At 72.5% G+C, this 228,136-nt stretch carries 195 protein-coding genes, 1 tRNA gene and 6 pseudogenes (1 of these 202 running past the window's edge); 102 read left to right on the forward strand and 100 right to left on the reverse strand.

Annotated elements, in window-relative coordinates; all coding sequences use genetic code 11:
- A protein-coding gene (locus AC3IX6_RS00465; RefSeq protein ID WP_489368155.1) for an amidase crosses the window boundary here: on the forward strand, positions 1–780 show its 3' portion. Its footprint begins 654 nt before the window's first position; the window shows 780 of its 1,434 coding nt (coding positions 655–1,434); its start codon lies off the left edge, out of view; it ends in the stop codon at positions 778–780.
- Between the two features lie 74 nt (positions 781–854).
- On the opposite strand, the gene AC3IX6_RS00470 is transcribed toward AC3IX6_RS00465, so the two are convergent.
- The 3 genes from AC3IX6_RS00470 to AC3IX6_RS00480 form a co-directional block, all read right to left on the reverse strand.
- Positions 855–2,801, reverse strand: a complete 1,947-nt coding sequence (locus AC3IX6_RS00470; RefSeq protein WP_489368156.1) for a DUF2264 domain-containing protein — start codon at positions 2,799–2,801, stop codon at positions 855–857.
- A gap of 123 nt (positions 2,802–2,924) precedes the next feature.
- Entirely contained in the window at positions 2,925–3,656 is a 732-nt protein-coding gene (locus AC3IX6_RS00475; RefSeq protein WP_489368157.1) for a hypothetical protein, read from the reverse strand.
- Between the two features lie 262 nt (positions 3,657–3,918).
- Entirely contained in the window at positions 3,919–4,587 is a 669-nt protein-coding gene (locus AC3IX6_RS00480) for a TetR/AcrR family transcriptional regulator (RefSeq protein ID WP_489368158.1), read from the reverse strand.
- Between the two features lie 106 nt (positions 4,588–4,693).
- On the opposite strand from AC3IX6_RS00480, the gene AC3IX6_RS00485 reads away from it, so the two are divergent.
- Entirely contained in the window at positions 4,694–5,728 is a 1,035-nt protein-coding gene (locus AC3IX6_RS00485; protein ID WP_489368159.1) for an aldo/keto reductase, read from the forward strand.
- Between the two features lie 22 nt (positions 5,729–5,750).
- Here AC3IX6_RS00485 and AC3IX6_RS00490 read toward each other — a convergent pair whose 3' ends face one another.
- The 5 genes from AC3IX6_RS00490 to AC3IX6_RS00510 all read right to left on the reverse strand — a co-directional run bounded on the left by AC3IX6_RS00490 (position 5,751) and on the right by AC3IX6_RS00510 (position 8,829).
- On the reverse strand, positions 5,751–6,011 hold the full coding sequence (locus AC3IX6_RS00490) for a hypothetical protein (RefSeq protein WP_489368160.1): 261 nt from the start codon (positions 6,009–6,011) through the stop codon (positions 5,751–5,753).
- On the reverse strand, positions 6,008–6,313 hold the full coding sequence (locus AC3IX6_RS00495; RefSeq protein WP_489371699.1) for a DUF6247 family protein: 306 nt from the start codon (positions 6,311–6,313) through the stop codon (positions 6,008–6,010). Before AC3IX6_RS00495 ends, AC3IX6_RS00490 begins: the two co-directional genes overlap by 4 nt.
- 116 nt (positions 6,314–6,429) lie before the next feature.
- Positions 6,430–7,068, reverse strand: coding sequence for a hypothetical protein (locus AC3IX6_RS00500; RefSeq protein ID WP_489368161.1), 639 nt, complete (start codon positions 7,066–7,068; stop codon positions 6,430–6,432).
- Between the two features lie 91 nt (positions 7,069–7,159).
- Entirely contained in the window at positions 7,160–7,780 is a 621-nt protein-coding gene (locus AC3IX6_RS00505; protein WP_489368162.1) for a TetR/AcrR family transcriptional regulator, read from the reverse strand.
- Entirely contained in the window at positions 7,777–8,829 is a 1,053-nt protein-coding gene (locus AC3IX6_RS00510; RefSeq protein ID WP_489368163.1) for a redoxin domain-containing protein, read from the reverse strand. The genes AC3IX6_RS00505 and AC3IX6_RS00510 overlap by 4 nt, the downstream gene beginning before the upstream one ends.
- Positions 8,830–9,038: 209 nt before the next feature.
- On the opposite strand from AC3IX6_RS00510, the gene AC3IX6_RS00515 reads away from it, so the two are divergent.
- Positions 9,039–9,923 carry an NAD-dependent protein deacetylase gene (locus AC3IX6_RS00515; protein ID WP_489368164.1) on the forward strand — a complete coding sequence of 295 codons (885 nt, stop codon included), beginning with the start codon at positions 9,039–9,041 and terminating at the stop codon, positions 9,921–9,923.
- A 130-nt stretch (positions 9,924–10,053) separates the two neighbouring features.
- The gene (locus tag AC3IX6_RS00520) at positions 10,054–10,593 is read left to right on the forward strand and encodes an EF-hand domain-containing protein (RefSeq protein ID WP_489368165.1); all 540 of its coding nucleotides are present in this window, start codon (positions 10,054–10,056) and stop codon (positions 10,591–10,593) included.
- Between the two features lie 24 nt (positions 10,594–10,617).
- On the opposite strand, the gene AC3IX6_RS00525 is transcribed toward AC3IX6_RS00520, so the two are convergent.
- Positions 10,618–11,679: an oxygenase MpaB family protein gene (locus tag AC3IX6_RS00525; RefSeq protein WP_489368166.1), complete on the reverse strand. Its 1,062-nt coding sequence runs from the start codon at positions 11,677–11,679 to the stop codon at positions 10,618–10,620.
- A 98-nt stretch (positions 11,680–11,777) separates the two neighbouring features.
- Here AC3IX6_RS00525 and AC3IX6_RS00530 point away from each other — a divergent pair, with 98 nt between their 5' ends.
- The 3 genes from AC3IX6_RS00530 (at position 11,778) to AC3IX6_RS00540 (ending at position 14,886) form a co-directional block, all read left to right on the forward strand.
- A complete protein-coding gene (locus AC3IX6_RS00530) occupies positions 11,778–12,416 on the forward strand; it encodes a TetR/AcrR family transcriptional regulator (RefSeq protein ID WP_489368167.1) in 639 nt (212 codons plus the stop codon).
- A 28-nt stretch (positions 12,417–12,444) separates the two neighbouring features.
- Complete coding sequence (locus tag AC3IX6_RS00535; RefSeq protein ID WP_489368168.1) at positions 12,445–13,062, forward strand: hypothetical protein; 618 nt, start codon at positions 12,445–12,447, stop codon at positions 13,060–13,062.
- 441 nt (positions 13,063–13,503) lie between these two features.
- A complete protein-coding gene (locus tag AC3IX6_RS00540) occupies positions 13,504–14,886 on the forward strand; it encodes an MFS transporter (protein ID WP_489368169.1) in 1,383 nt (460 codons plus the stop codon).
- Between the two features lie 29 nt (positions 14,887–14,915).
- Here the strand turns inward: AC3IX6_RS00540 and AC3IX6_RS00545 are convergent, their stop codons facing one another.
- The gene (locus AC3IX6_RS00545) at positions 14,916–16,565 is read right to left on the reverse strand and encodes a glycoside hydrolase family 13 protein (RefSeq protein ID WP_489368170.1); all 1,650 of its coding nucleotides are present in this window, start codon (positions 16,563–16,565) and stop codon (positions 14,916–14,918) included.
- Positions 16,566–16,647: 82 nt separating this feature from the next.
- Positions 16,648–17,610, reverse strand: a complete 963-nt coding sequence (locus tag AC3IX6_RS00550; protein WP_489368171.1) for a helix-turn-helix domain-containing protein — start codon at positions 17,608–17,610, stop codon at positions 16,648–16,650.
- 143 nt (positions 17,611–17,753) lie between these two features.
- Between AC3IX6_RS00550 and AC3IX6_RS00555 the strand changes: the two genes are divergently transcribed.
- Both AC3IX6_RS00555 and AC3IX6_RS00560 read left to right on the forward strand, forming a co-directional pair.
- Complete coding sequence (locus AC3IX6_RS00555; protein WP_489368172.1) at positions 17,754–18,782, forward strand: saccharopine dehydrogenase family protein; 1,029 nt, start codon at positions 17,754–17,756, stop codon at positions 18,780–18,782.
- A gap of 129 nt (positions 18,783–18,911) precedes the next feature.
- The gene (locus AC3IX6_RS00560; protein ID WP_489368173.1) at positions 18,912–19,523 is read left to right on the forward strand and encodes a GOLPH3/VPS74 family protein; all 612 of its coding nucleotides are present in this window, start codon (positions 18,912–18,914) and stop codon (positions 19,521–19,523) included.
- Positions 19,524–19,604: 81 nt separating this feature from the next.
- Here the strand turns inward: AC3IX6_RS00560 and AC3IX6_RS00565 are convergent, their stop codons facing one another.
- Positions 19,605–20,732 carry a terpene synthase family protein gene (locus AC3IX6_RS00565; protein WP_489368174.1) on the reverse strand — a complete coding sequence of 376 codons (1,128 nt, stop codon included), beginning with the start codon at positions 20,730–20,732 and terminating at the stop codon, positions 19,605–19,607.
- Between the two features lie 299 nt (positions 20,733–21,031).
- On the opposite strand from AC3IX6_RS00565, the gene AC3IX6_RS00570 reads away from it, so the two are divergent.
- Both AC3IX6_RS00570 and AC3IX6_RS00575 read left to right on the forward strand, forming a co-directional pair.
- Positions 21,032–21,973 carry a hypothetical protein gene (locus tag AC3IX6_RS00570; RefSeq protein ID WP_489368175.1) on the forward strand — a complete coding sequence of 314 codons (942 nt, stop codon included), beginning with the start codon at positions 21,032–21,034 and terminating at the stop codon, positions 21,971–21,973.
- A 40-nt stretch (positions 21,974–22,013) separates the two neighbouring features.
- Positions 22,014–23,396, forward strand: coding sequence for an MFS transporter (locus tag AC3IX6_RS00575; RefSeq protein WP_489368176.1), 1,383 nt, complete (start codon positions 22,014–22,016; stop codon positions 23,394–23,396).
- 95 nt (positions 23,397–23,491) lie between these two features.
- On the opposite strand, the pseudogene AC3IX6_RS00580 reads toward AC3IX6_RS00575, so the two are convergent.
- Both AC3IX6_RS00580 and AC3IX6_RS00585 read right to left on the reverse strand, forming a co-directional pair.
- Positions 23,492–24,495: pseudogene (locus AC3IX6_RS00580) on the reverse strand (IS5 family transposase).
- A 73-nt stretch (positions 24,496–24,568) separates the two neighbouring features.
- Positions 24,569–24,814: a hypothetical protein gene (locus tag AC3IX6_RS00585; RefSeq protein WP_489368177.1), complete on the reverse strand. Its 246-nt coding sequence runs from the start codon at positions 24,812–24,814 to the stop codon at positions 24,569–24,571.
- A 259-nt stretch (positions 24,815–25,073) separates the two neighbouring features.
- Here AC3IX6_RS00585 and AC3IX6_RS00590 point away from each other — a divergent pair, with 259 nt between their 5' ends.
- The gene (locus tag AC3IX6_RS00590) at positions 25,074–26,114 is read left to right on the forward strand and encodes a vWA domain-containing protein (protein ID WP_489368178.1); all 1,041 of its coding nucleotides are present in this window, start codon (positions 25,074–25,076) and stop codon (positions 26,112–26,114) included.
- Positions 26,115–26,253: 139 nt separating this feature from the next.
- On the opposite strand, the gene AC3IX6_RS00595 is transcribed toward AC3IX6_RS00590, so the two are convergent.
- On the reverse strand, positions 26,254–26,646 hold the full coding sequence (locus AC3IX6_RS00595) for a YciI family protein (RefSeq protein ID WP_489368179.1): 393 nt from the start codon (positions 26,644–26,646) through the stop codon (positions 26,254–26,256).
- Positions 26,647–26,801: 155 nt separating this feature from the next.
- Positions 26,802–27,338 (reverse strand): hypothetical protein, encoded by a 537-nt coding sequence (locus tag AC3IX6_RS00600; protein WP_489368180.1) that lies wholly within the window; start codon positions 27,336–27,338, stop codon positions 26,802–26,804.
- 155 nt (positions 27,339–27,493) lie between these two features.
- On the opposite strand from AC3IX6_RS00600, the gene AC3IX6_RS00605 reads away from it, so the two are divergent.
- Positions 27,494–27,895: a hypothetical protein gene (locus tag AC3IX6_RS00605; protein ID WP_489368181.1), complete on the forward strand. Its 402-nt coding sequence runs from the start codon at positions 27,494–27,496 to the stop codon at positions 27,893–27,895.
- Between the two features lie 48 nt (positions 27,896–27,943).
- Here the strand turns inward: AC3IX6_RS00605 and AC3IX6_RS00610 are convergent, their stop codons facing one another.
- Positions 27,944–28,339, reverse strand: coding sequence for a PPOX class F420-dependent oxidoreductase (locus AC3IX6_RS00610; protein WP_489368182.1), 396 nt, complete (start codon positions 28,337–28,339; stop codon positions 27,944–27,946).
- A 172-nt stretch (positions 28,340–28,511) separates the two neighbouring features.
- Here AC3IX6_RS00610 and AC3IX6_RS00615 point away from each other — a divergent pair.
- A protein-coding gene (locus AC3IX6_RS00615; protein WP_374323784.1) for an IS5 family transposase occupies positions 28,512–29,434 on the forward strand; the annotation gives its coding sequence in 2 pieces (ribosomal slippage) (positions 28,512–28,860 and positions 28,860–29,434; 924 coding nt in all).
- Here AC3IX6_RS00615 and AC3IX6_RS00620 read toward each other — a convergent pair.
- From AC3IX6_RS00620 to AC3IX6_RS00635, 4 genes are all read right to left on the reverse strand, one after another.
- On the reverse strand, positions 29,431–30,993 hold the full coding sequence (locus AC3IX6_RS00620; RefSeq protein ID WP_489368183.1) for a multicopper oxidase family protein: 1,563 nt from the start codon (positions 30,991–30,993) through the stop codon (positions 29,431–29,433). The genes AC3IX6_RS00615 and AC3IX6_RS00620 overlap by 4 nt on opposite strands.
- Positions 30,994–31,112: 119 nt before the next feature.
- Positions 31,113–31,652, reverse strand: a complete 540-nt coding sequence (locus tag AC3IX6_RS00625; protein ID WP_489368184.1) for a 2'-5' RNA ligase family protein — start codon at positions 31,650–31,652, stop codon at positions 31,113–31,115.
- A 59-nt stretch (positions 31,653–31,711) separates the two neighbouring features.
- Positions 31,712–33,103, reverse strand: a complete 1,392-nt coding sequence (locus AC3IX6_RS00630) for a M1 family metallopeptidase (RefSeq protein WP_489368185.1) — start codon at positions 33,101–33,103, stop codon at positions 31,712–31,714.
- 115 nt (positions 33,104–33,218) lie between these two features.
- On the reverse strand, positions 33,219–34,118 hold the full coding sequence (locus AC3IX6_RS00635) for a LysR family transcriptional regulator (RefSeq protein WP_489368186.1): 900 nt from the start codon (positions 34,116–34,118) through the stop codon (positions 33,219–33,221).
- A 58-nt stretch (positions 34,119–34,176) separates the two neighbouring features.
- Between AC3IX6_RS00635 and AC3IX6_RS00640 the strand changes: the two genes are divergently transcribed.
- The gene (locus AC3IX6_RS00640) at positions 34,177–35,004 is read left to right on the forward strand and encodes an NAD(P)-dependent oxidoreductase (RefSeq protein WP_489368187.1); all 828 of its coding nucleotides are present in this window, start codon (positions 34,177–34,179) and stop codon (positions 35,002–35,004) included.
- A gap of 31 nt (positions 35,005–35,035) precedes the next feature.
- Here AC3IX6_RS00640 and AC3IX6_RS00645 read toward each other — a convergent pair whose 3' ends face one another.
- Positions 35,036–35,710 (reverse strand): lysophospholipid acyltransferase family protein, encoded by a 675-nt coding sequence (locus AC3IX6_RS00645; protein WP_489368188.1) that lies wholly within the window; start codon positions 35,708–35,710, stop codon positions 35,036–35,038.
- 187 nt (positions 35,711–35,897) lie between these two features.
- On the opposite strand from AC3IX6_RS00645, the gene AC3IX6_RS00650 reads away from it, so the two are divergent.
- Complete coding sequence (locus AC3IX6_RS00650; protein ID WP_489368189.1) at positions 35,898–36,341, forward strand: ribosomal maturation YjgA family protein; 444 nt, start codon at positions 35,898–35,900, stop codon at positions 36,339–36,341.
- On the opposite strand, the gene AC3IX6_RS00655 is transcribed toward AC3IX6_RS00650, so the two are convergent.
- Positions 36,338–37,879: a serine/threonine-protein kinase gene (locus tag AC3IX6_RS00655; protein ID WP_489368190.1), complete on the reverse strand. Its 1,542-nt coding sequence runs from the start codon at positions 37,877–37,879 to the stop codon at positions 36,338–36,340. The genes AC3IX6_RS00650 and AC3IX6_RS00655 overlap by 4 nt on opposite strands.
- A 96-nt stretch (positions 37,880–37,975) precedes the next feature.
- Complete coding sequence (locus AC3IX6_RS00660; RefSeq protein WP_489368191.1) at positions 37,976–38,701, reverse strand: DUF4232 domain-containing protein; 726 nt, start codon at positions 38,699–38,701, stop codon at positions 37,976–37,978.
- Positions 38,702–39,035: 334 nt separating this feature from the next.
- Between AC3IX6_RS00660 and AC3IX6_RS00665 the strand changes: the two genes are divergently transcribed.
- The 6 genes from AC3IX6_RS00665 to AC3IX6_RS00690 all read left to right on the forward strand — a co-directional run bounded on the left by AC3IX6_RS00665 (position 39,036) and on the right by AC3IX6_RS00690 (position 45,513).
- Positions 39,036–39,467, forward strand: coding sequence for a hypothetical protein (locus tag AC3IX6_RS00665; RefSeq protein WP_489368192.1), 432 nt, complete (start codon positions 39,036–39,038; stop codon positions 39,465–39,467).
- Between the two features lie 30 nt (positions 39,468–39,497).
- Positions 39,498–40,841, forward strand: a complete 1,344-nt coding sequence (locus tag AC3IX6_RS00670) for a hypothetical protein (RefSeq protein ID WP_489368193.1) — start codon at positions 39,498–39,500, stop codon at positions 40,839–40,841.
- Between the two features lie 38 nt (positions 40,842–40,879).
- Positions 40,880–41,377: a hypothetical protein gene (locus tag AC3IX6_RS00675; RefSeq protein ID WP_489368194.1), complete on the forward strand. Its 498-nt coding sequence runs from the start codon at positions 40,880–40,882 to the stop codon at positions 41,375–41,377.
- A gap of 128 nt (positions 41,378–41,505) precedes the next feature.
- Positions 41,506–42,018 carry a hypothetical protein gene (locus AC3IX6_RS00680; RefSeq protein WP_489368195.1) on the forward strand — a complete coding sequence of 171 codons (513 nt, stop codon included), beginning with the start codon at positions 41,506–41,508 and terminating at the stop codon, positions 42,016–42,018.
- 122 nt (positions 42,019–42,140) lie between these two features.
- Positions 42,141–43,940 carry a peptide-N4-asparagine amidase gene (locus tag AC3IX6_RS00685; RefSeq protein ID WP_489368196.1) on the forward strand — a complete coding sequence of 600 codons (1,800 nt, stop codon included), beginning with the start codon at positions 42,141–42,143 and terminating at the stop codon, positions 43,938–43,940.
- Positions 43,941–44,457: 517 nt separating this feature from the next.
- Positions 44,458–45,513 (forward strand): helix-turn-helix transcriptional regulator, encoded by a 1,056-nt coding sequence (locus AC3IX6_RS00690; protein ID WP_489368197.1) that lies wholly within the window; start codon positions 44,458–44,460, stop codon positions 45,511–45,513.
- Here the strand turns inward: AC3IX6_RS00690 and cynR are convergent.
- Positions 45,498–46,403 (reverse strand): transcriptional regulator CynR, encoded by a 906-nt coding sequence (gene cynR, locus AC3IX6_RS00695; RefSeq protein ID WP_489368198.1) that lies wholly within the window; start codon positions 46,401–46,403, stop codon positions 45,498–45,500. The genes AC3IX6_RS00690 and cynR overlap by 16 nt on opposite strands.
- 123 nt (positions 46,404–46,526) lie before the next feature.
- Between cynR and AC3IX6_RS00700 the strand changes: the two genes are divergently transcribed.
- Positions 46,527–47,126: a carbonic anhydrase gene (locus AC3IX6_RS00700; RefSeq protein ID WP_489368199.1), complete on the forward strand. Its 600-nt coding sequence runs from the start codon at positions 46,527–46,529 to the stop codon at positions 47,124–47,126.
- Positions 47,127–47,236: 110 nt separating this feature from the next.
- Positions 47,237–47,707, forward strand: a complete 471-nt coding sequence (gene cynS, locus AC3IX6_RS00705; RefSeq protein ID WP_489368200.1) for a cyanase — start codon at positions 47,237–47,239, stop codon at positions 47,705–47,707.
- Positions 47,708–47,797: 90 nt separating this feature from the next.
- Here cynS and AC3IX6_RS00710 read toward each other — a convergent pair whose 3' ends face one another.
- The 3 genes from AC3IX6_RS00710 to AC3IX6_RS00720 are packed head-to-tail and all read right to left on the reverse strand — an operon-like array spanning position 47,798 to position 51,332.
- Positions 47,798–48,151 carry a UBP-type zinc finger domain-containing protein gene (locus AC3IX6_RS00710; protein ID WP_489368201.1) on the reverse strand — a complete coding sequence of 118 codons (354 nt, stop codon included), beginning with the start codon at positions 48,149–48,151 and terminating at the stop codon, positions 47,798–47,800.
- Entirely contained in the window at positions 48,148–49,644 is a 1,497-nt protein-coding gene (locus AC3IX6_RS00715; RefSeq protein ID WP_489371700.1) for an ATP-binding protein, read from the reverse strand. Before AC3IX6_RS00715 ends, AC3IX6_RS00710 begins: the two co-directional genes overlap by 4 nt.
- An 11-nt stretch (positions 49,645–49,655) precedes the next feature.
- The gene (locus AC3IX6_RS00720; protein WP_489368202.1) at positions 49,656–51,332 is read right to left on the reverse strand and encodes an NAD(P)/FAD-dependent oxidoreductase; all 1,677 of its coding nucleotides are present in this window, start codon (positions 51,330–51,332) and stop codon (positions 49,656–49,658) included.
- A gap of 210 nt (positions 51,333–51,542) precedes the next feature.
- On the opposite strand from AC3IX6_RS00720, the gene AC3IX6_RS00725 reads away from it, so the two are divergent.
- Positions 51,543–52,196 (forward strand): TOPRIM nucleotidyl transferase/hydrolase domain-containing protein, encoded by a 654-nt coding sequence (locus AC3IX6_RS00725; protein ID WP_489368203.1) that lies wholly within the window; start codon positions 51,543–51,545, stop codon positions 52,194–52,196.
- Positions 52,197–52,224: 28 nt separating this feature from the next.
- Here AC3IX6_RS00725 and AC3IX6_RS00730 read toward each other — a convergent pair whose 3' ends face one another.
- Both AC3IX6_RS00730 and AC3IX6_RS00735 read right to left on the reverse strand, forming a co-directional pair.
- Positions 52,225–53,094: an alpha/beta hydrolase family protein gene (locus AC3IX6_RS00730; RefSeq protein ID WP_489368204.1), complete on the reverse strand. Its 870-nt coding sequence runs from the start codon at positions 53,092–53,094 to the stop codon at positions 52,225–52,227.
- 51 nt (positions 53,095–53,145) lie between these two features.
- Positions 53,146–54,357: a serine hydrolase domain-containing protein gene (locus tag AC3IX6_RS00735; RefSeq protein WP_489368205.1), complete on the reverse strand. Its 1,212-nt coding sequence runs from the start codon at positions 54,355–54,357 to the stop codon at positions 53,146–53,148.
- Positions 54,358–54,647: 290 nt separating this feature from the next.
- On the opposite strand from AC3IX6_RS00735, the gene AC3IX6_RS00740 reads away from it, so the two are divergent.
- Complete coding sequence (locus AC3IX6_RS00740) at positions 54,648–57,557, forward strand: collagenase (RefSeq protein WP_489368206.1); 2,910 nt, start codon at positions 54,648–54,650, stop codon at positions 57,555–57,557.
- 72 nt (positions 57,558–57,629) lie between these two features.
- Here AC3IX6_RS00740 and AC3IX6_RS00745 read toward each other — a convergent pair whose 3' ends face one another.
- Both AC3IX6_RS00745 and AC3IX6_RS00750 read right to left on the reverse strand, forming a co-directional pair.
- On the reverse strand, positions 57,630–58,328 hold the full coding sequence (locus tag AC3IX6_RS00745) for a hypothetical protein (RefSeq protein WP_489368207.1): 699 nt from the start codon (positions 58,326–58,328) through the stop codon (positions 57,630–57,632).
- 33 nt (positions 58,329–58,361) lie between these two features.
- Positions 58,362–58,523 (reverse strand): annotated as a pseudogene (locus tag AC3IX6_RS00750) (glycoside hydrolase family 101 beta sandwich domain-containing protein); the annotation flags it as partial.
- A 164-nt stretch (positions 58,524–58,687) separates the two neighbouring features.
- Here AC3IX6_RS00750 and AC3IX6_RS00755 point away from each other — a divergent pair.
- The gene (locus AC3IX6_RS00755) at positions 58,688–58,900 is read left to right on the forward strand and encodes a hypothetical protein (protein WP_489371731.1); all 213 of its coding nucleotides are present in this window, start codon (positions 58,688–58,690) and stop codon (positions 58,898–58,900) included.
- Here AC3IX6_RS00755 and AC3IX6_RS00760 read toward each other — a convergent pair.
- The 3 genes and pseudogenes from AC3IX6_RS00760 to AC3IX6_RS00770 form a co-directional block, all read right to left on the reverse strand.
- Positions 58,834–59,583, reverse strand: a pseudogene (locus AC3IX6_RS00760) (endo-alpha-N-acetylgalactosaminidase family protein); the annotation flags it as partial. The gene AC3IX6_RS00755 and the pseudogene AC3IX6_RS00760 sit on opposite strands and share 67 nt — an antisense overlap.
- A 67-nt stretch (positions 59,584–59,650) precedes the next feature.
- A complete protein-coding gene (locus AC3IX6_RS00765; RefSeq protein ID WP_489368208.1) occupies positions 59,651–60,424 on the reverse strand; it encodes a hypothetical protein in 774 nt (257 codons plus the stop codon).
- A gap of 59 nt (positions 60,425–60,483) precedes the next feature.
- Complete coding sequence (locus tag AC3IX6_RS00770; RefSeq protein ID WP_489368209.1) at positions 60,484–61,218, reverse strand: hypothetical protein; 735 nt, start codon at positions 61,216–61,218, stop codon at positions 60,484–60,486.
- A gap of 580 nt (positions 61,219–61,798) precedes the next feature.
- Between AC3IX6_RS00770 and AC3IX6_RS00775 the strand changes: the two genes are divergently transcribed.
- On the forward strand, positions 61,799–63,115 hold the full coding sequence (locus AC3IX6_RS00775) for an ROK family protein (protein ID WP_489368210.1): 1,317 nt from the start codon (positions 61,799–61,801) through the stop codon (positions 63,113–63,115).
- Positions 63,116–63,208: 93 nt separating this feature from the next.
- Here the strand turns inward: AC3IX6_RS00775 and AC3IX6_RS00780 are convergent, their stop codons facing one another.
- On the reverse strand, positions 63,209–63,778 hold the full coding sequence (locus AC3IX6_RS00780) for a hypothetical protein (protein ID WP_489368211.1): 570 nt from the start codon (positions 63,776–63,778) through the stop codon (positions 63,209–63,211).
- Between the two features lie 352 nt (positions 63,779–64,130).
- On the opposite strand from AC3IX6_RS00780, the gene AC3IX6_RS00785 reads away from it, so the two are divergent.
- Both AC3IX6_RS00785 and AC3IX6_RS00790 read left to right on the forward strand, forming a co-directional pair.
- Positions 64,131–65,873 carry a glycosyltransferase family 2 protein gene (locus AC3IX6_RS00785; RefSeq protein ID WP_489368212.1) on the forward strand — a complete coding sequence of 581 codons (1,743 nt, stop codon included), beginning with the start codon at positions 64,131–64,133 and terminating at the stop codon, positions 65,871–65,873.
- The gene (locus AC3IX6_RS00790) at positions 65,870–68,968 is read left to right on the forward strand and encodes an acyltransferase family protein (protein WP_489368213.1); all 3,099 of its coding nucleotides are present in this window, start codon (positions 65,870–65,872) and stop codon (positions 68,966–68,968) included. Before AC3IX6_RS00785 ends, AC3IX6_RS00790 begins: the two co-directional genes overlap by 4 nt.
- A gap of 25 nt (positions 68,969–68,993) precedes the next feature.
- Here the strand turns inward: AC3IX6_RS00790 and AC3IX6_RS00795 are convergent.
- Positions 68,994–69,164: pseudogene (locus AC3IX6_RS00795) on the reverse strand (hypothetical protein); the annotation flags it as partial.
- Here AC3IX6_RS00795 and AC3IX6_RS00800 point away from each other — a divergent pair.
- Positions 69,163–69,891, forward strand: a complete 729-nt coding sequence (locus AC3IX6_RS00800) for an SOS response-associated peptidase (RefSeq protein ID WP_489368214.1) — start codon at positions 69,163–69,165, stop codon at positions 69,889–69,891. The pseudogene AC3IX6_RS00795 and the gene AC3IX6_RS00800 sit on opposite strands and share 2 nt — an antisense overlap.
- A gap of 337 nt (positions 69,892–70,228) precedes the next feature.
- Positions 70,229–72,043 carry an IPT/TIG domain-containing protein gene (locus tag AC3IX6_RS00805; RefSeq protein ID WP_489368215.1) on the forward strand — a complete coding sequence of 605 codons (1,815 nt, stop codon included), beginning with the start codon at positions 70,229–70,231 and terminating at the stop codon, positions 72,041–72,043.
- Between the two features lie 120 nt (positions 72,044–72,163).
- Here AC3IX6_RS00805 and AC3IX6_RS00810 read toward each other — a convergent pair whose 3' ends face one another.
- The gene (locus tag AC3IX6_RS00810; RefSeq protein WP_489368216.1) at positions 72,164–72,862 is read right to left on the reverse strand and encodes a TetR/AcrR family transcriptional regulator; all 699 of its coding nucleotides are present in this window, start codon (positions 72,860–72,862) and stop codon (positions 72,164–72,166) included.
- Positions 72,863–73,014: 152 nt separating this feature from the next.
- On the opposite strand from AC3IX6_RS00810, the gene AC3IX6_RS00815 reads away from it, so the two are divergent.
- Both AC3IX6_RS00815 and AC3IX6_RS00820 read left to right on the forward strand, forming a co-directional pair.
- Positions 73,015–74,517, forward strand: a complete 1,503-nt coding sequence (locus AC3IX6_RS00815; protein ID WP_489368217.1) for an APC family permease — start codon at positions 73,015–73,017, stop codon at positions 74,515–74,517.
- Positions 74,518–74,525: 8 nt separating this feature from the next.
- Positions 74,526–75,425, forward strand: coding sequence for a carbon-nitrogen hydrolase family protein (locus tag AC3IX6_RS00820; RefSeq protein WP_489368218.1), 900 nt, complete (start codon positions 74,526–74,528; stop codon positions 75,423–75,425).
- A 20-nt stretch (positions 75,426–75,445) separates the two neighbouring features.
- Here the strand turns inward: AC3IX6_RS00820 and AC3IX6_RS00825 are convergent, their stop codons facing one another.
- Genes AC3IX6_RS00825 through AC3IX6_RS00835 form a run of 3 tightly spaced genes read right to left on the reverse strand, consistent with a single transcriptional unit; the run spans position 75,446 to position 78,437 of the window.
- Positions 75,446–76,198 (reverse strand): amino acid ABC transporter ATP-binding protein, encoded by a 753-nt coding sequence (locus AC3IX6_RS00825; protein ID WP_489371701.1) that lies wholly within the window; start codon positions 76,196–76,198, stop codon positions 75,446–75,448.
- 41 nt (positions 76,199–76,239) lie between these two features.
- Positions 76,240–77,217 (reverse strand): ABC transporter substrate-binding protein, encoded by a 978-nt coding sequence (locus AC3IX6_RS00830; RefSeq protein ID WP_489368219.1) that lies wholly within the window; start codon positions 77,215–77,217, stop codon positions 76,240–76,242.
- Entirely contained in the window at positions 77,214–78,437 is a 1,224-nt protein-coding gene (locus AC3IX6_RS00835; RefSeq protein ID WP_489368220.1) for an LLM class flavin-dependent oxidoreductase, read from the reverse strand. The genes AC3IX6_RS00830 and AC3IX6_RS00835 overlap by 4 nt, the downstream gene beginning before the upstream one ends.
- A gap of 747 nt (positions 78,438–79,184) precedes the next feature.
- Between AC3IX6_RS00835 and AC3IX6_RS00840 the strand changes: the two genes are divergently transcribed.
- The 10 genes from AC3IX6_RS00840 to AC3IX6_RS00885 all read left to right on the forward strand — a co-directional run bounded on the left by AC3IX6_RS00840 (position 79,185) and on the right by AC3IX6_RS00885 (position 91,088).
- Positions 79,185–80,171, forward strand: coding sequence for an amino acid ABC transporter permease (locus AC3IX6_RS00840; protein ID WP_489368221.1), 987 nt, complete (start codon positions 79,185–79,187; stop codon positions 80,169–80,171).
- A 180-nt stretch (positions 80,172–80,351) separates the two neighbouring features.
- Positions 80,352–81,335, forward strand: a complete 984-nt coding sequence (locus AC3IX6_RS00845; RefSeq protein WP_489368222.1) for an amino acid ABC transporter permease — start codon at positions 80,352–80,354, stop codon at positions 81,333–81,335.
- A complete protein-coding gene (locus AC3IX6_RS00850; RefSeq protein ID WP_489368223.1) occupies positions 81,332–82,162 on the forward strand; it encodes an amino acid ABC transporter ATP-binding protein in 831 nt (276 codons plus the stop codon). The genes AC3IX6_RS00845 and AC3IX6_RS00850 overlap by 4 nt, the downstream gene beginning before the upstream one ends.
- A 109-nt stretch (positions 82,163–82,271) precedes the next feature.
- Positions 82,272–83,294, forward strand: a complete 1,023-nt coding sequence (locus AC3IX6_RS00855; RefSeq protein WP_489368224.1) for a transporter substrate-binding domain-containing protein — start codon at positions 82,272–82,274, stop codon at positions 83,292–83,294.
- Between the two features lie 52 nt (positions 83,295–83,346).
- Positions 83,347–84,138, forward strand: a complete 792-nt coding sequence (locus tag AC3IX6_RS00860; protein ID WP_489368225.1) for a GNAT family N-acetyltransferase — start codon at positions 83,347–83,349, stop codon at positions 84,136–84,138.
- Between the two features lie 77 nt (positions 84,139–84,215).
- Positions 84,216–85,256: an LLM class flavin-dependent oxidoreductase gene (locus AC3IX6_RS00865; protein ID WP_489368226.1), complete on the forward strand. Its 1,041-nt coding sequence runs from the start codon at positions 84,216–84,218 to the stop codon at positions 85,254–85,256.
- A gap of 77 nt (positions 85,257–85,333) precedes the next feature.
- Positions 85,334–85,723, forward strand: a complete 390-nt coding sequence (locus AC3IX6_RS00870) for a GntR family transcriptional regulator (RefSeq protein WP_489368227.1) — start codon at positions 85,334–85,336, stop codon at positions 85,721–85,723.
- Complete coding sequence (locus tag AC3IX6_RS00875) at positions 85,720–86,598, forward strand: ABC transporter ATP-binding protein (RefSeq protein ID WP_489368228.1); 879 nt, start codon at positions 85,720–85,722, stop codon at positions 86,596–86,598. The genes AC3IX6_RS00870 and AC3IX6_RS00875 overlap by 4 nt, the downstream gene beginning before the upstream one ends.
- On the forward strand, positions 86,595–87,527 hold the full coding sequence (locus AC3IX6_RS00880) for an ABC transporter permease (RefSeq protein WP_489368229.1): 933 nt from the start codon (positions 86,595–86,597) through the stop codon (positions 87,525–87,527). Before AC3IX6_RS00875 ends, AC3IX6_RS00880 begins: the two co-directional genes overlap by 4 nt.
- Before the next feature lie 153 nt (positions 87,528–87,680).
- Complete coding sequence (locus tag AC3IX6_RS00885) at positions 87,681–91,088, forward strand: molybdopterin-dependent oxidoreductase (RefSeq protein ID WP_489368230.1); 3,408 nt, start codon at positions 87,681–87,683, stop codon at positions 91,086–91,088.
- 10 nt (positions 91,089–91,098) lie between these two features.
- Here the strand turns inward: AC3IX6_RS00885 and AC3IX6_RS00890 are convergent, their stop codons facing one another.
- Together AC3IX6_RS00890 and AC3IX6_RS00895 are read right to left on the reverse strand one after the other, a co-directional pair.
- Positions 91,099–92,442, reverse strand: coding sequence for a radical SAM protein (locus tag AC3IX6_RS00890; RefSeq protein WP_489368231.1), 1,344 nt, complete (start codon positions 92,440–92,442; stop codon positions 91,099–91,101).
- An 81-nt stretch (positions 92,443–92,523) separates the two neighbouring features.
- A complete protein-coding gene (locus AC3IX6_RS00895) occupies positions 92,524–94,107 on the reverse strand; it encodes an aldehyde dehydrogenase family protein (protein ID WP_489368232.1) in 1,584 nt (527 codons plus the stop codon).
- Positions 94,108–94,486: 379 nt separating this feature from the next.
- Between AC3IX6_RS00895 and AC3IX6_RS00900 the strand changes: the two genes are divergently transcribed.
- A complete protein-coding gene (locus tag AC3IX6_RS00900) occupies positions 94,487–95,743 on the forward strand; it encodes a hypothetical protein (protein WP_489368233.1) in 1,257 nt (418 codons plus the stop codon).
- Here the strand turns inward: AC3IX6_RS00900 and AC3IX6_RS00905 are convergent.
- From AC3IX6_RS00905 to AC3IX6_RS00920, 4 genes are all read right to left on the reverse strand, one after another.
- Positions 95,701–96,201 (reverse strand): hypothetical protein, encoded by a 501-nt coding sequence (locus tag AC3IX6_RS00905; protein WP_489368234.1) that lies wholly within the window; start codon positions 96,199–96,201, stop codon positions 95,701–95,703. The two genes, AC3IX6_RS00900 and AC3IX6_RS00905, sit on opposite strands and share 43 nt — an antisense overlap.
- Before the next feature lie 6 nt (positions 96,202–96,207).
- Positions 96,208–97,269 carry an SCO0930 family lipoprotein gene (locus tag AC3IX6_RS00910; RefSeq protein WP_489368235.1) on the reverse strand — a complete coding sequence of 354 codons (1,062 nt, stop codon included), beginning with the start codon at positions 97,267–97,269 and terminating at the stop codon, positions 96,208–96,210.
- Between the two features lie 114 nt (positions 97,270–97,383).
- The gene (locus AC3IX6_RS00915) at positions 97,384–98,835 is read right to left on the reverse strand and encodes an NADH-ubiquinone oxidoreductase-F iron-sulfur binding region domain-containing protein (RefSeq protein WP_489368236.1); all 1,452 of its coding nucleotides are present in this window, start codon (positions 98,833–98,835) and stop codon (positions 97,384–97,386) included.
- Positions 98,832–99,893, reverse strand: a complete 1,062-nt coding sequence (locus AC3IX6_RS00920; RefSeq protein ID WP_489368237.1) for a hypothetical protein — start codon at positions 99,891–99,893, stop codon at positions 98,832–98,834. The genes AC3IX6_RS00915 and AC3IX6_RS00920 overlap by 4 nt, the downstream gene beginning before the upstream one ends.
- A gap of 488 nt (positions 99,894–100,381) precedes the next feature.
- Between AC3IX6_RS00920 and AC3IX6_RS00925 the strand changes: the two genes are divergently transcribed.
- The gene (locus AC3IX6_RS00925; RefSeq protein ID WP_489368238.1) at positions 100,382–101,650 is read left to right on the forward strand and encodes a PucR family transcriptional regulator; all 1,269 of its coding nucleotides are present in this window, start codon (positions 100,382–100,384) and stop codon (positions 101,648–101,650) included.
- Between the two features lie 66 nt (positions 101,651–101,716).
- Here the strand turns inward: AC3IX6_RS00925 and AC3IX6_RS00930 are convergent, their stop codons facing one another.
- Together AC3IX6_RS00930 and AC3IX6_RS00935 are read right to left on the reverse strand one after the other, a co-directional pair.
- A complete protein-coding gene (locus AC3IX6_RS00930; protein WP_489368239.1) occupies positions 101,717–103,111 on the reverse strand; it encodes a DUF1996 domain-containing protein in 1,395 nt (464 codons plus the stop codon).
- A gap of 9 nt (positions 103,112–103,120) precedes the next feature.
- Entirely contained in the window at positions 103,121–103,858 is a 738-nt protein-coding gene (locus tag AC3IX6_RS00935; RefSeq protein WP_489368240.1) for a DUF4142 domain-containing protein, read from the reverse strand.
- A 406-nt stretch (positions 103,859–104,264) separates the two neighbouring features.
- Here AC3IX6_RS00935 and AC3IX6_RS00940 point away from each other — a divergent pair, with 406 nt between their 5' ends.
- Positions 104,265–105,899, forward strand: coding sequence for an alpha/beta hydrolase (locus tag AC3IX6_RS00940; RefSeq protein WP_489368241.1), 1,635 nt, complete (start codon positions 104,265–104,267; stop codon positions 105,897–105,899).
- A gap of 85 nt (positions 105,900–105,984) precedes the next feature.
- Here the strand turns inward: AC3IX6_RS00940 and AC3IX6_RS00945 are convergent, their stop codons facing one another.
- Both AC3IX6_RS00945 and AC3IX6_RS00950 read right to left on the reverse strand, forming a co-directional pair.
- Entirely contained in the window at positions 105,985–106,440 is a 456-nt protein-coding gene (locus AC3IX6_RS00945) for an SRPBCC family protein (protein WP_489368242.1), read from the reverse strand.
- A gap of 91 nt (positions 106,441–106,531) precedes the next feature.
- Complete coding sequence (locus AC3IX6_RS00950; RefSeq protein WP_489368243.1) at positions 106,532–108,706, reverse strand: FUSC family protein; 2,175 nt, start codon at positions 108,704–108,706, stop codon at positions 106,532–106,534.
- 181 nt (positions 108,707–108,887) lie between these two features.
- Between AC3IX6_RS00950 and AC3IX6_RS00955 the strand changes: the two genes are divergently transcribed.
- From AC3IX6_RS00955 to AC3IX6_RS00965, 3 genes are all read left to right on the forward strand, one after another.
- Positions 108,888–109,550, forward strand: coding sequence for a TetR/AcrR family transcriptional regulator (locus AC3IX6_RS00955; RefSeq protein WP_489368244.1), 663 nt, complete (start codon positions 108,888–108,890; stop codon positions 109,548–109,550).
- A 50-nt stretch (positions 109,551–109,600) separates the two neighbouring features.
- Positions 109,601–110,818 carry a cytochrome P450 gene (locus AC3IX6_RS00960; RefSeq protein WP_489368245.1) on the forward strand — a complete coding sequence of 406 codons (1,218 nt, stop codon included), beginning with the start codon at positions 109,601–109,603 and terminating at the stop codon, positions 110,816–110,818.
- A gap of 315 nt (positions 110,819–111,133) precedes the next feature.
- The gene (locus AC3IX6_RS00965; RefSeq protein ID WP_489368246.1) at positions 111,134–111,718 is read left to right on the forward strand and encodes a TMEM165/GDT1 family protein; all 585 of its coding nucleotides are present in this window, start codon (positions 111,134–111,136) and stop codon (positions 111,716–111,718) included.
- A gap of 63 nt (positions 111,719–111,781) precedes the next feature.
- Here the strand turns inward: AC3IX6_RS00965 and AC3IX6_RS00970 are convergent, their stop codons facing one another.
- From AC3IX6_RS00970 to AC3IX6_RS00985, 4 genes are all read right to left on the reverse strand, one after another.
- Positions 111,782–112,561: a VOC family protein gene (locus AC3IX6_RS00970; protein ID WP_489368247.1), complete on the reverse strand. Its 780-nt coding sequence runs from the start codon at positions 112,559–112,561 to the stop codon at positions 111,782–111,784.
- A 138-nt stretch (positions 112,562–112,699) separates the two neighbouring features.
- Positions 112,700–113,374 (reverse strand): hypothetical protein, encoded by a 675-nt coding sequence (locus AC3IX6_RS00975; protein ID WP_489368248.1) that lies wholly within the window; start codon positions 113,372–113,374, stop codon positions 112,700–112,702.
- A 50-nt stretch (positions 113,375–113,424) separates the two neighbouring features.
- On the reverse strand, positions 113,425–114,330 hold the full coding sequence (locus AC3IX6_RS00980; protein WP_489371702.1) for an RNA polymerase sigma-70 factor: 906 nt from the start codon (positions 114,328–114,330) through the stop codon (positions 113,425–113,427).
- Positions 114,331–114,597: 267 nt separating this feature from the next.
- The gene (locus AC3IX6_RS00985) at positions 114,598–114,963 is read right to left on the reverse strand and encodes an iron chaperone (protein ID WP_489368249.1); all 366 of its coding nucleotides are present in this window, start codon (positions 114,961–114,963) and stop codon (positions 114,598–114,600) included.
- Between the two features lie 126 nt (positions 114,964–115,089).
- On the opposite strand from AC3IX6_RS00985, the gene AC3IX6_RS00990 reads away from it, so the two are divergent.
- Genes AC3IX6_RS00990 through AC3IX6_RS01000 form a run of 3 tightly spaced genes read left to right on the forward strand, consistent with a single transcriptional unit; the run spans position 115,090 to position 116,746 of the window.
- Positions 115,090–115,536, forward strand: coding sequence for an SRPBCC domain-containing protein (locus AC3IX6_RS00990; protein WP_489368250.1), 447 nt, complete (start codon positions 115,090–115,092; stop codon positions 115,534–115,536).
- On the forward strand, positions 115,533–115,904 hold the full coding sequence (locus AC3IX6_RS00995) for an ArsR/SmtB family transcription factor (RefSeq protein ID WP_489368251.1): 372 nt from the start codon (positions 115,533–115,535) through the stop codon (positions 115,902–115,904). The genes AC3IX6_RS00990 and AC3IX6_RS00995 overlap by 4 nt, the downstream gene beginning before the upstream one ends.
- 8 nt (positions 115,905–115,912) lie before the next feature.
- Complete coding sequence (locus AC3IX6_RS01000; protein WP_489368252.1) at positions 115,913–116,746, forward strand: class I SAM-dependent methyltransferase; 834 nt, start codon at positions 115,913–115,915, stop codon at positions 116,744–116,746.
- 20 nt (positions 116,747–116,766) lie between these two features.
- On the opposite strand, the gene AC3IX6_RS01005 is transcribed toward AC3IX6_RS01000, so the two are convergent.
- From AC3IX6_RS01005 to AC3IX6_RS01015, 3 genes are all read right to left on the reverse strand, one after another.
- The gene (locus AC3IX6_RS01005) at positions 116,767–117,915 is read right to left on the reverse strand and encodes an endonuclease/exonuclease/phosphatase family protein (RefSeq protein ID WP_489368253.1); all 1,149 of its coding nucleotides are present in this window, start codon (positions 117,913–117,915) and stop codon (positions 116,767–116,769) included.
- Between the two features lie 172 nt (positions 117,916–118,087).
- The gene (locus tag AC3IX6_RS01010; protein ID WP_489368254.1) at positions 118,088–118,600 is read right to left on the reverse strand and encodes a rhodanese-like domain-containing protein; all 513 of its coding nucleotides are present in this window, start codon (positions 118,598–118,600) and stop codon (positions 118,088–118,090) included.
- A gap of 122 nt (positions 118,601–118,722) precedes the next feature.
- On the reverse strand, positions 118,723–119,754 hold the full coding sequence (locus AC3IX6_RS01015; RefSeq protein WP_489368255.1) for a helix-turn-helix domain-containing protein: 1,032 nt from the start codon (positions 119,752–119,754) through the stop codon (positions 118,723–118,725).
- Between the two features lie 220 nt (positions 119,755–119,974).
- Here AC3IX6_RS01015 and helR point away from each other — a divergent pair, with 220 nt between their 5' ends.
- Together helR and AC3IX6_RS01025 are read left to right on the forward strand one after the other, a co-directional pair.
- Entirely contained in the window at positions 119,975–122,179 is a 2,205-nt protein-coding gene (gene helR, locus AC3IX6_RS01020; RefSeq protein ID WP_489368256.1) for an RNA polymerase recycling motor ATPase HelR, read from the forward strand.
- A gap of 93 nt (positions 122,180–122,272) precedes the next feature.
- A complete protein-coding gene (locus AC3IX6_RS01025; RefSeq protein WP_489368257.1) occupies positions 122,273–124,384 on the forward strand; it encodes a protein kinase domain-containing protein in 2,112 nt (703 codons plus the stop codon).
- Here the strand turns inward: AC3IX6_RS01025 and AC3IX6_RS01030 are convergent.
- On the reverse strand, positions 124,381–125,895 hold the full coding sequence (locus AC3IX6_RS01030; RefSeq protein ID WP_489368258.1) for a cellulose binding domain-containing protein: 1,515 nt from the start codon (positions 125,893–125,895) through the stop codon (positions 124,381–124,383). The genes AC3IX6_RS01025 and AC3IX6_RS01030 overlap by 4 nt on opposite strands.
- Positions 125,896–126,241: 346 nt before the next feature.
- Here AC3IX6_RS01030 and AC3IX6_RS01035 point away from each other — a divergent pair, with 346 nt between their 5' ends.
- The 9 genes from AC3IX6_RS01035 to AC3IX6_RS01075 all read left to right on the forward strand — a co-directional run bounded on the left by AC3IX6_RS01035 (position 126,242) and on the right by AC3IX6_RS01075 (position 136,002).
- Positions 126,242–126,841, forward strand: a complete 600-nt coding sequence (locus AC3IX6_RS01035; RefSeq protein WP_489368259.1) for an acyltransferase — start codon at positions 126,242–126,244, stop codon at positions 126,839–126,841.
- A 434-nt stretch (positions 126,842–127,275) separates the two neighbouring features.
- On the forward strand, positions 127,276–128,445 hold the full coding sequence (locus AC3IX6_RS01040) for a hypothetical protein (protein ID WP_489368260.1): 1,170 nt from the start codon (positions 127,276–127,278) through the stop codon (positions 128,443–128,445).
- Positions 128,442–129,221 (forward strand): WecB/TagA/CpsF family glycosyltransferase, encoded by a 780-nt coding sequence (locus AC3IX6_RS01045; RefSeq protein WP_489368261.1) that lies wholly within the window; start codon positions 128,442–128,444, stop codon positions 129,219–129,221. Before AC3IX6_RS01040 ends, AC3IX6_RS01045 begins: the two co-directional genes overlap by 4 nt.
- Positions 129,221–130,477, forward strand: coding sequence for a nucleotide sugar dehydrogenase (locus AC3IX6_RS01050; RefSeq protein WP_489368262.1), 1,257 nt, complete (start codon positions 129,221–129,223; stop codon positions 130,475–130,477). Before AC3IX6_RS01045 ends, AC3IX6_RS01050 begins: the two co-directional genes overlap by 1 nt.
- 4 nt (positions 130,478–130,481) lie before the next feature.
- Complete coding sequence (gene wecB, locus AC3IX6_RS01055) at positions 130,482–131,609, forward strand: non-hydrolyzing UDP-N-acetylglucosamine 2-epimerase (RefSeq protein ID WP_489368263.1); 1,128 nt, start codon at positions 130,482–130,484, stop codon at positions 131,607–131,609.
- A gap of 93 nt (positions 131,610–131,702) precedes the next feature.
- Positions 131,703–132,497 (forward strand): YveK family protein, encoded by a 795-nt coding sequence (locus tag AC3IX6_RS01060; protein ID WP_489368264.1) that lies wholly within the window; start codon positions 131,703–131,705, stop codon positions 132,495–132,497.
- Positions 132,494–134,026 carry an oligosaccharide flippase family protein gene (locus tag AC3IX6_RS01065; RefSeq protein ID WP_489368265.1) on the forward strand — a complete coding sequence of 511 codons (1,533 nt, stop codon included), beginning with the start codon at positions 132,494–132,496 and terminating at the stop codon, positions 134,024–134,026. The genes AC3IX6_RS01060 and AC3IX6_RS01065 overlap by 4 nt, the downstream gene beginning before the upstream one ends.
- A 5-nt stretch (positions 134,027–134,031) precedes the next feature.
- Entirely contained in the window at positions 134,032–135,162 is a 1,131-nt protein-coding gene (locus AC3IX6_RS01070; RefSeq protein WP_489368266.1) for a hypothetical protein, read from the forward strand.
- Positions 135,163–135,180: 18 nt separating this feature from the next.
- A complete protein-coding gene (locus AC3IX6_RS01075; protein WP_489368267.1) occupies positions 135,181–136,002 on the forward strand; it encodes a glycosyltransferase family 2 protein in 822 nt (273 codons plus the stop codon).
- A gap of 6 nt (positions 136,003–136,008) precedes the next feature.
- Here AC3IX6_RS01075 and AC3IX6_RS01080 read toward each other — a convergent pair whose 3' ends face one another.
- The gene (locus AC3IX6_RS01080) at positions 136,009–136,977 is read right to left on the reverse strand and encodes a glycosyltransferase (RefSeq protein ID WP_489368268.1); all 969 of its coding nucleotides are present in this window, start codon (positions 136,975–136,977) and stop codon (positions 136,009–136,011) included.
- The gene (locus AC3IX6_RS01085; protein ID WP_489368269.1) at positions 136,941–138,947 is read right to left on the reverse strand and encodes an O-antigen ligase family protein; all 2,007 of its coding nucleotides are present in this window, start codon (positions 138,945–138,947) and stop codon (positions 136,941–136,943) included. The genes AC3IX6_RS01080 and AC3IX6_RS01085 overlap by 37 nt, the downstream gene beginning before the upstream one ends.
- An 82-nt stretch (positions 138,948–139,029) precedes the next feature.
- Between AC3IX6_RS01085 and AC3IX6_RS01090 the strand changes: the two genes are divergently transcribed.
- Positions 139,030–139,725 (forward strand): hypothetical protein, encoded by a 696-nt coding sequence (locus AC3IX6_RS01090; RefSeq protein WP_489368270.1) that lies wholly within the window; start codon positions 139,030–139,032, stop codon positions 139,723–139,725.
- Positions 139,726–139,781: 56 nt separating this feature from the next.
- Here AC3IX6_RS01090 and AC3IX6_RS01095 read toward each other — a convergent pair whose 3' ends face one another.
- From AC3IX6_RS01095 to AC3IX6_RS01125, 7 genes are all read right to left on the reverse strand, one after another.
- Positions 139,782–140,828, reverse strand: a complete 1,047-nt coding sequence (locus tag AC3IX6_RS01095) for a glycosyltransferase family 2 protein (RefSeq protein WP_489368271.1) — start codon at positions 140,826–140,828, stop codon at positions 139,782–139,784.
- Entirely contained in the window at positions 140,825–144,124 is a 3,300-nt protein-coding gene (locus tag AC3IX6_RS01100) for a DUF4082 domain-containing protein (protein WP_489368272.1), read from the reverse strand. Before AC3IX6_RS01100 ends, AC3IX6_RS01095 begins: the two co-directional genes overlap by 4 nt.
- Before the next feature lie 44 nt (positions 144,125–144,168).
- Positions 144,169–145,284, reverse strand: a complete 1,116-nt coding sequence (locus AC3IX6_RS01105) for a DegT/DnrJ/EryC1/StrS family aminotransferase (protein WP_489368273.1) — start codon at positions 145,282–145,284, stop codon at positions 144,169–144,171.
- Entirely contained in the window at positions 145,281–146,087 is an 807-nt protein-coding gene (locus AC3IX6_RS01110; RefSeq protein WP_489368274.1) for a NeuD/PglB/VioB family sugar acetyltransferase, read from the reverse strand. Before AC3IX6_RS01110 ends, AC3IX6_RS01105 begins: the two co-directional genes overlap by 4 nt.
- Positions 146,084–147,259 carry a DegT/DnrJ/EryC1/StrS family aminotransferase gene (locus AC3IX6_RS01115; protein WP_489368275.1) on the reverse strand — a complete coding sequence of 392 codons (1,176 nt, stop codon included), beginning with the start codon at positions 147,257–147,259 and terminating at the stop codon, positions 146,084–146,086. Before AC3IX6_RS01115 ends, AC3IX6_RS01110 begins: the two co-directional genes overlap by 4 nt.
- On the reverse strand, positions 147,256–148,278 hold the full coding sequence (locus AC3IX6_RS01120) for an NAD-dependent epimerase/dehydratase family protein (RefSeq protein WP_489368276.1): 1,023 nt from the start codon (positions 148,276–148,278) through the stop codon (positions 147,256–147,258). Before AC3IX6_RS01120 ends, AC3IX6_RS01115 begins: the two co-directional genes overlap by 4 nt.
- Before the next feature lie 88 nt (positions 148,279–148,366).
- Positions 148,367–149,473: a Gfo/Idh/MocA family protein gene (locus tag AC3IX6_RS01125; protein ID WP_489368277.1), complete on the reverse strand. Its 1,107-nt coding sequence runs from the start codon at positions 149,471–149,473 to the stop codon at positions 148,367–148,369.
- Positions 149,474–149,891: 418 nt separating this feature from the next.
- On the opposite strand from AC3IX6_RS01125, the gene AC3IX6_RS01130 reads away from it, so the two are divergent.
- The 4 genes from AC3IX6_RS01130 to AC3IX6_RS01145 all read left to right on the forward strand — a co-directional run bounded on the left by AC3IX6_RS01130 (position 149,892) and on the right by AC3IX6_RS01145 (position 153,710).
- Positions 149,892–150,758: a glycosyltransferase gene (locus tag AC3IX6_RS01130; RefSeq protein WP_489368278.1), complete on the forward strand. Its 867-nt coding sequence runs from the start codon at positions 149,892–149,894 to the stop codon at positions 150,756–150,758.
- Positions 150,759–150,903: 145 nt separating this feature from the next.
- Positions 150,904–152,268 carry an MFS transporter gene (locus AC3IX6_RS01135; protein WP_489368279.1) on the forward strand — a complete coding sequence of 455 codons (1,365 nt, stop codon included), beginning with the start codon at positions 150,904–150,906 and terminating at the stop codon, positions 152,266–152,268.
- Complete coding sequence (locus AC3IX6_RS01140; RefSeq protein WP_489368280.1) at positions 152,265–153,278, forward strand: TolB family protein; 1,014 nt, start codon at positions 152,265–152,267, stop codon at positions 153,276–153,278. Before AC3IX6_RS01135 ends, AC3IX6_RS01140 begins: the two co-directional genes overlap by 4 nt.
- A gap of 105 nt (positions 153,279–153,383) precedes the next feature.
- Entirely contained in the window at positions 153,384–153,710 is a 327-nt protein-coding gene (locus AC3IX6_RS01145; RefSeq protein ID WP_489368281.1) for a hypothetical protein, read from the forward strand.
- A gap of 115 nt (positions 153,711–153,825) precedes the next feature.
- On the opposite strand, the gene AC3IX6_RS01150 is transcribed toward AC3IX6_RS01145, so the two are convergent.
- The 3 genes from AC3IX6_RS01150 to AC3IX6_RS01160 all read right to left on the reverse strand — a co-directional run bounded on the left by AC3IX6_RS01150 (position 153,826) and on the right by AC3IX6_RS01160 (position 156,352).
- The gene (locus AC3IX6_RS01150) at positions 153,826–154,137 is read right to left on the reverse strand and encodes an SCO5918 family protein (protein WP_489368282.1); all 312 of its coding nucleotides are present in this window, start codon (positions 154,135–154,137) and stop codon (positions 153,826–153,828) included.
- Between the two features lie 62 nt (positions 154,138–154,199).
- Positions 154,200–155,795 carry a DEAD/DEAH box helicase gene (locus AC3IX6_RS01155; RefSeq protein ID WP_489368283.1) on the reverse strand — a complete coding sequence of 532 codons (1,596 nt, stop codon included), beginning with the start codon at positions 155,793–155,795 and terminating at the stop codon, positions 154,200–154,202.
- A gap of 353 nt (positions 155,796–156,148) precedes the next feature.
- Positions 156,149–156,352 carry a cold-shock protein gene (locus AC3IX6_RS01160; RefSeq protein WP_053678014.1) on the reverse strand — a complete coding sequence of 68 codons (204 nt, stop codon included), beginning with the start codon at positions 156,350–156,352 and terminating at the stop codon, positions 156,149–156,151.
- 336 nt (positions 156,353–156,688) lie between these two features.
- Between AC3IX6_RS01160 and AC3IX6_RS01165 the strand changes: the two genes are divergently transcribed.
- Positions 156,689–156,762: transfer RNA gene (locus AC3IX6_RS01165), tRNA-Met, on the forward strand.
- Between the two features lie 58 nt (positions 156,763–156,820).
- On the opposite strand, the gene AC3IX6_RS01170 is transcribed toward AC3IX6_RS01165, so the two are convergent.
- The 5 genes and pseudogenes from AC3IX6_RS01170 to AC3IX6_RS01190 form a co-directional block, all read right to left on the reverse strand.
- Positions 156,821–157,585, reverse strand: a complete 765-nt coding sequence (locus AC3IX6_RS01170) for an SDR family NAD(P)-dependent oxidoreductase (protein ID WP_489368284.1) — start codon at positions 157,583–157,585, stop codon at positions 156,821–156,823.
- A 32-nt stretch (positions 157,586–157,617) separates the two neighbouring features.
- On the reverse strand, positions 157,618–158,976 hold the full coding sequence (locus tag AC3IX6_RS01175) for an MFS transporter (protein ID WP_489371703.1): 1,359 nt from the start codon (positions 158,974–158,976) through the stop codon (positions 157,618–157,620).
- A gap of 157 nt (positions 158,977–159,133) precedes the next feature.
- The gene (locus AC3IX6_RS01180; RefSeq protein WP_489368285.1) at positions 159,134–159,718 is read right to left on the reverse strand and encodes a TetR/AcrR family transcriptional regulator; all 585 of its coding nucleotides are present in this window, start codon (positions 159,716–159,718) and stop codon (positions 159,134–159,136) included.
- A gap of 55 nt (positions 159,719–159,773) precedes the next feature.
- Entirely contained in the window at positions 159,774–160,073 is a 300-nt protein-coding gene (locus tag AC3IX6_RS01185) for a hypothetical protein (RefSeq protein ID WP_489368286.1), read from the reverse strand.
- 245 nt (positions 160,074–160,318) lie between these two features.
- A pseudogene (locus AC3IX6_RS01190) lies at positions 160,319–160,786 on the reverse strand (alpha-amylase family glycosyl hydrolase); the annotation flags it as partial.
- A 135-nt stretch (positions 160,787–160,921) separates the two neighbouring features.
- Here AC3IX6_RS01190 and AC3IX6_RS01195 point away from each other — a divergent pair.
- Together AC3IX6_RS01195 and AC3IX6_RS01200 are read left to right on the forward strand one after the other, a co-directional pair.
- Complete coding sequence (locus AC3IX6_RS01195) at positions 160,922–162,487, forward strand: oleate hydratase (protein ID WP_489368287.1); 1,566 nt, start codon at positions 160,922–160,924, stop codon at positions 162,485–162,487.
- A gap of 110 nt (positions 162,488–162,597) precedes the next feature.
- Complete coding sequence (locus AC3IX6_RS01200; protein WP_489368288.1) at positions 162,598–163,083, forward strand: peroxiredoxin; 486 nt, start codon at positions 162,598–162,600, stop codon at positions 163,081–163,083.
- A 229-nt stretch (positions 163,084–163,312) separates the two neighbouring features.
- Here AC3IX6_RS01200 and AC3IX6_RS01205 read toward each other — a convergent pair whose 3' ends face one another.
- From AC3IX6_RS01205 to AC3IX6_RS01215, 3 genes are all read right to left on the reverse strand, one after another.
- The gene (locus tag AC3IX6_RS01205) at positions 163,313–163,693 is read right to left on the reverse strand and encodes a hypothetical protein (RefSeq protein ID WP_489368289.1); all 381 of its coding nucleotides are present in this window, start codon (positions 163,691–163,693) and stop codon (positions 163,313–163,315) included.
- A 357-nt stretch (positions 163,694–164,050) separates the two neighbouring features.
- A complete protein-coding gene (locus AC3IX6_RS01210; RefSeq protein ID WP_489368290.1) occupies positions 164,051–164,968 on the reverse strand; it encodes a MurR/RpiR family transcriptional regulator in 918 nt (305 codons plus the stop codon).
- A gap of 143 nt (positions 164,969–165,111) precedes the next feature.
- Positions 165,112–166,425 carry a M14 family zinc carboxypeptidase gene (locus AC3IX6_RS01215; RefSeq protein ID WP_489371704.1) on the reverse strand — a complete coding sequence of 438 codons (1,314 nt, stop codon included), beginning with the start codon at positions 166,423–166,425 and terminating at the stop codon, positions 165,112–165,114.
- Positions 166,426–166,764: 339 nt separating this feature from the next.
- Here AC3IX6_RS01215 and AC3IX6_RS01220 point away from each other — a divergent pair, with 339 nt between their 5' ends.
- Positions 166,765–167,580, forward strand: a complete 816-nt coding sequence (locus AC3IX6_RS01220) for a bestrophin-like domain (protein ID WP_489368291.1) — start codon at positions 166,765–166,767, stop codon at positions 167,578–167,580.
- A 16-nt stretch (positions 167,581–167,596) separates the two neighbouring features.
- On the opposite strand, the gene AC3IX6_RS01225 is transcribed toward AC3IX6_RS01220, so the two are convergent.
- From AC3IX6_RS01225 to AC3IX6_RS01240, 4 genes are all read right to left on the reverse strand, one after another.
- Positions 167,597–169,873, reverse strand: coding sequence for a HelD family protein (locus tag AC3IX6_RS01225; RefSeq protein ID WP_489368292.1), 2,277 nt, complete (start codon positions 169,871–169,873; stop codon positions 167,597–167,599).
- A gap of 171 nt (positions 169,874–170,044) precedes the next feature.
- Positions 170,045–170,800 carry a carbonic anhydrase gene (locus AC3IX6_RS01230; protein WP_489368293.1) on the reverse strand — a complete coding sequence of 252 codons (756 nt, stop codon included), beginning with the start codon at positions 170,798–170,800 and terminating at the stop codon, positions 170,045–170,047.
- A gap of 206 nt (positions 170,801–171,006) precedes the next feature.
- On the reverse strand, positions 171,007–172,065 hold the full coding sequence (locus AC3IX6_RS01235; RefSeq protein ID WP_489368294.1) for a DNA polymerase Y family protein: 1,059 nt from the start codon (positions 172,063–172,065) through the stop codon (positions 171,007–171,009).
- A complete protein-coding gene (locus AC3IX6_RS01240) occupies positions 172,062–175,730 on the reverse strand; it encodes a DNA polymerase III subunit alpha (protein WP_489368295.1) in 3,669 nt (1,222 codons plus the stop codon). Before AC3IX6_RS01240 ends, AC3IX6_RS01235 begins: the two co-directional genes overlap by 4 nt.
- 851 nt (positions 175,731–176,581) lie before the next feature.
- On the opposite strand from AC3IX6_RS01240, the gene AC3IX6_RS01245 reads away from it, so the two are divergent.
- The 5 genes from AC3IX6_RS01245 (at position 176,582) to AC3IX6_RS01265 (ending at position 181,849) form a co-directional block, all read left to right on the forward strand.
- Complete coding sequence (locus AC3IX6_RS01245) at positions 176,582–176,926, forward strand: hypothetical protein (RefSeq protein WP_489368296.1); 345 nt, start codon at positions 176,582–176,584, stop codon at positions 176,924–176,926.
- Positions 176,927–177,055: 129 nt separating this feature from the next.
- Positions 177,056–177,736 (forward strand): ABC transporter ATP-binding protein, encoded by a 681-nt coding sequence (locus tag AC3IX6_RS01250; protein WP_489368297.1) that lies wholly within the window; start codon positions 177,056–177,058, stop codon positions 177,734–177,736.
- Positions 177,733–179,937, forward strand: a complete 2,205-nt coding sequence (locus tag AC3IX6_RS01255) for an ABC transporter permease (RefSeq protein ID WP_489368298.1) — start codon at positions 177,733–177,735, stop codon at positions 179,935–179,937. The genes AC3IX6_RS01250 and AC3IX6_RS01255 overlap by 4 nt, the downstream gene beginning before the upstream one ends.
- 200 nt (positions 179,938–180,137) lie before the next feature.
- Complete coding sequence (locus AC3IX6_RS01260; protein WP_489368299.1) at positions 180,138–180,932, forward strand: hypothetical protein; 795 nt, start codon at positions 180,138–180,140, stop codon at positions 180,930–180,932.
- A gap of 284 nt (positions 180,933–181,216) precedes the next feature.
- Positions 181,217–181,849 carry a YwqG family protein gene (locus AC3IX6_RS01265; protein WP_489368300.1) on the forward strand — a complete coding sequence of 211 codons (633 nt, stop codon included), beginning with the start codon at positions 181,217–181,219 and terminating at the stop codon, positions 181,847–181,849.
- Between the two features lie 480 nt (positions 181,850–182,329).
- Here AC3IX6_RS01265 and AC3IX6_RS01270 read toward each other — a convergent pair whose 3' ends face one another.
- Both AC3IX6_RS01270 and AC3IX6_RS01275 read right to left on the reverse strand, forming a co-directional pair.
- Positions 182,330–183,229, reverse strand: coding sequence for a hypothetical protein (locus AC3IX6_RS01270; protein WP_489368301.1), 900 nt, complete (start codon positions 183,227–183,229; stop codon positions 182,330–182,332).
- Positions 183,226–184,239 carry an SPFH domain-containing protein gene (locus tag AC3IX6_RS01275; RefSeq protein ID WP_489368302.1) on the reverse strand — a complete coding sequence of 338 codons (1,014 nt, stop codon included), beginning with the start codon at positions 184,237–184,239 and terminating at the stop codon, positions 183,226–183,228. Before AC3IX6_RS01275 ends, AC3IX6_RS01270 begins: the two co-directional genes overlap by 4 nt.
- Before the next feature lie 145 nt (positions 184,240–184,384).
- Between AC3IX6_RS01275 and AC3IX6_RS01280 the strand changes: the two genes are divergently transcribed.
- Together AC3IX6_RS01280 and AC3IX6_RS01285 are read left to right on the forward strand one after the other, a co-directional pair.
- Complete coding sequence (locus AC3IX6_RS01280) at positions 184,385–184,618, forward strand: hypothetical protein (RefSeq protein ID WP_489368303.1); 234 nt, start codon at positions 184,385–184,387, stop codon at positions 184,616–184,618.
- A 107-nt stretch (positions 184,619–184,725) separates the two neighbouring features.
- Positions 184,726–185,217, forward strand: coding sequence for a DUF4279 domain-containing protein (locus tag AC3IX6_RS01285; protein WP_489368304.1), 492 nt, complete (start codon positions 184,726–184,728; stop codon positions 185,215–185,217).
- Between the two features lie 9 nt (positions 185,218–185,226).
- Here AC3IX6_RS01285 and AC3IX6_RS01290 read toward each other — a convergent pair.
- Positions 185,227–185,513 (reverse strand): annotated as a pseudogene (locus tag AC3IX6_RS01290) (IS110 family transposase); the annotation flags it as partial.
- 207 nt (positions 185,514–185,720) lie between these two features.
- Between AC3IX6_RS01290 and AC3IX6_RS01295 the strand changes: the two are divergent.
- The 3 genes from AC3IX6_RS01295 (at position 185,721) to AC3IX6_RS01305 (ending at position 187,770) form a co-directional block, all read left to right on the forward strand.
- Positions 185,721–186,437 (forward strand): helix-turn-helix transcriptional regulator, encoded by a 717-nt coding sequence (locus AC3IX6_RS01295; RefSeq protein ID WP_489368305.1) that lies wholly within the window; start codon positions 185,721–185,723, stop codon positions 186,435–186,437.
- 32 nt (positions 186,438–186,469) lie between these two features.
- Positions 186,470–187,027 carry a DUF3291 domain-containing protein gene (locus tag AC3IX6_RS01300; protein ID WP_489368306.1) on the forward strand — a complete coding sequence of 186 codons (558 nt, stop codon included), beginning with the start codon at positions 186,470–186,472 and terminating at the stop codon, positions 187,025–187,027.
- A gap of 176 nt (positions 187,028–187,203) precedes the next feature.
- On the forward strand, positions 187,204–187,770 hold the full coding sequence (locus AC3IX6_RS01305; RefSeq protein ID WP_489368307.1) for an SMI1/KNR4 family protein: 567 nt from the start codon (positions 187,204–187,206) through the stop codon (positions 187,768–187,770).
- 220 nt (positions 187,771–187,990) lie between these two features.
- On the opposite strand, the gene AC3IX6_RS01310 is transcribed toward AC3IX6_RS01305, so the two are convergent.
- The gene (locus AC3IX6_RS01310; protein ID WP_489368308.1) at positions 187,991–189,061 is read right to left on the reverse strand and encodes a hypothetical protein; all 1,071 of its coding nucleotides are present in this window, start codon (positions 189,059–189,061) and stop codon (positions 187,991–187,993) included.
- 110 nt (positions 189,062–189,171) lie between these two features.
- Here AC3IX6_RS01310 and AC3IX6_RS01315 point away from each other — a divergent pair, with 110 nt between their 5' ends.
- Positions 189,172–190,572, forward strand: a complete 1,401-nt coding sequence (locus AC3IX6_RS01315; protein WP_489368309.1) for an SMI1/KNR4 family protein — start codon at positions 189,172–189,174, stop codon at positions 190,570–190,572.
- Positions 190,573–190,620: 48 nt separating this feature from the next.
- Here the strand turns inward: AC3IX6_RS01315 and rox are convergent, their stop codons facing one another.
- Positions 190,621–192,045, reverse strand: coding sequence for a rifampin monooxygenase (gene rox / locus AC3IX6_RS01320; protein WP_489371705.1), 1,425 nt, complete (start codon positions 192,043–192,045; stop codon positions 190,621–190,623).
- Between the two features lie 275 nt (positions 192,046–192,320).
- Here rox and AC3IX6_RS01325 point away from each other — a divergent pair, with 275 nt between their 5' ends.
- The 7 genes from AC3IX6_RS01325 to AC3IX6_RS01355 all read left to right on the forward strand — a co-directional run bounded on the left by AC3IX6_RS01325 (position 192,321) and on the right by AC3IX6_RS01355 (position 200,569).
- Positions 192,321–192,890, forward strand: coding sequence for a DinB family protein (locus AC3IX6_RS01325; RefSeq protein ID WP_489368310.1), 570 nt, complete (start codon positions 192,321–192,323; stop codon positions 192,888–192,890).
- Positions 192,891–192,945: 55 nt separating this feature from the next.
- A complete protein-coding gene (locus tag AC3IX6_RS01330) occupies positions 192,946–193,254 on the forward strand; it encodes a hypothetical protein (RefSeq protein WP_489368311.1) in 309 nt (102 codons plus the stop codon).
- A 110-nt stretch (positions 193,255–193,364) separates the two neighbouring features.
- Positions 193,365–194,093 carry a hypothetical protein gene (locus AC3IX6_RS01335; RefSeq protein ID WP_489368312.1) on the forward strand — a complete coding sequence of 243 codons (729 nt, stop codon included), beginning with the start codon at positions 193,365–193,367 and terminating at the stop codon, positions 194,091–194,093.
- A gap of 249 nt (positions 194,094–194,342) precedes the next feature.
- A complete protein-coding gene (locus AC3IX6_RS01340) occupies positions 194,343–195,692 on the forward strand; it encodes a discoidin domain-containing protein (protein ID WP_489368313.1) in 1,350 nt (449 codons plus the stop codon).
- Entirely contained in the window at positions 195,692–197,041 is a 1,350-nt protein-coding gene (locus AC3IX6_RS01345; protein ID WP_489368314.1) for an MFS transporter, read from the forward strand. Before AC3IX6_RS01340 ends, AC3IX6_RS01345 begins: the two co-directional genes overlap by 1 nt.
- Positions 197,038–198,090, forward strand: coding sequence for a TolB family protein (locus AC3IX6_RS01350; RefSeq protein WP_489368315.1), 1,053 nt, complete (start codon positions 197,038–197,040; stop codon positions 198,088–198,090). The genes AC3IX6_RS01345 and AC3IX6_RS01350 overlap by 4 nt, the downstream gene beginning before the upstream one ends.
- Before the next feature lie 136 nt (positions 198,091–198,226).
- Complete coding sequence (locus AC3IX6_RS01355; protein WP_489368316.1) at positions 198,227–200,569, forward strand: family 20 glycosylhydrolase; 2,343 nt, start codon at positions 198,227–198,229, stop codon at positions 200,567–200,569.
- Here AC3IX6_RS01355 and AC3IX6_RS01360 read toward each other — a convergent pair.
- The 8 genes from AC3IX6_RS01360 to AC3IX6_RS01395 form a co-directional block, all read right to left on the reverse strand.
- Positions 200,562–201,806, reverse strand: coding sequence for an alpha-L-fucosidase (locus AC3IX6_RS01360; RefSeq protein ID WP_489368317.1), 1,245 nt, complete (start codon positions 201,804–201,806; stop codon positions 200,562–200,564). The genes AC3IX6_RS01355 and AC3IX6_RS01360 overlap by 8 nt on opposite strands.
- An 87-nt stretch (positions 201,807–201,893) precedes the next feature.
- The gene (locus tag AC3IX6_RS01365) at positions 201,894–202,871 is read right to left on the reverse strand and encodes a hydroxyacid dehydrogenase (RefSeq protein WP_489371706.1); all 978 of its coding nucleotides are present in this window, start codon (positions 202,869–202,871) and stop codon (positions 201,894–201,896) included.
- Positions 202,872–202,960: 89 nt separating this feature from the next.
- Entirely contained in the window at positions 202,961–203,920 is a 960-nt protein-coding gene (locus tag AC3IX6_RS01370) for a carbohydrate ABC transporter permease (protein ID WP_489368318.1), read from the reverse strand.
- Positions 203,917–204,846: a carbohydrate ABC transporter permease gene (locus tag AC3IX6_RS01375; protein WP_489368319.1), complete on the reverse strand. Its 930-nt coding sequence runs from the start codon at positions 204,844–204,846 to the stop codon at positions 203,917–203,919. Before AC3IX6_RS01375 ends, AC3IX6_RS01370 begins: the two co-directional genes overlap by 4 nt.
- Before the next feature lie 141 nt (positions 204,847–204,987).
- Positions 204,988–206,295, reverse strand: a complete 1,308-nt coding sequence (locus tag AC3IX6_RS01380) for an ABC transporter substrate-binding protein (protein WP_489368320.1) — start codon at positions 206,293–206,295, stop codon at positions 204,988–204,990.
- Between the two features lie 115 nt (positions 206,296–206,410).
- The gene (locus tag AC3IX6_RS01385) at positions 206,411–207,538 is read right to left on the reverse strand and encodes a substrate-binding domain-containing protein (RefSeq protein WP_489368321.1); all 1,128 of its coding nucleotides are present in this window, start codon (positions 207,536–207,538) and stop codon (positions 206,411–206,413) included.
- 132 nt (positions 207,539–207,670) lie between these two features.
- Complete coding sequence (locus tag AC3IX6_RS01390) at positions 207,671–208,411, reverse strand: ribonuclease H family protein (protein ID WP_489368322.1); 741 nt, start codon at positions 208,409–208,411, stop codon at positions 207,671–207,673.
- Between the two features lie 7 nt (positions 208,412–208,418).
- Positions 208,419–210,734 carry an MMPL family transporter gene (locus AC3IX6_RS01395; protein ID WP_489368323.1) on the reverse strand — a complete coding sequence of 772 codons (2,316 nt, stop codon included), beginning with the start codon at positions 210,732–210,734 and terminating at the stop codon, positions 208,419–208,421.
- A gap of 114 nt (positions 210,735–210,848) precedes the next feature.
- On the opposite strand from AC3IX6_RS01395, the gene AC3IX6_RS01400 reads away from it, so the two are divergent.
- The 9 genes from AC3IX6_RS01400 to AC3IX6_RS01440 all read left to right on the forward strand — a co-directional run bounded on the left by AC3IX6_RS01400 (position 210,849) and on the right by AC3IX6_RS01440 (position 217,691).
- A complete protein-coding gene (locus AC3IX6_RS01400) occupies positions 210,849–211,631 on the forward strand; it encodes a TetR/AcrR family transcriptional regulator (protein WP_489368324.1) in 783 nt (260 codons plus the stop codon).
- Positions 211,628–212,368 (forward strand): LmeA family phospholipid-binding protein, encoded by a 741-nt coding sequence (locus AC3IX6_RS01405; RefSeq protein WP_489368325.1) that lies wholly within the window; start codon positions 211,628–211,630, stop codon positions 212,366–212,368. The genes AC3IX6_RS01400 and AC3IX6_RS01405 overlap by 4 nt, the downstream gene beginning before the upstream one ends.
- A 122-nt stretch (positions 212,369–212,490) precedes the next feature.
- The gene (locus AC3IX6_RS01410; RefSeq protein WP_489368326.1) at positions 212,491–212,910 is read left to right on the forward strand and encodes a hypothetical protein; all 420 of its coding nucleotides are present in this window, start codon (positions 212,491–212,493) and stop codon (positions 212,908–212,910) included.
- A gap of 67 nt (positions 212,911–212,977) precedes the next feature.
- Entirely contained in the window at positions 212,978–213,397 is a 420-nt protein-coding gene (locus AC3IX6_RS01415; protein WP_489368327.1) for an SgcJ/EcaC family oxidoreductase, read from the forward strand.
- A gap of 78 nt (positions 213,398–213,475) precedes the next feature.
- Positions 213,476–214,174 carry an ADP-ribosylglycohydrolase family protein gene (locus AC3IX6_RS01420; protein ID WP_489368328.1) on the forward strand — a complete coding sequence of 233 codons (699 nt, stop codon included), beginning with the start codon at positions 213,476–213,478 and terminating at the stop codon, positions 214,172–214,174.
- A gap of 40 nt (positions 214,175–214,214) precedes the next feature.
- Positions 214,215–214,958, forward strand: coding sequence for a class I SAM-dependent methyltransferase (locus AC3IX6_RS01425; RefSeq protein WP_489368329.1), 744 nt, complete (start codon positions 214,215–214,217; stop codon positions 214,956–214,958).
- Positions 214,959–215,044: 86 nt separating this feature from the next.
- The gene (locus AC3IX6_RS01430) at positions 215,045–215,749 is read left to right on the forward strand and encodes a VanZ family protein (RefSeq protein WP_489368330.1); all 705 of its coding nucleotides are present in this window, start codon (positions 215,045–215,047) and stop codon (positions 215,747–215,749) included.
- A gap of 63 nt (positions 215,750–215,812) precedes the next feature.
- On the forward strand, positions 215,813–216,568 hold the full coding sequence (locus AC3IX6_RS01435; protein ID WP_489368331.1) for a response regulator transcription factor: 756 nt from the start codon (positions 215,813–215,815) through the stop codon (positions 216,566–216,568).
- Positions 216,561–217,691, forward strand: a complete 1,131-nt coding sequence (locus AC3IX6_RS01440; RefSeq protein WP_489368332.1) for a sensor histidine kinase — start codon at positions 216,561–216,563, stop codon at positions 217,689–217,691. Before AC3IX6_RS01435 ends, AC3IX6_RS01440 begins: the two co-directional genes overlap by 8 nt.
- Positions 217,692–217,708: 17 nt before the next feature.
- On the opposite strand, the gene AC3IX6_RS01445 is transcribed toward AC3IX6_RS01440, so the two are convergent.
- Positions 217,709–219,580, reverse strand: coding sequence for a D-alanyl-D-alanine carboxypeptidase family protein (locus tag AC3IX6_RS01445; protein WP_489368333.1), 1,872 nt, complete (start codon positions 219,578–219,580; stop codon positions 217,709–217,711).
- Between the two features lie 565 nt (positions 219,581–220,145).
- Between AC3IX6_RS01445 and AC3IX6_RS01450 the strand changes: the two genes are divergently transcribed.
- Positions 220,146–220,844 carry an N-acetylmuramoyl-L-alanine amidase gene (locus AC3IX6_RS01450; RefSeq protein ID WP_489368334.1) on the forward strand — a complete coding sequence of 233 codons (699 nt, stop codon included), beginning with the start codon at positions 220,146–220,148 and terminating at the stop codon, positions 220,842–220,844.
- Positions 220,845–220,872: 28 nt separating this feature from the next.
- On the opposite strand, the gene AC3IX6_RS01455 is transcribed toward AC3IX6_RS01450, so the two are convergent.
- Positions 220,873–222,609, reverse strand: a complete 1,737-nt coding sequence (locus tag AC3IX6_RS01455) for a chloride channel protein (protein WP_489368335.1) — start codon at positions 222,607–222,609, stop codon at positions 220,873–220,875.
- Positions 222,610–222,915: 306 nt separating this feature from the next.
- On the opposite strand from AC3IX6_RS01455, the gene AC3IX6_RS01460 reads away from it, so the two are divergent.
- Positions 222,916–224,271: a cytochrome P450 gene (locus AC3IX6_RS01460; protein WP_489368336.1), complete on the forward strand. Its 1,356-nt coding sequence runs from the start codon at positions 222,916–222,918 to the stop codon at positions 224,269–224,271.
- On the opposite strand, the gene AC3IX6_RS01465 is transcribed toward AC3IX6_RS01460, so the two are convergent.
- The gene (locus AC3IX6_RS01465) at positions 224,243–224,992 is read right to left on the reverse strand and encodes a ZIP family metal transporter (protein WP_489368337.1); all 750 of its coding nucleotides are present in this window, start codon (positions 224,990–224,992) and stop codon (positions 224,243–224,245) included. The genes AC3IX6_RS01460 and AC3IX6_RS01465 overlap by 29 nt on opposite strands.
- 288 nt (positions 224,993–225,280) lie before the next feature.
- Complete coding sequence (locus tag AC3IX6_RS01470) at positions 225,281–227,749, reverse strand: YfhO family protein (protein ID WP_489368338.1); 2,469 nt, start codon at positions 227,747–227,749, stop codon at positions 225,281–225,283.
- Between the last annotated feature and the right edge of the window lie 387 nt (positions 227,750–228,136).

Raw genomic sequence — 228,136 nt, forward strand, 5'->3', positions numbered from 1 at the left:
CTCGACATCATCTCCGACGGAGTCGTGAGCCGCTCCGTGCGGGACGCCGCCGCGTTCCTCGCCGCCGCGGAAACCTACCGGCGCAGCCCCGAACTGCCGCCCGTGGGTCTGGTCGAGGGACCTTCGGCGCGACGGTTGCGCATCGGGTTCGTCCTGGACTCGCCGAACGGTGTGCACTCCGACGCCTCCACCCGGGCGGCGGTCACGGAAACCGTGACGACGCTCGAACGGCTCGGACACACCGTCGAGCCGGTGGAACTGGGTATGGATCCGAACTTCACCGACGACTTCCTCACCTACTGGGGGATGATGTCCTTCCTCCTCGGCGTCACGGGCCGGACCCTCGGCGCCGACTTCGACCGCCGCCGCATGGACGGCCTCAGCCAGGGCTTGCGCGAGGAGTACCTGCGGAACTGGCGGCGGACTCCCGGCGTACTGCGACGGCTGAAGCGCACGAAGGAGGCCTACGCCGCGTCCTTCCGCGGGCTGGACCTCGTGATGTCGCCGGTACTCGCCCACACCACGCCGCCGATCGGCCACCTCAGCCCGACCGTTCCCTACGCGAAGCTGATCGAGCGGATCCTCGCCTACGTGGCGTTCACGCCGGTCGACAACGTCGTCGGCACTCCGTCGATCTCGGTGCCCTCCTCGAGCGCGACCCCGGACGGCCTGCCCGTCGGCGTCATGTTCGCCGCGCGGCCCGGCGGCGAGCGGAAGCTGCTGGAGATCGCGTTCGAGCTGGAGGCGGACCGGCCCTTCCGGCGCATCCAGGACCAGTGACGTCGGCGCGGCGTCGGCACGAGGCGAGGGGCGGGGGCGGGGGCGGGGGCGGGGGGCGGGGCCTGCCGCCGCCGCTATCCGGCGGCGGGCGGCAGGTGCTCCACGCGGAGCGGCTCGAAGGCAATGCGGGTCAGTGACCCGTCCTGCGCCCATCGCACCTCGATGGAACCCCGGTCCGCCGTCACCCCGGTGACCACCCCGGCCATCGGCGCCGGCTCGGTTTCGCCGGTGAGCGCGGCCAGCGCCGCGTAGAGGCGCGTCCCTCCGCCCTCGGCCGTCAGGCGGGGCACGCCCGCCCACCGGGTGAAGGCGGTCCCGGCCGGCGCCCTCGCCTCGTCCCGGGCCTCCCAGCCGTGCACGGGGTGGAGCTCGGAGCGCAGCGGTTCCTCGGGCCCCGTGGCCCAGCCCGTCTGTTCCACGCGGGCTCCGTACGGGGCTCCGTACACCCGGTGCACGCGCAGTTCGTGCCGGCCGCGGACGAAGGTGACGCTCTCCACGCGCAGGCCGGGGACGGTGGGCGGGCCGCCCGGGAAGACCGGCCGGTGCCAGGAGGCGGCCCAGCCCCAGCCGTTGCCCTGACCCGTACCCAGGGGGTGGATGCGCCGCCGGACACTGCGGGTGCCCGCCACGACCACGGCGAGGTGGTTGTCCGGGGTGTTGGTGCTCGCGGTGGGGCCGCTGCGGGTGGAGTAGGCCTGCCGGGAGTAGAGCGGGTCCTCGTCGCGGGCCGCTTCCGGCTGGTCCGGCCCGACGTGGTCGCTCCCGTGGTTGTGCAGTCGTACGATCCCGTCGGCGCGGGTGCTCTGGACGAGCAACCCGGGCGCGGACAGGGCGAGCACCCGGTCGGGACCCTCGCTGGGTGCGGCTTCCTCCGTGGCCGTCCACAGGGGATGCGTCGCCGGGGCCAGCAGGCAGACGAAGGCCTTGGAGGCCCAGTACGGCGAGGCCGGACCCGAATAGCGTTGCAGGGTCGCCCCGTGCGGGCCGTGCCAGCCGAGGCTCAGCAGGCCGTCGGCGCCGACGCCGCCCCGGTCCAGGAAGTAGCGCAGCGATCCGCTGATCAGGCGCCGCGAGGTGCCGGGGGTGAGCGGGGTGTGGCCGGTGACCGCGCCGAGGCCGACGGCGGAGGCGGCGGCGAAGCGGTAGGTGAGGGAGCGCCCGAAGTGGATCGGCGCCCCGTCCGCCCCGAAGAGGAGGGAGAAGCCGTCCAGGTGGGCCCGCAGCCGGTCGCCGTGCGGGGCCGGCCGGTGCGGCACGGCGGGGGCGGGGGCGGGGGCGGGGGCGTCGAGTTGGCTGCCGGGCTCGGCGGCGAGGTGGGCGTCCAGCACCGGATACAGGTGCAGCGCCCAGCCGTTGTAGTGGTCGAAGGCGCGGCCGTCGCCGTCGGCGTACCAGCCCTGGCCCGCGTACCAGCCCTCCAGGAGGTCGAGGGCCCGGCTGCGGGCCCTGGCCGTCTCGGCGTCGCCGCGGCCCACGGATTCCAGGAACCCGGCCACGGTGTACGGGAAGAGGTACCAGTTGTTGGGGCTGGGCACATGGCGCAGGGCTCCGCGCAGCCACTCCTCGGTGCGGTCCTGCACCGCGCCGTCGAGACGGTCCCACAGCCACGGCCGGGTCAGCCGGAGCCCGAGGGCCACCGACGCCGACTCGACCATCGGCTGGCCGCCCGCGTGGACGTCGCGGATGACGGGCCAGGACTCCGCATCGTCGCGGCCCGGCGTCCGGGTTCCCGCCGCCAGCCCGTCCGCGTACCGCTCCAGCCAGCCGTACGGGTCCGCTCCCCCGGCCCCGGACACCCGGAACGCCGCCGCGAGGAAGGTGCGTGCGTAGCCTTCGAGCCCGTCGGAGCGCACGCCGGAGACCGACGGCCGTCCCGGCAGGTCGAGCAGGGCCCCGCGCGGCGTGGCCCACCGCCGGGCCGCGCGCAGCAGCCCGTCGGCCACCGCCTCCCAGTGGGCGCGGGTGTAGCCGGTGTACGGGCTCGACTCGCGGTCTTCGCGGGGCAGTCCGGGAAGGGTCATGCGGGGATCTTGATCGACCGGCCACAGCGGGTCAAGAGAACGGATCAAGGCCGGTCGACACGATGGACGGGGTCAGGCCGCGGCCACCCGAACGGGGGTCGGGCCACGGCGACCCGACGGGGTTCAGGCGGCGGCATCCCAGGCCGTCGTCAGCCCGTCCAGCCACGCGGGCGGCAGCTCCGCCGCGTCCCACTCCTCCCGCAGCACCTGCGGTTCGGCGGCGAGCCGCTCGAGTACGGCGATGCTCGTGGCGGAGTGGACCAGCGAGAAGCGGCCGTGCACCGTGATGGCGCTGCCCGCTCCGAACGTCGCGAACAGCCGCCCCAGGCGGGCCCGGTGCTCCTGGGTGAACTCCGTCAGCCGCCCGGCGTACCGGGCCCGCTGACGCGGGCTCATCGTGGCGAGGACGGCGGTGAGCACCTCCTCGGTCGCCTCCGGGTCCAGTTCGGAGACCTCGGTGAACGACAGGTACAGGGGCGTGAGCGCCACCTGCGTCCGCTCCACCTCCATGCGCCTGGCCCGCGGGCGCTGTCCGGCCGTGTCCTCGTCCCCCTCCGGGCTGACCACCCGGAGCAGGGTCCGCTCGGTGACGGCGCCCAGCTCCGCCAGAAGGTCCCCGCCGCCGTCGAGCCAGCCCGACTCGTACGGTTCGCCCTTGTCCCCCGGCGCGCTCCGGTCCCGGCCGCTCAGTTCCTCGTACGCGAGCGCCAGCGCGCCCGCCTCCAGCAGACCGATCAGTTCGCGCGCGTCATCGGAGGGGACCCCTGCTCGCGCGAGGAGTTGCAGGAGCGTCGTCCTCGCGTTGTCGACGCTGATCTCGTCCGGCCACTGCCGTCCCTCGTCGGCCCCGCTCATCAGATCCACTCCGTTCTCGGCCACCGCACCGCCCAGCACTTCATTGTGACCGAGCGCCGTCGAGGAGGCCGGACCCGGCGTTCCCCGGTTCGTCCCCGCCGCTTGTGTGAACCGGCTTCCTGAGCTGGGACTCTATGCGGCGGCGCGCCGTTGTCGAGCACTTTCCCCTCAAGCGGCAATCTACCCATAACCTGCGGCCGGGCCGTGGCCCGCCCGCACCCGGGCCGGGCGCCCGTCTTCGCGCGCGCCCCCGCAGGGACCGCTACCCCTCCCGTACGTACACCCCGGCGCGCGCGGCCGCCGCCGCCGCGGCCGCGGAACGGTCGGCCTCGGCGTCGTCGAGCGGGAGGGCCGTGGTCAGGAGGCGGTAGTAGAGCGGGGCGGACACCGCGCGGATCACCTCGTGCGGGTCGGTACCCGCGGGCACCTCGCCGCGGGCCACGGCTTCCCGGACGCACTGCGCCCACTCCTCGACGCGCACGGCGTAGAAGCCGTGCAGGGATTCGGCCGCCTTCGGGTCGCAGGTGGCGGCCGCGATCACCGCCTTGAACAGGGCCCCTTGCCGCGGGTCGCCCAGGGTGCGGCACACCAGCCGGGCGTTGGCCGTCAGGTCCCCGAGGAGCGAGCCCGTCCGCGCCCGCGGAACGGACTGGTGCGCCATGTCCAGCAGCACGTCGGCCACGAGGCCGGCGACGGTGCCCCAGCGGCGGTAGACGGTCGTCTTCCCGACGTCCGCGCGCCGCGCGATGTCGGCGAGGTCCAGGTGCGCGAAACCCCGTTCGGCCAGGACGTCCTCGGCGGCCCGGAGCACCGCTTCCCGCACCCGCGCCGTCCGCCCGCCGGGCCGCGCGCTCCCCGGTCCGGCGCCTGGTTCGGCCCCCGGTTCGGCCGGTCCGGTCGCTCGGTCCGGCCCTGCTGCGGCGAACTCCATAACGGGACTCCAGTTCCATTAAGCGTGGGGACTTGGTACGCTCGGGCCATCTTAACGGAACCGCAGCCCCATTAGGCGGGGGTCGTGGGTGATGAGGGGATGCGTCATGGAGTACAGGCGGCTGGGCACGTCCGGACTTCTGGTGCCGGAACTGAGCTTCGGAGCGGGCACCTTCGGCGGGCAGGGGCCCCTCTTCGGCGCCTGGGGCGACACCGGCGTGCAGCAGGCGCGCCGCCTCGTGGACATCTGCGTCGATGCCGGGGTCACGATGTTCGACACCGCCGACGTCTACTCCGCCGGCGCCTCCGAGGAGGTCCTGGGAGCCGCGCTCAAGGGGCGCCGGGACCAGGTGCTCATCTCCACGAAGGCCGGTCTGCCCATGGGCGACGGCCCGGGCGGGGCGGGGACCTCCCGGTCCCGTCTGATCACCGCCGTCGACGACGCGCTGCGCCGCCTGGACACCGACCACATCGACCTCTTCCAGCTGCACGCCTTCGACGCGGGCACTCCCGTCGAGGAGGTGCTGTCCGCCCTGGACGACCTGGTCCGGGCCGGAAAGATCCGCTACACCGGCATCTCCAACTTCTCCGGATGGCAGGCGATGAAGTCCCTCGCCGCGGCCGACCGGCACGGCCGTTCGCGCTACGTCGCCCACCAGGTCCACTACTCCCTCGTCGGCCGCGACTACGAATGGGAGCTCATGCCCCTCGGACTCGACCAGGGGCTGGGCGCGATCGTCTGGAGTCCGCTCGGCTGGGGCCGGCTCACGGGCAGGATCCGCCGCGGGCAGCCGCTGCCGGCCGGGAGCAGGCTGCACGACACCGCCGACTACGGCCCGCCGGTCGAGGAGGAGTACCTCTACCGCGTGGTCGACGCCCTGGACGAGGTCGCCGGGGAGACGGGCAGGGCCGTCCCCCAGATCGCCCTGCGGTGGCTGCTCCAGCGGCCGACCGTGTCCTCCGTCATCATCGGCGCCCGCAACGAGGAGCAGCTGCGCCAGAACCTCGGCGCCGTGGACTGGACGCTCACCCCGGAGCAGATGGCGAAGCTCGACGCGGCGAGCAGCCGGACGGCCCCCTACCCCTACTTCCCGTACCACCGGCAGGAGGGCTTCGCCCGTCTCAACCCTCCGGCGGTCTGAAGCGTGCCCCGTGCGCGGGGCTTCAGCCGAGCCACAGGACGTTCAGGACGGACAGGCGGTGAAGGGGCCGGTTGATCCAGTAGGTGAGGGACAGCCGGCCGACGGAGGCCAGTCGTACGTCCTGCCCCTCGGGGTCGTCGGGGTTCCACTGGCGGAATCCCCAGGGGTCGGCCGCGGCGGCGTCCAGGATGTCCCAGGCCGTGTTCTCCGCGTCCTCGGGCAGGCTGTCCAGGACCTTTGCGGCCGGTCCGGAGAAACGGATCGCGTACGGCTGTCCGGTCACCGGCGCCTGCTCCGCGGCTCGGCCGTCTCCACGAAGGCGCTGTCGTCGTAGCCGGAGGCGACGAACGCGTCGACCGCCGGGGCGGAGGCGAGGCGGGCCTGCCAGACCTGGAGGGTCTCGTACAGCGCGGCGAGGGAGAAGGTGCCGCGGGACTCCTCCAGCGCGGCGGCCCACTCCCGCTCGAAGGCCGGCACCCACTGCGGGGCCCGGCGGTCGGCACGGAGCCGGCCGAGGAGTTCGGCCGGGGCTCCCGGAGCGGGGGCGTACGGCGTGACCGTGGCGTGGTCGGGCTGCGCGCTCATCGGCTGTTCCTCCCTGCGGGTCGTACCGCCACGGTACGCGTACGAGGAGGCCCGGGATGCGGGCACGGCCGGATCCCCCGGCGGACGGGCCCTCGACGCTCGCCCCTGACGCCCGGTCATGGCGAGCCGTTCGTCAGCAGCAGGTGGAACGTGTGCTCCCGGTGGACGAACGTGGCGGTGTCGGAGCCCCCGCCGTCGAAGTACACCGGCCACAGCGGCTCCTCGTCCGTGTAATAGCCGGTGGAGCGCAGGAAGTCGGGGCTGACGTCGGCGCAGGACCACGGCGGGCCGTCGTCGCCGCCGAGGAGTTCCCGGGTGAAGCCGCGCACCAGTCTTTCGGTGTCCGCCTCCGGCTGGTGGAGGCCGTGGGGGCTGAACGCCTCGCGGAGCATCCAGCGCAGCCGCGCCGGGAAGTCCGTTGGTTCGAGCGGCGTGAGCGTGGCGCGGAAGCCGGCGCGCAGCAGCGGACGGCCGAAGGGCTCACCGGCGGAGGGCTCGCCGTCGTACGCGTCGCTCAGGATGTACCAGCTGCGGCGCGCGTCGGCGGCGCGCACCAGCCGCTCGAACAGGGGGCTGCGCAGGAAGGCGTGCAGGACGTCCTGGCGGTTTCCGGCCGTGACGGGCACGTCGCATTCGGCGGTGAGCAGCAGGGTGTTGCTGTTCATGGCGCGGTCCACGGCGCAGAGGAAGGCCTCGACGGCGGGAGCTTCGGGATCGGGCGGCCGCGGCGGCTCGGTGAACTTCGGGGAACGCATGGCGGCAGCCTCGCTGATGGCCGGGATCGGCCTCAACGGCTTTTGCGGCCGGCTCGCGGGGCCGCCGGGGCAGGCAGGCGGGCCGGGCGCGTCACGGCCCGGGCACCTGCAGGAACGCGGCCGCCGCGGCCCGGGTGAGGGTCTGGTAGCGGTGCTCCGCCGTCCGGGCCGTGAAGTGGCCGGCTAGTTCCAGGGTGATCGAGCCGTGGGCGGCCGCCCAGATGACGTCCGTGACCTCGTCGACGTCCACGGCCGGGCGGAAGACGCCGGTCGCCACGCAGGTCCGTACGGCTTCGCGCAGGACCTCCAGGCTGGCGGCGGCGATCGCGCGGGCCTCGGGGGTGGGGGTGAAACCGGGGATGAGGCCGGCGAACATGACCTGGTAGAGGTTGCGTTCGGTCAGGGCGTTCTCGCGGTAGGCGCGGCCCAGGTCGGCCAGGTGGGTGGACGGGTCGGCGGACGGGGGGACGGCCTCCAGACTGCGGCGCAGGCGGGCGAAGCCCTCCTGGTACAGGGCCTCGGCGATGCCGTCCTTCGCGCCGAAGTGGCGGTAGAGGACGGTGGTCGAACAGCCGGCCGCCGTGGCGATGCGGCGCATGGTCAGGGCGGTCGCGCCCTCCGCGGCGAGGAGCTGGGCGGCCAGGTCGAGGAGGGCGGCGCGCAGTGCTTCCTGGCCCTGGGCCTGGGTGCGGGCGTAGAGGTCACCGCTCATGCCTGCTGCCAGTCGCCGAGGGGGCGGTAGATCGGGATGCCCGCTTCGGTGAGCTCGGTGCGCTTGGCGAAGTACTCGTCGCCCATCGGGTCCAGGCCGCGCAGGGGCATGGTTCCGCGCCAGATCGTCAGGTCCTCCGGGGCGAGCTGCTCGGCTCGTGCGAAGTGCTCTTCGGCCTCTGCCGTGCGGCCGCCGCGGTGGAGCCACAGGGCCAGGGCCGCCTCGGTACGGGCCGACTGCTGGGTGGCCGTGGCGCGGCGGGTGTGCCGGGTGACGTCCTCGTCGGACAGCCCGCTGTCGCCGGTGAGGACCCAGCGGTCGAGTGCGGCCAGCGCCGCGCCGGAGTCCAGGCCGGACAGTTCGCGGAACAGGTCGGTCGCGAACTGGGTGTCGTTGGGGCGGGCGACCTTCCCGTCTTCGTCGATCCACAGGACGGTCGGGACGTTGAGAACGTCGTAGAGGTCGGCGACGACGCCGTCGGTGTCGATCAGTGCGGGGTGGGTCACCGCGGCCTCGGCGATCCACGGCGCGGCGTCGGCGGCGCGGCGGTCCACGGCGACGCTGAGGACGCTGAAGCCGTGCTCGGCCGGTGCGGTGTGGCGGCGCTCCCATGCGGGGAGGTCGTAGCGGCAGCCGCACCACGAGCCCCAGAAGACCAGGGCGACCTTGCGGCCCCGAAGCTCGCTCAGCGAGTGCGGCACGCCGTCGGCGTCGGAGAGGGTGAAATCGGGGGCGGTGGCGCCGGCGAGGGCCTGTGCGCGTTCCTGCGCGGAGACTCCGAGGGCGATCACCCCGCTGTCGGTCGCCACCGGGCGGTCGAGGATCTCGGCGAACGCCACCGGGTCGAGCAGACCGTCGTGCTCGGCGCGGGCGGCGGCCGACACGGGCACGCACAGGTCGCCGCGGCACCATCCGTGCGGCTTGCGGACCCACCCGAGGGCCTCTTCGACCGCCTCGGGAGCCAGGAGGACTCGGCCCGCCGGGCCGGCCTGCGCGGCTACGACGGTTTCCCTGCCGTCGTCCAGGATCGTGACGTGCGTGCTGTCCATGACAACCTCCGCTGCACTTGCGAGAAAACCTCGTAATGAGAAAGTAACAGCGTTATCGACGAGGCAGCAAGGTCACGCGGTGGGCGGGTTGGAGTCAAGGAGTCGACAAGCGAAGGGAGCTCGAGGCGCGAGCGGCTCAGGCGTGGCCCCCTCCGGCGCTGCCGGGACGCACCGGTGCCGATGTCCGGGGGCTTCCGTACGCTGGCGGCATGCGTACGCGTCCCACTTTGAGCTGGACCCCGACCGAGGACCTGCCGCCCGGCACCACCGACCCGGGGCCGGTCGCCGACGCGCTGCGGGCCGGCGGGGTGCTGGTGCTCAGCGGGGCAGGGATGTCCACGGAGTCGGGCATCCCCGACTACCGGGGTGAGCGCGGCAGCCTGCGCAGGCACACGCCCATGACCTACCAGGAGTTCACCGCGAGCGCTCGGGCCCGGCGCCGGTACTGGGCCCGCGGCCACCTCGGCTGGCGCACCTTCGGGCGCGCCGCGCCCAACGCCGGACACCGGGCCGTCGCGGCCTTCGGGCGGGCCGGGATGCTCGCGGGGGTGATCACCCAGAACGTCGACGGACTGCACCAGGCCGCCGGCAGCGAGGGCGTGGTGGAACTCCACGGAAGCCTGAACCGGGTCGTCTGCCTCTCCTGCGGCGCCCTCAGCCCCCGCCGGGACCTCGCCCTGCGGCTGGAGGAGGCCAACGCGGGCTTCGAGCCGACGCCCGCCGCCCTGAATCCGGACGGTGACGCCGACCTCACCGACGACCAGGTCCGCGACTTCCGCCCGGTGCCCTGCGCGGTGTGCGGCGGCATCCTCAAACCGGACGTGGTGTTCTTCGGCGAGAGCGTGCCACCGGAGCGCGTCGGACACTGCCGCGAACTGGTCGACGCGGCGACCTCACTGCTGGTCCTGGGCTCCTCGCTGACGGTGATGTCCGGGCTCCGGTTCGTCCGTCAGGCGGCACAGGCCGGGAAACCCGTACTGATCGTCAACCGGGACCCGACCCGCGGCGACCGCCACGCCGCCACCCGGGTCGCCCTCCCCCTGGGAACGACCCTCACCACCCTGGCCGACGGGCTGGGCGTCCGCCTCGAGTAGGGGATCATTCGCCCACATGTGCCCGTAGAGGCGGGTGCGCGCCTCGACCTATGGTTACGCGCTGTCCGCTACGGGTCGGGCACGTCGGCGGGCGGTGGGTGGTTCGGTTCCGCTACGAAGGAGGCCGGTCATGGCCAGCGCGTTTCAGGAGCGAAAGCTCCGGGGGATGTTCGCCGCGTTCGACGCGGACGGTGACGGCTACCTGCGCGAGGAGGACTTCACGGCCCTCGTCGACCGCTGGAGCCGGCTCCCGGGCGTGGGTCCCGGTACGGAGCTGCGCGTACGCGTCGAAGCGCTGCTGATGGGCTGGTGGGCGGCGCTGCTCGAAGCGGGGGACGCGAACGGGGACGGTGCGGTCGACATGGGTGAGCTGCTCTCCCTCGTCGACAGGCTGCCCGCGATGGTCGCGGAGGTCACCGCGACCGCCGACACGGTGTTCGCGGCCGTGGACTCCAACGGCGACGGCCGGATCTCGCCGGAGGAGCACCACCGGCTCGTCGAGACCTGGAACGGGCAGCCCGTGGACATGACGGGCATCTTCGAACTGCTCGACCTGAACGGCGACGGGCACCTCAGCCGCGAGGAATTCGCCCTGCTGTGGCGGCAGTTCTGGATGAGCGACGACCCGGCGGAACCGGGCAACTGGCTCTGCGGCCGGTTCCCCCACTAGGCCGTCCCTGTCGGATCCCACCGGTCAGGCCAGCGGGCCGAGCACCTCCTGGGATTCGATGAGCCCCTGGTCACTCGGGGGCTTCCCGTCGCCGAAGACGCGTACCGCCTGGCGCGCCCTGAACTCGGCGTGCGCCTCGGCGGGCTTGACGTAGCCGTACCGGGTACGGGCCTGTTCGGGGGTGAGCACCTCCTTGGTACGGGGAGGGACGCCGAGCTTGACGGGCGCGACCACCGTGACCGTGGAGGGGGAGAGCATCCCCAGCAGGAACAGTTCGACCCGGGGGCTGAGGTGGGCGAGCGCGAAGGACGTCCGCATGACCGGGACGACGAGGACGTCCAGGAGGCGTGACTGCCGGATCTGCGCCATCTCCCGCATCCAGCGCGGCATCGTGGCGATGGTGGCGATCCGGTGCGTCCTCGCGACGACCATCCGGGCGGGCCTCATCCACCACGGGGTCGGCGGGAGGACGAGGTCGGTGTTGAGGAGGTGGTTCATGGCCTGCCGCGCGATCGGGCTGGCCTCCAGCTGCGGGCGCATCCGCGCGAAGTACGCCCGGATGCCCTCGCGGTCGCGCGGGACGTCGTCGGGCGAGCAGGTCTGGAGCTCCGCGGCGAGGGCGCAGGACTCCCAGTACTCCTTCTCCTCCTCGGCGGTGAGCTTGCCGGGCCCGTACTTCTCGTAGGCGTAGAGGATCGAGTGCCAGCCGGTGAGCTGGATCCACAGCTGCGAGGCGGGGTCGTTGGCGTCGTAGGTGCCTTCGCCGTAGGGCAGTTGGCCGATGGCCTTCGAGTGGACCTTGACCAGGACGTCCGCCGCCTTGCACACCTGGTCCGAGCCGGCGAAGGCCACCATGGCGAAGTAGCGCAGCGTGCGGTCGTAGCGGGTGCGGGTGCGCTCGTAGATGCCCTGGGTGCCGTGCACCGCGGCCACCAGCGGTGGGTCGAGCTCCTCCACGACCACGGAGCGCTGGAAGCCCACGGTGGGCGCCGTCGGGTAGCTCCACACCTTCCAGACCACCGATCCGGGACCGAAGAACCCGTAGTCCGTGTGCGGTTCGACCTCTTTGCCGTGCAGTCGGGCCATCAGGACGCTCCCTCGTGTTCCTGGCAGCGGGTGCGTACCGCTCCCCCAATAAGACAGGACTGTCTTAAATTAAGACACGACTGTCGTAAGATGCCAAGGTGTCGACACCGACGTCTCCCACCGACAGGCCGCGCAGGCGGCGCCCCTACGCTCCGCGCGTCCCGATCGCCGAGCGCCGTGAGCAACTGCTCGACGCCGCCCTCGCCGTGATCGTGAGCGACGGCTACGGCAGGGTGTCGATCGACGCGATCGCCAAGCGGGCGCAGGTCGCCCGCTCCGTGGTCTACGGGGCCTTCGACGACCTCGACGACCTGCTGCTCACCCTCCTCGACCGGCAGCAGGAGCGCGCCTTCACCCGACTGCTCGCGAGCGTTGCCGACGGCCTGCGCACCCGCGACCCGGTCGACTTCGCCTGCGAGGCGGTGCACCGGATGGCGGCCATGCTGCGGGAGGACCCGGACACCTGGCGGCTGATCCTGCTGACTCCGGCGACCACTCCCCCGGCCGTCCACGCGCGCATCGAAGCCGACCGCGAGCGGTTCCGGCGCAGGGTCGCCGCATGGATCGAGTCCGCGCCCGCCACGGCGGGGCCCGCACCGGACCCCGAGATCCTCGCCCACGCACTGGTCGCCTCCGCGGAACACTTCGCACGCCTCGCCCTGACCTCCGCCGACCCGATCGACGCCACCCGCCTCGCCGGCCAGCTACGCCTCCTGCTCGGCGGCATCTGGCCCTAGCCTCTGCCCCGCCTCCCCCTTAGGCTGCGTGATCCACATCGTTCGGGGGATCATGAACTTCACTCGATACCGCAAACCGTCGGCCTTCCTGCTGCTGGCAGTGGCAGTCCTCTTCGGTGTCGCGGCCGTAGTCGGATTCGAGGCGGGAGGTGAGGGCGAGCTGATCCTGCTGCTCCGCCTCCGTGCATACGTCCTGCTGCTGGGATTGCTCGCCCTGGCCGCGCTCATCGGGGCGGTCCTCCTGGGACTGACCGAGTCTTCGCTGCGCATGCCCCTGGTCATCGCGCTGCTCGTCATCGGCGTCCCCATGCTGCTCGTCGGGGGCTTTGTCTCGACGGTGTCCGGCGGGGCGGACGAGGCCTTGAAGACTGAATCGGCCCCCGGCCGTGCCGACCGCCAACTGGTCGTGGTGTCACGAAGCGGCTCCCTTGACCCGGTTTGGTGCGTCTACGTCCACCAGGGGCAGCCACCATGGGAACGCCGGTGGATCGTCGGCTGCTTCAACGGCGACTCCGAAGACAACGAACTCAGCGAGACAGCGTGGACGGCTCCCGACCGGATTCGCATGACCACCGAGGGAGGTGCGGTCCACGAAGTGACCATCGCCCCACGCGGTCAGCCCGATCAGGTTGTTTCCGTCGGCTAGTGACCTGAGTCGGAATGTCCTGCACCTCGATCGATCGGTGGTTGGATCCGCTCCTGAGCGGAGTGCGGCCCGTCTCGCCACCGCTGACCGCAGCACCAGAAGGCCGGACGAGTTGCCAAGGAATTTCCGACCTCGGTCACCAGAGCACTTCCGATACACGCCCAGGGGGGTGTCGTCGGGCTCCCGTCCGGTGCGCCACGCCCGGTGTCCCGGTCCGTGCCGGATCGGTCGTAGCCGCCCATACTGGGCGGGCGCGGGAACCTGGCCGTGCGCTTCGCCCAGCCGCGCCCGGGACCAGGCCCGCAGCCAGCTCCACCCCGTGTGCCGGGGTGCTCGACCCGTCGGGAGCACGAGTCGACTCCGCAACCGCTGCCTCTGCCTGAAGGCCCGCCTCCGCCCCGCGGGCGCTACGTCGTCGCGGCCGTGGGGTGCGCCGCGGGGATGGTCAGTCTGGATCAGACCGTCGTCGCGGTCGCCCTCGATCCGATGGCGCGTGGCCTCGGGCTCACCACCTTCGTGATGCACGGCGTGGTGCTCGTCTACGTCCTCGCACTGGCCGCGTTCGTACCGGTCGGAGGCATGCTGGCCCGCAGGATCGGCCGGTTGACCACCTTCCGGATCGGCACCGCGCTCTTCGCCGTCGCGTCGGGGCTCTGCGCGCTCGCCCCGTCGGGCGACGGCGCCGAGCCGTACCTCGTCACGGTGAGGGCCGTACAGGGCATCGGCGGCGCGCTGATGATGCCGGTGGCCACGTCCGTGATCACGGACGTGTACGAGGAACGGACCCGGGGCAGGGCCCTGGCCGTCTACGCCGGTCTGGCCCAGCTCTTCCTCGTCCTCGGGCCGATCGTGGGCGCGGTCCTCACCCAGCTCTTCGGCTGGCGCTCCGTCTTCCTCGTCAACCTGCCCGTCGGCGCCGCGTGCCTGTGGATGATCGCCCGGGCGCGGATCGGCAACCGGGCGGGGGGCGGCTCGCTGTCCGTGGTCCAGCCCCTCGTGGTGATCTTCTCCCTGGTGGTGCTCATCCTCGGGCTCTACCAGTGCGGTGTCTGGGGCTTCACCGACGTCAGGACGCTGACCGCGCTCGCGATCGGCGCCGGGGCGATGCTCGTGGCCGTGCGGCTCATCCTGAGGTCCCGCCGGCCCCTCCTCGATCTGCGGCTGCTGGGCATCCGCCCGTACGCGGTGGCCGTGGCGCTGACCTTCCTGGTACAGGGACCCCAGCTGATCGTGCTGGTGCACGGCACGGTGTACCTGCGCCAGACCATGGGGCTCTCGCTCCTCGCCACCGGGACCTCCCTGCTCCCCCTGGTCGCGGCCTCCGCGGCGGGCACCTTCCTCTCCGGGTACCTGCTGGACCGCTGCCGCTCGGTCCGGGTGCCCGTCCTGATCGGCCTGACGGCGGCCACCGTCGGCGCGGTGGCCTGGACGGCCGTCCTGCCGTCGCGGGAGTTCGCGTGGCAGGTCCCCGCGATGCTCCTCGCGGGATTCGGGATGGGCCTGCCGGTCCCCGCCCTGAGCGCCGAACTCATGCGCGCGGTTCCCTCGGACAAGAGGGCGGACGCCTCCGTCCTGCGCCAGTGCGTCCGGCAGCTGGGCGGAGCGGTCGGGCTCGCGGCGGCGGGGGCCGTCGCGCTCGCGGCGAACGAGAACGCCGCCGACGAGGCGGGCGTCGTCACCGTCGCCGGGACCTCGGCGGCCTTCATGGTCGCGAGCTGCGTCCTGGCCGTCACCCTGCCGCTGGCCGCCGTCACCCTGCCGCGCGGGGCCCGTGGGGGCGGGCACCGGAGCGCGGGCGGGCGGCCCGGCCCGCCGTCCCCGTAACGGCGCGGCCGGCCGGCCCGGCGGCTCCTTCAGCGCAGCCAGACCGCGGTGTCCCGGGGCAGGGCGCCGTCCTCCACGAGGCCGCTCGCGATCAGGAGTTCGGTGTGCTCCGGCAGCGGAACCGGGCCGTCCGAGAGGTTCACCAGGCAGCGGACGGAGGACCCGGCCGCGGTACGGGCGAAGGCGAGTACCCCCGGCGGGCCCGGCAGCCAGCCGAATCCCCCGTCGAGCAGGGCGGGTTGGGCGGAGCGGAGCGCCAGTGCCCGGCGGTAGAAGCCGAGCATCGAATCCGGGTCCGCGCTCTGCTCGCGCACGCTCCGGGCGGCCCACTCGGCCGGCCGGGGCAGCCAGGACCTCGCGTCCGGCGCCTCGTCTCCCCACGGGAGGGGGACCCGGCAGCCGTCCCGGCCGAGGTCCTCACCTCCGGTCTGGAAGAAGGCCGGGTCCTGGCGGAGCGCCGCCGGGATGTCCTCGATCTCCTCGAGGCCCAGCTCGTCGCCCTGGTAGACGTAGACGCAGCCGGGCAGGGCCATCGTCAGCAGGGCCGCGGCCCGGGCCCGGCACCGGCCGAGGCCGAGGTCGGCGGGGACGCCGTGTACGCGGCGGCCGTCGAGGGCGTACGAGGTGTCCGGGCGCCCGTAGCGGGTGACGTGGCGGGTGGTGTCGTGGTTCGAGAGGACCCAGGTGGCGGCGGCGCCGACCGGGGCGTGCTCGGCGAGCGTGGAGTCGATGACCGTGCGCAGCGCCTCCGCGTCCCAGGGGCTCTGGAGGAAGGGGAAGTTGAACGCCGTGTGCAGTTCGTCGGGGCGCAGGTAGCGGGCGAAGCGCTCCGGCTCGGAGGTCCACACCTCGCCCACGAAGACCGGGTCGTGGTCGTAGGCGTCGAGGACCTTGTGCCAGGCGCGGTAGATGTCGTGGACGCCGTCCTGGTCGGCCCAGGGGCTGGGTCCGTCCTCGTGGTCGGGCAGCTCCGGGTCCTTGACCAGGTTGTCGGCGACGTCGATCCGGAAGCCGTCCACGCCCCGGTCGAGCCAGAACCGCAGGATGGACTCGAACTCCGCGCGGACCTCGGGGTTTTCCCAGTTGAAGTCGGGCTGTTCGGGAGCGAACCGGTGCAGGTACCACTCGCCGGGCGTGCCGTCGGCCTCGGTCACCTGCCGCCAGCCGGGGCCGCCGAAGGCGGACTGCCAGTTGTTGGGCGGCAGTTCGCCGTGCTCGCCGCGGCCGGGGCGGAACCAGAAGCGCGCGCGTTCGGGCGAGCCGGGGCCGGCCTCGACGGCCGCGCGGAACCAGGGGTGCCGGTCCGAGCAGTGGTTGGGCACGATGTCGACGATGACCCGGATGCCCGCATCGTGCGCCTCGGACAGCAGGGCCTCGGCCTCGGCCAGGGTGCCGAACACCGGGTCGATGCCCCGGTAGTCGGCGATGTCGTACCCGCCGTCGGCCATCGGGGACGGGTACCAGGGGCTGATCCACACCGCGTCCACGCCGAGCCGCCGCAGGTACGGAAGCCGCGCGCGGATCCCGGCCAGGTCACCGATCCCGTCGCCGTTGCCGTCCGCGAAACTGCGCGGATAGATCTGGTAGATCGCGGCACTGCGCCACCAGGCGGAGGGTGCTGGAGAACGGGGTTCGGTAGCCGCGGGGAAGGCCCCGGTACGGGCCTCGGGGGTCTGCATGCGGCGAATCTAGAGAGCGCTTTCTACGACGTCAACGGGTAGGCCGGAAACTCATGATCGCAATCGGGACCCAGGCCCGGGCTCACGCCGTCGCCGGGGCCGGGGCGGTCCGGGAGCGGAAGGTGCGGCGGTAGGCGTCCGGCGGGACGCCCACCGTGCGGGCGAAGTGGCGGCGCAGGGTGGTGGCGGTGCCCATGCCGGTGGCCGTCGCGATGCTGTCGACGGTGTCGTCGGTGGTCTCCAGCAGTTCCTGGGCGTGCCGGATGCGCTGGGTGAGCAGCCACTGCAACGGGGTGGTGCCGGTCACCGACTTGAAGTGGCGGCCCAGGTGGCGCGAGCTCATCCGGGCCCGGCGGGCCAGGTCTTCCACGGTGAGCGGCTCGTCGAGGCGTTGCAGCGCCCAGGGGAAGAGGTCGGCGAGCGGGTGGTTGCCGGGGGCGGGCACGGGGGTGGTGACGAACTGGGACTGACCGCCGTCCCGGTGCGGTGGTACGACCAGGCGGCGGGCGATCTTGTTCGCGACCGCGGAGCCGTGGTCGAGGCGCACCAGGTGCAGGCACAGGTCCATGGCGGCGGCCTTGCCCGCCGAGGTCAGCACGCTGCCGTTGTCCACGTAGAGGACATCGGGGTCCACCGTGACGAGGGGGTGGCGCCTGGCCAGTTCCTCGGTGTGCGCCCAGTGCGTGGTCGCGCGTTTGCCGTCCAGGAGGCCGGCGGCGGCCAGGACGAAGGCGCCCGTGCACAGGGAGGCCACGCGCGCGCCGGCCTCGTGCGCCGCGCGCACCGCGTCGACCAGCTCGGCCGGCGGGTCCCGGTCTACGTCGGCCCAGCCGGGGACGATCACGGTGTCCGCTCGCGCGAGGTGATCGAGTCCGTGGTCGGGTTCCAGGCGGAAGCGGTCGATCCGTACGGCGCCCGGTCCGCAGAGCGAGAACCCGTACCAGGGGTCCACGAGGTGGGTCAGGTCGGAGCCGAAGACCTCGCAGGCCAGGGAGAGCTCGAAGTGGAGCATGCCGTCGGTGACGGCCAGCGCGACGGTGGTCATGTCCGGAAGTGTACGGGTCATGTCGTTCCGGACAGTGGTGTGCGGACGGTGTTGCGCGACAGGATGTTCACGACGGAGCGCGGCGGGCCTCCAAGGCCAGCGGCGGCTCATCCGGGTACGGGCGAGGGACGGGGAGCGGGACCATGGGATCAGGCCAGATGGTGACGGTGTTCGGGGCGTACGGGCACACCGGGCGGTTCGTGGTGGCGGAGCTGGTGGAGCGCGGTTTCGTGCCGGTGCTCTCGGGCCGCGACGGCGGGAAGCTGAAGGAGCTGGCGTACGCGACCGGCCTGGAGGCCCGGCCCGCGACGGTGGGCGACCCCGACGCGCTGGACCGTGCGCTGGCCGGCACCGCTGCCGTGATCAACGCCGCGGGACCCTTCGCCTCGACGACCGGCCCGGTGATCGAGGCGGCCCTGCGGGCCGGGATCCCGTACCTGGACGTGGCCGCAGAGCTCGAGGCCAACATCGACACCTTCGCGCACTTCGCCGACCGCGCACGGGAGGCCGGGGCGGTGATCGTCCCGGCGATGGCCTTCTTCGGCGGTCTGGGCGACCTGCTGGCCACCGCGGCGATGGGCGACTGGACCGAGGCCGAGGAGGCGCACATCGCGTACGCCCTGAGCAGCTGGCACCCCACCGCCGGGACCCGGCTCTCGGGCGCGGTCTCGCGGGAGCGGCGCGGTGAGCGGCGCATGCGCTACGCGGGCGGGCAGTGGGAGTACCGCACCGACGCCGCGCCGACCCTCGACTGGCGGTTCCCCGAGCCGATGGGTCCGCGGCAGGTGATCGGGGAGTTCACGATGGCCGATGTGGTGACCGTGCCCAGCCACCTGTCGATCCCGGACGTGACCACCTACATGACGGTCGAGGCGGTCCGCGACATCGCGGCCCCCGGCACGCCCGCGCCGGCCGCGACGGATGACAGCGGACGGTCCGACCAGACCTTCCTCGTCGACGTGGTCGTACGCTCGGGCGGCGCCGAACGCCGCGCCGTGGCCCGCGGGCAGGACATCTACGCCGTCACGGCCCCCCTCGTCGTGGAGGCCCTGGACCGGGTCCTGACCGGCCGCACCCGTGTCGTCGGCGTCGCCTCCGCGGGCGAGATGTTCGACGCGCCCGACTTCCTGCGCGCACTGTCCCCGCACATCACCCTGGAGCTGCTCCCGTAGGGAAGGATCGCCAGGGGCAGGGCGCGAATGTGACGTCTTGCGAACGGCCGGGGTCCGGGCCGTCCCCGGGTGGCCGAGCTGATCGATAATGGGTCGGCGCCCTGCCTGCACGGACGAGAGGAGCCCTTGATGACCACACCGCGGGACTTGTTGATCATTGCCATGGACGCGGAGTCCGGTCGGTCCGCCGAACAGGGTGACCTGTCGCTCGCGCTCGCGGGGGCCGAGGCGGTCGACCTCCTCGCCGCCCGGGCCATCGGGCTGGACGGCGATCACATCGTGCCCGGCGAGCAGGCGGCGCTGGGTGATCCCCTGCTGGACGCGGCAGCGGCGTCGCTCGTCCGGGAGGAGCCCTACGAGTCCGTCACCGACTGGCTGTGGCGCCGGGGTCTCGGCCTGTCCGCGAGCTATCAGGCCGTCCTCGAGGAGGAGGGGCAGCTCGTACGGCAACGCCGCCGCGGGTTCTCCCTCCGGGCCGGTGAGCTGGTGCCCGCCGACTCGTCCGCCCGCCGGCAGGCCGAGGAGCGGTGGCGGTCGAAGGAACCCGTGCTCGTGCTCCTGGCGGAGGCGCTCGAAGGCGGCGGCGACGGGGGCTCGGACGCTCCGGACGTGGCGGACGACGCCGTCGCAACGGTCCTGGCCGCCGTCAACGACGCCTTGGTGGAGCTGGCGGGCGTACGGCAGCGCCGGGCCATCGAGAATGCGGCCTTCGACAACATCTGGCGCGGCAGCGGCGGTTGAGGAGGGAGCTCCGCCCCCACACCGGGGCGGAGCGCGGCGGGTGCGCGGTTCGCCGCGGGCCGGGGCCCGACGCGGCCCGGCTCAGGGAGATGCCGGCGGGGCGCCGTCGACGGCCCACCACCATGCGATCGAAGCGATCGGCGGGGGTGTGAGCGGGGTGTCGTCCGGTGGGCCGTACGCGGCTTCGGCTGCCCGGGGCTCGTGGTGGCCGTCGTCCGGTTGCCCGGGGTGGTAACGGGAGGTCGCCTCGCACCAGTCCCGTGCGCCGTGGATGTACTGGGCGAGCGCGTCCAGATACCGCTGGATCCGCGGGTCGGCCGGAGCCTTCGCGGTCTGCTCCCCCAGGTGCAGGAATCGGCGCATGATCGAGTCCCGGAGCGCGGAGGCGGCTCGCAGCCCCTGCCCGGGTCCGGGGCGAGGTCCGGGTCTGTGCGGGCCTTCCAGGAGGGCGATCAAGTTGCCGCTGCGGCTGCCGCGTCGGCTCTCCTTCGCGAAGGAGTGGATGTCGCTGTCGACCACGACGATGCCCGCCGCCATTTCGGTCAGCGCACGGATCCGCGGATCCTCCCAGAGCGGTGCGGGCAGTGCGGCACCGACCGCGTCCAGCAGTACGGGTACGGCCAGGGCGGCTCCGGAGTGCAGGCGGGTGAGCAGGTAGTCGCTCACGTCCTCGGGACTTCCCGGCGCCGTCGGGGCAGCGCCGGTGCCGGCCTCGGCGAGGAAGTAGCCGCGCATCGCCTCGACCCATCTCCTGGCCTGTACCGGGGTGGCGACCGCATCCACGCGGAGCCGGATGTCGCGCAGGGCCAGGCCGAAGGGGTCTTCGCCGAGGGGAACCCCGGGGGCCTCGATCGTCCGCTGGAGCCGGGCGACCATCGTGAGCATCTCCGCCGGGGTGAGGCTCGGAAGGTCCTCGTCGCAGAGGTCGTCGAAGGCGAACACCCAGACGGCGAGGTCGCTGAGCAACTGGGCCGCGAACGGGTCGGCGTACGGTGCGATCCTCACCGCGATCCGGTTCAGCCCCGCGGTCATCCGCGCGCTGCGCTCCGGCCCCCCGCCCAGACCGAACCGGCTCATGAACTCCGCCGAGCGTGCGTCGAAATCGGCTCCGCCCGGGCAACGGGCCGCGGGGACGGTCGGGCGTTCCGGCGGGGCGTTTCCGCCCAGGCCGTCGGTGTGGTCGGCTTCCTGCATCCGCGGTCCTGGCATGCGTCGCGCTCCTGGGTGGCGGTATCTCGCGGAACGGGCGCTCGGTCGCGGCCCATCTCATTGAACGCAGAACGTTTTCCGGGCCACAACGGGCAACCGGGAGCACGCGTGGGGCGCCAGGAGCGCGGCACGCGCCGCCCGGGCCCCGTCTGCCGCCCCGGCCCCGCCGGAAGCACCGCACGCGGGGGTCCCCCGGGCCGCAGAGCACCGGGGCCGGAACGTGCCTACGCTGGAAGGGATCACTGAGAGGTGAGGCCATGGCGACGAAGCACGGAGCCACACTCCGCTCAAGGCGTCGGATGCCCGCCATCGCCGCCGTCGCCTCCGCCCTCGCCACCACGTGTCTGGTCGCCGCCGGTCCGCAGGACGGTTCCTGCCGGACCGCTCTGCCGGACAGTTTCTGGCACGCCCCCGTGGACGCACTGCCCGTACACCCGGACTCGGCCCGGTACGTCGCCTCGATCGGCGCCGCGGAGCCCCTGCACCCGGACTTCGGGGCGGGGCTCGTCGACGGTGAGCCCTTCGGCATTCCCCTCACCGTCTCGGACACGACGGTGCCGGAAGCGAAGGTCACGCTGGACATCGCCGAGGAGAGCGACGCGTCCGGGTACCGGATCCCGCAGGACGCCGCGATCGAGAACGGTCCGGCGAGCACCGGGGACCGTCACGTCGTCGTCTGGGACCGCGCCCTGTGCAAGTCCTACGAGCTCTGGAACGCGAGCGCGCGGGGCGGCAACGCCTGGCACGCCGGCTCGGGCGCGGTCTTCGACCTGCGGAGCAACGAGCTGCGGCCCGCCGACTGGACCTCGGCCGACGCCGCCGGCCTCGCCATCCTGCCCGGGCTGGTCCGCTACGACGAGGCCGCGGGCGGGCTGGTCGACCACGCGATCCGGATGACCGTTCCCCGCACGGACCAGAGCTACGTCTGGCCGGCCCGGCACCAGGCGGGTGCCGCCGCGGACGATTCGCTGCCGCCCATGGGACTGCGGCTGCGGCTCAAGAGCTCGGTGGACACCTCGGCCCTGGGCCCTCAGGCCCTGGCCGTCGCCGAGGCGCTCAAGAAGTACGGGGCCATCGTCGCCGACAACGGGTCGGCCTGGTACCTGACCGGCGAGGAGAACCCCGGCTGGGACAACGACCAGCTCAACGCGCTCAAGGGCTTCAAGGGTTCGGACTTCGAGGCGGTCGACGCGTCAGGACTCCAGCAGTCCCCGGACTCCGGAGCCGTGGCACCCCGCTGACCGCTGACCGCAGGCCAGACCGCAGAGAGGAACGCTCCTCATGCGTGCAGAAGGGTCCACCACGGCGGCGCGGAAGGGGGCCTTCATCGCGGTCGCCGTGGCCCTGTTCTGCATCCAGCTCGACTTCTTCGCGCTCAACCTCGCCATCCCCGGCATCGCGGCGGAGCTCGGCGTCACCGTGTCGGCGGCGCAGTGGACCTTGTCCGCGTACATGCTCGCCATCGGCTGCTTCTTCATCATCGGCGGCCGGGTGGGCGACGTCTTCGGTCGGCGGGGGACCCTGCTGGCCGGAACCGCCCTGTTCACCGCGGGAACCGTGGGCTGCGCGCTGGCTCCCGGCCTCGGTGCGCTGGTCGTGGCCCGGATCGCCCAGGGGGTGGGCGCGGCGTTCGTGTTCCCGGTGGCCGTGTCGGTGATCACCAACACCTTCCCCGAGGAGTCCCGCGCCAGGGCTTTGGGCGGCGTCTTCGGCGTCGCCAACATCGGGACCGCGATCGGGCCCTTCGTGGGCGGCGGGTTCACCGAGGGGCCCGGCTGGCGCTGGATCTTCTGGCTGATGGCGCCGCTGAGCCTGGTCTCGCTGCTCACCGCTCTCGCGTACGTCCCGGACTCGCGCGATACGGCGGCGCCGCGCGAGCTCGATGTGCTCGGCTGCGCCCTGATCGTCGGTGCGCTGGCCGCCCTCACCCTGACCGTGGAGCGCGGGGACGCCTGGGGGTGGAGCAGTGCCCGCGTCTTCCTCGGCTTCGCGGTGGCGGTGGTGGGCGGCGGGCTGTTCCTGGTACGTGAGCGGCTGGCCCGGCACCCGCTGATCGATCTGGGGCTGTTCCGCGACATCCCGTACGTCCTGGTCACCGGGATGGGCACGCTCACGAACATGGGCTACGGAGTCACCGTCTTCCTCGCCACCCTCTACCTCCAGGGCGTACGGGGGCTCTCGCCGCTGCTGGCCGGCACGGTATTCCTCGCCCCGGCCTTGCTCGTGGCGCTCAGCGGGCCGCTCGGGGCGCTGCTGGGCCGGCACATGCGGCCGACCACGGTGATGGCACTGGCCGGGATCGGCGCGGGCACGGGCATGTACGCGCTGACCCAGGTCACCGCCTGGTGGCTGTACGTACCGGTCTTCGCCTGGTGCGGCCTGGGCCTCGGGCTGGGCTGGACCTACGCCAGCGTGGCGACTCAGCAGCTCGTTCCTCCGGCCAGGGCCGGGGAGGCATCGGGGGTGCTGCTGACGTTCCTGGTCACCGGAGGTGCGATCGCGCTGGCCGGGACGGCCGCGGGCATTTCGGCGATGACACCGCAGCGCTCGCCCGAGGAGGCCTACGACGCCATCCTGCGGCTGGGCGGGGTCGCCGTACTCGCCACGGCGGTGCTCGTCCTGGCCGTACGCCACGGGCTCGCGGCGCGGGGCCGGACCCGCTGACCGTACAGACACCGCGGGGGCGGTGGACGTCGCCGTCCGACCGCCCCGCGCGCCGGCCGGGGCCGGACGGTCCTAGGGCGCGTATTCGGTCGTGATCAAGGGCCGGTCCGGGTGAGGTCCTTGATCCAGATCATTGAGGCGCGCAGGTGGAGGCCGGCGAGGTAGCTCTCGGGTGTTTTGTCGTATCGAGTGGCGATGCCTCGCCAGGCCTTCAGCTTGTTGATCAGGCGCTCGACGGTGTTCCGCTCCTTGTAAAGCTCGGCGTCGTGGGTGAGTGGCCGGCCGCCCCTGCGGCCTTTGTTCTTCCGGTTGGCGGCCTGGTCCTTCTTCTCCGGTACGACTGCCTTGATGCGGCGTTTGCGCAGGTAGGCGCGGTTGCCGCAGGACGAGTAGGCCTTATCTGCGGCGACTGCGCCGGGCCGGGTGCGGGGACGACCAACGGGCCCGCGGACCCGCACTTTGTTGAGCACGGGGATGAACTGCGGGCTGTCCGCGGCCTGCCCTGCGGTCAGGATCAGGGCCAGGGGCCGGCACCTGCGGTCGGCAGTCAGGTGAATCTTGCTGGTCTGTCCGCCTCGTGAGCGCCCGAGCAAAGCAGCTTTCAAGCGGAGCTTGCGCCGTCGCCGGACGCGCCGCCGTTCGGGCCGGCCGGGATCAGCGACGTCGCCGTGTCCGTCTTGTTCCGTCGCGCCGCCCCCTTTTGCCGGGCCGCCTCCGCCTCGAAGGCGGCCTTTTCCAGAGCGTCCAGAACGTCCTCCTCCAGACGCATTCCGGCCGCGTCGTGATGGGCACGGACCGTCGTGGAGTCAACGCTGACCAGCGACATATCCACCCTGCTCCGCCCGGCCGCCTCGGCGATCAGCCCCTCCAGCAGCGCCTCGAAAACTCCGGCGTCCCGCCACTGCCTGAACCTGTTGTGCACGGTAGACCAGGCGCCGAATCGGCCCGGCATCTCCCGCCACTGCGCTCCCGAGCGGAACTTCCAGATCACGCCCTCGAACTGTTGCCGCAGCCGCTCTGGATACGGGCCGTACTCACCGACCGGCAGATACGGCTCGACGAACCCCCACTCGTCGTCCGTCAGTTGATCACGTGTCATGTGTACCGGACTACCGGATCCGCCCTCACAGCGAAGGCGGATCCGACAAACCGATCACGACTCAATACAGGCCCTAGTTGGCGCCGAGGTGGCCGCCCTTGAGCCACTCCGCCTCGCCGTCCTTCGCGCAGGAGGAGGTGTAGGCGGGGCCGAACGGCGCCGGGACGGCGGCCGCGGTGGAGCAGTTGGACGAGAAGGCCTTGTGGCCGCCCGAGAAGTAGTCGATGTCGACACCGTCGTTGGCCAGGGCCGCGCCGGCGCCGCCCAGCAGGATACCGGCGGCGAGGACGGAGGCGGTGACGGCGGAGCGAATACGCATTGGTTCCCCTAAGGACTCAAGGATCTGGCGACGCTCCCCTGTGCGGATGCGTCAGCGGATTCAACGCCCGGCGGAGCCGACAGGAACGACCGTTCACTCGAACGCCACTGCCGTAACGTTTCGACACGTCACATGACCTGTCGCGCGGCCCCGTTCGGGCCCGGGCGGGGACCCCTGCGTCCGGGCTCGGAGCCATGATCGATTGTCAGTGGTGGATGAGACGGTAGGAGCATCCAGTCGGAAACGAGGGGGAGCTTCCATGTCCGGAAACCAGAACTACATCAACCACGTTGCTCTTGTTTTGGACGCCAGTTCGTCCATGTCCCACCTGAGTGCCAAGGTCGTCGAGGTCGCCGACCAGCAGATCGCGTACCTGGCCCGCCGGTCGGGCGAACTGGACCAGGAGACCCGCGTCACGGTGTACGTCTTCGCGGACAAGGTCGAGTGCGTCGTCTACGACAAGGACGTGCTCCGGATGCCTTCGCTGAAGCAGCTGTACCGCACCGGTGGCATGACGGCGCTGCTGGCGGCCTCGCTGAAGTCGCAGCGCGAGCTGGCGCAGACGGCTCAGCTGTACGGCGACCACAGCTTCCTGACGTTCGTGCTGACCGACGGGCAGGAGAACGCCAGCCACCGCTGCCCGGACGCCCCGGCCCGCAATCAGCGTGAACTGGTGAAGGCCGTGGCCGAGATGATCGAGACGCAGGAGGACAACTGGACGCTGGCCGTCCTCGTGCCGGACCAGATGGGCAAGCGCGAGGCCATGCAGTGCGGGTTCCCCAAGGAGAACATCGCCATCTGGGACGCCACGAGCACGCAGGGTCTCGAGGAGGCCGGGCAGGTCATCAAGGACGCCACCGAGAAGTTCATGGTGGGCCGGGCGAAGGGCATCCGGGGGTCGCGGGCCGTGTTCTCCACGGGCGCGGAGGCGGTCAACAAGGAGACCATCAAGGCGGCCGGTCTCACGCCGGCGGATCCCTCCGCGTACCAGCTGATCCCGGTGGACCGCGACGCGGCGATCCGGGAATGGGTCGTCGAATCCGGGCACACCTACCGCACGGGCGGGGCGTTCTACCAGCTGAGCAAGCCGGAGAAGATCCAGGCGAAGAAGCAGATCGCGGTGCTGGAGAAGAAGACGGACCGGGTGTACACGGGGCCGGAGGCCCGGGCCCTGCTCGGTCTGCCGGCCGTGGAGGCGCGGGTCAAGCCGGACCACAACGACGAGTTCACGATCTTCGTCCAGAGCACCAGCGTCAACCGGAAGCTCGTATCGAACACCCGGCTGCTGCTGATGGTCTGACCCCTCCGCCACGCCCGGGTCGTCGCCCCGGTGTCCGGCCCGGAAGCCGGGCGCCGGGGCCCGGATGGCGGGGTGCGGGGGGCGCGGGAGGCTTGGGGTATGCGACGGCGTGTGCCAGGCGCAGCCGGGGCCGCTCGGCTCAGGCCTGGGTCGGGTCTCCGGGGATCGGGTGTACTTCGACGGGGTCGTTACCCGGCTTCCCTCCCGGGCCGGGGCAGGCCGACGCCCGTGCGGCGATCTCCAGGGCGCGGTCCTCACTCTTGACGTCGACCAGCCAGTATCCGGCCAGGACGGTTCCCTCGTAGGCCGGCCCGTCGGTCACCTGCGGCTTCCCGTCGCTTCCGGCCCGTACGGTCTTGGCCAGCGAGGGGCCTCCGAGACCCTGTCCGTCCACCCATTCCCCGGCGGCGGTGATGTCCTCGTTGAGGGCCCCCATGTGGGCGAACATGGCCTTCATGTCGTCTTCGGAGTACGACGACATGATGGCGTCCCACTCGGCGGCAGGCACGTTCATCTGGATCATGTACTTCATGTTCCTCACCCTTTCCGGGGCGGCTGCTGGGGTTTCCGTCTTCCACAGGGGTAGACAGCCGGTCGCGGCAAAACTCATCGGCGCTCCCAGCACCACATCACGGAAACCCGATGATCGCCCCCAGAGCGGCTCGCGCGGGGAATGGGTGACGCACGTCAGGCCCCTTCCGCGTCGGCCAGGGCCTTGGTGATCAGACGGGTCGCGAAGTCGGGGTCGCCGGTCATGCGGTTGATGTACTCCGCGAGCAGGAAGGCGGTGGCTTCGAGCGGATTCATCTCCGCCTCGGTCCAGTCTCCGTACTGCTTGCGCCACAGGTTGGGGCTCAGGCCGGTGCCCGCAGCGATGACGAGTCCGGCCATGGTGGGGATGGCCTCGGGGCGCACGCTCCTGGGCATCATGCGCATCGTGGCGACGATGTTCGGCACGACGTACTCGATGACGTCCTTGCCGTGCTCCTCGTGGGCCTTGCGCAGCCACATCATGAACATGTAGATGAGCGTGCACGCCCCGTCCAGCAGGTCGTCGGCCTCCCTGGGGCCGAGCGACGAGGCGTACTGGTCGATCAGCGCCTGCTGCTCGGGGTCCCTCCCGGTCTTGCCGTCGTGAATGCCCTTGAGCCGGGAATCGATCATCAACAGCGCTGCGCCCACATCACCCGCGGGAGCGTGCTCGGGGTCGTACTGCGATGCCACAGGATTCCTCCTCAGGTCGCCACGATGGGCGGCTCGGCCGTGGTCCGCACAGTAGACGGCCTGCAGGACGGCAGGAGCCCGCTTGGCCTTCCGTCACACCCAGGTGCGATGCTCGGGCCAATAGGGGTTCCATGGTCGGCGAGTTGAGGAGCAGCATGCGGATACGGACGCGGATACGAACGGTCTCCCTGATCGGCGGTTGCGCGCTGCTCCTGACGGCCTGTACGGAGCGGGAAGGTGCCGTCCCGACGGCCGGGCCGACGGTGACGACCACCGCCGCGCCGTCGGCCGCACGGGAACTCGCCGAGCGGTACCAGCGAGCGGGCGGGGACGAGACCGTGTACGCCATCCAGCAGGAAGAGGGCCCCGAGGGGGCTCCGCTCCTGATCCTCCGGACCACCCACACCGATTCGGGGAACGCGCTCTTCGAGAAGCAGCGGGATTCCGTCCTCTCGTACCTCACGCGCTTCGAACAGCTCTCCACGACCCAGGGCTACCTGATGGACGTGTTCGGCCGGGACGGATCCCTGCTCCACCGCTGGGATGCCCGCCCTTAGGCCGGCGATCAGGAGCTCCTCGACAGGCGCCGAGTGCGGCCGAGCGCCTCAGACGGAGAAGCCCGTGACCTTCCGCGGGGTCACCCGGACGATCAGCCGGACCACCTCCTCCGGCTCGGCCGGCGGGTCCTCGCCCAGGTACTTCTGCGAGAGCGTGCGCGGCAACGACTTCTCCGGGTCGTCGATCAGTTCCGCAGTGCCGCGGATGTCCACGGACCGGTACGGGTTCTCGGTGTCGAAGACCGTGAGGCTGATCCGTGGATCCCGTTCGAGATTCCGCGCCTTCTGCCGACCGGCCGTGGTGGAGAAGAGCGCCGTATCCCCCTCCCTGAGGATCCAGACCACGGATGTCTGAGGTCCGCCGTCGCGGTTCAGGGTCGCGACGGTGGCGAAGTTCCTCCCGTCAAGCAGCTTGCGCGTCTCCTCGGTGAACAGCTCTGACACAGGCTCGCCCCTCTGCTCGGCACTTGCTCGGATCACTACTAGTGCCGAACAGCTCCGAAGGCCGGATCCTTCCCGCTGCCGGGCAGCCTTCGAGGGCGGCACGGGCCTAGGCAGTGTCTGATGGCTCTTGCTCGGATGGTGGATCTCCGGCTGGTCCGGGCAAGAGTCGGTCATGGTGCGTCGGCATGAACTGACGAATGCTCAATGGGATCGGATAGCCCCGCTGCTGCCGGAAACCGGTATCCCAGGCGGTCGATGGGCCGACCATCGCACCGTCGTTAACGGTGTGCTCTACCGGACGCGGACCGGGATTCCCTGGCGTGACCTGCCCGAACGCTACGGATCCTGGCAGACCGTCTACGAACGCCACCGCCGCTGGTCAGCGGACGGCACCTGGTCGAATATCCTGCGTGCCTTGCAAGCCGGAGCCGATGCGACCGCCCAGGACTCGGATGGTTCGTGGGCGGTCAACGTCGACTCCACGTCCTGCCGGGCCCACCAGCACGCGGCCGGGGCTCGGCACGCGGCCCCGGCCGACCACCCCGAAAAAGGGGCGGCACGCGTGTGGATCCAGAGGGCCGCGAGGCCCTGGGACGCTCCCGGGGTGGACTGACCAGCAAGGTCCACCTCCTGGCGGACGACCGCTGCCGCCCCCTGATCTGGCTGACCTCGCCGGGCCAGCGCGGGGACAGCCCGATGTTCATCCCACTCATGGAAGCCCTGAACCTGGCCCGCCGCGGGCCCGGGCGACCCCGAACCCGGCCGGACCGAGCCCGCGGCGACAAGGCCTACTCGAGCCGTGCCAACCGTTCCTACCTGCGCAAACGCGGGATAAAAGCAACGATTGCGCAGCCGGACGACCAACGCTCGAAGCGCCGCAGGCGCGGCCGGGCCGGCGGCCGACCGCCAGCCTTCGACCGCGACCAGTACCGCCAGCGCAACACCGTCGAGCGTTGCATCGGGAAGCTGAAACAGCACCGGGCCGTCGCGACTCGATACGACAAACGCGACTACATCTTCAACGGCACCCTGGCCACAGCAGCCATCGTGATCTGGCTCCGCGACCTCATCAAAGAGCCATCAGACACTGCCTAGTGCTGGTGGGTGCCCGGGGTGGGCGGGAGCTTGGGGGGGTGTGTCGGCCGGCCCGGTTCCACCACCGTGAACTGGCCCATCATGCCCTCGTCCTCGTGGTAGAGGAGGTGGCAGTGGTACATGTACGGGGTGTCCGGGTCTGCGGGACCCTCGAAGCGCAGGGCTATGCGGACCGTCGCACCGGACGGGATGAAGACGGTGTCCTTCGGTCCGCGCAACGGCGGTGGCGGGGCTGCACCGTTGATGTCGAGTATGCGGAACTGCACGTCGTGGACGTGGAAGTTGTGCGGCATCCCGTCGTTGTTGCGCAGGGTCCAGGTCTCGGCCGTGCCGCGGGTGACCGTCTCGTCCACGCGGGACATGTCCATCTTCCGGCCGTTGATGCCGGAGATCTTGAGCTCGAAGAAGCGGCCGCGTACCGAGTCCTCGCCCGTCGGGAGCTCCGAGGGCGCCAGCGCCTCCGGCAGCTCGGCCGACGGCCGAAGGGTGGGGGCCCCGCGCAGCTGCATCACGTCGAAGGAGTCGTCGCCGCCCCCGAAGCGCTGGTTCCAGAAGTCCAGGCCGGCGTCCAGGGGGTGGGAGCGCAGCACCGTCCGCTCGCCCGGCCGTATGCGTACGACGACCTCGGCGCGCTCCCCCGGCGACAGGCGCAGCCGGTCGGTCGTGTGCGGGGCTTCGAGGAGGCCGCCGTCCGAGGCGATCTGCCGGAACTCCCGGCCGTCGTCGAAGCCGAAGGTGTAGACGCGGGCGGTGGAAGCGTTCAGCAGGCGCAGCCGGACCAGTTCGTCCTGCACGGTGACGTACGGGTCCAGGGTGCCGTTGACCATCGTCCGGTCGCCGAGGAAGCCGACGTTGCGCATGAGCTTGTGGCCGTGGTCGAACTTCGCGCCGTCGAAGGACACGTCCTGGACGATGACCGGTATGTCGTCGACCCCGTAGGTCCTGGGCAGGGGCAGCGCCGCCGACCGGGCGTCGTCCAGGAGGAACAGGCCCGCGAGACCGCGCTGGACGTGCGACTCGGTCGCGCCGTGCGGGTGCGGGTGGTACCAGAGCGTCGAGGCCGGCTGCTCGACCGTCCATTCCGGGGCCCAGCTGCCGCCCGCCGGCACCATCTGGTGCGGGCCGCCGTCCATCGCGGCGGGCAGGTGCATCCCGTGCCAGTGGACGGACGAGGCCTCCGGCAGGGCGTTGGCCACCTTCACCCGGACCTTCTCCCCCTTCGCCGCGCGGAGGGTGGGGCCGAGGTGGCTCCCGTTGAACCCCCAGGTGGGGGTCTTGGTCCCGGCGGTGAATTCGGTTTCCCCGGTCCGCATCCGCAGGTCGAAGACGCGCGTTCCGTCGGCTTCCACGGTGGACGCCGCGAGGGGCGGGACGGCGAGGGGGGTGTGGAAGTCCACCGCGCCGACGGTGGACACCTTGGCTCCGGTGTAGAGCCACGTGAAGAGCACACCGAGGACCAAGGCGAGGGTCGCGACCAGCGAGCCGAGGATCAGCAGCGCCCGCTTCCAGGGCGCCATCCGGCGCTTGCCGCCGGTTCCGTTCTTCCCGTTTCTCCACATGGCAACGACGCTACGGACGGCGCTCGCGCCGGGCATCGGGGACCGACCCGGGGCCGCCCCCGACTCCGCCCCCGAGGGGTTTCGGGGGCGGAGTCAGGGGCGGTCGGGGTCGGTCGGGGTCAGTCTCCGAGTGCGAACGACGCCCGCGCCTGCCAGCCGGTGCCGTCGTGAACCATGAGCTCGACCGACGTGACGCGGGAGGTGAACGGGAGCCGGCCGCCGAGGTCGGCCTCGATCTCCTCCAGGACCGCCTCGTCCTGGCCCTGAGCGATGGTCAGGTGCGGCACGATCTCGGCGAACCGGCCGCCGTACGGCGGAGCCTCGGGCCATCGGCCGGCGATCGCCTCCGTGAGGCGGATCAGTGGCGCGGCGGGTTCCGGGACGAGGTACAGGACCTCCGGCAGCCGCCCGCACCTCTCGAACCGCAGGTCGAACGCCCCGTGGCCGCGCAGCACGTCCTCGAGGGCAGCGTGGACGAGCGGATCGATCCTGCTCTCCTCGAGGAACGGGAAGAGCACGGTGACGTGCGCGGGAACCCCGGCCCGGGCCGCAGGATCGAGCCGCTCGCGCCACCTGCGGACGGCCGGCTCCGCCTCCGGGATCCTGACGACGAGGCCGGTCTGGCCCGCCTGGAACGTGCTGGTGCTGTCATCTGCCATGACAGGACAGGGTGCCACGGGAGGATCCGCCGGCGCCCGCGGAATCGTGCCGGACGTGGTCAGTGGATCCTGTGTTCCGTCCAGAACGGGGTGAGGTCCTGGGACGTCGCCGCCTGGGCCGCGCGCTTGAAGTCCGTGGTCGTGGACACGCCCTGCCAGTGGTCGCGGACGTAGTCGCGCAGCATGGCCGTCATCGCCGGGGCGCCCAGGGTGCGTTCCAGGTCGCTCAGGGCGCAGGAGCCGCGGTGGTAGACGACCCGGACGAACTCCGAGCGGTGGCCGTTCGCGTAGTAGGCCATGGAGTTGGTGAGGGCGACCGTGTCACTGGGCCAGGCACCCTGGTCCTCCCAGCACGTGGTGGTGTCGTCACCGTAGTAGGTCCGGTTCGCGTACTGGGCGAAGGATTCGTCCAGCCAGGGTGAGGTGAACTGGTCGTTGCCGACGATGCCGTAGAACCACTGGTGGGCGATCTCGTGGACGACGGCCGACCCTTCCGGTTCGGTCCAGAGCAGCACGAGGCCCGGGAACTCCATGCTGCCGAAATCGTCGAGGTTGTCGCTCATGACGAGGTCGAGCTCACCGTACGGGTAGTGCCCGAAGCGCTTCCCGAACGCGTCGACCGAGCCCACGGCGTCCTTCAGGTCGACGGCCACGCCCTCGGGGGAGGTGGCGGCGGTCCAGTAGGCGTTCAGCCGGACTCCGCCCGGGGTGGTCACCGTTTTCGACAGGAAGGGGCCCGCGGCCCACGCGAAGTCCCGTACCCCGTGCGCGACGCTGGTGGTGATCGTGCGGCCGGGCGCGCCCGCGCGGCGCGTGGTGGTGCCCGTCGCGGGGACGACGAGCGCGCCCGGGTGGTCCAGGACGACGCGGAAGTCGCCGGTCAGGGTGTAGAAGCTCTCGCCGAAGCCGACGTCGGGGTCGAGGTGGCGGCCCTGGGCGTCGCGTACGGACAGCAGGGGCAGTGCGTTGCCGAGGTAGCGGTGCGCGCCGTCCTTGCCGAAGCGGTGGACGCGGTCCGGGACGGTGATCTCCACGTCGAAGGAGATGCGGGCCCGTGCCCCGTACGGGAGCGGCGCGGGCAGGTCGATCTGCAGGGCGGTGCAGCCGGTGGTGAGCGGTCGCGGGGTGCCTCCGGCGACCTTGCCCACCCGGACCGGGGACGGCGCCCCGGGAGTTCCGCAGCCGTCGGTGCCGTTGCCCCACAGCCGGACGTCGATCGAACGCAGGGGAGTACGGGCGGAGTTGCGGAAGGAGACCGTCTGGCGGCCGGTCCAGTGGGAGCCGTCGGCGTCGCTGCGCAGCGACACCTCGTAGGAGGGGCGGTCGGGCGTCGCCGCCCGCGTGGGAGCCGCGGGGTCCGGAGGGGTCTGGGCCGCGGCAGCCTGGGGGGCGCAGAGCAGGACGGAGGCGAGGGCGAGCAGCAGGGCCCGCCGAATCCTGAGCGAGATCATGGCAGGCACGGTAGAACGTCCGTACGCCCGGAGGGGCGAGTTCCAGAGCACCTTCCACATCAACACAGCTGTGGAGTAAGGGTGTTGACGCCTCAGGCTTGGTGACTTCCGCGGGCTAGGCCGTCAACTCGGCTGCCACGGAGCGCAGGAGGGCCAGGAAGGCGGTCGTCGCGGGTGAGGGGGCCGAGCCGCGCGGGGTCGCCGCGTACACCGCGCGGCGCGGGGAGTCCTCCGCCCGCAGCGGGACCAGGGTGATGTCCGCGCGGGCCGAGGAGGCCGCCAGTTCGGGCACGAGGGTCACTCCCAGGCCTGCCGCCACGAAGCCCTGTTTCGCGATCCAGTCGGCGGCCAGGAAGCCCATCCGGGGCTGGAAGCCGCGCGCCGGGGCGCCTGCCATGAGGGTCTCCTCGGGGCGGCTGCTCGCCGCGATCCATTCCTCCCCGGCGAACTCGGCCAGCCGCGCCGAGCGCCGTCCGGCCAGAGCGTGGCCGCGGGGCACCGCCACGTACATCCGCTCGTCGAGCAGATGGTGCAGTTCGCACCCCTCCAGCGGCTGTCCGCAGGCCGTCCCGACCACTCCGAGATCCAGCTCCCCCGCGGCCAGCAGGGCCAGCTGCCGGGCGGATCCGCCCTCGGTACGGGTCACGCGCACGGCGGGGTGCCGGGCCCGGAACGCCGCCAGGGTGCGGGGCAGCAGGGCGGCGTCGGCCGTGGAGAACGCGCCGATCCGCAGGCGGCCCCCGTCCAGGGCGCGCAGCGCGTCCAGTTCGGCACGGGCGGTGCGCTGCCGCTCGCCGATCACCTCGGCGTGCGGCAGCAGGGCGCGGCCGGCCTCGGTGAGCCGCACCCCGCGCGGCAGCCGGTCGAACAGCGGGGTGCCCCACTCCTCTTCCAGGGTCTGCACCTGACGGGACACCGCGGACTGGGTGTAACCCAGGACGTGGGCGGCGGCGGTGAAGGAGCCGTGGCGCGCCACGCTGCGGAACACCTCGTAGAGATCATGCGGGATCGGCATGGGAGCCATGCTATTCATTCGTTTGTCGCATGGGTGGGCCGGACCTAGCGTCGAGTCCATGAACTCCACAGCGGACGACGCGCCGCACATCGCCTTCCTCGGCCTGGGCAGCATGGGCGCCCCGATGGCCCGCCGGCTGCTCGCCGCCGGACACCCGCTGACCGTCTGGAACCGCACCCCCGGCAAGACCCGGGCGCTCGCCGAGGCCGGCGCGGTCCCGGCCGCGACCCCCGCCGAGGCCGTCCGCGGGGCGGACCTCGTGATCACCATGCTGTCCGATCCGACGGCCCTGCACGCCGTCGCGGAGGAGCTGCTGCCCGCCCTGCGCCCCGGTACCCACTGGATCGACACCTCGACGGTGGGCCCGCAGGCGGTGCGGGACGTGGCGGGGCGGCTGCCTTCCGGGGTGGTGCTGACCGACGCCCCGGTCATGGGCAGCGTGGACCGGGCCGCCTCCGGCGAGCTGTGGGTGCTGGCCGGCGGCCCGCTGTCCGGCCCGGTACGCCGGGTCCTGGACACGCTCGGCGAGGTGACCGAGTGCGGTCCGGCGGGCTCCGGTGCCGCGCTCAAGCTGGTCCTGATCAACGCGGTCATCGGCGGGGTCGCGCTGGTCACCGAAGCCCTGGTGCTCGGGTCCGCGCTGGGCCTTCCGGAGGAGCTGCTGCGCTCGGAGCTGGCGCGCGGGCCGCTGGCCGGTGCGGTGGCCCGGGCCTACGCCGAAGGCTCCCACTTCCCCGTGGCGCTGGCGGCCAAGGACGTGGCCCTGGCCCGCGGTCACGCCGAACTTCCGGTCCTGGACGCGGTGCACACCGCTCTGACCGCCCGTCCCGAACTCGCCGCCCGCGACCTGGCGGCCCTGCGCCCGGTCCTGCATCCGGTCCGCTGACCGGCCAGTCGGAGCCGATGCTCCGCGCGGCCTACAGCGTACCGACGCCGACGCCTACGCCGACGCCGGCGAGGCCGGACAGCGCGGTGTGCCAGGCCGAGGTGACCGCCCCGTGGGCAGCGGCCGTCGCCTCGGGAAGCCCGTCCGGCAGGAACAGGGGCGCGCCGACGTGCACATGGACCCGCGGTCGGCGGACCGGGGCCGTGAGGACTCCGGCGAGCTGTTTGGCCGTCGTCCCGGAGCTGACCCGGCGGGCGCCCGCCTGGCCTACGGGGCGGACGGGTGCTCCCGTGGCCAGGGCGAGGCGGGCCAGGCCGCTGCGGAAGGGCAGGGGCGCGGCTTCCCCGGAGTCGCGGCGGGCGGGGATCCCGCCTTCCCCGTACATCAGCACGCACCGCCCCGCCGCCAGGGCCCGGGCGGCGTCGGAGAGCGAACTCGCCGCGCGGGCCGTTCCCCGGTGGACCGGGATGTGCCCTTCGCGGGCGAGCGCCCCGCCGAGCACCGGGACCCGCCACAGCCCGGCGGTGGCCATGATCACCGGGTCGACGCCGAGCCGGCGCAGGGCGGCGACCACGACGACGGGGTCGGCCAGGCTGGTGTGGTTGGCGGCCAGGATGGTCCCGCCGACGACGGGGTGCGGCGTGTCCGCGGAGACGGTCAACCGCCCGAACACCGGGGCCAGGGCGGCGGCGACGTGGCTGATCATGGAATCGAACCTCCGGGACGGGGTGTGCGGTCTTCGTGCCTCCAGCCTGTCGGCCGCCGCCCGGTCCGGCATGAGTCGCCCTACTCAACCCGCCTGGGTACCTGGCCCACGCACCCCTCCGCTCCGCGACGGAGGCGGGCGCGGGACCCGCGGCCGTCGGCCGTCGGCCGTCTGGCAGGGTTGTCCCATGATCACCTACGTGCCTGCGAGGCGTGCCCGTCCCGGAACGGACCCGGCCCGGACCCGTTTCGCGGCGGCCGCAGCGGTGGTCGTGACCGTCGGCACGGGGCTGGGGCTACGGGCCGTGGCGACGGGGAGCCTGGCCAAGTGCGGCGGAGACGCGCTGTACACCGTACTGATCCACGCCCTCATCGTGCTGGCCCTGCCGCGGGTGACGGCCCTGCGGGCCGCCGCCGGCGCTCTCGCGGCGAGTTGGGCGGTGGAGTTCCTCCAGCTCACCGGGGTACCGGCGGAACTCTCCCGGCACAGTGGGCTCGCCCGCCTCGTCCTCGGGTCCACCTTCAACCCGCCCGACCTGTTCTGGTACGCGGTCGGCGCGACAGGCTGCCGGCTCGGCCACGCCGCGTGGGGGCGCCTGTCGGCCCGCCGCGGTCCGGGGGACACGCTCTAGCGGCTGCGGGACAGCGTGCCGGGGGCGCCGGCCGACTGGGCCCCTTCGGCCTCCAGGGTCAGCTTGTCGGGCTCCGCGAGGGTCAGCACGTAGAGGTTGCCCTTGGGGCAGTCGAAGGTGGCCGCGGTGTCGGTCGGACGGGTGGTCACCGCCGCGAAGACCGCCCGGTCCCCGCTCGTCTGCCGTAGTTCCAGGGCCTCCGTGCACCCCAGATTCCGCCCGGTGGCGGCCTCCTTCACCTCGCTGACCTGGCGGCCCACGAGGTCTCCGACGGAGCCCGCGTTCAGCGTCACCGTGACGGAGAACTCGCCCGTCCTGGCCCGTGAGACTCCGTCCGCGTCGGGCGTTCCGGGTCCGGTGCCGGTCCACGTACCGACCCACGAGGGCGGTAGTGCCGACGCCGATGCGGACGGGGTCGACGATCCGCGCCCGCCCCCGTTCCCGTCCCTGTCCGCGTCCACGCCCCAGGGCATCTTGATCACGAGCGTGGCCGCGAGGACGAGGGCGGCGGCGACGGCCGCCCCCGCCGCCCAGGGCACCCGTCGGGTTCCTGCCGGAAGGGGAGGGTGCGGCGGCGTCGCCGGAAACGTGGAGGGCGGCGCCGACGGCATGGGAACGGGCCCGGGGAGCGGCCGGGATGCGGACAGGAAGCCGTGCAGTTCGGTCTCCCGGCGGGCTGCGTCGGCGGCCAGCGAAGGCGGTACCGCTCCGCCCCACTCCTCCCCCGCCGCGCCGATCCGGGCCAGCACCTCGTCGGCGGTCGGGCGCTCCTGCGGATCCTTGGCCAGGCATGCGCCGAGCAGCGGGCGGAGCCCCTCCGGAACACCGTCGAAGGCGGGCTCGTCGTGCACGATCCGGTAGAGGAGACCGGGGAGTTCGAGCTGCTCGCCGTCGGCCAGGAAGGGGCTGCGCCCGGTGGCCGCGTAGACGAGTACCGCGGCGAGTGAGAACACGTCCGCCGGGGCCCCGGCCACGGCTCCGGTCGCCTGCTCCGGCGCGAGGAACCCGGGCGTGCCGATGAGCGCTCCGGTGCGGGTGTGGCGCGGGTCGTGCACGGCACGCGCGATGCCGAAGTCGATGAGGAAGGGCCGCTCGCGGCCGAGCAGCACGTTCCCCGGCTTGATGTCGCGGTGCACGACGCCCGCCGCCCGTACGGCCACGAGCGCGGCCGACAGTTCCCGGGCCAGGCTCCACAGGGCGGGCCCGGTCAGCGGTCCGTGCCGGTGCACCCATTCGCCCAGGGAGGGCGCGGGGACGTACTCCGTGGCGAGCCACTGCGGGGACGACCCCGGAGCGCTGAAATCCACCACCGAGACCGTCCACACGGAACGCACGCGGTCGTTGGCGCGTATCTCCCGGGTGAACCGGTCGGCGAAGTCGGGATCCCGGCTCAGTTCCCGGTGGACGGTCTTGAGGGCCAGCGGCCGGCCGGACGCCGTCCGGGCCAGGAACACCTCGCCCATGCCGCCCTCGCCGAGCCGCGCCAGCAGGCGGTACCCGCCGATCTCCGGCGGGTCGCCGGGCCGCAGTGACTCCACCGACTCCCCCTGTCCACCAGGCCGTTGTCCGCGCGCGCAAAGCGCACGGACCGGCCGGTGGAGTCACCTTAGAGGACGGCCCGGAGGGGCGGATCGTCAGGACGACATGATGAAGCGCAGGGCCAGGCCCGAGGCGGTCATCCAGTGGGTGACCTTGGCGTAGTCGTTGTAGTAGACCGTGTCGACGCCGGGGAAGGCGACCTTGATCGGCTCGCCCTTCTTGCTCCCGGCCTTGGTGTCCTGGAGCTGGACGGTCATGGTCTTCGCCGGGGCCTCGTCCATGGGACCGCTCAGGAGCAGTGCGGCGTGCGTCTGCTTGCCCGGGGCGATGGTCTCGTACGGCGTCCCGGGCGTCGGGGCGCTCTCCTTGATCTCGGGGACCAGCCGGCGGGCGTCGCCGAGCTGGATGAGGGGGTAGTGGTAGACCTTGCAGGCCTTCTTGCTGGTGTTGGTGAGGGTGAGCAGGATGTGCCGGACTGCCTGGCCCTTCTCGTCCTCGGTGCTGGAAGTGATCGAGACGTCGCCGGGGGCGCAGACGGCGACGGCCCCCTCGCCGCTGCCGCCACTGCCGCTCGCTCCCGGGGTCGGCTTCGCCGAGGGCGTGTCGCCGGGCTTCGGTGTGCTCGGGGAGCCGGTGTCGCCCGGGGTGCTCGACGGGCCCGTCGCGCTCGGGTTGCTCGGCCGGGCCGTGGGCTTGCCGTCGCCCGGCCCGTCGCCCCCGCTCGGCGAGCACGCCGCGGACGCGAGCAGTGCGGTGGCCGTCGCGGCCCCGAGGACGTAGGACTTCCAGCCTCTGCGACTCGTACGGGCAGCAGTGTTCATGGTGTTCCCCCGTTGTCGGCCCTGGTCGGCCGCTGTCGACTCCCAATGGTGAACGCAGACCGCGATGGCTCCGGCCCGCAGCAGGGAATTTCCCACATCACCGGGGTCCCAGACGCCTGTTACAAAGCAGGGACGAGACCGGCACGCTTCGGTCGGACGACCGGCCGACCAGGGCGTCCGTGCCGGGGCCCGCGTCCCCCGTACGCCGGAGCCGCGGTGCCGGTACGCCCGAGCCACGGACCCGGTACGAGGCTCTGCCGCCCCTGCGCACGGGGTGGTTGACCTCCGCTCGATTGGCATGTATATGATCTTGCCCTTCGGACGGGGGAGCATCATGTCAGGGGATTTCGCGCAGGAGTGGGAGCGTGAACGCGCGGGCGTCACGGACCACGACGTGGCCGTGCGGTTGAACGGCGCGCCCACGGGGCCGTTCGCTCCGGGCGGGTCCGGTGACTTCGCCTCGACGCCGGCCGAGAAGCAGGCGGCGGCGAACACCATCGAGACCGAGCTGGAGCCGAACACCAAGAAGGCCTCCGAGCACGCGGACGACGCCACCAGCGCGGCCGGGAAGGGCTTCGACGGCTGGGACACGGCGAGCGGCCTGAAGAAGGTGTCGGACACCTGGGACCAGCAAGTGCGCACCCTGATGGGCCGGCTGTCCTCGGAGAAGGGGGCCCTGCGCGGGGCCTCGGGGCTCTTCGTGCGCAACGACACCGGACTGGGCAACCAGTTCCTGGTGTCCGGCTCGAAGCTGAACGGTCTGTAGGGGGCTGTGGTGCTGACGTATCACGAGGTCATGACCACGGACCTGGGCCTGCTGACGGCCGCGGCGGCCAAGTGGGAGTCCATGGCGGGCGAGTTGAAGAAGGTCGAGGCCCGCTACGGCGAAAGCGTGCAGAAGATCACGCTGGGCCAGACCTGGTCCGGTGTCAGCGCGGGCGCCGCGCATTCGGGTTTCGAGGCGACCCGTTACGAATACGCCGCGGCGCAGACCCAGGCCAAGGCCATCGCGAGCCTGCTGCTGGACGCCCACGCCGTGTTCACCGATCTCAAGTCGAAGCTGCAGAGCGCGCGGGACGACGCGGTCGCCGCCGGGATGACCGTATCGGAGCAGGGCCGCGTCGCCTTCGACTACGCGAAGCTGACCCCCGCCGAGCGCAGCGCCTACCACCACGACCCCGACGGCGAAGCCTCCATCCGCACGGCCGTCACCTCGTGGCAGCAGTACCTCGACGACCGCGTGAAGGCCGCCTCCGAAGCCGATCAGCACGTGAAGGCCGCCCTGGAGGCCGCTGTCGTCGACGGCAACCGGGACGCCTTCGGCAAGGGCGCCGACCAGACCATCGGCGGGTTCAACGCCCACCCCGAAGGGGACCTGGCCAAGGTGCCGCTCCCCCGGTCCAAGGACGCCGAGGTGGGCACGAAGACCGACGGCTGGCAGGCCGAGGGTTCCGCGTCGGCGACCGGGCCCGACGCGGGCGCCAAGGCCTCCGGGCCCAAGTACGGCAAGGAGGGCTCGGCTCAGGCGTACGCCGAGCTCGGTCACGCGACGGCACAGGGATCCCTCACCAACGGGTCGATGCGGCTCTCCGGCATCGCCGACGCCTACGCGGGGGCCCGGGCCAGCGCCAACGTCGGCATCACGGACAAGGGCCTCACGGGCAAGGCCGAGGTGTCCGCGGGCGGCCGGGGCCTGGCCGAGGGGCGCGTGGGGTACGGGTACGTCGAGGGGTACGGTCGGGCCGAGGGGTTCGCCGGAGCCGAGGCGCAGGCCAGTGCCGGCGTCGGCCTGGAGGGCCTGAACGCCGGTGCGAAGGCCTTCGCCGGGGCGAAGGGCAGCGTCGCCGGAGGCGCCGAGGTCGCCGGGATCGGGGCCGGTGCCACGGCCGAGGGATGGGCCGGAGCGGGCGCCGAGGCGAAGGTGACCTTCGGCAAGGGCGACGACGGCAAGTTCCACGTCGGCGGCAAGGTGGGCGTCGCCCTCGGCCTCGGCGGTTCCGTCGGGGCCGAGTTCACGATCGACCCGGCGAAGATCAGCGACGCCGCCGGCGACGCTGCCGACGCGGTGGGGGACGCCGCCCATGCGGTCGGCGATGCGGCGGGCTCGGTCAAGGACACTGTCAGCAGCTGGTTCGACTGACCCACGTTCCCGTGGGAGGAAAGTAAGGAAAGCGCGAGATGGCCACGACACTTCCGGTACCGATCGAGTTCCGACTGCCGGAAGGCTGGCAGCCGGCCCCTCCGGACGAGGTCGGCGCTCCGGGCGTGGCCTTCGTCGCGCTGCATCCGCATCCGGATTCCGGTTTCACGGCCAACATCACCATCGACGGCGAGTTCCGGCCGGACGAGGCGACGCTGGACGAGCTCGCCGACGCGTCGGTGGAGCGCCTGCGCGAGGCGGCCGAGTCCGTGGTCGTGGCCGCCCGCCGGGAGATCGGCTCCGAGGGCGCGCCAGGCCTGACCCAGCGGTTGACCTTCTCGGCGGTCGCGGGCGGGGTGCGCCGCGAGCTCGTCCAGTCGCAGGTCTACCTGTCCATGCTGGACGTCTCCGATCCGCGCAAGCGTGCGGTGATCCGGATGGTGCTGACCGCCACCGCGGAGCAGCACGACGACGTCCTGGGCGACTTCCAGGAGTTCCTGCGCACGGTGGGCCCGGACATGGCGGCGGGATCGTAGGAGCCGGGTCGCAGGAGCCCGGCCTCAGGCACTGGGCCGCAGCAGCCGGGTCGCAGGCACCGGGCCGGCCACAGGAGGCCGACCGGACGATCTTGTCTCGAGCGGCCGGGTGTCCCTAGGGTGGTGCGATGGGTCTCTTCGACAAACTCACCGGCACCAAGCACCCCGACAGCGGCGTCGCGCCCCGCTCCGCCGAGGAGGTACGGGCCGCACTGCTCGGGCTCTTCGCGGCGGACGCGCCGTACGTCGTGCGCGGGGGCACCCCCGAGGGCGTCGACCTGGTGGCGGAGTGGCGTATCCGGGAACCCGCGTGGCACACCTTCTTCGCCCGGACCCAGGTGAGCCGCTTGCTCCAGATCCAGCTGCGCCTGGACCCGGCGGCCCGCGAGGTCCGCAGCATCGACCGGCAGTTCGAGGTCACCTGGCTGGGAGGCACGCCCCAGCTCGCCCTGTCGGCCGAGGCCACGCGCGGGCAGGTGAACACGGTGTCCTGGCGCCGCAAGGTCGAGCGGGGGGCCGACGGCGGCATCGAGGCCAACGAAGTGTTCCGTTTCGACAGCTCGGAGCTGAAGGACCCGCTGCGCGAAGCGGTGCTCGCCGCCGGGTGGACCTGGCGCGGGGTCGTCTTCGGCAAGCTCTGACGCGGACGGCCGCGGTGGCATCCGGGACGGCCTGAGCCCACCACCGCTCGGCGGCCGGATCCGGCCAGGGCCGGGCCACGGCTCTGGCGCGCCCGCGCCGGGCCGGGTTTCACTGCGGGCCCATGAGACGACACAGGTTCACGGGCGCGCTCGGCGCGCTCGCCCTCACGGCCGCCACCCTCACGGCCGCGGTCCCGGCAGCGGCGGCCGGACCCGGCGGCACGCCCGCTCCGGCGACGGCCTTCGCTCCGGCCGCATCCTTCACGTCGGCCGCGGACCTCGCGCGGACAGCGGGCCTCGTGCCAACAGCGGGCCTGGTGCCGGCATCGGGCCTCGTGCCGGCCGCGGCCCTCGCGTCGGCGGGGACCGGCACGCAGCCGCCACCGCCCGCCGAGTTCGGAACGGACTGGCACGATCCGCTCACCGCCGCCCCACCCGTGGCCCGGCCCTCGACCCGCTCCTGTGAGGTGGCCCTCGCCGAGGCGCAGTTCCGTGACTTCACCCCGTACCGGGGCAGTTACCTCCCTCCCACGGCCTGCGGCCCCGCCGACTGGGAGAAGGTGGTGCTCCGGCTGGACGGCAAGGTCAAGGGGCGCCAGTTCGACCGTCTCGGCAACCTCTCCCTCGGCGGCGTGGAGATCTTCCGCACCTCCACCCCCCAGCCCTCGCCGGACGGCATCGCCTGGTCCGTGGAGAAGGACGTCACGCAGTACCGCGACACCCTGAGCCGCCCGCAACCCGTCGAGATGCTCATCGGTAACGTCGTCAACGACACGTACACCGGCATCATCGACGTCAAGGTCACCCTGACGTTCTACGCGGCCGAGGGTGCCACCGGAACCGGCCGCACGCCGGAACGGGCCGTCCCGCCGGACCGGATCCTCCCGCTCACCACCCCGTCCGTCACCCTCCCGCGCAATACGGAGCGCCTCCTCGCCGAGGTCTACGCCACGGGCTCCGGCGGCGGCTGCGAGGAGTACTGGTACCTGGCCGCCCCGGACCCGGCCCCGTACTCCTGCAAGACGGCCGACGGCCCCTACCGCGAGGTCCGGATCACCGTCGACGGCAGGCTCGCCGGCATCGCGGCGCCGTTCCCCACCGTCTGGACCGGAGGCTGGTCCAATCCGTTCCTCTGGTACGTCACCCCGGGCCCGCGCGCCTTCGACGTGCAGCCGGTCCGCTACGACCTCACCCCGTACGCCGCCCTCCTCAACGACGGGCGTCCGCACCGCATCGAGGTCTCCGTCGCCGGAGTTCCGGCCGGGCAGAGCGGCTGGAGCACCCCCACCAATCTGCTGCTCTGGCAGGACGAGGGCCGCCAGGTCGTCGGCGGGGCCCTGACCCGCGAGGAGCGGAGCGAACCGGCCGACTCCTCGCGCTGGACGCCCGCCGCACCCGGCGGCGAGCACCGGGTGGACACGGAGGGCGGGCAGCGGCTGACCGTGTCCGGCTATCTGGACACCTCGCACGGCCGGGTCACGACCACCGTCGGCCGCACCGTGCACCACGGCTCCGTCCACCGCTGGACCGAGGGCGAGGACCGCGACGCGCTCGCCGCGACCTGGACCGACGAGGAGAGCGTGACCCGCGGGACCGTGACCACGCGGACCAGCCGGACGTACTCCATGGACGGCGAGACCACCCTCGGCGCGGGCGACCGGCTCCGCACCGTCATCTCGCTCGGCGACCGCGCGGACACCGTGACCCTGCGCGGCGGACGGGAGACCGGCCGGTCCCGGCTCGACGACCGGTACACGGGCGACGCGACCTACACCGCGAACGTCCCGCGCGACCAGCGGCACGCGGTCGCCACCACCTCCGCCCGCCACCGGCTGTACGGGTCCGGTGTGCCGGGCGGGTGCTACGACCGCACGGTGGCCACGGCCCAGGGCGTCGTCACCCAGGACCGGCGCCGCTGCTGAGCGGGGTTCGCCGGTCGGCTACGCGTCCAGGGGCCGGCCGGACATGGTTCCCGCCATCAGCCGGCCGTCGTAGGGCAGGGTCGGGGCGGCAGCCTCCCACGCGGCCCGGACCGGGGTGTTCCGCATCCTACGGAGCTGCCCCGGGCCACGGCCTCCAGGACGACCGCCGCGGCCGCGGCGACAGCGGCGACCACCGTGAGCATCTCAATTCCCCCGGCATTCGCTTCTGTTGTCCGGCCATCTCGGCCGGCCCCCGTCCTCGGCGCAGAATACGGGGCCGGCCCCGCCCGGATCGCGAGCCCCCCACCCCCGTAGGGGGTCTCGCTCCGTCCGTGCAGTCCGTGCCGTGCGGGAACGATCACCACACTACGGCCGGGCAGTTCGCCTCCCCAGGGCCGCGCGCGTCAGCAGGGGGACCGGGCGCGCCACGGGGGGACCCTGCCCGCCATGTTGGGGACCGTCGCCCCCTAACCCCCACGATGACCTGGTAGTTCACGCTGGACTATGCTCTGCGGCTGTGGTCTCGCACGCACATCAGGGGACAACCTCCTCCGCCCTCGCCCGGCTGAGCGTCAACGTCGCGCGGCTGGTCGGCATACGCCCGCACGGATACGCCCACTTGCTGGGCATGGCGCCCCAGCACCTCAACGACGACCTGTGCCGCACCCCTTCGGCTACGGCCATCCGGATCGCGGAGCTCACGACGGTCCACGCCCCCTGGACCGACATGTCCGTACTGCTGGCGCGGGAGTCGGACATCGGCGCCCTCGGGGTCTGGGACTACCTGATCACCTCCGCGCCCACCCCGCTCGAAGGGATCCGGGACGCCGCGGCCCACTTCGCCACCGTCGCCGACCCCCTCACGGACGGCATGCAGATCACCGAGCACGGCGAACGGGTCACCATCAGCCACGTCAACCAGGCCGACATCACCCACGAGGCGGCCTGCGGCATCCGCGGTTACGCCCTCGGCCTGTACCGGCGGCGGCTCGGCGAAGCCGCGGGGCGGTGCCTCGTTCCCCTGCACGTCTCCCTCGCCGCCAAGGCGCCCCTGCGGCACGACACCCTGGTCGAGCTCTACGGCACCCGGAGCATCGAGTTCGAGGCCCCGGTCAGCTCGATCACCTTCCGCGCCGCCGATCTGAACTCCCCGACCCCGCACGCCCAGCCCGGGCTGTCGACCGTGCTCCGCCGGCACGCCGAGCAGAGCCTCGCGAGCGCGATCCCGCTGCACGACTGGCCGGCCCTGTTCCGTACCGCCCTGGCCTCCGCGCACGACGAGGGCGCGCCGACCCTGTCCGCGGTGGCGCGGCGCATGACCATCAGTGCGCGGACCCTCCAGCGCCGCCTCGAGGAGCACGGGACGACGTGGAGCGAGGAGGTCGAGGCCGTACGGCGGGACCACATCACCCGGCTGCTGCACGACTCCGACCTGAGCGTCGACGCGATCGCCGCCCGGAGCGGTTACGCCGACGCCCGCGCCCTGCGCCGGGCCGTCAAGCGCTGGTACGGGACCACGCCCGGGGCCCTGCGCCGCTCGGGGCGCGGCGGCGAGGCTCAGGCCGGGGTGTAGCCGCGGGCTCGGACGTGGTCTCGGGTGAGCCGGGTGAACGCGCGTCCGGCGGCGCTCCGGTAGGCGTTCTCGCGCCGGAGGAGGGCGACGGTGCGGGTGGGCAGGGGCGGTTCGAGGGCGACCGGGGCGAGGTGGGGGTGGTCCTCCGTGACCGCGTCGGGCAGGACGGTCGCGAGGTCGGTGCGCCGGACGATTTCGACGAGGGTCTGGACGGAATTGGCCTCCACCGCGATGCGCGGCCGCACCCGGTGGTCGGCCAGGTAGGAATCGATGTGTCCGCGGGTGGCGAAATCACCGCTGAGCAGCACCAGCTGACGGTTCGCCAGATCGGTCACGGACTGGGGTGGGAGCGGGCCCGCGGCGGGGGTGGCGGCGGTGACGAGGCTGAGGGTCTCGGCGTACAGCGGGGTCGCGCAGATACCGGGCAGGTGCGGGCCGTCGAAGGCGATCCCCAGGTCGAGCTCGTCGGCGAGCAGCCCGGCTTCGATGCGGTCCTGGGCCATGTCCTTGACGTCCAGGGTGATGCCGGGGTGGCGGGCGTGGAGTTCCGCCGCCAGGGGCCCGACGAGGTAGGCGGTGAAGGTCGGCGTCACGGCCAGCCGGAGGTGGCCCCGGGAGAGGTCGGCGACGTCGTGGACGGCGCGTTCCGCGGCGGCGAGGTCGCGCAGGGCCCGGCGGGCGTGGTGGACGTAGGTTTCGCCGGCGTCGGTGAGGCGGACGCCGCCGCGGCCGGTGCGGTCCAGGAGCTGGACGCCGATGGCGCTTTCGAGCTGCTTGATCTGCTGGGACAGGGTCGGCTGGGAGATCCGCAGCTCTTCGGCGGCGCGGGTGAAGCTGGCGTGTTCGGCGACGGCGAGCAGGTAGCGCAGGTGACGGAGTTCCGGGGCCATGGCACCGAGTATAGATGGCATCTATAGGAGGGATGTCCAATACGTCTTGGACGCTATACGTGCAGGTCGTGCATGGTGGATCTCGTCGGCCCGACGGGTCGGCAGGCATCGAAGGGAGTGACCATGCACGACCTCATCGCGGGCGTCGCGCAGTTCCGGCGGGAGGTCTACCCGGCCAAGGCGGAGCTCTTCGCCCGGCTGGCGACGAACCACCGGCCGCGCACCCTGTTCATCAGCTGCTCCGATGCCCGCGTGGTACCGGAGCTGATCACCCAGAGCGAGCCGGGCGAGCTGTTCGTCATCCGGACCGCGGGCAACCTCGTGCCCGCCCACGCCCCCGGTACGGACGGGGTCGCGGCCAGCATCGAGTACGCCGTCGCCGTCCTGGGGGTGAGCGACATCGTGGTGTGCGGACACTCCGCCTGCGGCGCGATGACGGCCCTGGCCGAGCGGCACGACCTCAGCGGCGCCCCGGCGGTCGCCGGCTGGCTGCGCCACGCGGATGCCTCGCTCGCCCGTACCGGCGGCGCGCAGGACGCGCGGAGGGTCGACGCCCTGGTACGGGAGAACGTGCTCGCGCAGCTGGCGAACCTGGCCACCCACCCCTCGGTGGCCCGCGCCCTGGCCGCGGGGTCGGTGACCCTGCGCGGCTGGGTCTACGACATCCAGGCCGGCGGCGTCGAGGAGCTCGGCTCCTCCCGGGCGGCCTCCCTCACGGCCTGACCGCCCCACCGCCGCCCCCTCGGGTCCCCGACCCGTATCTCCCCCACCTCGTCCGCCGCTCGCCCCTCCCCCCTTCGGGTGGGCGGCCCACCCGAAAGGAAGCCCTCCTCATGGTGCACGCCCAGTTCGACAGCTCCGCCCGTCAGGCCCTGGCCGTCAAGGCCGTGGACGCCAAGATCCGCGAGGACCTGACCTGGCAGCGGATCGCGGACGCCGCGGGCCTGTCGGTCGCCTTCGTCACCGCGGCCGTGCTCGGCCAGCACCCGCTGCCTCGGTCCTCGGCGGAAGCCGTGGCCGGGCTGCTGGGCCTGGACGCCGAGGACGCGGTGCTGCTGCGGACCATCCCGACCCGCGGCTCGGTACCCGGCGGTGTCCCCACCGACCCGACGATCTACCGCTTCTACGAGATGCTCCAGGTCTACGGCACCACGCTGAAAGCCCTGGTCCACGAGCAGCTCGGCGACGGGATCGTCTCCGCGATCAACTTCAAGCTCGACGTGAAGAAGGTCGCCGACCCCGACGGCGGCGAGCGCGCGGTCATCACCCTGGACGGCAAGTACCTGCCGACGAAGCCCTTCTGATCCGCCCTCGCCGGCCCTCGTCCGTCCTCGTCCGTCCTCGTCCGCTCTCGCCCGCTCTCGCCCGCTCTCGTCCGCCCTGGTCCGCCCGGATCAGCGGTGGAGCCGTCGGCTCCAGTCCTCGGGGAGCCGGTCGGACGGGCCCGGGGCAGGCTGGTCGGACGGGTGGCCGGACGGCGGGGCCAGCTCGGGGCCGGACTCGTACAGCTCGTTCGCCGCGTAGTCCCAGAACCAGTCCTCACCCGGTTCGTAGCTCTGCACCAGGGGATGCCCGGTGGACTTCCAGTGGGCGGTGGCGTGCTGGGCAGGCGAGGAGTCGCAGCAGCCGATGTGGCCGCACTGGGCGCAGCGCCGCAGGTGGAACCACCAGCCGCCCAGGGCATCGCATTCGACGCAGCCGCTGCCGCTGGGCGGGACGCTCGGGTCGACTCCGTCGATGGCGGTCATGCGGGCTCCTCGGAGGGCTCGGGACGGGATGCGGATCCGGGCCCGGATGCGGGACCGGATGCGGGTTCGGGTTCGGGTTCCGGTGCGGTCAGCGGGAGCAGCACCTGGAACCGGGTGTCGCCCGGGGCGGACTCGACCTGGAGGCTTCCGTGGTGCTTGTTGACGACGATCCGCCAGGAGATGTCCAGGCCGAGACCGGTGCCCTCGCCGACGGGTTTGGTGGTGAAGAAGGGGTCGAAGATGCGGCTGCGGATCTCGGACGGGATCCCGGGCCCGGTGTCGCGGAACTCCACGAGCAGCCGGTCGCCCTCCCGTGCCGTGCGGACCGTCAGGGTGCCCTCGCGGCCCGTGCTCCCGATGGCGAACACGGCGTTGTCGATGAGGTTGGTCCACACCTGGTTGAGCTCCGCGGGGTAGGCCGGTACGTCCGGCACGGAGCGGTCGTACTCCTTGACCACCCGGATCCGGGGGCCGATCTTGCCGGAGAGCATCAGCAGGGTGCTGTCGAGGAGTTCGTGGACGTCGACGACCCGGTGCGGGGCGCGGTCGAGCTGCGAGTACTGCTTGGCGGCGTCCACGAGGTGGGAGATGCGGGTGGTGGAGTCGTCGATCTCGTCCATCAACAGCTCGGTCTCGACCGTGTAGTTGAGCCAGCCGAGGGCTCCCGGCAGGAGGTCCTCGGCCACGCGCGCCGCAACCTGGTCCAGCCAGTCGGTGTCCAGGCCGGCCTGGACGAAGACCGGTGCGATCCGCCAGCCCTCGGGGAATCCGTGGTCCTCCAGCCAGTCGGCGATCTCGTCCTCCCGGTCGGAGGCTTCGAGTGGGCTCAACGCCGGCGCCTTGGCCACGCGTTCGACGGTCCGTTCCTGGATCTCGATGAGCTCGGCGATCGCTTCGCGGGGGTAGTTCCCCTGGGAGATGTGCGCCAGTTTGTGCCGCATCTTGCCCACGCGTTCGCGCAGGGTGGCGGTGGCCCGGACGGCCGCCGCGGCCGGGTTGTTGAGTTCGTGGGTGAGGCCTGCGGACAAGGAGCCGAGGGCGAGGAGCCGTTCGCGCTGGCCGATGACCTGCTGGGTGCTCCTGGCGCCGAAGAAGAGCCCCTCCAGCAGGTGCGCGGCCATCGGGAACCACTCCCGCATGATGTCCGAGAAGGACTGCGCGGGCAGGACGAAGAACCGGGTCGGTTCGGTCACCCGCATCGAGTTGTTGTACGTCTGCGGGACCTGGTCGCCCAGATAGGCCTGCATGGCCCCCGCGTACACCCCGCGCTGGGAGGTCCGGCCGACCTCCACCTCGTCGCCGCCGACCCGGCGGGACAGGACGACGGTGCCCTCGATCATCACGTAGAAGCAGGTCGCGGGGTCGCCCTCGGTGTACACGGGGCCGGTGTCGAACCGCTCCACGCGGCCCTCGGAGCACAGCCGCCCGAGCTGCTCCGGGGTGAGCTTCTCGAAGAGGAAGAGCGAGCCGATCTCCTGCGGGGAGCACGGCATCGCCTGCCCGCTCACGACTCCTCCAGGTACCGGTGGACGAGCATCACGGCCATGGCTCCCTCTCCGACGGCCGACGCGACCCGCTTCGCCGACCGGGCGCGCGCGTCGCCCGCCACGAACACGCCGGGCACGCTGGTTTCCAGGTGGTAGGGCGACCGGTCCAGCTCCCACTCGGCCGGGGGCCGCCCGTCCGGTGTGAGGTCCGGCCCGGCCAGGATGAAGCCGTGGTCGTCGCGCAGCACCGTACCGTCCAGCCAGTCGGTGAGCGGGGCCGCACCGATGAAGACGAACATCCACTGGGTGGCGACGAGTTCGGTCGCTCCGGTGTCCACGTCGCGCAGCGTGAGCTGCTCCAGGTGGCCTTCGCCGTGCGCCGATTCGACGGTGGTGCGGGTGCGCACCGTGATGTTGGGCGTCTCCTCGATCTGCTGGATCAGGTAGTACGACATGGACGCGGCGAGGGACTCCCCGCGCACCAGGAGCGTCACCGATTTCGCACCGCGGGCGAGGAACATGGCCGCCTGTCCGGCGGAGTTGGCGCCGCCGACGATGTACACGTCCTGTTCCAGGCAGGAGGAGGCTTCGGTGAGCGAGGAGCCGTAGTACACCCCGCGGCCGGTGAGGCCGTCGCAGCCGGGCGCCCCGAGCTGCCGGTAGGAGACTCCGGTGGCCAGGATGATGCTCTGCGCGCCGATCGCCGAGCCGTCGGAGAAGCGGACGACGCGCGCCGCGCCGTTGACCTCCAGTCCGGTGACCTCGCGTGCGGTGAGGATCTCGGCGCCGAACCGGCCGGCCTGGCGGCGGGCCCGTTCCGTGAGCTGGGCGCCCGACACTCCGTCCGGGAAGCCGAGGTAGTTCTCGATGCGGGAGCTCTGCCCGGCCTGTCCACCGGTCGCCGACCGCTCGACCAGTACGGTGCGCAGCCCCTCGGAGGCCCCGTACAGCGCGGAGCCGAGCCCGGCCGGGCCGCCGCCGATCACGACGAGGTCGTAGAAGTCGGCGGTCGGTGTGGTCGCGAGCCCCACGTGGGCGGCCAGGTCCGGTGCGTCCGGCTCGATCAGCACGGTGCCGCCGGGGGTGATCACCACGGGCAGCCGCTGTCCGTCGGCTCCTGCCGCCCGCAGCAGCCGGCGTCCCTCCGGCTCCTCGCAGGAGTACCAGCGGTAGGGGACCTGGTTGCGGGCCAGGAACTCGCGCACGGCCGACGAGGGGGCCGACCAGCGGTGTCCGACCACTTTGGTGGCGGGCACGGGCCGGTGGTCGCCGGTGCGCCAGGCGGTGAGGAGGTCGTCGACGACCGGGTAGAGCTTCTCCTCGGGCGGGTCCCACGGTTTGAGGAGGTAGTGGTCGAGGTCGACGACGTTGATCGCGTCGATCGCCGCGTTGGTGTCGGCGTAGGCGGTCAGCAGGACGCGGCGTGCGCCCGGGTACACGGTGAGGGCCTCTTCGAGGAACTCGATGCCGTTCATCTGCGGCATGCGGTAGTCGGCGAGGATCACGGCCACCAGGTCGCCGCGGAGCTTGAGCTCGCGCAGCGCCTCCAGTGCGGATTCCCCGGTCTCGGCCCGCACGATCCGGTACCCGGATCCGTAGCGTCGCCGCAGGTCGCGGGCGATGGCCCGGGACACTCCCGGATCGTCGTCCACGGTCAGGATCACGGTCCGCGCCGTCTCGGCGGCCTCTGTCATGGCTCTCCCACCCCGAGCGGCGTGGACTGGCGGCGTCGCGGCGAGCCGCCCGCACCCGGTTCCCGTCCATCCTAGGGTCGATCGTCCGGGTCCGCGCGGACGGACGGAGCGGGCGGTCCGGTGGGCAGCGGGAGGAGGTCCGCGCAGGCGGGCGCCCTCCCGGGCGGAAAATGCGTACCGTGCCGCCGGGAAGGGGACCAGACTCCTCCCATGGCTGACATGGTGGCGTTCGGGGATGCGGTGACCGCGTGGGCGGCCGGTGACGCCGGTGGTCTCGGTGACGTGGGGCGCGCGGGGGAAGCGGCGGACACGGCGCGCGAGCTCGCCGCGCGGCTGCCCGTACGGACCGTCGTGCTGCTCGAAGGGGCGAGCGACGCCGAAGCGGTCGATGCGCTGGCCGCGCGGCGCGGCCGGAACCTGGCCGCCGAAGGGGTCTGCGTCCTGCCGATGGGCGGCGCGATGAGCGTGGCGCGCTTCGCCCGGTTCCTCGGACCGCGGGGTCTGGGGCTGCGCCTCACGGGGCTGTGCGACGAGGCGGAGCGCGGCTTCTACGTGCGCGGCTGGGAGCGGGCGGGTGCCGAGCCGCGGGGGTTCTTCGTCTGCGCGGCGGATCTGGAGGACGAGCTCATCCGCGCGCTGGGCGTGCCCCGGGTGGAGGAGCTCGTCCGGGAGGAGGGGGACCACCGCGCCCTGCGGACCTTCCTGCGCCAGCCCGCGCAGCGGGGCCGCACGCCGCAGCAGCAGGTGCGGCGCTTCCTCGGCACGAAGAAGGGCCGCAAGATCCGCTACGGCCGCGTCCTCGTCGAGGCCCTCGATCCCGGCCGGGTACCGGAGCCGCTCGACAGTCTGTTCGCGAGCATGTGACCCCGTACCGCCCGCGGCCGGTACGGGGTCAGCCCAGGTGTTCCAGGAAGAAGACGGCCGCGTCCTCGCCGGCCCGGACCCGGGCGGTCGGGTCGGCGGGCTCCGGGGCGAAGAAGTCCTCGTGCCGGACGGCGGGGCCGATCGAGTGGCCGCTCGCGGCGGGGATGTGTTCCAGGTAGGGCCGCGTGTCGGATTCGTACGGGGTGATCGTGTCCGCTCCGGCCCAGCGGATGGCGACGGGGACGCGTACGGCTTCCAGGCTCTCCCTGGTCACGATCGCGCCGACGCCCGGGGCCACCTGGAAGACCGCCCGCACCCGGGGATCGGAGAGGTCGCCGCCGACGCCGTCCAGGGCGAGCTCCGCGTCCTCTTCCTGTGCGTACTTCTCGCGCAGCGCCTCCAGTACACCGGGGAACTCGGGGATCTCCGGCAGCGGTACCGCGCCCGTGAACACGGCGCGCAGGATCGCCGGGTCGACCCGGGCCCCGGCCAGTGCCGCTGCCGTGTAGCCGCCGATGGAGAAGCCCGCCACGCCGACCGGGCCGAGGGGCTGTTCCTCGGCGAGCACGTCGAGGGCGAAGGAGATGTCCCGGGGCCGTTCCCAGACGTGGAGGAAGCCCTCCGGCTCGTAGCCGTCGACGAAGTTGTTGCCGTGGTGGTCGAGGGCCACCACCCGGAACCCCGCGGCGTGCAACGGGCGCACCAGCCATTCCATCTCACTGCCCGACCCTCCGGTGCCGTGCGAGACGACCACCAGCGGAGCGGGGGCGTCCGCCTCCGTACGGCCCGGCTCCCACACGTACACGCGGACCGGCCGCGGACGGGACGCGTCGCGCAGGTCGGGGCGGGACTCGTCGTACAGGACGCGTATCAGCGGCTCTGGCGCGGAGAGGATCATGGCGGCATCGTAGCGACCCCGCGCCGGGCGCACCCGGCACGTCCCGGCGGCTCAGCGCATCTTGAGCTCGTGTCCGGGGGCGAGGGCGGCGGAGATGCGTTCCGCGATGGTCTGGGCCGAGTTGCCCGCGGGGCTCTTGGGGCCCTGGGTCACGGTGACGGAGATGGCGAGCTTCTCCGCCGGCAGGTAGGCCTGGATGGCCGCGTAGCCGGAGAAGGACGGGTTCGTCAGGATCCAGTCGTCGACGACGATCACGCCCAGTCCGAAGTGGTGGGACGCCGTGTTGGTCAGGAGGCAGACGCTGTCCGGGCAGGAGTCCGTCGGGTGGCCGAGGCCGACGGTGCCCGGGTCGAGCTGGGTCTTGAAGGACTTCGCGGACAGCAGTTCGCCGGTCCCGACGGCGCGCGCACCCCGGTCGAGGTCGCAGATGTTCTGGACGAGGACCGCACCGGGAGTGGTGGTCCACGAGGGGTTCCAGAAGGTGGACTCCTCATAGGTGCCGCGCTCGGAGGTGAAGGCGTGCAGGACCGGTTCCGGGATCTGCGGGGTGTACTGGTTGCTGGTCCCGCTCAGCGCGAGCGGTCCGTAGACGCGCTCCTTCAGCAGCCGGTCCAGCGGGAGGCCGCTGATCTTCTCCAGCGCCTCGCCGAGCAGGTTGAAGTTGGCGTGCGAATAGCTCCAGTTCGTGCCCGGCTCGTAGAGGAGCGGCTTGCCCGTGGCGATGCCGATGACCTCGGCCGACGTCCACGCGCGGAAGGGTTTGGCCTCCAACTCGGCGAGAAAGGCCGGGTCGGTGACGTAGTCGTGAAGGCCGGACGTCGAACTGCCCAGCATGCGGAGGGTGATCTCGGATCCGTGCGGCACGTCCGGCAGCCAGCGGGACACGGGGTCGTCGAGCGAGGCCTTGCCCTCCTCGACGAGCTGGAGCAGTACGGCGCCCATGTAGACGATGGCCACGGATCCCGTACGGAATTTCATGGACGGCTCGGCCGGGACGCCCGTCATCGACTCCCCGAGGGCCGTGGTGAGCACCTCTCGGTCCGCGGAGGACACCCGTAGGACCACCGCGTTCAGGCCGAACTCCTTCTGGGCCTGCTGCGCGATGGTGAGGACCTTGAGCGCGTCGCCCCGGGCGGGGCCGGGAGAGTTCACGCATGCCCCGGGAGCCGCGGCGGCCGGCTCCAGGCCCACGGCCGTCCCCGCCGGAAGGGCCGCGCCCATCAGACCGGCGATGCACAGCAAGACCGTACGAGTACGCCTCACGTTCCCAGTATGTGCGGGCACCGCACGGAGCGCGCGGGGAAACGGGATGACTCCGGGCGAACGGGACAGGGCTGCCTTCGAATCCGAATCTGACGGCCATTCAGATGCCGAGAACTGCCCCGCGGGGACTTCCAGAGCCATGTGATGTGTGCCATGTTACATCGCACACTGCATAGCCGTGTACACGACAGAGTTGAAATCCCCACCAACTCCCGTCGACGTCACGGTCCGCACCCCTCGTCCGCCGCGTTGCCAGCGCGGCCGCAGACCGGCTCGGAGGCCCACCCCTCATGCGCAGTTCCCCCACCACGAAGGGCCGTGCCCGGCCCCTGATAGCCGCTCTGGCCTGCTGTCTGGGCCTGACGGTGCTCGCCCCCGCCGGCCAGGCCTTCGCGCGGGAACCGAAGCCCGCCACGCCCGCCCCGGCCTTCAAGTCCGGCGTCGCCCCGCAGCCCTCGACCCCGGCCGCAGCAGCCGCCGCGCTCCGGGCCGAGCACGCCGCACGCCCGGACGCGAAACTGTCCGAGCGCGCCCCGCTCCGGGCCACCAAGGAAGCCGCGCGCACCGAACAGCAGGCGGCCAAGGCGAAGTTGGCCCCCGGTGCCGCCGCCGCGGCCGAGGCCCTCGCCGCGGCCTGCAACATCGCGGACTTCACCTCGAAGACCGGGGCCGCGCTGGTCCAGCAGATCAAGGCCTCCGAGATGGACTGCGTGAACTCGCTGTTCCTGCTCAAGGGCAACGACGCGAAGGCCGCCTTCCGCGAGGCGCAGATGGTCTCGGTGGCCGACGCCCTGCGCGCCAACGCCGCCAGCTACCCCGGTGACAACAGCACCAAGACCGGGCAGCTCGTGCTCTTCCTGCGCGCCGGCTACTACGTGCAGTGGTACAACGAGTCCACCGTCGGCACCTACGGGCCGGCCCTGAAGAGCTCGATCCGGGGCGCCCTGGACACGTTCTTCGCCGCTCCGCGCGCCGCCGACGTGACCGACGCCAACGGCCCGACCCTGGGCGAGACGGTCATCCTGATCGACAGCGCCCAGGAGAACGCGCGCTACCTCGGCGTCGCCAAGCGACTGCTGACCGGCTACAACTCCGCGTACAACAGCTCCTCTTCGATGGTCGCGGCGGTCAACAACGCCTACACCGTGCTGTTCCGCGGCCACCAGACCGCCGAATTCCTGCCCGCCGTACAGGCCGATCCCAGCATCCTCACGGTGCTGCGCGATTTCGCCGTCACCCACGACGCGCTCCTGGGCACGGACAGGAGCTACCTGACGGCCAACGCCGGCCGTGAACTGGGCCGCTTCCTCCAGCACTCGGCACTCCAGGCGACCGTGCGGCCGCTCGTCAAGCAGCTGCTGGACCGCACCTCGATCAACGGACGGACCTCCTCCCTCTGGGTGCCGCTCGCCGACATGACAGCCGCCTACGACGCGGCCAACTGCTCCTACTACGGGACCTGCGACCTGCCGGCGCGGGTGCGCGCCGCCGTCCTGACGGTCAACCACACCTGCAGCCCCAGCCTGCGGATCGTCGCGCAGCAGATGACCGCCGCCGAGCTCGCCGCGAGCTGCACCAGCCTGGCCAACCAGGACGCCTTCTTCCACAACGTGGTCAAGGACAGCGGCCCGGTCGCCAACGACAAGAACACCGCGCTCGAGGTGGTGGCCTTCGACTCCAGCGCCGACTACGCGGCCTACGCCGGTGTCATCTTCGGGATCAACACCAACAACGGCGGCATGTACCTGGAGGGTGACCCCGCGGTCACCGGGAACCAGCCCCGCTTCATCGCCTACGAGGCGGAGTGGGTCCGGCCGGAGTTCCAGATCTGGAACCTGAACCACGAGTACACCCACTACCTCGACGGCCGTTTCAACATGTACGGCGACTTCGACGCCGGCATGACCACCCCGACCGTGATGTGGGTCGAGGGCCTGGCCGAGTACATCTCCTACTCGTACCGGGGCGTCAGCTACGACCAGGCCGCCGTCGAGGCGGGCAAGAACACCTACAAGCTCAGCACGCTGTTCGACACCACCTACGACAACTCCGACTCCACCCGCGTCTACCGCTGGGGCTACCTGGCGGTCCGCTACCTGGTCCAGTCGCACCCGCAGGACGTGGCGACGCTCCTCGGCCACTACCGCACCGGCAACTGGGCGGCCGCCCGCACCCTGCTCACCTCCACCATCGGCACCCGCTACGACGCGGACTTCGCCGCCTGGCTGGTCAAGTGCGCGGCCGGAGACTGCGGCGGCGGCACCACCCCGCCGGCCAACCAGGCCCCGGTGGCCGGGTTCACCACCGCCGTGAACGCCCTGGCGGTCACCTTCACCGACACCTCCACCGACGCGGACGGCACCATCGCCTCCCGCGCCTGGAACTTCGGTGACGGCACCACCTCCACCTCCGCCAACCCGGCCAAGACCTACGCCGCGGCGGGTACGTACACCGTCCAGCTCACCGTCACCGACAACAAGGGCGCCACCGCCACCACCAGCAAGGCCGTCACGGTCGGTACCGCCGGGCCCGGCGAATGCACCAGCCCCGACGTGCGGGTGCTGGGTGACAACTGCCGCCGCTCCAACGTCTCCGCCACGACCGGCAACTACGGCTACTTCTACCTGGACGTCCCGGCCGGCACCGGCTCCCTGAAGGTGTCCGTCTCGGGCGGCACCGGCAACGCCGACCTCTACTACAGCCCCACCGGCTGGGCCACCACCAGCAACTACACGGCCCGCTCGGCGCAGAACGGCAACAGCGAGTCGCTGACCATCAACAACCCGGCGGCCGGCCGCGTCTACATCAGCCTGTACGCCGTCCAGGGCTTCGCGGGCGTCACCGTCACGACCCAGTTCGGGACGGCCCAGGTGGAGTGCGCGGACGCCGACATCCGGGTGCTGGGCGCCGACTGCAGCCGATCCAACGTCTCCGCCACCGCCGGGAACTACCGCTACTTCTACGTGAACGTCCCGGCCGGCACCGCCTCCCTCAAGATCTCCGTCTCGGGCGGCACCGGCAACGCCGACCTCTACTACAGCCCCACCTCCTGGGCCACCACGGGCAACTACACCGCCCGCTCGGTCCAGGCCGGCAACACCGAGACCCTCACCATCAACAACCCCGCGGCCGGCTACCTCTACATCAGCCTGCACGCCGCACAGGACTTCGCCGGAGCCACCGTCTCCAGCCGCTTCTGAGCCCTGACAGGCCCTGACACCACGGCGTCCCCCACCCCTCTTCGGAGGGGTGGGGGACGCCGTGGTGTGCCGTCAGGAGTAGGCCTCGACCTCCCACAGGGAGTAGCCGTAGCCGGTGGCCCGCTGGGTCCCGGTCAGTTCGTCCGTTCCCCCGTCGCTCGTGGTGGTGGAGTACGCGTCCCTCCAGGTGGTGCCGTCATCCGACAGCTGGTTGAGCTGGGCGAGGTGCGTGCGCGGGCAGGCCGTACTGCCGCCCGCAGGGCCGACGACGAAGGGGTACCAGCCGGAGTCGACGTTCTCGAAGTCCTCCGCGAAGGTGTGGCCGCCCTGCGGACTGCGGGCCGTGCGCACCACGCGCACGTCGTCGAAGCCGGCGGTTCCCGCCGCTGCGTCGGCGCGCGGGGCCAGGGTGGCGGTGGACTCGCCCGCCGGGACGTCGAACAGCACCCGCATCCGCTGGGTGGCCCTGCGTCCGGTGACGGTGGAGACGTACACGCTCGCCGCGTACGTACCGGGCGTCAGGCCCGTGAGCTGCTGCGACACGGAGGTGGCGCCCTGCCCGACGGTCAGTTGGGACCGGCCCACCGCGTTGCGGGTGACGGACGCGGCCCCGGTGACCGTCCACTTCGACAGGTCACCGGAGGTGAATCCGGGGTCCCGGACCGGGCCGCCCTCGTCGAATCCGGCGTCCGCCTGCGCGGGCGCCGCGGACGGGTGGACGACGTACGGGGTCTTCGCGGTGGCGGTCACCGTGACCTTGCCGCCGGTCACCGGATGGTCCGAGACCAGGACCCGGCCCTGGTCGGTGAGCTTGTACAGCTTGGCCGTGCCGTTCTGGGCCCAGGAGGCGGGCACGTTCCAGGTGGAGGCGCCGCCCGTACCGCTCCAGTGGTAGAGCTTGGACTCGCCGCTCTGGTTCCAGGGCAGCAGGTAGCTGTCGCCGATCAGGACGGGGTGGCCGTCCTTGCTGGTAGCCGAGGCCGTTGCTCTCGCGGGCCAGGGCCTGGGAGGTGTAGCCGTCCCCGTACCAGGTGTCCACGTAGAGGAACTTCAGGTTCCGGGGCGACCGCCTTGAACTCCTGCAGGCGAGCCAGACGCTTGCCGCTGGTGCCGTCCAGCCGGTGGTCGAGGTGGCAGGACTGGTCGAGTCCGGGGTCTCCTGCCAGCCCTGGGGGCTGGTCATGATCGAGCGGAAGGCGATGGCTCCGTCCTGCCGGTCCACCGTGGAGCCGGCGTTGCGGTCGCCGCTCACCACCACCTTGGCGTACGGCAGCGGCTCGGTGCCCGGTGCGCCGGCGGCCCGGTGCAGCCAGTCGCCACTCCACAGACCGGCCCTGCGGTAGCCGGACTTGGCCACCGTCTGCTTCTGGATCCGGCCGCTGTCCGCCGCGTTCTGGCCGGACGGGCTGTCGTGGTACGAGTTCGTGGCGATCGACGCGGCGAGGGAACCGGTGTTGAGGATCGCGTACATGGCGCCCCGCGGGGCGGCGTCCGCGGTCGTGCCGGAGGTGAGCGGGATGAAGGTGTCCCCGGTGCCGCTGGTGTTGGTGTTCATCCGGGTGGTCTAGACGGCGGCTCCGGGCTGGACGCTGCGCACCGAGACCAGGTTGTGCTGCGGGATCGACAGCGAGGTGACGGGTACGGCGCTGTCGGCGATCGAGGTGACGGCGAAGGTGAGGGTGCTGCCGCTGACGGACAGGGTGGCCTTGACCGTGTCTCCGCTGGCGAAGGCCATCGTGTGGTCGACGTGGTCGGCGGCGACGCTGCTGGTCACGGTCGGGGGCTGCGCGGAGCCGTTGAGGTTCACCTGGGTGAGGGGGTCCTCGTTGCCGTGCAGGACGGCGCCGGTGGCCCGGTCGGTGTACTGGACGACGCGGGGGAAGGCGGTGTCGACCTGGACCGCGAGGGCGGGTGAGGCGATGGTGACGGTCCCGGCTGCGGTGGCCGGCGCGATACCGGTCCCCAGCGTGGTGCCGAGGCCCAGGACGGCGGCGCAGAGGAGGGACGCGGCGCGGAGCGGTCTCATGGGACTCCCTGGTGGTGGGTCCGGTACGGGGTCCTTGCGGGTGGTTCCTCGCGGTGGTCGGGGTGCTTCACCAGCGCAGGACGACCCAGCCCCGGTGGGGCAGTTCGGCTTCGGGCCCCAGGGAGTGCCCGTGCCCGGCGGTGTCCGCCGGGCGGGGTTCGGCGAGCGGGGCCAGGATCGTGGCGGCCACGGGACCGTCGGGAGCAGCGGCAGGTCGACCACGGGCCGGGCGGGGTCCTGGCAGCCGTTGGCCACGGTCAGGGTGGTGGCGCCGTCCGCGTACGAGAGGTGCGGGATCAGGTACGGGCCGCCGCCGATCAGGGGCAGGCGGGCGTCCGCCCCCCTCCAGGAAGCGGACCGTGCGGTGCAGCAGCCGCTGCGCGTGGTCGTCGGCCGGAAGCGTGTGGGGCTCGGTCGCGGCGAGTACGGCGACGCGTCCGCCGAGGGGGTTGGTGAAGGCGGTGCGGCCCGCCCCCCAGGCGCGGCCGTCCGGGGTGCGGACCTCGCTCCACCGCTGTGCCCCGGGTGCCTCCCGGAGCCGGGCCCGGGCGGGTTGGGTGTTGACGCTGAGGAGGAGGCCCGCGAGGTCCTCGCCCGCCGCGGCGCACAGGTGCTCGGTGGCGTACGGGCCGGGCCCGCCGGCGGTGGGAGGGGCTTCCCGGCCCACCACCGTGACCTCGGCCAGCCCGATGAGGGGGCCGAAGCCGCGCCGGTGCAGGATCGCCGCGGCGGTCCCGTCGAGCAGCAGGCCTCCGGCCAGCAGGGCCCGTACGGCCGGATCGTCGAAGGCCCAGGCAGACGGGCCGAACAGGGCCTGGACCGGGGCCGGTTCGGCCGTCACGGGTACTCCGTAGCGGAGCAGGAACTCGGCTGCCAGGCCCGGGTCGACGGCCGGCTCGGTCAGGTCCGCGCCGTGCGCCCGTACGTGGGCGGCGGCGTCCTGGGCGAAGGGCAGGCCGACGCCGAGGGTGCGCTGCCCGCGCGGGTGCTGCCGTCGGACGAGGTCCAGCGCGGGCCGGGCGCGGCGCAGCAGTTCGGCGATCCGGGGGGGCGGCCGGGGCTCGCTCCGTGCAGGGGGTGGAGGTTGAGCAGGAGGGCGTCCGCCCCGGAGAGCTGGGCGGCGATCATCTCCGACCAGGTCTGCACATCGGATGTGGACCAGGCGGTGTGCGGCCAGTTCTCGATCTCGGGCTCGCTGTCCACGCACTCCGGCCGCAGCGAGCGCCGCAGTTCCGGCATCCACACCTGCCGGGCGAGCGCGCGGCCGGGTGCGTCCGCGTACGGGGCGAAGTGCGGGCGGTGCACGGCGCGGCCCCCGGGGGCCAGGGCCCCGAAGAGCGCTCCCCAGTCCCGTCCCTCCACGGAGGCGGCGTCCAGGCCCGAGCTCATCAGTCCGGTACGGGAGCGGCCGCCCGAGCGCCGGTGCACCTCGGCGGCCACCTGCGCGGCCACCTCCTGCTGCGCGGTCCGCCAGACCTGCTGCCACAGGGCGCGCAGCGGGTGCGGGGGGGGCGGGGGCGGTGAGTGCGGCGACGAGTTCCGGTCGTGGGACCGGGCGTCCGGCCAGGACGGCCAGGACGGCCAGCCGGTCCAGCATGAGAGGTTCGAAGCCGCCGCCCCAGTCCAGCGGGGCATGGTTGTGGTAGCGGAAGTCGCCCTCCAGCCACAGCACGCGGAAGCCCAGTTCGGCGAAGCGCCCGTAGTGCCCGGTCAGCCAGGCGCGCCAGCGCGGGCAGGCGAAGGAGGCCTGGGCCGCGGAGACCTTCCCGGTCGGGGACACCATCGGTGCGAAGCCGTGGATGTCGGTGCGGCCGCGGTCGGCGTGGCCGGTGGTCACCCAGGGGTTGAGGCTCACGTCCAGGCCGGCGCCGAGGAGCAGCACCACTTCCGCCACGCCCGCGTCGGTGCAGGTCTTGGCCAGTTCGGCCGCCGTGGCCGCGACGGCGTCCGTGCCTTCGTACGGATGGATCTGGAACCGCAGGTGGTAGCGGGCACGCACGCCGTCGCCTCCTCACCGTCGGGTCGCGGCCGAGATCGGCGTCGGGACTCACCGTCGCGACTCGCCGTCGAGCAATTAGTTTGGTTAGGATCGGAATTAATGAGGGTCCCGTCAACCCCGCGTGCCGCATCCGCTCCCGAACGCCGCTCCCTGACGGGGAGGCGGGACCGGTGCCCACGGGTGGCAGACTCTCGGGGACGGCAGTGAGGAGCACCGGTGAGGACTGATCCGCGAAGCATGCAGCGCGGCGGCGACGAGGGCGGGCGGGGCGTTGCCGGCATCGGACCCGGCGCGGTCAACGGCCCGGCGCGGCCCGCCGGGAGGGCCTCCATCCGCCGGGCCAACCTCGGCCTCGTGCTGCGCCTCCTGCGCGACGCCGGACCGCGCTCACGCGCACGGATCGCCGATGACGCGGGGCTGCCGAGGCCCACGGTCACCGGCCTGGTCACCGAGCTCATCGAACTCGGCCTGCTCCGCGAGGGGGACGCCGAGCGCGACGGCTCGGTCGGCCGTCCCGGCCAGAGCGTACGGATCGACGGCCGCGCGCTGTGCGGGATCGGCCTGGAGATCAACGTCGACTACCTGGCCGCCGTCGCCCTGACCCTGGGCGGGGACACCGTCTTCGAGCGACGGGTCGCCATGGACGTCCGCGGCGCCGGGCCCGAGGCCGTTCTGGACTGCGCCGCCGGGCTGGTCCGCGAGACCCTCGCCGTCCTCGACACCGCCGGCATCGCCACGGCCGGGGTCACGGTCGCCGCGCCCGGAGTCGTCGACATCGCCGCGGGCACCGTCGTCTACGCCGCGAACATCGGCTGGCACGACGTCCAGGCGGTCAGCGGGATCCGCGCCCGTCTGGGGCGCGGGGCGCCCCCGCTGCGCCTGGAGAACGACGCGAAACTCGGCGCCGTGGCCGAGTACTCGGAGGCCTCCGCGGCCGGCATCCACGACCTCATCTACGTCACCGGCGAGACGGGCGTGGGCGGCGGCATCATCAGCGGCGGCCGGCTCCACCGCGGGGCCGCCGGGTTCGCCGGGGAGATCGGCCACATGCCGCTCGACCCGGGCGGCGCGCTCTGCGCCTGCGGGCGCCGCGGCTGCTGGGAGACCATGGTCGGGCTCACGGCCCTGCTGCGGCACGCCGCCGCCCCCGAGGATCCCGTCCACGACCCCTCCCTCGATCTGGAGGCCCGGCTGACGGATCTCCAGGGCCGGGCGGCCGCCGGGCACGCCCGCACGCTGGAGGCCCTGGACCGGATCGCCGACGCCCTCGGCCTCGGGCTGGCGCTGCTGGCCGACGTCCTGAACCCGCGCGCGGTGGTGCTCGGCGGCTACTTCACCTATTTCGGCGACCGGCTGGCCCCGCGGGTGGAGCGGCTGATGGCCGAGCGGGTGATGGCTCCGGACACGGGCGGCTGCCGCCTGCTGCTGTCCACCCTCGGCTTCACCGCTCCGGCCCGCGGCGGCGCACTGCTCGCCCTCGACCCGGTGTACGAGGACCCGGCCCGGACGGTGGCCACGGCGACGGGGGCCTGAGCCCCTCACGCCCCGGCCGCGCGACGGGCGGCGCCTCAGGGCCCGCCCCGTCACGGGCGGCGCCTCCGCACCACCCGCGTCACGGGCGGCGCCTCACGCCCCTGCGGTCCAGAAGGGCCGGGCCAGGAGGGCCGCGGCGCGTACCGCGGCCCCGTCCAGGACCAGGGCGGCGTCCCGCAGCCCGCGCTCCGGCCACGCGCACGAGACCGTGAGCGGTCCCGGGGGCGGCAGCGGCCACGTCCACAGCGTCAGCCGTACGTCCTCGCCGTCCTGCGGACCGCCCCAGGTGGCCTCGTACCCGCTGGCGAGCATCACCGGTCCGCGCCCGTCCCGCAGTCCGGCCTCATCGTCCTGCGCCACCTCCCTGCCGTCACCGAACCGGAGACGGAACGCCGGTTGCCCGAACCCGGCGAAGCCGAAGGGGTCGGGCACCGACTCGACGGGAGGCGGGACCGCGACGGAGGGAGAGGCCGCGCCACGCGCGTGGGCTTCCACCTCGATCTCGAGTCCCGCCGGGTAGGCCAGGACCTGCCGGGCGACCACCACGAGTCCGTCGGCCCGGCCGATCACCACCGGTCCCGCGACGTGTCCGCCGATCATCCGCGGTGGCGCCTGCCACTCGGGCGGATCGCCGGCACTTCCCCTGTCCGGATCCTCAAGCACGGTCAGAGCGTAGCCGGTTGGGGCGGCGCGGGTGCGGTCGAAGCCCAGAAGTCCCACCGCGGGACCCGCGTCAGGACCAGCGGTCGACGGACGCGTTCGGGGGCGCCGGGTGGCCGGGTGGCCGGCCGCACAAGTCTTCGGTGTCTGTTCACTCCCCCGTGACCTGCATCTTCCCGGCGGGAGGCGGCACGCCGGGTCGAATGGGCGGAGCAAAGGTCTGGACCACTTGAGATGCGCCAATCCCGTGGCTGATTGCACCTGTTGGCCGTGCGGAAACAAATGGTCTATACCTCTGACGCTATGGTGGCCGTGGCCATCTGAAACGGGCGCATAAACAGCCGTGGGGGGCTTTATGAGCTTTCATCATCTTCCGCAACCTCCTTCCGACGAGGAGCTCTACTGGTACTTCGGCCCGCAACGACGCTGGGTCCTGATCAGTACGAGCCTCGCCTTCGTCTTCACCGCGGCGACCATGTTCACCTTCGCGCTGCGCACTCCGGCCCTGTGGGCCTTCCTCGCCGTCCTCGGGCTCAACCTCGTCGCCCTCGTCCTCTCCTCGGTGAACAGCCTGCGCCAGCGCAGGCTGACCCGGCCTTCGCACGAGGTGCTCGTCCGCGCCTGGCAGCCCGCCCGACTGCCCGGCGTGGACCTCTACTTGCCGACCTGCGGCGAGCCGCTCCCCGTCCTGGACAACGCCTACCGCGCGGTGTCGGGCGTCGACTGGCCCGGTGCGCTGACCACTTGGGTGCTGGACGACGCGGACCGTCCCGAAGTCGCCGCGCTGGCGGCCTCGTACGGGTACGAGTACGTCGTACGGCCCGATCGGGGGCACCTGAAGAAGGCCGGGAACCTCAATCACGCGCTGACCCTGAGCAGCGCCGAGTTCATCGCCATCCTCGACGCCGACTTCGCACCCCGGCCGGACTTCCTGCGTCATCTCGTGCCCTATCTGGCCGACCCGGCCGTCGGGATCGTGCAGAGCCCCCAGTGCTTCGACACCGACGGGACCATGGGCTGGATTCAGCGCGCCGCGGGCTCCGCACAGGAGTGGTTCTTCCGCTGGATCCAGCCGTCCCGGGACGCGAGCGACGCCGCCATCTGCTGCGGCAGCAACGCCGTCTACCGGCGCGCCGCCATCGACCTGGCCGGCGGCTTCGCCCGCCTCGACCACAGCGAGGACCTGTACACGGGCCTCGCCCTGCACGCGCAGGGGTTCCGCACCCTGTACGTACCGGTGCTGGTCGCCAAGGGCACCTCGCCCGACGAGGTCACCTCCTTCGTCAACCAGCAGTACCGGTGGGCGATGGGCAACCTCCACCTGCTGACCTCGCCCGTCCTGCGGAGGATGGGCGCGCCCTGGCGGATGCGGCTGTGCTTCTACGAGGGCGTCGTCGGCTACCTGGCCGCCGCCGTGAACACCTTCGCGGCGCCGCTGCCGCCCCTGGTGATGATGTTCTGGTACCCGGACGACATCCGGCCCTGGCACGTCCTGCCGCTGCTCGCCCCGCTGTGGCTCTGGCACGTGCTGCTCCCGCGGATCAGCAGGACCCGCTGGCGGGTGGAGGTGATCCGGGCGAACGTCCTGACGAGCGTCGCCGCCGCCACCGCCTTCCTGCACACGCTGCGCGGCCGCAGCGCCGACTGGGTGCCCACCGGCACCCGGGGCCCCGCCCGTTCCGGCGGCATGGCCCGCCGGGTGGTGGGCGTCTCCCTGGTCTGGCTGGTCCTCTCCAACGGCGCGGCCGCGGCGGGACTGGCACTGGCCGTGGCCCGCAACGGCTGGGAGCCCAACTGGGGTCTGCTCCTCTACTTCCTCGTGCAGTGCCAGATCAACGGCCCGCTGGTCCGGGACCTGATCTCCGAGCTGCGGCCCGCGGCGGCCTCCGGGAAGAGGTCCCGGGGCGCCTCGGCCGGGGCCGGACCGGCTCCGGCCGGCGGCCGACCGCGCAGTCTCGTACGGCCCTTCGCCCTCCGCTCCCACGCCGGCGTGCTGCCGCGCCGCTGGCCCGAGACCCTCGCCGCCTCGGCGGTGCTCCTGCTCACCGGCCTGGTGGCATCCGGGTGGGTCAACCCGATGCTTCCCTGGCTGAGTTGAAAGGCTCCACGACCACCATGCACTCCCCCGTCCCCTCCTCCTCGCCGTCCTCCCCCGCACCGCCCTCGCCGTCCTCCCCGACCCACGCCGCGCGGCGCGACCGCCCGCGCGACGCCGCCCCGCCGCCCGGTCCCCCCGGTTCCCCGGGGCGCTCCGGCGGCGAGTCCGGGCCCAGCCCGCACCGGTCCGCGTTCCGGCCCGACATCGAGGGGCTGCGCGCCGTCGCCGTCCTCGCGGTCCTCGCCTTCCACGCCGGGGTTCCGGGGCTCGCGGGCGGTTTCGTCGGCGTGGACGTCTTCTTCGTCGTCTCCGGCTACCTCATCACCGGTCTGCTCGTCCGCGAGGCCGTCACCACCGGCCGGATCCGGCTCCTGGACTTCTTCTCCCGGCGGGCCCGCCGGCTCCTGCCGTCCGCCGCCGTCGTCCTCGGCGCGGTGGCCCTGGCCGGGGCCTGGCTGACCGTACCGCTGCGCCGCGCCGACCTGGAGCAGGACGTGGTCGCGGCGGCGCTCTCCGCCGCCAACTGGCGGTTCGTCGCCCAGCGGACCGACTACCTCGCCGCCGGGCACGAGCAGAGCCCGCTCCTGCACTTCTGGTCCCTCGCCGTCGAGGAGCAGTTCTACCTCCTCTGGGCGCCCCTGCTCGCCCTGATCGTGCTCGGCGCGGCCCGGGCCGTGCGTCGCGGCCGTGCGGTGCGGGCCGCCGTGGCCCTGGCCGCCGTACCGCTGGTGCTCGCCTCGTTCGCGCTGTCCCTGCACTGGACGGACCACTCCGCCGCCCTCGCGTACCTCGCCACGCCCTCGCGGGTCTGGCAGTTCGGCGTCGGCGCGCTGGTGGCCCTGCTGCCCTGGCACCTCATGCGCGGCCCGCGCCCGCTGCGGTTGCTGTGCGGCTGGGCCGGATTCGCGGCGATCGTCTGGAGCGCCCTCGCGTACGACGCGGCCACGCCCTACCCCGGCTACGCGGCCCTGGTACCGACCCTGGGAGCGGCCGCCGTCATCCTCGCCGCGATCCCCGGCCGGGGCGAGCGCAGCGCGCCGGGCAGCTACGGGATCGGCCGGCTGCTCGCCGGGCGGGCTCCCCGGGCGGTGGGGAGGCTCTCCTACACCCTGTACCTGTGGCACTGGCCGGTGCTCGTCCTCGCCGAGGCCCGCTTCGGCCCCCAGGACTGGCCGGTGAAGGCAGCGCTCACCCTGGCCGCCGCACTGCCCGCCTACGCCACCATGCGCTGGGTGGAGCAGCCGCTGCGCCGCAGCCGCACGGTCTCCGAATTCCCGCGCCGCGGGCTGTCGGTGGGCATCACGGCCGTGGTCCTGCCGGTGGTGCTCGCCCTGGTGGTGGGCACCACGACGCTGAACCTGCTGGGTCCGGCAACGCCGGTCCGGCTGGCCGGACTGCCCCCCGGCGCCGACTCCGGGCCGCACCTGCTCGCCCGTACGGGCTCCGCGCCGCTGGAGGCGGGCCCGGTCGTGCCCGGCCCCGCGCAGGCGCGCAAGGACTTCCCGCCGGACGGGGCCTGCGAGGTGGCCCCGGCCGTGACCCGCAGCCCGGACTGCCTGTTCGGCGCGGTGGACAGCCCGGACCGGATCGTGCTGCTCGGCGATTCACACGCGGGCCAGTGGTTCTCCGCGATGCTGGCCATGGCCTCGCAACGGGGCTGGGCCCTCCAGGAGTTGGTGAAGCAGGGCTGCCCCCTGGCGCAGCTCGAGGTGGACAGTCCCCAGCTCGGCCGCGCCTACCGGGAGTGCGACACGTGGCGCGCCGACACCCTGGAGCGGCTGCGGCAGCAGCCGAAGCCCCGGCTCATCGTGATCTCCTCGCTCAACCGCTACACCGCCGATTCCGGACTCCTCGCCGAGGCCTGGGAGAAGACCCTCGAACCCTTGCGGGCGATCGGTGCGCCGATCGTCTACATCGAGGACACCCCCGTACCGGGCACGGACGTTCCCGCGTGCGTCTCCGGCAGCCCCGAGGAGCCCGCGGCCTGCGCGTTCAGCCGTACGAACGCCCATCAGCCCGATCCACTGGCCCGGCGGATCGCCGCCGGCGCCCTGCCCGGCGTACGCGCCGTGAGCGTGAACCCGGTCCTGTGCCCGGGCGACGGGCCGACCTGCCCGGCCGTACTGGACCGCATCCTGCTGTACCGGGACGACGCCCACCTGACCAACGTGGCGGTCGTCGTCCTGACCCGCCGGCTGGAACGGCTGCTCACGGATTCCGGAGCACTGCCGGCCGTGGGCCGGGCCGGGGCCACCTCAGGGGAGGCGGGGCCCGCGGGCTGGACCGAGGTGTTCCGGGAGGAGTTCGAGGGTCCCGCGGGCAGCCCTCCCTCCTCTGCGAACTGGCTGCACGACACCGGGACTTGCTATCCGGGCTGCCCCGCTCCCCAGTGGGGCACGGGTGAGATCGAGACGATGACCGACTCGACCGACAACGTCCGTCTCGACGGCAAGGGCGCGCTGGAGATCGTCCCCACCCGCGTGGACGGCGCGTGGAGCTCGGGCCGCATCGAGACCCGGCGCTCCGACTTCGCGGCCCCGGCCGGCGGGATCCTGCGGATCGAGGCGGCGATCGCCCTGCCCGAGGTGACCGGCGCCAAGGCGGCCGGCTACTGGCCGGCGTTCTGGACCCTCGGGGCGCCGCTGCGCGACGGGTACACGGGCTGGCCGGGCATCGGGGAGCTCGACATCATGGAATCGGTCAACGGCCGGGACAGCGTCTTCGCGACCATGCACTGCGGGACCCTTCAAGGCGGCCCGTGCCGGGAGCCGGCGGGCCTGAGCTCGGGCCCGCAGCCGTGCGGGGACTGCCGTACGGGGTTCCACACGTACGCCGTCGAGGTCGACCTCTCCCCCGGCGCCGAGGAGGTGCGCTGGTACCGGGACGGCCGCGTGCACCACCGGGTGGCCGCCTCCCTGATGGACCCGGACACCTGGAAGCGGGCGGTGGACCACGGCCTGTTCCTGATCCTCAACGTGGCCATCGGCGGCGGCCTCCCCCAGGCCGACGGCGCGACCCCGGGCCCGGCCACCGAACCGGGCCACCCGATGCGGGTCGACCGGGTAACCGTCTCCACCCGGCCCCGGGCCGCCTGAGCCCGCCGTAGAGGCCGAGATTGGCCGACACGTCGGGAAACCACCGGACCGGAACCCTGAATTTTCGCCCGGGTTCGATCCAAAGGTCTACGGCCAGGAGCGGGCAGACCGGATCCGACATCGGCCGTGGGCACGCCGCCCCGGATCGGCGAGCTCTGCCCCGCCCCGCCCCCGAAGGGTGGGACAGTGGAGGCATGTGTGGTCGATACGCCTCCTCCCGCGCACCGCAGGACCTCGCGGGCCTCTTCGAAGCCCGGCTCGATCCGGGCCGGGCTCTGGAGCCCTCGTGGAACGTCGCGCCCACCGACGAGGTGTGGGCGGTTCTGGAGCGCGCCGACCGGGACACCGGGGAGCTCGGGCGGCAGCTGCGTCCGGTGCGGTGGGGGCTGGTGCCGTCCTGGGCCAAGGACCCTGCCGTGGGATCACGGATGATCAACGCGCGGGTGGAGACCGTCCACGAGAAGCCCGCCTATCGGCGGGCCCTGGCCAAACGGCGGTGCCTGCTGCCCGCCGACGGCTTCTTCGAGTGGGTGGCCGTACCCGCCACCGGTACGGCCAAGGCCTATAAGCAGCCCTACTTCATCCGGCCCGAGACCGGCTCGGTCATGGCCATGGCCGGGCTCTACGAGTTCTGGCGCGACCCGGCCGTCGCCGACCGGGACGATCCGGACGCCTGGCTCACCACGGCCACGATCATCACCACCGAGGCCACGGACGCGGCCGGCCGCATCCATCCCCGCATGCCGCTGGCCCTCGACCCCGGCGACTACGAGGCCTGGCTCGATCCCTCCCACGAGGACACGACGGATCTCCGCGCCCTGCTCCACACCCCGGCCGGCGGCCGGCTCGCGGTGACGCCGGTCTCCACCGCCGTCAACAGCGTCCGCAACAACGGCCCGCAGCTCGTCGACCCCGCCGGCTGACGGCTGACGGCAGCGCACCACGACACCCCCGCAACCTCCCATCTTCTCGGAAATTCGTACGAGTACGGTCGCCGATTTCGGGGTTTCCAACGGTTTGGCGGGACGATCCGGCATTTGGTGCCCGCCGCGCCCCGGCCGCTGCGATGCTTCCGCCGGTATCCCTGGGCCGTGGTCCTTCCCACAGGCCCTGGAGTACCGGCGAACGGGCGGCACCGCCGGAGGAAGCTGCGCTCCGGTCCGTCGAACGGGAGCGTCCGGCCGCGGCTTCCCGGGAGTATGCGACTCCGGCCGCTGCCGGGCGGAGGCGAGAGGGGGAGACGCGATGTCTTCGACTGCTGTGTTACATGGTCCGAGCGCCCGGTGGCGGCGCCGGCTGCTGGCGGTGGCCGCGTCCTCGGCACTGGCCGCGGGCGGCCTGACGGTTCTGGCGCCCCCGGCATCGGCGGAGGGGGTCTGCGCCGCCCCGGTCCTGGTGGGGGCCACGACCACGATCACCTGCTCGGCGGGTGGCACCGGAAGCGTCACGGCGCCCGACGGCGTCACCAGCGGCGTGGTGACCCTGGACGGCGCGGGGGGCGGGAACGCCGCCGACGGCACCGCCGGGGGCAAGGGCGCACACCTCGTCGCGACCCTCCCGGCCACGCCCGGACAGACCTTCAACGTGACCGTCGGCCGGCGCGGTGCCAACGGCACGGCGAGCGTGCAGTTCGGCGTGCCGGGATCCGGCGGCGCCCTGGTCGCGGTGACCACCGCCGCCAACGCGCCGCTGCTGACGGCCGGTTCGGGCGGCGGGGCGGGCGGAGCGGGCATCGGCTCCCCCGCCTACCGGGGAGCGGCCGGTGGTGACAGCGGCCGGGCGGGCGCCGACGGCAACGGCCTGGTCCCCGACGCGCAGGGCGGTACGGGTGGCGGCGCGGGCACCGACACGGCCGGCGGGGCCGCGGGGACCGGGGGGCCCGGCGCGGACAACGAGGGCCCGAACGGCTCCCCGGGCGCCTTCCCCAACGGCGCCGGCGGCTCCGCCGCCCAGGGCGTGTTCAGCCCGACGGGCGCCGGCGGCCGCGGCGGAGCCGGTTACGGCGGCGGCGGCCGGGGCGGCGCCGGTGGCAGATACGGCACCACCGGTGGTGGCGGAGGAGGTGGTGGCGGAGGGTCCAGCCTGGTCTCCGGGACGGTTCCCGGCTCGTCCGTCACCCTGACCGAGGGGGCCAACGCCGGTGACGGGCGGATCGTGTTCGCCTTCACCCTCCCGCCGACGGTCACGGCCGTCGGACCGGCCGCCGGACCCACGGCCGGCGGTACGGCCGTGACGGTCACCGGCACCAACCTGACGGGCGCCGCCCTCACCTTCGGCGCGGACAACCCCGCCACCAACGTCTCGTGCACGGCGAGCTCGTGCACCGCCACCGCTCCGGCCGGGACCGGCACCGTGGACGTCCGGGCCACCACACCCGGCGGTGCCAGCGCGGTGACGCCCGCCGGCCGCTACACCTACGTCCCGGTTCCCGTGGTGACCTCGCTCAGCCCCTCCACCGGCACGACGGACGGCGGTACGGTCGTCACCGTCGGCGGCACCGGCCTGGACGGCGCCACTGCGATCGCCTTCGGTCCCGGCAACCCGGGCACCGGTCTCTCCTGCACCCCCACGGCCTGCACCGCGACCGCGCCCGCCCACGCCGCGGGCCCCGTGGACGTCCAGGTCACCACGCCCGGCGGCACCAGCGCCGTGAGCGCCGCGGGCCGGTACACGTACCAGCTCCCGCCCGCCGACATCGACGTGGACCTGACCGCACAGCCGGGCTTCAGCCTGCTGGTCCCCTACCTCACCTACACCCTGACCGCCCGGAACACCGGTCCCGGTACGGTCACTTCGGCGACGCTCACCGCGAGCCTGCCGGCGGGCGCGTCCGCCAACACCCTGTCCCCCGGATGCACGGCCGCCGGGTCCACGGTGACCTGCGCCTACGGGCCCCTCGCCAACGGCGCCTCCGCCACCAAGACCTTCCGGGTACCGCTGGGCCTGCTCTCGCTGGGGCGCGTCTCGGTCTCCGCCACCCGTACGGCGTCCGCGCCGACCGATCCCAATCCGCTCAACGACAGCGCCACCGCCAGCTGCACGGTCGTCTCCGTCCTCCTGGCCACCTGCCCCTGACCCCGCACCGGTGTCGCCGCCCACGGGACGCCGCGCACGCATGACGGCCGCCGGCCCGCCTCGTGACGAGGCGGGCCGGCGGTGCGCGTCCGGGCGTGTCCGGGTGGGTCCGGGCCGCGGTCAGGAGGGGTCGGACCGCTCCTGTCCGGCCTGCTCCCGGCCGCCCGGCTCCTGGTCGGCCGGCCCCTGGTCGCCCGGCTCCTGGTCGCCCGGCTCGGTGCCGGTCAGCTCATGGCCCGTGACGGCCCGCGCGTAGGAGCGCAGGGCGGCGATCACCTCGGTGCGCGTACGCCGGCCCGCGAGCACCTCCATCTGGTAACCGTCCTCCATGGCCACGAAGTTCGCGGCGAGCAGCCGGGGCGGATCCTGGAGCACGAAGTGCCCCTGGGCCTGGCCGAGGACCAGGATGCCGGAGTACACCGCGATCTGGCGCTCCGTCAGAGCACTGTCGAGAGCCGCCGCCCGGGCGTCGCGCAGGCAGCGCGGCCAGTACTCGAAGAGCAGCCGGGTCAGCGCGTCGTCGGGGCCGCCGGCGACACCGTGGTCGATGCAGGCCCGCAGTTTGCCGCGGGCGTCGTCGAAGCGGTCCGCGGCCTCCTCGCGCTCCTGGCTGTAGCGCTCGATGGCCTGCTGGTACGTGGCGTGGACGAGGGCGTCCAGATCGCCGTAGTAGAGCACCGCGGCGGGGGTGACCCCGGCCTGGTCGGCTACGTCGCGCAGCCGCAGGCCCTCCAGTCCGCGCACCAGCACGGCGCGCTCCACCGCCTTGCCCAGCTCGGCCCGGCGGCTCTCCTTGCCGGACCCCTTCCTGGCTGCCACGCCATGCCCTCCAGACGTTGATCATCTAAATCTCTGTTTAACAATATCGCTCACACCATTGACGGTCCAGGAGGCCAGGTCTTAAATCTGCGTTTAACGCAGCGTCTCGTCTCACGCTCTGCGCACCACACCTGCGGCCTCCAGGAGGCATCATGACCAACCCGACCGACACCGGGGCCAGAACCGGGCCGGCGCCCGCGCCCGCCGGCAAGGGGCTGCGCGGCGGCTCCGTGGGCCTGCTCGCCTCCGTCACCCTCGGGCTCTCGTCCGTGGCACCGGCCTACAGCATCGCCGTCACCCTCGGCTTCGTGACGCTGACCGTCGGCGAGCTGGCCCCGGCCGCCCTGCTGCTCGGCTTCGTACCGGTCCTCCTCACCGCCTTCGCCTTCCGCGAGCTCAACCGGGAGATGCCCGACTGCGGGACCACCTTCGTGTGGACCACCCGCACCTTCGGGCCGCGGACCGGCTGGCTGACCGGGGGCTGGGTGCCCCTGTGCGCCACGCTCATCGCGATGACGGCCCTCTCCCAGGTCGGCGCGGACTACCTGCTGCACTTCCTCGGCCTGCACGCCCTCGCCGACAGTTCCGCCGCCGTGACGGTCACCGCCGTCCTGCTGCTGGCCGCCGTCACCGCGATCGCCTACCGGGGCCTGCAGCTCGCGGCCTCCGTCCAGTACGTGCTGCTGGGCCTGCAACTCCTCGCCCTGCTCGGCTTCGGCGTGACCGCCTTCGGCCGCACGGGCGCCGCCGCTCCCTCGCTCGCCTGGCTGAACCCCTTCGCCTTCGCCGACCTCGGATCCCTCACCGAGGCGGTCCTGCTCTGCCTGTTCATCTACTGGGGCTGGGACGCCCTGATCACCGCGAACGAGGAGACCCGCGACGGCGAGCGCGTCTCCGGTCAGGCCGCCGTCCTCTCCACCGTGGTGCTGCTGGGGACCTACCTGTTCACCGCCTTCGCGGCGATCTCCTTCGCCGGCACCGGAACCGACGGCATCGGCCTGGGCAACCCCGAGAACGCCGCGGACGTGCTGAGCACCCTCGCCCCGCCGGTACTCGGCACGGCCCTCGCCAAGGCCATGCAGCTGGCCGTCTGCGTCTCGGCCGTCTCCGCGCTGCTCACCTGTCTCGTCGGCAGCTCGCGCAGCACCCTGTCCATGTCCTCCCACGGAGCCCTGCCGCCGGCCCTGGCCCGCATCCACCCGCGCCACCGCACCCCCTCCTTCGGAACCCTCCTCGTCGGCACGGCGGCGGCCTGCCTGCTCGTCCTGTTCACGCTCGTCTCCGGCGACTTCCTCGGCGACGCCATCCTCTGCATCGGGCTGCTCATCGCCTGCTACTACGGCACCACGGCCCTGACCTGCGTCTGGTACTTCCGCAAGCGGCTCCGCGACTCCCCCCGCGACCTCCTGCTGCGCGGAGTCCTGCCCCTACTGGGCGGCCTGCTGATGCTGGCGGCCTTCGCCCGCAGCGCCTACGACATGTACGACCCCGCTTACGGCAGCACCTCCTTCCACGGCGTCGGCGGGGTCTTCCTGCTCGGCGCCGGAACCATCGCCGCGGGCGCCCTGGCCCTGCTGATCGCCCGCGCCCGTTTCCGCCGCTTCTTCCGCGAAGGCCGTACGTCGGTCGTCGCGCTCACCATCACCGAGGACTGACCACACCCATGCGCACTCTCGCCATCGCCGCCCTCCAGACCACGCCCGTGGCCCACGACCTCGAAGCGAGCTGGCAGCGTTTCAGCGACCAGGTCCGCGCCACGCACGCGCTCTTCCCCCACGTCCAGCTCGTCGTCGCCCCCGAACTCCTGCTCGCCGCCGAGGGCCCGCTGCTGCGCCCCGCGCCCGACGACTGGATGGAGCGGGCGGCCGTCACGATCCCCGGACCGCTCACCGACCGGATCTGCGCCCTCGCCCGGGAGACCGAGCTGTGGCTGGTCCCGGGGAGCCTCTACGAGCGCGCGGACGACGGCCACGTCTACAACACGGCCATCGCCGTCTCGCCCGAGGGCGAGATCGTCGCCCGCTACCGCAAGGTCTTCCCCTGGCAGCCGTACGAAAAGGCCCGGCCCGGCCACGAGTTCACCGTGTTCGACCTCCCCGGCATCGGGCGGGCGGGCCTGGCCATCTGCTACGACGGCTCCTTCCCCGAGACGGTCCGCCAACTCGCCTGGCTGGGAGCGGAGATCGTCATCCAGCCCACCCTGACACCCACCCGGGACCGGGAGATGGAACTGGTCTGCGCCCGCGCCAACGCCTGGACCAACCAGGTCTACGTGGTCAACGTCAACGCCGCGGACCCCGCGGGGGTCGGCGCCAGCGCGATCGTCGACCCCGAGGGCACCGTCCGCCAGCAGGCCGGCCCCGGCGAGGAGGTGCTCGTCGACGTACTGGACCTCGACACCGTCACCCGGGTGCGCCGCTACGGCTCCACCGGGATCAACCGGCCCTGGAACCAGCTCGCCCGGTACGGGGAATCGATCGCCCTCCCGATGTACGGAGGCGCGGCCTTCCGTACCCCGCACTGGCTGGAGGAGGAGAAGGAGGAGGAGGACCCGGTCGCGTAGCCCGCTCATCGGCTGGCCCCTCACCACACCTTGGCGAGGAAGGCCCGGGTGCGGGGGTGCTGCGGGTGGTCCAGGACAGCTCCTGGCGCACCCTGCTCCACGACGACCCCTTCGTCCATGAACACCACGGTGTCGGCGACCTCCCGGGCGAAGCCGAGCTCATGGGTGACGACGAGCATGGTGGTTCCGGTGCGGGCCAGGTCCTTGATGACGTCCAGGACCTCGCCGACCAGTTCCGGGTCGAGGGCCGATGTCGGTTCGTCGAAGAGCAGCACCTTCGGTTCGAGTGCGAGCGCCCGGGCGATGGCCACCCGCTGCTGCTGCCCGCCGGACAGCTGGCGCGGGTAGGCGTCCGCCTTGTCGCTCAGACCCACGCGCTCCAGCAGCCTGCGGGCCGTCGCGCCGGCCGCCTCCCGCGGCCGGCGCAGCGCGGAGACGGGGGCCTCGACGAGGTTCTCCAGCACGGTGAGGTGGGTGAAGAGGTTGAAGTCCTGGAAGACGAACCCGATGTGCGTGCGCTGTTTGCGCACCTCCTTCTCCTTGAGTTCGTGCAGCTTGCCGCGGTGGCCCCGGTAGCCGATGAGCTCGCCGTCGACGCTGATCCAGCCGCGGTCGACCTTCTCCAGGTGGTTGATGGTGCGCAGGAGCGTGGACTTCCCCGAGCCGGAGGGCCCCAGGATCACGGTGACCTCCCCGGCGCGGACCGTCAGATCGACCCCGCGCAGCACCTCCAGGGGTCCGAAGCTCTTGTGGACGCCGCGGACCTCGACCATGACCGGTCCGAGATCGGGATCGGGCTCGGGCTCGGGCTTGCTCACGTGTGCTCGGCCGGGTTGATCTGCGAGGTGTCGATCGCGGAGGGCGTGGTGCCCCACTTCTTCAGGATCCGCGCGTACGTGCCGTCCTTGATCAGCGCGTTGACGGCGGCCTGGAAGGCGGGGGTCAGCGGAGATCCCTTCTTGAAGGCGAAGCCGACGTCGAGGCGGTGGTACTCGCCGAGGAAGGTGGTCCGTGCGGCGGGTTGTGCGGCCTGGTGGCGCAGGCCGTTGATCGTCGACATGACGACGTCGATCCGGCCCTGCTGGAGCGCCGTGGTGACGGCCCCGGCCTCGGAGAAGACCTTGACCTCGTACGGCTTCTTCCCGGCGGCGGCGCAGACCTCCTTCTGCGCGGTCAGGGTCTTCTCGAAGGTCGTGCCGGCGCCGGTGCCGATGGTCAGTCCGCACAGCCGGGTGAGGTCGGAGACCTGCCCGGTCAGCGCCGTGTTGCCCGTCCTGACCGCGAAGCCCTGGCCGTCGTTGATGTAGGTGACGAAGTCGACGGACTTCAGGCGTTCGGTGGTGACGCCGAAGTTGCCCGTGCCGACGTCGTACTTGCCGCTGCCGAGGGCGGGGAGGATCGTCTCGAAGGAGGCGTCCTGTCGCTCCAGCTTCAGGCCGAGGACCTTGGCGACCGCGGCGGCGATGTCGATGTCCTGGCCTGCGGGCGGCTTGTCCTGGCCGTCGGGGTAGTACGCCGACGGAGGGGATCCGACGGAGCCGCCGAGTCGCAGGCTGCCCGCCTTGCGGACCTCGGCGGGGAGCAGGGCGGCGATCGGCTCCGCCGCCCGCACCCCGGCGACCGGATCGTCGGCCGGCACGGGCGAGGCGAGGGCGCCGGCCACCGGAGGGGATTCCTCGCCGGAGCCGCAGGCCGTCAGGGCGACCAGCAGGGGGAGGGGCAGGAGTACGAGCCCGGTCCGCAGGCGTCTGCGGAGCCCGGCCCCTCTCCTCTCCAGCCCGGGGCGGCTCATCCGCGCACCGCCGTCAGGGGCCGGCGGGGGGAGCCGGTCTCGGTCGGGGCACCGTGGACGGCGTCCCGGCCGGCGCCTTCCCCGGAGGCGGCTTCCCGGGCGGCTCCCCCGGCGGCTTCCCGGGCCGCGTCCCGCTTCGCGACCTCCTCGCGGACGAGCGGGATCACGTACCGGCCGAAGTCGACGGCGTCGCCGAGCAGGTCGTAGCCGCGGGCCGACAGGATGTCCACGCCGAGGTCGTAGTAGTCCAGCAGTGCCTGGGCCACCGTCTCCGGGGTGCCGACCAGGGCGTTGGAGTTGCCCGCGCCCCCGGTGGCGGCGGCGGTCGGGGTCCACAGCGCCCGGTCGTAGCGCTCCCCCGCCTCGGCGATGGCGATCAGGCGCTGCGATCCGGTGTTCTGGGGCGCAGCGGCCTCCGACACCCCGTTGCGGTGGCGCTGTACGGTTCCCGCCCGCCTGCGCTCCCTGATGGCGCCGACCGTGCGGTGGGCCTTCTCCCAGGCCAGCTCCTCGCTCGGGGCGATGATCGGCCGGAAGGCGACCTGGATGCGGGGCGCCGCGGTGCGGCCAGCGGCCCGCGCCGCGGCCCGTACGGCCTCGATCTGCTGGGCCGTCTGCTCCAGGGGCTCGCCCCACAGGCAGTAGACGTCCGCCTCCGCGCCGCCGGCCGCGTAGGCGGCGGGCGAGGATCCGCCGAACGAGACGTTCGGGCGCGGCTGCTGGACGGGGAACACGTCGCTGACGAAGTCGTGGAAGCGGTAGTGCTCCCCCTCGTGGTCGAAGGCCTCGTGGGTGGTCCAGATCTTCTTGACGATGCGGATGTACTCGCGGGTGCGGGCGTAGCGCTCGTCCTTGCCGAGGACGTCGCCCTCGCGGCCCTGCTCGTGGTCGTTGCCGCCGGTGATGAAGTGCACGGCCAGCCGGCCGCCGCTGATCTGGTCGAGGGTCGCGAAGGTCTTCGCGGCGAAGGTGGGGTACGAGACGTTGGGCCGGTGGGCCAGCAGGATCTGCAGGCGGTCCAGCCGGCTCGCGATGTACGCGGCGGCCGGCGCCGGGTCCGGGCTGCCGGAGCCGTAGGCGAACAGCACCCGGTCCCAACCGTGTTCCTCGTGCGCCCTGGCGAGCCGGAGCGTGTACTCCTTGTCGAAGGCGGCGCCGGATCGTGCGGTGGTTTCGGAGCCGTCGTTGGTGGCGGCTATGCCGAGGAACTCCACGGGCATGGGTGTGGCCTTTCGGAAGGTGCGGCGGAACGCACCGGGGCAGGGTGAACCGCCCGCGATGCAGAGGTGTATGAGACTCCGTCAGCCGCGGAAGGTGTGCGGTCGCGGAGGAAGGGGCGTGGCGTGCAGGCGTGAGGTGCGGGCGTGACGACGCGGGGCGTCGGGGGTTCGGTGCGGCGGCAGCGCACGTCCGCGGGCGTGACGGCGCGAGGGCCCGGGGGCGGTCACGACGGCACGGCGGTGGCGTTGGGGCCTGTCGTCAAACTCCCGTCGTCGCCCGAAGGGCGGCCGCGGGGCAGACGGGAGATTGACGACAGGCCTTAGGGCAGGGCTCGGCCCACGACGGGGTCACCGAGGGAGGGAAGGGCCGATCAGGCAGCCCGCTGCCGCGTCAGGCACAACAGGCCGCGGACCACACCCGACCGAAGTCGATGTAGTCGCGCGAGACCAGGCGCTGATGGGCGTTCATGCGACTACTTGAACAGTACGGGCAGCTCTTCGTCAAGCATCGGCCCGGATGCCGGACGCTCCCGGCCCCCGCCGGACGGGGCACCGTTGACACGGCCTTGCCGTGGCCGCATACGATCGGCGGCGGACCGGCCATGCCGTGCAGGGAGCCGGTCCGGCCGTGTTGAGGGACACGGCGAGCGTGACGACCGCACCACCGTCCGCCGGGCCCGGGCGTGCCCGCCCCACCGCCGGGCCGTCGTTGCCGCCCGCGATCCCTCCCACCCCCGGAGCACCTCCATGACCACGGCTTCCGATGTCTCCCGCCCGTCCCGAGCACTCGATGCGCCCGACGCGACCACCCCCGGTACGGAACCGCCGCCGATCGTGCCGCGCCGGCGCCTCGGCCGTCAGGTGTCCGCCGCCGCCGCGCTGCTGGTCTTCGCGATGGTGCTGGCCTCCGTCGTCCGCAACGACGCCTTCCAATGGGGCCTGGTCGGCCGGTACTTCACCACCTCTGCCGTGCTCGACGGGCTGCTGCTGACCCTCTGGCTGACCGGCGTGGTGATGGTGCTGGGCTTCCTGTTCGGCACCGTCCTCGCCGTGATGCGGCTGTCGGCCAACCCTGTGCTGCGCACCCTGAGCTGGGGCTACGTGTGGATCTTCCGGTCCACACCGCTGCTGGTCCAGCTGCTGTTCTGGTTCAACATCGGCGCCCTGTACCCGACGCTCGGCCTGGGCATCCCCTACGGCCCCCAGCTCTTCACCGTCTCCACGGTGAACCTGCTCGGCCCGACCCTCACCGCCGTCATCGGCCTGACCCTGCACGAGACCGCGTACGCCGCCGAAGTGGTCCGCGGCGGCATCCTCTCCGTGGACCCCGGCCAGACCGAGGCCGCGCAGGCACTCGGGCTGAGCAGGCGCCGCACGCTGTACCGGATCGTGGTTCCGCAGGCGATGCGCTCGATCGTGCCCACCGCCGGGAACATGCTCATCGGCACCCTCAAGGGCACCAGCATCGTCAGCGTGCTGGCCGTGCACGACCTGTTGTATGCGGTGCAGTTGGTCTACAACCAGAACTACCAGGTCATCCCGCTGCTGATGGTGGCCACCCTCTGGTACGTCGCCGTCACCACTGTGCTGAGCGCGGGCCAGTACTACGTCGAGCGGCACTACGCGCGCGGCAGCTCGCGGGGCCTTCCGCCCACACCGCTGCGGCTGCTGCGCGTCCGGCTGGCCGGCCTGCGCGGCCGTCTGAAGGCGGTGACCGCACCCGGCGGCCGCTGAGTTTCATTTCACGAACAGGCGTTGTGTGTACGGCGGATGAAATCGGAACACGGTTTCGCGCATTCCGATATCCAGGCCGTTGACACGCCTTCTCCGGGCTGCCTAGCTTACGCCGCAGATAAAGAGATATCGGCGGCCTCTCCTGTCCTTGTTCGGCGGCTGCTTTTCGATTCTGCGCCTATGCGAAGCCGTGGAGTGTCCTTGACCGAATCACTGCTCCTCTCCGCGCCCGCCGGCCCTTCCGGGCCGCCCGGGCCGGCCGAGCGGGTCCTCCCGCTGCGCCGGCCCGGGCGGTGGGTCGCCGCCATCGCCGTCCTGGTGCTGGTCTCGCAGGCCGCCCACGGGCTGATCACCAATCCCTTCTACCAATGGGACCGGTTCGCGTACTGGTTCGCCCGCCCGGTGGTCCTGGACGGGCTGCTCATCACCCTCCAGGTGGCCGCGTACAGTGCGGTCCTCGGCCTGGCCGGCGGCATCCTGCTGGCCCTCGGACGGCTCTCGGGCAGCCCGGTGCTGCGGTCGGTGAGCTGGACGTACATCTGGCTCCTGCGGTCCGTGCCGCTGATCGTCGTCCTGCTCTTCCTCTACAACCTCAGCGCCCTGTACCCCACCCTCAGCATCGGCATCCCGTTCGGCCCCGCCTTCCTCACCTTCGACGAGTCGCGGCTCGCCACCGACATGGCGGTCGCGGTGGTCGGACTGAGCCTGAGCGAGGCCGCGTACGCTGCCGAGATCGTCCGGGCCGGCGTGCTCTCCGTGGACCAGGGCCAGCACGAGGCGGCCGCGGCCCTGGGACTGCCCAAGCGCTACCAGTTCGCCAGGATCGTCTTCCCGCAGGCGCTGCGCTCGATCGTGCCCTCCTACGTCAACCAGCTGATCGGCCTGCTCAAAGCCACGTCACTGGTCTTCTACGTGTCGCTGCTCGACCTGTTCGGCTCGGTGCAGAGCCTGGCGAGCACCTATCCCGGCGACGTGGTGCCGCTGCTGCTCGTGGCGACCGTCTGGTACGTGATCCTGACCAGTCTGGTCTCCGTGGTGCAGTACTACGTCGAGCGGCACTACGCCCGCGGAGCTCTGCGCACCCCCGCGCCCACTCCCCTCCAGCGGGCCCGGGCGGGCCTGCGCGACCTGGGGATCCGCTACCGGAAGGAGGCGGCCCGATGACCGGGAACGCGAGTACCGGGAACGCGGGCACCGGGATCGCGGGCACCGTCACCGCCACCACCGCGCGGCCGGCCGCCATCGAGGTGCACGACGTCCACAAGTGGTTCGGCGGCCGCCGGGTCCTCGACGGGGTCAGCCTGACCGTCGCGCCCGGCACGGTCACCGTGATCCTGGGGCGCTCCGGATCCGGCAAGTCGACCCTGCTGCGGGTCCTGAACCACTTGGAGAAGCCCGAGGCCGGCCACGTCGGCATCGGCGGCGAACTGATCGGCGTCCAGCGGCACGGGGGCCGGCTCAAGGAGCTGAAGGAACGGGCGATCCTCGCCCAGCGCGGCCGGATCGGCTTCGTCTTCCAGAACTTCAACCTCTTCCCGCACCTCACCGTGCTGGACAACGTCGCCGCCGCCCCGGTGGCCACCGGCAGGCTGTCCCGGCCGCAGGCCCAGGCGCTGGCGCAGGACCTGCTGCGCCGCGTCGGGCTCGGGGACCGCGGCGGCGCCTACCCGCGGCAGCTGTCCGGCGGGCAGCAGCAGCGGGTGGCCATCGCCCGGGCGCTCGCGCTGCGGCCGGGGGTCATCCTCTTCGACGAGCCCACCTCTGCGCTCGACCCCGAGCTGGTCGGCGAGGTGCTCTCGGTGATCAAGGACCTGGCCACCGGGGGCACCACCCTCGTGATCGTGACCCACGAGATCGGCTTCGCCCGCGAGGTCGCCGACGAGGTCGTCTTCCTCCACGAGGGCCGCATCGTCGAACAGGGCCCGCCCGCACAGGTGCTGGACCACCCCGCGCACCCGCGCACCCGGGAGTTCCTCAGCAAGGTGCTCTGACGAGCCTGCCGCTCCCCGCGCCGCACCACCCGCCCCGCTTCGGCTTCCCTTCCCCCACCCTCCGTACCCCGGCCTTCCCCGCATCGCCGCACGTCCGAAAGGCAACGCCATGCAACGCCCGTCCCTCCTGCGCAACAGACTCGTCCGCGGCCTCGGCGCCACGACCGCCGCCGTCACCCTCGCCGCCGGACTCACCGCGTGCGGCGGCGACGCGAAGGCCACCGGGACCGCACCGGGCTCGGACAAGGTGACCGTCGGCGCCTTCTCCAACGGGGCCGCCCAGCAGACCGAACTGTCCGTCCCGGTCGTCGAGTCCCTGCGCGCGCAGCTCCCGAAGGCCGTGCGCGACCGCGGTGAGCTGGTCATCGGGGTCGGCGCCCTGCCCGCCGGCTTCCCGCCCCTCGCCTACGTCGGCACCGACCAGAAGACCCTCACCGGCGCGGAGCCCGACCTCGGCCGCCTCGTCGCCGCGACCCTGGGCCTGAAGCCCGTGGTGAAGAACTCCACATGGGAGAACCTCTTCGTCGGCATCGACAGCGGCAAGGTCGACGTGGCCTTCTCCAACGTCACGGTCACCGAGGAGCGCAAGAAGAAGTACGACTTCGCGTCCTACCGGCAGGACAACCTGGCCTTCGAAGCCCTGAAGGAGAACACCTGGGAGTTCGGCGGCGACTACCGCAACCTGGCGGGCAGGACGGTGTCGGTCAGCAGCGGCACCAACCAGGAGAAGATCCTGCTGGAGTGGCAGAAGAAGCTCCAGTCCGAGGGCAAGGACGTCACGGTCAAGTACTTCCCCGACGCCAACAGCGTCTACCTGGCGCTGAGCGGCAAGAAGATCGACCTCAACTTCGGCCCGAACCCCTCGATCGCCTACCACATCACCCAGACCGCGAGCGGCAACGCCCCGACACGCAACGCCGGTTCGTTCTCCGGTGCCGGCGAGACCCTCCAGGGGCTGATCGCCGCGACGGCGAAGAAGGACAGCGGTCTGGCCGAGCCCGTGGCCCAGGCCATCAACCACCTGGCCGGGAGCGGCCGGTACACGCAGCTCCTCACCGCCTGGAACCTCTCCAACGAGGCCGTGACCACCTCGCAGGTGAACCCGCCCGGGCTGCCCACGACCAACTCCTGACCCCGCGGCCGTTCTTGGCCCGGGCATCCCACGGAAGGAGGGTTCCACCCCCATGCCCACCACCAGCCCCGTGCCGACCACCGGCCCCGGCCCCGCCGTCAGTCCGGTGGCTCCAGGGACCCCGGTGATCCCGGTGATCCCGCACGTCCTCGACAACCCGGCCTGGGCCTCGCTGTCCGGCCCGCACGCGGCCTTCGCCGTGCGGGCCGGCGGGCACGCCGCCCGCTACGCCCCGGACGTCGCCGTGTTCTCCGCGATCGCCGATCCGGACGACCCCCGGTCCTGGGACGCGCTGGGCTCCCTGGCCGGCCCCGACGGGATCGTCTCGCTCTCCGGGGTGCTGACCGCGCCCCGCGGGTGGGAGACGGTCTGGTCGACCCAAGGGGTCCAGCTCGTCGACACCTCGCTGCGCGCCGAGCCCGCTCCCGAGGCGGTGCGGCTCGGTCCGGCGGACGTGCCCGAGGTCCTGGAGCTGATCGAGCTGACGAAGCCGGGGCCCTTCCTGCCCCGCACCATCGAGCTGGGCACGTACCTGGGCATCCGCGACCGGGGCCGGCTGGTGGCCATGGCCGGGGAGCGGCTGCGCCCGCCCGGCTGGACGGAGATCAGCGCGGTCTGCACCCATCCCGACCACCGCGGCAGGGGTTTGGCGACGCGCCTGGTCCGCGCCGTCGCGGCGGGCATCCGCGAACGGGGAGACGTACCGTTCCTGCACACGGCCGCCGAGAACACGCGTGCAGTCCGCCTCTACGAGTCGATCGGTTTCACCGTGCGCCACAGGCCCTTCTTCTTGGCCTTCCGAGCTCCGGGCGGTGCGGATCGCATTTCTGCCACACACATGTGACAGTGCCGAATTCCTTTTCATACTCCCGCCATTCCGCGGCTCTGATTGCGGACATGCCATTTTCGAGGAGCGCCGACGTGAAATTCCTGGCCATCACCCTGATCACGGACGGCACGGATCCGGCGACGGGCTTCCCGACCCCCACCCGCGAGCGGTTCCGGCAGGTCGTCGACGCCGCGCTGCTGGCGGAGGAGCTCGGTTTCGACGGGTTCGGGGTCGGCGAGCGCCACGAGCGGCCGTTCCTGTCGTCGTCGCCGCCCGTGGTGCTCTCCCACATCGCGGCCCTGACCCGGAACATCCGGCTGTACACCGCCGTGACCACCCTGAGCCTGCTGGACCCGGTGCGGGCGTACGAGGACTACGCGACCCTCGACCACCTCAGCGACGGCCGGCTCGAGTTGATGATCGGCAAGGGGAACGGCACGGCGCAGCGCGAGCTGTTCGACGTGACCTCCGAGGACCAGTGGGAGCGCAACTCCGAGGGCTACGAGCTGTTCCGGCGGATCTGGAGCAAGGACAAGGTGACGGCGCGGCCGCGCTTCCGGCCCGCGCTGACCGGCGCCGAGGTCCTGCCCCGGCCGTACCAGAAGACGCTGCGCGTGTGGCACGGCAGCGCCACGAGCCGGGAGTCCGTGGATCTCGCGGCGCGCTACGGCGACCCGCTCTTCGCCGCCAACGTCACCCACCCGATCGGCCCGTACGCCGCACTGATCCGCCACTACCGCGAGCGGTGGGAGCACTACGGACACGACCCGGCCCATGCGGTCGTGGGCGCGGGCACGGCGGGCTTCCACACGGCGCCCACCTCCCAGGGCGCGGTGGCCGCGTACCGGCCGGCGTTCGCGCGGTACCTCGCCGCCCACGCGGCGCAGGGCCTGGATCCGGTGTTCGCGACCCTGGAGGACTTCGTCGAGCGGAGCTCGGCCCTGATCGGCAGCCCCGGGCAGGTGATCGAGAAGGTGCACCGCTACCACGAGGAGTTGGGCCACACGGTCCTGCACCTCCAGGCCGAGCCGGGCGGCCTCACCGACGCCCAACACCGGGACTCCCTCGCACTGTTCCAGTCGGAGATCGCCCCGGTGCTGCGCCGCTCGATCCCCGGCCCCGCCTTCGCCTGAGCCACGGAGGACGGTTGACATAAGCACCCCCCTGCACCACCCTTCCACTACTTGCCTAGTGAAAGGGTGGTGTTGTCGTGCTCGAGTACCGCATCGACCGGCGCAGCGGCATCGCCACGTACCTGCAGATCGTCCAGCAGACCAAACAGGCCCTGCGCCTGGGCCTGTTGGAACCGGGCGACAAGCTGCCGACCGCGCGTGAGGTCGTCGAGGCCACCGCCATCAACCCGAACACCGTTCTCAAGGCCTACCGCGAGCTGGAGCGCGAGGGGCTCGTCGAGGCGAAGCGGGGACTGGGCACCTTCATCCGCAAGTCCCTGGGCGGCGCCCCGGCGGAATCCCCGCTGCGCGCCGAACTCGCCGACTGGGCGCGGCGGGCACGGGAGGCGGGGATGGAGCGGGACGACGCGGCCGCGCTCTTCTCGGCCGTACTGGAAGAGCACTTCAAGGGGGACGGACACGCATGACGCACACCGTGATCGAGGCCGACGGCCTCGGCCTGCGCTACGGACGCCGGGGAAGGTGGGCGCTGCGCGACTGCTCCTTCCGGCTGCCCGAGGGCCGGGTCTGTGCACTCGTAGGACCCAACGGGGCCGGAAAGTCGACCCTGTTGGCCATTGCCGCCGGTCTCGTGTCCGCGACCGAGGGCCACCTCCGCTCGGTGCCGCGCGAGGAACTGGCCTACGTGGCCCAGGACAAGCCGCTCTACCCGCAGCTCACCGTGGGCGAGACCCTGCGCATGGGCCGCGAGCTCAACCCGGGACGCTGGGACGCGAGTACGGCGGAGCGGATCGTGGCGGCGGGGGACCTCGACCCGCACGCGAAGGTCCGTACGCTCTCCGGCGGGCAGCGCACCCGGGTCGCCCTGGCCCTGGCCCTGGGCAAACGCCCGGGCCTGCTCCTGCTCGACGAGCCGATGGCCGATCTCGATCCGCTCGCCCGGCACCGGCTCATGGGCATGCTGATGGCCGATGCCGCGGAGAACGGCACCTCCGTGGTGATGTCCTCGCACATCCTCACCGAGCTGGAGGGCGCCTGCGACCACCTCCTGCTCGTCGACGGCGGGCGGATCCGCCTCTCCGGCCCGATCGACGCGGTCGGCGCGGCGCACCTGCTGCTCACCGGCCCCGCCGCCGCCCGTGAGGAACTCTCCGTCCACACCGTCGTCGAGGCCCGTACGACGGGCCGCCAGCTCACGGCGCTCGTGCGGCCCCGGGGCCCCATCGACAGCAACACCTGGCAGACGACGCACCCGTCCCTGGAGGAACTCTTGCTCGCCCATCTGCGCGCGCCCGAGGCCCCGGCGTTCTCCGTCGACGCCACCAAGGAGGTGTCGGCATGAGCACGCCGATACTGAAGGGCACCTACTGGGTCACGGTCCGCCAGCACCGGCGCGTGCTGTGGGCGGTGCCGGCTTTCCTGGCCGCGAGCCTCATCACGGTGATCGCCCTGCGCGAGTGGGGCGAAGGTCCGAACGCGGACACCAAGAACGTGATGTCCGCGCACTACGCGCGGGAACTGTTCCGGCTCGCCATGCAGTACGCGGGCAACAGCATCCTGTTCCTACCGCTGTTGGTGGGAGCCTTCGTCGCCGGCCCGATGGTCGCCCGCGAGCTGGAGGCCGGGACCTGGCGGCTCGCTCTCACCCAGTCGACAACGCCGAAGGCCTGGCTCGGCTCGAAGGTCCTCGTGGCGGCCGTGGTCGCGGTGCTGGGCTCAGCGGCCCTGATCGGGATCTACCGCCTGGGCTGGTCAGACCTGGGCGGGACCTGGCAGCTCCACTGGGCCGACCGCGGACCGTACGAGGCCTCCGGTCCGGTGCTCGTCGGGTACTGCCTGCTCGGGGTGGCCCTCGGCGCCCTGGTGGGGCAGCTGGTCCGGCGGACCCTGGTCGCCATGGCGCTCACCGGTCTCCTCACGGGCTTCGTGCTGCTGCTCCTCGGCGCGCTGCGCTGGTCCTTCCTGCCCGTGGTGACGGCCACGGTGCCCTTTCCGGGCAACCCGTACCCCCTCATGCCGTCCTCTGCCCTGATGATGGACACCGGGTTCCTCACCGCCACCGGCGAGCGTCTTTCCGAGAACGCCTGTTTCGACCGGACCCAGAGGATGGGCGTCTGCCCCGCCGACCTGAACGTCACGGCCCAGTACGTGGACTTCCACCCGGCCTCGCACCACTGGCCGACCCAGTTCATCGAAACCTCGATTCTCCTGGCCCTGGCCGCCGCGGCCCTCTACGCCGCCTTCCGCCTGGTGCACGCCCGACACCCCTGAACCTCCCGTGAGCAGCGCGAACGACCCGTTCGGCCCGGGGCGAAGGTCCCGGCCGGGAGGGTCCTCCGGTGCTCCGTTCGCGACCATCGCCGCTGGTTGGTGCCGTACGCCGGACCGTCCAATGGAGAGAGGTCCGCGAGCCAGGAGGATGCCGTGTCCGAAGAGAAGAGGGGTTTCTGCACCCTCTGCAAGTCGCGCTGCGGCGCGATCTTCACCATCGAGGACGGCCGGCTGACCGGCGTGCGACCGGACCCCGACCATCCGACCGGCACGGCGATGTGCCCCAAGGGCCGCTCCGCCCCCGAGCTCGCGCACAGCACCCGGCGGCTGACGACACCGCTGCGCCGCACCAACCCCAAGTCCGACCCCGACCCGGGCTGGGTGCCCGTGTCCTGGGACGAGGCGATGGAAGAGATCGCCGGGAAGATCGGGGCGATCGCCGCGGAGAGCGGCCCCGAGTCGGTGGCCTTCGCCGTGGCCACGCCCTCGGGAACCATGGTGTCGGACGCCACCGAGTGGATCGAGCGCTTCGTACGCCGCTTCGGCAGCCCGAACACCGTGTACAGCGCGGAGATCTGCAACTGGCACAAGGACTTCGCGCACGCCTTCACCTTCGGCTCGCCGATCCCGCCGCCCGACTACGCGAACACCGACCTCGCCCTGTTGTGGGGCTTCAACCCGGCCAAGACCTGGCTCGCCCAGTCCGCCGCCCTCTCCGCCGCCCAGGCGACCGGCACGAAGCTCGCCGTGGTGGACCCGCGCCGCTCCACCAGCGCGCTGCGGGCCGACCACTGGCTGCGGGTCCGGCCCGGCACCGACGCCGCGCTCGCCCTGGGCCTGGCCCACCTGCTCATCGCCGACGAGGGCTACGACGCGGCCTTCGTCCGCGCCTGGACCAACGCCCCGCTCCTCGTCCGCGCCGACACCGGACGCTTCCTGCGCGCGCACGAGCTCGCCGGCACGCCCGGGGGAGGCACGGCCTTCGCCGTCTTCGACGAGGAGACCGGCCGGGCCGAGGCGTACGACACCGCGCGCGCCGCCGACCGCCCGGAGCGCTTCGCGCTCCGCGGAACGCGGCCGGTCACCCTCCACGACGGTACGGTCGTCGACTGCGCGCCCGCCTTCGAGCGGTACGCCGCCGCCTGCGCGGCCTGGACCCCGGACCGGGTCGCGGCCACCACCTGGATCCCGGAGCGGGAGATCCGCGCCCTCGCCGCGGAGATCGCGGCCGCGCCCTCGGTCACCTACTACGGGTGGACCGGAGTGGGGCAGAGCGCGAACGCCGCGCAGACCGAGCGGGCCCTGGCCACCCTCTACGCGCTGACCGGCTCCTACGACGCCCCGGGCGGCAACCACGTCGTCCCCGCACCGCCCTACAACCCGGCCGCGTCCTTCGCCCAGTTCGCCCCCGAACAGCGCGCCAAGGCCCTCGGTCTCGACAAGCACCCGCTGGGCCCGCCGGCCTTCGGCTACATCAACTCCGGCGACCTGTGCACCGCCATCGAGACGGGCCGCCCCTATCCGGTCCGTGCCCTCGTCGGCTTCGGGTCCAACCTGGTCGTCGCCCAGCCCGACTCCGACCGCACGGCGCGGGCCTTGGGCGCGCTCGACTTCCAGGTCCACCTGGACCTCTTCCACAATCCGACCAGCACGAGCGCCGACATCGTCCTGCCGGTCAACAGCTCCTACGAGCACGAGGCCCTGCGCTTCGGCTTCGAGGTCAGCCACCGGGCCCAGGAGCAGGTCCAGCTGCGGCCGCGGATGGTCGAGCCGCAGGGCGAGTCCCGCAGCGACACCGAGTTCGTCTTCGATCTCGCCTGCCGCCTGGGCATGGGCGGGGAGTTCTTCGACGGGGACGTCGAGGCCGCCTGGAACTGGCAGCTCGAACCCCTCGGCCTGACCGTCGAGGAGCTGCGCCGGCGGCCGGGCGGCGTCCGGGTGCCCCGCGAGGAGGCCTACCGCAAGTACGCCGCCCCGGCGGCGGGCGACGGCCCCGCCGTGACCGGCTTCGCCACGCCCACCCGGCGCGTCGAGCTGTACTCCGAGCGGCTGCTGGAGCACGGGTACCCGGCGGTGCCCGAGCACCACGACCCCGCACCCACGGACGCCTCGTACCCCCTGGTCCTGACCTGCGCCAAGCACGGGTACTTCGTCCACAGCCAGCAGCGTTCCCTGACCTCGCTGCGCCGCCGGGCCGCCGACCCCTCGGTCGACCTGCACCCGCGGACCGCGGCCGCCCACGGCATCGGCGAGGGCCAGTGGCTGGAGCTCGCCACCCGCCGGGGCTCCATCAGGCTGCGCGCCCGCTTCGACGACTCCCTGCACCCCTCCGTCGTGGTCGGCGAGTACGGCTGGTGGCAGGACGCCACCGACCTCGCCCTGCCGGGCGCCGACCCGACCGCTCCGTCGGGCAGCAACTTCAACCGGCTCATCGACCACACCGACACCGACCCGCTCAGCGGCTCGGCGCCGATGCGCGCGGCCGCCTGCCGGATCGCCCCGGTGCGGGGCGACGGCACCTGGACCGGGACCCGCCCCTTCACGGTCACGGCCCTCACCGGCGTGAGCGCCGGTGTCCGGGCCCTGCGCCTCGCCCCCGAGGACGGCGGAGCCCTCCCCGACTACCGGCCCGGCCAGCACCTGACCGTGCGCGCCGAGCACCCGGACGGCACCCTCCAGGACCCCTCGGACGGCCGCAGCTACTCCCTCACGGGACCCGCCCTCGCGACCGGCCGCACCGACTACGGGCTGGCCGTGCGCCACATCCCCGGCGGAGCCTTCTCCACCCGGATCCACGAGGAGCTCGAAGTCGGGGACCGGCTCCACCTGGCGAGCCCGGGAGGCGTCTTCGCCCTTCCCACGCACACCGGCAACCCGGTCGTGCTGCTCGCCGGCGGCATCGGGATCACCCCGTTCCTCAGCTACCTCGAAACCCTCGCGGCCACCGGCGGCACGGTCCCCGAGGTCGTCCTGCACTACGGCAGCAACAACGCGGCCGACCATCCCTTCCGGGACCGGCTGCGCGAGCTGGCCTCCCGCATACCGGCGCTGACGGTCGTCGACCACTACGCCGCTCCCGGTACGGACGAGGTCCTCGGCCGCGACTACGACCGCCTCGGGTTCATCACCGTCGACGACATCGATCCCGGCCTCATCGAGCGGCGGGCCCGCTTCTACCTGTGCGGACCGCAGCCCATGCTCGACGCCCTCACCGGCGCCCTGATCGCGCGGGGCGTCCCGCGCTTCGAGGTGTTCAGCGAGAAGTTCCGCCCGGCCCGGCGGGAGGTGACCGTGCCCGACGACGCCGAGTACACCGTCACCTTCGCCCGGTCCGGACGCAGCGCCGTCTGGCGCAAGAACGACGGCCCGCTCCTCGCCCTCGGCGAGGCGGCCGGGGTGGCCATGCCGAGCGGCTGCCGGGTCGGGCAGTGCGAGAGCTGTGCGTGCGGCGTCCTCAAGGGCACGGCGGCGCACCTGGTGACCCCCTCGGAGGACCTGCCCGACACCGACGTCCTGACCTGCCAGTCCCTGCCGACCTCGGACCTGGTGCTCGACGTCTGAGCGGGACCCGTCAGGTGGTGGTCTCTTCCTTCTCCTCCAGCCCCTCCAGGCTGTCCATGAAGGAGGAGACGGAGAACACCGCGCGCCCGGGGCCGGCCGGGCCGTATCCGGGCGGGGAGCTCAGGCCGAACTCCTCCAGTGTCGCGCGGTAGGTCTCCAGCAGGCGGACGTGGTATTCGAGGGGCGCGCCCAGCGGGTTGGCCTTGCCCAGCGGGGTCGTCGGCTCCGGGCACCAGGTGGTGAAGCGCGGGACGACCCCGTGCGACATGAAGAACCGCAGGCCCTCCTGGGTCGACGCGATCGCCTCGCTCACCTTGGTGAACCCGAAGGGCTCGGCCATCTCGATGCCCGCCACGAAGTTCGGGATCACGTTGCGCGGTCCGAACACCTCCGTGGAGTCCAGGATCCTGCGGTGCCATTCGTCGCGGCCGACGTAGCGCTCCTTGCCCGGGCAGTGGAGCTTGAACAGGTACTCGTCCCACACCTCGAAGTTGGGGTGGTAGATCTTGACGCCGTGGTCGTGGAAGCGCTGCACGGCGTCGCGGGGCAGGGCCTGCGCGACGACCTTGCCGGTCCAGCGGCCGGGGAAGCGCTCCTCGATGGCCTGCGCGTACTGGCCGTAGAAGTCGGCCTCGTCGCGGCCGCCGACCTGGGAGGTGATCGAGCCGCCCGTGAGGGTGTAGGCCCGGGAGATGCCCGCGGTGTCGTACCGGTCGATGATCTCCAGCGCCTCCAGCACCTCCTCGACCGGCTTCACGCCGGTGTAGGGGCGGCCGGCCGCCTTGTGCTGGCGCCAGTTGTGGTTGATGTCACAGAACTGGCACTCCTCCTTGGCGCCGAAGTACTGGCACACGCGGAAGACCGTCAGGTAGATGAGGTAGCCCCACTGGATGGTCGGGGCGACCTCCATCACCGACTTGCCGTTCGACAGCTTGTGCCGGTAGTACTCCGGCATCGGCGGCAGGCCGACGTCCGCGATCCGTACGCCGTCCAGGTACAGGCCGAGCGCGCCGTCCTCTCCGCCGCGCACCACGTACGGGGAGTCCGGGTTGACCCGTACGGAGACCACCGTGCGGCGCAGTTCGTACGGGCCGCCCGTGAGCACGATCTCCTCGGGGGGCCGGTTCAGCGCGGCGGCGCCGAGCTCCGGAAGGGTGCGGTGGTCGAAGGAGAAGATGAAGTACGACTTCGGCTTGACGTCGGCCGAGGACCCGTCGGCGCCTCCGCTGAGCGCGGACTCGTCGAAGGCCATGCCGCCCCGCAGGAGGTCTTCCTTGATCACGGCTTCCCGGGGCACGTGCGGGAAGCGCCCCATCAGGTCCTCGATCAGCGCGGTACGGCTGGGACTCTCCATCTGCGGCTCCATTCCAGGCTCTTGCCGTTCCGCGGCGGTCCGCCCCCTTGGCGTTCCGCGCGGCGCGGCGGTGATCTCACTCTAATGAGGGCGCCCGGGCCCCGGCGCAGCGGCTCCTGCGGGCATCAGCTGGTACTCCGGGAAATTGCCCGGAAACCGTTCGCCGGCGGGTCCGCGGGTGACCGCGCGGACCAGGAGGTCGCCGCCGACGAAGGCGCCCCGCCAGGAGGCGCCGAACCCGCCGAAGAGCTCCTCCCGGTCCCCGCGCGAGCGGGGCGCGCCGTGGCCGATCTTGAAGGCGCGGATCTGGGGTGCGAGGCGGCCGAAGGTGCCCGGGTCGTCGGTGGAGAGGGTGGCGACCAGGGCCCCGTTGGAGGCGTTCATCGCCGCCAGCAGCTCGGCCTCGGTGTCGACGAGCACGATCGTGTCGACCGGGCCGAAGGGCTCCGCGTGGTAGAGCGGTGAGGAGGCCGGCGGGCTGAGCAGGGCCAGCGGGGCCACGTAGGCGGAGGTGTCCTGGCCGGGCAGGAAGCGGGCCGGGTCCAGCGTGCCGCGGAAGAGGGGGACGGCGCCGCGGTCCACGGCCTCCGCGGCGTGGGCGGTGAGCTCCGCGGCCTTGGCGGTGTTGATGAGGGGACCGAAGTCGAGCTCGGGCAGCGGGTCGTCCGGGTGCGCGACGGCGAGGGGGTGTCCGGTGCGGACCGCGGAGACGGCGGGAAGGTAGGCGGCGAGGAAGGCGTCGAAGGCGGTGCGCTGGACGACGAAGCGGGGGTAGGCGGTGCAGCGCTGCTTGCCGTAGTCGAAGAGCTTCGGGATGGCGGCGCCCAGCGCGGACCAGTCGGTGTGGTCCCAGATGCCCCAGGTGTTGAGGCCCTCCTGTTCGAGGATGTGGCGTTTGCCGAGGTCGGTGAGGGCGGTGGCGATGCGGGCTCCGGTGTCGCGGCCGCCGACGAAGGAGACGCAGCCGATCTCCGGGGAGCGGACGAGCGCTTCGGAGAGTTCGCCGCCGCTGCCGCTGACCAGGGTCACCGGGATGTCCTCACGGTGGATGAGCGCGCAGGCGAGGGTGAGGCAGGCCAGGCCGCCGTCGGTGGGGGTCTTGGCGATGACGGCATTGCCCGCGAGGGCCTGTACCAGCATCGCGTGGACCAGGACCGACATGGGGTAGTTCCAGCTGGCGATGTTGGACACCGGGCCGTCGAGCGGGGTCCGGCCCTCCAGCATGGCGTCGATGTGGTCCACGTACCAGCGCACCCCCTCGATGCCCCGGTCCACGTCGGCGCACGCGAGGCGCCAGGGCTTGCCGATCTCCCACACCAGGAGCAGGGCGAGCAGGTCGCGGTGTTCGGTGAGGGCGTCGAGGGCGGCGGTGACCCGGGCCCTGCGCTCCGCCGGCGGAACCTGCCCCCAGGCGCGGTGCTGATCGAGTGCGGCCCGTACCGCCTTGGTCGCGGTGCCCGCGTCGAGCCGGGGCGGGCCCGCGATGGGACTGCCGTCCACGGGGCTGGTGGCGGGCAGGGCGTGGCCGTCGCTCTGCCAGGCGCCGGCCCAGAGGTTCAGGACGCGGTCCTCGCGGAAGGCCTCGGGGGCCGCGGCCAGGGCGCGCCGCCAGGCGTCGGCCCAGGCCGTGCCGGGCTTGAGGGCGAGGGGGGTGGGCTGTGCCATCTGTGAGTCTCCGCTCAACGACGGGCGGGGCGGGGGGCTGCCGTGACGTGTGGGCGTCGGGGCCGGGACGACTGCTCCGACCGTACGTACCTTCGGCGCGGCATCCGTGTTCTCGGGCCTCGGCGGCGCGTCGCGCGCCCGCGCGCCGTCGCGGGCGGCGGCCGACTGCTTCACGGGTACTGCGGGGGCATGAACATGCCGTGCGGTGTGCCCGGGAGCCCTGGTCCGGCGGCGACGGCACCGGTTAGCGTCGCTGCTGGAGCCGTACCGGTGAGCCACCACCGTACGGAGCACGGCCCGGGCCACCACGACTGGCTGCCGCCGCGTCAGCCGACCGCGCCTTCCCCTCCCCCGTTCTCCTCGGCTCTAGGACTTCCCCATGCCGTTTTCCCTGCCCGCGGGCGGGCGCTTCGCCGCGCTCGCCCTCACCTTCGCCGTCGCGCTGGGCACGCTGGGCGGGACGGCCGCCACCGCCTCCGCCGAGGCCACGGTGTTCGGTCCGCTGCCGCCCCGGAACCCCGCGACCGCGGGCAACGGCACCGCCGGCATGCACGGGGACAGCGCGTCCAGCGACACCACGCCCTACCCGGGCCCCGGAACGGGGAAGATCGCCTGCTCCCGCACCGCGCTGGCCTCCGCCTGCCCGACCATCGTGGTCGGCGCCGACGGGTACGTGGTCACCCTCTGCACCACCATCTTCGGGCAGACCCCGACCGCGCACCTGCTGGCTCCCGCGACCGGGGCCGACCTGGCCTCCCTGGCCCTGCCCAAGGGCAGCCTGTTCGGCGGCGTCTACTCCTACCTCGACAACAACGACCGGCTGGTCGCCGTGGACGGGAACAACAACCTCGCCCGCATCGGCCACCACCGCACCGGCAGCCGCACAGGCTGGGCGTTGACGGTCGACCAGTCCACCCCGCTCGCGGGCGCCGTGCCGGCCGGCGACAACATCGTGGGCCTGTCCCCCGCCTGGAACGGCAAGGTCTGGTTCGCCACCACCGACGGCGTGATCGGCACCGCGGACACGGACACCGGCACGGTCCGCACCCTTGCCACCGGCGAAGGCGTGCAGAACAGCATCTCCACCGTTCCGGGCCATACCGCCGTCGCCACCGACCACGCGCTGTACCTCCTCTCCGAGGCGCCCGACGGGACCCCCGTCATCAACTGGCGCGCCCCGTACGACCGCGGACCGGCCCGCAAGCCCGGCCGGCTGAGCTGGGGCGCCGGCGCCACGCCGAGCTTCTTCGGGCCGGGCGACGGGACGGAGTACGTCACCATCACCGACAACGCCGCCCCGCACGAGAAGCTGCTCGTCTACCGGGTGGACGGCGGGCCGACGCCGATCTGCTCCACGCCGGTGCTCACCCAGTACGCCAACAGCGGTACCGAGGAAGCCGTCATCGCCTCGGGCCGCAGCGTCTTCGTCACCGGGCCCACGGGCAGCGCCGGCCTCAACACCTTCGCCTCGTACCACCACGCGGTGCTCGACCCGGCCACCGGAGCGCAGCTCACCAGCTCGTTCCTGGGGATCGGGCTGGTCTACAACCGGCTGCAGATGACCGGTACCACCGGCCCGGACGGCACCCTCCATCAGGGCACCGAGACCGGCGTGGTCCGGATCACCAAGGGGTGAGCGCCGTGGGTGTGGGTGTGGCCGGGGGCCGAGTCCAGGGTTCCGCCGAGGCGGGCCCGGGCCGGGGTCAGGGCGTCCTCCGAGGGCGCCGTGATGATCCAGCGTTCGCCGACGAGGTACGTGCCACCGTACTGCCGTGACTCCGACAGCCACGCGGCACGGCCCTGCGCCGTGCTGAAAGTGGCCAGCCGGAAGGCCTGCGCGCCCACCGCGCAGGCGCCCTCGCGCACTTCCTGCGCGTCGACCGTCACCTCGGGGCTGCAGCCCAGGGCGGCCGCGATCCGGTCCAGCGGCTCGGGGGCGGGGGGCGGGGACGCCGCTCGCTCCCCGCCCCCGGCTCCCGTGCTGCCCGGGCCCGCCGTGCAGGATGCGCAGGCCGCGCAGAGGAGGGCGGCGAGCAGGGCGATCGCGCGCGGGGGCCGGGGCGATCGGGGAGTCCTTCCTCCCGTGCCGGGCACGGCCGGTCAGCCCTTCGCCGGGATCTTCTTGCCCGCGTCGTTCACCGCGAACCAGAGGCCTTGGAGGCCGTGTCCGTTGGTCTGGCCCGGTGCGGTGTCTCCGGTGAAGAGGTAGACCGGCCAGCAGTCGATCGTCAATTGCCGGGTTCCGTCCGGACGTTCCACGGATCCGACCAGCCCGGCGGGAATTCCGACTGCCTTTTCCCCTTCCACGGGTGCGGCCGGTTTCCACGTGTCCAGGCAGGCGTCGAGGCATCCGAATTTCATCGGCCAGGCGCTGTCCTTCCCGAACCGGTAGAGGGTGCGCCCCTGGGCGTCCACCAAGAGCTTTCCGAGTTTCGCGTCGTCCACGGCGGAGAGCGGTGCGGGCTCCTTTCCGGTGTCCGCCTTTCCGGTGTCCTCCGCTTTGCCGTCGTCCGCCGCCTTGCCGCCCGCCGCCGGCTTGCCGCCCGCCGCCGGCTTGCCGCCGTCCACGGCCTTGCTTCCGTCCGCAGCCAGCGCGTGCCAGGTCCCGCCGACGCCCTCGCCCTTCGCCTCGCCCGGCCGGGTGTCCTTCGCGTACCGGTACACGGGCCACCCCGCGAGCGTCAGCTGGCGGGTGCCGTCGGGCCGGTCGACCGAGCCGAGCAGCCCCGCGTCCACGCCGGCCGGGGCCTCGGCCCCGGCCGCCGGAACCGCGGGCCAGAGGGTGGCGCAGGCGTCCGCGCAGTTCGAACGGGGCGGCTGTGCGGTGTCCTTGTCGAAGCGGTAGAGCGTGGTTCCGGCCGCGTCCGTGACCACGCTGCCGACCTCGGGGATCTCCCGGACCGACAGCGTGCCGGCCGGGGTCGGGTCCTCCTCCGCGGCCCCATCCGCTCCCGTATCCGCGTCGGCCTCCGAGCCGGCGCCGTACCCCTCGCCGTAGTCGTCCGCCTCGCCCGCTCCGTGGCCCACCGCACGTTCCGCTCCCGCCGCCTGGACCGTCACCGTACGGGCGGCGTCGTCACCGCTGCCACAGCCCGACGCGAGCAGAAGTACCGTCAGCACCGATCCGGCGGCGGCCGTGGTCGCCCGGCTCCTGTTGCCCATGGTTTTCTCCTTCGATTTCCATCCGGCGTTCTTCCGTCTGGATATTCATAAGGTCTGCGGGGGCCGCCGTATTCGATGGCGCGGGAATTTATCAGATCACGCCAAAGCGTGAACTCATTCCTGGATGCGGAGCGCGAGCGCCGGGCAACGGCGCACCGCGCGCAGGGCTTTCGGCCGCAGGGGACCGGGGACCGGCATGACGCCGCGCGCCGGATAGCCGTCCTCGTCGAGCCGCACCACATCGGGCAGCAGGTCCACGCACAGGCCGTGGCCCTTGCACAACGTCCAGTCCACGACGAGCCGTTCGGGGCTCTCGTCCGCGGGCAGCGGCAGGGCGCCCAGCACACGGCGTCCGCAGCCGCTGCCGAGGGCGTGGTCGCGGAACTCGTCGGGGAAGACGGCGAGTGCGGAGGCCACGAAGGAGGACGTGCCGTCCGGGTGGGAGCAGGCTCCCCGGCCGCGCACCCCCCGCATCCGGGCCTGCACCTCGTCGAGGGCCGCCCCGCCGCCGCCGGCCACGAGCCGTTCCACGGCGTCGGCGAGCGAGGGCAGCCCCCGTACGCACGGACCGCACTGGCCCGCCGACTCCTTCGCCAGCCAGCGCGCGACCCGGGCCACCTCGCCCGCCGGGCAGGTGTCCTCGGGCAGCGGGAGCACCGCACCGGCGCCCAGCACGGCGTCGTACGCCGCCAGGGACGTGCGCGAGATCAGCGCTTCGCGCGCCGCCCCCGGGTCCAGCCAGCGGCCATGGAAGCCGCCGATCAGCACGCCCTGTCCGGGCACGGTGCCGCACAGGTCCAGTACGTAGGCCAGGGACGTGCCCAGTGGCACCTCGACGACGGTCGTGCCGGCGACGGTCAACAGGGTCGTGCCGGGTTCGTCGGGCAGCCCGGCCGTCCCGTACGCTGGGGCGCCGAGCCGGGCGGCGACGGCGAGCTGTGCGTACGTCTCCGCGTTGGACAGCAGGGTGGGCAGGCCGCCCAGACCCCGTTCGCTGGTCCGTGTCCGCTGGCCGGAGGGCAGGGCGGGCCCCCCGTCCAGGCCGCGGACCAGGGCGGTGCCCTCGCCCGTGACGAAGCGTTCGGGGAGCCTGACGACGCGCACGCGCCGCCCGGCGGGGCCCCGTTCCGCGACGGCCTCGGTGAGCGAGCGCTCCACGTCCGGCCGGGTGACGCCGACGACCACGTCCTCGGCGCCGAGCGCTGCGGCGGCCACCAGCGCGCCGTCGAGCACGAGGTGGGGCACGTAGAGGAGCAGCGCGGCGTCCTTCAGGCAACTCGGTTCGCCTTCGGTCCCGTTGACGACCACGGCGGTGCGCCCGTCCTGCCCCCGGGCGGAGCGGGTGACGGCCCGGAGCTTGCGGGCGAAGGGGAAGCCCGCTCCCCCGCGCCCGCCGAGGGCTATGCCCTCGGCGAGTTCGACGAGCCCTTCGGAGGGGTAGCGGGGCAGCGCGCCGTGCACGCTCAGATGGCCGGCCCGGTCGAGCCGTTCGGAGGCGTCGAGTCCGGCCAGCAGGCGCGGTGCGCCGACGCAGCCGAGGGCGGGCCGCGTCCCGGCGCCGCTCACCGTCCGCTCCGTACGCCGTCGAACGGCTCGGCGGACGGCCCCGCGGACGGATCCGCGCCCCGGCCGGGGAAGACCGTGGTGCCAGGCTGCCGGGTCAGGCGTGCCGTCAGCAGCTCCGCCGCCCACTCCGCCGGCCTGCGCACGAAGGGCGCGGGCCGGTGCGGCGGCGCCTGCCCGGGCACGCGGGAGGGTGCGGAGGGTGCGTGCGGCGGTGACTGCACCGGCGGCGCCGCCGGTGCGGCCGGCGCCCCGGACGGCCGCCCGGGGTCCGCCCGCAGCGGCGTACCGGGCTTCGTGCGCGGCCCCGCGTCGGCGAGCGTTCGGAGCTTCGCGCGCAGCCGCAGTGCCAGCAGCCCGGCGACGGCGAGCAGGCACAGCGCGTACCCGGTCGTCACCCAACCACTGGCGGCGCGACCCGACTTGAGCCCGTGGACCAGCGAGGCTCCCCAAGCCGGGTAGGCGGCCATGTGCAGGGCCCGCCACCACAGGGACCGCCCCCGGGCGGCGAAGGTGCCGCGGACGGCGCCGGAGACGGCCACGGCCACGAACCCGTAGCCGGCCAGGCTGCCGAGGCCGATGAGCAGCGGCCGCTGGCCGTCCGTGAAGGGCAGGACCACGGCGGCGGCGTCGGTCCGGGACCGCCCGACCTTGATCCACACGTGCAGGAGGAGGAAGCCGAGTCCGGCGACGGCCAGGCCGCGGTGCACGGCCTGGGCGACGAGCCGGTGCCCGGAGGCGAGCAGTCTGCGGTCGGTGGCGGCCAGGCCCCACAGGACGGCGCCGGTGAGGGAGACCAGCGAGAGCACGCCGGCGGCGTAGTCGAGGAAGTCCCACAGGCGGGTCAGCGCACCGGCGCGGGCCGCCACGAACAGGGCGGCCGCGGCGGCGAGGGCCGCCGCGGCCAGGGCGGCGGGGTGCGGCCCCCCGGCGGCGGAGAGCAGCGGCGGACGCCGCACCGCCCGCCGCCCGGAGGCGCTCGGCGTCGCCGGGGACGACGCCGCCGGGGACACCGCCGCGGATGCCGGGCCGGGGACCGCACCGGACACCGGGGCGGACATCGAGCCGGATCGCGCTGCGGATGGTCCTCCGGCATGGCGCCGGGTACGGCCTCTCGTGCGGCGGGCCCGGTGCGAACGGCCGGGCGGGCGGGGCTGGAGCAGGGGCATGTGGTCTCCCATACGTCCGGGCCCGAGCACTTCCACCTCGCGCTCGGCGCCCGGCGGTCGACGTCGTAACCGCTCCTCGGCGGGCGGGAGATGGGCGCCTGGCCCACCGGGCCGGCCGGGAGCGGGGGCCGGAGTGCAGAAGCATCGTGGAGCTGTGCAAGCCCTCCACAGGATTTATCGAAACGTGATAATTTCTGGCCCTCGCACAGCCATCGCATCGAACATCCCCGGAAGATTCCCTTCCAGTGGTGCGGTTGCGACGGGGTTGACGCCTGATCCGCCGCCGCACCTCCCCGACGGCGATCGAGCCGATGCCGCGGGACTGCGGGCTTGCCACCGTCCCACGGGGCAGGCCATACCCCGGCTTGAACGAGGTAACAATGTGCGAACTTCTGAACCGCATCTGGTCCCGACCCCGGGGCGAGTGGACCCGGGTCCTGCGCAAGGAACTGCCCACGGTGGCAGCGGGGATGGTGGAGGAACTACGGGAGACCGTGCCCGGATTCTCGGCGCTCGTCGAGGACATCGGCGACGAGGTGGTCAGACGCAGGGTGGAAGGGGCCCTGCTCACCGTCCTCGGTTACCGCGAGGGCGCCGGCGGCGCCGGATGTACGGGGACCGGCGGGTCCGACGGAGTCGACCCGGCCCACGCGCAGGAGCCTTCGGACCATCACACGCCGTCCCGGCCCGGCCCCGGAGCCACCACCACGGCGGCCGCCGACTTCGAAGCCGAGCACGCCCGGCCCCACCCGCACGCACTCCCCCACGCACACCCGCACACGGCCTTCCGGGGCGGGGAGTCGCCTCCCCTGCAGGCCGTGCCCTTACAACGGTTCGGCTCGGTCCGCGAGCACGCCCGGCGCGAACTCTTCGCCCTGCTCACGGATGACGCCCCGCACCGCGAACCGGCCCTCGCCGAACTGGCCGGCGCGGCCGGATGGCCCCTCCCGGTCGCCGTCCGGGCCGTCGCCCTGGCCTCGCCCGGCGAGACCCAGCAGCTCGCGGCGCTCCTCGACGACTGCCTCGGCGGCATGGTCGCGGGCCAGCCCTGCCTGCTCGTTCCCACCCCCGACCCGGAGGCCCGTACCGCCCTGGACGCCGCCCTGCGCGGCCGTCTCGCCGTGGTCGGCCACCCGGTGGCCCCCGGCGACACCGCTTCCTCCCTGCGCTGGGCGGTACGCCTCCTCGCGCTGGTCCCGGCGCAGACCCGGTCCGGCCCGGACGCCCGGACGGTGTTCGTGGACGACCACCTCTCGACGCTGCTGCTGCTCCAGGACGAACCGCTGGCCCACGCACTCGCCGCACGCTGGCTGCGGCCGCTGGCGGACCTCACCCCGCGCCAGAGCGAACGGCTCGAAGTGACCCTGCTCGCCTGGCTGGAGGGCGGCGGAGCGCCCGAAGCGGCCAAGGCGCTGAGCGTGCACCCGCAGACGGTGCGCTACCGGATGCGCCAGCTGGAGAAGCTCTTCGGGCCCGGCCTGCGGGACCCGCGCACCCGCTTCGAGCTGGAACTGGCGCTGCGCAGCCGCCGGTTGATGGCCCAGGTCCGGCTGCGGCCGGTCAGGGGCGGCCGCCGGGCACGCGTCGTGAGCGCCGACTTCCGCCCGTCGCCGGGCGACGGCCGCATCGCCCGCGTCAACGGCCTCTAGCGAGCCGGCACACGAGGCGGTGCCGGCCCGGAGCGTTCTCCGGGCCGGCACCGCCTCTCCGTCTGGTCAGCGGCAGGTGCGTCCGCCGTTGACGCACCGCACCGCCCGGGCCATCAGCTCGTCCGGCATGACGTTGATGAAGTCGCCGTGGTCGGTGACCGGCTTGTGGAGCTGCTCGGGGAAGCTGTCCACCGCGAAGCGCGCTCCGGGGGGTGTCGCGTAGACGATCCGCTGGACCAGTTGCGGCACGGCCTTGAAGCCCGCCGGGCAGGAGCCGTCGCGGCCGGCGAAGGCCACGTGGGTGCGGTGGTTGGCGCTGTCGGTGTTCTTGCCGTCCCAGCAGCTCTGGAAGGCGAACGTCCGCACCACGTCCGTCCCCTTGGGGCAGATCGGGTACTTGTCCTTCAACTGCCGGTTCTCGAAGCCGGTGCAGCTCCAGGAGGCGTTGGCGTTGGCCGGGCCGTTGGTGAAGGCCTTCGCGTCGCCCGTGATGATCCGCAGGAAGCGGGGCATGGCGGTGACGCCGGAGACGGGACTCCCCTTGAATTCGATGGTCACCTGCTTCGGCCGCAGGATCGTGCCCACGTTGGCGTCCTGACCGCCGCCCGGGGCTCCCGCGTCCTGCTCCGCCTTGCCGTCGCGCAGCCTGAGCACCGGCCAGTAGTAGGTGGACAGGTCACCGTTCGTGCAGGTGGTCCCGGAGGCGGCGAGGCTGTTGTTGGTGGAGAAGGCGTCCGTGGTCTTGTTGCCGACGTAATCGTGCATGTGGTGGGCGCCGTTGCTCACTCCGGGGGCGACGATCACGTTGTCGGGGTTGAGGTGGCGCTCCTCGTTGCGGCCGCATTCCACGGAGAAGGAGCCTTTGGAGGCACCGGACTTGGGTGCGGGGCGCCGTACGTTCGGCTTCACCGAGCCGATGCGGACGAAGTCGGCGCGGGCCGGGCCCCCCTTCTGGGCTGCACCGCCCGCGCCGCCCCGGGCGGTCTCCTCTTCGGCGGCGGGCGCCTCGCGCATCGCACAGGCGCTCAGCTCCGCCAGCCCGTCGGGGCGGGCGGTGGTGCGCCCGATCGCCTCGGAGACCTTGCCGATCGACACGTCGCGCCGGTCCTTCAGCTCCCCGAGCAGCGCGTCCGCCGGCGCCCGGCCCGTGGCGAGCCGCTGGTAGGCCTCGGCGATCTGGGTGTCGAGGCCTGCGAGTTCCCGGTCCACTTCGCCGCGCGCCTGATCGGGAACCTCGCGCAGCCGCTCTCCGACGTCGGGGCAGTCGATGGTGGACGTCACCGGCGCCGGGCGCGCCGGGTCCTGGCCCGCGGAGGCGACCTGGCCCGCGATCACGACCGCGCCGCCGCCCAGGACCAGTGCGGACGCTGCGGCCAGTGCCTTGTAGAGGGGGCGCCTCCTGCGTTTGTGCCCTGCCCCGTCCGGGCGCGCCGGGCCTTGCGTGGAGTCGTTGTCGCGCATGTGATCACTTCACTTCCTCGGTCGGATGTCGGTGGGAGAGGGGTCCGCCGGACGGGCGGCCGCGGGAGGTGTGGCCGTGGGAGGGCCGTCCGCGAGGCCTTCGAAATCGACCAGGCCGCTGGCTTCGAGGACCGCGATGTGGTCCAGGACCGTGGTGTTGGCGTCGGTGGCGAGCTCGCGGACCACGGAGTTGCGGGTCTGCGCCCGCACTTGGGCGACGAGCGTGAACACCTTGCCGTGCGCCCGCCGCAGCAGCTGCACGAACAGCCGCTCGTAGGTGGCCCCTTGGGCCCGCTCGAGCTGGTCGAGCCAGGCCTGCTGCTGGCCGGACGGCCGGTCCGGCAGTTCGACGCCGAGCGCCTCGCCCACCTCCAGGACCCTGCGGTCCAGCTCGGTGTGCCCTTCCACGAGGTGCTCACCGGCCGTCCGCACCGACTTGCGGGTCCCGCGCTCCTGGGCCTGCCGGCCCGCGGGCAGTTCCCACAGACCGGCGAGGCGGACCTTGCGCACGAACTCGCGGTCCTGCGCGGTCAGCGGCCCGAAGGCCGTGTTCATCACCCCGGCGCCGTCGTCATCGGCGGAGGCGGGGCCGGGCGAGGCGGTGAGGGCGGGCGACGACAGCGCCGGGGCCGCCGCCGCGGTCCGGCCGCCGAAGCTCCGCACGGGTATCAGCAGGGCGATCAGCGTGAGGGCGAGGGCTCCGATGACGATGCCCGTGCCCATGACGTGTCGCGAAGCGACCGACATGCCGCCGACGTCTCTCCGGCGGTTCGGACGGATGGACAGCACTGTGCCTCCTTGGGTCCCGGGACGCCCGGGAGCCGCCGCACGGAGCGTGCCGCTCCCGCCGGTCCCCGGGTGCCAAGGGACGCTAGTGCCGGCTCCGCCTCTCCCGCCAAAGGCCCATCCGGACTGGACAAACATCCGGGCGGCCCCCCGAAAGACTGCTACGGTGCCGCCCGCCCCCGGCCGCGGCGATGCCCGCGCCGCGGTACCTGACGTGTGGACAAAAACCCCGGCGCGTCGGCCAGTTGTCCGGATTTCCAGTCATTCGCGAGGAGTAGAGGGGCCCGCCCCTCAGGTGGATTCGCCCGGCCCGCGGGGTGGCCCAGGGTGGGTGCGGACCACCGCCCACCCGAAAGGAACGGCCCCCGTGCGCAAGAAACGACTGGCATCCTTCCTGGCCGCCGCCGGGCTCCTCGCGAGTTCCCTGCCCCTGTTCGCGGCCGCCCAGGCCTCCGCCCTGCCCACCGGCAGCTTCCAGGCCGACCGTGTCCAGGCCGACGGCCTGCAGACCGACGCCGCGTACCTGCGGCAGAAGCCCGCCTGGCACCGGTGCGCCGCCGATCAGCCGGCCTCGTACGAGTGCGCCACCCTCAAGGTGCCGCTCGACTACCGGCGGCCCGCGGGACGCACCCTCGACCTGGCGATATCCCGGGTGCGGAGCACGAACCCCGCCAAACGGCACGGGGTCCTGCTGATGAATCCGGGCGGGCCGGGCGGGAGCGGGCTCGATCTGCCGCTGGCCCTCGGCGAGGTGGTCCCGCCGGAGGTGGCCGAACGGTACGACCTCATCGGCTTCGATCCGCGCGGGGTCGGCGCCAGCAGTCCCATCAGCTGCGGGCTGGCCGACGCCGAGCAGGGCATCGACCGGCCGTACCGGCCCGGCTCCTTCCCCTCCGACGTGGCCTGGGCGCGGAACATCGCCGAGAAGTGCCGGGAGAAGGCCGGCTCCGTGCTCCCGTACATCACGACCCGCAACACCGCCCGCGACATGGACACGATCCGTGCCGTCCTGGGCGAGCGGAAGCTCTCGTACCTGGGCTACTCCTACGGGACCTACCTCGGCGCGGTGTACACGCAGATGTTCCCCGGCCGGACCGACCGGTTCGTGCTCGACAGCGGCGTCGACCCGGAGCACATCTGGAGGGGCATGTTCCGGACCTGGGCCACGGAGGCCGAGCCGGCCTTCGCCCGGTGGACGCGGTGGGCGGCGGAACGCTCGGGCGAGTACCACCTCGGCGAGAGCCCCGCGGCCGTGTCGAAGACCTTCTGGGACCTGGTGGCGCGCGCCGACCGGGATCCGATCGTCTTCCAGGGGGAGAAGATCAACGGCGACGACATCCGGGGCGCCCGCGCGCTGTTCTTCTATCCGGCGCAGGTCACCCCGCTGGTGGTGGCACTGAAGGACGCGGCCGACGGAAAGCCCGCCGGCACTCCGGGCGCCTCCGGGCCAGACTTCGACATGAAGCGGGCGCTCGCCGGCGAATCCGGGCCGGCCCCGGCGGGACCCGCCTCCGACAACGGCGTCGCCGTCTTTTGGAGCGTGGTGTGCGGGGACACGGACTCCTGGCCGCGCGATCCCGAGCGGTACCGTCGCGACGCGGTCCGGGACAAGGCCGCGTACCCGCTCTACGGGGACTTCGCCTCGAACATCAAGCCGTGCGCCTTCTGGCCGCGGCCGCTCGAGGCGCAGACCCCGATGAAGGCGCGGGCCGGGGTGCTGACCGTGCAGAACGAGTGGGACTCGCAGACCCCGCTGGCCAGCGGCCAGGGCCTGCACCGGGCGCTGAAGGGCTCGCGGATGGTGCTGGCCCTGGGCGCCGAGGGCCACGGGGTGTACCTGGCCGATCCGTCCTCCTGCGCCGCCGCACCGGTCACCGCGTACCTCGTCACCGGGCGGCTGCCGGCCGAGGACATCGCCTGCCGTACGCCGTCACCGGGAGCCGATCGGCAGGGGGCGCCGGTGAAGCCGCTGCCGATTCCGTCCGGTCCCGGACGCTTCTGACCCGGTGACCCAGGGGGTGTCTTGTCGATCGGCCCGGCCTGATCGGCAAGGCACCCCCAGCGGCCCGGCGAACGGGCCCGGTCCCTCACGCGGGCCGCGGGGACGCCTCCGCCGCCGCCTTGATCCGGCGGCCGAAGTCGGGGGCGTCCTTGCGCGCCGCGTTGAGGGCCAGGCCGACGAGGAGGCGGCCGAAGCCGTGGCCGGTCAGGGTGTTGAAGAGGCGCAACCGCGTCCGGCCTCCGGGGAGTTCGGCCAGGTCGTAGCCTCCTTCGGCGGTCACCAGATTGTGGCTCAGCTCCGTCCAGCGGATCCGCCCGGGCGGGTGGAGTTCGGTGATCTGGAACTCCCTGGCGGTCTTCATCCCGGCGTCCTTCACCGTGCTGCGGAAGACCGTCCCGACGGCGGTCGGGGCGTCCGGGGTCCGGGTGATCCGCTGGACGCGCGGGCTGAACTCCGGGTCGTTGCGCCCGTCCGCGAGATACGCGAACACCTCGGCGACGGGCCGGTCGATCTCGACGCTCGCCTCGAACAGTCCGGACATGTCCGCTCCTCACCACACACCCTGCCGGCGCGGAGCCGGTACCCCTCGTTCCACGATCGCAGAGCCACGCTCCGGGCGCACCGCCGCGCGCTCAGGGGCCACCGGAGGCCGAGGGTCCCGCACCGGGCCCGGCCCCACGCCCGGCGCCGGCCGCGGCCGCGGCACCGGCCCCGCGGTCGAGCAGGGCCAGGTCGGCGCTCAGCGAGTCGAGCCAGGCCATCGCGGTGTAGAACACCGGCGGCGCGCCCTCGGGTACGGGCCGCCGGGGTGCCGGGCCGGCGGGACCGGGGTCCGTGGGCCCCGCGGCGTGTACGGGGTCCGCGGCCGCCGCCGCGCGGCGCAGCCCGGCCGCCACCCAGGCCCCGTACTCCCGGACCACCGCCTCCTCGCGCGGGCCGGGCGGGGCGCCGGGGGGCCTGCGGCCGCCCCAGAGGACGTGGTGGCCGGTCATCACCGCCGCCTGCCAGTCCTCGCCCGGGGCGGTGGCCGCCGGATGCTGCCGCTCCGTCTGGTACTGGGCGTACGCGCTCTCCGCCATGGCCAGCGCGTGCCGCACCCGCTGGTCGGGCTCCACCTCGCGGGCCCGGCCGAAGGCGGCGGTGGCCGCCTGGACGTCGTCGGCCGCGGCGTGCAGCAGCTCGGCCACGGCGCGCCCCAGTTCGTCGTGGGCGCCGCGCGGCCAGGCCAGCAGCCCGCACACCATGCCGATGGCGCTGCCGACCAGTACGTCCAGGAACCGGACCTCGGCCAACTGCCACGTCGTGGGGGCGAGCTGGGCGAAGGCCATGGCCACCACCAGGGTGAACATGGCCTGAGCCCAGCCCACGCCGCGCACGGGCCCGACGCAGAACGCGAACAGCATCAGCGGCGGCAGCACGATCGCGTACACCGTGCTCGCCTCCCCGGCCAGCGCGAGGACCACACCGGCGGCGACCGCGCCCACCAGGGTGCCGATCAGGGCCAGCCGGACGGTGGCCCGGGTCTGCACGGCGTTGGTGCGGGTCAGGCTGAGGACGGCGAGCATCGCCCAGAAGCCGTGCGGCAGGGAGTCCACTCCGGCGACGGCCCGGGCGACGGCGAGGGCCACGCCGATCCGGACGGCGTTCTGGAAGTGCACGGACCGGGGCCCGGTGTGCCCGGCCAGCCGGTACCACCAGAGCCGCACCGGCCCCTCCTCGGCGTACCAGAACCGGTCGGCGGGCCCGGCGGCCGGCTCCGCCCCCGTCCCCGCCGCGTCCGCGGCCCCCGCACGTCCCCGTACGGCGATCCCGGCGGCGCCGCGCAGCACGAGCGCGGCGTCCGCCAGCTCGACCAGTGCGGCGTTGCGGAACCCGGGCCCGGGCCCCGTCACGGGCGTCCGGGCGAGGGAGGCGTGCAGGTTCCGCAGCCGCGCGGAGTCCGTGGCGGCCGGGTTCCCCGCTCCGAGCAGCCCGGCCGTCCCGGCGGCCGACTCGCGCACGGCCGCCACGAGGTCCAGCCCGGCCGTTCCGGCCGCCGGTCCGGGCTCCGGCGGGGGCAGGGACCGGAGCCGTGCCAGCAGGGTGCGGGCCGCCAGCCCCGTGTGGGCCAGCGCGCGTTCCCGTACGCCGGGTCCCGCGGGCCGCTGCGCTTCCCCGACCCGGGAGGGCCGCAGGGCCTGTGCCCGCTCCGCGGCGCGGGCGGTCTCCGCGGCGGGCAGGGTGTGGGGCGGCCGCTCCAGCACGGCGGCGCAGCGGGCCGCCTCGGCCGCGGCCGCGGCGGCCAGGTCCCGGTAGCCGGGGACGGGCGGGTCGGGCAGCACGGTGGCCTCGGCGAGGATCAGCAGCAGGACCCCGGCGACGGTGCCGGTCAGCCGCTGCCCGAGGGTGTCGGGGGCGTACGGCGGGAAGCTGGGCAGGATGTACAGCAGCTGGAGCCCGGGTGCGGCGCCCGCGAGGCGGGGTCCGGCCGCCGAGGAGAAGGCCACGCAGAAGCCGATGACCAGCATGCCCGCCACGGCGGCCCAGGTCCGTACCGACAGCCAGGTGCCCAGCGCCACCAGGGCGCAGGCGGCGGGAAGCACCCGGGCGACGACGGTGGCCCGCAGCCGTCCGCTGCCCGGGATCCGGGAGAGCCCGGCCAGCGCGACGGCGGCGAAGAGCGCGTACGTGGCCTCGACGGGCCGGTCCAGCCCGTACAGGAACGCGTAGAAGCCGAGGCTCGCGGCGAGGGTGACCCGGACGGCCCGCCGTGCGGCCGCCGGCAGGGGGCCGGTGCCGGTACGGAGCTCACTCAGGGCGGCACGCACCCTCTCAGCGTCCCACCGGGCACCGCCGCGGTCCTGCCGTATCGCTTGACACTTCGTCAGGGCGGGCGCAACTTATATCGGCGGGCCGATATAACTCGGACCCGATGCAGCTCGGCACCCGATGCAGCTCGGAATCCGATCCGACTCGGCGTCCCGATACGACCAGCACCCCGGAGGCCCCGTGGAGCCGTCCCGCACCCGAGAACAGCCCCGGCGCCGCACCCCGAAGGCGCAGCGCACCCCGCAGGCCCAGCGCAAGTCCGAGAGCCGCGCCCGGCTCATCGACGCGGCGGCCGACCTCTTCGCCCGCAAGGGGTTCCACGCCGTGTCCGCCGAAGCCGTCGCCGAGGCGGCCGGGCGCACCACGGGCGCGCTGTACAGCCACTTCGGCGGCAAGGAGGGCCTGTTGCTGGCGCTCCTGGAGGTCTGGAAGGAGCGCACGAGCGAGGAGCTGGCCGCCGAGATCGCGGCCGGGGACCCGGCCGACCCGGCCGTGCACTTCACCGCGATGTGGGGCAGCCTCACCCGCCCGCACCCCGAGCACGGCGACTCCTGGCTGCTCCTGGAGACGGAGCTGTGGCTGCACGCCGCCCGCGGCCCCCTCATCGGGGACCGGCTGGCCCAGCGGTACGCCGAGGTCCGTGCCCGGCTCGGCGAGGGCCTGGCCGACTGGGCCGAGGCCACCGGCACCCCCCTGACCCGTACGCCGCAGGAGACCGGCGCCCTCGTGCTCGGCATCCTCCTGGGCCTCTCCATGCAGCACCGCCTCGAACCGCGCGCCGTCCCCGACGGGCTCGTCGTCGAGGCCCTCGGCACCGTCCTGGGACTCGGCGGGGCCGGCTGACCGGTGCGAACCCGTACGACTCCGATCCGTCCGACGAAGGGAACCGCCCCGTGCTGCCCACCGGCGAGATAGACCTCCTTGAGGACACCTGGGCCCGCGAGGTCCCGCACGCCCAGTTCACCCGGCTGCGCCGCGAGGACCCGGTCCACTGGCACGAGGTGCCGGGCCGGCACGCCGGCTTCTACGCCGTGACCCGGCACGCCGACGTCAAGGCCGTCAGCCGCGATCCCGAGCTGTGGTCCACCGAACTCGGCTCCTTCATGATCCGCGACCAGAACCCCGAGTCCCTGGAGACCCTGCGCCTGGTCCTGCTGGGCATGGACGCCCCGCGCCACTCCCGGTACCGCTCGCTGGTCAGCGCGGGTTTCACGCCCCGGGTCGTACGGAGGCTCGCGGGCCGGATCCAGGAGCGGGCGGTCACCCTGGTGGAGCGCGCGGTCACCCCGGGCCGGGACATGGACTTCGTCGCGGAGGTCGCCGCCTGGCTGCCGATCCAGACGATCTGCGAGATGGTCGGCGTGCCCGAGGGGGACGAGCGGCTGATCTTCGACTGGAGCAACCGGATGGCCGGCTCCCAGGACCCCGAGCTCTCGGCCGGCAAACACGACAGCGATCTCGCGGCCGCCGAGATCTACGCCTACTGCGACGCGCTGGCCGCCGAGCGGCGGGCCCGCCCCCGGGAGGACATCCTCTCGACGCTGGTGCACGCCGAGGTCGACGGGGACAGGCTGTCGCCGGACGAGATCAACATGTTCTTCGTCCTGCTCTGCGTCGCCGGCAACGAGACCACCCGCAATCTGCTCTCCGGCGCCCTGCTCGCCCTGATCGACCATCCTTCGGCGCGCGCCGAACTGGCCGCGGCCCCCGGGGACGAGGCCCTGTGGACGACGGCGACGGAGGAGTTCCTGCGCTGGGGCGGCTCGATCCACAACTTCCGGCGCACCGCCACCCGGGACACCGTGCTGCGCGGGCGGCCCGTCGCCGAGGGACAGAAGGTGGTCACCTACTACACCTCCGCCAACCGCGACGAGGAGGTCTTCGCCGACCCCTTCTCCTTCGACGTCCGGCGCACCCCGAACGAGCACCTCACCTTCGGGGGCGGCGGCCCGCACTTCTGCCTGGGGGCCGGCCTCGCCCGCACCCAGATCAAGGCCCTGGTCCGGGAGCTCCTGCGCCGGCATCCGGAGGTCTCCCTCGCAGGGGAGGTGCGCCGCCTGCGCTCGGACTTCATCAACGGGATCAAGTACCTCCCGGTGCGCTTCGGGTAGCCGCCCCCGGGAGCCGCTCCGGGACCTTCGGCCCCTGCCGGGGCACTCCCCGGCGCTGTTAGAGTTGTCGGCAGCGAAGGGGAGTAGTCCCGAAAACCGCTGGTCGACATACTGGACGCCTCGACGGGTCCCGGCCACCGGGCCACCGCGCTTCCGGCGCGGGGCGGACGAGACCTTCGGCCAAGGCATGACCCGTCCCACATCACCGTGTGGGCCGCTTCGTCGTGCCGGGCCGAGTGGTTCTTCCCGTCGCCTCCCCGCTGGGTGCCGATCCGAGCCATCAGAGCCCGGCTCCAGCAGAAAGCAGCACCCGGAATGGCTCTCGACCCCATGGCGATCTTCACCGCCTTCGGTCTGATCTTCCTTGCCGAGCTCCCCGACAAGACCATGTTCGCCTCGCTGGCCATGGGCACCCGGATGCGGCCGCTGTACGTATGGTTCGGCACCTCCACCGCGTTCATCGTGCACGTGGCCATCGCGGTCGGCGCCGGAAGCCTGCTGAGCATGCTGCCGAACATGGCCGTCAAGCTCACCTCCGCCGCCCTGTTCGCCTTCGGCGCCATCGTGATGATGCGCTCCGGCGCCGACGACGACGAGGCGGACTCGGCGGCCAAGGCCGTCACCGGCTTCTGGCCCGTCTTCACCACCGCGTTCATGGCCGTGTTCATCGGCGAGTGGGGCGACCTGACGCAGATCACGACCGCCAACCTCGCCGCCACCAACGGCTGGCTGCCCACCGCCATCGGCTCCGCCGCGGCCCTCATGTCGGTGTCCGCCCTCGCCCTGATCGTGGGCCGGTTCATCGCCAAGCGGGTCCCCCTCAAGACGGTTCAGCGCTTCGGCGCCCTGTGCATGGCCGCGCTGGCCGTCTGGACGCTCATCGAAGCCTTCACCGGCTGAACCGGCTGAACCAGCTGATCCGGCTGGTCCGGCCCGTCCCGCCGATCCGGGCGGTCTTCCGGGTCATTCGGCCCGCGGTGCGGCCTTGAGCAGGGCGAAGACCGCCCCGCTCGGGTCCGCCAGCCAGGCGATCCGCCCGACGTCGGGCACGTCCGCGCCCGGCATCAGCACCGTGCCGCCGCCGGTCCGTGCGGTGCTCACCACGGCGTCCACGTCCGCGACCGCGAAGTACGGCACCCAGCGGGCGTCCCGCTCCCCCTCCGTCAGCGGTGCCACCCCGCCGAAGGAGCCGTCCTCCTGGTCCCCGTCCGCGGTGCTGAGCACCTGGTAGGTCATGCCGGGCGCCTCCATCTCCCGCGAGCGCATCCCGAAGAGGGCTCCGTAGAAGGCCAGCGCCGCCCCCGGGTCCGGTACGTGCAGTTCGACCCAGCACAGCGCGTTGTCGGCGGAGGTCAGCTCCAGACCCGGTGTCCGGCCCGGCTTCCAGATGGCGAAGTCGGCGCCCTGCTGGTCGGTGTACTGCGCGAGCCACCCCTCCCCCATGACGTCCATGGGCTCGACGCGGACGGTGCCCCCGCCGTCCCGCACGCCCCGGGTGGTGGCCTCCGCGTCTTCGGTCCGGAAGTACACGGTCCACGCGGAGGTCGCCCCCGGGTCGAGCTGCCCGACCGCGGCGACGGTCTTCCCGTCGACCTGGAAGAACCCGTACCCGCCGGTCTCGGGCCCGAGCAGGTGGAACTCCCAGCCGAAGACGGCCCGGTAGAAGGCGGCGGCCCGGGGGATGTCGGGGCTCCCGAGGTCGATCCAGTTGGGCGAGCCGGTGCGGTAGTCGGTACCGAGCATGGGTTCCTCCTGCGATGGGGTTTCGCATGCGAGGTACCCGCGGAGCGGCCCCTCACCCCGGCCTCCCCTCCCAGCGCCACACGTACGGGTCCCCCCGGCACACCGCATTCGGCCGGTGCGCGCCCCCGCGGCCCCGTTCTAGTAGGGGCCGCCCCGGAACAGCACGCTGCCCTGGTGGCGCGGGCGGTCGCCCCGTTCGTGGGCCGCGTCGGAGCGGTCGGCGGGGGCCGAAAGGCCGGCGAGGGTCCGCAGGGTCTCCAGGCCGGCCAGTACCTCGTCACGGCGTGCCGCGGACTTCATCCAGGCCGGCAGCCGGGCGAACATCGACAGCGTCGGCGAGGCGTGGCGCTCGCGCAGCCGGGCGCCGACGTAGGCGGCGAGGGCTTCGACGTGCTCCTCGTCGTAGGCCCACAGGATCCGCCCCGCACAGCGGGTCTGCAGCCAGAGCGGGCGCCGGAAGAAGGGGTCCTCGGTGCCGCCGACCGAGACCCCGACCAGGGCGGTGCCCCGCTCCTGTGCCGACCAGTCGGCGAGGGCCCCGCAGGCCGCGCAGGCGAGGCGGCGGGGCTGGAAGAGCAGAGCGCTGAAGTACTTGGGCGCCGCGAGACCGGGCCGCGGCAGCACGAGCGCGCGGCCGCCGCACCGCGGACAGACCACGAGCGCCCTGCCGGTGAAACGGACCAGCCACATGCCGTGGTCCTGGTGCCGGACCGGTCCGGCGGATACGGGCCCGGCGGATGCGGGCTCGACGAGTGGGGGCTCGACAAGTGCGGGCTCGACGGGCTCGGAGCCCGTGGCGGGGACGGAAGGCATGGGCGACATGCTGCCAGCCGTCCCCTCGCCCGGCACGGGCCACCCGGGACTCACCGCAGGGTGGGCGTGGTCTCGGTGTCGACGTGGGACAGCTTCTCCGGGTTGCGGACGAAGTAGAGGCCGGTGATGCGGGTGTCCTCGACGCGGACGGCGATGACTCCGTCGAGCTCTCCGTCCACGTGGACGGCCAGGGCCGGGGTGCCGTTGACCATGGTGGGGGCGAAGGAGAGCCCGATCCCGGCCTTCCCGGCCTTGCCCGTCATGCCGGTGAACAGGCGGGCCACGTGGAGGGCGCCCACGACGGGCCGCAGTGCGGCGTGCTTGATGCCGCCGCCGTCGCCCATGTAGACGACCTCGGGGGCGAGCACGTCGAGGAGGCCCTGCAGGTCCCCGGTTTCGAACGCCCGCTGGAACAGCTCGACGGCCACCCGTGCTTCGCTCGCGGAGACCGCCCGGCGGGGGCGGCGCGCATCGACGTGCTTGCGGGACCGGTGCGCGATCTGCCGGACGGCCGCCGGCGTCTTGTCGACGGCGGTGGCGATCTCCTCGTAGTCGAGGCCGAACACCTCGCGGAGCACGAAGACGGCCCGCTCGGTCGGTCCGAGCGTCTCCAGGACCAGCATCATCGCCATCGACATGCTCTCGGCCAGTTCCACGTCCTCGGCCACGTCCGGCGTGGTGAGCAGGGGTTCCGGCAGCCACTGGCCGACGTAGGCCTCCTTGCGGCGGCTCAGGGTGCGCAGCCGGTTCAGCGCCTGGCGGGTGGTGATCCGTACCAGGTAGGCGCGCTGGTCCGTGACCGTGTCGAGGTCGACGCCCGCCCAGCGCAGCCAGGTCTCCTGGAGCACGTCCTCGGCGTCGGCCGCCGAGCCGAGCATCTCGTAGGCGACGGTGAAGAGCAGGTTGCGGTGGGCGACGAAGGTCTCGGTCGCCGTATCGGGGGCCTGCGCGGGTATGTCCACAGCTGCATTCTCTTCCGTCAAGTTCCGTCGGTCTTCCGGCGGTTCGGGTCCATTCATGATCGACTCACGGTGCTACTCATGATCAACGCATGGGCCGGTCGGCTCAAGTCTTCTCTTCGACGGCAGCCCTGATCCCGCCCTGCTCGGCCGTGGCGTCCGCCTCCTTCGTTTCGAGGTTTCGGACAGCAAGACACCCGACGGCCATGAGGGGTTGTGCTCGGAAAGCCGGTCAGCCGGTCAGTCGGTCAGCCGGTCAGCCGGTCAGCCGATCGCCCCGGAAGCGGCGGCCGTGGCCCGCAGCAGGTCCTTCAGGAGGGCGAAGTCGATCTTCTCCGGCTTGCGGAACCGCAGGCAGACCTTGCCCATGTCGTGGTCCGCGAGCCGCTCCTCGAAGGCCTCGCGGACCTCGGCACGCATCAGGTAGAAGGAGACGTACTGCTTCTGGCTCGCGAAGGCGATCTCCCCGACGCCTCCCCGTTCGTACACGGGCATCCCGTACGCCATCGCTTCGGTGAATCCGCGCAGCTCCGTACGGCACAGCTCGCGCAGCCGGATCAGTGCCTCCCTGCGCTCCTCGGGGACCTCCGCGAGGTACGCGTCCACGTCTTCCGCCCGGCTCTGCACCATGGGTCCGAGCGTAGGCGAAGCCGGGCGGCCACGTCATCGTGCAACTCCGAGGTTGCGGGATGTGGAGTGACGTGCAACTCTGGAGTTGCACCGAATCGCCGATGGCTTGTGACGAAGGAGTCCCTGATGAACGCGGACCGGATCGAACGAGACACCCTGATCGAGGCCTCCCTGGAACGGGTCTGGTCCCTGGTCGCCGAGCCGGGCTTCTGGGTGGCCGACGAGGGCAGCCTGGCCGGCACGGTGGCCAGGGAAGGGGAGTCGATCGTGGCGAAGAACAGCGAATACGGCGAGTTCCCGGTGCGGGTGGAGAAGGTCGACCCGCCGACCTACCTGGCGTACCGGTGGGCCAGCGCCTTCCCCGGGCAGGAGCTGCGCGAGGACAACAGCACCCTGGTGGAGTTCACGCTGAGCCGCGAGGGCGACCGGACGCGGCTCCGCGTCGTGGAGAGCGGGTTCGCGGCCCTGGCCGGGTCCGAGGAGCTGCGCGGCAAGGCACTGAAGGACAACACCGGGGGCTGGCCGCAGGTGCTCGACGCCTTCAAGAAGCGCGCCGAACAACCGGCCGCGTGAGCGGGGAACACCCCGGCTCCGACGAGGCGGTCGACCACGTCCTCGTCGCGCTGGCCGACCCGACCCGGCGCAAGCTGCTCGGTCTGCTCGCCGCCCGCGGCGAGGTCACCGCGACCACCCTTGCCGAGGGACTGCCCGTCTCCCGGCAGGCGGTGGTCAAGCACCTCGCCGTCCTGGACGCCGCCGGGCTGGTCACCGGCAACCGGGTCGGACGCGAGGTCCGGTACACCGTGCGCCCCGCGGCCCTGGACGCGACGGCACGGTGGATGGCCACCCTCGCCGCAGACTGGGACCGACGGCTCGCGGCCGTCAAACGGATCGCCGAGGCGGCGGAACGGGATGCGCGCCAGGCCGCCACGGACCGATAGTGGGAACTGTGAGCGACTGGCCAGAGGGCAGCGGACGAGCCGCGCGAGCCGGAACGGGCGGCGCGGACCACGGCGGCGAGCAGGAGCCCGTCGCCTGGTCCGGGCCGGAGGGCGCGCGGGCCTTCGCCGCCGTGGAGGCGGCCACGGACTGGCTGCTCGGGTATCCCTTCGTCTTCCGGGCCCTGACCCGGTGGGTCGGCAGCGGATCCGTCCTGGTGGACTACGGGTGCGGGCCCGGCAAGGTCGCCGACCACGCGGCCCGGCAGCTCGGAGCGAAGGTACTGGGCGTGGACACCTCCCCCGAGATGCTCGCGCTGGCCCGCGGCTCGGGGACGGCGGTCGCCGAATACCACCTGGTCACGGACGGGCGGGCGGCCTGTCTGGCCGACGGCAGCGCCGACGCCGTGATGTGCAACCACGTCCTGGCCTCGCTGCCCACCGCGGAGGCGGTGCTCGCGGTGTTCGGGGAGATCCGCCGGATCCTGCGGCCCGGCGGCCCGTTCGTCCTGCTGGCCACCGATCCGGCGTGCAGCGGGACGGAGTACGCCTCGCTGAGCATCGGCGACCCGGGCGTCACGTACGGCCCGGGCGACGAGCTGCCCGTACGGCTCCGGCGTACGGACGGCAGCTGGCAGGTGATGCCGAACCACGCGTGGCCCGTGGATTTCTACGCGCCCCTGCTGGAGCGGGCCGGATTCAGCATCCTCGTCCAGCACCGCCCGACGGTGGAAGAGGCCCTCGGCCTCCCCGGTCTCGTCGACCCGGACCTCGCCGCCGGCCGCACCTGGTCGGCGGAGCGGGCCGGGCCCCCGCTGGTGATCACCACGGCGCTGGCGGTCTGAGGGGGCGGGCCCGCGTCGTCTCAACGCAGCTGGAGCACGCTCCGGACGCCGGCGTGGTCCGAGGGCCAGAGCCCCGACGGGGTGCGGTCGGCCAGGGCGTGGCCCACCCGGTGGGCCGTCAGTGCCCTCACCTTGCCGCGGAAGAGCACGTAGTCGATGCGCTGGGTGAGGGTGGAGGTGGCGTTGCGCAGGTCGGGGGCCTGGCAGCAGGTGAAACCGGGGTCGCGGGGGTGGGTGGCGGTCCAGGCGTCGGTGAATCCGGCGGCGAGGAGGCGGTTGTGGCTCCGGGTGTTGGTTCCCGGTGTGGCGCCGACTCCGCCGGCGGCCGAATTGAGGTCGCCGAGCAGCACGGTGGGGAGCGTGGTGTTCAGCGGCCCCGCGAGCAGTTCGTCGGCCTGTGCTTCCTGGACGGCGGGGGCGACGGGCTCGAGGTGGGTGGTCACCACTCGGGTGGTGCGGCCGCTCAGCGTGGCGTCGGCCGCGGCCCAGCCGCGCTCGATCCGCAGGGGCGGATTGGGCGGGCAGCCCAGTACGGGGCGGCAGATCGGCACGTGGCTCTGGAACCGGCCGGTCTGCGGGTTGGCCACGGAGAACTTGTGTGCGGGCAGGTCGGTGCGGGCCAGGAGCACATCGCGGTCGGTGAGGCGGATGTCCTGCAGACCGGTGGGCGTGGCACGCGGGGCCTCGAAGTCGCTGCCGACGGTGACGCTGGCCACGGCCGCGTAGTGCTTGCCCCGGGCGGAGAGCTCGTCGAGGAGGATCTGCAGGAAGTCGTATTCGACGTGGGTGGCGCTGCCCTGCCCGGCCGGCGTCTGGCTGCGCCACAGCACGGCTTCCTGGACGCCCACGAGGTGCGGCTCGCTTTCGGCGATCTCGTCGGCCAGCGCTTCGGCTCGCTCGGGGAAGTTCGTGGCCTGGACGTTCGCCCATACCGCGGTCACCGCGGCGACGAGCCCTTGGGGGCTGGTGGCGGCGAGAACGGGCGCGAGGTCGGCGCCGAGGTAGAGGTTGCGGGTCATGACCCGCAAGGAACTGCGGCCTCCTTCGGCGGCGGAGGCGGAGGCGGAGGCCGGGGCGGAGGCGGAGGCGGAGGCCGAGGCCGCGCCGAGTGACCCGGGTGCGAGGAGCGCGAGTGCGCACAGAGCGGATGTGAACCAACGGCGAGCCATGCGGCAGCCCTTCCGGCCAAGGCGGGCGAAATGCCCGCATCCTGGCCGCAATCTAAAATGGCTGCCGGTGACCGGCGATCCGGGTGTGAGCTGGGCGGCCTAAAGCGCGCTCCGCATGCACCGGAGGGCCTCGTAACCCGTACGAGTCCCTCGCGGTCGCGTGCGGACACGTTCAGCAGGCGCAGGAGATGCCCGAGCGCGGGGCGGTCAGATCGTCGATCGCGCGCTGGTCGGTGCCCTGGGCGGTCTCGAAGGCGAAGCCCTCGCGGACCCAGTACTCGAATCCGCCGAGCATCTCCTTCACCTGGTAGCCCAGGCGGGCGAAGGCCAGCGCCGCACGCGTGGCGCCGTTGCAGCCGGGGCCCCAGCAGTAGGTGACCACCGTGAGCGCCGGGTCGATCAGCGTCGGTGCCAGCTCCGCGATCCGCGCCGTCGGAAGGTGCAGCGCCCCCGGGATGTGGCCCTGGTCCCAGGCGGCCTCGCTGCGGGAGTCGACCACGACCAGACCGGGGACACCGGAGAGCAGGTCGGCCCGGACGTCCGAGACGTCCGCCTCGAAGGCGAGCCGCGCGGCGTAGTGGGCCGCCGCGACGCCCGGAGCAGCGGCGGGGACGGAGAGGACGGCGCTGGTGGACTCGGCGCTGGTGGGCTCGGCGGCAACGGTGGACGGGACGGTCGCGAACATCGGGGAGCTCCTTGTACGGGGCGGAGGGCGGGGGCTCGCCGGCCGGGTGGACTCCCTGCGGCGATGACTCCATCCTCTGTCCCCGCCACCCCCGCGACGAGTGGCGTAAACGCCTCCACTCGTCAAGATCCCGCCAGGGGTGCGGTGACCCTGACGAACGCCTTCCGGTAGGCCGTCGGCGTCGTCCGCATCTGCCGGGTGAAGTGGTGGCGGTACGTCGCCGTGGAGTCGAATCCGACCGCCGCGGCCACCTCGTCGACCGTCCCCTCCCCCGACTCCAGCAGCGGCAGGCTCGCCGCGATCCGCTGGGAGACCACCCAGCGGATCGGGCTCACACCGTTGCGGCGGGTGAAGTGGCGGAGGAAGGAACGCTCCGACATGTTCGCCGCGCGGGCCAGCGCCGGGACCGAGAGCGGTCCGTACAGCCGCTGGAGGGCCCATGCCATGCTCCGGGAGATCCCGTCGTCGGCTCCGTCGGGTCCTATCTCGCCGACCGCCGCCTCGATGAACTGGGCCTGCCCGCCCTCGCGGTGGGGTGGTACGACGAAGCGGCGGGCCACGGTGTTGGCGACGGCGGCGCCGTGGTCGGCGCGGACCAGGTAGAGGCAGAGGTCGATGCCGGCGGCGCTGCCCGCGCTGGTCAGTACGTCGCCGTTGTCGACGTAGAGGACGTCCGCGTCGACCTCCACCGCGGGATGCCGCTCGGCGAGGGTGCGGGCGTAGCGCCAGTGGGTGGTGGCCCGGCGGCCATCGAGGAGACCGGTCGCGGCGAGCGCGAAGGCGCCCGAGCAGATGGAGACCAGGCGTGCGCCCCGGGCATGGGCCTTGAGGAGGGCATCGACCAGCGCGGGCGCGATGATGCCGCCCGCCGGGGAGACTCCGGGGATGATCACGGTGTCCGCGGCGGAGAGGGCGTCGAGCCCGTGCTCGGCGCGGAGCGTGAACCCGCCGACCACGCGCAGGTCCCGGCCGGGTTCCGCCGAACAGACCCGCAGCTCGTACCAGGGCAGGTCCCCCAGCTCGGGGCGGGCGAGCCCGAACACCTCGACCACCACGCCCAGTTCGAAGGGCGCCATGCCGTCGAAGGCGAGTACGGCCACCACGTGGGACGGCGTCGGCTTCGTGAGGTGAAGGGGTACGGCCTCGGACGTCATGGCCGTACTGTAACCAGCCGTCCCCACCGGGCCTCATCGGGCGGGTGGAGGAGGGGGCGAAGAGAAGACCAACGAGAGGCGAGGAGGAGTACGCACTCCTTGCCACTTACAACATATAGCGCACTGGGGGGCTTGCGGCAAGGCCCCCAGCCTGGGGCAAAATCGCGGACCTAGGCCAGAACTTGCCGAAAAATGGGAGATTCACTCAGTGCGTGCTGCTATGTCAGCTCTTGGATCACACGGTTCCGTCGAGTCGGCGGCGACGACCGCCACCAGTGCGTTCGAACTTCCCGACCACCTCTCCCCCAAGGCCGACCCGGCTCTGATCGACGGCGACGAACGGCACTTCGCGGCCGTCTCGCACTGCCTGGAGCAGACGATCGCCGAACTGTCCGACCGCCTGGAGGTCACGCGCAAGGCGCCCGGCGGCATCGGCCGCGAGGCCATGGACCGCGACACGGAGATCCACCGTCTGACCAGCCGGCTGCGCACCCTGCGCCGTTTCGGGCTGGACCTGTGCCTGGGGCACATCGTCCCCGCCGACGGCTCCGAGCCCGTGTACATCGGCCGCCTCGGACTCACCGACAGCGCGGGCAACCGGCTGCTGCTGGACTGGCGCTCCCCCGCGGCCGAGCCCTTCTTCGCCGCGACGCACGCCGTCCCGATGGGTCTGGCGAGCCGTCGCAGGTACCGCTGGACCCGCGGGCGGATCAGCGACTACTGGGACGAGGTGTTCTCCGCGGACGGACTCGAAGGGCGCGCCGCGCTCGACGACCAGTCCGCGTTCATCGCCGGCCTGGGCGGCAACCGGTCGGCCCGGATGCGCGACGTGCTCGCCACCATCCAGACCGACCAGGACGCCATCATCCGGGCCGGATCCCGCGGCGCCCTCGTCGTGGACGGCGGTCCGGGCACGGGCAAGACCGTCGTCGCCCTGCACCGCACCGCGCACCTGCTCTACTCCGACCCCCGGCTGGGTCACCGCCGCGGCGGCGTGCTGTTCGTCGGTCCGAGCCGGCCCTACCTGGCCTACGTCTCGGACGTGCTGCCCAGCCTCGGCGAGGAGGGCGTGCAGACCTGCACCCTGCGCGACCTCGTCACCGAGGGAGCCGGCGCCGCGGTCGAGGCCGACCCGCGCACGGCCCTCCTCAAATCGTCCGCCGGCCTGGTGAAGGCGGTAGACGCGGCCGTGCGCATCTACGAGGAGCCGCCCACCCGGGGGACGACGGTCTCCAGCCACTGGTCGGACCTCTGGCTCGGCGCCGACGACTGGGCGGCCGCGTTCGAGGCGGTGGAACCGGGCACCCCGCACAACGAGGCCCGCGACCAGATCCTGGAGGAGCTCCTCACGATCCTGATGGACCAGGACGACACCGACGTCGCCCCCCACCTGCTGCGCCGTTCGCTGCTCCAGGACCGGGAGCTGATCACCACCCTCAACCGGGCCTGGCCGATGCTCGATGCGGGCGAGCTCGTCGGAGACCTCTGGTCGGTGCCCGCCTACCTGCGCAAGTGCGCTCCGTGGCTCGGACCCGATGACGTGTCCCTGCTGCAGCGCGCCGACGCCCAGGCCTGGACGGTGTCGGACCTGCCGATCCTGGACGCGGCCCGGCAGCGGCTCGGCGACGCCGAGGCCTCCGTACGCGAGCGCCGCCGCGAAGCCGCCGTCGCCGCCGAGCGGGCGCGCAGGTCCGAGGTCATCGACCGGCTGCTCCAGGACACCGAGATCGACGAGAGCCAGGGCGCGGTGGGGATGCTGCGGGGACGGGATCTGCAGGACGCCCTGATCGACGGGGACGCGCTGCCCGGAGCCGAACCCGACCTGCTCGCCGGCCCGTTCGCCCACATCATCGTGGACGAGGCGCAGGAACTGACCGACGCCGAATGGCAGATGCTGCTGGCCCGCTGCCCGTCGCGGAGCTTCACGATCGTCGGGGACCGCGCGCAGGCCCGGCACGGTTTCACCGAGTCGTGGCGGGAGCGGCTCGAGCGGGCCGGGCTCGACCGGATCACCATGGCCTCGCTGAGCGTCAACTACCGCACCCCGGAAGAGGTGATGGCCGAGGCCGAGCCGGCCATCCGCGCCGTGCTCCCCGACGCGAACGTGCCGACGTCCGTCCGCAGCAGCGGCATCCCCGTCGCGCACGGCCGCACCGCGGACCTGGCCGCGGTCCTCGGCGACTGGCTCGACGCCCAGGCCGACGGGGTCGCCTGCGTCATCTCCGCCGACGGCGCCTACGACAGCGGGTTCCCGGCGAGCTCACGCGTCCGCGTGCTGACGCCGACGCTGTCGAAGGGACTCGAGTTCGACCTGGTCGTCCTCATCGACCCGGACACCTTCGGCGAGGGCGTCGAAGGCGCAGTCGACCGCTATGTCGCGATGACCCGCGCGACCCAGCGCCTGGTCGTCCTCACGAGCTCCTGAGCTCCTGAGCCGACCCGGCCCGGTCCCGGACCAGGGGGGTTAACCTCTGGCCTGAGCCGCATGCGGCGGTCGGGGGACAGAGGGGTACAAGGGGTGGGACTTCACCAGACCGATCCGCTCGTGGTGGGCGGGTACCGGCTGCAGGACCGGCTCGGCGTCGGCGGAATGGGCACGGTGTTCCTGGCCCGGAGCATCGAGTCCGGGCGGATGGTGGCGGTCAAGGTCGTTCACCAGCAGTTCGCCGACGACCGGGAGTTCCGGATCCGCTTCCGCCAGGAAGTGGCCTCGGCACGGAGGGTCTCCGGGGCCTTCACCGCCCCGGTGGTGGACGCCGACCCCGATGCGGAACGCCCGTGGATGGCCACCCAGTTCGTGCCGGGCCCCACCCTGGGGGCGACCGTGCGGGACGGAGGCCCTCTCGGCGGCCCCGCCCTGCGCCGGCTCGCGGTCGGGCTCGCCGAGGCGCTGCGCGACATCCACCGGGTCGGGGTCGTCCACCGTGATCTCAAGCCGGACAACGTCCTGTTGACCGAGGACGGGCCGCGCGTCATCGACTTCGGGATCTCCCGGGCGGTCGACCACGAGACCCTCACCGTGACCGGCAGGATCCTGGGGACTCCTCCGTACATGTCCCCGGAGCAGCTGTCCGCTCCGCACCGGGTCAAGCAGGCCTCCGACGTCTTCTCCCTCGGTGCCGTCCTGGTGTACGCGACCACCGGGCACGGTCCGTTCGATGCCCCGTCGCACTACATGACCGCCTACAACGTGGTCCACGAGCCCGCCGCGGTGGCGGAGCTGTCGGGTACGGTCCGCGAGCTCGTCCAGTGGTGTCTGGCGAAGGACCCGGTCGACCGGCCCACGCCGGACGAGCTCCTGGAGGCCTTCCGCGCGGTGCCGGAGGGCGACTGGGGCGCCCGCCCGCCGTCGCCCGTCGCCGAATCCGCTCCGGCTCCCGCGCGCGGGAGCCGGCTGCTCTCCCGGCGCGGCGCACTGGTCGCGGGTGTGATCGGGCTGACCGGAGCGGGAGCCCTCGGCTCGTGGGCGACCGGAGCGTGGAGCGGGGCGTGGACGGGCGGCGGTCCGTCCGGATCGGCGGGCGGCTCCCGGGGAGGTCCGGCGGGGAACAGACCCCGGCCGTCGCACGAGGGGTCCGCCGGCCTGCAGCCGGCCGGATGGGCCGTGTGGGAGCAGAAGCTGAGCCCTCGGGACCTGGGCGTCACGGCCTGCCATGCCGCGGGGCCGGTCCTGTTGTGCACCTCGCTGCCCGGTACCGGGCGGATCGCCGCGTTCGACGCCCGGACCGGCGAGCGGCTGTGGGGGAACGACTTCCCGACGAGCATCGAATTCCTGGGCCTGTCCGCCGCGGGCGACGTCGCCTACTGCCTGGAGGCCGACGAGGCTGATCCCGGCCAGGGGGGCCATGTCGCCGCCCTGAACACCGCGACCGGTGCCCGGCTGTGGTCCACCCTTCCCGGTACGGCCGATCCGATCGCGGGCGGCGTGTACGCCGGCGACGCGATCGTCACGTTCACCGCCAAGGGCTCCCTCAACGCCTGGCACCCGGCGACGGGCGATCTCAAGTGGCAGGAGGACGGGATCCGGGGCGTCGGCTCCCGGCTCCTCGCCTCCTACGGCCGCGTCTTCCGCGTCTCCGGCCTGGACACACCCGGCGCCCACGTGCTGTGGGAGCACTCCCGCGAGAAGGGCAGGGTGGTGCAGGGCAAGGACTTCGGAGCCTTGGTTCTCCTCGCCGTCGGGGAGGGCTCGGTGCTGCTGCGCAGAGCGGACGGCACCATTTTCCACACCCCGTGGCAGGGAAGCCCGACGCCCACGACCCTGCCCACCACCCTGGAGTACGTGGAGGCGGGCGGGGCCTACTACGGAATGGCCCCGGACGGAACGGTGACCGCGGCCGACGACGACACGGGCGAGCTGCTTTGGACGGCCGAGTCGTGGTACCTCAAGGCGTGGACGCGTAGTGGGAGAATCCCGCTGAGGGTGGCCGACGGGCGGGTCCACGTCCCTGGCACGGACGGGAGTATCCACTGTTTCGCCGCCGGCAGCGGAGACCTCCTGTGGCAGAGCGCGGCGCGTCAGGACGACAGCGCGAACGCCCGCCGCGAGTGGCCGGGCATCGCGCTCCACGGTGACCACGTCTACCTGCTGACGGGCGACACCGTGGTCGCGCTGCGCCCGCGGTACTAGCGCAGGGCTCCGAAGGCCTTCGTGAAGGCCAGGGGCTGCTGGAGGATCGAACTGCACGTCGCGTCCGCGTAGTTCACGACGCCGGCCGCGCACTGCCGGTCGCGGGTCGCGGACCACATCGCCAGCCTGCCGATTCCCTTCTCGCTCGCGAAGTCCACGAGCTGGGTGGCGTCGGCGACGGTGAAGACCTCGCTCGTGACGTCATTGACGCCGATCATCGGCGTCACGGCGACGGTCTTCCAGGCCGCCGCTTCGGAAAGGCCCAGTACGCCCTTGATCTGGGCCTGCGTGGCGGTGGCGGCCTGGATCGCGTACCGGCCCATGTCACCGCTGTAGGCGGGTCCGTAGTCCATGGCCATGATGTTGACGCCGTGGATCCGCACGCCGGCCTTCTTCGCGTCCGCCAACAGGGCCACGCCCGGCTGCGTGAGCCCCTCGGGCATCACGGGCAGGGTGAAGGCCACGTCGAGTCCCGGGTGGGAGGCCTGCAGCAGGGTGATGGCCTGTGCGCGGCGGGTGTTGGCGGCGGTGTCGGGCAGGGCCGCGCCCTCGATGTCGAAGTCGACCTTGGTCAGCCGGTACTGGTCGATGACCTTGCCGTAGGCGGCGGCGAGTTCCTGTGCGGAGCCGCAGTTCAGGGCCAGCTCGTGCCCGGCGGCTCCGCCGAAGGAGACGCGTACGTCGCCACCCTTGGCCCGCAGGGCGCCGATCTGCGCGGCGACCTTGTCGTTTCCGAGCTCGGTGACCCCGCCCCACAGCGGGGCGCAGCCGCCGCCGGAGGTGATGAAGGCGAGGTGGAACTCCTTGACGCCGGTCTTGGCCGCCGTGTCGAGCAGGTCGTAGGCCGGGTGGAGGGAGGTGTCCACGTACGGCGCGAAGCGCGCGCCGGCGGCCGGGTTCCCGGTCGGGGGCGGGGTCGTGGCCGTCGCGGTGGGCGGGGCGGGCTTGGTCGGCCGGCCCGTGGGGGTCGCGGGAGCGCTCGTACCGGCCGTCGGCGCGGGCGTCGGTACGGCGGAAGGGGCCGCGGTCGGGGCGGTGGTGGGACGGCCGCCCGGCGGGGGCGTCGGGCCCGGGTCGGCCGAGCACTTCGCCCCGTTGATCCGGCAGGCCGTCGGGTTGCCCGCGTTGGCGCTCGCGCTCGTGACGAAGCCGATCGTGACGGAGGCTCCCGGGGCCAGCTCCTTGTTCCATGCCGCCGGCTTCACGGTGACGTGGCGGCCGCCGACCGTGTGCGAGCCGTTCCACAGGGAGGCGATCGTCGTGCCCGTGGGCAGGTCGAACTCCAGGGTCCAGCCGGTCTGTGCCCGGGTGGTGTGGTTGGTGATCACGTACGTGCCGGTGTAACCACCGCTCCAGGAGCTCGACTTCGTGTACACCGCGCCGACCGAGGCGGCCTGGGCCGTACCCGTGAAGGCGAAGGCGGCGGCCGCGATCAGCACCGCCACCGCCGTACCGCCCGCGGCCTTCGCCTTCTTGCCCGTCCTGCGCCGGTGACCGGTCGTGCTGCCCATCGTGTGCCTGCCTCTGAATTGCTGGGGAGTTCGGGGGTGCGGCAGCACGCTAGCCGCCCAGAAACGGACATTTGATCGATTCGGGGCGGCGGTGGCGAACCTTAGGTTCCACTTAAGGAAGCGATCGGGCGACCTTAAGGCGGCCGGGAGCCCGCCCCCGCCCGGGAGCCGCCAACGCGGCCGACGCGCCGTCAAGTCCAGTCCGTGAACAGTCGGTTGATCTTCGGGGTGCGCGCGGCCGATGCCGCATATGCTCCCTCCGTACCTCAATGCGACGTACATCCATGCGATGTGCGTCCCTGTGACGTACGTCCGAATGCCTCGCGAGCCGTAAGGGGACCGCCCCGTGAGTGTCCGAATTCAACCCTCCTCCCAGGTCGACGAGACGGCCGAACTCGGCGAGGGGACCACGATCTGGGATCTGGCGCAGGTGCGGGAGGAGGCCAGGCTCGGCCGCGACTGCATCGTGGGACGCGGGGCGTACGTCGGCCCCGGCGTACGGATCGGGAACAACGTCAAACTGCAGAACTACGCCCTGGTCTACGAGCCCGCCGAGCTCGGCGACGGGGTGTTCATCGGCCCGGCCGCGGTGCTCACCAACGACTTCTACCCGCGGGCCGTCGAACCCGACGGCCGGCAGAAGCGCGGCGGCGACTGGGAGGCGGCCGGGGTCGTCGTGGCCGAGGGGGCCTCCCTGGGGGCCCGGTCGGTGTGCGTCGCGGGGGTCCGGATCGGGCGGTGGGCCCTGGTCGCGGCCGGCGCGGTCGTATCCCGGGACGTACCGGACTTCGCGCTCGTGGCCGGGGTGCCGGCGCGGCGCACCGGCTGGGTGGGCCGGGCCGGGGTCCGCCTGCTCGAACGCGACGGCGAGCCGGGCGTTTGGGAGTGCCCGCGCACCGGCGCCCTGCACGACGAGACCGACGGAACCCTGGCCGAGCGCACCTGACGCAACGTCGGCAATTTGGGTCAATGGCATTTCCTCAAAACCACAATCAATGAACATCCTTGGGCATACCTTGTCCCTGTACACGGGATCTGAGCAGGCAACAGGCTGTGTTCAGTGGGGGGTTGTACACGACGAGGGCAATCGCAGACGAGGTGACGGCCGGCGCGGAACCATGCGCCCGTCCGCCACCGTCCGCGCGCGCCCCGATCCGGGGCTTCGCTGGAGGGGGATCCAGCGACCCGGACAGCTCGTGCCATCGGGGGGATCACACCGTAGGCACGCGCAGCGTCATGCGCAGTCCCCTCCGCCGGACGACGACCGCCGGGTCTGTCCTAGGAACGATTTTCAGAGGGGGTAGGTGTGTTGGAGCAGTACGGCTACAGCTCGGACATACAGGGCGAGCAGGGCACGCGGGAAACCGAGGTGGGGACCCGGTGACCGCCAGACGATTAGAAGCACTGGCCCACGAGGACCCGTCGCTGCACGCCCTCGCCGAGCGGCTGCTCGCACTGGCCGAGGCGGGGCTGCCCGAGATGTACCTGCCGGGCGCGGAGACCTTCGTCTTCACGCGGGTGGGGACGATCTCCCCCGACGGCGCGAGGCGCATGGAGCGGCGCGGTACCAGCACCCGGTACGCGGCCATCACCGCACTGGGAGCGCGGTTCCTCCCCGAGGAACGCCAGCGCGCCCTCTTCGACGGCCGCAGCGCCGCGGAGTTCACGGCCCTCCTGGTGGAACGGCTGCCCGCGGTGACCAACCTCGGCGACGCCGCGCTCATCACCTGGGCCGCGGCCGAGACCGGGCACCCCAAGCTCGCGGACGCCGTGGCGAGGGTGGCCGAACTGGACGTCCCCGGACGTCCGCAGTACACGGTGGAGGCCGCCTGGGTGCTGTCCGCCCTCACCGCGGCCCGTACCTCGGTGGACGTCGAGTACCGGCTGGCGGCCGCCCGCGACCGCCTGCTGGCGGCCCGGATCGGGGACGGCCCGCTGTTCCCGCACGCCACCGGGCCCGGGCTGGTCCCCGGGTACCGCTCCCACGTGGCCTGCTTCGCCGACCAGACCTATCCGCTCCAGGCACTGGCCCGGCTGCACGCCAGTGCGCCGGATCCGCGGGCCCTCGCGGCCGCCGACGCCTGCGCCGCCCGGATCTGCGCCCTGCAGGGGGACGGCGGACAGTGGTGGTGGCACTACGACGCCCGCACGGGCGGCGTGGTGGAGGGCTACCCCGTCTACAGCGTGCACCAGCACGCCATGGCACCGACGGCCCTCTTCGACCTGGCCGAGGCGGGCGGCACCGACTTCGGCGCGGAGATCCGCCGGGGTCTGCGCTGGATGACGGAGGTGCCCGAGATCAGCGGGCCCGACGGCGCCCCGCGCGAGCCCATGATCCGCGAGGAGTTCGGGGTCACCTGGCGCAAGGTCTACCGCGGCGACCCCGCCAAGGCCGTGCGCGCCGCCCGCGGGCTCACCACCCGCGTCGCCCCGCGGGCCAGGCTGGCCCCGCTCGACCGGATCTTCCGCCCCCTGGCGGTGGACCGCGAGTGCAGGCCCTACGAGTTCGGCTGGCTGCTCCACGCCTGGCTCGGGGGGCTCGGGAGATGAACCACAGACAGTCCCTCTTCGGAGTGGCGCTCGACCCCCTGACCATGGACGAGACGGTCCGGCGCTGCCTCGACGCCGTGCGGCGCGGTGAGCAGATCGAGATCGGCATGGTCAACGCGGCCAAGCTGGTGAACATGCGCCGCGACCCCCGCCTCGCCGCGGCGGTCGCCGGCTGCGACCTCGTCCTGGCCGACGGCCAGGCCGTGGTCTGGGCCGGTCGCGTCCTCGGGGTCCGGCTGCCCGAACGGGTCGCGGGAATCGACCTGTTCATGCGGCTGCTGGCCGCGGCGGAGTCCGCCGAGGTCCCCGTCTACCTGCTCGGCGCCCGGCAGGACGTCCTGGACCTCATGCTCGGGCGGATCTCCGAACGGTTCCCCGCCCTGCGGGTGGCCGGGAGCCGCAACGGCTACTTCGAGGACTCCGAACAGGGCGAGATCGCCGACGCGGTGGCCGGGAGCGGGGCCCGCATGCTGTTCCTCGGCATGACCTCGCCCAAGAAGGAGATCTTCACCGCCGGCTACGGCAAGCGCACCGGCGCCCACGTGGTGCACGGCGTGGGCGGCTCCTTCGACATCCTGGCCGGCATCACCAAGCGCGCCCCCCTGCTCTGGCAGCGGATGGGGCTCGAATGGTTCTACCGGACCCTCCAGGAACCGCGCCGCCTGGGCAAGCGCTACCTCACCACCAACGCTGCCTTCCTCCTCATGACGGTCCGGGAACTCATCCGCCGCACACCGTCCACACCGCCTTCCGGTTCCGCGAACAGGAGTCACTGATGCGCGTCGTCGTCGTGGGACAGGGATACGTCGGCCTTCCGCTGGCCATCAGGGCCGCCGAGGTCGGACACCAGGTGGTCGGCTTCGACGTGGACGCGCGGCGGGTCAAGAGCCTCGCCGCCGGCGAGTCGTTCGTGGAGGACGTCTCCTCCGCGCGGCTGAGCAAGGCGCTGGAACTGGGCACGTACCAGGCCAGCGACCAGGCCCGGGACTGCGGCGGCTTCGACGTCGCGGTCGTCACCGTCCCGACCCCCTTGCAGGACGGCGCCCCCGACCTGCGCTACATCGAGGAGTCCGCGCACACCCTGGCGCGCTTCCTGCGGCCGGGAGCCACCGTCGTACTGGAGTCGACCACCTATCCGGGCACCACCGAGGAGCTGTTCGGGCCGATCCTGGAGGACGGTTCGGGCCTCACGGCCGGCGTGGACTTCCACCTCGGCTACAGCCCGGAACGCATCGACCCCGGCAACAAGGTGTGGGGCTTCCAGCAGACGCCGAAGGTGGTCTCCGGCGTCAACGCCCTCTCCCTCAAGGCCGTGGAGACCTTCTACGCGGGCCTCGTCGACACCACGGTGCCGGTGCGCTCCCCCAAGGAGGCCGAGCTGGCGAAGCTGCTGGAGAACACCTTCCGGCACGTGAACATCGCCCTGGTCAACGAGATAGCCATGTTCGCCCGCCACCTCGACATCGACGTGTGGCAGACCATCGAGGCCGCCTCCAGCAAGCCGTTCGGCTTCATGAAGTTCACTCCGGGACCCGGCGTCGGCGGTCACTGCCTGCCCATCGACCCCTCGTACCTGTCGTGGCGGGTCCAGCGCGAACTGGGCCAGAACTTCCGCTTCGTGGAGCTGGCCAACGACATCAACAGCCACATGCCCGAGTACGTGGCGCGCCGCGTCATGGACGCGCTCAACGCCAAGCGCCGCTCGGTCAACGGCTCCCGGATCCTGCTCCTGGGACTGGCGTACAAGAAGAACACCGGCGACGCCCGGGAGTCTCCCGCGGTGCGCGTCTCGCAGCTGCTCCTGGACATGGGCGCCAAGGTGCGCGCGGCCGACCCCCACGTGGTGGAGAGCATCAAGGTCGACGCCCGCCTCTCGCGGGTGGAGCCGACCCGCAAGGAGCTGGCCGCCGCCGACGTGGTCGTCCTGCTCACGGACCACGACTCCTTCGACTACTCCATGATCACCGAGCACGCCTCGCTGATCCTCGACTGCCGCAACCGGCTGTCGGGACCCACGGTGGAGGTGCTCTGACTCCATGCCCAGAATCATCTGTGTGGCCGGGGCCCGGCCCAACTACATGAAGATCAAGCCGGTGATGGACGCCCTGGAGGGCCGCGGCGCCGAGGTCGTCCTCGTCCACACCGGCCAGCACTACGACGAGTCCATGAACGACGTCTTCTTCCGCGACCTCGGCATCCGCTCCCCCGACCGCTATCTGGGAGCCGGGTCCGGCAGCCACGCCCAGCAGACCGGCCGGGTGATGGAGGCCTTCGAGCCGCTGCTCGACGAGCTGGTCCCGGACGCGGTCGTGGTGGTCGGGGACATCAACTCCACCCTGGCCTGCGCCCTGGTCACCGCGAAGGCCGGGCCGCTGCTGGCCCACGTGGAGGCGGGACTGCGCAGCCGGGACTGGAGCATGCCCGAGGAGGTCAACCGGGTCGCCACCGACCGGATCAGCGACTACCTGCTGGCCCCCTCCCCCGACGCCGACGCGAACCTGCGGGCGGAGGGGTACCGGGAGGACCAGATCCACGTCGTGGGCAACGTCATGATCGACACCCTGTTCGCCAACCTGGACCGGGCCCGGGATTCCGACGTCCTCGACCGCTACGGGCTCACCCGCGGCGGATACGGCCTGGTCACCCTGCACCGGCCGGCCAACGTGGACGATCCGGACGCCCTGCGCGGCCTGCTGAAGGCGCTGGGCGAGATCGCGGGCCGCGTCCCCCTGGTGCTGCCCGTGCATCCGCGGGCCGCCGAGCGGCTGGCGGAGATCGGCGTCCCCGGCGGCATCCGGCTGGTGCCGCCCGCCGGATACCTCGATTTCATCGCCCTGCAGGACTCCGCCCGCGTGGTGCTCACCGACTCCGGGGGCATCCAGGAGGAGACCACCGCGCTCGGCGTGCCCTGTGTGACCCTCCGGGAGAACACCGAGCGCCCGATCACCGTCGAGCAGGGCACCAACGTCCTGGCGGGCACCGACCCGGACCGCATCACGGCCACCGTGCACCGGGTGCTCGACGATCCGCCCGCGCCCCGCTGCCCCGAGCTGTGGGACGGCCGCGCGAGCGAGCGCATCGCGCAAGTACTGCTGGACGGCGGGAGCGCGGCGACCCGGCATCGGCCCACCGACCTCGTCCCGGGCGCCGCGCCCGTCGTCTAACGCCGTGGCCGGAAGGGACCGCCGGGTCGCGGCGCCCCCTTCCGGCCACAGCACCGTTTCCACCCCTGTTCCACCTGGATCGAAAGAAGGCTGATGGACCTCGCGGAGATCTGGCGGGTCATGCGCAGGCGCTGGTACGTGCTGCTGCCCGGGCTGCTGCTCACGGCCGCGCTCATCACCGGCGTGTACCTGCTGGTCCCGGTGGAGTACCGGTCGCAGAGCACCGTGACCCTCCTGAACTCGAAGAAGGCCACGGTCGCCTTCGACGGCAACCCCTTCCTGAGCACCCAGGCCTCGCTCACCGGCATGGCCGACGGGCTGGCCCGCAACTTGAACTCCGACGATTCCAAGGCCGACCTCAGGGCCCAGGGACTCACCGGCGTGTACGAGGCGAAGATCGCCGACAACGCCCAGGGGCCCTTCATGTGGCTGAGCGTCACCGGCACCGACCCGGCCGCCGTCCTGAACTCCGACAAGCTCTTCACCGCGTACGCCGAGAAGCGCCTCCTGGAGTTCCAGGCGCAGCAGTCGGTGACCCCCGAGGCGATGATCCGGATGGCGACGATCGTGCCGCCGCAGAAGCCCGAGGCGCAGACGAAGACCCGGCTCCAGTACCTGGTCATGGCCGCGGCGCTGGGCTTCGTACTCAGCCTGGTGGCCACCTTCTTCGTCGAGGCCAAGCGCCGCAAGGCCGGCAAGACCGGTCGGCGCAAGCCCGTGGCAGCCGACCAGGATCCTCCCGAGGACCGCGGCCCGGGTTCCGGTTCCGGTTCCGGTTCCGACCATCACGCCGGTTTCGACGATCACACCGGCGCCGTCGACCCCACGGCCACGATGGCGCTCAAGGTCCTGCCCTCGTCGGCCTTCCGCTCCAAAGCACCGCAGTGACCGCCCCCACCACGGACACGGGCACCCAGGATCCGCCCGAGGTCCCGCCCGGCGGCGCGCCGCCCGAGGCCCCTTCCCTGGGGCGCAAGGTGGGATCCGCCGCCCGGTGGAGCCTGGTCAACACCATGGTGATGCGCCTGGGCAACTTCGTCACCGGCATCATCCTCGCCCGCTTCTTCCTCGGTCCCGAGGCCTGGGGCGTCTACGGCATCGCCCAGACGGTCCTGCTGGTCCTGCTCTCCGCGAACGAGCTCGGGGTCTCCCTGGCCATCGTGCGCTGGGAGGGCGACCCCCGCCGCTTCGCCCCGACGGTCCTCACCCTGAGCGCCGCCTCCAGCCTGCTGCTGTACGCGGGCCTGTTCGCGGCGGCCCCCCTGGTGGCCCGCGTGCTCGGCTCCCCCGAGGCCTCCGGCGTGCTGCGCGTGATGTGCGTGTGCGTGGTCCTCGACGGGCTCTCGCAGGTGCCCGCCGGCTTCCTCACCCGGGAGTTCCAGCAGGGCCGCCGGATGGCCATCGACGCCGTCAACTTCGTCCTCAGCACCGCGGTGACCCTGCTGCTCGCCGTTCAGGGCTGGGGTGCGATGAGCTTCGCCTGGGGCTCCGTCGCGGGCAACGTGGCCGCGCTCATCGGCTGCTGCCTGGCCGCGCCCGGCACCCTGCGGTTCGGCTGGGACCGGGAGCAGGCCCGTGCCCTGCTGCGCTTCGGCCTCCCGCTCGCCGGGGCCAGCATGCTCGCGCTCGGCGTCGTCAACGTGGACACCATGGTGGTGGGTTCCTCCCTCGACCAGCTGGCCCTCGGCTTCTACGTGCTCGCCTTCAACATCTCCGGCTGGCCCGTACGGATCATCTCCGAGGCGGCCCGCCGGGTGTCCTTCGCCGGCTTCTCCCGGCTGGCCGACAGCGGCGCCGGAGGGGGGCCCGGCGCACTGGCCGCCGGCTTCGGCCGCGCCCTCGGCGTGGTGATGACGGGCACGGTCCCGCTCTGCGTGCTGCTGTCCGCCCTCGCCGGACCGATCGTGGAGCTGGTCTACGGGGAGCGCTGGCTGCCCGCCGCCGCCGCGCTGCCGTGGCTGATGGGGCTCGGACTGGTCCGGATCGGCTGCGAGCTGGCCTACGACTGCCTGGTGGCCATCGGACAGCGCCGTTCCCTGATCGGGGTCCAGGGCCTGTGGCTCGCCGTCCTGGTCCCGGTGCTGGTGGTCGGCGCCGGAGCGGGCGGGATCGAGGGGGTGGCCCAGGGCCACGTCCTGGTCGCGGGGGCCGTCGTGGTGCCGGTGTTCCTCTTCGCCCTGCACCGGGGCGGCGTCGGACTGGGTACCGTGGCGCGTGCCTGCGCTTGGCCCTTCCTCGGCGGGGCCGTGATGGCGGGCGTGGTCCTCGGTCTGGAGCGGCTCCTCGGCGACGGCGTCCTCGCGCTCCTCGCGACCGGGGCCGCCGCCACCCTGTGCTACGCCGTGTGCGTCCTGCCCAGCCTCGGGTTCCTCCGCGGCAGCGCACCGGCCGCCGCGGCCACGACGATGAAGGACTGACACTCATGGCACGCCTGCGCAAACGCTTGTGGGCCTGGCTGCTGGCCGGGCTCTTAACGGTCGCCGCCCTGACCCTGTACCAGGCCGAGCGGACGGGCCGCAGCGAGTCGGCGGCCGATTCCTGCCCGGAGAGCGCCCTCGAATGCCCCGGCGAGGAGAAGCCCCTCCCCCTGCCCGTGCCCGTGGCGCCCTCCGTCTCGCCTTCCCCGTCCGGCAGTCCGAGCCCGTCCGCGAGCCCGGCCTCCCCCTCCCCCTCGCCCACCGCCCCGCCGGGCAGCAGCGCACCGCCGGAACCCGCACCGGGCCCCGCTTGCACCGGCGCCTCGCCCGGCGCCTGCGGCTTCCCCGACGCGCGCTCCACCGGCCCGCGGATCGCGCTGGAGCGGCACGACACGGGGAACATGTCGATCAAGACCAACGGCACGGTCATCAAGGGCTGGGACATCCGCGGTTCGCTGGACGTCTACGCCGACAACGTCACGATCATCGACAGCCGGATCACCTCGACCAACTGGTGGGGCGTCAACCTCCGTCCGGGCTTCAAGGGCCTGCGGGTCCTGCACACCACGATCACCGCCGTACCCGGCAAGGGCCCCGACAACGGCGGCGTCAACTACGCGGTGTCCAACATGGGTGAGAGTTCGGTCGAGGTCGGCTGGTGCGACGTCTCGGTGTTCGGCAACGCCCTGTCCATGGGCCAGGGCGATCTGCACGACAACTACGTGCACGACATCGTCGCCTTCCGGAACCTGGGCGGGGAGTGGCAGCACACCGACGCCGTGATCAGCGGCGGCGGCAACAAGGGCCGGCTGACGGTCCGCCACAACACGCTGCTGAACTCCGTCCCGATCGACAAGGGCGCCAGCGCGGCGCTCGGGCTCTTCGCCGACACCGGCGTGGTCTCCAACGTGATCGTCGACAACAACTGGCTGGCCGGAGGGGCGTACGCGCTCTACGGCGGCGGTCCGGGGGCCACCGGCATCCAGGTCACGGACAACGTGTTCTCCACCCAGTACCACCCCAAGAGCGGGCTGTACGGGGCGGTCGCCGCGTGGAACGCGGGCGGCGCGGGGAACGTGTGGCGCGGCAACCGCATGTCGGACGGGCGTCCCGTCGTACCCGAGCCCTCCCCCTGACCACCGAGAGGACATGACATGCGCCGCATCGCCCGGGCCCCCTGGGAGCTGCTCAAGCGGGCCTTCGGCTGGCTGGTGCTCTTCGAGGCCAGGAACAAGCTGCTGCTGGCCCCCTCCGCCCTGCGGCTGCGCCGCTTCGAGAACGCGGAGACCGGGCGGCTGGGCTCGCTCCTGGAGCGGCCGCCGTCCGCCCTGGTGGCCACCGTGATCGCCACCCACCGCCGTCCCGAGGCCCTGCGCGCGGCCGTGCGCTCGGCCCTGGCGCAGACCGTGACCGACCAGGTGGTCATCGTGGTGGACGACGGCGCTGGACTGCCCGAACTCCCGCCGGATCCAAGGCTATTCGCCGTCTCGCTGGCACGGAACACGGCCACCGCAGGCGTGGTGCGCAATGTGGGGATACGGCTGAGCCGCTCGCGGTACGTGGCCTTCCTGGACGACGACAACCTGTGGGAGCCGGACCATCTGGAGCAGGCCCTGACGGTCCTGGAGTCGCCGGGCGGACCGGACGCGGTGTATACGGCGCTGCGCAGGATGCTCCCCGACGGCACCCAGCGGGACGTGCTGTCGGTGCCCTTCGACCGGCGCCGCTGCGCGCACGAGGCCTTCCTCGACACCAACGCCTTCGTGGCGCGCCGCACCCCGGCCCTGTACTTCAGCCGCCTGCGGCGCACGCCCGAGGTGCTGCCCCGCGAGGACTGGGAGCTCGTACGCCGCTACAGCCGGAGCCACGAGGTCCGCCACCTGCCCCGCCCCACCGTCCGGTACCTGGTCAACCCGGAGAGCTTCTACACCGCCTGGGACGGACCGGCGCCCACCGGCCCGTCCCCCGTCGCCTAGGAAGGCTCAGGGCCCCGGGGTCGCGCGCAGGGCGGTGCGGCTGGCCAGGGCGCGGGCCGCGGCCCGGTTCGCCGGGCGGCCGAGCGCCGCCCGGGAGGTCTCCCGTAGCAGCACGGCCGCGCGGAACGCCGCGGTGGCGGGCGCCGAGTGGCGGCGGCCGTAGAGGCGTACGCGGTTGAGGGTCAGCAGGGTCCACAGCCGCGGGGAGACCTGCGAGTCCCCGCCGAGGTGGACGGCCGAGGCCGCCGGTTCGAGCCGGGTGGCGAAGCCGTGGTCGCCGGCCCGCAGGCAGTACTCGGTCTCCTCCGAGTACAGGAAGAACGATTCGTCCCAGGCTCCGCAGACCTCCAGGCACTCCCGGGAGAGCGCCATCAGGGCGCCGGTCGCCCAGTCGGCGACCGTCCTGCGCCCGTACGCCGCGGGATCGGTGACCAGCTCGCTCCAGCGCGGGAAGCGCCCCGCCCGGCGGTTGCCGATCACGGCCTCGCCCAGGGCGCGGGTCACCCGGGACTCCCGGCGCAGCGAGTAGTGGAGCGTCCCGTCCTCCTCGTACAGCAGCGGGACGCTGATCCCCACCCGGCTCCCGCCGTCCCCTCCGTCCCCGCCGTTGACGGGATCGCCGAGCGCGCCGACGAGGAGTTCCGCGCACCCCCTGCGCATCCGGATGTCCGGATTGCACACCAGGGCGGCGCGGAAGCCGCCGTCCCATCCGGCGGCGGCCGCCAGGGCGGCGTTCACCCCGGCCGCGTAGCCCGCGTTGCGGCCGGTCTCGACGACGGTGGCCTGCGGAGCCAGCGACCGGACGAGGTCCACGGTGCCGTCGGCGGAGTCGTTGTCGGCGACGACGAGCCGCCAGTCGACGCCGGCCATGCCCTCCGGCAGGGAGGCGAGGAACTCGGGTATCACCCGGGCGCTGTTCCAGGTGACGACGAGGACGGCTACGGGGCCGGTTGAAGCTGTGCTGTCGGACGACACGGGGACTCCACGTTTCGGGGCTCGGGCGCGGCGCGCCGGATGAAGCCGAGGTAGCTGCCTCCGGCGGCGATCGTCAGGAAGAACATCCCGGCGAACATCGGGAAGCTGAGGGCGTCGAAGGTGGCCGCGCTGACCAGGCCGACGAGGGCCGAGGCGAAGAACGCCTGGCCGAGCTCCCGGTCGGACTCGTCGGCGGCGAGACGGCGGATGGCGCCGCCCTGGTGGATTCCGGTGAGGAACAGCGCCAGGAGCGCGAGCAGACCCAGCAGGCCCATCTCCGCCAGGGTCAGCATGTACTGGTTGTCGGTGAAGAAGTAGAGGTCCGGGGTGAAGGTGCCCAGGCCCCGGCCGAACAGCGGGCGTTCCTCCAGATAGGGCACGATCGCGCTGTACTTCACGGTGCGGGCCTGGGTGCTGCTGTCGGAGTTCGACACGAAGGACGCGAAGAGCGTGGTGATCGTGCCGATCAGGCCGGGGACGAGGACCTTGAAGACGGCCACCGAGCCGAGCAGCAGGCCGAAGGTGGTCCAGCGGCGCTGCGGCTTCCACCGGGGCACCATCACCAGCACCACGATGAGGGCGCCGATGATGGAGGTCCGTGACACCGTCAGCGGCAGGGCGCCGCCCATCAGCGCCACGGGAGCCCAGCGGCGCCAGCGGGTCAGCTGGGCCCGGGCCGGATCGAAGGCCTGCTGGATCGCGAAGGGCAGCAGCAGGGCGAGCATGCCGCCGAACTCCAGCGGCTGCGCGGTGGTCGACCGCGGCCTGGTGAACGCGCCCCGGTCCAGGGTGGTGATCTGCGCGACGCTCGACTGGAGCCCGGGGATGCTGATCTTCTCGGCGATGTTCGTCGCGGTGAAGAAGTCGTAGTAGCCGATGGCGGCGACCACCGCCCCCATCACGACGGCTCGCCGCAGCAGCACGTCCAGGCGTGTCCGGTCCTGGATCCCGGCGGAGATCAGCACCACCAGCGATACCCAGACCAGGAGCCCGATCAGCCCGCGGTCGGCGCCCAGCACCTCCTTGTGCGAACTGCCCCGGGAGGCGTTCGCCAGGTACGAGGCCAGCACCGAGACGGCGAGCAGCCACATCACGACCCGGGGCAGCCGGGTGCCGGGGGCCGCTCTGATCCGGCCGGTCAGCCAGGTCGCCAGGTACCAGAACAGGGCCAGGAGCGCGAAGACGTTGGCCGGCGTGCCCACGCCGCCGAGGCCCGGCAGGGTCAGGTTCGAGGGGATGAAGAAGGCCAGCCCCAGATAGCCGGTGAGCAGCGCGGTGGCGTCCAGCTCCCGGTGGCGGGTCCGCCGGCGCACGCGCGGGGCGGCCGTCCCGGCGGCGGCCTCGGCGGCCTCGCGCCGTCGGCGGCGGCCCGCCAGCAGGCTCTCCAGGACGAAGGAGGCCGTGAATCCGGCGACCAGGCCGGCGATGAGTACGGCCAGGACCTGCTGGTAGCGGGTCTTGAGCTGTGGTTTCGGGGTCTGCGGCAGCACCACGGGGGCGGTCTGCACGAAGTACGCGGGCTGCACCTTGGCCGCCGCCTGGAGCGCGTTGAGCTGCTCCCCGGCGAAGTCCGTGAGCAACCTGGTCTCCTTGAGCACCTTCTCCCGGTTGGTGCCCGTGACGGTCAGCGTGAGCATCGGCCCCGAGGCGTTCGCGGCGAAGCCGACCGTGTAGGGGTCGGTCACCCCGATGCCGTGCAGGTCCCGCGCCGCGTCGGCGCCCGACAGCGTCCTGATGAGCACGTCGGCGGTCACGACGAGCGAACCGCCCGCGTTCGCGATGGGGTTGCCGAAGGCGGGTGCCAGTTCGGCGACGGCCGTGGAGTCGAGCAGGGCCACCGAGCTCTGGGACTGGTAGGACACCGGGACCGACTGGTACAGCTGCGCGCCCGCGAGGACACCGCACAGCGTCAGGGGCGCCATGACGTACCAGCGGCGCCGCAGTACCGCTCCTATCTCACCGATGTTCACGAACGCTCCCTCGCAACTGCCCGGGAACCGTTGGCGTGTTGCCCGGCGTCCTGGGAAGATCGAACACGACGGAAGGAATCCTGTGTCGCCTGGTGAGCTGTTCCGCACGTTGCTCCGGCGCTGGTACGTGCTGGTCCTGGCGGCAGTGCTCGCGGCCGCCGGGGCGCTCCAGGTGCTCCGGCCCACCACGACGTACGTGAGCACCGCGATCGTGGTGCTCAAGCCGCCGGTGACCGGCAACCAGCCGAACCAGCTCGCCAATCTGCAGCCGCCGCTGGCCGCCGTTTCCCTGGCCGCCGTACAGCAGTTGGACTCCTCCGACGGGGAGGCCGAACTGCGGGCCGCCGGGGTGGCGGGCAGCTACCGGCTGATCCCGCGCAACAGCGGCACGAGCGTCACCCCGCGCTATCTGATCCCCTCCCTGCAGATCCAGGCGGAACACACGGATCCGGCGACGGCCGACCGTTCCGTGCTGAAGGTCGTCGAGGTCTACGGGAAGCACCTCGCGGACATGCAGGCCGAGCAGAAGATCCCGGCGGCGGGCCGGATGAGCGTCACGCTGCTCGTACCGCCGTCCGCGGTGGCACAGCTCGGGACCAAGAGCCGCGGACTGGCCGGGACGGCCCTCCTGGCCCTGGTCACCGGGGTGGCCTGCGCACTGTGGACCGATCAGTTCCTGGCGGGCCGCGCCCGGCGCCGGCGCGTTCGCGCCGGCGCCGGGGGCAGCAGGTCGGAGCGGGACGGGAGCCCCGTGCCGGCGGCCGCGGCGGCCCGCTGAGACAGCGGGCCGCCCGTCCGCCAACGCCCCTGGTTCGGGGCGGTGGTGCGGTGTCATCAGATCCCTCGGCGCTTCCAGGACTGCCACCAGAGCCATTCGCGCCCCCGGTCGGCGACGGCCGACAGCACGAGCGGCTGGAGGTACGGCATCGTGCGGGCCCCGATCCGGCGGCGCCGGCGCAGGGCCCCGTACTCCGCGAGCGAGGTGTACCCGGGCAGGCACTCGGCGGCGAAGGCCTCCAGCTCCTCGACCGGGACCACCGCGGTGCGCCCGCGGTCGTAGGCCCGGTAGGCACGCCGCAGGGCGTACCGGGCCAGCCGGGTGCGGGCCGCCGTCGACAGCCGGCCCGCCTCCGGGAGCAGTCCGCCGCACTTCTCCAGCACCGAGTCGAAGGCGACGAGGCGCTGACGGAGGTCGTCGAGCTGCCCACCGAAGTCCGTGGTGGACATGTTGTTGCCGTGGACCCGGTAGAAGGCCTGGTCGGCCCCCCGGACGTAGCCCACGTCGGCGTGGGCCGCGAGCCGCATCCACATTTCGATGTCCCCGGCGTGCGGAAGCTCCGGGTCGTAGCCCCCGACCTTGCGCTGGAGGCTGGTGCGCACGACCACCTCGGGTGAGGTGATGCACCCGGTGCCCTCCCGGAAGCGCCGCTCCAGCCACCACCGCCCGGGGTAGACCACCGAGCCGGTGGACCGGGTGCGGGCCGCGGGCAGCGGTCCGCCGTGCTGGAACCGCAGCGGCCTGCCGTAGGCGAAGCCGGCTTCCGGGTGGGCGTCGAGCAGGGCCGCGGCGCGCACCAGGGCGCCGGGGACCAGCCGGTCGTCGGCGGAGAGCAGGGCGACGTAGTCCCCGTCCGCCCACTCGAGCAGGCCCTCGTTGTAGGTGGCGATGTGGCCCTGGTTCTTCTCGTGGACCCGGACCTCGATCCGGGGGTCGGCCGCCGCGAGGGCGCGCGCGACCTCCGCGGAGTCGTCGGGGGAGGCGTCGTCGATGATCAGTACCCGTACGTCGACGCCTTCCTGTTCGTCCAGGACGCTCTTGACGCAGTCGGCCAGGAAGTGGCCGTACTTGTAGCAGGGGATCACCACGCTGACCGTGCTCACTGGCCGGACACCTCCGTGGATCCCGCCGCGAGCGGGGCGGGGGCCGTGGTGGTGAAGACCGGGCCGACCCAGTAGTTCACCGATCCGAAGGTGTTGTTCGGGAAGACCGTGGCCGACCCGTACTTGTAGAGGCCGTTGCCGGTACCCGCGCCGCCGCCGTCGGCCGGGGCCACCAGCGGATAGGAGCGGTGCGCGCCGCTGAAGTAGCCGCCGTCCACGGAGTACTTGCCGTTCGGCGCGTGGTACGAGGCCACGTACTCGGTGTTCGCGGTGATGGCGACCGGGGTCGCGAAGTGCAGCTGCTGCCAGCCGGAGAGGGTTTCGCTGCCGAAGGTTCCGGTGGCCAGGAGCGTGCCGTCGGCCGCCCAGAGGCTGCCGGTGTGCGTGCCGGTGTTCCCGGGGCCCTTGTAGAAGGTGACGCCCGTGACGTAGCCGCCGACCGAGGACTGGAAACGGGTGCCCAGTTCCACGGAGTTGGTGTCGTCGCCGACGTTGGCGGTGGTCGGGGTGGCGTTCGGACCCCACAGGGTGCAGGGGCAGTTCACCGCCGGCGGGCTCGCGCTGGTGGTGAAGGTCCAGGTGACCGGCGCGGCCATGGCGTTGCCCCACAGGTCGGCCACTTGCACCGATGCCGTGTAGGTCGTGTTGAGCGCCAGTTCGGAGGACGGGGTGAAGGTGGCGCTGTTGGACACGTCGAGGACCTTGCTGCCGGGGACGGTGACGCCGCCGGGGCCCTTGACGGTGAACACCAGGGTGTCGGCGTCCACGGCCGAGTTGAAGGTGGCCTTCACCGTCGCGGTGATCGCGGTGCCGGTGGCCGCGGACTGCGGGCTGGTCGAGGTGACGGTCGGAGGCGTGGTGCTCGCGGTGGCGGTGTCCAGGACCGCGTCCACCCAGTAGTTGCTGCCGGAGGAGGCGGTGGACGGGAACCCGCCGGTGCCGCTGTAGCGGTAGACGCCGTTGCCTCCGTCGATGCCGCTCTTCAGGGCGGTGAAGGGGGCCAGCCCGGCGCCCGCCGAGGCGAAGGTGGTGTCGAAGGAGTATCCGCCGTTGGGGGCGAAGTAGGAGGCGATGTAGGTGGTGTTGGCCTTGACGGGGATCGGTGAGGAGAAGTTGAGCTGCTGCCAGCCCGACGCCGTCTCGTTGGTGAAGGTGCCCGTGGCCAGGCGCTGGCCGGTGCTGCTCCACAGGCTGCCCGTGTGGGTGCCGGTGTTGGCCGGGGACTTGTAGAAGCGGACGCCCGTGATCGATCCGGGCACCGAGGAGCGGATCTTCACGCCGAGTTCCACGGCGCTGCCGTCACCGGCGTTGACGGTGCCCGGCACGGCCGCGGCGGGCCAGACGGTGCAGGGGCACTGCTGGGGTCCCACGGTCAGCGGCACGGTGGTGGTGGCGCCGATGTTGACGCTGTCGTCCACCGCGCGGACCTTGATCTGCGCGGAACCGGGGGTGGTCGGGGTCCACTTGTAGCTCCAGGACGCGACGCCCGTGGTGGCCTTCCAGGTGGTGCCGCCGTCGGTGGAGACCTCCACGCGGGCCACGACTCCGCCGCCGCTGTCGGCGGCGGTGCCCGTGATGGTCACCGGCCGCAGGGCGGGCACCGTGGCGTTCGCCGCGGGGCTGGTCACGGTGATGACCGGGCCGGTGGTGTCCGTGGAGGCGGTGGCCGCGAGCAGGTTGCTCTGCAGGGACTTGGGCTGGACCCCCATGTCGGCGAAGATGTTCACCGTCGCCTGCTGCATGCGCTTGTCCTCGGTGACCACCGCGTCGTCCGGATTTCCGGTCGGCATGTTGGTCAGGCCCCAGGACCACTGCACGGTGCCGGATCCGAAGACCAGGGCGCCCGAGGTCTGGTCCCGGAAGGCGACCAGGCTGTGCGTCGCGGTCCCGTTGCCGTACGTGTTCCCGTAGTCGAGGCGGTACTTGCCGTCGGTGATGTCCACCGTGGTGGAGGACATCGCGATCTGCCCGGCCGGGCGCGCCGCGTCCTCCACGTCGCTGTCCCACTCGTAGCCGAGGGTGCCGACGGGGAAGGTGGCGGTCTGGGAGGGGGTCAGGTTCGCGACGGTGGTGTTCCGCCACAGCCGCATCTTGGCGTAGGCGCCGGGGACGGTGATCGCGTCGCTCCGGTAGCCGTTCACGCTGAACAGCGAGCCGGTGACCTGGTTCTGCGGCTGGTAGGGCCGGCCGTTCGTGGCGCTGGCCGGGTCCATGAAGGTGCCCGTCCAGATCCCGCTCGGGTCGGGGATGCCGTTGGGCTGCGGGAAGGAGAGCTTGGTCTCCTTGTAGCAGACCAGGGTCCGGTTGGCCGTGTTGGCCCCGTCGATGCTGGGGGTCAGACGGGTCTTCCAGAAGACCTCGTTGCCGGCGAAGTACGTCTGGTTGACGCCCGCGTGCCGTGCGTTCAGGGCGTTGGTGAACTGGTCCTGGGTCCAGTACTCGTCGTGCCCGGAGGACATGAAGACCTTGTGGTTCTGCAGCTGGGTCGCGCCCTTGGTCGACATGTCGATGCCGGACATGTAGCTGACGTCGTACCCGTTGCGCTCCAGCCAGGCGACCATCTGGTACTCGGAGCCGTAGATCCCGTTCTCCCCGCCGATGTCCATCGGCCGGTTGTAACTGACCTCGTAGGCGCGGCCGTCGGGGGCGGGACCGCCGCCGTCGTACAGGTCCTGGCCGCCGTAGTTGTTGTACGCCTGCCAGGTCTGGTCGCTGGTCTGCACGACGATGTCGGAGTGGCTGGCGTCGTTGCGGACCACGAACGGGTAGGGCATGACCCCGTTGCCGTCCGCCTGGTCGAAGTTGGCTATGTAGAGGCCGGAGACGGCGTCGGAGGGCACCGTCCAGGTGGCGGTGACCGGCCAGTTGCCGCAGTCGACCAGGCCGGTGGAGGGCTTGGTGGTGCAGCTCTGCGGGTTGCCCCCCTGCGCGAAGTTCGCCGGGTACGTCTGCGCGGCCTGGGCGGGGGTCGACATCAGGCGGGCCCCGTCACCCCCGTAGTGGCCGAGCCGGTAGACCGACACCTTGTACGCCGTCGGCGACTGGATCTTGAACTGCAGGGTCTCGCCCGCCTGCACGCTCTCCTTGGCCGGGAAACCCTTGATGTCGCCGTAGGCGCTGGGTGCGAACCAGTCGGACATCGGTGTGCCCGCCTTCGAGTTCTCGCACACGATCGCGTTGGAGCCGGGACCGCACGGGTCCGCCGCGACCGCCACCGATGGCGGCAGCGCCGCCGCCATCAGCGCTGCCACCACGGTGAAGAGCCCGTACCGCAGCAGCCTTGTCCGTCTGTTCATCCGAACCTCATTTGGGAGGGGCTTTGTGATTCGACGCCGGGGCGTCAGCGCAGCGCTGCTGAGAGCGCGTCCACGACCCGCTGCTGTTGGGCGGCGGTGATCTGGGGGAAGAGCGGGAGGGAGAGCATCCGGTCGGCGGCCAGCTCGGCGTGCGGGAAGGCCCCGCGGCCGTGTCCGAGGTGGGCGAAGGCCGGGGTGAGGTGGACCGGGGCCGGATAGTGCACGCCGGCGCCGATGCCCTCCGCGTTGAGCTTGCCGACGACCGCGTCGCGGTCCGCGCCGCTGACCCGGATGACGTACAGGTGCCATACGTGGACGTTGCCCGGAGCCGTGACCGGCAGGGTGAGGCGTCCCGTGGCCGCCAGGTCCGCCAGCAGCCCGTCGTAGCGGGCGGCGGCGGCCCGGCGGGCCTCGTTGCCCTCGGCGAGCCGGGCCAGCTTGGCCCGCAGCACGACGGCCTGCAGACCGTCGAGCCTGCTGTTGAAACCGGCCACGTCGTGCCGGTACTTGGCGACGCCGCCGTGGTTGGCCAGCGCCCGGACCAGGTCGGCGGCCTCCTCGTCGTCGGTCACCACCGCGCCGGCGTCCCCGTAGGCGCCCAGGTTCTTGCCCGGGTAGAAGCTGGTCGCGGCGATCCCCCCGCTGCCCGGGGTGCGGCCCTCCCGGGAGGCTCCCTGGCTCTGCGCGGCGTCCTCGACGAGCTTGGCGTACGGGGGCAGGCCCGCGGCGAGCGCGGTGGTGTCGGCGCACTGCCCGTAGAGGTGGACCGGGACCACCGCGCGGGTGGCCTTGGTGACCGCGTCGAGCGCGGCCTGCGGGTCGAGCAGCAGGCTGTCGGGGAGGCAGTCGGCCAGGACGGGCCGGGCGCCGATCCGGGCGACGGCGCCGGCGGTGGCGATGAACGTGTTCGCGGGCAGCACGACCTCGTCGCCGACGCCCACTCCGCTCGCCCGCAGGGCCAGTTCGAGCGCGTCGGTGCCGTTGGCCACGCCGACGCAGTGTCCGACCCCGGCGAAGGCCGCGTACTCGCGCTCGAAGGCCCGTACCTCCTCGCCGCCGATGAAGGCGGTGTCGGCCAGCACGCGGTCGAATCCCGCACGTAATTCGTCCGCGACCTCGGCGTGCGCGGCCTTCAGGTCGACGAGCGGTATCTGGTTCATGCGGTTGTGCTCCCCATCCGTGTCTCCGGCCTCCGGCCGGTCTCCGACTCATCGGCCCGCAGCTCTTCGAGCGCCGGGCCCCCCGCCTCGCGCAGCCGGCGGGCGGGACTTCCCGCCCACACCTCGCCGGCCGGCACGTCGGCCAGGACCGTGCTTCCCATTCCGGTCAGCGACCAGGCACCGACCGCCGTGTACTCCCTGACCAGGGCTCCGGCGCCCACGTAGGCACCGCGCCCCAGCCGTACCCCGCCGCCGAGGCGGACCCCGGAGGCCAGGGTCGCGAAGTCCCCGACCTCGTCGTCGTGCGTGAGGACCACGTGCGGCATGACCGCCACGTGGGCCCCCACCCGTACCGCCGCCGTCAGCACGCAGTGCGCGAGCAGGACCGTGCCCGGCCCGAGGACCGAGGAGCCGGAGAGCGCCGCCGTGGGGTGGACCACGGTGGCGTACCGGCTCTCGGGCAGGGCCAGGCGCCGCACCAGGCGGGCCCGTACCCCGTAGTCGCGGGGGCTGCCGACGCAGACCACCACGCGGGCGTCGGGACGTTCGTGCACCAGGGCGCTGCCGCCCAGGACGGGTACGCCGTCGATGTCCCGGCCGTGCAGGGCCAGGTCGTCGTCCAGGTGACCGGCGAGCCGCCAGCGCGGGGCCCGGCCGGCCGCCAGGTCGGCGGCGGCCGCGTCCCGTACGGCCTGGGCCGTCTCCCGGGCGAACCCGCCCGCGCCCACGATCAGCAGGCTCTCGGTCGCCGTCGTCGGCGTCGCCCTCCCGGTCCCGGTCGCGGGACCGTGCGGCCCGCTCATCCGCCGCCGGCCTGATCGCGCAGCGCCGCAACCACCCGGTCCTGCTGCTCCTCGGTCATGGTGTGGAACAGCGGCAGGATCAGCGAGTCGCGGGTGATCCGCTCGGTCACCGGCAGCGCCGCCGCACCGTGACCGGCGTACGCGGGTTCCAGGTGGGAGGCCATGATCCCGCGCCGGGCCGAGATCCCGGCCTCGGCCAGCGCCGCGAGCAGCTCGTCACGGCCTACGGGGAAGTCCCCGGCGAGGAGCACCCAGTACGACTGGAAGTTCCCCTCGCCGTGAGCCGGGTCCCGGACCGGGGTGAGACCCGGGACATCGGCGAGGAGCCGCGCGTACCGGGCGGCGAGGTACCGCCTGCGGGCCACGATCTCGTCCAGCTTGCCCAGTTGCACCAGGCCGACCGCGGCCTGGATGTCGGTCATCCGGTAGTTGTAGCCGACCTCCAGGTAGCTCTCGGCGATCGGCTTGCTGCTCGCGTGCCGCTGCGCCGCGGACACGTTCATGCCGTGCTCGCGCAGTCGGCGCAGCCGCTCGGCCCACGCGGCGTCGTCCGTGGTCACCATGCCGCCCTCGCCGGTGGTGATCACCTTGCGGGGGTGGAAGGACCAGGCGGCCAGCAGCGCGCCCTGGCCGACCGGCTTGCCGCCGACGGTGGCGCCGATGCCGCAGGCGGCATCCTCCACCAGGGCCAGGCCCCGATCGGCGCAGGCGGCGCGCAGGGCGTGCACGTCGGCCGGGACCCCGCCCTGGTGGACGGCGATCACCGCCTTGGTGCGCGGGGTGCGGACGGCGTCCACGGTGGCCGGGGTCAGGTTCCCGGTGGCCTCCTCCACGTCGGCGAACACCGGCTGCGCGCCCACGTAGCGCACGGCGTTGGCCGTGGCGATGAAGGACAGCGAGGGGACGATGACCTCGTCGCCGGGACCGAGGTCCAGTGCGATGAGCGAGAGGTGCAGGGCGGTGGTGCAGGAGCTGACCGCGATGCCGTGCTCGGCGCCCACCCGCTCGGCGAAGGCCCGTTCGAACTCCGCGACCCTGGGTCCCTGGGCCACCCAGCCGGACAGGACCGCGTCGGCGGCGGCCCGCGCCTCGTCCTCACCGAGCCACGGGATCATGACGGGGATGCGGGCGGGGGCGGGCGCGGGGGCGGCGCCGGCGTCCGGGGCGCTCATCGGCCGGTTTCCGCGGCGGCGGTGTCACCGGCGGCCGCCGCGGTCTGCGCGGCCTCCGCGCGCTCGGCCCGCCACCAGTCGACCAGGTCCCGCAGCCCGCTGCGCAGGTCGATCTCGGCCGTGAACCCGAGACGCTCGGCGGCCTGCGAGGTGTCCGCGAGCCGGCGGGTCACCCCGTTCACGGCGCGGGCCGGTCCGTGTTCCGGCGCCAGGCCCTCGGCGCCCATGGCTTCCAGGAGGCCGTTCGCCAGGTCGAGCAGACTGGTCTCGGAGCCGCTCGCGACGTTGAACACCTCGTCGGTCAGGTCCGATTCGGCGGCCAGCAGGTTGGCCCTGGCGATGTCCCGGACGTCGACGAAGTCCATGGTCTGGGTTCCGTCGCCGAGGATCAGGGGCGGTTCGCCCGAGGCGATCCGCTCCATCCACCGGATCAGCACCTCGGTGTACAGCCCGTGGATGTCCATCCGGGGGCCGTACACGTTGAAGTAGCGCAGCGCGACGTAGTCCAGCCCGTACATGGCGTGGAAACTGCGCAGCACGCCCTCGTTGAAGGCCTTCGCGGCCCCGTAGAAGGTGTCGTTGTTGTACGCGTGGTGGCGCTCTGTGGTCGGGAAGGACTCGGCCATCCCGTAGACCGAGGCCGAGGACGAGGCGATGACCTTGCCCACGCCGGCGGCCGCGGCGGCCTCCAGCACGTTGAACGTCCCGTCGACCATCACCTCGTTGGCCAGCCGCGGTTCCTCGGCGCACTGGGTGATCCGGATCGCCGCCAGGTGGAAGACGAAGTCGGCTCCCTCGGTCGCCTTGCGCACCGCGGTGACGTCCCGGATGTCGCCCTCGACCAGGTCCACGACCCCGCTGGGCAGCGCGCGCGCCAGGTTGGCGCGGCGTCCCCGTACGAAGTTGTCGAGCACGACGATCTCGCGTGCCCCGTTGTCCACCAGCAGGTCCACCAGGTGCGAGCCGATCGTGCCCGCTCCGCCGGTGACCAGAATCCTCTTGCCTCGTACGCTGCTCAACGCCCTGCCCCTACTGAGTCGGTCATGGTCTTCCCTGCTGTGCCCGGCGCGCAGCACGCGGCTGTGCCCCGGGCGGCGTCGTCAACGCTCAACGTCCGGTGCGCAGTCCGACGACGGCGCCCTTGAACTCCAGGCTGCGGGAGGCCGCTTCGAGGATGTCGAGGACCTGGAGTCCCGCCCGGCCGTCGGTGAGCGGGGGCCGCCCCGTCCTGATCGACGCGGCGAACTCCTCGACCATGCTGCGCAGGGCCTCCTTCTCGCCGAGTGCGGGGGCCACCATGTCGCCGGTCCGGTAGGAGACGAGCATGTCGCGGCGCTCGTCCGCGCCGATCTCCTGCGGGGCCGTGAGGTCGACTCCGCGGTCGAACACGGCGACCCGCTGCGTGGGGTTGAGGTCGTCCCACACCAGGGTGCGCTTGGAGCCGCCGACCATCGTGGTGCGGACCTTCACCGGGGACAGCCAGTTGACGTGCACGTGCGCGATGGCGCCGGTGTTGAGCTGGAGCGTCAGATAGGCCACGCAGGACTGGCCGGCCCCGATCGGGTCGGCCCCGTGCGCGGCGACGGCGACCGGGTGCACGTTGTCCGGGAGGATGAAGTCGAGCACCGAGAGGTCGTGCGGGGCCAGGTCCCACAGGACGTCGATGTCCTTCTGGACCAGGCCGAGGTTGATCCTGACCGAGTCCACGAACTGGATGTCGCCCAGTTCGCCGGAGCGGACCATGTCCCGGATGCGGGCCACCGCCGGGGTGTAGCAGTAGGTGTGGTCGCACATCAGCGTGAGGCCGCGTTCCTCGGCCTCGTTCACCAGCCGCAGCCCGTCCTCGTAGGTGGCGGCGAGCGGCTTCTCCACGAGGACGTGCTTGCCGGCGCGCAGGGCGGCCAGGGCGACGTCGAGGTGGGTGCCGGCCGGTGTGGCCACGGCGACGGCTTCGACGGCGGGGTCGGCCAGGACCGCCGCGTAGTCCGCGGTCGCCTGGACCGTCGAGTAGTCGCCGAGCACCTGGCGGGCCCGGTCGACGTTCAGATCACAGAGCCAGCGGAGCCTGAACTCCGGACTGGACTGGAAGTTGCGGACGAGATTGGGGCCCCAGTAGCCCGCTCCGACGACGGCGACCCCTAACGGCTCCGTCCGTCCGGCACCCGCACGTGCGCCCGTGGCGTCGCGCCCGGCGTCCTTCGCGGTGTCCTTCACAGCGTTCCCTTTCCTTCCGCGCACGCCCGCAGGCGTGTCGACGACCCATGGCCGGGACGCGTGCGAAGGAAGGGGGTGCCGTCGAGGGCACACCGGGCGCCTGTGCGACCCGTGCGTGACCCGTCCGACGGTGATGGCCCCCACGACCGATGCCGTACGTGTTGCACGTACTTCCGCCCCCCGGCCGTCCGGCACCCCTAGCGCCGGCCGGCCACGGACAGGCGGCCTGTTCCCCCAAGCCGCCGAACCCGTAACCTGCCCCAACTACCCTGCGCCGACCGGATTGCAGCGTGGATCACGGCATTGCCGAAACACGCCGAATCCCGTCGGCTGCGTTCAATCTAGACCACTGGGCGTACCCCCGGGGAGAGTTGGAGGAAACGGTCGGTACGGGCGTTCGACCATGCATACTTCCGGGGTGACCAGCATCGTGATCCCGGCCCACAACGAGGGCCGGGTCATCGGCCGGCTCCTCGACGCGCTCCTGGCCGAGGCCCCGTCCCCGGGGCCCGACATCGTCGTGGTGTGCAACGGCTGTACGGACGACACCGCGGCGGTGGCCGCCGCTCGCGGCCCCCGCGTACGGGTGGTCGAGATCCCGACTCCCTCCAAACACCGGGCACTTCGGGTGGGCGACGAGCACGCGCGCGGCTTCCCCCGTCTCTACGTGGATGCCGACGTGGTGGTCGGCGCGGCCGACGTGCGGGCCCTGACCGACGCCCTCGCCGCGGGCCCGGACCTGCTCGCCGCGGCCCCCGGCCGGGACATTCCGCTTGGCGGCTGCGCCTGGCCGGTCCGGGCGTACTACCGGGTCTGGCAATTGCTGCCGGCCGTCCGCGAGGGACTGTTCGGGCGCGGGGTCATCGCGGTGACCGAACCGGGGCACGCCCGGCTCGCCGTGCTGCCGCCGCTGATGGCCGACGACCTGGCCGCGTCCCTGGCCTTCGCGCCGGGAGAACGGCGGGTGGTGGAGGCGGCCAGGGTCGTGGTCCTCCCGCCGCGCACCTGGCGCGATCTGATCAAACGCCGGGTGCGGGCGGCTACTTCCTCCGCCGAGCTGGAGCGCTTCCAGGCCGCGCGGGCTTCCGGGCCGGCGGCGCCCCAGCCGTCCGCACGCACCGGTACGGGAGACCTGCGGGCGCTGCTCCGGGCCCAGCCGCGGCTGCTCCCGGGGGTGGTGGTGTTCGTCGTGGCGGCCCTCGCGGCCCGCCGGGGATCCCGCAAGGCCATCCGGAGCGGGGACTTCTCCACCTGGCTGCGCGACGAGAGCAGCCGTCAGGGCTGAGCTGCCGGCAGGGTCCGAGCGACCGGCGGGGCTGAGCGGCCGAATCCAGTCGTACCCAGCCCAGTTGGCCCGTACAACCATTAGGGTGCCAATCGCACGTACGACTGGCTCACCGTTCAGACGCCGGACCGGGAGTTCGAAAAGCATGTACCTCGCGGACCGCTCCGCGCCCGAGGAGGCGAAGGCCACCGCCGACGGATCCCCCGTCCGCGGACCCGCGGTCGCCTCGGCCGTCCTCGCACTGGGCTCGGTCAGCCTGATCACCGACGTCTCCTCCGAGATGGTCACCGCCGTCCTGCCGCTCTACCTCGTCGCCGGACTGGGCCTGAGCCCGCTCGGCTTCGGCGCCCTCGACGGCCTGTACAACGGGGTCAGCGCGCTGGTGCAGCTGACCGGCGGGCACCTCGCCGACCGGATCCGCAACCACAAGCTGATCGCCGGTATCGGCTACGGACTGTCCGCGGCGTGCAAACCACTGCTGCTGCTCGCCCACAGCCTGGGCCCGGTGGCGCTGATCCTCGCCCTGGAACGGACCGGCAAGGGCCTGCGCACCGCCCCGCGCGACGCGCTCATCTCCCTTTCCACGCCGCCCGAGTTACAGGGTCGGGCCTTCGGCGTGCACCGCGCCATGGACACCACCGGGGCCCTGCTCGGGCCGCTCGCCGCGTTCTTCATCCTGAGCGTGACGGTCGACGGGTACGACGCCGTCTTCGGTGTCAGCGCCTGCGTGGCCGCCCTGGGCGTGGTGGTGCTCCTGCTGTTCGTGCCGTCCGGCGCGGAGCCGCGGCCCGCCCGCCCGAAGGCCGCCACTCCCCCGGTCCCGGCTCCACGGAAGCCCTCCGCCGCCGAAGCCGCCTCCCCGAAGCCGGACGCGGTGAACCTGCGCGACGCGCTGGGCCTGCTGCGGCTGCCCCGGCTGCGCGCCCTGGCGGGCTGCGCCGCCCTGCTCGGGCTGACCACCGTCAGCGACGCCTTCCTGTACCTGCTGCTCCAGGACCGCACCGGCATCGGCGAGCGGTGGTTCCCCCTCCTCCCCCTGGGCACCGCGGCCGTGTTCCTGCTGCTGGCCGTCCCGGCGGGCGCCCTCGCGGACCGCATCGGACGCCGCACCGTGTTCCTCACCGGGCACGCCCTCCTGCTGGCCGGTTACGGGCTGCTCCTGTGGGCCCCCGGCCTGCCCGCGCTCCCCTACCTGGTCCTCGCCCTGCACGGCATGTTCTACGCCGCCACCGACGGGGTGCTGCCCGCGGCCGTCGCCGCGACCGTCCCCGCGAAGCTGCGGGCCACCGGCATCGCGCTCGTGGGCACCGGCCAGGCCCTGTCCCGCTTCGGCTGCTCACTGGCCTTCGGCGCCGCGTGGACGGTCCTGGGCTCGGGCCCGGCGCTCGCCGCCGCCGCGGCCGGCCTGTGCTGCTGCGCGGCCGTCGCCGGTTTCGTACTCCGCCCCACGGCCCCGGACGGCGCCACCGCCCGGGCCCCGCGCCCCCGACGCTCCCGAGGAACCCGATGACCCGCTCCCGCCGGCTGCTCGTACTCGCCCTGGCCGTGCTGCTCCTCGCAGGCGTGGCCGGCGTGCTGGTGGTGCGCGCCGCCGCCCGCTCCGAGCAGACCCGCGCGGGCGACCCGACGGCCGCCCCGGGCAAGGTCACGCTCGACCGGCGCGGCACCCTGGGCTTCGTCAACGGCGCGCAGGGCCCGCAGCGCGGAGCCCTCGTCTCCGTACCGGACCGCTCACCGCAGGACCCGCGGACCGCCTCGGGACTCGGCTGCCTGCGGTTCCACGCCGCAGCCGGCACCGGTGTGTGCCTGAGCTCCTCCCCGGGGGCCCTCGCCCAGGACAACCGGGCGCTGATCGTCGACTCCGAACTGCGCACGCTGCGCGAGTTCCCGCTCGCGGGCACCCCCTCGCGGGCCCGGGTCTCCCCGAGCGGCCGCTTCGCCGCCTGGACCGTCTTCGTCGCCGGGGAGTCCTACGGCTCCGCGTTCTTCTCCACCCGGACCTCGATCGTGGACACCCGTACCGGGGCGCTCGAACCGGACCTGGAGAAGTTCGCCATCGAGCGGGACGGCCGTCCCTACAGCGCGAGCGACACCAACTTCTGGGGCGTCACCTTCTCCAAGGACGACGACACCTTCTACGCCACCCTCGGCACCGACAACCAGACGTACCTGGTGAAGGGTTCGATCGCGCGGCGCAGCGTCACCACCCTCGCCTCGAACGTCGAGTGCCCGTCCCTGTCCCCCGACGAGACGAGGATCGCGTACAAGAAGCGGGTGCAGCGCGGTGCGTCCCTGTGGCGCGAACACGTGCTGGATCTGGGGACGTTGCGGGAGCAGCCGCTGACGGAGAAGCGCAGCGTGGACGATCAGGCGCTCTGGCTCGACGACCGGACCCTGGCCTACGCCCTGCCCACCGAGGGCTCCGTGGACACCACGGACCTCTGGACGGTCCCGGCGGACGGCACCGGGACCCCCCGCGTCCTGGCTCCGGCCGCTTCTTCGCCCACCCGGCTCGGCTGATCGGCCGCCTGCCTGCCGGCCTGACGGCGCCCCGCCCGGGCCGCGCGCTCCATCCCGCCGGGCCCGGAGGCGTACCCGGGGGCCCGCAGAATCGTTGGGGCGGGCATGGGCACTCCACACGCCGTCTCCCCGTCCCCGGCCCGCCACCGGGCACCCGACCGCGCCCCCGCCGCGCTGGCACGGGGCATTCCCCGGCAGCAGTCGGGCAGTCCCGCCCCCTCGGGCGGGGCGATCGTCTTCGATCAGCTCGCCCGTGAGTGGGAGGCGCGCGGGGCCACCGTTCCCGGCCGTCCCGACCCGCTGTGGGAGCGGCTCATCACCTACGCGCACTTCCAGCGCGAGACGGACGCCACCCTGCGGAGCCTGCGCCTGGACGGGGCCGCTCCCCCGCCGGCCCCCGCCGCGGCGGGCCCGCGCTGGACCCGGGCGTGATCCGGGCCCGATCCGGGCGTACGTGATGCGGCGCGGCACGGAAAAGGCCCAGGGCCCCGGTCGGCTGTCGCCGGCCGGGGCCCTGGGCTCCGTACGCGTTGTTCCTGCGGCCCCGCTACACGCCCGAGGGGGCGCCGAGCATCGCCGACGCCTTCTCGACCGCGCTCAGCCCCTCGGTGGGCGCCGGGACCGTTTCGAGCGGGCGGCAGGTGAAGCCCAGGGCGGTCAGGGCCCTGGTCACCTCGGCGGCCGTGAAGTCGCGGCGGTCCTGGCGGGTGATGACCGCGCCCACCTGCTTCACGGGGTAGGAACGACGCCCTATGACCACGGAGTCACCGGTGATCGGTTCGGGCTTGACGCCCTTCATCGATTCGAGGACGCCGGCCTTGGTCAGGTCGAACGGAAAGCGGGCGATGACGAAGCGCATGCTGCCTCACAGGTAGAAGAGAACCGTCCGTGCCCGGTCCGGCAGGATCCGGGCGGGGCCGCCTAAGCCGCCGTGGTAACCGGGGACTGGCGCTGCGGCCCCCGTGCGGTGGCGGAGGTCCTGCTGCGCCGGTCCTGTGCGGGCCGGCTGCGACGGCCCCGGGAGGCGCCGCCGGTCCCGCCCCTGGGCCGCTCGGTGACGGGGGCGGTGATGACGACCGGAACACCGGACGGCGCCTGGGCGCCGGTGATCCGGCTCAGTTCGGCCTCGCCGGAGCGTACCTGTGCGGTCTGCGGGGTGATACCCGCGGCCTGCATGAGGCGAACCATGTCGCGGCGCTGGTTGGGCAGGACCAGGGTGACGACGCTGCCGGACTCGCCGGCGCGGGCGGTGCGGCCGCCGCGGTGCAGGTAGTCCTTGGGGTCGGTCGGCGGGTCCACGTTGACGACGAGGTCGAGGTTGTCGACGTGGATGCCGCGGGCCGCGACGTTCGTGGCCACGAGCACGCTGACGTGCCCGCTCTTGAACTGTGTGAGGGTGCGGGTGCGCTGGGGCTGGGACTTTCCGCCGTGCAGGGCCGCGGCGCGCACTCCGCTGCTCAGGAGGTGCTCGGTGAGCCTGTCCACGCCGTGCTTGGTGTCCAGGAACATGATCACGCGGCCCTCGCGGGCGGCGATCTCGGTCGTGGCGGCCTGCTTGTCGAAGTTCTGCACGTGCAGGACGTGGTGTTCCATCGTGGTGACGGCGCCGGCCGAGGGGTCGACGGAGTGCACGACGGGGTCGGTCAGGTAGCGGCGCACCAGCAGGTCGACGTTGCGGTCGAGGGTGGCGGAGAAGAGCATCCGCTGGCCCTCGGGACGCACCTGGTCGAGGAGCGCGGTGACCTGGGGCATGAACCCCATGTCCGCCATCTGGTCGGCCTCGTCCAGGACGGTGATCCCGACCTGGTTCAGCCGGCAGTCACCCCGCTGGATGAGGTCCTTCAGGCGGCCCGGGGTGGCGACGACCACTTCGGCCCCGCCGCGCAGTGCGCCGGCCTGCCGGTGGATCGGCATGCCGCCGACGACGGTGGCGATCCTCAGCTTCACGGCGCGGGCGTAGGGCGTGAGGGCCGCCGTGACCTGCTGGGCGAGCTCACGGGTGGGTACGAGGACCAGCGCGAGCGGCTGGCCCGGCTCGGCCTGCTGGCCGGCGGTACGGGCCAGCAGCGCCAGGCCGAAGGCCAGGGTCTTGCCGGAGCCGGTACGGCCGCGTCCCAGGACGTCCCGGCCCGCGAGACCGTTGGGCAGCGTGGCCGCCTGGATCGGGAACGGGGTGGTCATGCCCTCGCGGGTGAGCGTGGCGAGCAGCTGGGACGGCATTTCCAGATCGGCGAACGCCTCGACGGCGGGCAGCGCGGGGACCACGGTGACCGGCAGGGCGAACTCGCCCTGCGGTGCGGCGGGACGGCGCCCGCCGTAGCCGCCGCCACCCGAGCGCTTGGGACCGCCGGAGCGGCTGGGGGCGGAGGAGCCGAACCGGCTGCCGGAGCGGCCGCCGGAGCCGGAGCCACCGTAGGAGCTGCCGGAGGAGCCACCGTAGGAGCCGCCGTAGGAGCTGTTGGATCCACCCGTACGGGAGGACGAAGATCGGTCATTCATGCGGGTCGTGCGGTTCATGCAGAACCTTCCTCGATACGGCGCACATCGAGGAGTTCTCGGCGGCGAAAAGCTGGCCGCACGAGGATTCACAAGAATGAGCCGGAGCATAAAAAGATATGACTGAGTCGAATCGAACTGCGATCGATCGACCGGCCATGAAAGGATTATCACCCTATGTGTCGGCGAAATATGCGCCGCATGCGGGTGGGGAGCCGAGGAGTGCATCCATCGGCCGAACGGTGGGGCGCCGGCACAGGTTTCCCCGTCGCGCCGCGCACGCGGGCCGAGACGGCCCTCAGATCCAAAAAACGCAACGAGCTGGGGCCCGCACCCCAAGGTGCGGGCCCCAGCTACGCGGTTACGCGTGAACGTCAGGCGGTGACGATGTTCTCGGCGGTCGGGCCCTTCTGGCCCTGCGCGATGTCAAAGCTGACCTTCTGGCCTTCCTGAAGCTCACGGAAGCCCTGCGAGGCGATGTTCGAGTAGTGGGCGAACACGTCAGGACCGCCACCCTCCTGCTCGATGAAGCCGAAGCCCTTTTCCGCGTTGAACCACTTCACGGTGCCATTAGCCATGTTTTTAACTCCTTCGGGGCACAGCCCGGAGATCCGCACTGTGCGAATCTCAAGTCGCCGATGATTGCCCAGCCCGGAAACCGCCGGAAAAACAAGAACACTCGCCCTGCTCCTACGAAGAGGAGCGGGCAGAGGTGCTCGAAATTTTGGGAACCACAACTGCAACTAAAACCACAGTAGCACGCCAGGGTCGGCTCGGCGTGAAAATAAAACCCGCTCCGCCGGCCGTACGGAAATTCTCCTCGGCCCACGATAGTTTTTCCGTCTCGGCGGACCTGGATTTTCGGCGGTGGTCGGAGGCCCGCCCGGGATCCCGTACAGTGATGTTCACAACGACGCGGGGTGGAGCAGCTCGGTAGCTCGCTGGGCTCATAACCCAGAGGTCGCAGGTTCAAATCCTGTCCCCGCTACGAAAGGTCCGGCCCCCTTGACGCCCAGGCGTCAAGGGGGCCGGACCCATTTCCGGGGTCAGGCGCCGACTCCGCCGTCGATCACCAGGTCGGTGCCGACCACGGAGCCGGCGTCCGGCGATGCCAGGTAGAGCACGGCCGCCGCGACCTCGGCGGTGGAGGACACCCGGCCCAGCGGCGATTCGTCCTTCATCCTGGCCGCACGCTCGGCGTCGTCCTCCCCCGGTCGCAGCGACATCGTGGTGGCGGTCGCGCCGGGGCTGACCGCGTTGATGCGGACCCCGTCGGCGATGTGGTCCAGGGCGGCGGCCCGGGTCAGGGCGGAGACGGCCGCCTTGGTGGTGAGGTAGCCGGCGACTCCCGGGATGCGGGTGTGCGCGCCGAGGTTCGAGGAGATGTTGACGATCGCCCCGCCCGCGGGCTGGTCGCGCATGGCGGCCACCTCCGCCTGGAGGCTGAGGAGGACACCGGTGACGTTGATGTCCAGCATGCCGCGCCAGTCCTCCTCCGCGAGGTCCACGACGGGGCCGCCGCCCCGGAAGACGCCCGCGTTGTTCACGGCGACGTCGATGCCGCCGAATTCTTCGACGGTGCGGCGCACCATGGCCCGTACGTCCTCGGAGCGGGTCACGTCCGCGGTCACCGCGACCGCCCTGCCCCCCTCCTTCTCGATCAGCTCGACCGTCTCGTCGAGCAGCAGTGCGGTGCGGCCGGCCGCGACGACCGCGGCTCCCTCGGCGGCGAAGGCGAGGGCGACGGCCCGGCCGATGCCGGAGCCGGCTCCGGTGACGAGGACGCTCTTGCCGGTGAAACGTGCGGACATGGTGGTGATTCCCTTGCTCGGTTGTCTGTCGGTTACTTGATGCGGGTGTTGAGGAAGGCGGCCGCGGCGAAGGCGACCGCGGTGGCGGCGAGCGAGACCGTGTCGGAGCCCAGGGAGAGGACGGCGGCGAAGACGACCGTCGGTCCGAGCTCCATCGCGGTGTTCATCACCCCGCCGGCGAGTCCCGCCTGGTGGGGGGCCACCCCGTCGGTGGCGAGGACCGCGGCCCCCGCGAAGGCTGCCGCCGCTCCGGCGGGCAGCAGGAGCAGCCCGGGGAGGAGGCCGTAGGCGTACGGGATCTGCGCGGCCAGGCCGGTGAGCGCGAGGAGCGCGAGCCCGGCCGCGGCGACCACGAGGCCGGCGGTGGTGACCCGGGATGCCCCGTACCGGCCCACGAGGGGACCTGCCGCCCGGCCCGCCACCAGGAGCACCACGGCGAAGGGGAGGAACGCGGCGGAGGTCCGCAGCGCCGACCAGCCCAGTTCCTGCTGGAGGTGGAGGGAGAGGAGGACGAAGGTCACGGCGGTACCGGCGGCGGTGAGACCGATGGCCGCGAGGGCGAGGCCCCGGCGACGGTCGCGGAGGAATCCGAGCGGGAGCAGGGGGTCACGGACCCGGCGCTCGACGAGCGGGAAGGCCAGCAGGAGCGCGGCCGCGGTGAGCAGGGTGACCAGGACGCTCGTCGATCCCCAGGACCGGACGTCGGTGAGGACGAAGCCGTAGCTGGCGAGGCTGATGCCGGCGGTGGCCAGCAGGGCGCCCGGCAGGTCCAGGGAGCGGCCCTCGCCTTCCGGGGTGGCGGGCAGCAGCCGGGGGGCGAGGAGCAGTGCCGCGGCGGCCACGGCGACCGGGACGGCGAAGGACAGCCGCCAGCCGCTCAGGGCCGAGATGACTCCGGAGAGCAGGTTGCCGGCGGTCGCGCCGAGCACCGACAGCCCGCCCCAGGTCGCCATCGCCCGTCCGAACGTGGCGGGTTCGGGGAAGACCGCCCGCAGTACGGCCATGGCGGCGGGTGCGGTGAGCGCGGCGCCCACCCCCTGGGCGAAGCGGGCGGTGAGCAGGACCCCGGCCCCCTGGGCGAAGGGTGCGGCGAGGGAGGCCACGGCGAAGAGGAGCAGTCCGGCGGTGAGCACCCGGCGGCCGCCGAACCGGTCGGTGAGGCGGCCTCCGAAGAGCAGCAGGCCGGCGAAGCTCAGGCCGTAGGCGGCACTGAGGAGCAGCAAGTCATCGCGGCCCAGGGTGAATTCGCGGCCGATCGCGGGCAGCGGCACGATGAGCGAGGTGAGCGCGAAGATCAGCGTCATCTGCACGGTGCCGAGCAGCGCGAAGGCCGGGCCGGGCGCCGGGCGGACCGCCCTGGTTCCGGATCCGGACGCGGTGAGCGCCTGCATGGTGCCTGTGGTCTGCGTGGTCTGTGTGGTCTGCGTGGTCTGCGGGTTCTGCGTGACGGCCATTACTCCCCCTCATGACGTGAACTGGATCGTACGTTCCAGAATGAAGCCTTAAAAGAACCTCCCCGAAGGGAGGCGCCGTGCAGTCGTGCGACGGTCAGTCGAGCAGGGTCAGGGCCTGTTCCGCGGCGGCCCGCACCCGGGCCGGGTCCTGCGAGGCCTTGCCCACGACGCGCATGCCCTGCATCAGGACCAGCAGCATGCTGGCCAGCGTGCGCGGATCGCGGTCCGCGGGCAGTTCGCCCTGGGCCTGGGCCCGGGTCAGCGCCGAGTGCAGCAGGGTCTCGATGTGGTTCCAGCTGGCTTCGACCTTGCGGGCCGCCGCCGGATCGTGCGCACCGAGCTCCGCGGCCGTGTTGGTCACGAAGCAGCCGTTCTGCCGCAGGTCACCGGCGCTCGACTCGGCGGCGAAGCGGCGTACCACCGTACGCACGGCCGGCAGCGCGGGCCCCGGCTGGGACAGCTCGCGCAGCAGGCTGGGGTCGCGGTACTCGCCGTAGCGGTCCAGCGCCTTCAGGTAGAGCTCGCGCTTGTTCCCGAAGGTGGCGTACATGCTGGCTCGCCCGATGCCGAGCGCCTCGACGAGGTCCGCCATCGACGTCGCCTCGTAGCCGCGCCGCCAGAACAGCTCCAGAGCCGACTGCAGCGCGGCGTCCGGATCGAATTCCTTGGTCCTGGCCACATCCCGTACTCTACGAGATACTGGAACGGTCAGTCAAGTAATCCGTTCGGTGCGTTCAGATGGCCCGGGTCTCCCCCGCCGGGTGGGCGCTCAGCTCGACCACCTCGACGCAGCGCCGGAGCTTGGCCTGGGCGCGGGGCGATTCGGCCACCGGGACCACGATCTCGCACAGCGCGAGCCCGCCGCCGTCGGCGGCCCGGAAGGACAGCGTCCTGACGGACAGGTTGTTGAGGAGCGCGGAGATGCGGGTGAGGGCGTGGCCGCCGTCCCGGACGGTGATGGTCAGCGTGTGGCAGGCGGTGTCGCCGGTGCGCACGGCGTCGTCGACGGCGGGGAGAACATCGCTGCGGGTCATGAGAGGTGGGCTCCTGTCCTGGGGCGGAGGTGCGTGGTCCCGGAAAACAAGAAGACCCCTCGCGGATGCGAGAGGTCTGCGTGCGGGCGGTGGGCTGCTGGGGTGGTCTCAGTTCAGCTCCGGGCCGGCACGCCGGCGCTAATCTTCTGCTGGCGCATGCGGAAGAGTCTGGCACGCCGCCGCCGACATGTGACACCACATCTCACGATGCGGATGGCCCGCGCCTTGGGCCCCGACGGTCACCCGGGCTGGGGCAGCCAGGGGGCGGACGGCTCGGCCGGGGCGCCCTCGGCGGCCGGGGCGGAGAAGCCGAGGGAGGGTCCGCCGGGCTCCCACGGCAAGGGGACGCGGCAGCCGTCGCGTCCCCGGTCGGTCCCCCCGGAGCGGACGAAGGTCGGGTCCTGGAGGACCTCGTCGGGCAGGTCCTGGACCTCGGGCAGGCCGAGTTCGTCGCCCTGGTAGATGTAGACGCCGCCGGGCAGGGCCAGGGAGACGAGGGCCGCGGCGCGGCCCCGGCGGCGGCCGAGTCCGGCGTCGCCGGGGTCGAGGAGCCGCTTGTCGCCCATGTCGAAGGAGGTGTCGGCCCGTCCGTAGCGGGTGACGTGGCGGATCGTGTCGTGGTTGGAGAGCACCCAGGTGGGCGGGGCGCCGACCGGTTCGTGCGAGGCGAGCGTGGCATCGACGACCCTCCGCAGGGCTCCGGAGTCCCAGGGCTACCAGCAGGGTGCGCAACCCGCCCGCCCGCCCAATGGCGCACCCCGGTCGCGACCCGCCGTGGGGGGTGGTGGCCTGGGTGGGTGACCGTACGGCCGACCGGGGCCCGTGCGGCCAGGGCGAGGAGACACATCGTGGCCAAGGCCTATCTGGTGGGTGCCGGCATCGCTTCCCTGTCGGCGGCAGCGCTGCTGATCAGGGAGGGCGGGTTCGCGGGCTCGGACATCACGATCCTGGAGGCCCAAGGCCGCACCGGCGGAAGCCTGGACGCCGCGGGCGACCCCGAGAACGGCTACACCATGCGCGGCGGCCGGATGTTCGAGCTGCACTTCGAGTGCACGTACGACCTGCTGCGCTCCATCCCCTCACTGGACGCGCCGGACACCTCGGTCACCGAGGACACCTTCGCCTTCCACGAGGACTTCGCCTGGAACGACAAGGCCCGCCTGGTCGACTCCGCCGGCCGGCGGGTCGACACCCGTTCCATGGGGTTCTCCGAGCGCGACCGCCTGGACCTGATCGCGTGCGTGGCCTCCCCCGAGTCCCGGCTCGACGGCAAGCGCATCTCCGACTGCTTCACCCCCGAGTTCTTCACCACCAACTTCTGGTACATGTGGTGCACGACCTTCGCCTTCGAGCCCTGGCACTCGGCGATCGAGTTCCGGCGCTACCTCAACCGGTTCGTGCACCTCTTCAAGACCTTCGACACCATGTCGGGCATCTACCGCACCCGTTTCAACCAGTACGACTCGATCGTGCGCCCGCTCCAGAGCTGGCTGCGGAGCAACGGCGTCGTGTTCACGATGAACACCACCGTCACCGACGTGGAGCTGGCCGACGGTGAGGGCACCACCGTCACCGCCCTCGCCTGCTTGCAGGAGGGCGCGGCCCTGCGGATCCCCGTCGCCGACGGGGACCTGGTCTTCGTCACCAACGGATCGATGACCGCGAACTCCACCCTGGGATCCACCGACACCCCCGCCGTACTGGACACCTCCGCCCCGGACGCTTCGTGGGGCCTGTGGCAGACCCTGGCGGCCAAGCGCCCCCACCTGGGCGACCCTTCGGTCTTCGACTCCTCCGTCTCGGACTCCACCTGGGGCTCCTTCACCGTCACCACCCAGGACCCCACCTTCTTCAAGGCCATGGAGGAGTTCTCCGGCAGCGAGGCCGGCAAGGGCGGTCTGATCACCTTCAAGGACTCCGGCTGGCTGCTGACCATCGTCCTCAACCACCAGCCGCACTTCCACGAGCAGCCCGAGGGCACCTACGTCTGGTGGGGGTACGCCCTGTTCCCGGACAAGGCCGGCGACCACGTGGGCAAGACGATGGCCGAGTGCACGGGCCGCGAGATCCTCACCGAGGTGCTCGGACACCTGCGCCTGGAGCAGAGCGAACAGATCCTCGAGTCCTCGGTCGTCGTTCCGGCCCTGATGCCGTACATCACCAGCCAGTTCCTGGTGCGCAAGGCCGGCGACCGGCCCGAGGTCGTCCCGGAGGGCTCCACCAACCTGGCCTTCATCGGCCAGTACGCCGAGGTCCCCGACGACGTGGTGTTCACCGTCGAGTACTCGGTGCGCACCGCGTGGACCGCCGTGGCCCGGCTGCTGCACCTGGACCGGCAGCCGCCGCCGGTCTACAAGGGCGGCCACGATCCGAAGGTGCTCCTCGAAGCCCTGCACACGATGCACCGCCGCTGAGCCGCGGTCGCGCCCGCCGTCCCCCACCCCCGGTACCGGCCACCGGGCAGCGACACGGCGGGCGCGACCGGGTACCGTACGCCCCTCGACGACAGAGAGGTGCGGCCATCGTGACCCGAATCCCGGACGTGGGCGATCTGGTGGGCGATTTCTCGCTCCCCGGCGGCCGGCTCAGCGAGGACGTGTTCGTCCGCGGGCAGTACTCACTCGGCGAGCAGCGCGGGAACCCGGTGGTTCTCGCCTTCTACCCCGGCGACAACACCCCAGTCTGCACCACGCAGTTGTGCTCCTACTCGGACGGACTGGAGTCGCTCTCCGCGTGCGGTGCCCAGGTGTGGGGCATCAGCCCGCAGGGCGTCGACAGCCACGAGGCCTTCGCCCGGAGCCGCGGCCTGCGGATGCCGCTGCTGGCCGACACCGACCGCGAGGTGGCCCGCGCCTTCGGGATCACGGCTCCCGTCATCGGTCTGCGCCGGGCGGTCTTCGTCATCGCGCCGGACGGCACCCTGCACTGGAAGCACGTCGGGACCCTGGGCATGAGGTTCCCCTCCGCGGACACCATCGCGGAGCAGCTCGTCGGTGTCGCCACCGGCTGACCTCCCGGGCGCGGCGGGGAAGGGCGGGAGGCGCCGGAGATCACGCCGGGGCCCGGGTCCCCGGCCGTCCGGCGCAGGAGCCTGACGAACGGGGACCGCCGACCCGTGATCAGTTGTTGGAGCCCACCGTGTTGTTGAGGCCCGCGTTGAACACGTCGTCGGCGGCGAACTGGAGCCAGTCGCCGAAGACGATGGCGACGCGGGCCAGGCAAGATCCGAAAGAGACGGCCTAACGCCCGCGGGCCGCGCTCGAAGCGAGGGCCTCGCCGACGAGGCGGATGGCGCGGGCCAGCCGGGAGAGCTGCTGGAGCTCGGCGGCGTACATCCTGATCGAGGTCTCGATGACCCCCTCGGCCACGCCGAGGGAGGGGAGCTGGGCCCGGCCGGTTTCCAGGGCCACCCGCACGGCCCGCATCTCGTGCTGGACCTGCAGCTGGGCGTGGCGCGCGAGGAGTACGGGGCTCCGGGTCAGGGTCGCGTAGCCGGCGTAGCGGGCCGGAAGGAGATCGCGCAGCCAGTGGGTGGCCGTGCGTTCCCAGTCGTGGCTCCCGGGCTTCTTCACCTGCTGGGGCCAGTCCTGACTGTGGGTGGTGGGAGCCGTCTGAGACATTCCTGCCGCTTCCACGAGGTGTCGAACGCCGATGGAGAACGTATGGCGCGGCCTCGGCCCAGGGGTTGGCCGAGGCCGCAGAGGAGCTGCGGGATCCGAAAGCCGGACGGGACACCTGGCGTCACGTGAGGAGGAGAAACGTCACGTCGGGTGTCTGTTCTAGGACGGTGTGGGGACACCTTCCTTGGCATCTTGACGGATGACCGCGCCGCCATCAGTAAACATATATACCGCCGAGTAAGCAAGAGTATGAAAATATTCATGTGCAAGGGTGGCGTGAATATGGCACCTCATGCCACTTCGTAGCCCTTGTCCGCAGTTCTTGTTCGCAGCCCTCTTCGTGGCACTCTTCGTGGCCTAGAGGAAGAAGCCGTGCTGGTCCGCGGCCTGCTCGTAGCTCTCCAGCCGGGCCTGCGTCCGCTCGGGATCCGCGTCCGCCATCGCCTGGAGCAGCGCCGCGGACAGGACGCCCGGCGCCGCGTAGGAGTCGAAGACCAGCCGCGAACCGGTCCCGGCCGTCAGCGCCACATCGGCCTCGTCCACCAGCGGTCCCAGCGTCCGGTCCGTGATCAGCGCGATCCGCAGCCCCGCTCCGCGGGCCACCCGCAGCGCCGCGAGGGTCTCCTTGGCGTGCCGGGGCATCGCGAAGGCCAGGACCCAGCTGCCGCCCGCCGCCCGGGCCTGCAGCAGCGCGTCGGAGGCGACGCTGCCGCCGCCGGTGACCAGCCGCACGTCGGGGTGGATCCGGCGGGCCGCGTAGGCGAAGTACTCCGCCAGCGAGACGGAGATCCGCAGCCCGAGGACCGTCAGCGGCACCGACCGGGCCAGCTCGCGTCCGATGTCGAGCACCTGGTCGGTGTCGGCCAGCAGCTGACGGACGGTGCGCAGGTTCTCGATCTCGGCGTCGACGGCCGCCTGCAGTTCGTTGCGCCGGGTCTGTTCGGGGCTGTCCGGGGCGCCGGCCACCGCGCTGAGCGCGATCGGCTGGAGCACGTCGCGCAGGGCCGGATATCCGCTGAAGCCGAGGGCCGAGGCGAAGCGGGTCACGGAGGGCTGGCTCACGCCGGCCCGCTCCGCGAGCTCGGTGATCGAGAGGAACGCCGCCTCGGTGAGGTGGTCGACGAGGTACTGGGCGATCCGGCGCTGCCCCGGTGAGAGCGCGTGCCCGTCGAAAAGGGCCCGGACCCGGTCGGCCGGGGCCCGCTCGTGGTCGACCGCCTGCCCGCTCGGCGTGATCGCTGCCGCCTGTGCGCGCGCCTGCTGCCCCGATGACACCGGCGGTCCTCCCTTTCGTGCCGCTCCGTGATCCCAACATAGCTCACGGCATCCGGCTGACCAGCGCGCTTCCCCCCGCAGCCGGCGTCGGGGACGTCCCCGGTGGCCTCGGATGCGCGGCATCGACCCCGACTGACGGATCGTCAGCATCCCTGCACGGGCTGCCCTGTTGTGATCCGGTGCGGGGCCCGGCCGTCGAGAAGGAGCACCGCCAGGGCCCGCAGGGGCTGACTCAGCGGAACGAACGCGCCGCCGTCGTCGGCGGGTACGGCCCGTACGCCGTGCAGGGCCAGGCGCTCGCCCGTCCCGGCGTACTGGGCCGGGGTGAGCCGGTAGCCGCAGGGCGGGTCGGCGAGGATCTCGCCGTCGGTCGCGGGGGCGTTGTCCGCGCCGGCCAGCGGGACCGGACCCCGTGCGCTCCCCGCCGCCCGGCGGGCCCCGTCCGAGGCTGTTGCCAGGGGGCCCGTACGGGTGGAGAGGTAGGCGAACAGGCCTTTCAAGGCGGCTAGTTGGGAGCTGACCCGGCGGCGGTGATTGACGGACGCGTCGGCCCTCTCCGCATGCCCGGCCGCGCCCGCGGGTGCTTCGATGCGGCTTTCGATCAGCAGCGCGACCGCGTGCTTCACGCCCGCCGTGTTGCGCAGGATCCGCTCCTGGCCGTCGCCCGCGGACTGCCCGACCGGGGCTCCGGTCACGGGGTCGGTGCGGATGCCGTAGGTCCCCGTGGAGTGGCCGGCCGCGCGGGCCGCCCCGCGTACGTACGCGGCGGACAGGAGGCGGGACTCCGCGTACACCGCCGGGTCGGTGTTGAGGTTGCGCGGCCAGAGGTCGAAGAGGTCCTTGTCGTACGTCCCCGGCGTCGACCGGTACTCGTGCAGGTCGTACACGAGGTGCGGCCGGTGATCGCGCAGCACCGCGGCCATCGCCCGCGCCTCGGGCGAGACCAGGGCCATGTGGTCGCGGTTGATGTCGGTGCCCTCGGCGTTGGAGCGGGTGCCGGCCGCCCGCCCGTCCGGGTTGGCCGTCGGGACCACGAGCAGGGTGACGGTCTCCAGGAGGCGCCGGGCCGCCGCGTCCCGGGCGTGGGCGAGGTCCCGTACGGTGCTCAGGCACGCCTCGCGCCCCGCCGGTTCGTCTCCGTGCTGGCCGCACACCAGCAGGACGGTGAGGGGCCCCCGCCCCAGGCTCACCAGGCGCAGCGGGCGGCCCCGTACGGTGGTGCCGATGGTCCGGACGGTTGTCCGGGTAGCTGTCCGGGCGGTGGCGCGCTCGCCGTGCCGGCCGAGCGCGTGGAGCAGGTCCCGCTCCTGGGACTCGGTGGTCCAGTGCGCTCCGTACGTGGCCTCGAAGCCGGTACGGGGCGCCCCTTCGGCCGCCCGCACCGGGCCGGGGGCCAGCGCCGTCGCGAGCACGGCCGCCAGGGTCGCGGCGAGCGCGGACAGGCCGCGCGCCCTCATCTTCTCGTTCACCCCCCGGTTCTAGCGGGCCCCGGACCCCGGCCGCAGGGATCCGCTCGCGAACTCACCCGGGTGGCCGGGCGAGTTCCTCCGGTACGGGACCCCCCTTCCTCCGGTACGGGACACCGCGCCTCTGCCGAACGGCACTACGGCCGCACTCGTGCGGGTGGCGTTCGGGCGCTGCGGGCGCCGCGGGCGCGGCCCGAGCGGGCCGGACACGAGGATCACGGAAGCGCGACCCGACCGGAGGGAGAGCTTGGTGCGATACGTGACGGGTCCGCCCGGAACCGCGGCCGCGGAGGCCGCGCCTCCCCGGGATGCGGCGCGGGAGCCCGGCCGGTGACGGTCACCCTCCTCGTCGCCTTGCTCGCCCTGGCCGCGGGGATCGCCGCGAACCGGTTCCTGCGCCCCCGGCTGATGGGTGGCGACGACGCCGACGGCATGGGCGTGCGCGACCTCATCGGGCCCTTGCTGACCCTGACGATCCTGATCCTCGCGTTCATGCTCGTCACCGCCTCCAGCTCCAACGGACGGGCCGACGACGCCGCGCGGGCGGAGGCGCACGCACTGGACCACCTCGCGGAGGTGGCGGACTACGCTCCCCCTGCGCCGCGGCAGCGGCTGCGCGGTGACGCCGTCTGCTACGCGCGGGCCGTCGAGCACAAGGAATGGCCCGCCATGGCCGGGGGGAAGGGTTCCCCGGCCCCCAGCGTGTGGAGCAGGGACTTCCGCGCGACCTTCAAGGAACTGGGCACGAGCAGTCCCACCTTCGGCATGCTGGTCGCCGCGGACGACCAGCGGTCCCTGGGACGGCAGGCCAGGATGGCCGAGTCCGCTCCGACCATCCCGGGCCTGATCTACTGGTTCATGCTGGTGAACCTCGCCGTGACCGTGGTCGGCCTCGGCCTGTGCCTGCCCCGCAAGGACAACAAGGGGCCGCTCAGCGCCCTGGTCGTCGTCACCGTGCTGCTGACCACGACCCTGCTCATCATCCGGGACGTGGACCGTCCCTTCGGCGGTGTGATCGTGGTGGAACCCGTACAGATGGCGGAGGTCGGGAAGGAGTCGCTCCGGGACTTCCTGGCCGACTACCCGGCGGACCGGCTCCCGTGCGACGAACAGGGCCTGGCCAGGCCGCCGGGGGGCGGCGCGTAGTTCCCGGACCGCCCGCCTACGGCTGTTCGTCCAGCCCCTGCGGCAGCCGGCCCGTGTGGAGCACCCCGAGGGTCTGGGTCGCGCGCGTCAGGGCGACGTAGAGGTCACTGGGCTCGTGGTCCGCCGGCTCCACGACGATCACCGTGTCGAACTCCAGGCCCTTGGCCTGCCGCGGCGCGAGCAGGACCACCGGGCGGGTGAGGTCGGGCTCCTCCCCCGCCCGCACGCCGGGCAGCGCGGCCGCCAGCGCCTCGTGCAGCGGGCGCGGGGCGATCACCGCGAGGCGTCCCTCGGCCGGCGCGCCCTCCCGTACCGCGTCGGCCACCGCCGCGGCCAGGTCGCCGGTCCGTGCCACCCAGGGCCGCCGCCCCGTGGAACGGACCGAGCTCGGCGGCTCGAAGCCCGGGTGGCGGGCCCGGAGCACGGCTGCCGCCAGCTCCATGATCTCGGCGGGCGTGCGGTAGTTGACGGCGAGGCGCACCAGCTCCCAGCGGTCTTCCACGTAGGGCGCCAGGATCTGCTGCCAGGAACCGCAGCCGGCCTCGTCGCCGGTCTGGGCCGGGTCGCCCACCAGCGTCATGGAACGGGTCGGGCAGCGCCTCATGAGCAGCCGCCAGGCCATGGCGGACAGTTCCTGCGCCTCGTCGACGATGACGTGCCCGAAGGCCCAGGTGCGGTCGGCGGCGGCCCGTTCGGCCGCGCTGCGGTGGTCGGCCTCCTCCTGCCGCTCCGCCATCCGCTCGGCGTCGATGATGTCGTGGGCCGCGAGGAACTCGTTCTCCGTGTCCTCGAACTCGTACGACTCCGATCCGGCCGACAGGTCCAGGACGCCCTGCGCGTACGCGACGCGTTCGAGGCGCTCGCGCTCCTCGGCGGCGCGCCGCGCGGTGTCGTCGACTCCTAGCAGTTCGGCGGCCTCGTCGAGCAGCGGGACGTCGGCCGGGGTCCAGTCCGCCTCGCCCGTCGTCGTACGCCGGATCAGCTCGGCCTCCCGCTCGGGGAGGTACGCGGGCTCGGCGAGGTAGTCGGCGATCAGCTGCCGGGGCGTGAGCGGGGGCCACAGCGTGTCGATGGCCGCGTGGACATCGGCGCTGGTCGCGATCTCCTTGCCCAGCTGGGCGATGTCGTCGGGGCCGAGCAGGTTGGGGCCGCCGTAGGGGTCGGCGCCGAGCCGGTCGGCGAGCTGTTCGGTGAGCGCGTCGATGATCCGGAAGGCGAAGTACGGGCGGGCCAGGTTGTGCGGCAGTCCGGTGGCGCGGGCCCGGTCCCGGGCCTCGTGGGCCATGGTCCGGTCGAGCAGCAGCGTCCCGTAGTCGTCGTGGTCGATCTCCAGGGCCGGTTCGGGGACCACGTCGGCGTCCTCGCCGCTGCCCGCGGGCACGGTCTCCGGGAGCGCCTGCCGGTCGCTCACGACACGGGCGAGGATCCCGGCCATCTCCGCGCGCCCCTTGACGGCGGCGGCGCCGGGGCGGTCCGCGGCGGTGGCGCGCACGCCGGGGAACAGCTCGCCCGGGGTGGCGAGCAGCACCCCGGTCTCGCCGAGGGCCGGCAGGACCTGGCCGATGTAGCCGAGGAAGGCCGGGTTCGGCCCGACGATCAGCACGCCGCGCTTGGCGAGCAGCTCGCGGTGGGCGTAGAGCAGGTAGGCGGCGCGGTGCAGGGCCACGGCGGTCTTGCCGGTGCCCGGGCCGCCCTCCACCACGAGGATGCCGCGGTGGGTGGAGCGGATGATGCGGTCCTGTTCGGCCTGGATGGTCCGCACGATGTCGTGCATCCGGCCGGTGCGGGCGGCGTCGAGCGCGGAGAGCAGCACGGCGTCCGCGTCGGCCCCTTCGTGACCGGTGCGTTCGGTGTCGGCGAGGTCGAGGATCTCGTCGTGCAGGGCGGTGACCTCGCGGCCCCGGGTGGTGATGTGGCGGCGTCGGCGCAATCCCATGGGGGAATGCCCGGTCGCGAGATAGAACGGGCGTGCGACATCGGCCCGCCAATCGAGGACGAGGGGGGTGCGTTCCCGGTCGTCCTGCCTGATTCCAATGCGGCCGATGTGGTGGTCCGAGCCGTCGGAGAACTCCAGCCGCCCGAAACACAGGCCGCTTTCGCCCGAGTTCAGAGCGGAAAGCAGGCCGGACTGTTCAGCGACCACGATGTCCCGTTCCAGTCGCGCCTGGAACCCGCCGCCGGCCTCGCCGAGTGCACCCCGCACGGCACGTTCGGCCTGCTCCCGCAGGTCGTCGAGGCGTGCGTAGAGATCCGTGATGAATTGCTGTTCATTCCGGAATTCTTCGGTTGACAATTCCACTCCTGACGCGGTACGGTGTCCCCATAAGCTTCTTCACATCTCGACCCATGCCTAGATGTGAAACATCAAATATACGCAGACAAACACCCCGGCCGTCAATCGGTCCGGGGTGTTTTTGCGTGACGGCGACGATATGGGAACGGTATTGCCCGGCGTGCCCGGCGATTACTCGGTGCGCAGCATGCGGACCTTCTGGTCGACCAGGTCGTAGCGGGCGACCGCGACGGCGAGCCGGCCGGTGGCTATCCTGCGGGCCAGGTCCGGCTCCGCCGCCAGCAGGCCCCGGGTCCGGCGCGCGTGGGTGTCGATGGTGGCGGCGACCCGGGCCTCGCCGTGCTGGCCGTGGTCGATGGAGGGCCGGATCTGCTCCGCCAGGTACTGGATGTGCGCAGGCAGCCGGGTACCCGTCTCATCGGCGTGCACCGCGGCGCCGACGGCCCCGCACGACTGGTGGGCGAGGACCAGGACCAGGGGGACGTCGAGCTCCAGGACCCCGTACGCGATGCTGCCGAGCACCGCCTCGTCCAGTACCTCGCCCGCCGCGCGGACGGTCAGCAGGTCGCCGAGCCCCTGGTCGAAGACGAGCTCCGGCGGCACCCGGGAGTCGACGCAGCCCAGCACGATCGCGAACGGGTGCTGCTCCCGCGCCACTTGGAGGCGTACGGAACGCGATTCGTGCGGGTGCTGCTGGCGGTACGCCGCCCAGCGCCGGTTGCCGGCCGCCAGGCGGCGCAGCGCCTCCTCCGGACTCCGGGGACGGGACCCGTCCACGGCTTCGGCGGAGGCCTCGGAGGCGGAGGCCGGGAAAACGGAACCGAGTCCGAGGACGGACCCGGCGGCCGCGGTGCCGGCCAGGGCGGTGCGCAGGAGGACGCGACGACTGGGCGAACTGGCGGAAGGCGTCTGTATGTTCGAGGACATTCGGGGACGTTAACCCCGCACCGGCCCGCCGCGGCCGCTCCCGGACGGAAATGGCGGGTTCCTCCCGGAGCCCGGCTCGATCGGGACGGCGCAGTTGTACGGAACGCCTGCCGGCCGCAGTGCCGACCGGCACTTTGCTCCAAACCCGTCGGTACCGCGCGGCGTCCGCCCCGGCGTGGCTGCGGAGGGAGCCGGCGGGCGCGGGGCTACGGCTTGCGGGCGGCGAGGGTTGCCGGTTTGACCGCGTCGGGGCCGTAGCGGGCCCGGGCCCGGTCGGCGGCCGCCTCGACGGCGAGGGCCCGGTCGTCGGCCGGGTCGAGGCTGAGCTGGCGCCGGGCCTCGGAGGCGGGGCGCAGGGCTTCGGCACGGAGGTCGAGGGAGCGTACGCGGGCCCGTTGGAGACCGAGGAGACCGTAGAGCTCGTAGGCGGCGCCGGCGAGGGGGCCGGTGTGGTGGGTGGGTTCGGTCAGGGTGCGGGTGCGGCTGGTCGTGGTGCGGTCGGCGTAGCGGACGGTGAGGGTGAGGCCGGCGGCCACCTGCTCCTCGTCGCGGAGCCGGGCACCGAGCCGGTGGGCGAGGTCGAGCAGGGCCCGGCGGTGCCGGTCCGGGTCGAGGCAGTCGGCCTCGAAGGGGTGGTGGGTGGTCAGGGACTTGGGGACGGGGCGGGCCTCGACCGGACGGAGGTCCTCGCCCTGGGCGTGGGCGTGCAGGGCCCGGCCGGTGGCCGAGCCGAAGATCCTGGTCAGGGTGGGCAGGGGTGCGTCGGCGAGGTCTCCGATCGTGTGCAGCCCGTACGCGGCCAGGGTGGCGGCGGTGGCCGGGCCGACTCCGTAGAGCGCCGCGACGGGCCGCGGGCGCAGCCAGGCGGTGACCTCCCCCTCGGTGAGGACGGTGGTGGCGCCGAGTGGGGTGAGGGCGGCGGTCATCGTGGCGAGCATGCGGTTGGGTGCGATCGCGCAGGTCGTCCGCACGCCGTGCAGTCCGACGGTCCGCATCCGCAGGACGGCCGCCAGGGCCTCGGCGTCGCGCTGCCAGTAGCGCAGGGCCCCGGTGATGTCGAGGTGGGCGGCGTCGGGCGGGACCGGCTGGACCCGGGGGGTGATGTCGGCCGCCATGTCGAGGAGTTGGGCGTAGAGGCCGGTGGCCGCGGCGGGGCCGGGGCCCGCGCCGGTACCCGTACCGGGATCCGTACGCGGGTCCGCGCCGGGGTAGGCCCCGTAGGGGAAGTGGAACTGGGCGTGGAGGATCTGCTGCGTGGTGATCACCCCGCCGAGCCGGGGCTGGTGTAGCCGAGGGACTTGAGGTCGGCGGCGCGGGTGCCCGAGGGCTGGAGGTCCGCGTACGGGTGGAGGCGGGCTCCGCTGGTGCCGTTGGCGAGGGTGCGCGGCCGGGCGGCGCCCTGGGCGGGCGTGGGGGCCGGATCGGCGCGGCCGAGCAGGGCGAGTGCGGCTTCGGGGCCCTGGTCGCGGCGGGCGGCCGCGATCTCCTCGAGGTTCCAGACCATCTGGCCGACCACGGTGCGGCGCGGTCCGCGGGCCTCGACGGTGCCGCGGACCAGGAGCAGACCGGAGTGGAAGACCGTGTGGGCGCAGGCCGCGTGGCTGTCTTCGAAGAACGCGATGTCGACGAGGCCCCGGCCGTCTTCCAGGGTCACGAAGATGACCCTCTTGCCCGAAGGGATCGGCGGTGTCTGCGTCGAGGCGCGGACCCCGGCGACCAGGACCCGCTGCCCGGGGCGCATCGCGCCCAGGTGGGCGGAGTCGACGGCGCCGATCTCGCGGAGCAGCCGGTGGTGGTGCTCCATCAGGTGCTGGGAGACGTCGATGGACAGGACCTCGATCTCGGCGTCGAGGGCTTCGCGGCTGGTCATCTCCGGAAGCCCCGACGGTGCGGCGGTGACGAGCGCGCCGCCGAGGGCGAGTTGCCCGTCGACCGCGCGCCCCCGGGTGTGGCGGTGGAGCTCGGAGACCTGGAGGAGCAGGTCGCGGCGGGTGAGCGGGCCGCGCAGTCCGTCGAGGGCGCCGATCCGGATCAGGCGCTCGGCGGTCGGGAGCGCCGGACGGGCCCGCTCCCAGAAGTCCTGCAGCGAGCTGTAGGGCCGGCCGGCGGCGATGCGGGCCGCTTCCCCGGCGCCGGTTCCCTTCACCGTGGACAGCGCGAGCCGTACCGCCCAGGCGCCGTCCGCCGTCCGCTCCACGCGGTGGTCGGGCGCGGAGTGGTTGATGTCCACGGGGAGCACGGGCACACCGTGGCGGCGGGCGTCGGAGACGATCACCCGGGCGGGCCACATCCCGGGGTCGTGCTCCAGCAGCCCGGCGTAGAGGGCCGCGGGATGGTGGGCCTTGAGCCAGGCCGACTGGAGGGCGGGCACGGCGAAGGCGACGGCGTGCGCGCGGCAGAACCCGTACGCGCCGAACGCGGCGACGATCTCCCACACCTCGTCGAGCACCTCCCGGCCGTAGCCGCGGGCGGCCGCCCGCTGCCGGAACCACGCCTCCACCCGGGGCAGCCGGTCGGGGCCCGCGAGGGCGCGGCGTGCGATCTCGCCGAGCGCCCGGTCGCAGCCGGTCATCACCGCGAAGATGTCGATGATCTGCTCGTGCCAGATGGTCACGCCGTAGGTGTCGGCGAGTACGGGCTCCAGATCGGGGTGGGGGTAGCGGGGAGCGGCGCCGTGGCGGGCGGCGATGTAGAGGGCGGGCATGCCGCCCTTGACCGGGCCGGGCCGGAACAGGCTGATGTCGGCGATGACGTCCTGGACCCCGCGCGGCTGGAGGCGGCCGACGAGGTCCTGCTGTCCGGGACTCTCCAGCTGGAACATGCCCACGGTCCGGGCCTGCCTGATGAGCTCGAACGCGTCGGGGTCGTCCAGCCGGACGTGGTCGGGGTTGTCGAGGTCGAGCTGGCGGCCGGTGGTGCGGCGGATCTCGGCGACGGCGTGCGCCATCGCCGACTGCATCCGTACGCCGAGCACGTCGAGCTTCACGAGCCCGAGGTCTTCCACGTCCTCCTTGTCCGCCTGGACCATCGGGTACCGCCCGCCCGGGGTGGGCTGCACCGGCAGCCGGTCCAGGAGGGCGGCGTCGGAGAGGATCACCCCGCACGGGTGCATGGCGTAGCCGCGCGGCAGGGCGTCCAGGCCCTCGGCCAGCTCCCACAGCGGGCCGTACGAGGCGGCCTCGGCGGCGAGTTCCTTCAGCTCGGGGAGCTCGGCGAGGGCGCCTTGGATGTCGCAGGCCCGGATGTGCGGGAAGGACTTGGCGATCGTGTCGACGGTCTGCGGGGGCAGGCCGAGGGCCAGGCCCGTGTCGCGCAGGGCGTGGCGGGCCCGGTAGGTCTCCGGCATCGCGGCGACGGCCACCCGCTCGGTGCCGAACCGTTCGATGATCCGGTCGTAGACCTCCAGCCGGCGGGCCGACTCCACGTCGAGGTCGATGTCGGGGAGCGAGCGGCGGCGGACGCTGAGGAAGCGTTCGAAGAGCAGGTGGTGTTCGAGGGGGTTGGCCGTGGCGATGAAGAGGGCGTGGTTGACCATGCTCCCGGCGCCGGATCCGCGGGCGGCGACCCGGATGCCCATGGCCCGGATGTCCGTGACGACCTGGGCGACCGCCAGGAAGTAGGACTCGAACCCCAGCTTCCCGATCACGCCGAGCTCGTACTCCAGCCGCCGGACCGCCTGCGGGTCCCGGTCCAGGCCGCGCGCGAACATCCCCTCCGCGCAGCGCCGCTGCAGCAGGGCGGCGGCCTCGTCCGGTCCGGGTCCGGCGCCCACCGATTGCGGCTCGGGGAAGCTGGCCCGCGCGGGTGCGCGGCCGATGCCGATGCCGAGGTCGGACACCGGGTCGACGGTGCACAGTTCCGCCGTACGTACGGTCTCCGCGAGCAGCTCCGCCGCCCGGGCCGGGTCCGAGGCGGCGCCCGAGCCGGCGCCCGGACCGGTGGCCGCGGCGATCCGCTCGGCGGCGTACGCCATCGCGTCCGGCCCCTTCAGCCAGCGCTCTCCGCAGTCCAGCCGGCGGCGGTCGATGGGGCGCAGCAGCCGGGCGGAGTCCAGGACGTCGGCGATGCGGTGCTGGGCGGGGTCGGCGTAGCGGACGGCGTTGGTGAGGACCGCCGGGACACCGAGCCGGTCGGCCAGCCCCAGGGTGCGGGCGGCCAGGCGCAGCGAACCCGGCCCGGTGCCGGGCAGCCCGTACCAGAGCACCTCCAGCCGCAGGCCCGGGCCCGCGATCTCCCGCCACGGGACGAGGAGCCGCTCGGCCAGGTCGGGCCGGCCGGCCGCGAGGGCGCGCACGGGCTCGGACATGGGGCCGAGCATGACCACCAGCCCCTGGTCCGCGTAGCGCTCCAGCACGGACCAGGACACGACGGGCGGGGCGGGGGCGGGGCCGGGGCCGGGGTCGGTTTGGGCCGCGGCCGCGGCCGCGCGGACGGCATCGACAGGGTCGACGGCCAGACGACCGGCACCTGGACCTGGACCTGGGCCTGCACCTGCACCTGCACCTGGCCCCACACCCGCACCCATACGGACGCCACCTCCAAGAACGCCACCTGCATGAGCGGCGGAGACCAGGCGGCACAGCCGGGCCCATCCGCCCGCGTCCCGCGCGAGGAGGGTGACCCGCAGAGCCGGCTCGACGACGTACGCGCCACCCCGCACGGGCGTCCGCGACCGCGCCCCGGCGGGGGCGGCGCGGCCGCCGAACCCGGCGGCGGGGGCGACGGCGACGTCGACCCCGAAGACCGGACGGACCCCTGCCCCAGCAGCCGCCTTCGCGAAGCGGACCGCCCCCGCGACGGTGTCGCGATCGGTGAGCGCAAGCGTCCCGACACCACGCTCAACGGCTCGTTTCACCAGGTCAGAGGGGTGCGAGGCGCCGTACCGGGCCGAGTAGCCACTCGCGGCATGCAGGTGCGCACCGACGCCCACGGGCCACCTCCGATCGACCGACCACCCCTTTCCAGCCACCCTGACCAGATACCACCACCGTATCGAACATAATTCGAACAGCGCGACTCCCCCGGAACGGCCGGCACCCGGCCAGGGCGGGTGAGACTTAGCGCCTCCAGTTGACCCTTTAGCACTGCAGTCGGCCTCGACGCGCGTTCCAGAGTCGAGCCACGAGATCCTGGACCCCGGTCCTTGTGGTCACGCCTCCGCTCCCTTGACGATCTCGTTTCGCCCTACGGCGTCGCCTTGGCCGCCTGCTCGACCTGGCCGCGAACTGGCGCGAGGCGGCATTCGAGATCGGCGAGTTCGCCCCGCCGGTTCCAGGACCCGCGGGGTCTTCGCCTCCCCTCCCGCCCTACACCTCGTCACCGATCCGACGGCGCCCTCGTGAACGGGCGCCCTGGGGTCGGGCCGGGGCTCCATTTCCGCGCACCGGCACCCGTCCCGCCCGGGCCCGGACCGATGCTGCTCGGCCGGCGCGAATGGAATAGGCCAGGAAGTGGATCTTCGGCTAACCTACGCAACCGGAAGTCCCGTCTGCCGCATGCCTGACCCGTGCCACTCCGGATCCTTGAACCACACCTGCAACGCGGGGGGCAACTCCACGTTTTCGGCGTGGCACTTTCCGGCCAGGCCGAGGTAACTCCCTGGCGCTGCCGCTTCGCTCTTCGGAGACTGGCGCAGCACTGCGAGAGCACCTGATGGACCTGCATGTTCGATTCGGCCTGGTCAGGGGAGACCGGGTGCATCACCTCGGACAAGAGGCAGGGTGACCGACGCTGCGCAACCTTGAACCCAGCCAGGGTTCACGTTTTGGGGAGGGAACACGTATGAACCGAAAGCAGAAGATCGTGGTGCTGACCGCCGTCGGCGCCGCTCTGTTCGCCGCTACACCGGCCATGGCCGGTGACATGTACGGGGCGAGGTCGGGTGCGGAGGCCTGGAGCCGTGGCACCAACGGACAGGTCGCGGTGAAGGACAACTGGGCGGACGGCGACGAAACCTACGCGGCCTACCACCGCCGCAACACCAGCAACCACGAGTTGCGCAACAAGAACGGTGCCGTCACCACCGTCTACGGGCCGTCGGACGCGACCAACTACGTCCGCACGCTGAAGGCATGCCAGGAAATCGACTTCCAGCCGGACGTCTGCTCGATCTGGGCCTACCGCTAATCACCCGTGGTTTGATCGGCCGTTGGTATGCCGGGGTGGCGCGTTCACCGCGCCACCCCGTATTTCGTTTTTCGTTTGAACTAGGCACGTGCAGCAAGGCTGCGAAGGCGGGGCGCTGTGGTTGAGTCAGTGTTGTCCATCAAAGGGCTGACATACGGCGTCCCCGGGCGGACCCTGTTCAGTTCGCTGGACTTGGATGTCCGACCCGGTGAATCCGTCGCTGTGATGGGACCGAGCGGCTCCGGGAAGACCACGCTCTTGTCCTGTGCCCTGGGGTTGGTTCGGCCGGCGAGTGGGACGGTCACCGTGTCCCATGTGGATATGGGCAGCCTGAAGGGTGCGGCCTTGGCCCGTCACCGGGCTGGACACATCGGCATGGTGTTCCAGTTCGGGGAGCTGCTGCCGGAGCTCTCCCCCGTCGACAACGTGGCTCTTGCGTCCTTGCTCGCCGGGACGGGCCGCAAGGAGGCGTACGGGCAGGCCCAGGCTCTGTTGACCGAGCTGGGGGTTCCGCAGGCCGAGTCCAGTGGAGATCTGTCCGGTGGAGAACGGCAGCGGACGGCCGTCGCACGGGCCGTGATCAACTCGCCGGCTCTGCTTCTCGCGGATGAGCCGACCGGTGCTCTCGATGACGCTGCCAGGGAGAAGGTCGCGGACACGCTGTTCGATATGCCGCGGCGGTACAACTGCGGCCTGCTCCTCGTGACCCATGATCCGGTCGTGGCCTTTCGGGCGGACCGTGTGCTCAGCCTGGCCGGAGGCGTTCTGGTGACGGCTGCGGATGAGGATGAGCGGGCGGCGGGCCGATGAGCCGGCATGGCCTGATCCGTCAGATGCTCCGTGTCGGTGCGGCGGCGGGCCGCCGTGCCGAAGCCGGCCGCGTGCGGTACGTGGCGCTCCTTGCCGCCACTCTGATGCTCGCCCTGGCCGTGGCCTCGTTGATCGCCACGCATGCCACGTATGAGGGCCAAGCCGTGCGGGGAGCGGCACGTACCCCTGTGTTCCAGGAGGACGTGCCCGGTAGCACTGCCAAGGCGGTGTGGAGCGTGGCCAGTGACTCGGTACCCGGCAGCGGTCCGTTCCAGGTCGTCTTCATCTCGCCGCTGTCCGGCGATGCTCCACTGCCGCCGGGCGTCTCGAGCTGGCCTCGTCCCGGCGAGGCCGTGCTGTCACCTGGGCTTCGAGATCACCCTGCGGCAACGGGCATCACCGAGCGATACGGCCGCGCCGTGGGAACCATCGGCGCCGAGGGCCTGCAATCGCCGGATGAGCTTTTTGCCTATGTCGTACCGGTGTCCGCTCCAATCGGGGACAACGTGAGGCCGATCGCGGGCTACGGGCCGGACCTCGGCCCGGTGTTCTACACCGTGGGTCAGATGGACTATGCCCAGCCCGAGTGGACGTTCCTGGTCCTGGTCGGCCTGCTCGTCCTCCTGCCGGCGGCGGTGCTGCTCACGGTGGCCGCACGGACCGGTTCGCATACGCGGGACCGCCGTACCGCGCTCGTCGAGGTCCTCGGCGCGACGCCCCGCAATCGGGCCCTGATCGTCGTGGGCGAGGCGCTCGCCCCCGTTGCCGCCGGGACCGCCCTGGCCCTGTGCGCCATCGCCGCGGCTTCGGCGGTCAACGTGCGCCTGCCCTGGACCGGCCAGGTTCTGGTGGCCGCGGATCTGCGGACCTGGTGGTGGACGTTCCCACCAGCCGCCCTCATGACAGCGGCGGTGGTGCTCGCCGTTGTCCTGCTGACGGACCGCACGGGCAAGCGCCGTACGACCGGCAATCGAATCCGGGGGGAGCGGCGATCGCCCCGGAAGTGGGCCCTGCTCTGCCCGGCATTCCTGCTGGTCGCCGTACGCGGACCGGATTTCTTCACTCCCGGTACCACCGCCTATGTCATGACCAACTGGGTGGGCGTGGCCGGAACGCTGGCCACTCTGCCTGCCGCCGTAGCCGTCACGACCGGCCTCGCAGGCACCCAACTGGCCAAGATCGGTAGACGCCACGGACGCCCTGGGCTCCTCATCGCCGGTCGCCGCGCGGCGACCCATCCGGGTCCCGTGGCGCGCATGACCGCCGGAGTGGTGGTCGCTGTCGGACTGCTGCTGCAGGTGGTCGCGTGGCAGGGGCAACTCGGCGAGAGTGCCATGGCCGCGCAGGCGACGGTGAACCGCATCGGCTCCACCGCCCTCGTCGTCCAACCGCGCGCAGCCACGGCCGGACAACTGACCACGTTCCTCGGGACGCTCCCGGGCGAGGTCGCGGTGGTCTCCTTGACCGCGGACCCGGAAGCAGGACGGCTGACGGTCACAGGCCGGTGCGACGCCCTCCAGACCCTTCAACTAGCGTGCCCATCCGCACCGTCGCCGCTCACGGAGTCACCTGCAGACCCGCGCGTGCGTGAACTGCTCGGCTGGAACGGCGGTACCCCAGGGGCCGTGCGCATTGAGCAAGGCGATCCGGTCACCTCCCTGAACGATGGGACAGGATTCACCCAGACGGTGCTCGTTTCCCGCACCTCGGCGGACCTCTCCGTACCGCAGGTCAAGCGGCAGGTGTATCAGATCTTCCCCATGGGGGCAGATGTCAGCACGATCGGAGGCGAGTGGCTCACCAGCAGCAAGGTGAACCAGCTACAGGGTCGTTGGATCTCCCTGTTCGGCCTCGTCGGCATCACCGTGCTCGCGCTCTCCTCGGGCCTCGCGGGCCTCGCCGAGTTCCTCCGCAACGGACGCGCGCTGGCACCCGTGACCACCTTGGCCGGCAACCCCCGCGTCTACTGGTCCACGGCCGCCCTCAGCATTCTGATGCCCTTGGCCCTGGCCGGCATCGGGGGCTGCCTGGTCGGTACCTGGCTCGCGTTCCCCAGGACCCAGGGAGGCGCCTCGTACATCACTGACGACATCCTCGTCTCATGCGTCACGGCCGTTGCCCTCATCGGCGTCGCGGCTTGGGTGTGGGGCGCGCTCGTGTCCGTCCGCCAGGCCGGCGCATGGCGCCCCCGCGGCGAATAGCGCAGCCGGCAGACAGCCCAGGACCCCGACGGGCGACCTCGGCGAAGAAGTACGGCTCCGCCGGCGCCTGCTGACGGCCGCAGCTTCGATCGCGCGTAGGAACTGGGCATCACGGGCGGGGTGGTGCAAGACCATTCCACGCGAACCTCGGACGCAATGACGCCTTGATCCTTTCGGTTCGGCACCTGTTCCATCAGCAGATGAACGAGGCTGCGGGCATGACGGAGCACTCCGGCTTCGGCGTGATGCTGGCCCGGTTGCTGGACCAAAGAGAGTTCAGTGTGCAGGAGCTGGCCAATCGCGCCGAGTTGACGGCAAACGCGGTCCGAGGGGTACTCGCGGGGGAAGCCCCTGGCGAGGGGATCCTCCGGCGGATCGCGCCTGTCGTGGACTTCCGTGCCGTCGATCTGTTCATCCTCGCGGGACTGACGGTCCCGGAGGACATCTCACCGTTGGATGCCGCGGCGGAGCGGTGGGCACCGTACATCGTGATGGATGCGGTACACCTACCTTCTGCCGAGCGGCATGAACTCCTGCAGCTCATCCGCTCACTGCCGCAGGAGAAACGACTTGCCGTCTTCGACGTGAAGCGGCTCGCGCCCGATGCCGGTCCAGGCGGTTGGGTCATCCGCATGCTCCAGTACCGCAATCTGGGCTGGTCGGGCATGGCGAAGGTCCTGGCAGTGGTGACGCCCACCTGCCTGTCCGCGTCCACCTACGGTGTGATCGGCGACGGCCGCAAGGAATTGACGCCCCGCTTGGTGACGGATCTCGCAGTTCTGCTGGGGATCGACGCCCGAGAACTGGCCACGCTGACGGGCGTACATCTGCGTGAGCTGCCACCGGTTCCGGCCCCGGAGGCGATGGACGCCGCCGTTCTGCTGTGGGAGGCGCGTCGCCTCTCCGCCGCCCAGGCACAGCACGTCGCCGAGCTGACGCGCTCCATGCGCGGGGACTCCGCCAGGAAGTACTTCGTCAACCTGCCCGGGTCCTGACCGGCCGGATCCCCCTGCTTGATGGCGGGCACGCCATAGCCCTCGCCGCCGAACATCCGCAGCTAGTAGCGGGCATCCTGCCACCAGACGAACCGGCCGTGCCTGAGAGAATCCGTTCCCCGGCCTTCGACGATGGACAAACAGCGTGCGTGGCTTCATACGGGGAGTGCTGGCGCTCCTCGTCCTGTCCTCCGCAGCAGCGGGTTGCACCAGTGGGAAGACAGGAAGGTCCCCCCGGGCCTGTCACAGGCGGCCATTAGCCTCTCGCCATGCAGACAGCGCTGATGATCTACGACGGCTCCGCACCAGCCGATTCCGACGTCCCGCGTACCGGGGGCGTGCCGCTGGCTCCTGCCGGATTCGCCTGGCCCCTGTGCGGCTGCGGGGGACCGCTTCAGTTCTTCGCCCATCTCCCCGTCGAGGACGGTGTCCTGTCGGTGTTCCTGTGCCAGAACGACCCCGGGGCGTGTGAGTTCTGGGACGCGAGCTCCAGCGCGAACAGGGTTCATCTGTTTTCCCGGGAGGAACTGCGGCCGGTAGCCGTGCCCGAGGCGGGACTGACGCTGCTGCCCGCCACCTCGGCCATCTGCACCCACGTCGTGACGATCGACCCCGAAGATGCCTGCGACGAGGAAGGTATCGAGGCTGACGCCTACGACCTTGCCCGCTCGGGATGGAAGCGGGAACCCGAAGAACGATTCGGGAAGCAGCGCGAAGTGCTTGGGTCACTCGGAGGCAGCCCCTCCTACCTTGAGGACGACCGCCTGCCCGTGTGTCCCTCCTGCGCCGGCGCCATGGAGTTCGCGGCACACCTGGAGGAGGGGATGACACGGGAGACCGCGATGAACCTCGGCGGTCAGCTGGGCTACGTCTTCGTCTGCCGCCCTTGTCGCGAGGGAGCCTTCCTCACGAACTGAGGGCCACCTGCGAGGGGTACTGGACGGTGACGCTGTCGCCGGTTCGAGACGCCGCAGGCGCCTCTGAGGCGGTGCCGCCCGTGCGCGGCGTTGCGCCAGAGGCGCGGGGTGGCTTTGTTCGCGAGAACGGGCTCTGGGACAGAACCCGCGGACCGCGACCGCTTCCACGCACAGGTCCTTCGGCCCACGGAGACCGATGAGCCGAACAAGATCGATCTCACCGGGATTTCGGAGCCCTGGTGCGGTTAGTACGCCAGATGCGCCGGCCGCCCCGGTACGGGGACACCGCCTTCTTGGCATCGACGCCCTCTATGCCTTGCTCTTGGAGAGCCTCGCACTAGACCCGGGCGGTGTCCCGGTCGTTTGTCGCCGGCACCGGCTGGATCGGCGGGCCCACGTCTTCCAGCACCTCCAACCTCGTGGCGCACGGCACGGGCGGTGGGGGCTGCGGTGGCGACAGCCGGTCGTAGGGCAGGGCGCTCACGTCACCAGGTGCAGCGATGTTCCAGCGATGCCCAGCCGTACGCTCTGGCCCCAGGTCAGCTCCAGCGCATCGCTCTCCATCCCGTCGCCGAATACCACGATCCGGTCCGACTCCACGGTCAGCTGCAACCCCTGACCCCGCCCCAGCTCCCCGGCGACCCTCGTCGTACCGGTCGCGGGAGAGGGCCAGGCCTCCCGAACGAACCACAGGAGCCGCCGCTCGCAGGGTGCGGGCAGTCCTGCGGAGCTGCCGCGCTCCAGCCACAGGGAACGCAGCCAGCCGGTGGCGCCCGTGCCTGTGCCCACCAACACCCCGGAGGATGCCTGGGCCTCGCCCGGTCCGTTGTCGCCGTCGGAACCCAGGCGGTAGCGGGCCGTCTGGTGACCGTGCGAGCCGAGGTAGATCTCGTTCAGCGCGAGAAGGCGCTGGGTGTCGTCGGCGACGGCCTCGACCATGGTCAGCTCCTCTGCCCGGCTTCCGGCAGCGATTGCCGCACGCAGCAGCGCAGCCGCGTCGGCGCAGCGGTGACGGACCAGGACTCCCGGGTTTCGCCCCGGGTCGGTGTCGATGCCCACTACCGGCTGTCCGCGCAGATACTTCGCGGTATTGGCGACCAGGCCGTCCTGGCCGACCACGACCACCACGTCCTCCGGGGCGAACAGGAAGCGGTCCAGGTCCGCCCGCTCCACCCGGGAGCTGCGCCAGGTGAGCGGCACCGCCGCCGCCACCTCCCGCAGCGCCTGCCGCGTGCGTTCGTGGCGGCGGACCACCTCGTCGATCGAACGGCCCCGGCTGGAAAGGAAGAACGCGGCCTGCCCGTGCGTCCCGTGCCGGGCGAGCAGTTCCTCGTACTCGGTTCTGCGGTGCACGAGCACCGCCCTTGGGGCCAGGCTCACGCGCCCGCGCCGCCTTCCGGGCGTCCGAGCTTGGCGAGGAGCCCGGTGAGGACGTCAGGAGAGAGAGTGATGCTCTCGATCCGCGGCAGGTTCTCCGCCAGCCGGGTCACCGCCAGGGCGTGCAGCGTGCCCGGGCCTGCTTCGTCGTGCACGCGCAGCCAGGCTGCCTGAACCTCGGCGCGCGCCGCGCCCGTCTCGCGCGCCGCCTCGGCGTCCGCGCGGGCCAGGCAGACCTTGCGGGACGCCTCGGTCTCGGTCCGGATGCCGTCCGCCGCCGCCTTCTCCTCGGCCTCGCGGCGGGCGTTGGTGCCGCGCTGGTCGATCAGCTGCTCCTCACGCCTGGCCAGTTCGATCTGACTGGCCAGCTCGTTCTCGGCGATGGCACGCTCACGCTCGACGGCGACAGCCCGCCGTTCATAGGTGGCCCGGTCCGCCTCCTGCTGGATCTGCTCGCGGGCCGGGGTGCGCAGGGCACGCTCCACCTCGGCCTCGGGGCGGATCGCCACGACCCGCACGGCCACCACATCGATGCCGGTGGCCGGGAGTCTGGGCTCGGCGGCGAGACCGGCGGTGACGCTCCCCCGCACGGAGGCGACGCCGTCCACCAGAGCGACGGCCAGCGGAGTCCGGGCCAGTACGTCCAGCGTGTGCTGCTGCGCGGTTTCGGTGAGGAGAGTGGCGATCTGCTCCAAAGGGGCTCCGCGCCAGCTCCCGGTGTCCGGGTCGACGGAAAAGTCGAGTCGAGCCGCGGCTTCGGCCGGGTCGCTGATCCGGTAGGTGACCGTGGCCTGCACGGCGACGTCCTGAAAGTCGGACGTACGGGCGTGGAACGCCATGGCCAGCTCCCGGTCGTCGACCGGGACTTCGGACAGCGCCGCTGAGAGTGACCGGTACCAGAAACTGAGCCCCAGCCCGTCGTGGACGAGCCGGCCGCGCTTGTGGTGGCGGATGTGGGTGGTGGGCGCGGAGCGCAGATGACGCCAGCCGAAGCGCCGGGTGATGTCGGCCATGGCGAACCCCCTTAATTTCGTCAATGCGACGATAACGAGATGTGCCCATATCGTCAAGAGGACGAAAAGGGGCACTGCGGCGCCACCCGAGTGGCCGGAGCGTGGGTGGCGGATCATCGGCGAGCCGGCCGGCCTGCTGGTGGCCGTGGCGAACGACACGGTCGCGGTGGTGTCGCTGGAGACCGACTCCCATCTGGACGAGGACCGGCATCCGCTGCAGCCCTCGCCGATCTCGGCAGACCTCGGCGTGGCGTGCACGGTCCACTCCCTCGGATCCCGGACGTTCGGCACGCACGGACTCGCGGAGGAGATCCTGGTGATGGACCGCGACCTCCCGCCCCGTCTGAAGTCGAACAGCTCGGGAGTCCGCTGCGGGTAGTGGAGTCGTCCCTCAGATGCCTTGACCGTGGCCCCACCGGGTGTCGGGACTCACTCGCAGTCGGGCGGGCGGGCGGGGGACCACGAGTGGCCGCGTACGCTCCGGGGATGCCTCTCCACCAGTACGTCTACTTCGCTCTGTCCAGCCGGCGCATTACCGCGCAGGAGATAACTGATGCGCTGGGTATCGAGCCTGATGAGACGCAAGTGGTCAACCCGCGTCGTCTCCCCGCTGACCCGGCGAATCCGTTCTGTCAGATCTGGAAGGTCGTGTGCAGGGAACCGGGCTTGTGCGTAGACGAACAGATCGCGCACGTCCTGGGCCGTCTCCGACCACGGACCGACCGCATAGCCGAGCTCATGAAGCGGTTCAACAGTGGAGAAGACGAAGAAGAGCCGGGCCTCGAAGCCGAGCTGGAGGTGGTGCGCTATTTCAACGACGCCGAGCAGCAGGACGAGGCCGGGCAGCCGCAGGACAGGGACAAGCACAACCTCTTCGGCTGGGCGCTCGACCGCGAAGCAATCGCCTTCCTTGCCGCTACTGGCACGATTCTGGACGTCGATGAGTACGACAGGACCCCTTCCCCTCCGTCGACCTGAGGGCGCCGTCTCGCCGGGGACCGCGGTGTGCTGCTGTTCGGCCGCCTCGACCGCCGTCGTCGCGAGCTCCTCCGGACCGCGGACACCCCGAGCGCGGAGCCAGCGGCCAGCCGGGCGGTGCCCACGCGACGGATCGTGGCCGGGGTCTGGCATCCGTCGAGAAGTACGAGCGGGCCAGTACCGGTGAGGACGAGAGCTCGTTCCGGTGCGGGGAACATGCCGGTCAGCGTGGAGCGAAGGGGGTTGACCGCCCGGGTCCGGTCACGGACGAGGTCCGTGCGTCGGCTGGTGAGGATCTCCTCGCCGGCATGGCCTTACGCAGCGACCTGTGTCGCACTTCCCCATCTGGCGGCCGGGTCGTCGCGGGGCGCCGGGCGGCCCACCCATACGAAGGGCTCGGCCATCCCGCCCCAGGAACGTAAGGCCAACTAGAGGGCACTAAGTCACAGCGGGGCGGATTCCGCCTCTCTATCTCCAACCTGCATTGTTCCTAGAATGGCCGGATGGAGGACATCGATGTGATCGCGGTGCTGCAGGATCCGGTGCGGCGGCGCCTGTACGAGTACGTGGTGGCACAGGGCCGCGAAGTCGGCCGCAACGAGGCCGCCGAGGCGGCCGGGGTGGCGCGCACGCTCGCCGCGCACCATCTGGACAGGCTGACCGAGGCCGGGTTGCTGGAGAGTGGCAGCCGCCGCCTGACCGGCCGTTCGGGGCCCGGGGCGGGCCGTCCCGCCAAGGTGTACACGCGGGCCCGGGTCGAACGGTCGGTGTCGCTGCCCGCCCGGGACTACCGCACGGCCGCCGAGTTGCTCGCCGAGGCAACCGAACAAGCGGGGCTGGACGCCGGGCTCCGCACGGCCGCTCGCCGGCGGGGTGAGGCGCTGCGCGGCTCGGCGGGGCCCTGCGGAGGCCTCGAAGAGGCGATGGAGACGCTGGCCGCCCGCGGCTACGAACCTCACCTTGAAGGCGGCACGGAGGATGCCGAGGAGGCGGACGAGGGGGCGGACCAGGGGGCGATCGGGGCAGCCGCGCGCGTCGTCCGCATGCGCAACTGCCCTTTTCACGTCGTCGCGGAACGCTTCCCGCCGCTCGTCTGCGGCATGAACCTCGCACTGCTGGAGGGGCTGCTCGGTACGGACGGTCCCGTCCGCGCCCGCATGGACGCACGGCCGGGCGAGTGCTGCGTCGTGGTCGAGGATTCTAAAAACAATGATGATTGACATAGAAAACCGGGTCGTGCTGAGATGAGGCCATGACCGCATCCGCGCATGCCGCGCACCTCGCCCAGCTCAACGTCTCCACACTCCGCCACCCGTTCGACGACCCGCGCATGACGCCCTTCGTCGAGATGCTCGACCCGGTCAACGCTGCCGCCGACGGCGCACCCGGCTTCGTGTGGCGGCTCGTGGAGGAGGGATCGGGCGACGCCACCGGCCTGCGCCCGGCGGGCGAGAACGTCATCGTCAACCTGTCCGTGTGGGAGACCCAGGAGGCCCTGTGGGACTTCGCCTACCGCAGCGGGCACCTGGAGGTGATGCGGCGGCGCCGCGAATGGTTCGCACGGCACGTCGAGGCGCACATGGTGCTCTGGTGGGTTCCCGCCGGGCACCACCCGACCGTCGGTGAGGCCCTGGAGCACCTGGCGGACCTACGGACGAACGGGCCGTCCCCGCGCGCGTTCACCTTCGCCTCCTCCTACACCGCCGCCGAGGCCGCCCAGCACATCCAGGCCGTACCGCCGGCGCAGCCCGGGCAGGCCGCCCGGAACGCGCGGCCGACGCCTGCCGGGGACCACTCGGCGACTGTCTGAAGCCGGACGCCCAGCCCGGCCGGACAACGGCGCCGGACTCCCCCATCGCCACGGTCAACGCGCCCCACCGGCACAGCGTCATCCCGGGCCGTTCCGGTCACCAGCCACGAACCGTTCCACTCGACCTGCCACACCTCGCCGAGCGAGCTCTCGAACTCCACGTCAGGGTCGAGGTGATGCGGATGCCGGAGTCGGGTGTCACTGCCGCCGTCGAGCGAGGTCACGGGAAGAACGCCAGCTCAGGACCACGTGTGCCGTCACTCGGGTTCATCGCGGCTGGAGGGGTTGAGGGGGGTGAGGGGCTCTCGGCGTGGGAAGCCGAGAACGGGGCCGTACTCCCGGAGCCTTACCGGAGCTTGGTCGCGGAGATCGCCAACGGGTCCTCGATCGGGCCGCCTGAGGATGGCGGCCTGCTCCCCCTTGGCCGGCTGACGCCGGGCCGGCCCTACGGGGTTGACCGGAATCCCGGCGCGCTGTTCCCGCTCCGGGAGACCTGGGCCCGGGAGGGCGAGCCCCTGGCGGAGGACCACACGGAGCGCGTCGCCGACATCCACTGCAACGGCTCCATCGTGCTGGGTACCGACGACGAACTCTCCTCTTGGGTGCTCGTCGTCAACGGCCCCCGACGGGGCGGCATCTGGCTTGTCAGCGATGTGGGCGCCTACCCGTATCCGGGGCCAGAAGCCTTCGGCTTCCTGGAGTGGGTTCAGCGCTGGCGAACCGGGGACGGCTGGTGGGACTGAGCGCAACCGCGGGGAACCCGATCCGTTGACAGTGCGGCGAGGCCGGGTGGTGGGCCACCGACGATGTCGGGTGTGGCGCCGTGAACGGGGTCGCCCCGCTGTTCGGCAGACTGCTCGCGGGAACGGGCGGCGCGCACTTCGTGTCGGCTCCGCAGAGCGCCGATGGCTGAGGGCCCGACGCGCGGGAGCGTTCGTGTTCATGTGCTTCTGCGGGCCCTGCTCACGGCGTGGCTTCCCGCCAGCGGTGGAGGGTCGCGCTGCCGTCGTCGTAGGTGAGCCAGGTTCCGTCGCCGAGCGGGCGTACGTAACTGTCGACGGGGCCCGTCGGGTACCTGATCGTCCCGCGGGTCTCCAGGGTGCGGGCATCGAGCAGCCAGTGCCGGGCCCGGTCCGGTTCCTCGTCGGCTTCGACCGTCGAGGCGATGACGGTGTCGGCATCGACGAAGCCACAGCTGTAGTCCCAGTAGGGCGGTTCCTCGTCGTCGGCCGGTTCGGGCGCCGCCTCGGAGATGACGGCGCCGTCCAGGGTGTGCAGCTGCAGGTCGGCTCCGTAGTGCTCGACCGTCAGGAAGCCCGGGAGCCCCGTGTGGACGTCCGCCAGGATGCGGTCCATGGTCGCGTTGAGGTCCCAGCCGGTCAGCGCCTCGCCGTTCCAGCGCGCCCAGTGGAGGAGGATGCCGTCCTGGCCCATGCCGATGCACAGACCCATGTGGACGCCGTCGGGGTGGGAAAGGTGATGGGAACCCGCGGCGGCGCTGTCCAGCGGCAGCCGGGCCAGTTCCCGTCCGTCGCGGGCGTCCAGGACGACCCAGCATTCCCGGCCGTCCGCCGCCCCCTCGCCCGGGCCCCTCACTACGTGCGCCCAGACGAGTCGGCCGTCGTCGGAGACCCGGCAGGATCCGTGCTCGAATCCACCGCACACCTCCTGGTCGTCACCCGTGTGGGTATGGCCGAGTTCGGGCCCCCAGCAGCCGTGCCGGTACTCCCACAGCGTTCCTCCGCCCACGGCCACCGCCCTCACCGCGCGCTGGCCCGAGAACACGGTGAACGAGCCGTCGGGGCTCACCGAATGGACACCGTGCTCCCACCCGGGCCAGGGAAAGGGGAAGACCGCGGCCGGCGCGCGCTCCGCCGCGAACAGCGCGTCCAGGTCGTAGACCTCCAGCGCTCGCCCCGTCCGGAGCAGAGCACGGCGCGGCCCGTCCACACGGCCCTCGAAGGCGAAGCCGTTCACGAGTGCGTGCCCACCCGGCAGCTTCACCGAGTCGCGCAATTCTGCGGTGATCAACATGTCTTGAAGATAACGGCCCCGCTGACAGCCGTACGGGGTGGGCGGCTCAGGCGATCCGTCGCGGTTCGCCCACCGGATCGGGTGTCAGTGGCCCCGCCTACGGTTTTCCCATGGATGATCAGCGGAACACCACTGCCTCGCTCCACGAGTTCGCCACGTGGGAGCCCTTGCTACGGCTGCTGCGGGCGGAGCATGCGGGGCGCCTCGCGGTTCCGGGTGCCCGGGTGGCGGGGCGGGTCGGGCAGGGTGGGTGGAGCGTGCCCCTGACGCGGCGGTTCCCGCCGTTCGGCCGGGCGGCTCAGGTCGACGACATGCGGGACGAACACGACGCCGTGGAGCGCGTGCGCGGGGCGCTGCTGAAGGAGGGCGTCGAGGCGGTGTCGTTCGCGCTGGAGGTCGAGCCGGCGGGGAGGGCTCTGCTCCACGTGCTCGAGCCCGGCGCGGCCGTGGAGTCGGGCATGGGTCCGCATCCGGGCGCGCTCGTCCTGGTCGAGGGGGCTCTGCCCGAGCCCTGGCACCGTCTGCCCGATCCGGCGCCGGGAGCAGTGCCTTCGCCGTCGGCGGACCCGGTGCTACTGGAGCGGACGCTCCGCGAACGGCTCCCCGGCGCCGTCGGTGCCACGGAGGCCGAGATCGCCGCGGCGGAAGCGCGCCTGGGCGTCCCCCTGCCCGACGAACTCAAGGCGCTCTACCGGGTGACGCGGGCGAACTGGGCCGACTGGCAGGGGGATTACGAGGCTTCGCGGAGCCATTCCGAGGCGGTCCGCTGCGAACTCTTCGACCTGGACGGCCTGTACGTGGCCGAGGCGGCGACCCGCGACAGCTCCTGGCAGTGCGCGGCGCTGGACGCGGTCGAGGTCCGGCCCGACGCCGCCGTGCAGGGGCTGGTCGGCTCACCGGGCTGGATCGTCTTCGGTGACAACGGGGGCGGTGACCGGCTGGCCGTCGACCTGACGCCCGGTCCCCGCGGCCACACCGGACAGGTCATCATCCTGTCCCACGAGGAGCGGGTCGGAGCGGGCCTCGTCGCCGACTGCGTCACCGACATGGTCCTGGACCGGCCGCCCCGCGAGGAGCCCCGTAGCGAGGAGGTCCAGGCGGCGGCCGTGGCCTGGGTCAACACGGCGAGCCTGCGGAGTCTGGAGGCAGCCGTCCACCCCGGGCTGGAGGTCGTGTCCATCGGGGCGTGGACCGGTCCGCCGTTCAGCCTTGCGCCCTTGACCGGGCTGCCCCGCCTGCGCACCCTTTCCGCCTACCCCGGCACGCTCGCCGACCCCACGGAGGTGGCCGGGCTGACCGGACTGGAGTTCCTCGAGGTCGGCCCCCTGGAATGGCGGGCCCTCCTCGATGCCGGAGCCGTACCCCGCAGTCTGTCGGCCGCCGCCATCGTGGTGCACGGCGACCACGACGCGCTGTCGATCACCGCCCTCGCCAACGAGCTGCTGGCCCTCTGGGACCGGCCCCCGATCGTCCGGACCGTCATCGAAGGAGACCTCGGACCCGTCGCCTAGCCTGCCCGGCGATCGATCGGCCTCCGCGCGGAGGCCGGGCCGTCGAGGTCAGGCCGTGGTGGCGCCGAACCACTTCGGCAGGTGGGCGTCCAGGTCCTGCTGGTCCTCCCCGACCCATGCCACATGGCCGTCCGGGCGCAACAGCACGGCCGGTACGTCCAGTTCCTCGCTGACGTCGACGACGTGATCGACGCGGTCGGCCCACCCGGAGACCGAGAGCCGGCCGGTCTGGTCGAGCAGGAGTCCGCGGCCGGTGTGCATCAGCTCGTAGAGCCGCCCCCGCTTCAGCTCCACGTCCCGCAGCCTGCGGCCGAGCAGTTCGTGGCCCTCGCCGAAGTCGTAGCGGACCTCGACCGCGGTGATCATCCCGGTCACGTACCGGTTCACCTCCTCGAAGTCCATCAGCTTCTCGAACAGCTTCCGCAGCGCGGTGGGACCCGCGTCGCTCCCCATCAGCGTGATCTGCGCGCGGGTGTTGTCCAGTACGGCGGCGCCCACGGGGTGGCGCTCGGCGTGGTAGCTGTCGAGGAGATCCTGCGGGGCCCAGCCGTTGACGGCGGCGGCGAGCTTCCAGCCGAGGTTGAAGGCGTCCTGCACGCCGAGGTTGAGCCCCTGTCCGCCGGTCGGCGGGTGGATGTGCGCCGCGTCGCCGGCCAGCAGGACCCGGCCGACCCGGTACTGCTCGGCCTGCCGGGTGGCGTCGCCGAAGCGGGACAGCCAGCGCGGCGAGTGCACACCGAAGTCGGTTCCCCCGAAGGCCCGTAGCTGCTGCTTGAACTCCTCCAGCGTCGGCGCGCTGCGGTCCTCGGACACGCCGTCGGCGGGGACGATGATGCGGCACGACCCGTCCTCGCCCGCGTGGACGCCGAAGCGGAGCTGGGTCTTGTTGACCTCCGCGACGACCGCGGCGATCGTCTCCGGATCCGCGGCCACCTCCATCTGGCCCAACAGGGTCTCGACCGTGGCGGGTTCGCCCGGGAAGCCGACACCGAGCAGCTTGCGCACCGCGCTGCGGCCGCCGTCACACCCGACGAGGTAGCGCGAGCGCAGGCGCGTGCCGTCCGCCAGCTCGACGGTGACCCCGTCCTGGTCCTGGCTCAGGCCCACCGCCTCGCTGCCGCGCCGGATCTCGGTGCCGACTTCGAGGGCGTGCTCGCCCAGCAGCCGTTCGGTGACGGGCTGCGGGATGGCCAGGCCGTACGGGTGCGCCGTGTCCAGCCGGTCCGGCCACGGCTTCATGATGCCGCCGAACAGCCCGCCGACCTGGAACTTCTCGCTGACGGCGAGGAACTGGTCCAGCAGGCCCCGCTGGTCCATCAGCTCGACGCTGCGCGTGTGCAGGCCCTGGCCGCGGGACTCGCCGGTCGGACGCGTCAGCTTCTCCACCACGACCACGCGGACCCCGTGCAGGCGCAACTCGGCAGCCAGCATCAAACCGGTCGGTCCCCCGCCGACGACGATCACGTCCGTCACGTCAGCCGTGTCCGTCACGCCGGTCGGGTCCACCACGTCGGTCGGGTCCACCACGTCGGTCGTGTGGGGTACTTCAGTCATCACGCAATCACCATTTCCGCAGGTTCCGCCCTTCGATCGGTGATTCTGCGTCACCACCGGGGCCTTGCCGCAAGCCCCCCGGTGCGCTATAAGTTGAAAGTGGCAAGGAGTGAGGAGACCTCCTTGCCATTCTGCGTTCCCCGAGAAACCTGCCCGAGAAATCGGCTGGCGAGCCGGTTCCTTCATGGACGAGCATGGAACGCATGAGTGATCAAGGCGAGCGATGGACCCGGTCGACCATCTACCCCGACATGTGGGTGGACCCGGACGACGACCCCCGCAACAGTGGTGAGAACAGTGCGGAGGGCGAGCTCGCCACCCTGCAGGACTTCCTCACGGACTACCGTCTGACCTTGCGGATGAAGTGCGAGGGCCTGGACCCGGAGCAGCTGGCCCGCCGGTCGGTCCCGCCGTCGACGATGTCCCTGCTCGGCCTCCTGCGGCACCTCGCCGAGGTGGAACGGGACTGGCAGAACTGGATCACCGACGGCGATCCGCTGCCGAAGCTGTACGACGAGCGCGACGGGGACTTCGAGGGAGCCCTCGCCGAGCAGGCCGTGGTCGACGGCGCGTACGCCGATCTGGAGCGCGAGCAGAGCGCGACCGACGCCGCGCTGGCCGCGCATCCGGATCTGGGCGAGCGGCTGGGGAAGGACCGGATCGCGGTACGGGAACTGATGGTGCACCGGATCGAGGAGTACGCGCGTCACTGCGGGCACGCCGACCTGTTGCGCGAATGCGTCGACGGGAGGGTGGGCCAGTGACCGGGGAGGGCCCGTTCGGGACCGGTTCGCGGGGGCCCGGCTAGGATTTCGCCCCATGCGCGCGATAGGGATGTGGAGGCGAGCACACCGGAGTGACCACCCCTGCGCGGTCGCCGCCGGGGCGGTCAACCTGCTCCTGAGCTGCGTGCTGCTCTCCATGATGATCGGCGGACCCTTCTTCGAGGCCACGACCCGGGCGCAGGAAACTTCCGCGCAGGAGCTCGCGCTGCGGGTGTTCGGCTGCTGGCTCGCGGGCGGGCTGGTCCTGTTCCTCGCCCTGGGCATGACCCGGACCGCGGTGGTCCACCTGCTCACCCTGTTCCTGCCGCCCGCCGTGCTGATCCTCGTCCTGCTGGTCCTCTGAGGGAGGCGTCGGAAGGGGCCCGCGCGAGCGCCGGGGCAGCCGCGTACGGGAACGCGGGCAGCCCGTGTGACCATGGCTTCCTTCACACATCAGCACCTCATGGGGGGACCATGCGCACCCGTACCACCACCGCCCCGGCCGGCCTCGCCGCCCTGCTCGCGGCGGCGCTCTTCCTGTCCGGCTGCTCGGCGTCCGGCGGGAGCACGGCCGGGAAGGGGGCGGGGGGAAGCGTTTCGCCGTCGGCCGTGGCGCCGCCCGCGCCGGTGCCTGCCGGCGGCGGGTTCGAGGGGCCGCTGCCGCAGGACCAGAACCTGCTGGCCTGGACCGGGGATCCGAACGACGCGGGGCACGTCACCGCCCAGTCCGCGGCGGGGGTCGGCGGACGGGTCACCCTGGTCCGGATGGTGCTGCGCGAGCAGCTCACCTGGTCCAACATCTGGCTGGGGCTGGCCGGCATCGACCCGAACGCCCAGCTGTCCAACTGCTACCTCGGCGTGTACGACGCCAAGGGCACCCTGGTCGCGTCCACCGCGGACGTCTCCCCGCAGCTGATGACCGATGCGATAGCCAAGCCGTTCGCCCTCGCCAAGCCGTTCACCGCCGCCCCCGGCACCTACTTCGTGGCCCTCCTCCTCAACGGCAACTGGGCCACGAACGCCCTCACCCTGAAGGCCACGGGCGCCGGGATCTCGGTGAACGCGGGTCTGAACCCGCCGAGCCTGCGCTACAGCACCGTCCTGACCGGTCAGACCTCGCTCCCGGCCAGCGTGAACCTCGCCGAGCAGTCCACCAGCACGATCAACACCGGCTGGGCCAGCCAGTGGTACGCGATCTCCTGAGCGCTCGCGAAGCGCGTGCCCCGTACGCCTCAAAGCTCTTGCCGCGAATGACTGGTAGGAAAGTTTCCTGTTTGCTAGCATCCCGCTTCGGCGGCTCGGCGCGGTGCCCACATCCGTGGGCATGACGCGCTCAGCGAGAGCTCTGACCCGGCCGCTGTGACCACGTCCACCCCTGCCCGCACCCGGGCAGGGGCGCGGGGTCTCGTACCGGTGCCAGCTCTCGCCACCCACCAGGCCAGGGAGTCAGGAATGCACCTGAACACCCCAAGCACCCCTCATGTTTACACATCGCGCCGCACCATCGGTGTGGTCATCACCGCCGTACTCCTCCTCGTAGGCGGCTTGTTGCTCGCCTATCCCGAGCGGGCCGGCGCCGCCGTCGACCCCCTCATCTCGCGCGGCAAGACCGCCACGGCCTCCTCCGTGGAGGGTTCGAGCTTCGGTCCGCAGAACGCCTTCGACGGCAGCTCCACCACCCGGTGGGCCAGCATCGAGGGCAAGGATCCGCAGTGGATCCGCGTCGACCTCGGCGCCGGCGCCAACGTCACGCGGGTGGCGCTGCGTTGGGAAGCCGCGTACGCCAAGACCTACCGGGTCGAGATCTCGGCCGACGGCACCACCTGGACGCGGCTCGCCAACGAGACGGCCGGGAACGGCGGCACCGACGACTGGACCGGCCTCTCCGGCAAGGGCCGTTACCTGCGCGTGTACGGAACCGCCCGCGGCACCTCCTACGGGTACTCCCTGTACGAGGTCGAGGTGTACGGCACCCTCGACGGGGGGACTCCCCCGCCGACCGGCGCCTTCACCGTGGTCGCCGCCGGTGACATCGCCGCCCAGTGCACCGCCTCGGACAGCTCCTGCGCCCACCCCAAGACCGCGGCGCAGGCCCAGAAGATCAACCCGAAGTTCTACCTGACGATGGGCGACAACCAGTACGACGACGCCCGGCTCTCCGACTACCGGAACTACTACGACACCTCCTGGGGCGCGTTCAAGGACAAGACCCGCCCCGTGCCCGGCAACCACGAGACCTACGACCCGGCCGGACCGCTCGCCGGCTACAAGGCGTACTTCGGCGCCGTCGCCTACCCCCAGGGCAAGAGCTACTACAGCTTCAACGAGGGCAACTGGCACTTCATCGCCCTCGACTCCAACTCCTTCGACCAGAAGGCCCAGATCGACTGGCTCAAGGCCGACCTCGCCGCGAACACCAAGGGCTGCATCGCCGCCTACTGGCACCACCCGCTGTACTCCTCCGGCGGGCACGGCAACGACCCGGTGAGCAAGCCCGTCTGGAACATCCTGTACGGCGCCAAGGCCGACCTCGTGCTGGGCGGGCACGACCACCACTACGAGCGGTTCGCCCCGCAGGACCCGAACGGCAACGCCACCGCCGACGGGATCACCGAGATCGTCGGCGGCATGGGCGGCGCCGATCCGTACGACATCGAGAACGTCCAGCCCAACAGCCAGAAGCGGATCAGCGGTACGTACGGGGTCCTGAAGCTGGACTTCACCGATGCCGGCTACAGCTGGAGCTACGTCGCCACTGACGGGACGACGAAGGACACCAGCCCGAAGTACACCTGTCACTGATGTACCTGGCCACCACAGGCCGCCGGGCCGCACCGGTCCCGCCCCCCACCACGGGGGCGGGCCGGCGCGTCCCCGCCGCCGTCCTGGCGCTCGGTACGGTCAGCCTCGTCACCGATGTCTCCTCCGAGATGGTCAGCGCGGTACTGCCGCTCTACCTCGTCCTCGGACTCGGCCTCTCCCCCCTCCAATTCGGCTTCCTGGACGGGCTGATGGGCGGAGCCGGCACGGTCGTACGGCTGCTCGGCGGGCATCTCGCCGACCGCGGCCACCGGTACAAGCACGTCGCCGGCATCGGCTACGCCGTCTCGGCCTGTTCCCGGCTCGGGCTGCTGCTCGCCGGCGGAGCCACCGGCGGGATCGCGGCGTCCCTGGCCGCCGACCGGGTCGGCAAGGGCATCCGTACGGCGCCCCGCGACGCCCTGATCACCCTCAGCAGCCGTCCCGAGGAGCTCGGCCGGTCCTTCGGCGTACACCGGGCGATGGACACCACCGGCGCCCTGCTCGGCCCGCTCGCCGCCTTCGCCCTGCTCTGGGCGACCGCGGGCGCGTACGACGCGGTGTTCGTCGCCAGCTTCTGCTGCGGCCTGCTCGGCGTGCTGCTCCTCGTCCTCTACGTTCCCGGCCACCACCGCCCGCCAGCCGTGCCCGGCCCGGCTCCGTCCCGGGGCAAGGCCTTCGCGGCGCTGCGCGACCCCGGCTTCCGGCGGATCCTGTGGGCCGCCGCCCTGCTCGGCGGCGCCACCATCGGCGACGCCTTCGTCTACCTCCTGCTCCAGCGCCGACTGGGCCTGGACCCGAGCTGGTTCCCGCTGCTGCCGCTCGGGGCGGCCGCGGGCTATCTGCTGCTGGCCGTGCCGGTGGGCCGGATCGCCGACCGGGTCGGGCGCCGGCTGCCGTTCCTGTACGGACACCTCGCCCTGCTCGGCGCCTACCTCGTCCTGCTCGCCCCGGCCGGCGGGCCGGCCCCGCTCCTCCTCGCGGCCGTCCTCACCCTGCTCGGGGTGTTCTACGCGGCCACCGACGGGGTGCTGATGGCCCTCGCGGGGCCGGTGCTGCCGGCCGGGGGCCGGGCGGGCGGGCTGGCCGTGCTCCAGACCGGCCAGGCCCTGGCCCGGATGCTCGCCGCGGCGGGCTTCGGCGCCGCGTGGACGGTGTGGGGGCCGCGGCCCGCACTGTGGGGGGCCACGGCGGTACTGCTCGCCGCGCTGGCGGGCGGCTGGGCACTGCTGCCGCGCGATCCGGGCGGCCCGGGAGCCTTGGGGGACCCGGGAGATCCGGGAGATCCGGCCGCCCTGGCAGCCCCCGCGGAACCGGCAGGACCCCCCACCAGCGAGAGGAGCACGTCATGACCACGCAGCTCACCGGGCCGGCTCCCGCACGCCGGCTCGGCACCCGGGCCCGTACCGCCGTCACGGTCGCCGCGGTCGTCCTCCTCGCGGGTTCCACCGCCGGGTACGCCCTGCACGCGGGGAAGGGGAACCGGCCGGCGGGCCAACAGGCCGGGGCCGACGCCTCCTTCGCCCTCGGCGGTCCCGCCCTGTACTTCCGGGACACCGCCACGGGCCGGGTGGCGCACCAGCCACTCACCGCGACGGCTGGCGGCGCCGAGCGCACCGCGGGCGGTCCCGCCTGCGACCGGTTCCACGCCGCCGGGGGCACCGCCCTCTGTCTGCGCGCCGAGCCGGGGGTGCTGCCGAAGACGTACGCCGTCGTCCTGGACCGGCAACTGCGGGAGGTGAGCCGGACGATCGTACCGGGGGTGCCGACCCGGGCCCGGGTGTCCGCGTCCGGGCAGATGCTCGCCTGGACGGTGTTCGCCAGCGGGGACTCGTACTCCACCACCGGCTTCTCCACCCGGACGGCCGTACTCGACCTGCGCACCGGGTACTTGGTGAAGTCGCTGGAGGAGATACCGCTCACCATCGGCGGTGTCCGGTACCACTCCGCCGACGTCAACTACTGGGGCGTGAGCTTCGCCCGCGACGACAGCCGCTTCTACGCGACCGTCTCCACCAAGGGCCGCACTCACCTCGTCGAGGGGAACATGTCCGACTGGTCGGCGAAAACGCTGCGGGAGAACGTCGAATGCCCCTCCCTGTCGCCCGACAACACCCGGGTCGCCTTCAAGAAGAAGGTGTCCGACGACCCGGCCGCACCCTGGCGACTGTACGTCCTCGACCTGCGGACGATGGCCGAGACCGCGCTCACCGAAACGCGGAACGTGGACGACCAGGCGGCCTGGACGGACGACGGGACGGTCGCCTACGCCCTGCCGGGCGCCGACGGTCGCGCGAGCGACGTCTGGACCGTTCCCGCGGACGGCACCGGAGCGCCCCGGCTGACTGTCGCGGGCGGGTCCTCGCCGGTCGCGGTGGTGGACGCGGCCGAGGCGCGGTGATGGACGCCGCCGAGGCGCGGTGATGCTCGATGATGCGCATTCGGCCGCCACTTCGAGCATCTCTTGACATAGACCTGTCACTGCGTTGCACTGTGGCCACTCCCTCCGGCAGTCACGGCCGGAGGGAGATGCCGCCGTGAACACCTGGGGACTCGCCATGCGTCTGCTCAGATTCCTGACCGCCTCCGCCCTGGCATTGGCCGCGCTGTCCCTGCCGTCCGCCGCCGGAGCCGAGCCGCTGCGGGCCGGGGCGGCCGTCGCCGCCGCACCGCCGCAGACCGTGCCGGCCCTGCGGCAGTGGACGGCCGGCAGCGGGGCGTACGGCTTCACGAGCACCAGCCGGATCGTCGTCGATCCCGCCCACACCGCGCAGCTCTCCGACGAAGCGGCCACGTTCGCCGAGGACTTGACAGCACTGGCCGGGCGTCCGGTGGCCGTCGTCACCGGGAGCGCCTCCCCCGGCGACATCGCCCTGAGCCTGGGCGACGGCTCGCTGCCCGCCGAGGGGTACCGGATGACCGTCGGCCAGTCCCTCGCCATCCAGGCCGGTACCGACGCCGGAGCCTTCAACGGCACCCGCACCGTACTGCAGTTGCTGCACCAGTCGGCCTCCGTACCGGCCGGAACGGCGGTGGACTGGCCCACCAAGGCCGAGCGCGGGCTCATGATCGACCAGGGGCGGAAGTTCTTCACGGTCGACTGGGTCAAGCAGCACATCAAGGAGCTGGCCTACCTCAAGCTCAACTACTTCCACTTCCACCTGTCGGACACCTTCGGCTTCCGCCTGGAGAGTTCGACGCACCCGGAGATCGTTTCCGCCGACCACTACTCCAAGCAGGACATCGCGGACCTGATCGCACTGGGGCAGAAGTACCACGTCACGATCGTGCCCGAGATCGACACCCCGGGGCACATGAACCAGATCCTGGCCGCCCACCCGGAGCTCAAGCTCAAGGACGCTTCGGGCACGGCCAGTTCCGAATTCATCGACCTGTCCCTGCCCGGTTCGTACACCCTGATCAAGGACCTGGTCGAGGAGTACCTGCCGCTGTTCCCGGCCCCGTACTGGCACATCGGCGCCGACGAGTACGTCACCGACTACACCAGGTATCCGCAGCTGCTCAATTACGCCCGTGCCCACTACGGCGCGAACGCCACGGCCAAGGACACCTACTACGGGTTCGTGAACTGGTCCGACTCCCTGGTCCGCGCGGCCGGCAAGACCACCCGGATGTGGAACGACGGCATCAAGGCCGGGGACGGGACCATCACCCCCGACGCCCGCATCCTCGTCGAGTACTGGTACAGCTACGGGCTCACCCCGCAGCAGCTGGTCAACGCCGGGCACACGGTCGCCAACGAGTCATGGACGCCGACCTATTACGTGCTCGGCGGCGCGAAGCCGGACACCAAGTGGATGTACGAGACCTGGACCCCGGACCGGTTCGAGGGCGGCAACACCATCGCCGACCCCTCGAAGAACCGCGGTTCGCTGATCCACGTGTGGTGCGACAGCCCGAACGCCGAGACGGAGACGCAGATCGCCGCCGGCATCATGTACCCGCTGCGCGGACTCGCCCAGCAGACCTGGGGTTCGCCGAAGCCGGTGGCCACCTACGCGGCGTTCACGCCGATCGTGGCCGCGATCGGACACCATCCCTCCTGGCCGGGCATCGCCCAGCCGGGCAATCTCGCCCGCAACCGCCCCACCACCGCCTCCAGCACCGAGACGGTCAACTTCCCGGCCGCACTGGCGACGGACGGCGATCCGGGGACCCGGTGGTCGAGCGCGTACGCCGACCCGCAGTGGCTGCAGGTGGACCTCGGGTCCTCCCAGGCCGTCAACCGGGTGGTGCTGCGCTGGGAGGCCGCGTACGGGAAGGGCTTCCAGATCCAGGTCTCCGACGACCAGAGCACCTGGCGCAGCCTGTACTCCACGACCACGGGCGCCGGCGGGGTCCAGGACCTGACCGGCCTGTCCGGTTCCGGCCGCTACATCCGGGTGTACGGTACCCAGCGCGGCACCACCTACGGCTACTCGCTGTACGAGTTCGAGGTGTACGGCGGCCAGTTGAGCGGAAGCCGGACCCTCACCGCGGCCGGGAAGGCGCTCGACGACCCGGCGAGTTCCACCACGTCCGGCACCCGGCTGATCACCTGGACCCCGCACGGCGGCCCCAACCAGCAGTGGCGGCTGACGCTCACCGCCGACGGCGGCTACACCATGGCCAACGGCTCGTCGGGGCTCTGCGCGGACGTGGCGGGCGGCTCCACCGCCGCGGGTGCGGCCGTGATCCAGGCCACCTGCGGCAGTGGCGACAGCCAGCGCTGGCTGGTCACCCCGCTCGGGTCCGGCGACTACGCGGTGGCCAACAAGAAGAGCGGACTGCTCCTGACCACCGCGTCCGGCGCGGACGGGGCCCTGGCGAGCCAGCAGTCCAACAGCGGTTCGGTCTACCAGCGCTGGCAGATCAACTGACCACGGGCGGGGGTCCGGTGACCTCGGGCGGCGCTCCGGTGACCCCGGGCGGCGCTCCGGCTGCCGTCACCGAGGCCAGCCGGGCCCCGGGTCCGGTCAGCCGGATCCGCAGTTCCCGCACGGTGAGGGGCTCCAGCCGGTGGACGCGCCGGACCCCCACCGTGTGGCCGGAGGCGATCAGCCGGCCGTCCGCCCAGACCTCGTGGCCGTCCACGCGCTGCCCCCGGGTGAGGTCCTCGCGCAGCTCCACGTGGTCCATGCGGACGGGCCGGCCGAAGTCCGCGAGGAGATCGGCTCCCTCGGCCGCGAGGGCGGCGCAGACGGGATCGCCGAGGCGTCGCTCCAACTCCGCGGTGAACGCGAGGAGTCTGGTCCGGTCGGCCTCGTCGATCAGTCCGCGCCGGTCGGGTGGGACGCCCAGGAGCAGGCCGGCGCCCAGCCCGACGGAGGAGTACCAGATCTCCAGGAGCTCCTCACAGCTCTTGAGGGTGTCGAGGTTCCCAGGCTGCCAGAACCAGTCGCCCCGGAGGGGGACATCGCATTCGGGCGGCAGGTAGGCGGCCGAATCGAGCGCGGTGTGCCGGTCGTCGTAGACGCTGATGCCCGTGGAGTGCGTGACGTAGTGACAGGGGTCGGCGGCGAGCCCCTCCTCGTTCCCGACCCAGCGGATGGTGGGGCGGCCCATGTTGAAGACCATGGCGTCCGGCTGGTGCCGGTCGATCACGGCCATGACCGCGTCCCAGTCGTACGTGCGCCCCTCGGAGCCCGCTCCGTCGAACCACAGCTCGCACAACGGGCCGTAGCGGGTGCAGAGTTCGGTGAGCTGGCGGAGGTAGAAGGAGTCGTAGTCGGCGGGCTCCTCGTAGCAGTCCGCGTTGCGGTCCCAGGGCGAGAGATAGAGCCCGAGGCCGAGGCCCGCCTCCCCGCAGGCCTCGGCCAGTTCGGCGACCACGTCGCCCGCTCCGTCCTTCCAGGGCGAGGAAGCCACGGAGTAGGCGGTGGTGTCGGTCGGCCAGAGGCAGAAGCCGTCGTGGTGCTTGGCGGTCAGCACGACGTACTTCGCTCCGGCCTCGGCGGCGGTACGCACCCACTGGCGCGCGTCGAGCCGCGCGGGCCGGAAGGTGGCCGGGTCCAGGGTCCCGTCGCTCCACTCGACGCCGTTGAAGGTGTTGATGCCGAAGTGCAGGAAGATCCCGAATCCGGCCTCCTGCCAGGCGAGTTGTCCCGGCGTGGGCACGAGGGGGGTTGCGGCGGGACCGGCGGGGGGCGCTGAGGGACCGAGCGTCATGGTGGGTGGGCCTTCGGGGTTCGGCGGCGGGGGCGTTCAGGCCGAGTGGGCCAGGCTCTCCGGGTGGACGGCGTGGGCGAAGGGGAGTCCTCGGGCGTACCGCTCCAGTTCTTCGGCCGCGCAGGCCGCGAGCCGTCCGAGTTCGTTGCCGAGGGATCCGGCGATGTGCGGGGTGAGCAGCACGTTCGGCAGGTCGTAGAGCGGCGACCCGGCCGGCAGGACGTCGGGGTGGGTCACGTCGAGGACGGCGTGCAGCCGGCCGGAGACCAGCTCCGCGGTGAGCGCCTCGGTGTCGACGAGCGTTCCGCGTGCGGTGTTGACGAGGGTCGCGCCGTCGCGCATGAGGGCGAGGCGGCGGGCGTCGATGAGGTGGCGGGTCTCGGGGGTCTGCGGCGCGTGCACGGTCACCACGTCGCTGTGGCCCATCAGTTCGTCCAGGTCGACGGGTTCGACCCCCAGGGCCCTCGCTTCGTCCCCGTCCAGGTACGGGTCGTGGACCAGCACGCGGGCGTCGTAGGAGCGCAGCAGTTCGATGACGCGGCGGCCGATGCGCGAGGCGCCGATGATGCCGACGGTCCTGCCGTAGTTGCCGATTCCGGGGTACAGGGTGAGCGGGTTGAGCTGGGTGCGGGACTCCCGGTAGGCCCGGGCGGTGGTGAGGACGCGCTTGTTGGCGAAGACGATCGCGGCGACGGTGAACTCGGCGACGGGCCGGGCGTTGGCCTCGGCCGCGCTGGTGACGGTCAGGCCGCGCCGCCAGGCCGCTTCCGTCATCAGCCCCTTGACGGTTCCGGCGGTGTGCACGACCGCGCGCAGGGACGGGAGGAGGTCAAGGGCCTGCTCGGTGAGGGGCGGGCAGCCCCAGCCGGTGAGCAGGACCTCGGCTTCGCGCAGCAGCGCGGGGTCGGCGGCGGCGAAGTCGGTGACCAGGAGGGCGGGGTCGAGGAGTGCGGTGGCGCCGAGCCGGGCGAGGGCCGGCTCGTCGAGCAGGGCCGCCTTCGTTTCCGGGCTCATGACGAGGAGGGTGCGGGGCTTGCGCGGCGCGCCGGGGCCGGGGTGGGAGTCCCGGGCCGGGCCGGCCTCGCAGGCCGGGTCGGGGTGCGTCACTTGACCGCTCCCGCCGAGAGACCGGAGCGCCAGAACCGCTGCAGGCCGATGAAGGCGAGGGCGAGCGGGATGACGGCCACCAGGGAGCCGGTGATGGCGAGGGAGTAGAACTCCGGGTACTGGAGCACGATTTGGTTCCAGCTGTAGATGCCGAGCACCGCCGGGTACAGGTGCTGGTCGTTGAGCATGACCAGCGGGCCGAAGAAGTTGTTCCAGCTCGCGGTGAAGGAGAAGAGGAAGAGGGTCATGAAGCCGGGCAGGAGCATCGGCAGCGAGATCGACCGGAAGACGCGCAGCTCGCTCGCTCCGTCGATGCGGGCGGCCTCGAGGACCTCTCCGGGGACGTAGCCCTCGGAGAAGACCCGGGCGAGGTACACGCCGAAGGGGTTCACCAGCGCCGGGATCAGGACCGACCAGTAGGTGTTGACGATCCCGACCTCGGAGGCGAGGAGGTACTGCGGGAGCGTGATGACGACGGAGGGCACGAGGGTGCCGGTCAGGACGAGGCCGAAGAGCGCGCCCTTGCCGCGGAACTCGTACTTGTCGAAGCAGTATCCGGCGGCGACGCTGATCAGCGAGGACGCCAGTGATCCGAAGACGGAGTAGATGAGGCTGTTGAGCAGCCAGCGGCCGAAGATGCCGTCGTCGTAACTGAAGACGGCCCGGAGGTTGTCGAAGAGGTGGAACTCGCCGAAGCCGAAGCCGGCCGTCCCGAAGAGGTCGGCGTGGTTCTTGGTGGCGGCGATCAGGAGCCAGGTCAGTGGCATCAGGGTGTAGAGGACCGCGACCAGGAGCACGGCGTTGACCACCGCCTTGGAGGCCATCGCGCCGCTCCGGCGCGGCCTGCCGGCCGTCTTCCGGTCCGCCCTTCGGGCGGTCGGGGCTCCGGGTGCGGGCGCCGGCTCGCTGCCGGGAGGGGCCTCGGGCGGGGCCGAGGAGGCCGTCTGGGTGCTCATGCCGAGTCACCTCGCTTTCCGATCCGGGTGACGACGTAGGAGAGGGTGCCGGCGACGAGGGCCACGATGAGGGAGGCGGAGGAGGCGAGGCCGTAGTCGTGCCGCTCGAAGGCCGCCTTGTAGATGAACATCATCGGGGACCAGTCCGAGCCCATCGAGCCGGCCCGCTTCGAGAGGAGCATCGGCTCGCCGAAGATCTGGACCACGCCGACACAGGTGAACAGGAGCGTCAGGAAGACGGCGGAGCGGATCATCGGCAGTTTGATCCGCAGGGCGATGCGCAGTTCACCGGCTCCGTCCATGACGCCCGCTTCGATGACCTCGCGGGGCACGGCCTGCAGCGCGGCAAAGAAGATGATCATGTTGTAGCCGACCCACTGCCAGGCCGCGACGTTCACCAGCGAGGGCAGGACGCTGCCCGGGGCGAAGAAGTCCCAGTGGCCGCCCGCCGCTTCGATCCAGTCCAGGACCGGGCTCAGGCCTGGGGTGTAGAGATAGGTCCAGATGATCGCCGCGATCAGCCCGGGGACCGCGTGCGGCATGAAGACGGCGAACTGGACGAGGCGCTTGGCCTTGGCCGCGGCCGAGTCGACGAGCAGGGCCAGGGCGAGGGCCCCGCCGATCATCACGGGGATGTAGACGGCGCAGTACGCGGCCACGTGCAGGAAGGAGGAGACGAAGCCGTGGTCGCCGAGCGCCTTGGCGTAGTTCCCGAACCCGCTGAAGACCCGTTCGGTGCCGCCGAACCCGAGACCGGAGGACTGCTCGGTGAAGAAGCTCATCCAGAGCGCGTACACGACGGGCAGGATCAGGACCGCGGCGAAGAGCAGGAAGAACGGGCCGAGGAAGACGAGCACTGCCCTGCCCTGGCCTGGCCGGCCCACGGGCGCGGTGCCGCGCGCTGAACGAGTGAGGGGTGCTGCCACCGGATCTCCTTGGTGGTGCGCTGCGGAGGAACGGACGGGAAGGCCTTCGGGGAGGGAAACGAAGCGAAGGGGAAAGGAAGGGAAAGCGGGAGGCGGAGGCGGGGCCCGGGGGCCGGGTGGGCTTCGGGCCCCGCGCGGCGCCTACTTCGCGAGGTTGAGCCCCCGGCCCTTGATGGCCTCCTCGGCGGCCGTCTGGCCGGCCGCGAGTCCGTCGGTCAGGGTGCCCTTGAGCCCGGCGTCCTGGATGGCGGTGTTGGTGGCGGTCTGCACCGGGCCCCAGACCCAGCCCGGGACGATGGTGTCGACCTGCGCGCCGGCGATCTCGTAGACCTTGTCGCCGCCGAAGAAGCCCTTGTCGTCGAAGGCCGCGGCGGCGATGGGACGCAGTTCGGGGCTGGCGGGCAGGCTGCTGCTCGGCGCCTTCAGGCTGCTGAGGCGGGCCTTGACGCCTTCGGGGCTGGTGGCCGCCCACGTGGCGAACTCGGCCGCTTCCTTGACGTGCTTGCTGCCCTTGGTGACGGCGTAGCTGGTGCCGCCGAACATGCCGGTGGCCGGGGTGCCCCAGTGCGGCAGCGGGGCGACGCCCCACTTGCCCGAGTCCTTGGCCAGGGCCGTCATCGTGCCGCCCGCGCTCCACGAGGCGCCGATGAAGCTGGCCATGACCCCGTCGGCCTTGGCCTTCGCGAACTCCGGGCCGTTGATCTTCAGGTTCAGCACCAGGTCGTCCTTGACCAGGCCCTGCCAGTACGAGGCCACCTTCTGCGAGGAGGCGTCGTTGATGTTGACCTTCCAGCCGTCGCCCTCGGTGCCGTACCACTTGGCGCCGGCCTGCCAGGAGAGCGCCGCCAGCAGGGGCGCGTCGTCGTTGCCCCAGCCGCCTATGCGCACGTTCTTGTCCGCGGCCTTGATCTTCTCGGCGGCCGCCTTGTACTCGTCCCAGGTCTTGGGGACTTCGACGCCCGCGTTCTTGAAGAGGTCCTTGCGGTAGTAGAGGAGGTTGGGCGTGGCGTCGTACGGCACGGCCCAGGTCTTGCCGCCGAGGGTCACCCGGTCCTGGACGCCCTGGGGGAACTTCGCCTTCACGGCGGCGCCGGCCGGGGCGGTGATGTCCGCCAGGTATCCCTGGCTGACGAACTCCGGGAGGGTCGGGTACTCGATGCCCGCGACGTCGGGAGCGTTCCCGGCCTTGATCGCGTTGCTGATCTTGGCGTACCCGTCCGGTCCGCCGGTGATGGCCGAGAAGGTGACCTTGATGTTCGGGTGGGACGCGTTGAAGGCGTCCACCACCTGCTGGGCACCGCCGGTCCAGCCCCAATAGGTCAGGTTGACCGGCTCTTTGGGGGCTTCGGCCTTCGGCGCGGCGCCCTCGCTCCCACCGCAGGCAGTGGCGAAGAAGGCCAGCGAGAGCGTGGCGAGGGCGGCGCGGGAGGTACGGGAAGTGAGCTTCACTGCTCTGCTCCTCAGATGCGAGCCGTCGATGCGGCGAGGTGATGCACATCATTCGGCCAGAGGAGAAGGGAGTCAATAGAAAAGGAAACTTTGAGAAAGAAAAGCGAAGTCACCGTTAGGTCTCGCTCGAAGCACGCACCCGCAGCTCCGGAAGGATGGCGATCCGCCGCCTCGGCCGGCCCGGCTCACGCAGCCTCCGTACGAGCAACTCCACACCCGTAACCCCGACTTCGTGCTTCGAGGGCGCCACGGCGCTCAGTGGCAGGTCGGCCAGTGAGGCCACCTCGTCGTCGTACGAGACCAGCGCGACATCGCCCGGCACGGACAGCGAGGCGCCGCGCAGCCGCTGCATCAGCACCATGGCCTCGTGGTCGGGATGGACCAGGGCGGCATCCACCCGCCCCTCCCGCACCGCTTCCACGAAGGCGTTCATCACCGCTTCGTAGGCGTCGTCACCCGCTCCGAACTCCTCGAGATCGAGGAAGAAGGCGTGCTCGGCCGTGCCGGGGCCGGCCTCCCCCATCGCCGCCTCGTAGCCCTCCTTGATCCACGGCGCCGTGGGCGTTCCGCCACGCATGACGAGGGCGATCTTGCGGCGCCCCGTGTCCAGGAGGTGGCGCACCGCCAGCCTGGCTCCGTACCCGTGGTCCGTGCCCACGTGCTCGGCGGCGGAAGCCTGCTGTTCGGGGCGGCGCTCGATCAGGACGACGGGCACGCCGAGCTCCTCGTACCACTGGCCGCCCGGCCTGCCGTCGCCGGCGGAGGGCGCGAGCAGCAGCCCGTCGACGCCGTCCGCGACCATCCGTGCGGCCTGCGCCTTCTCGGTGTCCACGTCGTACGTGGACACGGCGAGGGTCAGCCGCACCCCGAGGGCGTCCGCCGCCTCCCGGGCCCCCTTGATCACCTCGGGGTAGTAGTAGGCGGACGACGGCACGATCAGCCCGAGGACCAGCGGCCGGCCGGATCCGGGACCGGCCCCGGATCCGGATCCCCCGGCGGGAGCGGCCGAGGTCCCGCGGGCCGCCGCCGGAGCGGCGGTCGCGGGAGCGGTCTCCGCCCAGTCCTCGGGCAGCATCGCGCCGCCGTGCACCCGGGCCAACAGGCCGCGCTCCGCGAGGACTTCCACGTCCTTGCGCACCGTCACCACGGACACGCCGAGCTCCGCCGCGAAGTCCGTGACGCGCATCGATCCCGCTTCGCGGACCCGTCGCAGGATCGCCTGCTGTCGTTCCTCTGCGTGCACGGTGGAGCTCCCCTCGACTGCGTCCCTGGTCGAGGTCAGCGTAGCGCGCGAAAGCCGAAACTTACGTTTTCTTTCGAACGAAAGCATTGCATAGGGAGTGTGGCCGAAAGCTGTCCCGCAGCCGTCCGCGGGCTACGCGGCGTCGGCTCCGCCGCAGTCGGGGTGACCCCAGCGCGAACCGAGCTTGCTGATCTTCTCCCCCGCCGCGTACTGCTTGCCGCAGGGGCAGGTGCCGGGGAACTTGGCCTTGATGGTCACCCCGGCCCGGCCGGCGGTCGCTGTCTTGGCGCCCGTCGCGCTCTTGGCCGGCGCCGCTCCGGCGGGACGGCGGGCGGAGGTGCTGCGGGCCGGGGTGCTGCGGGCCGGGGTGCTGCGGGCCGGCGCCGGTACGGGCATGGACGCGTGGCCCAGCGCGGTACCGGCCGGCTCCTGGCTCACGGCCGCGTCGCTGGCCGCCTGGTCGGCGATCGCGTTCAGGTGGTCACCGTCCTCGCGGTGCGCGGGGACGTAGCGGAACTCCACGTCCCGGTCGGTCAGCAGCGCGTCGATGCTCTCGACGAGCTCCCGGTTGGCCACCGGCTTGCCCGCGGCCGTCTTCCAGCCGTTGCGCTTCCAGGCCGGGAGCCACTGGGTCACGGCCTTCATGGCGTACTGGGAGTCCATCCGCACCTGCACGGCCGTACCGGGGGCCACGGCCTCCAGCAGCCGCTGCAGAGCGGTGAGTTCACCCACGTTGTTGGTGGCCCGGCCCAGCGGCCCGGCCTCCCAGCGCTCGGGGTGTCCGTGGACGTCGGCGATGACCCAGGCCCAGGCGGCGGGCCCGGGATTTCCCTTGGCCGCCCCGTCGCAGGCGGCGATGATGCGATCAGACATCCCCCGATCATGCCTCACCTCGACCGTCGCCCGTACCCACGGCTGCGGCCGGGGCTACGGGTACGGCTGAGGCTACGGGTACGGCCGGGGCTACGGGTACGGCTGCGGATCCGGCGACGGCCGCGGATCCGGCGACGGCCGTGTCCGCGCCCGGTTCCGGCGGCGCCAGCGCCCGTTCCCCGTCGTGCGTCCGCGGCAGGAGCCGATCCAGAAAGGGAGGCAGCCACCAGTTGGCCCGGCCCATCAGGAACATCGCCGAGGGGACCAGCACCAGCCGGACCACGGTCGCGTCCAGGATCACGCTCACCGCCAGGCCCACCGAGAGCATCTTGACCACGACCGTGGGCGAAGCCGCGAAGGACAGGAAGACCGCGGTCATGATGAGCGCCGCACTGGAGATGACCCGGCCGGTGGCCGCCAGCCCCGTACCGACGGCGAGGGTGTTGTCCCCGGTGCGGTGCCAGGACCCGGCAATGGCGGAGAGCAGGAAGATCTCGTAGTCCATGGACAGGCCGAAGACGATCGCGAACATCATCATCGGTACGAACGACTCGATGGGGACGGGCTCCGACACCCCGATCAGCCCGCTCCCCCAGCCCCACTGGAACACCGCGACGAGGACCCCGTAGGACGCGGCGGTGGTGAACAGGTTCAGGGCGACCGCCTTGAGCGGGACCACCACGCTGCGGAACACGAAGGTCAGCAGGACGAGCGCGGCGGCCAGCACGATGCCGATGATGAGCGGCAGCCGTTCCTTGACGGTGTCGCGGAAGTCCAGCTGGCCGGCGGTGGAGCCGGTGAGATAGCCCTCCGCGCCGGTGCCGTTCAGCGCGTCGGGCAGGGTGACGGTGGTCAGCGTCGTGAACAGGCTCCCCGTGCCGGCGCTCTGCGGTCCGGTGGCCGGGGTGACGGTGGAGACGAGCAGGCGGCCGTCGGCGCTCGGCGCGAGCGGGGTGAACCCGGCTATCCCGGGGGTGTCCCGCAGCGCCGCGTCGAGTTCGGCGCCGATCCGGTCGGCCGGGACCGTGGCCTCGTGGAGGTCGGCCACCAGGACGAAGGGGCCGTTGGCCCCGGGGCCGAAGCCGGGTCCCTCGCCCTCGGCGATCCAGTCGTAGGCCGTGCGCGTGGTGCTGCCCGCCCGGTCGGCGCCGTCGTCGACGTGGCCGAGGCGCAGCGAGAACAGCGGTACGGCGCACAGCGCGAGCAGCAGCGTGCCCGCGGTCAGGAACTTCCACGGGTGGCGTGCCACCAGGGCGGCGTAGCGGTGCCAGCCGTCGTGGTCGCCGGAGGTCTCGGCGACCGGGCGGCGCAGTGCGAACCGGTCGATCCGGCGCCCGACCAGGCCCAGGGCGGCCGGTACGAGGGTCAGGGCGGCCGCTCCGGTGACGACCACGACGAGGGTGGCGGCCAGCCCCATGCGGCCGATGAAGGTCAGTCCGCAGGTGTACAGGCTCAGCATCGCCACCGCGACGGTGACGGCGGCCACGACGACGGCGCGCCCGCTGGTGGCGGCGGTACGGGCGGCCGCGTCGACCGGATCGCGCCCGTCGATGAGGTCCTGGCGGAAGCGGGTGGTGAGGAAGAGGGCGTAGTCGATCCCCACGCCGAGGCCGATCATGGTGGCCAGGGTGGGGGCGGCGGTCGCGAAGCTGACGACGCCCGCCACGATGCCGACGATGCCGAGGCCCACACCGACGCTGACCACCGCGGTGAGCAGGGGCAGCAGGGCCGCGGCGAGGCTGCCGAAGGCGAGCAGGAGGATCAGCAGCGCCACGAGGACGCCCGCCGCCTCGCGGGCCTTGTCGTCGGCCGGCGGCCGGACGACCTGGTTGAGGTCCCCGCCGTACGCGACGTCCACGCCCGAGGCGCGGGCCGCGGCGGTGGCCTCGTCGAGGGTGCCGGTGTACTCGTGCCCGAGGGTCTTGACCTGCCGGTCGAAGGACACCGTGGTGTAGGCGGTACGGCCGTCCGCGCTGGTGACGACCGGGGACGCGGCGGTGACGTGGGGCATCCGCGCGAGGACGGACGCGCTCTCGTCCACGGCCCGGCGGTGCCCGGCCAGGGAGCCGGAGTCGACGTGGAAGACCACCCGTCCGTTGGGGTCCCCGGCCCCGGGGGCGGACGCGGCCAGCAGATCGGCGCCGGTACGGGACTGCGTGCTGGGGAGGCTGATCTGGTCGCTGTAGACCGGGGCGGCGAGCCTGCTGCCGGCCATCGCGCCGGCCAGCAGCAGGAGCCAGGCCGCGATCACCCAGACGGGGTGGCGGGCGCAGAAGCCGCCGAGACGGCCGGGGCGGCTCGTTCGGCCTAGGGGGGAGTGCACGACGCCTCCAAAAAGTGTCAGGACTGACACGAAGTACCTTGGCAGAAAATGTCAGGGGTGACAATTGACAGTCCTGACAATTGACAGGGGTGACGTCATTGCTAGGCTTCGACGGTGAACCAAGATCCGGCCGCGCCCACCTCCGCCTCCACTTCCGCACCCACGCCCACGCACGAATCCGAGCCGGGGCCGGAGCCGATGCCGGAGCCGGCGAAGGCCTCGGAGCCGGCGTCGGAGCCGGCGTCGGAGCCGGAGCCGGAGTCCGCGAAGGCCCCGGAGTCGGAGTCCGGCCTGCGCGAGCGGAAGAAGGAGCGGACCCGGACACTGCTGCGCGAGGGCGCCGCCGCGCTGTTCGCCGAGCACGGTTTCGCGGGCACCACGGTCGCGGACATCGCGGCCTGCGCGAACGTCTCCGAGCGGACCTTCTTCCGCTACTTCGAGAGCAAGGAAGCCCTGCTCCTGCCCGACAGCGTCGACCTGTTCGCGTACGTCGAGGCCGAACTGGCCCGGCGCCCGCCGCACGAGGATCCGCTCGACGCGGTCTGCAACGCCCTGATCTCCGCGGTGGCCCCCTTCGCGGCGTCCAGCCTCACCGCCCTGACCCACTCCGTGGCCATCGCGGGTGACGAGCGCATGGTGGCCGCCCAACTCGTCCAGCTCTTCGCCGATTTCGAGAACCGGCTCACGCTCATCGTGCTGAACCGGCTCCCCGCCGACACCCCCGAGGCCGACCTGCGTGCCGGGGTGATCGCGGGCGCCGCCCTGTCCGCCGTCCGCGCCGTCCTGCGCACCCAGCGCCGGCGCCGCGCGAACGGCACCCTCACCGACACCCCGCCCTCCTCGCTCCTGCTGGAGGCCTTCGGAATGCTCAAGCAGATCGGATCCGCAGCGCAATGAAGCTCCGTCGCACCCCCGTACTCATCGCCGCCGGGATCACCGCCGCCCTGGCCGGCGTCTTCGTGGCCGACGTCGTGGTCGAACACACCGCCCAGGAGCGCATCGCGCGGGCGGCGGACTGCCGCCTCCAGGCCAGCGGGCCCGTCACCGCGGAACTGTCCGGCACCTTCGCCGGGCTCCGCGCGCTGACCGGCCAGGTGGGTTCCGTACACCTGGCGGCCGAGGGCGTACGCCGCGCCGACACCGACATGGACATCAAGGCCGAGCTGTACGACGTCACGCGCGACGGCGGCATGAGCGGCGGCCGGGCGACGGCCACCATCCCCTACGAGGCCCTGCAGAAGCGCCTGGCCGACTCGGGGGAGGACGCCGCGGGTGCGGAGGGGCTGACCGTGGGCGGCGACGCGAAGGGACTCACCCTCACCGGGACCGTGGGCGGCCTGGGCCTGCCCGTCACCGTGCACGCGAGCACCAGCGCCACGGCGACCGGCGTCACGATCACCCCGACGACGGTCACCGTACTGGGCCGCGAACTGCCGATAGCGACCGTGAGCGGGCTGCCCGGCGCGGCCGGCCTGGCCGAGCGGCTGGCGCCCCGGACCGTGGACGTCGGCGACCTGCCCGAAGGGGTCAGCCTCACCGGAGCCCGGACCACCGGCGCCGGCCTCACCCTGGACGCCTCCCTCGCGAAGTCCGCCTCAGCGGACACCGACGGGAACCGCTGCACTTCGGTGTAGCCGGACCACGCCCCCCATCTTCCGGTTCGCAAACATCACCACGCGCCCCGAACCCACCCATTCCACCCCAGCACACGCCCTCAGAATTGACTTTACGGATTCTTTAAATTTACCCTCCAGTCATGCGCAAATCTCCCACCACCTTCTCCGCCCTCGCCCTCGCCGGCCTGGCGCTCGCCGCCGCCGGCTGCTCCGCCGCCATGACCGACAAGGCCGTGGACCAGGTCGACAAGGTCGCGAACGAGACCTACGAGGTCACCTACGAGGTCACCGGCAAGACCGTCGACTCCGTCACCTTCCACGACGGCGGGGGCACGGCCACCGCGCCGAACCTCGTGACCGCCGAGCAGCCGGGCGCCACGTGGACGAAGACGGTCACCCTGCGCGGCATCATGCCGCCGGCGGTCTCCCCCAGCTCGGTCGACAACACCGCCGACCTCACCTGCAAGGTCATCTACAAGGGCAAGGTCCTCAAGGAGGCCACGGGCGAGGCGGCCATGGCCGGCGGTTGCGTAGCGGTGTCTCCGATCACCACCCCGTAGGCGGTCCGGCCACCGGGGCACTTCGTACCGCAACGGGCTTGACCTCAAGGGCGCTTGAGGTGTGACCATGATCCTCATGACCACGGAATCACCGTCCCGCCCGGCGGACATCGAAGCGATCAACCGGCTCGTCGCCACCGTCGAGCACTCCCAGCGGAGCAAGGACCCCGAGGAGTTCCTCGGCCTCTTCCACCCGGACGCCATCTGGACGACGGCCCACGGCAAGGTCCTCGTCGGCCTCGACGCGATCTCGGAGTTCACCCGCAAGGTCCTGCCCGCCGCGAACTGGGACGGCCAGGTCACCTACGAGGTGGTCCACGTGCTCTTCATCCGCCCCGACGTGGCGGCCGTCAAGGTCCGCCAGCGCTACGTGTCCCCGGGCGAGGAGAGCGAGGGTGCTCCCCTGTACGTGATGGCGAAGCAGCCCGACGACCGCTGGCTGCTGACCGCCTGCCAGAACACGGGGGTGGTCGTGGACGGCGCCTAGGCCGTCTAATCGGCTCGCGCACGGCGGTCGCGGACGGAGAGGATGGCTCCGGCCAGTCCGCCGTTCGAAGGACCTCCGATGAGCAGCCAACCGTACGCCCGATCCGCCCACGCCTCCCTGGACGGGCTGGTGATGGGCGATGCCTTCGGCGACAGCTGGTTCACGCTCTCCGGCGAGGACGTCGAGGAGCAGTGGGCGGCGCGCGGGCTCCGGCCCACGCCGTGGCAGTGGACGGACGACTCCGCCATGGCGTGCGTGCGGGGCGACCCGAAGGAGGCCGCCGGGCAGGCCCGGCTGTCCGCGCTGGCCACGCACGCGCACCCCGAGGCGGTCGCGGGCGCCGTCGCCGTGGCGGTGGCCGCCGCGCTGGCGGCGGCGAGCACGGGCCACGACGCCCCGGCCCGCGCCGAGTTCCTCCGGGAGGTCGCCGGGTACGTACCGGGGAGCGAGGTCGGCTCCGGGCTGCGGATGGCCGCGGAACTGCCCGCGGGTACCCCGGTGGGCCGTGCCGCGTCCGTACTGGGCTCGGGGTGGCGGATCTCCGCCCCCGACACCGTGCCGTTCGCCCTGTGGTGCGCCGCGGGGCACGTGGACGACCTGGCGGAGGCCTTGTGGCAGACCGTCGGGGGCTGGGGCGACCGCGACACCACGTGCGCGATCGCGGGCGGGGTCGTCGCGGCGCGCACCGGAACCGGGGGCGTTCCGGCCGACTGGCTCGCGGCGCGCGAGGCCGTGCCCGCGTGGAGCGGGTGGGCGCCCGAACCGCCGGCTCCCTGAGCCCTGTCCCGGTCGATCATGTGACTACTAGGCTGCGGTGATGGAACAGGATCAGGGTCGGGACCAGGACCGGGTGAACCACTACGACGGCTTCGCCGAGGCGTATGCGGCGGAGAACGAGAACAGCCTCGTGAACGCCTCCTACGAGCGGCCCGCGATGCTGGCCCTCGCCGGGGAGGTGGCCGGCCGCCGGATCCTGGACGCGGGGTGCGGCTCGGGCCCCCTCACCGCTGCCCTGCAGGGCCTCGGTGCGGTCGTCACCGGTGTCGACTCCAGCGCCGGGATGCTCGCGCTGGCCAGGCGGCGGCTGGGTCCGGACGCAGCCCTGCACGAGGTCGACCTGCGCGACCGGCTGCCGTTCGCCGACGGCGCCTTCGACGACGTGGTCGCCTCGCTGGTGCTGCACTACCTGGAGGACTGGGGGCCGACGCTGGCCGAGTTGCGGCGCGTCCTGCGTCCCGGCGGCCGGCTGATCGCGTCCGTGGACCACCCCTTCGTGGCCTACACGTTCCAGGACCCGCGGCCCGACTACTTCGCGACCAGCAGCTACGGCTTCAACTGGACGTTCGGCGGACGGTCCGTCCCGATGAAGTTCTGGCGCAAGCCGCTGCACGCGATGGCCGAGGCCTTCACCACCGCCGGCTTCCGGCTTTCCGTCATCAGCGAACCGCAGCCCGACCCGGCGGCCCGTGAGCTGTTCCCCGACGGCTTCCGCGACCTGTCGAGCACACCCTGTTTCCTGTTCTTCGTCGTCGAGGTACCGCTGCCGGCCACGGTTCGCTGATGCCGGGATCGCCCGTACGGCCCGTATCGCGGGCGTATCGAAAACCGCATACGCCCTCGCAACGGCCCACCGACTCTCCTGGGAACATGAACCACACCGCACCCCTGTCGCCACCGCCCCGCCGCACGCGCAAGTTCGTCCTCCTCGGCTTGGCGGCCCTCGGCATCGCGAGCGCCCTGTACCTCGTGCGGGGCCCGCTCATGATGTCCGCGCCGAGGTGCATGGCCGGGCAGTGGCACGGGTGCCTCGACACGTTCAACGGCGTGGTGCTCATGACCCTCGTCGCCGTGCCGCTGTCCCTGCTGGTGGTGTGGGCCTTGGCCCGCCGTCGGCGCGCCGCCGGCGTCGCATCGGCCCGGCGGATCTCGCTGGCCGAAGTCGGCATGGTGCACGGGACGCTGCCGTGGGTGTGGATGACCATGATGCCGGGCTCCGGCGCCGGGATCGTCCCCGGGCGGTTCAGCCTCGTACCCCTGCGGGACCTGGTCACGATGGGGCCGCTCGGGATCGGCGGCAATCTGCTGGTCTTCGCCTCGCTGGGGTTCTTCGCCCCGATGCGGTGGGCGGCACTGGCCTCCGTACCGCGGGTGCTGGCCCTCGGGGCGGGCTGCTCGGTCCTGATCGAAACCGCGCAGTACGTCCTGCAACTGGACCGGGTCTCCTCGATCGACGACGTCCTGGTCAACGCCACCGGCGCCGCCCTGGCCGCGCTGGCCTCGCGCCGCTGGTGGCGCACCACGGCACCGGAGCCCTCGGACCTGCCTCGGCCCGTCCTGAATCCGGCGGGCTGACGCGCGTACCCGGTACGCACGGCGCATACGACGGCGATATGTCCTGGTGCTTAGGCTTCGGGCATGCGCGTACTGATCGTCGAGGACGAGCCCTACCTGGCCGAGGCCGTCCGTGACGGTCTGCGGCTGGAGGCCATCGCTGCCGACATCGCCGGCGACGGCGATGCCGCCCTGGAACTGCTCGGCGTCAACTCCTACGACCTCGCGATCCTCGACCGCGACATCCCCGGCCCCTCCGGCGACGAGGTCGCCCGCCGCATCGTCGCCTCCGGCAGCGGCATCCCGATCCTCATGCTCACCGCCGCCGACCGGATCGACGACAAGGCGTCCGGGTTCGGGCTCGGCGCCGACGACTACCTCACCAAGCCGTTCGAACTGCGGGAGCTCGTCCTGCGGCTGCGGGCGCTCGACCGCAGGCGCGCGTACGCCCGGCCGCCCGTCCGCCGGATCGCGGGCCTGCGGCTCGACCCCTTCCGCCGGGAGGTCTTCCGCGACGGACGCTACGTCGCGCTCACCCGCAAGCAGTTCGCCGTGCTGGAGGTCCTCGTCGCCGCCGAGGGCGGGGTCGTCAGCGCCGAAGAGCTGCTGGAACGGGCCTGGGACGAGAACACCGATCCCTTCACCAACGCCGTCCGGATCACCGTCTCGGCCCTGCGCAAACGGCTCGGCGAACCGTGGGTCATCGCCACGGTTCCCGGCGTCGGCTACCGCATCGACACCCAGCCGGACACCGGACCCGAGGAAGCACCCCACGGGGCAACGGGCGGGGCAACCGGCGGGGCAACGGGCGACGAGACCCGGGGAGCGGACCGTGCGTAGAGCTCCCGGATTGAGCGTTCGCTCCAAACTCGCCCTCAGCTACGCCGGATTCCTCATGGTCGCCGGCGTCCTGCTGCTCGCGGCGGTATGGCTGTTCCTGCTGCGGTACGTCCCCGATCGCGCGCTCATCGTCTCCGCCGAGACCACCCCCAACGGCGTCTTCCCCATCCGCTCCAACCTGCTGCGCGTCTTCGCTCCGAGGGCGGCCGCCGTACTGGCGCTCCTGCTGGTGATCGGGCTCGTGGGCGGGTGGATCCTCGCCGGCCGGATGCTCGCGCCCCTGACCCGCATCACGGATGCGGCGCGGACGGCCGGGAACCGGTCGCTGTCCCACCGGATCCACATGAAGGGCCGCCAGGACGAATTCCGCGAGCTCTCCGACGCGTTCGACTCGATGCTCGACCAACTGGAGTCGCACGTCGCCGAGCAGCAGAGGTTCGCCGCGAACGCCTCCCACGAGCTGCGCACCCCGCTGGCCATCTCCCGGACGCTCCTCGAGGTAGCCCGCAAGGACCCGACGCGGGACCGGGGCGAACTCGTCGAACGCCTGCACGCCGTCAATGCGCGGGCGATCGACCTCACCGAAGCCCTCCTGCTGCTCAGCCACGGCGAGCGCGCGGACTTCACCCGCGCGAGCGTCGACCTCTCGCTGCTCGCCGAGGAGGCCGCCGAAACCCTGCTTCCCCTCGCCGAGCAGCGCCGGATCGCCCTCGACGTCACCGGTGGGACGGCCCGGACCGACGGCTCCGCGGAGCTCCTGCTGCGGATGGTGACGAACCTCGTCCAGAACGCCGTCGTCCACAACCTCCCCGCCGGCGGGACCGTGACGGTCCACACCGAGGAGCGGGGGGACACGAGCGTGCTGCGGGTCGAGAACACGGGCCCCCGGCTCCCACCGGAACTGGTCCCGACGCTCACCGAACCCTTCCGCCGCGCGACCGACCGCGTACGCACGGACGAGCACGCCGGGGTCGGCCTGGGCCTGGCCATCGTGCACAGCATCGTGCGCGCCCACGCCGGGACCCTCGACCTCGTCCCGCGCCCCGACGGCGGTCTCCTCGTCACGGTCCGGCTCCCGCGTACGCGGCAGGCGACGCCCGTACCCGGCGGAGCAGGCGGCTAGCGGCTAGCGCCCATCGGCTAGCGAAGCCGGAGGAGCTTCGTGCCGAGGGACGGTGCGGACAGGTCCGTCCCGAGCGCCACGGGGACCGTCGGGGCGCCCGGTCCGGTGCCGATGGTCAGTACCCCGATCTCGGTGCCGGCCGGCGCCTTCGCGGGGAGTCCCTTCTCACCGACGGCCAGCCCCAGATCGAGCCGCTGGCCCGGCACGGCGACGGCGGCGATGTCCCGGGTGACCACCACCGGGGTCCGGGTACCGAGCCCGTCGTCCACGTAGCCGACGACCTGGCCCTTCTTGACCGCGCCGGCCGAGGTCAGTGCCGCGCGGACGGCCTCGATGACCTTCTTGCTGTTCTGCTTGACCAGTTTCAGGCTGTTGGCGCCGTCGGGGTCGGCGCCGGTGACGTGCTGGTCGAGCATCGTGCCGAGGATCAGCGGGGTCTTGTCGCCCACCGTCTTGTACGCCGCCCACATCAGCGCGCCGCCGGCCGCCGAACTGGACCCGGTCTTGATGCCCTTGATGCTGAGCCCGGCGATGAGCAGGTCGTCGTTGTTGTTGATGAGCGTGTCCTGAAGGCCCGGGATCTTGGCGTTGGGGAGCGCGACGATCGCCCGGAACGCGTCGGACTTCATGACCTCCTCGGCCAGTTTCAGCTGGTCGACGGCGGTACTCACGGTCTTGGCGTCGAGACCGCTCGGGTCGGTGTACGTGGTGGAGGTCATGCCGAGCGCCTTGGCCTCGGCGTTCATCTTCTCCACGAACGCGGCTTCGGAGTCGCTTCCGGTGTCCCAACGGGCCAGCAGCCGGGCGATGTTGTTGCCCGAAGGGATCATCAGCATCTTCAGCAGGTTCTGCTGGGAGAAGCGGGTGCCTGCCGTCAGGCCCGGGATGCGCGATTCGCTCGCGGAGTTGCCTTCCGCGACGGCCTTGGCGTCGATCTCGATCTGCGGGCCGTCCTCCTCCTTCTTCAGCGGGTGGTTCTTGAGGATCACGTAGGCCGTCATGACCTTGGCGACGCTGGCCGTCGGCACGGGCTTCTGCTCCCCGAAGGTCCCGACGTCGCCGGCGCCGCCGATCCGTACGGCGGCCTGGCCCTTCTCCGGCCAGGGCACGTCGAACCGGCCGTCGAGGACGACGGAGGACGCGGCGCCCTCTTGGGACAGGACCGCGTCGGGCAGCGGCCGCAACGCCTGTACGACGGCCAGTACGGCGACCAGCAGGAGCAGCAGCGGCACCCAGATGCGAACCCGCCGGGCCACCGTCCGGCCGGGGGTCGCGGGCGGCGGCGGGGTATTGGTGAGCTGCGCGAGCAGATCGAGCGCCGGCAACGGCTGTTCGGTGGTCCCCTCGGGGGTGACCCCCTGCGCGGGGGCGCCGCCCGGAGCGGGAGCGGTTCCCGGAGCGGGAGCCGTCCCGGGAACCGGAGCCGTCCCGGGAACCGGAGCCGTTCCCGGAGCCGGGGCAGCCCCCGGAGCCGTCCCCCAGGCCGGGGCGGCTGCCTGCGTCGGGACGGACCCCGAAGCCGGGGTGTCCGCCGCCGGCACGGCCGGGGCCGGCCGCACGGGTGCCGGGGCGGGTGCCGGCGGCCGCGCCCAGGACGGCACCGGCGCCGAGGGCACTTCGTCCAGGGGCTTGAGCGCGATGAACTGGCTCGTCTTCTCGGAGTCCGACTCAGGGCGGAGACCGGGACCGGTATCGGTGGCGGCCGCCTCCGGGCCTGCGTGCGGCTCAGATCCGGACTCCCGCTCCGGCCGCGGCACGGGGCCCGGGTCGGCCCCGTCCGTGGTCCCGCTCGCGGACACGGGCTCGACCCCGTCCGCAGCTGCGGATACGGCCACAGCCGAAGCCGGGGACACGGCGTTGCCCTCGGCCGCGGGCTCTGCCCCCAGCACGGGCGCAGGCGAAGGCGCGGACATGGATGTGGCCCCTGGCTCGGGCTCGGCCCCGGGCTCGGCCGCGGCAACACCCCCGGCCGAAGGCTCTCCGGCCGGTCCGGGTTCGGAAACGGACGCGACCTCGGATTCCCTGCCGGGTACCGCCGTCGCTCCGGGGGCCGTCCTCGGTGCCGGCACCGTGCGCGGGTCCGGACCCGCCGCGGCCTGCGGATCCGGCCGGAGCGCGGGCCGTTGGGCGGGAGTCGGTGTCTGCGCGTCGTGCGGTCCGGGTGTCCTCCCCGGGTGCTCGTCCTTCGTCGCGCCGGGCTTCTCGCCCTCCACCGGTACCGCCGTCATGCCGTACACCGCCTTGCTCGTGCCGTTCTGGATCAACCGCCAGTCTCCGTGCCGCGTATGCGCAGGTGATGCGCACCGCATGACCAATTGGTCACAATCCGTCCGGCCGGGCCCGGGCCGGGACCCGTCATCAAACGATCATCAAACGATCACGGCCCCATCATGAGCGCCCCGAAGGATCGGCCTTCCCCCGCACAACGCACCACCCAGGAACCGGACACCGCTCATGCACCCCAGCAACCCCGACCCCCCGGCTCCGTCGAGGCGGCGTCTGCTCGTCGGCGGTGGCGCCCTGTTCCTCACCGCGACCGCCGCTTCCCTGCTGGCCGCCCGGCCCGGTGGCTCCGGACCGAGCGACGACGACCGCGGCCGGGCAGCGGCGGCGGCGCCCGGGGCCTCGCCCACCGCCTCCCCCGCCTCCGGATGGATGCCCGGGGTGACGAGGATCCCCCTGGAACGCAACTTCGTCCGCGGCGACCGCGACGCGCAGCGCGGGCTCGTGCTCCATGTCCAGGAGGGCGAGGGGTCGTTGTACGAGCGGTTCAGCACCCCCGGGATCAAGACCTCCTCGCACTTCTGGGTCTCGCGGGACGGGGAGACGGAGCAGTACGTGTCCGTCCTGGACCGGGCCTGGGCGCAGGTGGAGGGCAACGGGTCGTGGGCCTCGGTCGAGACCTCCGGTTTCGCGACCCGACCGCTCACCGAGGCACAGGTCGATGCCGTCGCCCGGATCTACGCCTGGGGCGCCGCCTCGCACGGCTGGCCGTCGGCCGTCAGTGAGCACCCGGACCAGCCGGGTCTGGGCATCCACGCCATGGGCGGCGCCGCGTGGGGCGGGCACGCATGCCCCGGCACCCTCCGCTCCGGCCAGCGGGCCGAGATCGTCCGCCGGGTGCGCGAGCGCATGCCGCCCGGAAGGGAGTGAGCCTGAACGCTCGCGCCCCGGTTCGACGTCAGGGGGCGGGCCGGGAGGGCGGGTGCAGGGCCAGCAGGGCCGAGCGGTGCGAGACCCAGCCCAGGAGGCGGAGCCGGTCCTCGTCGAGGACCGGGAGTCCGTCGCCCTCGCTCGCGGCGAGCAGCGGCAGTGCCTCCTGGAGGGACTGGCCGGCGAGCAGGGCCGGCGGGTGGCCCCGTAGCGCCTCGACGGACGTGTTCTCGGAGAGGCCTGCGTGCAGGGCCCGGGAGAGGGCGGGGGCCTCGACCGAACCCGCGTAGTGGCCGTGCCGGTCGACGAGCGGGAGGCGGTCCGCGCCCGCCTCGATCATCGCGGTCATCGCCTCGCGCAGGCCGGTGCCGGGTGCGAGTGCGGGCGGCGGTGGTCCCATGGCGGTGCGGACCTCGATCGCCGCCGGGCCGGTCAGGTCCAGGTCGACCCCGCGGCGGCGGAGTTTGGCCGTGTAGACGGTGTCCCGGCTGAGCGCGTGGCTGACTCCGGTGGCGACGGCGACGGCCACCATCAGCGGCAGGATGATGCCGTACTCGCCGGTCAGTTCGTAGATGATGACGACGGCGGTGATCGGCGCGCGGGCCGAGCCGGCGAAGACGGCGCCCATCCCGATGACGGCGTAGGTCATGGCCGGACCGGTGACTCCGGGTGCGAGGTGGTCCATCGTCTGTCCGAAGGCGCTGCCGAGCATGGCGCCGACGAAGAGGCTGGGGGCGAAGACGCCTCCCGAGCCGCCGATCCCGATGGTGACGCTGCACGCGATGATCTTGCCGACGAGCAGGACGAGCAGGAATCCGATCGCGTACCCGCCCACCGCGGCCTTGCCGAGCACCGGGTAGCCGACCCCGTACATCTCGGGCAGTGCGAGCAGGATCGCGCCGAGCACGATGCCGCCGGCTGCCGGGCGGAGCCATTCCGGGCCGTGCCAGACGGAGTCGCAGAGGTCTTCCACCCCGTAGAGCACCTTGGTGAAGAGCACCCCGACGGCGCCGGCCATCGCGCCGAGCAGGACGTACAGGGCGTACGCGGCCAGGTGGCCGGCGTTCACCGGGGCCAGGTCGAGGAACCGTTCGTCGCCGAGGACTTCGCGTCCGATCACGCTGGCGGTGACCGCGGAGACGGCGACCAGGCCGAAGGCGCGGGCGGTGAAATCGCGCAGGATCAGTTCCATGGCGAAGAAGACGCCGGCCAGGGGCGCGTTGAAGGTGGCGGCGATGCCACCGGCCGCGCCGCAGGCGACCAACAGCCGCATCCGTTCCTCGCGGACGCGCAGGAGGGCTCCGGCGGTGGAGCCGAGGGCGGCCCCGATCTGGACGATGGGCCCTTCCCGGCCGACGGAACCGCCGCCGCCGATGCACAGCGCGGACGCGAGCGACTTCACCACCGCGACCCGGGGCGGGATCCGGCCACCCTGGCGGGCGACCGCGTACATCACCTCGGGGACGCCGTGGCCGCGCGCCTCCTTGGCGTAGCGGTAGACGAGCGGTCCGTAGAGCGCGCCCGCGACCACGGGGGCGAGGAGGACGAAGTACGGGCCGAGCCAGGACACGTAGGGGTTGGCGGCGTGGCCGGCGGAGGAGTAGTCGTCGTGGCCGGACAGTGCCCGGGTGAAGAACTCGATCAGCCAGCGGAAGCCCACCGCGCCCAGTCCCGCCCCGGCGCCCACGAGTACGGCGGGCAGCAGCATCGCGGCCTGGGTCCGGTCCAGCGCGTCCCGTGCCGCGTCCGCCGAGAACGGACCCATCTCCACTCCTCAGGAACCGATCCACTGCCGATCGCGCGCCCCGGCCCCTGACCACGATCCCCCGGACCCCCATCCAACGGGCCGCCCCGCGCCGGGACCGGGAGGCGGGCCGGAGGGCCACCCGCCCGGCGTAGGGCCTGCCGTCAAACTCCCGCCGTCGCCCGAAGGGCGGCCTCGCGGTGCCTGGCCGAAGGCCGACCCCCGTCCGTTCCCGGTCCCGTACAGTCCGTGCTGCCGCCGGCCCGGGGCGGGCGGCGGCAGGCCGACGGACGGGCGACGGGCGAACGGACGGACAGGGGAACAGCGATGGCCATCGAAGCCGGTCCCGTGGGGCGCCTCGGTCCCCCGGTCCCCGAGCTGGACCCCTCCGTCGTGGAACGGTGGAGCGCGGGCGGAGGTCAGCTCGTCGAGCTGCTGGCCGAGGTGTGCGGACGGCTCGGCGGGGTCGGTGCGTTCCGGCTCGGGGACGGCGGTCCCGCCGGCCGGCCGACCGTGCTGGTCACCGGTCCGGGGGCGGTCCAGCACGTGCTGGCCCTGCATCCGCAGCGCTACGTCAAACGCTCGCACCGCGCCCGGCTGCTGGTCGGCGAGGGCGTGCTCTCCGCGACCGGCGAGGCGTGGAAGCGTCAACGCAAGGTCCTGCAGTCCCAGTTCACGGGGACCGGGATGCGCCGCTACGAGCAGCGGATCGCCGGGGCGGCCCGGACCGCCGCCGGGCGCTGGGCCGCGTACGCCCGTACCGGGGAGGTCTTCGACGTCGGCGAGGAGATGCGGCGCTTCGCCCTCGACACCATCTGGCGCTCCCTGACCGGCCACCCGCTGGACGCGGACACCGACCGCGAACTGGGCTCCGTCGCGGCCGTGGTGGCGGCGCTGCCGACGCTTCCCGCCGATTCCGCCGACGCCGGGGAGGCGGTCGCCGCGGATCTGGCCAGGATCGACGCCGTGGCCCATCAGGCGATCGCCGCCGCCCGCCGGGGGTCGGCGGGCCCCGACGGGCCGGGGCTGCTCCATCTGCTGGTGGAGGCGTCCGCCGAGCGGCCCGAGTACACCGACCGGTTGATCCGCGACGAGCTGGTCACGCTGCTGGTCGCCGGGCACGAGACCACCGCCACCACGCTGACCTGGCTGTACCTGCTCCTCGACCGTCATCCCGAGGCCCGCGCGTGGGCCCTCGCGGCGGGCGGCGAGGGCTCGGCGGAGCGCCGGGAGGCGATCCAGGCCCTGGTCAGCGAGACCTTGCGGCTGTACCCGTCCGCATGGATCCTGCCCCGGCACGCCGTCGAGGACGACGTCCTGGCGGGCTACGCCGTCGAGGCGGGCACCGACGTGGTCGTCTGCCCGTACCTCGCACACCGCGACCCGGTGCTGTGGCCCGATCCCGAGCGCTTCGACCCGCTGCGCTTCACCGCACCGGGCGGCCGGCCGGCCGTCCCGGGCGCGTACGTGCCCTTCGGCATCGGCCCCCGCGCCTGTCTCGGGCTGCAGTTCGCGCTGCGCGAGTCGACGGTGCTGCTGGAACACCTGCTGCCGGCTCATGTGCCGGCCTTCCGGTCCGTTCCGGACGGGGCCGCCTACAGCATCACGGTCCGGCCGGACGGTCCGACGCCGGCCACGCTCGCGGCCCGCCCGCTCACAGTTCGCCCAGACCGAGGGCGGTGAGGAATCCCGCCACGGTCACCAGACCGGTGGCGAGGTGGGCGTTCTCCTGGGCCTCCGGGAGCATGGTGTCGGCGATCATCGCGAGGATCGCGCCGGCGGCGAAGGCCGTGACCGCCGCGAGGGCCTCCGGCGGGGCGTCACCGAGCAGGGCGTTGCCGAGCAGCGCGGCCACACCGCTGAGCAGGGCGATCCCGCCCCAGAGCCCGAAGACGTACCGGCGTCCGCGGCCCGCCGTGCGCATGCCGGCGGCGCTGGCCATGCCTTCGGGGATGTTGCTGATGAACACGGCGCCGATCGTGGCCAGTCCGACGGAGCCCCCGCCGAGCAGGCTCGCGCCGATCACCACGGACTCGGGCACCCCGTCGAGCACGGCTCCCATCGCGATGGCGCTGCCCGAGCCGGGCTGCTGGTCCTCCGAGGGCTGGTGGCCGCCCGAGCGTTTGCGGTGCCGGCCGCCGCGCCGGGCCAGCAGGGCGTTCCCCGCGCTGTACACGGCCGCGCCGGCGGCCGTACCGAGCACGGTCGGGAGCATGCCGCCCGTGTCGCGGGCCTCGGCGATCAGATCGTAGGAGACCGCCGCGATCAGCACGCCCGAGCCGAACGCCATGATCAGGGCGATCAGCCGTCGCGGTACCGCGAAGAAGGTGCCGATGGCCGCGCCGGCCAGCAGGGCGCTGCCTGCGAGGAGCCCCCAGGCTCCGGCCGCGAGTGCGTCGTGCACGCTGGGCTTCCTTCCCTGGGCGCGGTGAACCGGTGAACCGGTGAACCGGTGAACCGGCGAATCGGCGAATCGGCGAATCCGTGACTCGGTGATCCACGACGCCTCATTGTTCCCTTTGTCGCCTTCCAACCCGGCGGGACGGGCCGGTCGTGACCGGGATCATCCCGAGGGGGCCCGTCCGCTCATTGCCTGACGAGGGGTGGGGCCGGGCACGAGCGGTGTGCCGGTCCCGGAGCCGGGTGCCGGACCCGTCCCCCGCGGTCCGGCACCCGGCCGCCCGTGCACCCCTTAGGCCCTGCGGGCGCGCCGGAGAGTGACGGTCAGGACGCCCGCGATGAGCAGCAGGCCCGCGCCGGTGCCGCCCAGGCCCGTGCGGAGCCCCTCGGGGAGGTACGAGCACGCCAGCCGGTCGGCGCCGCCGGATCCCAGGGGGACGCCGAGCAGGCCCTGGTACGAGACCGGGGCGCGGGCCGGGCCGCCGTCGACCGAGCAGTTCCAGCCGGGGGACGCCGTGGTGGCGAGCACCGCCGTGCCGGTCGAGCCCTGGGGGAGCCGGGCCTCGATGGTGTGTCCGCCGGCCCTGACTCCGGTGGCCGCGCCCGCCTTCAGCCCGGCCACGGCCGCGTCGAAGGCGCCCTGGTCCAGACAGCCGAGCGCGTCGGGCGGCAGGACCTGGCCGTCCTTCGGGGTGCGCAGGGAGAAGGTGAAGCGGCCGTCGGCCGCCGCCGTGCCCAGTTCCCTGACCGGAGCGCTGACCGCGGGAGGCCTGCCGGAGAAGCTCTCGGGCCGGCCGCCCTCCCCGGCCCGGGCGGTCGCGTACAGGTCGGGCGCGTGGAGGAAGGCGCGGGCCCCCGGGGCGCACCGTCCCGTGAAGGCGCTCCAGCTCTCCGGTCCCTCGCTCTGGGCCCTGGTCAGGGCGAAGCCCGGCCCGGCCTCCGGTGCCGGTGCCGCTGCGGCCGGCCCGTCGCCGCGGGTGAGGGCGGGGACGGTGTAGACCCTGGCACCGAGGGCGGCCTGACGCCGGGCCCAGACGGAGCCCGCGGGAGCCCCGTAGGCCTGGTCGCTGCCCGGTGCCCTCAGGGTGACCAGGGGCGGGGCGGGCAGGGTGCGGACGGTGACGCCGTCCTCGCCGGCCGGTTCGAGGACGGTGCCGATGCCGAGCAGGGCCCGCAGCACGGGGTCTTCCGCGGGCCACAGGTGGCGGCCGCCCATGGCCTGGCCCAGGCCGAGGCCGCGCAGTCCGCGCGCGGTCTCCACGCTCACGTAGCTGCTGTAGTAGGCGCCGCCCTGGCCGCCGACCAGCATCGCGTCGTTGTTGGTGACGAAGACGCCGGGTCCGGCGTCGGCCCGGGTGGCGGGCCAGTTCCGGTGGGCGTCCAGGGCCTGGCGCGCGCCCTTGCCGAGCTCGGTCATGGTCTGGGCGCGTACGGGGCCGCGCCGTCGGGGGTCGTCGGCGACGGAGTTGCCGTAGACGGAGTACACGGTGCCGGCGAAGACCGAGACGGCCAGCAGCAGCATGACGCCGATGCGGGCGGGGCGGCGCAGTCCGCGCGCGTAGCACAGCAGCAGGGCCGTGGTGACGGCGCCGCCGACGAGGACGCCGGTGAGGGCTTGTTCGTTGACCGGCGGGAGGTCGTAGGTGGCCGCGACGAGCAGGGCCAGCAGGCTCGCGCCGCCGAGCAGGGCCCGGGGCCGGGGCATGTGGGCGAGGCAGATCCAGGCGGCCATCGCCAGCATGCCGCTGAGGACGAAGGACTCGCGGAAGGGGGCGCCGTGCGGGAGGGCCCCGCCCTGCCAGAGCTTGGCGGTGGGGGTCAGGACGAAGGAGACCCCGGTCAGCACGATGAGCGAGAACCAGGCGAGGCGTTCGCGGCCGCGCACCTTCGACTGGAAGGGCAGGGTCAGGACGAGGAGCAGGACGAGCACCCCCGCGTAGACGTTCGGCGCGGGGCGGACGGGGTGCGTACCCGGTATGAGCATCGAGAGGAAGGTCAGCGGATCGGTGTCCACGCCGACCACGTACAGCTCGGTGGGCTGGGCCCGCCGGTTGGCGAAGGCGCACACCAGGATGGCGGGGGCGGCGAGGAGCAGGCCGGTGCCGGTCATGGTGGCGGCCCGCCACAGGGCCCGGCCGCGGGTGCGCCGGTCGGTGTCGGCGAGCAGGAGCCGTACGAGGAAGACGAGCGCGGTGGCCGTGGTGGCCATGGCCGCGGTGTAGAAGTTGGCGTACCAGCACAGGGCGACGAGGAGGCTGCCGAGGATCCAGCGGCGGCCGGTCAGGCACCAGTCGGCGGCTATCCCGAGCAGGGGTATCGCGACCAGGCCCCAGGTCCACATGGGGACGACGGTGCCCTCGGCGACTCCCCAGCCGCAGACGGCGTAGCCGACGGAGAGCAGGGCGCGCAGCCAGGGCGAGCCGGGGCGCAGGCGCCCCAGGTACACGGTCATCAGCGCGGCGGCGAGGCCCATGCTGCAGAGGCTGACGAGGTAGACGGAGAGTTCCGCGTGCTCGCGGGGCAGAAGGCCGGCGAGCACGGAGAACGGATTGGAGAGGTAGGTGAAGAAGTCGCCGAGGAATCCGACGCCGTAGCCGCTCTGCCAGTTGAAGAGCAGGTCTCCCTGGGCGGTGCCGTGCTGGAGGTCCCAGAGGTGGGTGTGGAACGGAACGTATTGGTGGCGCAGGTCATTGTCGGCGCGCGGGACGGACCCGAAAGGGTAGACCCCGCGCGTGGCGAGACCGGCGCTGTAAGCCGCCATGGATATGAGTGCGGCCACGAGAGCGGAAAGGAATGCGACATTCCGTTTCACCCCGCCCACCTGGGACGCGACCTCTCTGCGACCTCCCCGGGAGAGGGGTTTTCCGGCAGGCGGGAGCGAAGTGGCGGTCATGTTTGGCAAACCCTCGTGCGTGACTAATCGGCCACGGAGGGGCCGCCTATTCCCGCACCCTATGTACACCGCCGAAGAATTCACGCACATGACGCAACGAATATGATCGCAATCACGGGAAGGTCCGGTCCAAGCAGCATAAAAAATGGACAATCGTCCACTTTTCGCTCGGCCCGCCCCTACCCCGCCCTCGGCCCGCCCTCGGCCCGTCCCCGGGGAGCGGCCGGGGAGCGGCCGGCCGGAGTGCCGGAACCA

It is taken from the genome of Streptomyces sp. GL_141, from assembly GCF_057834385.1.

Coding starts and splice junctions, on each gene's coding strand:
- AC3IX6_RS00680 (WP_489368195.1), top strand. CDS start 41,506: ATGGGTCTCTTCGACAAACTCACCGGCACCAAGCACCCCGACAGCGGC.
- AC3IX6_RS01420 (WP_489368328.1), top strand. CDS start 213,476: ATGAGCAGCCAACCGTACGCCCGATCCGCCCACGCCTCCCTGGACGGG.
- AC3IX6_RS00860 (WP_489368225.1), top strand. CDS start 83,347: ATGCCCACCACCAGCCCCGTGCCGACCACCGGCCCCGGCCCCGCCGTC.
- AC3IX6_RS00545 (WP_489368170.1), bottom strand. CDS start 16,565: ATGCAGACCCCCGAGGCCCGTACCGGGGCCTTCCCCGCGGCTACCGAA.
- AC3IX6_RS01405 (WP_489368325.1), top strand. CDS start 211,628: ATGAAGCTCCGTCGCACCCCCGTACTCATCGCCGCCGGGATCACCGCC.
- AC3IX6_RS01305 (WP_489368307.1), top strand. CDS start 187,204: ATGCGGATGCCGGAGTCGGGTGTCACTGCCGCCGTCGAGCGAGGTCAC.
- AC3IX6_RS00660 (WP_489368191.1), bottom strand. CDS start 38,701: ATGAACACTGCTGCCCGTACGAGTCGCAGAGGCTGGAAGTCCTACGTC.
- AC3IX6_RS00900 (WP_489368233.1), top strand. CDS start 94,487: ATGCCGTTTTCCCTGCCCGCGGGCGGGCGCTTCGCCGCGCTCGCCCTC.
- AC3IX6_RS01265 (WP_489368300.1), top strand. CDS start 181,217: ATGATCTACGACGGCTCCGCACCAGCCGATTCCGACGTCCCGCGTACC.
- AC3IX6_RS01075 (WP_489368267.1), top strand. CDS start 135,181: ATGCGCCGCATCGCCCGGGCCCCCTGGGAGCTGCTCAAGCGGGCCTTC.
- AC3IX6_RS00890 (WP_489368231.1), bottom strand. CDS start 92,442: ATGGAGAGTCCCAGCCGTACCGCGCTGATCGAGGACCTGATGGGGCGC.
- AC3IX6_RS00585 (WP_489368177.1), bottom strand. CDS start 24,814: ATGCGTATTCGCTCCGCCGTCACCGCCTCCGTCCTCGCCGCCGGTATC.
- AC3IX6_RS01115 (WP_489368275.1), bottom strand. CDS start 147,259: ATGAGCGCCCCGGACGCCGGCGCCGCCCCCGCGCCCGCCCCCGCCCGC.
- AC3IX6_RS00550 (WP_489368171.1), bottom strand. CDS start 17,610: ATGACCACCGTCGCGCTGGCCGTCACCGACGGCATGCTCCACTTCGAG.
- AC3IX6_RS00630 (WP_489368185.1), bottom strand. CDS start 33,103: ATGATCTCGCTCAGGATTCGGCGGGCCCTGCTGCTCGCCCTCGCCTCC.
- AC3IX6_RS01350 (WP_489368315.1), top strand. CDS start 197,038: ATGACCACGCAGCTCACCGGGCCGGCTCCCGCACGCCGGCTCGGCACC.
- AC3IX6_RS00770 (WP_489368209.1), bottom strand. CDS start 61,218: ATGCCCCGCTGGACTGGGGCGGCGGCTTCGAACCTCTCATGCTGGACC.
- AC3IX6_RS00645 (WP_489368188.1), bottom strand. CDS start 35,710: ATGATCAGCCACGTCGCCGCCGCCCTGGCCCCGGTGTTCGGGCGGTTG.
- AC3IX6_RS00925 (WP_489368238.1), top strand. CDS start 100,382: ATGTGCGAACTTCTGAACCGCATCTGGTCCCGACCCCGGGGCGAGTGG.
- AC3IX6_RS00515 (WP_489368164.1), top strand. CDS start 9,039: ATGCGTACGCGTCCCACTTTGAGCTGGACCCCGACCGAGGACCTGCCG.
- AC3IX6_RS00570 (WP_489368175.1), top strand. CDS start 21,032: ATGCCCGCCATCGCCGCCGTCGCCTCCGCCCTCGCCACCACGTGTCTG.
- AC3IX6_RS00835 (WP_489368220.1), bottom strand. CDS start 78,437: ATGCCCGTGGAGTTCCTCGGCATAGCCGCCACCAACGACGGCTCCGAA.
- AC3IX6_RS01410 (WP_489368326.1), top strand. CDS start 212,491: ATGCGCAAATCTCCCACCACCTTCTCCGCCCTCGCCCTCGCCGGCCTG.
- AC3IX6_RS01345 (WP_489368314.1), top strand. CDS start 195,692: ATGTACCTGGCCACCACAGGCCGCCGGGCCGCACCGGTCCCGCCCCCC.
- AC3IX6_RS00640 (WP_489368187.1), top strand. CDS start 34,177: ATGAACTCCACAGCGGACGACGCGCCGCACATCGCCTTCCTCGGCCTG.
- AC3IX6_RS01365 (WP_489371706.1), bottom strand. CDS start 202,871: ATGAGCCCGGAAACGAAGGCGGCCCTGCTCGACGAGCCGGCCCTCGCC.
- AC3IX6_RS01215 (WP_489371704.1), bottom strand. CDS start 166,425: ATGAGGGCGCGCGGCCTGTCCGCGCTCGCCGCGACCCTGGCGGCCGTG.
- AC3IX6_RS00575 (WP_489368176.1), top strand. CDS start 22,014: ATGCGTGCAGAAGGGTCCACCACGGCGGCGCGGAAGGGGGCCTTCATC.
- AC3IX6_RS01315 (WP_489368309.1), top strand. CDS start 189,172: ATGGATGATCAGCGGAACACCACTGCCTCGCTCCACGAGTTCGCCACG.
- AC3IX6_RS00560 (WP_489368173.1), top strand. CDS start 18,912: ATGACCACACCGCGGGACTTGTTGATCATTGCCATGGACGCGGAGTCC.
- AC3IX6_RS01310 (WP_489368308.1), bottom strand. CDS start 189,061: ATGTTGATCACCGCAGAATTGCGCGACTCGGTGAAGCTGCCGGGTGGG.
- AC3IX6_RS00840 (WP_489368221.1), top strand. CDS start 79,185: ATGACCACGGCTTCCGATGTCTCCCGCCCGTCCCGAGCACTCGATGCG.
- AC3IX6_RS00625 (WP_489368184.1), bottom strand. CDS start 31,652: ATGGCAGATGACAGCACCAGCACGTTCCAGGCGGGCCAGACCGGCCTC.
- AC3IX6_RS00480 (WP_489368158.1), bottom strand. CDS start 4,587: ATGGAGTTCGCCGCAGCAGGGCCGGACCGAGCGACCGGACCGGCCGAA.
- AC3IX6_RS00555 (WP_489368172.1), top strand. CDS start 17,754: ATGGGATCAGGCCAGATGGTGACGGTGTTCGGGGCGTACGGGCACACC.
- cynS (WP_489368200.1), top strand. CDS start 47,237: ATGGTGCACGCCCAGTTCGACAGCTCCGCCCGTCAGGCCCTGGCCGTC.
- AC3IX6_RS00730 (WP_489368204.1), bottom strand. CDS start 53,094: ATGATCCTCTCCGCGCCAGAGCCGCTGATACGCGTCCTGTACGACGAG.
- AC3IX6_RS01100 (WP_489368272.1), bottom strand. CDS start 144,124: ATGAACAGACGGACAAGGCTGCTGCGGTACGGGCTCTTCACCGTGGTG.
- AC3IX6_RS01015 (WP_489368255.1), bottom strand. CDS start 119,754: ATGACGTCCGAGGCCGTACCCCTTCACCTCACGAAGCCGACGCCGTCC.
- AC3IX6_RS00605 (WP_489368181.1), top strand. CDS start 27,494: ATGCGGATACGGACGCGGATACGAACGGTCTCCCTGATCGGCGGTTGC.
- AC3IX6_RS01255 (WP_489368298.1), top strand. CDS start 177,733: ATGAGCCGGCATGGCCTGATCCGTCAGATGCTCCGTGTCGGTGCGGCG.
- AC3IX6_RS01205 (WP_489368289.1), bottom strand. CDS start 163,693: ATGTCTCAGACGGCTCCCACCACCCACAGTCAGGACTGGCCCCAGCAG.
- AC3IX6_RS00820 (WP_489368218.1), top strand. CDS start 74,526: ATGCGCACTCTCGCCATCGCCGCCCTCCAGACCACGCCCGTGGCCCAC.
- AC3IX6_RS00540 (WP_489368169.1), top strand. CDS start 13,504: ATGGTCAGTCTGGATCAGACCGTCGTCGCGGTCGCCCTCGATCCGATG.
- helR (WP_489368256.1), top strand. CDS start 119,975: ATGTCAGCTCTTGGATCACACGGTTCCGTCGAGTCGGCGGCGACGACC.
- AC3IX6_RS01060 (WP_489368264.1), top strand. CDS start 131,703: ATGGACCTCGCGGAGATCTGGCGGGTCATGCGCAGGCGCTGGTACGTG.
- AC3IX6_RS00785 (WP_489368212.1), top strand. CDS start 64,131: ATGAGCTTTCATCATCTTCCGCAACCTCCTTCCGACGAGGAGCTCTAC.
- AC3IX6_RS00875 (WP_489368228.1), top strand. CDS start 85,720: ATGACGCACACCGTGATCGAGGCCGACGGCCTCGGCCTGCGCTACGGA.
- AC3IX6_RS00800 (WP_489368214.1), top strand. CDS start 69,163: ATGTGTGGTCGATACGCCTCCTCCCGCGCACCGCAGGACCTCGCGGGC.
- AC3IX6_RS00825 (WP_489371701.1), bottom strand. CDS start 76,198: ATGGTCGAGGTCCGCGGCGTCCACAAGAGCTTCGGACCCCTGGAGGTG.
- AC3IX6_RS01010 (WP_489368254.1), bottom strand. CDS start 118,600: ATGTTCGCGACCGTCCCGTCCACCGTTGCCGCCGAGCCCACCAGCGCC.
- AC3IX6_RS00500 (WP_489368161.1), bottom strand. CDS start 7,068: ATGCGTTCCCCGAAGTTCACCGAGCCGCCGCGGCCGCCCGATCCCGAA.
- AC3IX6_RS01300 (WP_489368306.1), top strand. CDS start 186,470: ATGACCGCATCCGCGCATGCCGCGCACCTCGCCCAGCTCAACGTCTCC.
- AC3IX6_RS01160 (WP_053678014.1), bottom strand. CDS start 156,352: ATGGCTAATGGCACCGTGAAGTGGTTCAACGCGGAAAAGGGCTTCGGC.
- AC3IX6_RS01370 (WP_489368318.1), bottom strand. CDS start 203,920: ATGAGCACCCAGACGGCCTCCTCGGCCCCGCCCGAGGCCCCTCCCGGC.
- AC3IX6_RS01230 (WP_489368293.1), bottom strand. CDS start 170,800: ATGTCCTCGAACATACAGACGCCTTCCGCCAGTTCGCCCAGTCGTCGC.
- AC3IX6_RS01135 (WP_489368279.1), top strand. CDS start 150,904: ATGTACCTCGCGGACCGCTCCGCGCCCGAGGAGGCGAAGGCCACCGCC.
- AC3IX6_RS00970 (WP_489368247.1), bottom strand. CDS start 112,561: ATGCTCGGTACCGACTACCGCACCGGCTCGCCCAACTGGATCGACCTC.
- AC3IX6_RS00595 (WP_489368179.1), bottom strand. CDS start 26,646: ATGAAGTACATGATCCAGATGAACGTGCCTGCCGCCGAGTGGGACGCC.
- AC3IX6_RS01335 (WP_489368312.1), top strand. CDS start 193,365: ATGCGCACCCGTACCACCACCGCCCCGGCCGGCCTCGCCGCCCTGCTC.
- AC3IX6_RS01110 (WP_489368274.1), bottom strand. CDS start 146,087: ATGAGCGGGCCGCACGGTCCCGCGACCGGGACCGGGAGGGCGACGCCG.
- AC3IX6_RS01275 (WP_489368302.1), bottom strand. CDS start 184,239: ATGGCCGACATCACCCGGCGCTTCGGCTGGCGTCATCTGCGCTCCGCG.
- AC3IX6_RS01030 (WP_489368258.1), bottom strand. CDS start 125,895: ATGGGCAGCACGACCGGTCACCGGCGCAGGACGGGCAAGAAGGCGAAG.
- AC3IX6_RS01150 (WP_489368282.1), bottom strand. CDS start 154,137: ATGCGCTTCGTCATCGCCCGCTTTCCGTTCGACCTGACCAAGGCCGGC.
- AC3IX6_RS01460 (WP_489368336.1), top strand. CDS start 222,916: ATGGCCATCGAAGCCGGTCCCGTGGGGCGCCTCGGTCCCCCGGTCCCC.
- AC3IX6_RS01175 (WP_489371703.1), bottom strand. CDS start 158,976: ATGCAGGCGCTCACCGCGTCCGGATCCGGAACCAGGGCGGTCCGCCCG.
- AC3IX6_RS01295 (WP_489368305.1), top strand. CDS start 185,721: ATGGAGGACATCGATGTGATCGCGGTGCTGCAGGATCCGGTGCGGCGG.
- AC3IX6_RS00720 (WP_489368202.1), bottom strand. CDS start 51,332: ATGACAGAGGCCGCCGAGACGGCGCGGACCGTGATCCTGACCGTGGAC.
- AC3IX6_RS00670 (WP_489368193.1), top strand. CDS start 39,498: ATGACCACGGACCTGGGCCTGCTGACGGCCGCGGCGGCCAAGTGGGAG.
- AC3IX6_RS00520 (WP_489368165.1), top strand. CDS start 10,054: ATGGCCAGCGCGTTTCAGGAGCGAAAGCTCCGGGGGATGTTCGCCGCG.
- AC3IX6_RS01340 (WP_489368313.1), top strand. CDS start 194,343: ATGCACCTGAACACCCCAAGCACCCCTCATGTTTACACATCGCGCCGC.
- AC3IX6_RS01285 (WP_489368304.1), top strand. CDS start 184,726: ATGCCTCTCCACCAGTACGTCTACTTCGCTCTGTCCAGCCGGCGCATT.
- AC3IX6_RS00495 (WP_489371699.1), bottom strand. CDS start 6,313: ATGAGCGCGCAGCCCGACCACGCCACGGTCACGCCGTACGCCCCCGCT.
- AC3IX6_RS00850 (WP_489368223.1), top strand. CDS start 81,332: ATGACCGGGAACGCGAGTACCGGGAACGCGGGCACCGGGATCGCGGGC.
- AC3IX6_RS01185 (WP_489368286.1), bottom strand. CDS start 160,073: ATGACCCGCAGCGATGTTCTCCCCGCCGTCGACGACGCCGTGCGCACC.
- AC3IX6_RS00935 (WP_489368240.1), bottom strand. CDS start 103,858: ATGTCGGTCGCTTCGCGACACGTCATGGGCACGGGCATCGTCATCGGA.
- AC3IX6_RS01140 (WP_489368280.1), top strand. CDS start 152,265: ATGACCCGCTCCCGCCGGCTGCTCGTACTCGCCCTGGCCGTGCTGCTC.
- AC3IX6_RS00710 (WP_489368201.1), bottom strand. CDS start 48,151: ATGACCGCCATCGACGGAGTCGACCCGAGCGTCCCGCCCAGCGGCAGC.
- AC3IX6_RS00715 (WP_489371700.1), bottom strand. CDS start 49,644: ATGCCGTGCTCCCCGCAGGAGATCGGCTCGCTCTTCCTCTTCGAGAAG.
- cynR (WP_489368198.1), bottom strand. CDS start 46,403: ATGGCCCCGGAACTCCGTCACCTGCGCTACCTGCTCGCCGTCGCCGAA.
- AC3IX6_RS00985 (WP_489368249.1), bottom strand. CDS start 114,963: ATGGTGCAGAGCCGGGCGGAAGACGTGGACGCGTACCTCGCGGAGGTC.
- AC3IX6_RS00740 (WP_489368206.1), top strand. CDS start 54,648: ATGCGCAGTTCCCCCACCACGAAGGGCCGTGCCCGGCCCCTGATAGCC.
- AC3IX6_RS00975 (WP_489368248.1), bottom strand. CDS start 113,374: ATGCCTTCCGTCCCCGCCACGGGCTCCGAGCCCGTCGAGCCCGCACTT.
- AC3IX6_RS00635 (WP_489368186.1), bottom strand. CDS start 34,118: ATGCCGATCCCGCATGATCTCTACGAGGTGTTCCGCAGCGTGGCGCGC.
- AC3IX6_RS01145 (WP_489368281.1), top strand. CDS start 153,384: ATGGGCACTCCACACGCCGTCTCCCCGTCCCCGGCCCGCCACCGGGCA.
- AC3IX6_RS00910 (WP_489368235.1), bottom strand. CDS start 97,269: ATGGGCAACAGGAGCCGGGCGACCACGGCCGCCGCCGGATCGGTGCTG.
- AC3IX6_RS01070 (WP_489368266.1), top strand. CDS start 134,032: ATGGCACGCCTGCGCAAACGCTTGTGGGCCTGGCTGCTGGCCGGGCTC.
- AC3IX6_RS00855 (WP_489368224.1), top strand. CDS start 82,272: ATGCAACGCCCGTCCCTCCTGCGCAACAGACTCGTCCGCGGCCTCGGC.
- AC3IX6_RS01470 (WP_489368338.1), bottom strand. CDS start 227,749: ATGGCGGCTTACAGCGCCGGTCTCGCCACGCGCGGGGTCTACCCTTTC.
- AC3IX6_RS01170 (WP_489368284.1), bottom strand. CDS start 157,585: ATGTCCGCACGTTTCACCGGCAAGAGCGTCCTCGTCACCGGAGCCGGC.
- AC3IX6_RS00685 (WP_489368196.1), top strand. CDS start 42,141: ATGAGACGACACAGGTTCACGGGCGCGCTCGGCGCGCTCGCCCTCACG.
- AC3IX6_RS01105 (WP_489368273.1), bottom strand. CDS start 145,284: ATGAACCAGATACCGCTCGTCGACCTGAAGGCCGCGCACGCCGAGGTC.
- AC3IX6_RS00485 (WP_489368159.1), top strand. CDS start 4,694: ATGGAGTACAGGCGGCTGGGCACGTCCGGACTTCTGGTGCCGGAACTG.
- wecB (WP_489368263.1), top strand. CDS start 130,482: ATGCCCAGAATCATCTGTGTGGCCGGGGCCCGGCCCAACTACATGAAG.
- AC3IX6_RS00620 (WP_489368183.1), bottom strand. CDS start 30,993: ATGTGGAGAAACGGGAAGAACGGAACCGGCGGCAAGCGCCGGATGGCG.
- AC3IX6_RS01455 (WP_489368335.1), bottom strand. CDS start 222,609: ATGGGTCCGTTCTCGGCGGACGCGGCACGGGACGCGCTGGACCGGACC.
- AC3IX6_RS01325 (WP_489368310.1), top strand. CDS start 192,321: ATGGAACGCATGAGTGATCAAGGCGAGCGATGGACCCGGTCGACCATC.
- AC3IX6_RS00505 (WP_489368162.1), bottom strand. CDS start 7,780: ATGAGCGGTGACCTCTACGCCCGCACCCAGGCCCAGGGCCAGGAAGCA.
- AC3IX6_RS01245 (WP_489368296.1), top strand. CDS start 176,582: ATGAACCGAAAGCAGAAGATCGTGGTGCTGACCGCCGTCGGCGCCGCT.
- AC3IX6_RS01390 (WP_489368322.1), bottom strand. CDS start 208,411: ATGTCTGATCGCATCATCGCCGCCTGCGACGGGGCGGCCAAGGGAAAT.
- AC3IX6_RS01045 (WP_489368261.1), top strand. CDS start 128,442: ATGAACCACAGACAGTCCCTCTTCGGAGTGGCGCTCGACCCCCTGACC.
- AC3IX6_RS00700 (WP_489368199.1), top strand. CDS start 46,527: ATGCACGACCTCATCGCGGGCGTCGCGCAGTTCCGGCGGGAGGTCTAC.
- AC3IX6_RS00590 (WP_489368178.1), top strand. CDS start 25,074: ATGTCCGGAAACCAGAACTACATCAACCACGTTGCTCTTGTTTTGGAC.
- AC3IX6_RS01330 (WP_489368311.1), top strand. CDS start 192,946: ATGCGCGCGATAGGGATGTGGAGGCGAGCACACCGGAGTGACCACCCC.
- AC3IX6_RS01435 (WP_489368331.1), top strand. CDS start 215,813: ATGCGCGTACTGATCGTCGAGGACGAGCCCTACCTGGCCGAGGCCGTC.
- AC3IX6_RS00665 (WP_489368192.1), top strand. CDS start 39,036: ATGTCAGGGGATTTCGCGCAGGAGTGGGAGCGTGAACGCGCGGGCGTC.
- AC3IX6_RS00830 (WP_489368219.1), bottom strand. CDS start 77,217: ATGAGCCGCCCCGGGCTGGAGAGGAGAGGGGCCGGGCTCCGCAGACGC.
- AC3IX6_RS01260 (WP_489368299.1), top strand. CDS start 180,138: ATGAACGAGGCTGCGGGCATGACGGAGCACTCCGGCTTCGGCGTGATG.
- AC3IX6_RS01050 (WP_489368262.1), top strand. CDS start 129,221: ATGCGCGTCGTCGTCGTGGGACAGGGATACGTCGGCCTTCCGCTGGCC.
- AC3IX6_RS00650 (WP_489368189.1), top strand. CDS start 35,898: ATGATCACCTACGTGCCTGCGAGGCGTGCCCGTCCCGGAACGGACCCG.
- AC3IX6_RS01005 (WP_489368253.1), bottom strand. CDS start 117,915: ATGGCTCGCCGTTGGTTCACATCCGCTCTGTGCGCACTCGCGCTCCTC.
- AC3IX6_RS01155 (WP_489368283.1), bottom strand. CDS start 155,795: ATGAACCGCACGACCCGCATGAATGACCGATCTTCGTCCTCCCGTACG.
- AC3IX6_RS00510 (WP_489368163.1), bottom strand. CDS start 8,829: ATGGACAGCACGCACGTCACGATCCTGGACGACGGCAGGGAAACCGTC.
- AC3IX6_RS00990 (WP_489368250.1), top strand. CDS start 115,090: ATGAACGCGGACCGGATCGAACGAGACACCCTGATCGAGGCCTCCCTG.
- AC3IX6_RS01425 (WP_489368329.1), top strand. CDS start 214,215: ATGGAACAGGATCAGGGTCGGGACCAGGACCGGGTGAACCACTACGAC.
- AC3IX6_RS01430 (WP_489368330.1), top strand. CDS start 215,045: ATGAACCACACCGCACCCCTGTCGCCACCGCCCCGCCGCACGCGCAAG.
- AC3IX6_RS00475 (WP_489368157.1), bottom strand. CDS start 3,656: ATGAGCGGGGCCGACGAGGGACGGCAGTGGCCGGACGAGATCAGCGTC.
- AC3IX6_RS00565 (WP_489368174.1), bottom strand. CDS start 20,732: ATGCCAGGACCGCGGATGCAGGAAGCCGACCACACCGACGGCCTGGGC.
- AC3IX6_RS00845 (WP_489368222.1), top strand. CDS start 80,352: ATGCGAAGCCGTGGAGTGTCCTTGACCGAATCACTGCTCCTCTCCGCG.
- AC3IX6_RS00930 (WP_489368239.1), bottom strand. CDS start 103,111: ATGCGCGACAACGACTCCACGCAAGGCCCGGCGCGCCCGGACGGGGCA.
- AC3IX6_RS00470 (WP_489368156.1), bottom strand. CDS start 2,801: ATGACCCTTCCCGGACTGCCCCGCGAAGACCGCGAGTCGAGCCCGTAC.
- AC3IX6_RS01450 (WP_489368334.1), top strand. CDS start 220,146: ATGCACCCCAGCAACCCCGACCCCCCGGCTCCGTCGAGGCGGCGTCTG.
- AC3IX6_RS00725 (WP_489368203.1), top strand. CDS start 51,543: ATGGCTGACATGGTGGCGTTCGGGGATGCGGTGACCGCGTGGGCGGCC.
- AC3IX6_RS00815 (WP_489368217.1), top strand. CDS start 73,015: ATGACCAACCCGACCGACACCGGGGCCAGAACCGGGCCGGCGCCCGCG.
- AC3IX6_RS01415 (WP_489368327.1), top strand. CDS start 212,978: ATGATCCTCATGACCACGGAATCACCGTCCCGCCCGGCGGACATCGAA.
- AC3IX6_RS00675 (WP_489368194.1), top strand. CDS start 40,880: ATGGCCACGACACTTCCGGTACCGATCGAGTTCCGACTGCCGGAAGGC.
- AC3IX6_RS00920 (WP_489368237.1), bottom strand. CDS start 99,893: ATGTCCGCCCCGGTGTCCGGTGCGGTCCCCGGCCCGGCATCCGCGGCG.
- AC3IX6_RS00965 (WP_489368246.1), top strand. CDS start 111,134: ATGGCTCTCGACCCCATGGCGATCTTCACCGCCTTCGGTCTGATCTTC.
- AC3IX6_RS00525 (WP_489368166.1), bottom strand. CDS start 11,679: ATGGCCCGACTGCACGGCAAAGAGGTCGAACCGCACACGGACTACGGG.
- AC3IX6_RS00880 (WP_489368229.1), top strand. CDS start 86,595: ATGAGCACGCCGATACTGAAGGGCACCTACTGGGTCACGGTCCGCCAG.
- AC3IX6_RS00895 (WP_489368232.1), bottom strand. CDS start 94,107: ATGGCACAGCCCACCCCCCTCGCCCTCAAGCCCGGCACGGCCTGGGCC.
- AC3IX6_RS00945 (WP_489368242.1), bottom strand. CDS start 106,440: ATGTCCGGACTGTTCGAGGCGAGCGTCGAGATCGACCGGCCCGTCGCC.